Here is a 230,686-nt window from a genome sequence, read left to right as displayed (position 1 = left end):
TCTATTAACTTCATTCCCAAAGAGACGCTTCTCCGGTTTCTTTTTGCAAAAAAAGACCCCTATGTTGATGTTGCATTGCCATTAATTCAGGCCAAAGGTGATAATATTCTGCTGAATGGGACGGCTTTATTTCGGGAGGGTAGCTACTCAGGAGTAGATTTGTCCCCAGCTCTGACAAAAATAGTTTTGCTAATGAAAGGAGTGGCAGGGTCGGGCCTTCATCTCATCGTAGATTTGGACGGAGCCACTTACGATGTATTGGTAAAAAAGGCCCGCAGAAAAATTGTAGTCAACGCTAACGATAATAAGGTAACTGAAATCATGTTACCTTTAAAAATACAAGCACAAATACTGGAGTCACATACAAACAATAATCCACTGACACAAACAAAGCGGAACAACATAGAGAAGATGCTGACATATGAAATAAATGATCAAGCGCTTCAAGCAATCCAGACTTTACAGAAGGCGAGTTGCGACTATCTAGGACTCGCGCGTGAACTTCATGCTTATCATCATGAGGAATGGAGTAAAATGAACTGGCGAAAGGAATATCCAAGATTAACGATACGTCCTGATGTCAAACTTCAGATTTTAAATTCTGGAGTCATGTTCTAAAAGATATTCGGCATGCATGTGATAAAGAAACCTTGTGGAAGTTCCACAAGGTTTTTAGCATTGAAATTCGCCTTCAATCTTTTTCTAAATTTCTTACAGTTAATCGTGACTGTGCGAAACCTGGGTCTTTACAATGTGAATTGTGCAGGTGGCGGCGATCAAGAAGCCATGTTAATAAAAACCCTACTTATCAATTTTACTAATAATATGTTTAGTTTTATTAAATTTTCAATAGATTTAAATTCATATATAATGAATGTTAAATGATAGTATTAGGGATCTACTATGTGAATCACACGTTAATTTAAATTAAAAAATTGAGATCTAATAGAAAAAAAATTTTTAGTGGGCTGTCAAACGGAAAAACTTCAAGAGGGTGAATTCCTTGATATATTAATCACAATACAAAAAAGTTATCTAAATTGCATTTCCCCCCTTGAGATACAATTAACTCCAAATAGTTGAGGACCAACGACAATTTCCTTTATTAATTAATATGGTCTTTTTGATTCGTACTTCGATTATTACTGTACTTACGCCACCCTCTTGTAGAAAAAGCTGCCTTGATAACACCTATATATTGTCGAAAGAGAGAGGCGTCTAGAATGGAAAACACTACTCATGTTTTGATAAATATACTCGCTATATTGTTCAATATCCTACTTTTGCAATACACTTTATATAGAAGGAATCTTGAGGAGCTTCAAATCGAAAGAGCGGTCTTTATGATGATCGGTGTCATGATCGCCGCGAACATCCTATTTCCCATCGAATTGGGAAACGGATTCATCTTTAACCTGAGTCTGATCCCCCTGGCTTTTGGGTGTTTCTATGCCATGAGATTTATCCAAATTTGGTTTTTTTTCCTATTCCTGTTCCTTGTCCTGCGGTTTATTGAGGACAACGATTATTTATGGCTCACCATTTCAACAGTACTTCTATTTTGTCTCCTGTTTATTCTGTTTCGTAATCGCTTTCAATTCTATCCGATGAAAGAGAGACTGCACTTTCTTGCCGTGGTTATGCTGTTTATCAGCATCTGGTGGTTGGGGTGCGTGTATTATTTTTACCATATTTCTTATTCCGCCCTTTTCTGTCTCGCCTATATATTCAGCCAAACCGGCGGAATTTATGTCTTTGGCTATATTCTTGAAACCGTGCGGCAGCAGCAAGCTTTATTGAGCAGGGTTGTGAAAATGGAAAAAATGGAAGTGGTCAGCCACTTGGCAGCCAGCATCTCCCACGAAGTGAGGAATCCCCTTACGACGGCAAAAGGATTCATGCAGCTTCTTGGTGAGATGAAAGGTGCCGATCAACGACAAAAGGAATACATCAGTATCGCTCTGCAAGAGTTGGACAGGGCGGATAGCATCATCCGAGATTATTTGACGTTTGCCAAGCCTGCACCGGAAAATATGGAGGAATTGGAGATAAAAGAAGAAATCGAAAAATCTTTACAACTTATCGAGCCGCTCGCAAGTATGAACGGAGTGCAATTAAAAAAGGAAATCAATTCTTGCAGCATTAAGGGAAATCGAGGACTGTTCCAGCAGGTGTTGATTAACATCCTAAAAAACGGTATTGAAGCAATGTCAAACGGCGGTGAGCTGGTGATTACTTGTTTTCAAAAAGATTCCACAATTAAAATCACCATTAAAGATGAAGGTATCGGTATGACCGAAGAACAGAAAAATCGGCTCGGAGAGCCGTACTTTTCGTTGAAAGATGGTAAAGGGACAGGTCTTGGTATGATGGTTGTTTACCGAATTGTTGAGACGATGAAAGGAAAAGTTAGTGTAACAAGTGAACAGGGAAAGGGGACAGGCATTACGTTACTTTTTCCATCAATTAATGAGAAAGTGATAAACAAATAAAGCTGGAATTTCCAGCTTTATTTTTCTGAATTGGTTTCTTCCGAATTAAGTTTCGTGATTCCCTGGAGGTTGCTTAACCGTTCACTCCTTCTTGATTACTCCTGTTATTTTGGAGAGAATGGTCTGGTTTGTCGCATTGGTGTCCACTAAAGATTATCATCTATCAGGATTTTGAAGTATATTATTCCGCAACAAAAAGTTTTTCGGAGGTTTTCATTCAACTTCAACATACCATTAGTTCTATATGAATGAATAAATGCCCTAGGCTCCGAAAACGATTCGGAGCCTAAATGTTTAGAAATTTATACCGCTTCAACAATGATCGATACCCCTTGCCCGCCCCCAACACATAGGGACGCTAATCCAATTTGTTTCTTTTGCCGTCTTAATTCATGAACTAAGGTAACGACAATCCGGGCACCGGAACATCCGATAGGGTGGCCCAATGCAATCGCCCCTCCATTCACATTTATAATTTCCTCTGGTAAACCTAATTCTTTATTTACCGCCAGCACTTGTGCCGCAAATGCTTCATTTAATTCAGCCAGTTCAATATCCTGTATGGTAAGGTTTGCTCTCTCTAAGGCTTTCTGTGTTGCTGGCACCGGTCCAATCCCCATAATCGAAGGAGGCACCGCAACACTTGCGACGGAACGAATTCTTGCAAGCGGCTTTAAGCCGTATTCTTTTACTGCTTGTTCAGAAGCTACGATCACGGCGGCGGCCCCATCATTTAAACCGGAAGCATTACCAGCTGTCACCGTTCCATTCTTTTTAAAAGCTGGCCTCAGATTTTGTAATTTCTCTAGACCAGTATTTTTGATGTTTTCATCCTCTGTAAAGAAAGTGGTACCTTTCTTGTTTTTAATCGAAATAGGGATGATTTCATTTTGGAATTTACCTTGTTCTTGAGCTTTAAGGGCTTTAATTTGACTCTCCAGAGCAAAAACATCTTGTTCTTCCCGTGAAATTTGATAACGCTCAACCAAGTTCTCAGCAGTAATCCCCATATGATAACCTTCAATTGCACAATGAAGACCATCGTGAAACATGGCATCCACTGTCTTTAAATCTCCCATTTTATTTCCCCATCTGGCATTTAGCAGCAAATGCGGGACATTACTCATGCTTTCTGTTCCCCCCGCCATCACTACATTGGAATCTCCAGCAAGAATCTGATGATAGCCTAATGTAATTGCGCGCAATCCCGATGCACATTGTTTATCGATGGTAATGGCTGGTACTGATACAGGCAGTCCGGAATGAACCGCTGCCTGTCTGGCTGGATTCCCTTTGAGCCCTGCTTTTAATACATTACCAAGTACTACCTCATCAATACATTCCCCTGCAAGACCGGAGCGTTTCCAAACCTCCTCGACGACAGCAGTTGCCAGTTTTACTGCACTAACCTCTTTCAGTGAGCCGCCAAAACTTCCAATCGGTGTTCTAAGAGCCTCTACTAAGTATACATTTTGCATTCAGTATCCCCTCATTTTCTATAAAATTTTAGTTTGCCGATTTCCGTAACCTTTTAAAAAACTCAAACTTTATAACGGAATATTTCCATGCTTTTTCTCGGGTCTTTCCTCTTTTTTGTTTCGAAGCATCTCTAATGACTGTCTCAGCACTTTCCTGGTTTCCCGGGGATCAATTACATCATCAACTATGCCATGTGACGCCGCAACATATGGATTCGCAAATTTTTCGCGGTACTCGGCAATTTTTTCAGCCCGGGTGATGGCAGGATCATTGCTCTCATTAATTTCTTTGGCAAAGATGATATTCGCGGCACCTTCTGGACCCATAACGGCAATTTCTGCATTAGGCCAAGCATATACAATATCCGCACCAATTGCTTTGGAATTCATGGCGACATACGCCCCGCCAAAAGCCTTCCTTAGAATCACTGTAATTTTTGGAACGGTTGCTTCTGAATAGGCATAAAGAATTTTTGCTCCATGACGAATAATGCCGCCGTGCTCCTGATTAACACCAGGGAAAAAGCCTGTCACATCTTCAAACGTAATGATCGGAATATTAAAGGAATCACAAAATCTAATGAATCTTGATAGCTTATCGGAGGAATTGATGTCTAGCCCTCCAGCCATTACCTTAGGCTGATTGGCAACAATCCCGACACTATTCCCGGCAATTCGTCCAAACCCTACCACGATATTCTTCGCAAAGTTAACATGGACTTCCATGAAATCACCGTCATCCAGGACTTGTTCCAGTACCTTGCGAACGTCATACACCTTTGTGCCACTGATTGGCACCAAATCAAGCAATTCTTCTCTCCAATCACTTTCTTCACTGTTTTGTACAACATGTGGAGTTTCGTTATTATTTTGAGGTAAAAAGCAGATCAATTTACGTACCTGTTCCAAGACCTCTTGTTCGGAATCTGCAGTGAAATGTGAGCACCCGCTTATTGAGGAATGAACTTTCGCTCCTCCAAGATTTTCAGCAGAGATTTTTTCTCCGGTTACGGTTTCAATGACCTTTGGACCGGTAATAAACATCTGACTGGTGTTTTCAACCATGAACACAAAATCGGTGATGGCTGGAGAATACACCGCACCGCCTGCACAAGGACCCATAATGACGGATATTTGCGGAACTACCCCTGAATAGATGGCATTTCGGTAAAAAATTTGACCATAGCCGTCTAAAGATACAACCCCCTCTTGAATCCGGGCTCCCCCTGAATCGTTTAACCCAATAATAGGAGCACCATTTTTTGCCGCTAAATCCATGATTTTGCAAATTTTAACAGCATGCATCTCTCCTAACGCTCCGCCAAAAACGGTAAAATCTTGGGCGAATATATATACAAGACGGCCATGAATTTTTCCGTATCCCGTTACAACACCTTCGCCCGGACTTTCCATTTTGTCCATCCCAAAGTTTGTGGCACGGTGCTGAATAAAAGGATTCAATTCCACAAAGGAATTATCATCCAGCAGTAAATCAATCCGTTCCCTGGCAGTAAGTTTCCCTCGATTATGCTGGGTATCAATCCGGTCGTCTCCGCCTCCTAGCTCAATTTTACTCTTTCGGTCCCATAAATCATTGATCTTCTCATAAACTGTGCTCATTGATATTTTCAACTTCCTCTCTGGTTGACTTTGCAGGCGGCTGGCATAACTCCATCAGTACACTATTGGTTGACTTAGGATGCAGAAAGGCAACTAGATTTCCGTGTGCACCTTCTTTAGGAACCTCGTTGATCAGCTTAATACCCTGATTTTTTAGAAAATCCAATTGTTTTTGACAGGTTTCTGTTTGAAAGGCAATATGGTGAATACCTTCTCCTTTTTTCTCAATGAATTTTGCAATCGCACTTTCAGTGCTAATAGCTTCCAAGAGTTCTAGTCTTGTTTCACCGATTTCGATAAACGCTACGCGAACCTGTTCGCTCTCAACGGTTTCGATTCCTAAAAGTTTTAATCCGAGAATATCAGTATAAAAGGGGATAGTTGTCTGTAAGTTTTTGACCGCAATCCCTATATGCTCAATCTGTTTGAGTGCTGTAACCATCAAGTGCCATCCCCTTTGTTCTATTTTCGAAAATATCTAAAAGTTGTTCAGCGGCCATTGTCGCTGTTAATAACCCCTTCGAAATGGATTGTTCTATCTCCGGAATACTGTTTTGTACAGCAGGGTTGTTATAAAAACTGGACTTTAGATGCTCGTGGACCATGCTATACATCCAATCCAACTTTTGCTTTTTTCTACGTTCATGAAAGAAACCGGACGAAATAGTATTTTGTCGAAACTCCTTAATTTCCGACCAAATTTCTTCAATCCCTTCTCCCTCCAATGCAGAACAGGTATATGCCTTACTAATCCAGCCAGGAGTGGATGGCTTTAAAAAGTGCAAAATTCTATTATATTCAGCTTTGGTGGCAGCTGCTTTTATTTTGTTATCACCGTCTGCCTTATTAATGATAATGGCATCCGCTAACTCCATTACGCCCTTTTTCATTCCCTGCAATTCATCGCCGGCTCCTGTCAGTAGAATAAGTAAGAAAAAATCTACCATTGAACGAACCGTTACCTCACTTTGACCCACTCCCACCGTTTCTACCAAAATAACATCGTAACAGGCTGCCTCGCATAAAAGAATGGATTCCCGTGTTTTGCAGGCAATTCCACCAAGAGTTCCTCCCGTAGGAGAAGGCCGTATGAACGCATAGGGATTCCTAGATAAGGAATCCATCCTTGTCTTATCACCCAAAATACTGCCTTTTGTTCTGGTACTGCTAGGATCTACTGCTAATACAGCAACTCGATAACCAAGACTGCATAACATACTTCCTATTGATTCGATAAAAGTACTTTTTCCTGCTCCTGGAACACCTGTAATACCAATCCGGATTGAGCGGCCAGTCTTAGGAAGTAATCGGGTCAAAAGATTCTGAGCAGTTTCTCTGTGAGCTGGTAAATTGCTTTCAATTAAGGTAATTGCCTTGGCAAGAATGGTCCGATTCCCTTGCAGAATCCCTCTTTCATAGTCATCCACTGAAAAGCTTTTTAGCAGCTTAACTTGAGTCTCCATTAGTCCGCACCCTCAAGTTTACGACTAATTTCTTCCAGAACCTTTTGTGCAGCCACAGGTATAACTGTTCCTGGTCCAAATATAGCCGCAGCACCATTTTCGAGTAAGAAATTGTAATCCTGGGCTGGAATTACACCTCCTGCCACAACAACAATGTCTTCTCGATCCAGCTTTTTCAATTCAGACATTAGCTTTGGCAATAATGTTTTATGGCCGCCAGCCAGGGAACTGATCCCGATCACATGAACATCATTTTCAACCGCCTGAAGTGCTGCTTCTTGTGGTGTTTGAAATAGGGGACCGATATCCACATCAAATCCTAAATCGGCAAACGCCGTTGCGATGACCTTGGCCCCACGATCATGACCATCCTGTCCAAGCTTGGCAACCATGATTCTTGGCCTGCGTCCTTCCCTCGCTTCAAAATCATCAGTCTGTTGACGAACGATTTCGACTTCTTGCTCTTCACCATACTCAGCACTATACACACCAGTTATCGAACGAATAGTGGCTTTGTGGCGTCCTACAACCTTTTCATAGGCATCAGAAATCTCACCAAGACTTGCTCTCGCTCTAGCGGCTTCAATTGCAAGCGCTAACAAATTTCCTTCTCCTGTTCGGGCCGCATCAGTAATCGCATTTAGAGCGGCTTGTACCTTTAGCTTATCACGATTTGTGCGGAGATCTTGTAAACGCTTAATTTGAGCTTCTCGTACAGCTGCATTATCCACTTCAAGGACATCAATAGGATCTTCATTTTCTAACCGATATTTATTGACCCCAATAATTGTTTCTTTTCTAGAGTCGATTAAAGCTTGGCGACGTGCAGCTGCCTCTTCAATTCTCATCTTTGGCAAACCGGTTTCAATCGCTTTTTCCATCCCTCCCAGAGACTCCACTTCTTGTATATGCTCCCAGGCTTTGTGTACCAATTCATGCGTTAAGGATTCCACATAATAGGATCCGCCCCAAGGGTCGACAACATTACAAATACCCGTTTCTTCTTGCAAATAAAGCTGTGTATTTCTTGCAATTCGAGCCGAAAAATCTGTTGGCAATGCTATGGCTTCATCCAGGGCGTTCGTATGCATGGACTGAGTATGTCCTAATGTTGCTGCCATTGCTTCGATGCATGTTCGGGTTACATTATTAAAGGGATCCTGTTCTGTTAAACTCCAACCTGATGTTTGGGAGTGAGTACGTAGTGCCATTGATTTTTCATTTTTAGGGTCAAACTGTTTGATAAGTTTTGCCCACAATAAGCGAGCCGCTCTCATCTTAGCTACTTCCATAAAATAATTCATCCCAATTGCCCAAAAGAATGATAACCTCGGGGCAAAAGAATCGATATCAATACCGGCTTTCAGTCCGGTTCGAACATACTCCAATCCATTCGCCAATGTGTAACCAAGCTCAATATCCGCAGTTGCTCCTGCCTCTTGCATATGGTAACCGGATATACTAATACTGTTAAATTTCGGCATATTTTGTGAGGTATAGGAAAAGATATCTGCAATAATTCTCATTGATGCCTCAGGCGGATAAATATAGGTATTACGAACCATATATTCTTTTAAGATATCATTTTGGATGGTACCGGTTAACTGTGACTGGTTCACACCTTGTTCCTCGGCAGCTACAATATAAAAAGCCAAAATTGGAAGTACAGCACCATTCATCGTCATGGATACCGACATTTTATCCAAAGGTATCCCGTCAAATAATATTTTCATATCCAATATGGAATCGACAGCCACACCTGCTTTGCCTACATCACCTTCAACCCGAGGATGATCTGAGTCATAACCGCGGTGGGTCGCCAAATCAAAGGCAATGGACAATCCTTTTTGTCCGGCTGCCAAATTCCGGCGGTAAAAAGCATTACTTTCCTCCGCTGTAGAAAAGCCGGCATATTGTCTTATCGTCCATGGCTGGTTTATATACATTGCAGGATATGGCCCTCTCAAGAACGGCGCCATTCCTGATAGAAATCCCAAATGTTCCATATCAGTTATGTCAGCAGGTGTATAAAGAGGTTTCACTGAAATGTTCTCTAATGTTCTCCAGCTGACAGCCATGTCCTTTGGTAGTTGAGGAATAGGTGAAGCAAAAGTGTCACGAAATGACATTTTTGTATAATCAGCTACTTTGTTCATTCTCTTATTCCTCCTTTCTTTTGAAGATCAACCAACTTTTCATATGCGTTAATATTCGGATGGATGAAGTCATCCACTCCTAACTCCATATACAAGGCTGTATCTTTTTTAGGTGGATTACCAGCCAATAGAACTACTGTTTCTCTTTTATATTCTTTAATGCTTCTTACTAATGAAGGGACCAACTCAAGATAGTCCTCATTCATGCCCACAATGACGACAATGCCGGCATTGGAATTTCTAAATTGGTCCACTACCTCGGGTATCGTGTGATAGCTTTCCTGTTGGATTACATGAAAACCAGCAACCTCAAAAAACTCCGTAACGAAGTCTGCCCTGCTTTTATAGTTAGAAACTGAGCCAATTTTGGCAACAAATACTAACGGGTGATGACCTGTTCTTTTCTTGTACTTTTTTGCATTCTCACGTAAAGACTCAAAAGGTTCTGCCTCTCTGAGAATGCGGAGAGGACAAATAGAAGGACTCTGTTCTCTTGAATTACAAATTACTTGAAAAAGATCATCGATTGATGCACCGGCACTTGCCGCTTTAATAGCGTCCTCCATTGTATGATTAGTGATAAAATCTTTTATTTCATCTTTTATATAAAAATAATCGACGGTAGAATAGTTATAATTAACTTCATCGTTCCTAGTTGAAATGGAATCATGGCTCTCAATTTTCTCGTTCAGATTTGGATAGATGTTTGTACCGATGATTTTGTCTTTCCTGCTTTTGATATTTTCCATTCTTACTTCAGCCGTCTTGGAAACTTTATCTTGTGGAAACCCTTCTAAGAGTGCATTATACATTCCACCTAGTTCTTCTATTTGCTGAAAAAGTTCCCATGATTTTTCAGCTAAAGTATAAGTTAGTGTTTCAATGTACCATGAACCTCCCGAAGGATCAGTCACCTTAGACAGATTTGCTTCTTTATCCAAAATCATATGGGTATTCCTTGCGATTCGACTAGAAAACTCATCTGGCAAACCAAGGGCCTCATCAAAAGTAGAAACATGAAGACTGTTGACCCCGCCAATAATTCCGGCAAAAGCTTCAGCCGTCCCCCGGAGAATGTTAACATAGGGATCATGAAGCGTTTTCGTACGTGCCGAAGTCCTTCCGTGAATGAACATCTTTTGGGAATTTTCATTACCGTCTAATTCCTTCACAATTTTGGCCCACAACATACGAGCTGCTCTGAATTTTGCAATTTCCATAAAAAAATTGGAACCAATCGAAAAGGAAAAAACTATTCGCTGTGCTATATTATCAATCGAAATATCGTGATTCTTCAAATTGCGAAGGTATTGTAAACCTGTAGCAATGGCAAAAGCCAATTCCTGAACAGCATTTCCCCCCGCATCATGGTAAGGATGGGCTTGGACCACAATTGTTTTGAGTTCCGGTGAGTGGTTCAACGACCACCTTGTCATCTCGGACATCATTTCGAATGCTTGATTGATGGAATATGGCAAAACTCCCTTTTGAACTAATTGTCCGATTGGGTCCATCCCGATACAGCCTCTAATTCTATTAAAATCTTGATTTTGCTGCTGAAGATAAGCTATTAAGGAGGCGAAAAAAGGGAATCCGCTTATGCCGGTTTCGATAAAAATCGGGACCTCTTCTAAATTAATCCCCTGGAAAGCCAGTTGAAAATCTTGGAGCGAGGCCATTGAAACACCACTAAGATTTACCTTCTTTTGATCTAGAAATGCTATATCGGGGTCGGACCATCTAGTTTCGTCCAGTACTAAATGAAGCATTGTCAGCCCCTTTTCCAAATCATTTCGTGCTACCAGATTAAACTCTTCCGGATTCGAATAGGCGATTTCCTGACACACTTTCCAAGGCTCTTGCTGAAAACCCGATTTATGTGTGCCGCGTAAATAAGGAAAATCTCCTGGCATTGTGGACAAATAAGGATTATTTTCAATATCTTCTTTACGGTATAATGGCTGTAAAGCAATATCTTCATAAGTGTCCGTACCCAGCTTTTCTTCAATAGTCGCCCCTTTTAGGGTTTTCTCGGTCACTTCTCTCCATTGTTGATATGTCGGTGTGGGAAAATCATCAAACAAATGTTGTTTAGCTTTAGGAATTTCACTTTTCACGGTCATGGCATCAAGCGACTCCCTTCCGATTCTTTGTCTAAAAATCTGTGCAAAAATTCTTATGATTTCGGTTTCACTAAAAAGAGAGGCTGCCCATGTTCCACCAGCTGACCATTTTCTACGAGGACATCAACAATTTCGCCGTTCATTTCAGCTTCAATTTCATTAAAGAGTTTCATTGCCTCGAGTATGCATACAACTGTAGATTTTTCAACTTTCTCACCAATACTAACAAAAGGTGCGGCATCCTCAGCTGGTGCTCGATAGAAAATTCCCACCATAGGGGATACGATTTTAGAAAGATTTTCGTTGGAACTAAATTGAGCTCTTTTATGTACCTTTTCGACCCCTTCCTTGGCAGCAGCTGCTTCAACCTGTGTTTTTGTAAGTTCCTTGATGGCATTAGTTTTGGATTCCATAGCTGGTTGAGTGACAGGCTGATTTGCCAGCACCGTAATATTTTCCCTTTCCTGAACGGTAGAATGGTTTGTTGAAACATTTCTTTGGATCGAAATTTTCGAATCGCCTTCTTCAATTTCTAATTGTTCAATGGAGGAATCATCGATGAGCTTGATCATTTCTCTAATTTCCTGGATTTTAAACATTAGGTGTCTCTCCTTTATAAATGTTAATAAGCCTTATGCCTCTATCTGCAATGGATTCAATTCAAGAAATTTTGTATTAAACTCCCCTTTTACAAAGGATTCATGTTCAAGTAATGTTAAATGAAACGGAATCGTAGTGTGGATGCCACTGATGACAAATTCATCAAGGGCCCTTTTCATACGTTGAATGGCTTCTTCGCGGTCTTTTCCCCAAACAATCAACTTTGCGACCATCGAATCATAGAAAGGCGAGATCACACAACCTGGATAAACAGCACTATCCACTCTTACACCGTAACCACCTGGAGGCAGATAAGTTTCTACTTTCCCTGGTGATGGCATAAAGTTCTTTGCTGGATTCTCGGCATTGATACGGCATTCGATTGCCCAGCCGTTTATTTTAATATCACTTTGGTTAAAGGAAAGCGGATATCCAGCTGCCACTAAAATCTGCTCCTTAATTAAGTCAATACCCGTTATTAATTCCGTAACAGGATGTTCAACTTGAATACGAGTGTTCATTTCCATGAAATAGAAATTACCGTGTTTATCCAACAGAAATTCAACGGTACCGGCTCCATGGTAATCAACAGCTGTTGCAGCACTTACAGCTGCAACGCCCATCTGTTCCCGGAGCCCTTGTTCAATCGCTGGTGATGGTGCTTCTTCAACCAGCTTTTGATGGCGGCGCTGGATAGAACAATCTCTTTCGCCTAAATAAACAACATTTCCGTGCATGTCCCCGATAATTTGTATTTCAACATGACGAGGTTCCTCAACATATTTCTCAAGATATACACCTGGATTTCCAAACGCCGTTTCTGCTTCCTTCTGCGCTTGGCGGATCGCTTTTCGCAGTTCCTCTTCATTCTCTGCTACCCGCATGCCCTTGCCTCCACCGCCAGCTGTTGCCTTTACAATGACTGGAAATCCAATTTCCTTTGCAATCATTACCGCTACTTCCAGGTCTTTGATCAGACCATCCGTACCAGGCACAGTAGGTACCCCAACCTTCTTCATGGTTTCTCTTGCGACAGCCTTATCTCCCATTTTGTTAATGGCTTTAGGATCGGGGCCGATAAACGAAATGTTACAATCAAGGCAAATTTCCGCAAAGGTTGCATTTTCCGCTAAAAATCCATATCCGGGATGAATGGCATCCGCATTGGTTAATAAGGCAATGCTGATGATATTCGTGATATTTAGATAACTTTCCTTAGTGGCGGTTGGTCCAATACAATACGATTCATCTGCCATGCTCACATGCAATGCTTCATGGTCAGCTTCTGAGTAAACGGCAACCGTTTTAATCCCCATTTCTTTACAAGCCCTGATCACACGAACGGCAATCTCGCCACGATTAGCAATAAGTATCTTTTTAAACATGTGCCATTTCCTTTCTGACTGCAACTTTATATAGCGGCTGCCCAAAATCGACGAGCTGTCCCTCTTCAACCAGGATATTCTCAATTACACCATTAATATCTGATTTAATTTCATGGGTTAACTTGAGGGCTTCCACGGTACAATGTCCAATTTGTGATCCGATTTCCACGATATCCCCTTTTTTTAATAAAGGTTGAAACTTTCCTACATAATAGGATTGAAGCACGTGCGGTTGAGGATTTTCATCCACTAAACTTTCCATTGCCTCGGATGTGTCGGAAATTTGCTCCTCAGATATATTAACAAGTTGTTGTACCGTTTCGTTTACTGTAAAAGTTTGTTTTGTAGACCCTTTTTTGATTGAAATTCGGAAACTACTATTTATAACTTCTAATTTTTCGAGAGATGATTGTTCAACTAATCTCAACATTTCTCTGATTTCAAGCATTTTGATCATTGGTTGTACCTCCATATTGATTTCAGCTGATTTGACAAATTATATATTTATATCAAACTTCAAAGTACTAGACCTCCTATTTATATGTAAAGGTATTTACAAAGTTTGATATTCGCTTACAATTTTGGAAATATTAAGTTTTTTCTCGATATAAATTTAACCCGTTTTTTTAGCACAATTTACTGGGGATGAATCCATTGGCTCCTTTTTAGTAAAATGGTAGGTTAAGTAACTATAATGAATTTTTGCACTAGCAAGATTATCACATAGTGAACACTTAATTTGATACGAGGCTTTGGTAACATGAGGAGTTTCTAACAATGGCAAGGTTTCTTTCATATGTTTGATACACACCCACATACTTTCACTCCTTCATTAATTTTTCCATATTTTCAAATTATCTATGTGTCAAATCTAGTATTTTTTATTACCCGAAAGTTACTGATAGCAATTAATAGGATAGAAAGGAATTCTTAAATGGATTTGTCACGAAATTAAAGAATGTTTTCTGACTTGTTTGGATAATCGAAAACATTTGATTTGCATTTTTCACATATAGCTCTCGATTATTTCTTCTGTTTTCAATATATTTTTCCAAAGTGGATTTGATAGTATCTGGATACTCACTTTTTAACAGATTGTTTAAAAGTCCTGTTAGGACCTCAGATGATTGTTTTTTAATCTGATCAACTTGATTATTAATTTCTTCATAGGATTGAAAAAGAAACAGATTGTTTAAAGATGCAGTTGAAGATAATAGTTCTTCCCGGGAGATTTCTTCCCATTCAAAGAGTTCTTTGACAAAACGGATTATAAGTTTATTTAAATTTGTTTGATTTTGTTTTACATTTTCAGCCAATTGCTTTATAAATTGAAGAAGAACATCCTCTCGAGAATTCTCCCTTTTATCCCAATCATCTATAATTTGAATCGAATGATTCAATAATTGGTTTAACCCTGAACCATTTTTTTCGAGCCCTTTTATTTCTGTCAATTCAATTCCTCCTACTTGGATAGATTTAAACCACGCAATTAAAGCTAGCCGACATGGCTGACAATTGAAAGTTCATTTTTTGTCTCTTTTAAATTTGTTTTTATTAATTTAAGTTTTTAAAATTGCTAAAACCTTTGCGAATTCTAAGCCGATCCCTTTAGTAGCACCTGTAATCATAACAGTTTCTGTTGGCATCCCCCGTTAAGTCCTCCGTGTCTTAATAATCTGTTGAAATTCCATTTCCCAGGATTAAGAATATTCAAATATTTTTAAATCTTAATTCGATTATAATCATTAATATTAATTAAATAAAATTAAAAATTTTAAATTGTAATTAAGTATCACTAATATTCGGAATCGCATTATTGGTCCTTGATGAACTCTGTAGGAATAGACATAAAAGATGACTTCTTTAGAAGAAGTCACCTCAAATTTACTTAAACTATCGCATAAACTGTCACATATATTGTCGCATGAGGTATCGGATTCCTCCCGCCCCCAAGCGGGACACAGAGAAACGAAATATTCGCCCTTTCTAGTTCCATTTGTCTTTTCTTAATCATACTTACTTACGTTAAGCTAGCTACTTCTATTGCCTTGCGAGACTCACCTAAGAGCTCAAGCTTCTCGGATTGTTTCCCAATATATTTTGCTTCTGGACGGAAAATGGTATTATCTAGTGACTGTTCAATGACATGGGCTGTCCAGCCAACCATCCGGCTTACAGTAAAAGTTGGTGTAAACAAACTAGGAGACATATCAATTGCCTTCATCACTGCAGCTGCATAAAATTCAACGTTCGTATTGAGCTTTCTTCCCGGTTTATATTCCTCCAGCAACTGAACTGCAAGCTGTTCAACATAAGAGGCGAGTTCCAGAGATGCATCATCCGCTCCAACTTGTTTCACAATTTCACTTAGCGCTTCTGCCCGTGGATCGCGTGTTTTATAAACACGGTGCCCAAAGCCCATTAGATATTCTTTCCTTTCCAGCTTTTGGCGAATCCAAGTTTCCGCAGTTTCCTTATCCTTAATCTCATTTAACATGTCTATTACGCCAGTAGGTGCGCCGCCATGCAATGGACCCTTCATTGCTCCAATCGCTCCTGTTACGGCAGAAACTATATCCGATTCTGTAGAGGACACCACTCTGGATGTAAAGGTTGAGGCGTTCATCCCATGCTCCATCGTTAATATCATATAAGCCTCCAGCGCCTTTGTATAGGCAAAAGAAGGTCGCTCGCCGGTTAACATATAGAGATAGTTTTCAACATGCCCCATTTCCTTACTTGGCTTTACAATCTCTTTACCGTTTACTTTTCGATAAATCATGGCCGTAATGACGGGAATAACTGCAGTTAATCGAATTGCCTGTTCAATAGTAGGCTTCCAGCCAAATTCCTTCGTACCTAAAGCAGATATGGCAGTTCGGACTTGGCTCATGATCTCCATGTCAAGAGGAAGTGTTTGAATTAATGAATAAATATAGGAAGGTAAATAACGATTATTTGCCAACAATTCAGAAACGATTTGTTTTTCTTGATCTCCCGGCAAGTATCCAAACCAGATTAAATAGGCGACTTCTTCAAAAGAATAATGTAAAGCTAATTCTTTCGCATTGTAACCCCTATAAATTAATCTTCCTTGTTCTCCATCAACCAAGCTTATAGCGGTTTCAGCAGCTACTACATTTTTTAAGCCCTTTTGAAACATACTTACTCCCTCATTTCCTATATTAATCCTTGCTTATTTATGGTGTTAGATTGTATTCATTCTTATTATCTTTTCTTATCCTGCTTTAATTTGAAAATGAAGACTATTTCATTTGAAAGGTCTCCTCCTTTAGCTGGACCGTTCTTCCAACCAGTCACCAATCGTTGGATACGTAATTTTTGAAGCTTTACTTCCAAAAGCAATAGAAGTATGTCCAACAGGTAATTTGATATATTGTTTATCTTTGCTGGAGATGTGATTCATCAATGCTTCTACTTGATGCGGCGGAGCAATATTATCCATTTCACCCGATAGGTTCAACACATTGGCGGTGATTTCCTTAAGGCTGACCTGTCGGCCGCGGATCATCAGTTCCCCTTTAATCAATTTGTTTTGTTGATAAAAATCTCTAATCCACTGACGGTAGCTTTCACCTGGAAATGGAATCCCGTCGTTTAACCATTTTTGCAAAAGTTTAAAGCCCCTTACGAAACCTTCATCCTCTGCACGATCGAAAAGACTGACATATGGCCCGTAAAAGTTAGCCATCGGTTTGAGCAATTTGTTTCCCATGTCAATCATTTCAGGTGGAATATTACCGAGTGTTTGGACCACTTTATCAATATCAAAATACTGCTCATCCAGCATAGCACCGTATAGTCCAGTTTCTTCAAAATCAAAAGGGGTTGTCATAAAAACAAGGTTGCGAATTGGCAATTCAGGATGCAGTGCTGAAAATATGGATGTTATCGTACCGCCCATGCAGTAACCAAGGATTGACACTTCTTTCGCGTCGGATTTCCGCATTATCTTACGAACTGCACGCGGAATATAGTCCAAAATATAATCATCCAATTTCATATTTCTATCTTCGGAGCCTGGTGTACCCCAGTCGAGGAGATAGACATCAAACCCCCGATTGACCAGATATTCAACTAGACTGCTCCCCTTGGCTAAATCCATGATATAGGGTTTATTGATCAAAGCATAAATCAATAGAAGCGGAATTCTATGTTTTTTCTGATGTTCAGAAAAATATCGATACAGTTTCGTTTTATTTCTGGACCAGATAACTTCTTTCGGTGTTGGTCCCACTTCAGGCTCAGCTTCCTGCATTAATACTTTGGTCGCTATTTTTGCACGTCTATACATCTGTTGATAATCATTAGGCATGTTTTCAAATAATTTTTCGTATTCTGCTGAAAAAAGAACGCTCATGACTACACCCCTTAAATAGATTAATAATGAATGGTTAATTTTAAAGAAACATTTATGAATTATTTGTTTTGATACTACTTGGGGGATTTAATAGATTAATGATTTGATTTAGCTTATTATCAAGACTCTTCATATCCTTTTTTAAATTTAGGATATCATTTCGCCTTGTCACCAAATCTCCTTGATTATCAATCGATTCTTGGACGAATTCCTCCATATCATCCACCTTGGCATCTAAATTGACAATCTGGGTAGAAATATGGCCAAGATCCTTCTTTGATGGCAGATTTACAGATTCAAAATAACGTTCTGTTGTTTCATTCACCATTTTCTTGAATTGAAGGTTCATTTCCAACAGCTGTCCTATCCATTGAGAAGGAAATTCCTTCGACATTTTCTCATCTAATAAGTTAGTGTATTTGGAATAATACTCTTTCCAGGTTTCATAAAAGTTGAAGATTTCAGTCATCCTTTTCTCCTCCTATTATCCGAATTTTTATTTATGAAAATTTGCTATTCTTATTAAAATGGAATTTTTCAATAATCTCTTATGTGTTAAGAGTTTACCAGCATTCTTTTGAATTCTTCCGTTAGAAGTGGAACCACCTCAAACAAGTCACCCACAATACCATAATCTGCGATTTGGAAGATTGGGGCTTCTGGGTCTTTGTTAATGGCCACGACAATTTTAGAATTGGACATACCAGCTAAATGCTGAATGGCACCGGATATCCCACAGGCAATATACAAATCAGGGGTGACGACTTTTCCCGTCTGTCCGATTTGCATTGAATAATCGCAGTACTCAGCGTCGCATGCACCGCGGGAAGCACCTACCGCTCCACCCAGTACATCTGCCAGTTCCTGAAGCAGCTTAAAACCTTCGGACGATTTAACACCGCGACCACCAGAAATCACTACTTTCGCTTCTGATAGATCGACACCGCCTGTTGCTTTTCGTATTACTTCTTTTACAATCGTCCTTAAGTCTTTTACATCAGCATAAAAACGCACAATCTCAATCGGTCCGCTACTTCCTTCCACTGGGATGTTATTCGGCCGGACAGTTGCGAATGGAATACCAGATATTACTTTCCTTTTCTCAAACGCTCTTCCTGAGTATATTGGACGTGTAAAGATTACGTCATCGTCTTCAACTTGAACATCAACTATGTCGGACACAAGTCCTAGACCGTAACGCCCCGCAATGCGCGGTGCAAGATCTTTCCCGATTGCTGTGTGGGGCATGAGAATCGCTTGTGGATCAACATGATCGATTATCTGGCATAATGCTTGAGAGTAAGCATCGGTCGTATATACATCAAGTTCTTCATTGCCAACGATATAAACTTTATTTGCTCCATGTTTTCCAAAAACATTTGCATAATGTGTGGCAGCACTGCCGTAAGCGACTACAATAATTTCCCCGCCTTCCGCAATGCGTTGCGCTGCAGTCAGCGCCTCAAGTGAAACACCTCTTAATTTTCCAGCTTTAGCTTCCGTCACTACAAGTACTTTTCTCATGTTGGTATGACCTCCTATGTTAAATGACCTTCGATTTACTGCGAAGAAGTACAGCCAGTTCAGAAACTTGAGCCTTAATCTCCCCGTTTAGCATTCGGACTGCACCTTTTTTCGGTGGAAAAAATATCTCTGTAGGAATAGTTTTTACTTCTAGAACTTCATCGAATTCTAAATTACCAATCTCTAAGCGCTCGATTGGTTTTTTCTTCGCTTTCATGATGCCGGGAAGTGAAGGATAACGCGGTTCATTTAATCCCTGTTGCGCTGTGACCAAAACTGGGAGTGAAACGATGATAACCTCTTTATCTCCTTCCACATCACGTTCGACAATCGCCCTGTTTCCATCAATCTCCAGTTTTGTAATCGTGGTCATTTGTGGAATATTGAGTGCCTCTGCAAGCCGCGGCCCTACTTGTCCACTACTATTATCAACCGCCATATTACCTCCGAGTATGATGTCAAAATCCCGATTTTTAATAACTGCCTCCAGGATTTTCGCTGTACTGTATTGATCAAGATTTAGATCTTCGCTATCCACTCTCACCGCTTTATCTACACCCATGGCAAGCGCCGTACGTAATGCATTCTCTGACCGTTCCGGCCCAACAGTGATAACCGTTACTTCTCCACCATGTTCTTCACGCAATTGGATGGCTTCTTCAATCGCATATTCATCGTAAGGATTAATGATGAAATTTACACCTTTTTCACTAATGGTGCCGTTTTGGAGTACAATTTTCTCTTCAGTATCGAATGTTTGTTTCATCAAAACCAGGATGTTCATTTTTTGTCTCCCCTTGAAGTAATTTTTTAATCTATAAATTCCTTGTAGGCAATGCGCCATCAAAAATCCTGGAAACTTTTACTTCACCTACACTGTTTTTCGCCAGTACTTCTCCTCACTACCAGGTTGTCAGGCTTTTTGTCTATCGCTCTTTATTCTTTTATTTTTCCTTTTTCCACTAACATGCTCTACTGCTTTAACACAACCCCATTACCTCTATTAAATTTGTTCTCTTTCAATTGCTCGTTAGTGAATTTGAATTTTCTCTAATCTTTGAGCAAATTTCCAGCAATAACAAGACGCTGAATCTCTTGCGTTCCTTCATAGATTTGAGTGATCTTGGCATCTCTCATATAGCGTTCCACGGGATATTCCCTTGTGTAACCATATCCGCCAAATACTTGCAATGCCTCAACTGACACTTCCATTGCGGTGTCTCCAGCAAAAAGTTTAGACATCGCAGATTGAAGTCCATATGTAATCCCTTTATCCTCACGCCATGCCGCTTGATAGGTCAACAAACGGGAAGCTTCGATTTTAACCGCCATATCCGCTAACTTAAATTGGATAGCTTGAAGCGCGGAGATTGGTTTTCCGAATTGAATCCGTTCCTTCGCATACGTAAGCGCTTTATCAAAGGATCCTTGAGCGATACCCACTGCCTGTGCAGCAATTCCGTTTCTTCCTCCGTCAAGAGTCATCATCGCAATCTTGAAACCTTCACCCACTTGGCCCAGAAGGTTTTCTTTTGGAACACGGCAACCATCAAAAATTACTTCCGTTGTTGCGGAAGAGCGGATTCCCATCTTTTTCTCCTTTTTCCCTACAGAGAACCCAAGGAAATCCTTCTCCACAATAAATGCTGTAATTCCCTTATGCCTTAATTCCGGGTTGGTCTGAGCAAATACGATATAGATGTCCGCATAGCCTCCGTTCGTAATAAAAATCTTTGAACCGTTCAAAACCCACTCATCCCCGTCAGGAACAGCCGTAGTTTTCATCCCGCTGGAGTCTGATCCAGATCCAGGTTCTGTCAAGCAATAAGCCCCCATGCTTCTTCCTTCTGCCATGGCCCGCAAATATTTTTGCTTTTGCTGTTCCGTTCCAAACTTATATACCGGCCATCCGGCTAACGATGTGTGAGCAGATAGCGTTGTCCCTAGGGAAGCATCTACTCGTGACAACTCTTCCACTGCGATCACATAGCTCAAATAATCGGCACCTGCACCTCCATACTCCTCCGGCCAAGGGATCCCGCATAAACCAAGCTCCGCCATTTTGTGCCAAATGTTGATATCAAAGTATTCTTCTTCATCACGCTGCGCTGCAGTCGGCTCACATTCTTTCAGCGCAAACTCACTCACCATTTTTCTCATCATTTCATGCTCTTCTGATAATTGAAAGTTCATTTTTTGGTCTCCTTTAAATATGTTTTTATAAACTCAAGCTTTTAAAATTGCTTCAAAAAACCATAGATTCTTTAAACTTGACAGTTGATTGAGCGCTCGTTCGCTTATTTGTTCCTTACGCGCAAATTTGTACCGGAACGATCCTATGACCATCCGTGTAAATTCGTCGACTGGGAATTCCAGTATATTTACACCTTTTGCTCAATCAGCCTTCGTGTATAGATAGTTACCCATTTCCTAGGCAGCAACCCCACAGATTTAGACATGAGTTTATTTTTAAAGCCTGGGATGATCACCTTTTTATTCTTCATTAACCCCTCAAAGCCAAACCGGGCAACTGCATGCGGATCCATCAAGTCCTTAATGAACAATTTCGTACCTGTTGTGGCTAATTGCTCAGTAAGCGGAGTTTTGGTGGAAGGCGGGCATAACGCACAAACTTGAACTCCCGTTCCTTTCAGCTCTTCCGCAATGGCTTCCGTAAAGGATAAGACATACGATTTGCTTGCTCCATACATCGCCATCCCTGGAGTAGGCTGAAAGGCCGCTGTTGAAGCTATGTTTAAAATTTTACCTTTCTTTCGTTTCACCATTTCATCCGCTATTAATTTAGTTAAATACGTGAGCGAAATCATATTGAGCTGCAAGTAACCTATTTCTTTCTGAATATCCAGTTCCGTCATCAGCCCTAATCCACCGGCACCCGCATTGTTAATCAAAATATCCGTATCGATTCCTTTACTTTTCAAATACATATGCAAGCTGTCTACCGTTGTATGGCTGCTCAAATCACCGGCAAATGTCTCGACTTCCACGCCAAAATCCTTTTTAAAAGTCTCGGCTTGTTGTTCCAACAACGCTGCGTCTCTTGCAACTAATACCAAGTTATAGCGATTACCTGCGAAAACCTTTGCGAATTCCAAACCGATCCCTTTAGTAGCACCTGTAATCAAAACAGTTTCTGTTGGCATCCCCCGTTAAGTCCTCCGTGTTTTAATTATGTTGAAACTCTATTTTTATAGATTGAGAATATTCAAATATTTTCAAATCTTATTTCGATTATAATCATTAATTTTAATTAAATAAAATTAAAAAAATTAATTTGTAATTAAGTTCCACTAATAATATAAGTCGCATTATTTTTCCTTGATGAACTCTATAGGAATAGACATAAAAAAAGATGACTCCTTTAAAAGAAGTCACCCCCAATTTACATACTCTCACATATATTGTCACATATATTATCACATGGGCTAGGTTGCTTTGCTCTCTTTAAAATTTCGTTATGACTCCATTAAAGAAGTCACCCTAATTTACATACTCTCACATATATTGTCACATGGGATAGTTTGCTTTGCTGTCTTTAAAATTTTGTTACGTCAATTGGTTCAATACCTTCAGCGGCACAATGTTCATGATATCTTTTCAGGAATGTTTCCCAATTGTCTCTTGCTAGAATTTCCCCATTCTCTCCGATGTAATCTAGTGTTCCTTCTACTATATTAAAGGTAACAACATCTTCATCCCCTACAGCCTGAGGTGTATGTTTGGACCCTGCAGGCTCATAAACCATATCGCCCGGTTTGGAGACCCAATCATCCTCTAGATATCTCCAAGAGCCTTGAACGGTGTAAACTATTACAGTTCCTGGATGGAAGTGGGCCGGAAGCTGCATACTCGCAGGGACATATAATAATGTAACTGTTTGCCCTGTCACAGGGTTAGCCTTAAGCAGTTTAAATTTTGCATCTCCAAAATAAGGAATCTAAGGTAAATCATCTGGACAAACATTATTGGCATGATATGCTACTACTTCTTTTACTTCTTCCATTTCTATCGCCTCTTTCAAAGTTTTTTGTCATTGTTAGCGCTTCCATTATTCAACTAAATAACAAGAGCAAATTGATTAATTTTAGTTTATTTTAATGATTATTTAAGTAAAATGGCTATTTTTAATATATATATTAGTATTAATAACATACACTATTAAATTGATAGATTAAGCAGCTATGTTTTTGCTGAAATTTACTTTGCACCAAGGCCACCATCGATAACCAATATTTGTCCCGTACAATAATCAGAAGCTGTTGATGCAAAGTAAAGGACTGCTCCTGCTAAATCACTGTCTCTTCCCAATCTTCTCACTGGAACTTGGGCGGCAATGAAATCACCAGCTTTGTTTACTAGAGTTCCCGGGATTTCTGGGTTATTCATTCCAGTAGTGAACACTCCAGGAGCAATTGAATTGACATTCACTCCATGGCGGCCCCACTTAACTGCAAGATCCTTTGTTAAGGTCATTACTGCACCTTTACTTGTTGTATATCCTACAGAATCTACGGCTTCCGGGTCAGTACCTTTAAAGCCGATACTGGAAGAAATATTAATGATTTTACCATATTCGCTATTAATCATATGTTTTCCAACAGCCTGACACATCAAAAATGTTCCTGTTACATTTGTATTGAGCATTGATTGCCATTGTTCTAAAGGCATTTCCGCAGCCGGAGCTTCAAAAACCGTTCCGCAGTTATTCACTAAGATCTCGATTTTTCCGAATTGAGAAACAACTTTCTCCACTCCTTGAACCACAGATTCAGGATCTGTCACATCCAACGCCAGGGCAAGTGCTTGTCCGCCTAACGTTTCAATTTCTTTCACAACTTCTTCGCAAATCTCTTTACGACGTGAGCAAATGACTACGTTTGCACCAGCTTCAGCCAACGCCAGGGCCATTACACGTCCAAGACCGGACCCCCCGCCGGTAACAATTGCGGTTTGTCCCGTTAAGTCAAATAATTGGTTTAACGCCATTCTTGATTTCCTCCTATATTTCAGAATATTCTAAGATTTTTAAATCTTATTGATATTCATTATACTTATAGTTTATAATTAAATAAAATTAAAGATTTTAATTTTAAAATTAGTTTTACTAATATACAAGGGGTACAACCATGAATATTGAACAGTTACAATATATAGTTGAAGTTGCAAAATACAATTCTCTGTCAATAGCAGCACAGAATCTACATGTAACCCAATCCACAATCAGCCAAGCCATTACACACCTGGAAAAAGAGTTAGGTGTTAAAGTTCTCAAGCGGTCACGGGGGCACGGGGCTGTTCCAACTGATGAAGGCAAAAAGATTCTCAAACTTTCCTATGAAGTACTAAAAAAGCTTGAGGAAATAAAAGAGACAGCTAACTTAATCAATTCCACCGATGTGGGAGAACTTAAAATATCTTCTTTACCCGGATTAATGACATTTTTAGTAAAAGCGATTGCCGCTTTTAAAGTTGATTATCCGCATGTAAGTTTGGAGATTGCTGAAAAAAGCGGATCGAATGCCATTGAAGCTGTCCGACAACATAAAACAGACATCGGACTGATTACATATTCGCCTGATTGAAATATAAACATAGAAGGATTAGTTTTTGAAACATTAATAGAAGGGAAACAAAAGGTATATGTTTCCAAGCATTCCCCCCTGGCATTTCTTGGTACCATAACTCCTCAAGAGATACTTGATCAAACACTAGTCACATATAACGGAGAGTTTATGCAGTATTTTGTTCAAGATTTTTTTAACAAAAATAAGCCCATGAAAACTCTATTTACTTCAGATAATATCGATGGAGTTGGCCAAGCCATCATTGAAGGTCTAGCTATTACATTTGCTCCTGATTTCGTCATGAAAAACTATCCACTTGTCATCAATGGGGATATCATACCGGTTGATTTCGTGAATCATGATGCTGTGAATATTTCATTAGGGTTGGTTCGATCAGAGAATAAACATTTATCCACTTTTGCCAATAAATATATTCAATATCTAAAATCTGAGATTATTAAGTAGAATTAAGAAAGAAAAAAGAGAAGCATCTTGTTCCCTTTTGGATCTGAGCTTCTCTTTTTACCCTTTAGTATGAATAAATAAGCATTTTATCTTCTATATTGTTATAGAAGACTTTTGCCTTACCCTACCACCATAAGTTAAATGGGAACTAACCGTAAAAGATGCCTCAGTCTTCCCTATTACTTCATCAAGTGTTACACCCTCTTGAATTTCCATAAGAACCATTCCTTCGGATGTAAAATCAAATACTGCTAAATCTGTAATCAATCGATGGACCACCCCTTGGCCTGTCAGCGGGAGAGTACATTGTTTTTTGATTTTGGATTCATTGTACTTATTGGTGTGTTCCATTATGACCACAATTCTTTTGGCACCATGGACAAGGTCCATCGCTCCCCCCATACCCTTAACCATTTTTCCCGGGATCATCCAATTGGCCAAGTCCCCTTGCTCGGAAACCTCCATACCGCCTAGGATGGCCAAATCAATATGACCTCCCCGGATCATGGCAAAGGACTCAGCACTATCGAAGAACGAACCGCCTACTACCGCAGTAACCGTTTCTTTCCCAGCATTGATAAGATCAGGATCTTCATTACCTTCAACGGGATAGGGACCAATGCCAAGCAATCCATTTTCAGATTGCAATAATACCTGGACTTCATCCGGTATTTCGTTTGCCAGTAAAGTGGGCATGCCGATTCCTAGATTTACATTCATTCCATTTTGAATCTCTTGAACAGCACACTTAATGATTTTTGTTCTGGAATCCATCACTGATTATTCCTCCTAGAAAAACTGCATAGAATTATGTTTACCAGGTATTACTTTTAAGAGTGCGCTAATGGATGTTTGACGGTACGGCGCTCAATTCTTTTTACATACCCGGTTCCTTTCAGTATCCTTTGGACATAGATCCCAGGTGTATGAATCTCATCTGGATCAAGGGCACCTGGTTCAACCAATTCCTCCACTTCGGCAATCGTTACTCTGCCTGCTGTCGCAGCAAGTGGATTAAAGTTTCGTGCCGTCTTCCGGTAAACAAGGTTTCCTAATCGATCTCCTTTCCATGCCTTGACGAGAGCAAAATCTCCAACAATACCTTCTTCAAGAATGTGCATTTTCCCATTAAAAAGCCTATGTTCTTTGCCCTCTGCAATTGGCGTTCCAACACCAGTCGGTGTATAGAAACCAGGGATACCGGCTCCTCCGGCCCGAATTCTTTCAGCCAAAGTTCCTTGAGGAACAAGTTCAACTTCTAATTCTCCACTTAAAAATTGCCTTTCAAAGATCTTGTTCTCCCCTACATAGCTGGCCACCATTTTCTTTATCTGCTTATTGGCAAGAAGTAAACCGAGCCCCCAATCATCCACTCCACAATTGTTGCTGACGATTGTCAGGTCTCTTGTCCCCTTCTTTTGTAACGCTAGAATCAGCCTCTCGGGAATTCCCGAAAGACCAAAACCGCCGACGATAATGGTTGCACCATCCTGAATATCTCGAATTGCTTCTTCAAATGTTGCGATTACCTTTCCGACCCTTGTCAATTATTTACACCCCACATTTTTAAGCTTTATTTTGTACGACTATTTATCATATTTAACTACTATGGTCATCAGAGTAAGTCTCGGATATCTTTTCCCGACAATCCCAGCACTCACTGCGATTTTGCTCCATGATAGCTAATGCTTGATTACAAGAAACACAACGCTCTATTTCGGCTATTTCCTTTACAAATTGACTCATTTCTTCCCCCTCCTCGATTCTTCATGGTCTTTATACACTCACTGCCTCCTTAGATTTTACTGTTTTTTGACTTGTCTTTACGGATCTTACTCCGATCCAAAACAACAAACCGATAACGAACATAATCAATGAAGTTACTTGAAACCCATAATGATAACCAATAGACTGAGTCCGGGCATATTGGACTAGGTACCCGAAAACAAGCGGAGCAATAATACTGGCTGAACTAGAAAGTGCTACGTAGGTACCTTGCGCTTTTCCTATATTTTTGGGAGAGAAAAAATCCATCAACACAGCTGGTGCGAGAGAAAGAATGACAATCGCAAATCCAGGAGCGAGGATGAAGAGTAAAATAGAGATAGCAGTAGAATTTACGACACTTGCGAGATATAGACAAACAGCAGATAGTAGCATCGTAAGTCCTGCAAGATTTATCCGAGCTTTACGAATATCTTGTGTTTTGCGATAAAGCCTGTCTGAAATAAGCGCAAATCCAATTTGGCAAACGGCAGCGAAAAGAAACGGTAATGACACAGCCAGTTTTAATGTTTTACCGTTAAAATGTTCAATATTGGTAAAGTATGCCGGAAACCATACCGATTGAACCGCCAATAACCAATAGGCACAGCCAGCACATAAAACAGTAAAAATAAAATTTCTCGAAAAAAGATGCGGTAGAAACTGGCGCCAAGAAACCTTAGAGAGGGTTGCTGAATGCTGTTCCTCTTGCTCAATATTAGGCAAACCAATTTCTTGCGGACTTTCTTTACCGAAAATCATCCAAAAAATAAGCACAATAAGTCCAGTAATCCCCATTGCAATAAAAGCAGCTCTCCATCCATTACGACTAATCAATGAAATTAGTAATGGCGAAGCAATTGCTGGACCGATTGTTGCTCCAAAAAGGACTGCACCAAAGCCTATCCCATGTCTGTGTTTCGGGAACCATTTTCCGATTAAAGACGTTGATATGGCAACCGCTGGACCTTCTCCAGCTCCCAAGATCATTCTTGTAGCCACCAGTAGAGAAATACTGGATACGAAAGGTGTGGAAAATTGAACCAGCAACCACACAAATGAGATCCAGGTTAACATTTTTTTCGTATTTTTGGAATCGGCCAAGCCACCAAGAATGAAAGAAGAAAAGATAAAGAACCAAAAGAAGGAACTTCCGACAAATCCCCATTGTGAAGGACTTAAATGCAACTCCCTCATTACGGGAACAGAAACCAAACCAATGATAATCTTATCAACTTGGTTGATCATTCCTGTAGCAACAAGAAATATTAAAATAATCCAAGAATATTTTGGTGTTTTCAATATATAAATCTCCCCTTACTATTACTATTTAGGGAAATCCTTTGCCAAAATTCTAAAAGAGACTCCCCATCGCATGAAACAATTGGTGTTCCTATGAAACAATCTATAAGGTAAATTCATGATGGTTAAGCAAACGTTATCTATTAATTTTTATTTGTTCATTTCCATTACCTAATGTTTTCTGCAATACCACCAGCTGTTTTTTCACGGACGGGAATACCGCCGCGGCCCGCTTTACCTGTGTGCTCATCTATAAACATTGCAAAATCAGGCGCAATTTCACGGCCATTGGGTATCGTAAGCCACAATCTTAGTAGATGACGTTTACGTTCGGGTTCTTCATAATCTTCATAAACAGTTCGTGAATGAAGAACGGTATAATTATTGACAAATTGCATATCCCCCGGTTCTAACATCATATTAAAATGCATATTTTCATCATGAAGGAGGGAATCTATCAAGTCATATGCTTCCATTTCAACTTTTGACAAATTGATACCTGTTTTCGCTTGTGCAGATTCGACATATCCACGATTATATCTGCAGCTTAATTTACCTTTGTAAAAGCTAAAGACCGGAGATGAGTAAACTGGTGATTCTCCTGGTGATTCCTCACCACGGCGGTCCAAGTAATAGGGACGATAGAGAATACCAAGATACTCCGGGTATTTCTCAAGAATTTCATTATAAACAGCCATCGAACTTACGATACTGCTAAATCCCCCGGATTTAGCTTTTCGAAGACTTAATAACCCGACTACATCAGATCCATCAGGATGAAAGGGAAGATGAGCTTTCGTTTGGTAACCGCGCACATTCGAATCATTAATGTCAAGTCCTTGGTCAATGACATGCCCCAAGAGGTCCCCTTTTGCATTTTGAGTAACAGGCATGCCCATATGAAGACCGAGTCCCCAGAAAACAATGCTCGCTTCCTCATCGGTATACCTTTCTATTGGTAATCCACGAATTAATAAAAACCCCTTCCCATTCTCCAGTTCTTTGACAAAGTAAGCAATTTCATCGGTGAGTTCAGGAATTGGAAAATCATCCTTGGTAAAATCAGGTGCTTTTAAGCCCTTTTGTTTCACTTGAATTAAAGCGTTTTCAAGAGATGTAATCGCTTTTGCAGACAAATAATAAATCCATGAATCATTTTTAACCAGATCAATACCTTTCCAAACTGATGGTCCTAGAATTTTTTCCCTTAAAATGGACGCCATTGAGACTACTCCCTTCGTTTTTCTAATTCGAATTTTAAATTTACCTTGTTTTCAGATGTCTCCCCTCTTCGCAAAAATGAAAGCGCTTTTAATAATAACTATTACAACAGTGCAAATAGTTATTACATTGATTATATTCATAATTTTCAGTGAAATAAAATTAAATATTCCAATGTGCAAATAAGTATTTCTTATTTGAATGCAAGGACATAGTACTGACATGAGCCAGAACCATAATACAATGTAACAGCACGATTTTTCTTATTCATTCAATAACTTTCTCTTATGACTTATTAACATTATTAATTTACAGATTAATATCTTTAATTTTATTAAATTAAATCCAATATGTAGAATCAATACTAGATATAGATTAATCCATTACAAAATCACTTCGACTTTAGGTTGTTGAAATTGAAACAGGAGGTTGAACTATGGACTTAAAGTTATCCGGAAAAAAAGCACTAATCGTAGGAGGAAGCCGGGGGATTGGAAAAGCAATTGCCCGCCAGTTGGCTCTGGAAGGTGCAGATTGTACAATTTGTTCCAGAAACGAATCCACTCTAAAGGCTACAGCAGAGGAATTAGCGCAGGAGACAAACAGAAATATTTATCCTATTGTGGCAGATATCACAGATCCTGCCTCAATCCAAAATTTAGTTGAACAATCAGTAGCCGCGATGGGTAACATCGATATATTAATCAACAGCGGAGCCCGGGTCGGCGGTGGAGAGTCAGAAGATTTTCACGGCATTAAAGATGAGCTTATTTTAAAAGACTTCGAAGAAAAGTATATGGGCTATTTCCGCTGCATGCGGGCGGTTACTCCTTATATGATTGAAAATAATTGGGGACGCATTATCAACATAAGCGGCCTGGCTGCTAGAATCGGCGGCAATTATTTTAGTTCCGGTCCCCGTAATGCATCTGTTGTCCATTTAACCAAATCTGCATCATTGGAATTAGGCAAGCACGGAATTAATGTCAATGCAATTTACCCAGGTATTGTCGACACTGAAACGAATAGATCACGAATGACTAATGAGGAAGCATTACGCCAGGCGGCCGCATTGAGTCCGCTTAACCGCTTGATTACAGCGGAGGAAATTGCCTACGTAGTGGCCTTTTTGGCTTCACCTTTGTCAGCATCGATAACTGGCGACGTTATTTCGGTAACAGGCGGCATCGGGAATAATGTTTATTACTAAGAGTATTAGATAAATTGAATAGGAAAGTTCAAAAAAAACGGGCCTCTTAAAATCTGAGGCTCGTTTTTTCGAACTTATTATCAACGTTAAGACTAACTCATATATTTGGTGTTACTCAAGAACTTGCTGATCTTATAAACAGTCGATTCAATGTTCTTGGGGAATGCAGCCATGTGCGCAAAAAAACCGTGGACCATACCGGCTTCGCATGCATATTCAACTTGTACTCCAAATCTTTTCAGTCGTTCAGCATAAGCCCACCCCTCATCCCGAAGCACATCGTTTTCCGCAGTAATCACAATTGCTGGCGGGAGACCAGATAGATTTTTAGCAATCAAGGGAGAAGCACACTCATTACACCGGTCCTCTTCATTTCTTAAATAATGATCACGGAACCAAACCAATTGCTCCCGATCCAAACCGAATCCTTTGGCGAATTTTTGATGGGATTCCGTATTGAACTCAAGGTTTGTCGGAGGGTAGATCAGGACCTGTGCAGTAATATCAGGACCTTTTCTGTCTCTCGACACCATCGTTACTACAGTCGCCAGATTTCCGCCAACACTATCCCCGCCTACAGCCAATCTAGTAATATCTCCGTTAAAAATGGATCCATTTTTATAAACCCATTCCAATGCTGCATACGCGTCTTCCAACGGAATCGGGAACTTATACTCAGGAGCAAGGCGATAGTTTACAGATACCACAATACTTTCCGTTCTATTTGCTATCATTCGGCAACTGGAATCTACCGACTCAATATCGCCCAGAACCCATCCACCGCCATGGTAGTACACAAAAAGCGGGAATGGACCTTTCCCTTCAGGTACATATATCCTGCATTTAATTTCATCATCCAGACTCACCGGAATCATTTTATCCTCTACCTTTGAAAGCGGCTCTAAAGTCACTTTAGCACTCGGTGCTTTAGAAAGTATCTCTCTTACTGTCTTTGGATCCATCTTATGAATAGGGGGCATCTGATTGAATGCCTGTAAATATTTCTCTGCTTTCGGATCTAAATTTGCCATTAAACATCATCCTCATCTTTATTTTTTACCAAAACTTAAAATGGTGATTTCTTTCACCATTTTCGGATGAAAAAAATCACCATACTGCTTGTGATAAGAAAAAGGGTGTTCTAACTAATACTTGAGATTATTTAATCGGTACTCCGCCAATATAAAACTCGAAATCCGGAGCAATTTTCCGGCCATTTGGCATCATGAGCCACAATCTTAATAAATGGCGCTTCTTGTCTTCCTCTTCGTAATCTTCAAAATTAGTCCTTGAATGAAAAACGGTGTAATTATTGACGAATTGCATATCACCCGGCTCCATCATCATATCAATATGGAAGTTTTCATCATGAGTAAGTGAATCGATAAAATCAAAAGCTTCAATTTCCTCTTGTGATAAAGGGATACCTGTTTTCGTTTGAGCTGATTCAACATATTGGCGTATATATCTACAGCTCAATTTACCTTCGTAATAGCTAAAGATCGGTGTTTGAACTACTGGAGATTGACCTTTCGTTTCTTCCCCGCGAAGATCATGAGCGAAAGGACGATAGAGTATGTCAAGGTACTCAGGGTGCTTCTCCAAAATTTCATTATAGATCGCCACCGCACTTGCAATACTGCTTAAACCGCCGGATTTGGCTTTGCGAAGACAAAGTAATCCGACGACATCAGCTAGATCTGTGTGATAGTCAAGATGAACATTTGTTTGGTAACCACGTACTTTTGAATTATCATTAAAGTCCTTACCTACGTTTTTGATGTGCCCTAACAGTTCCCCATTTTTGCTTTGAATGATCGGCAGACCCATGTGTAGTCCGAGACCCCAGTAAACGATTGCTGCTTCATCGTCAGTATATCGATCCATAGGTAATCCCCGAATTAATAGAAAGCCTTGCCCGTTCTCCAATTCGTCAATAAAATAATCAACGACTTCGGCAAGGCCAGGAATCAAGAAATCCTCCTTTTTAAAATCAGGTGCCTTTAATCCTTTTTGTTGAACATGTAACACAGCTTTATCAAGAGCTGCAATAGTCTCTTCTGACAGATAATAAATCCATGAATCATCCTTCGCGAGGTCAGTTCCTTTCCAGGATGATCTCCCTTGAATTTTTTCGTTTAAAATAATTGACATAAATAAGCCTCCTTCAAGAATATGTTTTCTGGAAATTCGCGTTAGCGAGGAATAATTGACTAACTATTACGAATTTACAGATTTTAGTATACTTATAATTTTTAATTAAATAAAATTATTATTTTTAACTAATAAATAAGTATTGTTAATATGGATTAATCTCTAAAACTGGTACATTTAAAATGCAAAATGCTTTCAAATGTTTAAATGTTCAATTGTTCCTCAGCTTTTATTGCAGTTTGACTTTGCCTTGCGGGACGTACACCAACCCAGAATAATAGTCCAATCACAGCCATACCTAAAGCAGTCACTTCAAACCCATAGCGATATCCAATTACCTCTGTCTCCGCATATTGGATCAAGTAACCGAATACGAGCGGTGCAATGATACTTGTCGAACTTGCAAGAGCAATGAACGTTCCCTGTGCTTTCCCAATATTTTGAGGAGAATAGAAATCCATCAATATGGCAGGGGCAAGGGAAAGAATGACATAGGCAAAACCTGGAGCCAGTGTAAACAACAGGATGGAAATCGCACTCGAATTCACAGTAATGGCAAAATATACACAAACGGCCGATAACACCATCATGGAGCTGGCGAGATTAATTCGTGCTTTACGAAGATCACCTGTTTTGCGATACAGCCTATCTGATGCAAGCGAAAATCCTATCTGACATAACGCGGCAAAAAGAAAAGGTAAAGACACCACAAGCTTCAATGTTTGACCATTAAAGTGTTGAATTTTAGTAAAATACGCTGGGAACCAAACGGCCTGAAGGGCCAATAACCAATAAGCACATCCCCCGCATAACACGGTAAAAATAAAATTTTTAGAGAAAAGATGCGGTAGAAACTCACGCCAAGATACTTTGGAAAGAGTCGATGATTGCTGATCCTCCTTATGATACGAAGGCAGTCCGATTTCTTCGGGACTTTCTTTCCCGAAAATCATCCATAAAACTAGCACAATAAATCCAACACATCCCATAGCAATAAAAGCAGCTCTCCATCCATGTTGTTGGATTAGGGAGATTAATAGCGGCGAAGCAATCGCTGAACCGCCCGTGGTCCCCAAAAGAACTGCGCCAAAGCCGATCCCATGTCTATGTTTTGGGAACCATTTCCCCATTATCGAAGTGGATAGTGCAGGGGCCGGTCCTTCGCCTGCTCCTAAAAGCATTCTTGTGATGACCAACAGTGAAAGACTGGAAACAAAAGGTGTGGCAAACTGAACGACCAACCAAATCAAAGACATCCAGGCCAGCATTTTTTTCGTATTTTTAGAGTCAGCCATGCCGCCAAGAATGATAGAGGAAAGGACAAAAATCCAAAAGAACGAGCTTCCAACGATTCCCCATTGTGAAGGGGTTAAATGAAATTCATTCATAACAGGAATGGAAACCAAACCAATGATAATTTTATCTATTTGGTTGATCATTCCACTAATAACGAGAAATAGTAGTATAATCCAAGAATATTTTGGAGTTCTCAAGCTGTAATCCCCCTTTTGATTACCATTAAGGGAACACTTTTTCTTATAATTAGAAAAGGTGTTCCCCCTTGTTGTAAGAAATCAGATTATAAAGTTAAGTTTCTAAGGCTTGAGCCATTACTTCAGGTTTTCTACAATCCCGCCGGATGTTTTTTGACGGACGGGAATACCGCCGCGGCCCGGTTTACCAGTTTCCTCATCAATAAACATCGCAAAATCTGGTGAAATTTCACGACCATTTGGCATGGTCAGCCACAATCTTAATAAATGACGTTTGCGTTCCGGTTCCTTATAGTCCTCATATTGTGTACGTGAGTGCAGAACAGTATAATTATTAACGAATTGCATATCACCCTTCTCCAACATCATATTAAAATGCATAGTTTCATCATGAAGGAGAGAATCTAGCAAGTCTAAGGCTTCAATTTCAACTTTTGACAACTTAATCCCTGTTTTCGCTTGTGCTGATTCGATAAATAGACGGACATATCGGCAACTCAATTTTCCATCATAAAAACTAAAGATTGGTGATGGAAAAACTGGAGATTCCCCTGGGGCTTCCTCACCACGGCGGTCAAAGAAGAATGGACGGCAGAGAATTCCAAGATACTCAGGGTGCTTCTCCAATATCTCATTGTAAACAGCCATCGAACTTACAATACTGCTGTAGCCCCCAGATTTTCCTTTTCGAAGGCTTAATAAACCAACTACATCGGATCCGTCAGCGTGAAACGGAAGATGCAGTTTTGTTTGGTAACCGCGAACATTTGAATTTTCCAGGCTCAATCCTTGATCAATGACGTGACCTAAAAGGTCACCATTTGCATTTTGCGAAACTGGAATACCCATATGTAGCCCGAGCCCCCAGTATATAATGCTCGCTTCTTCGTCGGTATACCTTTCCATCGGTAATCCGCGAATTAATAGAAAGCCTCTCCCATTCTCCAATTCTTCCACAAAGTAAGAAATTTCATCATCGAGATCCGGAATCGGGAAATCCCCCTTGGTAAAATCCGGTGCTTTTAACCCCAATTGTTTAACATGATCTAAAGCGTTTTCAAGGGATGCGATTGTTTTTTCGGATAAATAATAAATCCATGATTCATCCTTCGCCAGCTCTACACCTTTCCATGCCACTGATCCTTGAACTTTTTCCTTTAAAATAGATGTCATAAAAAATCCTCCTTAAAATAAAATGATTAGTTTTATTGAACTTCCAATAATTGTCTTAACTCTCTACGTAAAATTTTCCCTGTTGAGTTCTTAGGCAACTCTTCCAAAAATTCTACTTGACTAGGAAGCTTGTACTTTACCAGCTTATCCTCACAGAAATGGATAATATCATTTAATGTAATCTTTTCATCCTTGACAACTACATAGGCTTTTACTATCTCACCGTACTCGCCATCAGGGACACCGATTACTGCCGCTTCCACAACGCTCGGATGCTGGTACAATATCTCCTCCACTTCACGTGGATAGACATTGTATCCACCGACAATGATGATGTCCTTCTTGCGGTCCACAATGTAGAGGTATCCTTCTTCATCCATTGTGGCCAGATCACCAGTGGAAAACCAACCATCCATAATTGCGGCTGAAGTGGCTTCTGGCATGCGCAAGTAACCCTTCATGACATTCGGCCCTTGAACTACTAATTCACCGACTGCTCCTCTCGGCAATTCTATACCCTCTTCGTTGACTACCTTGCTCCTAACACCAGGAATATTCACACCAATAGAGCCAGGTTTCCGGGTTCCCTTTAAAGGGTTAATGGCGACAAGAGGAGCCGTTTCCGAAAGGCCATACCCTTCCAGGATAGAGACATTGAACTTGTTTTGAAATTTTTGCAGCAGTTCAATCGGTATGGAAGCTCCTCCAGAGATACACACGCGAATGGATGAGAATTCTCCCGCAGTCACTTCGGGTAATTGATAAATGAAGCTATACATGGTCGGAACTCCAGCGAACACAGTTGCCTTTCTGTCGCTGATAGTCCTGACCACTTCAGCAGGGCTGAATCTAGGCTGGATCAGAATCGTTGCCCCGCAAGCAATTGGTGCATTCAGGCAAATCGTCATACAGAAAACATGGAACATTGGCAATACAGCAACTACACGATCTATATTTTGAAGCTCCAGTAATTTTGATATCGAGTCAGCATTTGAAGCCAAGTTCCGATGGGATAACATGACACCCTTTGGTTTACCAGTTGTTCCAGAAGTGTAAAGAATCACTGCAAGATCTTCCTGATTGATGGAAGGGCTTTCATAAAAGTGAATGCTTGCTTTCGTTAGATGCTTCCATGTCCAGTCCTGATCCTCTGTCTCGGTATAAATGACCAGCTTTAGATTTTCCAATTGTTTTCTTACTTCTGTTAACTTTGGTTCTACAGATACGTGAGCAATGACTGCCTTTGCTTGACTATTCTCTAATATGTAGCCGATTTCCCCCTGAGTAAACAGAGGATTGATTGGAACGATAAATGCACCCAGCCGTAGGATACCGTAGTACGAAATAATAAATTCTGGGCTATTCCCCAATATAAGTGCCACTCCATCCCCCTTTCCAACTCCATGGGCAGACAATCCAGCAGCGACTCGATCAACCAGCTGACTAAATTCCTGATAAGTAACACTTTTATCTTTATAGATATAAGCAATACTATCTGGGAAATTTTTCACGCTCCTTTTCAGATTTTCATCTAAATTAAAACTCATGAAATTACTCCCTCCTTTTACTCACATTCAAGCGTTCGAACGCTGACTATTGTGAATATTTAAAATTTTGATACCTTAAGTATACTTATAAATAATAATTAAATAAAATTAAAGATTTTAATTTATAAATAAGTATGTCTAATTTGCAACATCAGCTTAGTAGAAACATTGACTTATTAATAAATGAATTAATAAATGGAGTTTATTTCCGAATATTATCAAAACCAGCAAATAGCTAATTGATACACCATCAATTAGCTATTTTACTTATAGCCTGGATTTTAGATCAATTTACGTTTTCTTAAATGAAAGTCTAGAATGGAAAACGGAAGATTTATTAAAAAAGGGATATTTTACCAAGGAGAATAGAATAGCGTGGAATAAATTAGTTAACCTGTGTTATTGGATGCTTATTAAAAAAATGTAGCAATGCTTTATTAAATTCCTTAGCCAATTCAATTTTAGCAATATGCCCCGCCTTCTTTAATATAACCAACTCAGAATTCGGGATTTGTTTATGCATCCAAATTGGGATCATAACTGGGATTATCGTGTCATATTGAGCTCCAATCACAAGTGTTGGTACCTCTATTTCCGCCAATAGTAAGCGATTATCAACTTCTACAATCGCATCAATTGCCTTACACATACCTTCAAAATTAGGTTTAAAACATTTTTCCAAACTTTCAATGTTTTCTTTATCCCAAGAATAAAAACAATTTCTAACTGTGAAGATTTTTCACATATTAGAGGATAATATGCGTGATCTTGTTTTAATGAATTCACCGAAATACATACCTAATGGTTTAAATAAATAAGGAGTTGTACATGCAAAAACTAATGATTTGCATTTTTCCGGAGCCTGACGGTAAATTTCTTGTACTACAATTCCTCCCATGGAATACCCACAAATATGTGCGCTTACAATATTTAGCGATTCAAGTAAGCCAATTACATCTGCCGCCATGTTTTCAATTGTAATACCTTCCAGTGTAGGATTATCCCCGTGCCCCCTTAAATCAGGAATTATCAGATCATAGTGATTAGCCAGTTCAAATTGTTTAAACCACCCTTCTTTGCATGAAGATAACCCGTGTATAAGAACACATGGTTCACCATTCCCTATACGTATAAATGGCATGGTTTTACTACTTAGAATTGCATCATCCATGCTTATTGACTCCTTTTATGGAAATGTTTGTTTTTAATTTGCTCTATAATAGTATTTGAGGAAGTAATAAAACAGAACTTATTTTAAAGGTTGAGAAATTTACTAAAAAAGTTAATGATTGATGAAATCACCAAACTAAAAGCAGACTCTAAAAGTAAAAAACCTAAAAAGTAAACTTTTTGAAGTCCTAACTCCCCCTTAAAAGACCGATTGAATATTTGGTAAAAGGCAGCTTTCAAACTGAAATGCTGCCTTTAATTTATTTGTTAACTGCCTTTGAATTCAATTTAATTTCCTTATTAGATTCAAAGGACCATTTCATCATCGGAGGAGTTACAACTGTTGTTACTATAACAACAACAATAATTGTAGCAAATAAATCCTGGGTAATTAAATTGGATGATAGGCCCATTGATCCAACTATTAATGCAACTTCACCACGTGAAACCATTGCAGAACCAATTCCCATTGAGCTATTCCAACCAAATCCAGAAAGTTTTGCACCTGTACCTGCACCAACAAATTTCGTTAAAATGGCTAAGAAGCTAAGTAAAATAATAAGACCCAAATTATCAAGAATGCCAGTAAATTTAGCAGAAATTCCGATGTAGGCAAAGAATACTGGAACAAAAATCGAATCACTTAGTGTTTCAACTTTTTCAAAAACTTCCTGTTTGAATTTTGTTAAACCGATAGCAATACCAGCGATGTATGCTCCAATAATATTAGCAACACCAGTATATTCAGCCGCAAATGCATATACCAAACAAATAATTAATGCAGATGAAAAAACAGCCTCACTTACAGGTAATTTTGTAGATTTATTCATTGCCCATGGAACAACTTTCCAAGCAATTATGATAGATACCACAAAAAACAATACTTTCTTTATTACTAATATTGTTAAAGATACTTCCCCACCGCCAGCAAAGGACATTAATATTGCCAAAATTAACATTACAACAACGTCATCCAAGACGGCAGCACCCAATATTACACTTCCTTCAGATGTCCTTAATTGATTCATTTCTTTAAGAGTTTGAACTGAGATACTTACACTTGTAGCAGAAAGCATTACGCCTAAAAACCAAGATTGGATGTTAGATAAATCCATCATGATTCCAGCAAAGTATCCTAAAAATAATGGAGCAATGATTCCTCCGAAACCTACAAATGCAGATGATTTTCCATATCGTTTAAATTCATCAAGATCAGTTTCTAGGCCAGCAATGAACATTAGCAAAATAACACCAATCGTACTAAATGTTGATAAAGAATCTGATGCACTGATAAGTCCAAAAACAGACGGTCCTAATAAGACCCCAACAATAATTTCTCCTAACACGGAAGGTTGACCTATTTTCACACTCAAACTTCCTGCAAGTTTAGCTGCAATGATAATAAGTGCTAAGTGAAGAATGAACATATAAATTCCACCTTTCTTTTTTCCAAATAGAAAAAGAGCCCATTTTCAGATAAACAGGCTCTAAAAAACATACAAAAAGCCCGTCAACCAAAGGGCATAATACCCCCTTGGTGACAGGCTCCTCCAAACGTACAATATTAAATTACTAATATATTAACATATTTTATAGTGTATTTCCATACCGTTTTTACTAATCCCATTTCTTTAACTTGTTAATCACTTTTTCTTTCAGAACCATTAAAAAGGTGGTTTCTCCTTTTTGGATCTTTTGCTTGTTCCATTCATTCATACTGGCAACTGTAATGAGGATGAGTCCTGCAACTAAAAGATATCCCCACCAAGGCATATTCCCCCAATAAGGTCTTGTTTGTAAAAATACATTTAAAAGCAACACGCCAGAGCCAATAAAGAAATAGGATTTGATTTGCAGGTACATTCCTGCTAACAGGGAAATCAGGGATAATGAACCTAAAATAATCGCATCGTATATCGTTGAACTCGCAATACCATCTTGGATTAAGAGGATCGCAACAAAACCTAGGACGCCCCATTCAAGCGGTTTCGTAAATTGTACATACATCGCCTTCAATTTAATACGAATCAATATTATCACTGCCACCAGCGGCAGAACCATCGACTCCCGGTCCCATAATGCAGGGATATTCAAATCCCTGATAACCGAATAATAGGGCTGCAATAAGTAAAGGCTTCCTAACATCACGATATAAACTGAATATTTTTCAGGAATCCTATTTCTTTGTATCCAAACAGAAATAGAAATAAGCAGCCCAGGAAGTGGCTCCGTCCAGATAGATTGATCATTAAAATAATACATAAACGCAAAAAATAAAAAGGCAATAACTGTGTATCCATCTACCCTTATTTCATGAGGTTTTTTTCCAACCTCAATGAATTGTTTATACACCAATTGACCAGCCAAAATCAATAAAATGCCTATTCCCCCTGAAAGGAGTATTTTTTCAAGGGCAACCAAATTGTCCAAAAAGGAAAATTCAACAGTTGCAATAAAGAATATAAACAGCGGCAGAATAACCAACTGATCCCATCTTATTTTGTGTAAATAAATCAAAATGGCAAATGTATAGATGCAAGTAATTAAATATGGAACCCATTCAAACGGATATGCATTTAGTGTAATGCAAAGACCTATTAGTGAAAAAGGAACAAGATAATAAACGGTTCGTTTTTTATATTCAGGGTTAGCTGCCATCCAAAATAGTACGAGTACGATACTTGTAATTGGAAACTCGTAGAATCGATTTACCGAAATGAATAGATGCTCCATACCCAGTGAAGTCACACAGAAAACGCTCGTAAAACAGCCATAGAGAAAAAGCTTTATACTCCACTCGGAACCTATCTGTCTTGCGCTTAAAGCATAGACTATAATGGCAATGGCAAAACTTACCCAAGCCGCATCATGAAAAAAGAACCATGTAAACCCGAGTGCAGCAGGATAGATGGTATGACCAATCCATGCAAAGGCAGACGATAGTTTTTGATCTTTATTGCGCATAAGATAGCTAATGACCAGCAGGACAACAGCACTCATTGTCCCAATCAATGAATTCGAAATATGATTAAATTCTATTTTCATAAACAATCCATGAACACAGGAAAAATAGGTCAATAATGTTTCCATGCCAATTAAAAACGGCACCCATTTTGTCCCGATCCTTTTGTACAAATACGAGTACATCCATACCCCAATGAGGAGGACAAGCGGCTGTACCCATAGCTCATTAACTGAACTTAAATAAGATTGAACTATTGCCAGTGTATAAAAAATTTGGGCTAAATATAAGGATGTATGCTCAAGCTCTTTTTCTTTTAACTTTTTCCAGGCGAAGCTTGATAGTAAAACAAGAATTGCCCCCGCTGTAAAATTAACTGTAGTCCCATAATCCTTTTCATATAAAACAGAATGAGCGTTCATTTCCTTTCCAAAGGCTATAATGGAAAGTCCAAAGGAACTCGGTAAAACCCATAAAGCCGCTTTCTTATAAAGAACCCTTTTTTCTGATTTGAGCAGCAAATAAGAACTAAGGACGAGCAACAGGAGCATAACACCTGATTCCCACCATTTTTGGAGAATAAGTGCAGTAAAAACAGCTAACCCCATCACTACAATACTGACATCCCTGGAGCTGATTTTTACAATGTCCATGACTACGCCTAAACGGAATATCCCAAATAGAATAAACAAAATGAAACCTGTAAAAAACAGTGTCAATGAAAAATGGTAGTTAACGAACAAGCTAATGTATAAAAGTGCTTCCATGATTGCCACCGTCAAAAAGATTGAACTTAAATACGGGAATAAGGCTCTAGGAGTGTGATGCGATAAATACATAAAATTAGCTGCAATAATAAGATAAGCAATTAACAGCACAAGCGAAGGCTCTCCAGAATGCAGCAGAATCCCTTCAAGGCTAATATAAATAAAGGCTAAACAGGAAATAACCGCACTAGTGACCTGAAAAACCTTATCCAGTGAAAATTCTTCCTTCAAGGCTTTAGGAATAAACATAAATCCAAAGCCGACAAAAGCATAAACGATTGGTCCGACTGACTCAAGCATGGAATGTTCGATTAACTGATAAATTCCATAAACAATCATAGCACTGAAGATAAAATGATACTCTCTCCTTCCGCTGACATAGATCATTGATAAGTAAATAACCGCTGTCAGCAAGAGATTGACACTATACAGGATTTGATTATTATAAAAAAACAGCATTAAAAGTGTACATACAATCAGATTGGCTTGGATGTAAGGAACAAGCTCGCTAGTGAATAACGTGAGGTCTTTTCTGTTTTTTAAAAAATGATAACCAAAAATCAGAATAGCATTATAACCCATCAAACCTAAATAAAATAAATCGACCTCAAGCTTCATACTGGCTAGTAAAAATGCAAATCCAGTTGTGAGCGAAAGATAGGTAAACCAAACAAACAATCTTGACCCAAGTTTTTTTGCATAATACACATAGACGACGATGGGGATGAAACTTCCCAGCATTCCAAGAATATTTCGTCCTTCACCGGTAATGGATAAATAAGGTCCTAAAAGACCAAACCACCCTAGGGAAAGAATGAAAATGGGCAGAAATAAGCTTCCAAGTATTATAAACGCAAAAGCGGTTTTCTTTATATGCAATACCTTTTCAGATAATAGGGATATCCCGAAAAATAACAATGCCACTATCCCGATTGACCCACTTTTCATCAGGCTGGACATTGATTCCCAATTACTGGTTGCAACAAATAAACCGCCAATTAATAAAAAGATCACGCCAATATTAAGCAGCCATGTTATATTTCTTTCTCTGATTTCTTCTTGTGTTAATGTCTTTTTTATTTTTTGTATTTTTTTAGGAACAGGTTTTGGAACTGTTATTTTCTTTTCAGGCTCTTTTAATTGTTCCTCAGTTTCTTTTTCGATTAAATTAAGGTGAAATGAATGATGAGCTTTCGCAACCGTATCAACAATTGCTTCCGATAAGTAACCCTTTTCTTTTAATGCATATAATTCCTGCCTGAAAATTTTTCTTCTCTCTTCTCTTAAATTTGCCTCCATTCTATCTCCCCTCTAAAAATAATCTTTACATTCCTACCACATTTTCCCTCTATAGTGTAATTTTACACCATCGTTTATTTTTTTCAACAATTTCATAAAAGTTTCCTTTTTTTATTTAATCGGGAGTTCGTCCATACAAATGGACTTGAAAGTACATACATTTAAAGTGGTGAATAAAGGGGGTGTAAATTTATGAGCTACGGCGGAAATAACAGTTTCGCTTTAATTGTTGTGTTGTTCATTCTTTTAATCATTGTAGGTACTGCTTTCATGGGAGGTTTCTACTAAGCCCCAGTATCTGACCTCACTGCAACCCAGAAACAAACTTCAGCTCCGGCGTTTGTTTGGGAACAAAGCACAAAAACAAGCTGTGCAATTTAGCACAGCTTGTTTTTTTTACTTATTTCATTTCTTGATCAATCCACTCATCCAAACGGATGATACTTTGTCTTGCCCGTTCGTAATCAATTTTCCGATAGTGATGCATTCCACCCTTTTCCTCATCTTTTTCGTCGGCCCATTTGACAATTTGTTGTAAAGGGGTTCGAATAATATCGTTCGATGGCAAAAAGGAATCCGTGTGAAAAAGAATCGCCAGAGCAATCGTTTTGGCCTTTATTGGATTCTCTCCCAAGCGAATTAAAAGCTTGTGAGCACGTTCAGCCCCTTTAATAGGATGGATATCATTTTGCTTGTACAATTCATAATCCCACTTCCCGTTTTTATACCATGTGTAATGCCCCATGTCATGAAGAAGACCGGCCTTTGAGGCAATATCCACATCGATTCGATGGTCTTTTGCTAACTTAAACGCATGATAGGCAACGGCAATGGCATGGGCGAGGCCTGAGCGGTTCAAATATTTTTGGGCAATATGATGTTCAAAGATATTTAGTAATGTTACATCTCTCATGTGCATTTCCCCCATCCATTGTAGAATTTTTTTATCATTCATTATATGACAAACTTCTATTTAATGCTATTTTTTTTCACGTTAAAAAGGGAGATTCATTGAATCACCCTTTTTAACGTTTAGATTTTCGATACCCAGCCTGCTCAGCATCCTGTTCCGAACAAAACCAAACAATATTGCCCATCGTAGAGTCATAATAGGCTCCACTAGGAACATGATAAATATGGGAGTTGGCATTTCCTTTTATTTTCCCTTTACAATCAAGGTTTGTTTCCTGGTCATTACTCGGTTTATTTTGATAATTGCTGCCTGTGGAAGGTGAATTCGACTCTTTGGAATTAATGGATGATTGACCTGAAATGCCTTTCACCACTTCCTCATGGTAGCCATCTTCTTCAGCATAATTTTCAATTGACCATATGCCAATCTTCTTTTTCTGTGCCTCTTTTTGAATCGCATAAAATTGGTCCACATATTTGGTATTCGGTGCATAGATATAGGCAACACGTGCTAAGCCTTTTTCTAAAAGCATTTCATTGAACATTTTCCCATCGACATAAATATAGGCAAGCAGACGTCCATATTTATCACGTCCATTCCCTATCCCTGTTTCGATTTGTACCTTCTTCCCAACCGTAAGGATTTTTTGAGTGTAAGCTGATGCCTCCGGTCCGAACGGCTGAACACCCAGACGAGGATGGTGGGTTTCAGGGGTATCCACACAAAGCATCCTAACCTTTTCCTCTCGACTATTTAATTTTATAACAACCGTGTCCCCATCTACATTTTTAATAATCGTCGCTGGAAGTAACTTCTTATCCGTCTGCTGGCTGCTATCTATTGATTGATTTTCAGGTTTAGAATCACTTGTAACAGAAGATTGCTGTTGTGAAGGATTTGTATTCGTACTGTTGATTGTAGAACAGCCTGAAACCATCATTATCAAAAGGAATAAAAGGGATATCACGCCAAATCTTTTTCTCATTTATACTCTCTCCTATTAGCCAAAAAAAAGAGAAGAACCAAATGTTCTTCTCTCTTCACCTTTTTAAGGTGTTTCCGTTCCTTTGACGGTTCCTTTTGGCCCTAAATATTCATAATCATCGGGATTGATTGGTGTATATCCTTCAGGTTTATAGAACCTGAGGAGGTCCTTATAAACCACTTCATCAGACATTTGAAGCTCTGTTTTTACTTTTCCATCAATGTTTTTACAAGAACTGTTATTTGGCAATATTTGCTCTGTTTCTGTTGAATAACACTTATCACTTATTTGTAGCACATTAGGAGATACAAAGTCACCATTTCTGAATAATGCCCAGTTCCGGTGATCCTTTGATAATAAGTCAGAACCAAACTCCATGTAATCCTTCGTATCCACACCTAGTAAATGAAGAAGAGTTGGGCGTACGTCGACTTCACCACCGTATTGATGCTGAACCCCGCCTTTTACACCAGGTACATGGATATATAATGGAACCTCTTGCAGTTTTGCGTTCAATGCAGGTGTAATCTTATCAACACCTAAAACCTTTGCCATTGCCTCATTATGATTTTCAGAAATACCATAGTGATCCCCATAAAGGACAATAACAGTTTTATCGTAAAGCCCATCTTTCTTTAAGTCATTAAAGAACTGTTCCAATGCTTGGTCCATATAATGAGCAGATTGGAAATATTGATTGACCACTGTATCCCCGTAATCCCCGGCAGGGAAATCGGTATCCTGCGGATCCATTTCAAACGGGAAGTGGTTGGACAACGAAATAAACTTTGTATAGAAAGGCTGTTTCATGCTTTCCAGCATTGGCATGGATTCTTTAAAGAATGGTTTATCCTTCATCCCATAGTTTTTGGTGTTTTCATCTGACATGTCATAATATTCGGCATCGAAGAATTGATCATAACCTAATGCTTTATACATAACATTTCGATTCCAAAAAGTCTTGTAGTTCCCATGGAACACTGCTGAATTATAGCCAAGACCCTTTAAAATGGCTGGGCTTGCCTGATAGGTATTTTGTGCTTTATTCACGAAAACCGCACCCTGTGACATTGGGTATAATGAGTTTTCCATTAAGAATTCGGCATCCGATGTTTTACCCTGTCCAGTTTGATGGTAGAAATTATCAAAGTAGAAGGTTTTTCCATCATGTGCTAATGAATTTAAGAATGGTGTAACCTCTTGACCATTCGGCATTTTATAATCAATCATAAAGTTCTGGAATGATTCAAGCGAGACGTAAATCACATTCATCCCTTTTGCCTTACCAAAATACTTTGAATTTGGTTTCGCATAGTTCGCTTTCCGATAGTTTTCTACATCGGTAATATCGCTACTGTCAGCAAGTGCACGTTGACTGGATGATTTGATATTTTGAATCGCGTCATAAATGGTAAAGTTATATGCCCCAAGATATTTAACTAAATAGTTTCGGTCAAAAGAACGCGATAATAATTGCGGGCGGTCCTTTTCCGCTAATCCAAGATTAAACAGAAAAACGGTGATTGAAAATAAAAGAACGATTTTGAATGACTTTCTTGTTTGAACCGTAACTTTTTTAAAGACCGTTAATGCTAAAACAATTAGCACAATAAAATCGGTAAAATAAAAAATATCTAAAGGCGACATTAAAGAGAAAGCACTATCACCAAGCTGCCCCGCATTTGTCTTCGTCTGCATAATAACAGGGATTGTAATGAAATCATTAAAAAATCGGTAATATGCAATATTTGCATAAAGCAGGAACGATAATAAGAAATTTATGATAATCATAACAAGCTTCACATGCTTTTTAAAGAGCAAAGCTATACCAAAAAAGAATAGTGCAGAACTTATTGGATTAATGAATAATAAGAATTTCTGCAGATTATTATCAATTCCTAATTTAAATTCAATTTGGTAGGCTGCATATGTTTTAATCCAAAACAATACAACAGCAATCGCAAAAAAAGTAATATGATTATTATTTTTTAGTGTTTTGGGAAGATTAATCTTTTTCATCTAAATTCTCCTCTCACTTACCAATAAAATACTTCGGTAAACGAACCTCAATTACTATAACACATTTTTTTTAAAAATAAAAACATAAATAATACCATTTTACTCAACCTTTAGGACAAAATTTTTCGTCAATTTTCTCATTTTTCCATAAACTTTTATTACTAATATCAGATTCTTTCCTTTAATCATTCATGAATTTTACTTTTTATTTTTATGCCAATTACTAGTGGGACATGACTAATTTTCCGGCCTCAATTATATAAGACGAACAAAACATTTTTTAGTTTCACGGTTTATTTAATTTTTTACTGATGGGTTTATTTTAAGCTATCTTAATCCTGAGTGTATGTAGTTGCAATAAGTATTTGGTCTTATCTTTAAAATAATGGCCTATGGATTGAATAGTGGAATACGGTTATGAAAAGGATAAAATAAAAGAAAGAAAGAGGAGATAAAAGATATGCCGCGAATTCGACCTGAGTTTACAAAAAGCCCTTATTTTGTAGATGAGCCTGGAAATTGGCACTTAAAACCTGGCGCTCCAGAGGAACTGCAAGAAGAATTTGTACAATATATGGAAACGTTAAGAGACACAGATGAGGATGGCGCATTTAACGGAATTCATATATCCTATCCTTATAATCGAGGAAGAGATCAGTATTAACTTTTCCTCCTTTTTCCATTCCAACACAGTTTCTTCTATATAAGAAAGCGATTTCATTTTTATTTGTATAAAAGAAACCGATAAAACCAAGAATAAAATGACAACTGTTTTAGGAGTGAAGAAAATGGATGTTAATCGAGTTAAACAGATTCTTTCTTCGTCAGCCGATATTGAAGTAAAATACCATGGTGCATCTGTATGGATTGACCAATTAAACGAAGATGGAAGGACAGCAACTGTTCATTCACGAGGTCCTCTTGAGGAGCGTTCCAATGTTGAAATTCATGAGTTAGTCGAGGAATAAATCTTCTTAACCACCTATTTTAAAATAGGTGGTTTTTTTAAAAAAATAAGACAGGAAGTTTTCCTGTCTTATACCATATCTTCGTTTTCTCTTTCAATTTCACTTGGCTGGGGTTGATCATTTTGAACGATGCTTCCAAGTACTTCTCTGTCCATCTTGCCGGCATCCTTTCCGGTCCCCGGTGCAATATGTGACATTGGCAGCTGTTCTAATTCTTTACCTCTTGGCATCTTTCCTCACTCCTTTTACTTAGAGTGCTCATTTTCAACAGGTTTTACTCCTCTGTCTTGTCTATTGCATATTTAGCAAGAAGCTGAATCGTCATATCATCCATTGGCGGATTGTGGAGCCCCGCTCTCACATCCCGATAATAACGCTGTAATGGATTTTTTATGGAAAGACTTTTAGCTCCGACAATTCTCATTGCAAGATCGACAATCTCAATGGCCGAATTGGTAACCGTCATTTTAACAGCACCCAAAACAGGTCCCATGTGGTTCCGCTCTTGAACATTTGAGGAATCCCATTGTTTAGCCACCGAATATAAAAAGTACTCAGTCTGCATGATCCTCCATTCAATCTCTCCAATTTTTTGCAAAACGTTCGGCAATTCTATAATCGCTCCTTTAATACTGCTTGGAGAATATTCTTTTGCAAATTGAATACAATAGTTTTTTGCCGCTTTAGCGATCCCAAGATAGCAGGCAGGGATATGAAGAAGCCAGCCACTTGGTTTTTTCCCTTCTAAACCAAGCTGTTCAACAAAGAAGTCATTATGCACTCTCACATTCTTAAGTATTAAATCATGACTTCCCGTACCTCTTAAAGCAATACTGTCCCATGTTTCTTCAATGGAAACCCCTTCAGTGGGACGTGGAATAAGAAAATTTCCTATTTGGTCTGTTCCTTTTACGGCTGCACTGACAATAAAATAATCAAGGACAGGAGACATGGTAGTAAATGTTTTTCTGCCATTAATCATCCAGCCATCTCCTTGTTTTTCCGCAACGGTTTCCGGCCTGCCCCCACGTGTCGGACTTCCGGTGCTCGGTTCTGTCGCAGCACCATTAATCAATGCCCCTTTTTTAACATCCTCACAAAGCATTTTAAAAACGGACTCTTTCCATTTATTTTTTTCCCCGAGATTCATCATAATCCCCATATGCCAACCAATCGCAAGGGCTGTTGCCCCATCGCCAACTGCAATCTTCTCCTGCAAACGAAGTAATTCATATAAGGAAATTTCTTTACCACCATACTTTTTAGGGACAGTTAGGGCAGTATATCCAGTATTTTTAAGAACATCAATATTTGCAAACGGAAAACTTCCCTCAATGTCTACTTGATGGGCACGCAAAGAAAATTGATTGGCTAAAGGACTCATGATTTCGAGACGTTCTTCAACTGTATTTTTTTCTAAAAAGCTCATTTAATCCTCTCCAATTCATAAAAACCATCCATACGTTAAGGATGGTTTTTCTAACTGACTGTCTATTCTATATTTGAAAATTGCTCCAAATCAGCATTTTCCCCAATTACGACAAGAACATCCCCAAGTTCAATTTTCTTATCAGGTGATGGAGTAATATTAATATCATGTCCATGTTGAATCGCAATCACAGTTAAATTAAATTTTGCCCTGAGGTCCAGCTCTCTTAAGGTTTTTCCTGTCATTTTATCCGGGATTTTCACTTCCTCCACACTATAATCCTTAGAAATTTCAATGAAATTCAAAACATTTGGTGAGAGGAGCTGATGCGCTACCCTTATTCCCATATCTCTTTCAGGATAAACCACCCAATCGGCTCCTACTTTTTTAAGAACCTGCCCATGTAATTTATTAAGTGCTTTAGCAATAACTTTTTTAACGCCAAGTTCCTTCAAAAGTAGGACACTTAAAATGCTTGCTTGAATATCATTTCCAATTGCCACAATAACGGTGTCAAAATTACGGATGCCGATTGATTTTAGCGCCTCTGCATCGGTCGAATCGGCAATTAATGCGTGTGTCGTATATGGATGGGAATCATCTACCCGCTCTTCATTTACGTCCACGCCAAGAACTTCTTTACCCGACTCGAATAATTTCGTTGCAATACTAAGACCAAACCTGCCTAACCCAATCACTGCATATTGTTCTGCCATGAAATCAACCTCCTTGCAAAATGACTAACCAATCATGATTTTCCCTTTAGGATATCTGAACGCATCAGGATTTCTTCTCATAGTCACAGCAAAAGCAATCGTTAACGGTCCAACCCTGCCAGCAAACATGGTAAAAATAATCAATGCCTTACCTACATGTGATAACTCGGGAGTTAATCCCATTGAAAGTCCCACGGTTGCAAATGCGGATGTTGCTTCAAATAAAATCATTAAAAAGTCTTTGCCGCTTTCGGTAATCGTTAAAAGCATCGTAATTACCACAACAAGAAATAACCCGCTAAATGCAACGGTTATCGCTTTATAAATGGTTTCATAAACAATTCGCTGGCGGTAAAAAATAACGTCTTCCTTCCCGCGGATCTGTGACCATACAGCACCAATAAGAGTGGTGAAAGTGGTGGTTTTAATACCACCACCTGTGGAACCCGGTGAAGCACCTATAAACATTAAGATAATGATTAAGAATAAGGATGGCTGAGTTAAATCTCCAATATTCAATGTGTTTGCACCAGCCGTTCTAGGTGTAACGGATTGAAACAGGGCAGCAAGAAATTTTCCTAAAAAGGTTAATGGTTTTAATGTTTTTTCATTTGTATACTCAAATGAAAAAATACCAATTGTTCCAACGGCCAATAAAAATAAACTTGTCATCAGGACCACTTTAGTATGTAACGATAACCGCTTGGAGACGCGAAATTCATAAAGCTCATTCATGACAATAAAGCCAATCCCGCCTAATGTAATTAAAGAGCATATCGTAAGAACCACGGTGGGATCCTCTACATAACTGGTCAAGCTATGAAATTCCCCCATTAAATCAAAGCCGGCATTATTAAAATTGGAAATCGAATGAAAAATGCCATAATAAATGGCTTTTCCAAGCGGCATATCAAAAGAAAAACGCAGTGTAAGTATAATCGCACCAGTTAATTCAATTACAGCCGTAAAAATTAAAATTCGCCTTGCTAACCTGACGATCCCTTCCATTGAAAGGTTATTCAGTGATTCTTGAAGTAAAATTCTTTCCTTTAATGAAATTCTTTTTCCAACCAGAAAGGCAAAGAGTGTAGCAAATGTCATGAATCCTAACCCGCCGATTTGAATCATCGATAGAATAACGAGCTGACCAAAGATGGTAAAAGTAGTACCGGTATCGACAACAACAAGCCCTGTTACACATGTGGCAGAGGTTGCCGTAAATAATGCATTAAGAAAAGATAACCCTTGTCCATTTGTGGTTGAAATTGGCATTGTTAATAGTAAAGCACCAATTAAAATAATCAGAGCAAATCCTAAGACCAGTATTTTCGGTGGATCAAGATAAAATTTTTTTCGCTGCATAGTTTTCTCCTAACCTAATTTGGCATTCTATAATAAATATCTAACATAAATATAGATCATGGAAATAAAAATGGATAATAACATCAGGGGAAAACCAACCTTTAAATATTTCATAAATGTTATGTGATATCCTTCTTTCGATGCAAGTCCGGCTACCACCAAATTAGCACTCGCGCCGATAAGGGTTCCATTTCCGCCAAGACATGCTCCAAGAGAAAGGCTCCACCATAAAGGATCTAAATTGGTTATACCCAATTTCCCCATCTCTTTAATCATCGGAATCATCGTGGCTACAAATGGAATATTATCCACAAATGCCGATATCACTGCACTCATCCAAAGAATTAAAATCGTCGTTGCTTTCAATTCTCCCCCTGTGAGTGCAATTGCTTTTTTTGCGACCGCAGCAACAAGACCCGTTTCAACCAATCCGCCCACAATGACAAATAATCCGATGAAAAAGAAAAGGGTTGTCCATTCTATTTTTTCCAATACCGTAACTAAATATTTGTCCCCAGTTAGTAAAAGCAAGATAAAAGCCCCAATTAATGCAACCGTAGCCGTTTCGATATGTAATATTTGATGGGCAAAAAAACCGCCTAATGTCAGGACAATAACAAATAAACATCTTGCGAGTAAATCATAATCCTTCAATTCTTGTTTCGCATTTTTACTTAATAAATGTTTTTTTAGATCGTCTGTTGATTTTAACTGTTTCTTATATATTAACGTAAAAATAAAAATGGTAACAACTAGGATGATGATATTAATCATTGCTAGATTATTGATAAAGGTCATAAAGTCTAACTCTTTAACGGCACTGCCAATCATCAGGTTTGGCGGGTCCCCAATCATTGTCGCCGTTCCGCCTATATTCGAAGCAAATATTTCTGACATTAAAAATGGAATGGGGTGTACCTTTAATTGATGGGTGATACTTAAGGTAACTGGCACAACGAGGAGAACCGTTGTTACATTATCTAAAAAAGCAGACGCCACAGCTGTAAAAAAACTTAAGGCAATTAAAATCCTGACCGGTTCCCCTTTTACCTTCTGTGCAGACCAAACTGCAATAAATTCAAAAACCCCTGTTTGCGCCGTAATTCCAACGATAATCATCATTCCTACCAAAAGACCAATCGTATTAAAATCGATATGATGGACGGCCGCCTTCTGGTCAAGAACCCCAAAAGCAACCATCAAAAGACCGCCCAGCATAGCAATCGTCGTCCGATGAATTTTTTCCGAAATAATTGTCGCATATGTAAATAAAAAAATAATCAAGGCAATCCACTCTTGTGATCCCATGCTCCCACGCCCTTATATATAATAGATACAGAAAAAAATATACTACTCTCCTATTTATATGTAAATATTTTTTATCTTGCAAATAGTCAGAAAACAGTCATTTCAATAAAATATAATTAAAAACTCCTTTAGTGCTAAAAATAGTAATAACATCAAAAGCTTTGTGTCAAACCTCATTGTTTATTCCCAAAAAATCAACTATAATAACGAAAAGAAAATTTTTCCACAAAAATGAAAAAGTCAATTTCTGTTGAGGGAAACCATTTTTAAGGGGGATTTGAATGATTCAAGGAACAAAACAACTATTTATTCAAACCGGGAGCCTTGTGGCTGGTTTCATGGTTTGGGTACTTATCTCTTCACTAATGCCATTTATTAAAGCAGATATTAATCTCTCATCAACCCAAATTGCATGGGCTACTGCTGTTCCGGTTATTCTTGGATCACTGCTAAGGGTTCCAATTGGTTTTTGGACCAATCGCTTTGGAGCGAGAGTCTTATTTACCATTTGTTTTCTTGTCCTGGTGATACCTATTGCAGTCATTAGCTTCGCCAATTCATTCGCCATGCTCATTATGGGAGGTTTTTTACTAGGTATTGGTGGTGCAGTTTTTTCCATCGGTGTCACTTCATTACCGAAATATTATGAGAAAAAAAAGCATGGATTTATTAACGGGATCTATGGTGCCGGTAATATCGGAACAGCCATCACTTCTTTTTCTGCTCCAGTCCTTGCAACTGCATACGGATGGAGAAGTACGATTAAAATCTTTCTAATTATTGTCTTGGTTTTTGCTGTCATTAATTTCTTATTAGGTGACAGAAAAGAGCGAAAAGTGAACAACTCTTTTTCCGTAGTTATTAAAGAGGTTTATCGAAACCCAAAACTTTGGCTGTTAAGCTTATTTTATTTCATCACATTCGGGTCATTTGTTGCTTTTACGATTTATTTGCCGTCTTTTTTAGTCAATCACTTTGAATTAGAAAAAGTGGATGCTGGTCTCCGGACAGCTGGTTTTATTGCCATTTCTACTCTCTTTAGGCCTGTAGGAGGCTGGCTCGGCGACAAGCTAAATCCTTTATTTATCTTAATGTTTGTGTTCTTTTGGCTTACCTTTGCCGGTTTTCTTTTGTCATTTACCCCATCCTTGCCAATCTATTCTTTTGGATGCTTATTAGTGGCTTTTTGTGCAGGGATCGGTAATGGGGCAATCTTTAAACTTGTCCCGTTGTTTTTTTCAAAACAGGCGGGTGTTGTCAATGGTATTGTATCCGCAATGGGCGGTCTCGGCGGTTTTTTCCCGCCATTAATTCTAACCATTCTGTTTAACTGGACTGGGCATTACGCCATCGGCTTTATGTCCCTATCTGAAATATCATTATCAAGCTTAGTTTTAGTTGTTTGGCTTTACTATCAGGACAAACTTGATATTTCCAATAAAATTGTCAATCATGCTGTCGATGGCATCGTTGTAACAGATCCAAATGGAATTATTCAAAAAATAAATCCGGCATTTACAAAAATCACTGGTTACCGTAAAGAAGAAGTGGTAGGAAAGACACCAAGTGTTCTTCAATCGGGGGAACACAACAATGATTTTTATAAAAGTATGTGGGATCGATTGAAAGAAGAAGGTTTTTGGAAAGGACATATTTGGAATAAACGTAAAAATCAAGAGATTTATCAGGAATGGTTAACTATTACGGCCATCAAGGATGAGTCCGGCGAGACAAAAAATTATGTTGGAATGTTCAATGAAGAACGTGAAGAGGAGAAAAAGAAATAAAGGGGTAACAACAGCTTTCCAATAGGAAGGCTGTTTTTTTGTTCATTTTGAAGAGAAAAAATATCGTTTTATGACAACTTTTTGACTTTGCTTCCATGTTCACAGTTCCTTCACTATTTTTGTGACGTACGTCACAAATTTCATACCACCATCTGTTTTATAGTTTCAATGTAAACAACAAATATAAAAATAAAAATTTAAATAATCAGGAGGAGACAATAATGGCTCGAATAAATTATTGGAATCCAGAAGACGAAAAATTTTGGAAAACAGAAGGAAGGAAACACGCGCAAAGAAATTTATGGATCTCTGTCCCATCATTAATGTTAGCTTTCATCGTATGGCAAATCTGGTCCGTAGTTGCCGTTAGACTAAACGATATTGGCTTCCATTATACTGAAGAACAACTATTTACTCTTGCTGCCATTCCTGGACTTGTCGGTGCAACACTTCGATTTGTGTATACCTTTGCAGTTGGTATATTCGGCGGAAAGAACTGGACAGTCATTTCAACAGCCATTTTAGCAATCCCTGCTATCGGCATTGGTTTTGCAGTACAAAATACCGACACACCGTTTTCAGTCATGTTATTGTTGGCTGCGCTTTGTGGTCTTGGCGGCGGTAACTTTTCATCATCTTCGGCAAATATCAGCTTTTTCTTCCCCAAAAAGGAAAAAGGTACTGCACTTGGTATTAACGGCGGTTTAGGAAATATGGGCGTTTCAGTTGTCCAATTTGTTACACCATTAATCATTACTTCTAGTACTTTTGCATTTGTTGGAGGCAATCAAGTATTGTCTACTGGTCAACATGTTTGGTTACAAAATGCAGCATTTATCTGGGTGATCCCAATTGTCATTGTGACATTACTTGCCTTATTTAAAATGGATAACGTACCAAATGCAAAACAATCCGTTTCCGATCAATTTGTGATTGTAAAACGTAAGCACACTTGGATTATGACCATCCTTTATATTGCAACATTTGGTTCCTTTATTGGATATTCAGCGGCATTTCCGCTTCTATTAAAATCTCAATTTCCTGAGCATCTTTCCCTTGCATTCCTTGGTGCCCTAGTGGCAGCAGCAGCAAGACCTGTTGGCGGCTGGTTAGCTGATAAATTTGGCGGTGCGAAAGTAACAGCGTATGTCTTTGTTATCATGGCAATTGGTGCTATAGGGGTTATTTATTTCTTAAATGGCAAGCAATTTGCTGGTTTCTTGACAGCATTCTTAGTTCTTTTCTTAGCATCTGGAATTGGGTCTGGATCAACATTCCAAATGATTCCAAATATCTTTGTTCCAAAAGAGGCAGCACCAGTTATTGGTTTTTCAGCAGCATTTGCTGCTTATGGTTCATTCTTTATTCCAAAACTTTTCGGCTGGTCTATTAATACTACAGGCTCATATGTAACTGCATTCTACTTCTTTATTGGTTTCTATGTAATCAGTTTTGGTCTTAACTGGTTCTTCTATCAAAGAAAATCTACAGCAGCCAAAACATTGGTTAAACAAGCCGGTTAATTCCGGCTTGTTTTTTTAATCAAAACCTATATTAAAAAATTGTCTATGCTAATTGGCCTGTTGATTTCCGCTTCAATCAACAGGGAGCAAATTAACATAAAGAAATGCCACACACCTTATCCTATCTGGCTAAGTAAACCCACATTTAGGGTCTGTTGTATTAGCCCGAATTTCTTTAGGCTCTATCACTTTCTCCTTTAACCGCTTTTTTCAATATTTCATTCCATCCACTTCAATAGCTTTATTAAATTCCGCGAGTTATAGTTGATGGTAAAAGATGTCCAGAATTTGCTAGATATTTTGGCTAAACTAATATATTTGTTTAAAACATTTATAAGTCTATTATAAAGAAAAACACATTGAATTGGGGAATTCAATGTGTTTTTCAGCAGCTTCTCAAATGAGAAAGGTATTTTTTTATTATTCAGGCTTAACAGCTTTAAATTCGTCAATAGTTTCAGGGGTATTTTTACCTTCTTTTCCTTGGAAAAGGTCGATATTAACGGTCACATCCATACAGCCAAGGTATTTACCATTTTCATCACGTACTGCCATGAATTTTTGGTAAATTTGACCAGATTCACCAGAGCGTTTTGGGAACCAAAATTCCCATTCGTCGCGTGTTCCTGAACGGAAATCATTCAACAATTTTTCAACGTGGTGAGCCACTTTTGGGTGAAGCTCAAGCACAGGGCGACCAATCGCTTCTTTACGGCGACCATGCACGCGGTTTGGATTATTTGAATACCAGCGGAAAATATCGTTGGCATCGCAAAAGCCCATTTCAAATGGCAAAAGTTTGATGATTGAATCCAAAGTGCTTGCTTTAATCGCACCAGTTTCAAAGTTAATCACAGCTTCAGGACTAATTAAATCTGACAATTTTTCTTCAGACATTTATAAATCTCCTTTATGGGAACAAAATAATACAAATATTTATGAGCAAAAAAATTGCCCACTAATATTATAATCTTTTTATTACTATTAGCCAATTCCTAGATTGCTTCTGCATAGATTATTGCAGATTTCAAGAGTGCATCAACTGGTTTAAATTCGTTGGCTTGGTGCATCGTGTCTTGTTCACCTTTAAACATCGCACCGTAAGCAACACCACGTTTCAAGAGACGACCAAATGGAGATTGGCGGAACTGTAAGAATTATCAGTCCACCTTCCATTGTGTTTATATATTTAGGACGGTATCCAACTGGATGGGTAAAACAGGTTGCCTGGATCATCTTCTGGGTGACCCTTTTGTCTGTCGTCGAGTTAGTAAACTACATAATGGGTTTAATGAGTTACCATAATGGTTGGAATTTCGGGTGGTCTGAGAATGATGATCGCTGCGGCGGTCATTTTTTCTTGTTGAACAAACGGGCAGAATAGTTCAAAATCAGGCACGAAGAATCGTTTCACAAGTGATGGTAAAGTAAAGGTTTGAAGAATTGGTCTATATACTTACCCTTTAGTAACGTAAGCAATTCTTGTAAAGGGGCTTCTTTATCATTGGCTAAACGGCAAAAAAAGGGTAGATCGATGAGCTCGGCTCAATATTTTGATCCTCATGGGATTTTGGGATGTGGACATGAAGTCCATTTCATCCAAGCTAGAAAGAAACAGCATCTAACTTTTAGGATCTTTCGCGGAGTCTGCCTCCGTCCGGGATGTCGTTCTCATACCGCTGGATTGGATTAATATCCATCGTTTTCATGCTGATAGAAGTTGTGTTTCTTAAAGTCGGTGTCTACACTCACCATTGGTGGCACACATATATGACTGGTATTGTAACATTTATCTTTATGGCTGCTATGAAAAAGTGGTATTCCATAGTAAATGGAAAAAGCCATAAATCCCCTCGAATCATAACATTCTGGACAATAGCATGGATCATTCTGCAAACTCCAACAAGCGTACTTATGCTTTTTGGAAAACAGTTTTTTCACGTAAATTGGGTTGAAAACATTTTTCGGGACAGCACCTTATTTAGTGGTTTTTTGTATCATGTATGTATAGCTGTAATTGTTATATTATGTATTTACATACCAAAGAAAAGATATTGGATAGTGGTTCCTTTTTTTATCCTGCTAATAGGCGATGTTATCCTCATGAACATGAAAATATTAGTTTTTCATGACAATTGGAAATTAAGTTACTTGATCTGCATCCGCGCAGCAAGTTTACTTTTTATTATTCTGATTGAAAAATTCATGTTGAGACGGGTTAAGGTTGAAATTCTAACTTAATCGGACAAGCCTGCTAGTTGGTGGTATACGCAGTCAAAACGGTTTTCAAACAAAACCACATCTTCATAAGTGCGTTCATTCATCAAACTTCCTTCCATAGTAACTTTGGTTGCCACAAATCTGCTCTGCCAGTCGCCTAACTACATCATATTGAGAAGGCAAAATATACGGCATGCCTATAAATGCAAAGAAACGTCTGCTTTATAGGCAAACGTTCTTTATATCCAGAAGGTAATATATATGTTTGGTTTTGGTGTAATCATAATATATGTACAAGATAATGAAATGGAATGGACAAGGGCTGATTTTTTATCGAATTAATTTTTGGTCTGTTCTAAAAAATTCCTCCAAATAAAACTTAACCGATTGGGTACTCAAGTTAAACTGATGCATAGTCTAGAGTGTAGCCGAAAAGCCATAGTATTGCTTAGCACATAGACTTGTCAAAGACAGTCTCAATCACCCAAAGCCCCTAGTAGGGCTTTTTTTGTATATATTAATACTTTCCACTTAATAAAAGACTACACTTAAGCATGGGACAGTGAGACAACCTAGAAGAGGTTTTAAATGCAGATTTGCCCATCCCCTTTTTAGTATTTTACATATTTTATAGGTATCAGCTGAAAGGAGGTTGTGTATATGGATGGTGTAGGTTTCGCAGGTGGTGGAGGTTTCGCATTAGTAGTTGTATTGTTTATCCTGCTTATTATTATTGGAGCGTCCTTTGTTGGTGGTTTTGTTTAAAAAATAACCTATTCCTTATTGAAAGGAGGATGTATTATGTTTGGTTACGGTGGATTCGGTGGTTGTGGTTGCTCCGGATATGGCTATGGAGGTGGCTACGGAGGTGGATTTTGCGGAGGCAATCCATTCGTTTTAATCGTAGTATTATTTATCCTGTTAATTATCGTTGGAGCAACCTGTTTTTACTAATTTAAATTCTTGAAAAAAGTCTTATAAAAAGGCTTTTTTCTTTTTGCGTAAATTGTTAAATGCGAATATGGAATAAAAGGGAAATTAAGCAAGCCCTGCCCATAAAGTCATATTAGGCATATGTTATATAAACCGAAGCCGCCTGCCGCACCCAGGTGTGTTCTGCCTCCTTTTTGAAGAAGAAAAGTTCGGGATTTTCTTCTTCTTACATAAATTATGTAATTGTGTTAATAATGGGTTGGTCTTTTATTTTGAGTTAGATGCCTTTTGCATTCAAATTTAATTCAAAAATAATTAAATATTGAATGTTTTTATATTGCATTAATTTTGAATACAACTTGTCCGCATCATTCCTGTAATTTGTGAAGATTTGTATTTCAACTATCGGGTGCTTTTGTTCAACATCTTAATTATCAACAAGCAGAAAATATGCAAGTTTTTATTCATTTTTTGTATATTTCTGCTTTTATATTTAAAAAACATACTACCATAAACAGTATTTATTAATTCTCAATTTGCAAAACTATGTATTTTCTGAGCTTATATTAGGGCGGAGCACCATGAAGAAAATCGATTATTAATGTCCAAATCGTGTGGTGGACGCCCCCATTTGGACAACTTAAATATCAACGCTTTTTTTTAAACTAAAAAGTAGAAAAATTGATAAAGAGAGTGAATGAAATAAAAGGCTATCGAAAGTTTTTCGACAGCCTGACTGCCGTTGAGGGCAGTTTTAATTTATGATGGTAACATTTACATGTTTTCTTCCCCAATTGATTGCTTTTGTTTTTGAGGGGATAAACACATCGATATGATGGCCTTTAATTGCTCCGCCTGTATCTCCGGCAACAGCATAACCATACCCTTCCACGTAAACCTTTGAACCTAATGGAATTATATTCGGGTCAACCGAAATAACCTTTGCTTTCGGGTTTGCTTTTAGATTAATTCCAGTCGCTGTAATTCCGGAACAACCCTTACATTTTGCTGTGTAAGCAGTTGCTTTCACGCTAATTACCTTTGTTTTTTTCACTGCCCTTTTTTTCTTAACATACTTCATTTTTGATACATGCTTTTTCTTTTTCACATGTTTAGAAGCTATTTTATTAGAATCAATGGTCAGTTTTTCTCCAGGATGGATTAAACTTGAAGAAAGATGGTTTCTATTTTTTATTTTATGTACATTTGTCTTATGTACTTTTGCTATATCCCAAAGGGTATCTCCTTTTTTCACTGTAATCTCAGCTGCACTGACATTAGCACCTATAGTCCCTGAGAGTGCAGCTACTGCGAATAATGCTATTAATTTTTTAAACATTTTTTACCTCCCATGTTCTTTCGTTCGCTAACTAGTACCATAATAGCATGGAATTTTCTCATACAAAGAACAGGGAGATGTTAATTGTTTTACACAAAAACCAATTATATTACAATAGTATTTCAATGGTCAGAAAAAATATTTTTATTCGTATAATATACTTTTCAAATAAAAAATGGAGGTCAATACCTCCATTTTTACTACCAAATTAGCTTATTTTGGAAACAGAAACGGCGCAGGCCTTATATTCGGCCGTACCGGAAATAGGATCAAATTCATTTAAAGTTAATACATTGGTAGGAGTTTCACTCCAGTGAAAACTCATGAAGACTAGACCAGGTACCACTTGATCAGTTATTTTCGCCTTAACGTTTAATTCCCCCCTGCGGGAACGCACCTGAACCACTTCACCCTCTTCAATTGCTAAAGATTTCGCATCTTCCGGGTGAATATCCACCGTTTCTTCCGTCTGTTTTACCTTTACTCCTGCTGCATAATGACGTGTTTGCGAGTGTGTATTATAGGATTCATAGCGGCGACCAGTTGTGAGCATAAATGGATATTCCTCATCAGGAAGCTCTAATGGCTCTGTATAATCGACAGGGACAAACGGCGCTTTCTTACTTGGCTGCTTTTCTTGATGAAATCTTTCATGCATCACAAAAGTTCCTGGATGATCCTTATCTGGACATGGATAGTGGAGATTGTACTCTTTATCAAGTCGCTCATAAGAGATACCGCCATACATCTCCCAGGCAAGCTTCCTCACTTCATCCCAGATTTCCTCACTGCTGTTATATTTCATCGGGTAACCCATTATGGTAGACAGTTCACAAAGAATTTCCCAGTCTTCTTTCACGTTAGGGTGTGCCTCAACCGCTTTTCGAACTCGCTGAATACGTCTATCTGTATTTGTATAGGTTCCGTCCACTTCACCCCAAGAACGGGCTGGTAATACTACATCCGCAAGTTGTGCAGTTTCCGTTAAAAAGATATCTTGGACAACTAATAGATTAAGCTTTTCTAACAATGTTTTTGTATGATTCATATGCACATCTGCAAGGAGCGGATTTTCACCAATGACATATAGAGCCTTCAATGCACCGGTTTCAATCTTGTCAAATGTCCGTGTCTGGGTATCACCGGCGATTGGGTTCAACTTCACATTCCACTCTTCTTCATATCGAGCTCGATATTCCTCATTTGTAAGACTCATCGCCCCAGCCAATTGGTTTGGCAGGCAGCCCATATCCCCTGCACCTTGAACATTATTTTGCCCCCTAAGCGGCATAATGCCAGTACCTTCCCTGCCAATATTCCCGGTTAATAATGCTAGATTAGCAATATCAAAAACATTATTTACACCGCAATGGTGTTCCGTTATCCCAAGAGTATAGGCAATCATTGAACCACTTGAAGAAGCATATTCTCTTGCTGTTGCAACAATATCCGCCGCATTTACCCCGGTAATTTCGGATGCATATTCAGGTGTATAAGGTTCCACAAGTTTTTCGAGAGCATCAAAATCAAGCGTAAATTGCTGTATAAACTCAGCGTTATATAACCCTTCTTTTAAAATTACCCGAATAAGCGCATTTATAAGAACGATATCCGAACCGACATTGATTTGTAAATGACGATGAGCCACCTTTACCATATCAATTTTTCTTGGATCAATGACAATGATCTTTAAACCTGCCTTAGCTGCTTTTTTAATCCGATTCGCAATAATGGGATGAGCCTCAGTCGTGTTCGAACCCATCAATAGCAATACTTCTGCTTTATCAAAATCTTCAAGGGTATTAGTTGGGAAACCGCTTCCAAAAACTGTTGCCAGACCGGCAACGCTTGGGGCGTGTCACGTTCGGTTACAGCCGTCAATATTATTGCTCCCAATCACAGTCCTCATAAATTTTTGCGTAATAAAATTCGATTCATTCGTAGTCCGTGCACAGGCAAACATAGAAATCGCATTTGGACCCCACTCGGCTTTAATAGCTGCCAATTTCCTTGCGATAAAATGGTTCGCTTCATCCCATGTTGTTTCAACCAGTTTTCCTGCCTTGCGGATGAGCGGAGAGGTTAATCTATTTTTTGCATGAACATACTCATAGGCAAAAGCTCCCTTTACACAGGTTTGTCCTTTGTTTACAGGAGCCTCCTTGTCACCGCGAATTTTCATAATTTTGTTATCCTGGACCTCGAGCACTAAGCCACAGCCGGTTCCACAATAACCACAAATGGTTTTGACGAAAGATGTTTCACCCATTGCCTTCCCTCCTTTGTTTAAACAAAATTCCCTACTATCATCATATTAATCTATTCTTTCCATCATGTAGTTTTCTTTTTTTCAAAAAGTTTGTCTATTTTTCGAAAAATAAAAAAGGGAGAATACGTCTCCCTTTTCCTAGGCTGTTTTAGCCGGTAATAATATATTAAAGGTTGTGCCTTTATTTGGTTCGCTTTCAACAAACACTTTGCCATTATGACTTTCAATGATTTTAAAGCTGACCATTAATCCTAACCCGTTTCCATTTTTCTTTGTAGTGAAAAACGGTTCTCCCAGGTTCTTTAATTTCTCTTTTGGGATTCCAACACCCGTGTCTTGAATCGAAATTTGTACGTTACTCTCATGAATAAGCGTTTTTACATGCAGCTCCCCGCCATTCGGCATCGCTTCTATTCCATTTTTAATAAAGTTCAAAAAGACTTGCTTCAGACGGTTTTCATCGCATTCAATCTGAATAATTTCTTGATTGCATTCAAAATGCAGGTGGACGTTTTTCTTTCTTGCTTCAAATTCAAGCAAGGAGACAACATTTTTTATGACCGGAACCACATTCTTCTCCTCTAATTCAACCGCTTTTGGTTTCGCTAACACCATAAAATCCTCAACAATCGTGTTAACCCGTTCAATTTCATCAAGGATGATATTCAAAAACTCTAATCGTTCAGGGTCTTTTTCATCCAACTGTAGGAATTCCGCATACCCTCTCATAGATGTTAATGGATTTCGTATTTCATGGGCAACACCTGCAGCGAGCTGTCCGATAGCAGCAAGCTTATCCTGACGATGGAGGACCTCTTCCGTTCGTTTACGCTCGGTAATATCATTGCGAATTGCTAAATATTGATAAGGTTTACCCTGGTCATTCAAAAATGGAATGAGGGTTGTATCGACCCAATAATACGTGCCGTCCTTCGCCTTATTTCTTATTTCCCCTTTCCAAACATGTCCCTCGCCAATTGTTTTCCATAAATTTTTGAAAAACTCTTTAGAATGGAAACCAGAATTTAATATATTATGATCTTTTCCAATGATCTCCCCACGGCTATATTTTGAAATCTCACACAACTTATCATTCACACTGGTAATCTTACCTTGTGCATCCGTAAAAGCAACAATGGACGACTGGTCAAGGGCGAATTTAATATCTGTATTTTCCTTAACCGTTTGCTTTAAATGTTCTTCCGCTTTCTTTCTATCTGAAATATCGGTTCGAATCGCAACATATTGATAGGGTTTGCCTTTTTCGTTCAGGAACGGGACAATTGTTGTATCCACCCAGTAATGACTGCCATCCTTTGCCTGGTTACAAATTTCACCCTTCCAAACATTTCCCTGTCCAATTATTTTCCATAACTCTTTAAAAAATTCTTTTGAGTGATATCCAGAATTTAACATATGGTGATCCTGACCCAGTAATTCCTCGCGCTGATACTTAGAAATTTCACAAAATTTATCATTTGCGTACACAATGATTCCATGTTTATCCGTTATTGCGACAATTGTGGATGCATCAAGAGCCGATTTTATATCCTTTAAATTGGTATCAGATGCAGCCAGTTGTTTACTAATTAAGGTACTAGAGGCAATGAGTCCACCAATAATTAAAATGGATACAAATAAGACCAAATAAGTTAAAAATGTGCCTTCACCGCTTGAAGGCTTGATGATTTCAGTTGTAGAAAGAATTGTTGTTGCTCTTTTGATCAAGAAATGACCTTCAGCAATTGCACCTGCCATAATCACTGCACTAACCGGTTTCAGCCATACTTGATTCGCATGTGTATAGTTTTTTGATGAATATAAAATCCATAATGAAAACATAAAGGTACAAAAAATAAGGATCCCAGCAAAAATACATAGCGGAATATTATATTTTAGGGTCACATTCATTGCATAAAGACTAATGATGTGAGTAGCATAAACGGCAACCGTTAACAATAAGCCACCAATCATTATATGGAATAATTGAATTTTTTTACCAAAGAACGGAACAAATGCCATCCCTGTAAAAGCAATTCCAATAAAGATAGACAAAATGGTAAAGGGAATTTGATAACTTGCAAACCCACTGCTATCGGCCGAAATTAACCCCATAAAATTCATCACCCATATTCCAACTCCCAGAGTTACCGATCCCCCTAAAAATAAAAGTCGTTTATTGGGTTCTGATGATTTTATTAAGGTAAACATATCTAATGCTGTATAGGAAGCCATTATCGTTAAGCCAATGGCAATCATAATAAAAAAAGGATGAATCGCTCCAAGTACCATATTCATTAACGTGCATCCCTCCGTTCTCCATCATTACTAATATGATTGTAATGTAAAGCAATTTATTTAGGAAGTACTAAATAGAGAAAGGGAGGTATTTTTCTTATATCATTTCCTAAAAGCAGTGATTCATAAGGTAAAATAATCCATCCTAGAAACGGGACAAAAGAACTATTTTTAAAAAAATTAAAATTTTTCAAAAAAAAGTCTACACATTTTTTATTTTTTTGTTTATACTGTACTACAACAGATGAAATATTAATAAACTGTATTAAACAAAGGAGGAGATTTATAATGTTAATGAGTCCAGTTGAGTTTTTCCGTAATTTACCTAAGAAGGAATGTCCAGAGTGTGGCCAGCATATGGAGGAGCAAGCTGAATCCTACATGATGGAATGTGATCGCTGTCTTTCTAAAAAAGAGGAGTATTAATTTTTTGTCAACTCTGTAATACAACAGGGACTATTTTAATAATCTGTATATAACAAAGGAGGAGATTTAAATGTTAATGAGTCCGGTTGAATATTTCCGTAATTTGCCTAAGAAGGAATGTCCAGAATGTGGTCAGCATATGGAGGAACAAGCTGAATCCTACATGATGGAATGCGATCGCTGTTTATCTAAAAAAGAAGAATAGCCCTGACTCTCCAGGAATCTGGAGAGTTTTTAATTTGCAATTACTTCCTCCGCAGAAAAAGAATAAACCCATCCCCAGTTGCAAAACATGTAACAAAGGAGTTGAATGAAGTGGCAAAGGCAAAAAAAGAAGATTATCTTACAAATGCACCAAAGGAAGAACAAATAACAATTGAGAACGGATCCATTTTTCCAAATTTTAAAAATGTTGCCGGTGATTCCGTTGACCGTCATATGGAACTTATTGAAGCCAACATAGTTATAACCGGGGATGAAATCAAACAGCAGAATGAGAATCTGTAAAATGAAAAAAAGACTGTCATAGTACAGTGACAGTCTTTTCAAAACAGCTTATATTTTTGGTAGCTCTTTAATTTCTGACATCATTTCATTACCACACATAGGGCAAAGCAAATCGTCGGTTACAAAATCCTTTCGCATCCAGCCAATACAGGAGTCATCTATACATGAGTAAATTTCGGTATCCACGAGGATATTTTCAATTTCTTCTTCTTTTGCTCTTTTACCATAGAAAATGGGAACCGCCTCCTTTTTACTACTCCTAGTATGCACAAAAACCAATCTTTTCATTTCTAAAAATGGAATTATCTTTTTTCCATGAAAGGAGAAAACCCAATTGAGCACACATTCAAAAAAAATCACAGTTGTTGGAACCGATATCGAAGAGGTAAAAAGACTTAACAACCAATCCGGTCTTAGTTATAACGAAGTAAAAAGAATACTGGCAGAAAAATATCAAAAAAATAAACGAGGCTAAACAGTAGCCTCGTTTATGGAAAATAGATTTCAATTTTTTTATTTTCACCGTTTAATGAATAATAATTTTTAAAAATCGCTTCTTTTTTTAATATCATTCCTGTTAAAGAATCAATCCTAAATAGTGTCTTCGCATCTTTTATAAATAGGAGCGAATCATTTTCCAGATGAACAGAGTCAAACACAAATCCATCCCGATTAACTAATTCTTCGTCCACATACGTATTCACAACGACCTGCCGATGATGAAAATTCGTAATTTCCTTAGGCATCCAAAAGACTCCCTGCTGTTTATTTATATCATTATTTTCCTCCTTTTTTCGAAGTTTGACAAGAAGAAAAGGAATAGCCTTGAGGCTATTCCTTATTCTTTTTTTGTACGATCCGGCGCCATTGCAAGTGATTTTCTTGCCAAAACAGACCGGTAAACAACAAATTTTCGATTTAAGTATTCCAACGGCAGGCTCCACACATGGACCAGTCTGGTAAACGGCCATATTCCAAAGAGTAAAAATGCCGATACAACGTGAATTTTAAAGCCAAGCGGAATCCCAATCATTAACTCTGGTCTCGGGTTTAGATAAAGCAGTCCTCGAAACCATGGGCTAATCGTTTCCCGATATTCAAAACCAACCCCTCTTCCCGTATACCAAACCGTATTAAAAAATCCTGTAATAATCGTTATCGTTAATAAAATCAAAATTAGGATATCTCGAAAAGTGCTGTGAATATAGATTCGTTTTACCGTGAATCTGCGAACCATTAACAGCAAGATGCCGATAATCGTAAAAATACCGGCAATTCCGCCAATCCAGACAGCACCAAAATGATACATATGATCGGTAATTCCAACCGCCTCATAAAATCCTTTCGGAATCAACAATCCGGCAACATGTCCAAAAAAGACAAAGATAATCCCATAATGAAAGAGAATACTTCCCCATTTCAGCTGCCTCTTTTCAAGAAATTCACTTGATTTTGCCGACCAGCCAAACTGATCGACATTGTACCGGTAAATATGTCCGACCACAAACATGGTTAGCATAACAAAAGGGAATGAAACCCAGAAAAAGTTTTGAGAAAAGATCATTTGCCGCCCCCCTAAGATGCCTTTTGATTTGAAAGCATTTTTTCCATCAATTGCACACTTGCCTGTATTACCATTTGATAGGGACTATTTATCAACGATAATTCTTTTAAAAGCTGATGGATGGTTTTTCGATGAATCATCAGCATTTTTTGTACCGACTTTTCAGGAGCAATTGCACAAAATTCAAAAATTAACGGCAGAAAATCTGGAAGTTCATCACTCTCTAATGGAAATCCTGCCTCAAAATATTCCTGCTTTAATTTTACTAACGCCTTCCCGCGATCGGGGCTTTCCCCGAAGAGCGAATAGGTTAGATACAAGGTTGTCTTATCATTAAAATCAAATGTCTCGGAATACTGTGTACAAAGTTCAAAATAGGAATGGGCATTCAAGTGCCTAAGAAATTGTTTTAAAAGAAGTTTTATAAGCGGATTTTCAATCAAAGCTATTTCTTCTTTTAATCCGTTTTCCTCCATCCATTCTTTTTCCGGATGCTGTAATAATACAGAAGCAAGTCCAAATATTCGTTGTTCATCCCCCATTTATCTCACCCCAGTAATCGTCACCAAATTTATAGTCTTCCGACATGGAAGGATTGACAGAACAACCTGTGCATGCCTCCATAAAGTCAAATCCTGCAGTTCCTTGTGAAAGATACATGTTTGCTGCATCCTCACGATGCGATTTCGGTATCACATAACGGTCATCGTATTTGGCGATTGCCGCCAGCTGGTACATTTCGTGCATCGTCTCCTCCGTCATCCCGACGGCATCCAAAATGCTTTTTTCAGGCTGTTTCCCTAAATTAAGTGATCTCATATAGCTTCGCATTGCAACCATTTTCTTTAACACATTGCGAATCACTTCGGTATCCCCTGCAGTTAACATGTTTGCTAAATACTCAACTGGAATCCGAAGTTGGTCAATTTGCGGGAAAATCACATGCGGATTAACACCGTCAAGTCCGCCATCAAAGGCACTCATTACAGGGCTAAGCGGCGGAATATACCAAACCATTGGAAGCGTGCGATATTCCGGATGAAGCGGAAGGGCAATCCTTTGCTCAACTGCCAGCTTATAAACAGGTGAACGCTGGGCTGCTTCAATCCAATCGTCACGGTAGCCGGCTTTTTTAGCCTCCATTATAACCTCGGGGTCATTTGGATCTAAAAATATGCTTAACTGTGCCTCATATAAATCCTTCTCATTTGTAGCTGATGCCGCTTCCGCTACCTTGTCTAAATCATAAAAGACAATCCCAACATACCGGAGTCTTCCGACACAGGTTTCTGAACATACTGTCGGTAGTCCAGCTTCTATTCGTGGAAAACAAAATGTGCATTTTTCAGCCTTATGTGTTTTCCAATTAAAATATACCTTTTTATACGGACAGCCTGTTGTGCAAAAGCGCCAGCTGCGACAGGCATCTTGGTCAACGAGGACAATTCCATCCTCTTCCCGCTTATAAATCGCTCCGGAAGGGCATGATGAAACACAGGTTGGATTTAAACAATGCTCACAAATCCTTGGCAAATACATCATAAAGGTTTGTTCATATTCAAACTTTACTCTTTCCTCTATCCCTCTTACGTTTGGATCATTTTTACCCGTTTGATATACACCCGCTAAATCATCCTCCCAGTTTGGGCCCCATTTGATATCCATGTAATCCCCTGTTAGTTGGGATTTAGGGCGTGCCACTGGCTGATGATCCTTTTCAGGGCTGTTTATTAAATTTTCATAATCATATGTCCAGGGTTCATAATAGTCATCAATCATTGCTAAGTCAGGATTATGGAAAATATTTAACAGCTTCGTAACCCTTCCACCAGCTTTTAACTCAAGCTTCCCATTATTTAAGACCCAGCCGCCTTTATGCTTGTCTTGGTTTTCCCATTCCTTTGGATAGCCAACTCCCGGCTTTGTTTCAACATTATTCCACCACATATATTCAGCACCGGGACGATTTGTCCAAGTATTATTACAGGTAATACTGCAGGTATGGCAGCCAATGCATTTATCAAGGTTCATTACCATTCCAAATTGGGCCTTAATCCTCAAGCCAATCCACCTCATCTCGATCAAGTCTGCAAATAATCACTCGTTCATCCCGCTGGCTGCCGCATGGTCCATAATAATTAAAACCAAAGCTAAGCTGTGCATATCCGCCAATCACATGTGTAGGCTTCATTTGCAGCCTTGTTGGACTGTTAAATGTACCGCCGCGTTCTTTTGTAATCGGTGAACCGGGTACATTGATATGACGCTCCTGAACATGGTACATGAAAGCAACACCTTTTGGCAGTCTGTGGGTAACGACTGCTCTAGCTACAACCACACCATTGCGGTTATATATTTGCAGCCAGTCATTATCCGCAATCCCTGCCTCTTCTGCATCTGAGCGGTTCAACCAAACATGCGGTCCGCCTCTGAAAAGGGTAAGCATCGGTAATGTATCACCATAGGTGCTATGGAAAGACCACTTGAAATGGGGTGTTAAATAACGTAAATTAATTTCTTTTCCCATTCCCGTAGGTTTTCGGTCTTTCGTCTGAAAAGCTACTTTACGAAGCGGAGCTTTGAAAGCAGGAAATTCTTCACCAAACTCCAACATCATTTCATGGTCAATATAAAAATGCTGCCTGCCTGAAAGGGTGCGCCAAGGAATTAATCGCTCCACATTGGTAGTAAATGGCGAATACCGGCGTCCTCCCGTTTCAGTTCCACTGAAAACAGGTGTTGAAATAACCTGACGGGGCTGAGCAGTAATTTCGTTAAAAGAAAAATGCTCTTCCGCTCTTTCCTCGGCTAGGTCTTTTAATTTTTGCCCGGATTTTTTCTCCAATGCATCCCAAGCCTTCATGGCAAGTGAACCGTTAGTTGAGCTTGATAAAGATAGAATTACCTCAGAAGCATCGCGGGCGGTATAAAGACTTGGACAGTCCTTATAATCCTTTGTTTTATTTGCCTTGCCGAGAATTTCTTTTAATTTTTCATATTCCTCTTTTGCATTCCAGCCGATTCCTTTTGCTCCGATTTGATCTTTTACTATTGGTCCTAAAGAAATAAATTTATCAAAGATCTTTGAATAATCCCGTTCCACAACGTGTAAACGCGGGAAGTTTTGTCCTGGGATCGGCTCCTGTTCACCGTTTAACCAATCAGGGATTTTACCGAATGTACAAGCGTCCGATATTTCATCACGAGAGTCATGCAGCAGCGGAGTCGCCACTACATCCTGTACTGGACCGGTAAAATATTTTTCTGCCATCGATGAAAAGGTTTTAGCCAGCAATCTGAAAGTATCCCAATCTGATTTGGATTCCCATGGCGCAGCAATGGCCGGATTAAACGGATGAATAAACGGATGCATATCTGTGCTGCTGATATCGTATTTTTCATACCATGTGGCTGCTGGCAGGATAATATCAGAATATAGCCCTGTACCTGCCATCCGGAAATCCATATTAATCATTAAATCCAGCTTACCTTCCGCAGAAGGTCCGCTCCATTCGATTTCCTCTGTTTTTAATTCTGTATTTTGTTCGCTCAAGTTCCCATGATGGGTTCCTAGCATATATCTTAAAAAGTATTCATGTCCTTTTGAGGAGCTTCCGATTAAATTCCCCCGCCATACGAACATGACCTTAGGAAATGCTTTAGGATCTTCAGGATTTTGGATGGCAAATTTTGTTTTTCCCTGTTTTACATCATCGACAATGGATTGAACGATTTTGCTTTTGTCTGATGCTTGCGTTTGCTTAACCAAATCAATTGGGTTTTTATCAAACTGCGGGTAGGCAGGTGTCCAGCCCAGTCTTGTCCCAAGAGAATAATAGTCTCCTGAATGCTTATAACGCGGTTCTTTTACAAGCGGAGAGACTTGATCTTCCACGGACTGGTCATCGTATTTCCATTGTTCGGTCACAAAATAAAAGAACGGGGTTGCCGCATGCAGTCTTGGAGGTCCCCCCCAATCCCTTGCCATGGCGATCGTCTGCCAGCCTTCAAGCGGGCGGACCTTTTCCTGCCCGACATAGTGCGCCCAACCGCCGCCGTTAACCCCTTCGCATCCGGTTAATAAAACAAGGTTTAAGACGGTTCGGTATGTGGCATCCGCATGATACCATTGGTTTATTCCTGACCCCATAATGACCATGGAGCGCCCTTTCGACTCAATGGCGTTTTGAGCAAATTCCCTGGCAATTTGAGCGGCAAGCTTCCGGTCAACACCAGTCAAAGCCTCTTGCCATGCAGGAGTATAAGGTTTTGGATCATCGTAATCCTTCGGAAAATCCCCTTCAAGCCCGCGTGAAATACCAAACTTTGAAAGCATTAAATCCAACACAGTTGTTACATAGAAGGTTTCTCCATTTTCAGTGATTTCCTTGACGGGAACCGCGCGGATAAACGTTTCTCTCCTCTCAACTTCAAAGTGAGGAAATTTAACCATCATCACTTTATCTTCATTACCTAACAATGTCAGCAATGGCTTTAGGTTTGTTAGGTCTTGTTCGGTATCATTTAAATGCAAATTCCAGTTTCCATTATCCTCCCAGCGATGGCCGATCGTACCGTTTGGGAAAGCCGGTTTGTTTGTTGTTTGATCCCATACAACCGTTTTCCATTCTCCGTTTGAAATAGAATTGTCTAATTCACTCGCACGTAAAAAGGTACTAGAAACAAAGTGTTCTCCATGTGGTTTTAACTTTACTAGGTAAGGAAGATCCGTGAATTTTTTTGCATAGTCATAGAAATATTCTGTTTGTTGATCAACATAGAATTCCTTTAAAATGACATGAGTCATGGCCATACCTAAGGCCCCGTCCATTCCTGCTTGTACAGGGAGCCAGTTATCAGCAAATTTTACATATTCAGCATAATCCGGGCTGACAGCAACCACCTTTGTTCCCCGATATCTTGCTTCCACCATAAAATGGGCATCAGGTGTCCTAGTCTGAGGAATATTTGAACCCCAAACTAACAGATAGGAAGAATTAAACCAATCAGAGCTTTCCGGGACATCGGTCTGCTCTCCCCAAACTTGCGGTGATGCAGGCGGCAAGTCCGCATACCAATCATAAAAACTTAATAATGAGCCGCCAAGAAGCGATAAAAAGCGACCGCCGCCAGCATAGCTAACCATGGACATCGCCGGAATCGGGGAAAAACCAAAGATACGATCAGGACCAAATTCTTTAATCGAATGGACGAGTGCGGCACAAATCAATTCACTTACCTCATCCCATGTGGAACGGACTAATCCACCCTTTCCTCTTGCCTGCTTATACCTTTTTGTCTTCTCCGGATTTGAAGTAATTTCCCGCCACGCTGCTACAGGATCATTTGTAACAGCCAATTCTTCACGCCACATTTTTAATAAACTGCCGCGTACATAAGGGTAACGAACTCTAAGGGGGCTATATGTATACCACGAAAAACTGGCTCCCCTTGGGCATCCTCTCGGCTCATATTCCGGCATATTTGGACCTGTCGACGGATAATCGGTCTGCTGGGTTTCCCAAGCGATAATTCCATCCTTCACATGGACCTTCCAGCTGCAAGAACCTGTACAATTTACCCCATGTGTGGTTCGAACCGTTTTATCATGCTGCCATCTTCGGCGATAAATCTTTTCCGAATCACGATCCATTGGATTTAATACAGCATGTTCTGCTATATCAGAGGATTTTCCAAAAAATCTCAATTTCTTCATAAACGGAGTACGTTTACGCTCCAAGTGTTTCACCTTCCCAAATTCATTTTAGTAAATATAGTCCCCTATAAATTGACAATCTATGCTATTAAATGTCCTGGGTCGCAATCTTACTAGGTTTAAATTAGGGGGTATTGGATATGACTTGAATAATAGATTTAATGTAAAAGGAGAAAGAAAATGTCCGGTCCATCTTTAAGAAAAAAACACTCCCATCATTCCATCCATGACGGAATTTATACAGAAGCAAGAGATTTAACAGTAGTCCTAAAAGAACTGGTAAAAGAAGGTGAAAATGATAAAATAAAAGAAGTAGCTGAGGCATTGATCGAACATTGGGAAACAAGGACACTTGCCCATGCCCAATCAGAGGAAGAAGGTTTTTTTGTTGAAAAACTAAAAGAACAACCCGAATTAAACGAAACCATTATTAAATTAAAACGCGATCATCAATTATTAGAATTAATTGTGGCAATGATTAAAGAAAAAATGAAACAAAACGGAATGACTGTGGAGATGACTCGTTATTTCGATGCATTACTTGTCCTATTTGAACTTCATAATCTTGAAGAAGAAAAATATCTATTCACTGAAGAATAGTCAAAAAGCTGGAACAGGGTTCCAGCTTTTAATCGTTGTCATTGCGGCCCGTTGAAAATTGAGTCTTCGATATCGCATATTCAATTTGGAATGGATTATCAATAATGGGAGAGAACTCTGGCAGAAATTTTTAAAGAAATATAGGAATAAGATACGGCAGGATACAGGATGTCAGAATCGCAGCGATTCCCATCGCCGCACCTGCTACCGCCCCTTGAATTTCCCCTTCCTTAACTGCCTCAGCGGTTCCAATCCCGTGAGCAATCGTCCCAATCGACAAACCCCTAGCAAAAGGATGATCAATCTTGAACAAGTTTAATAATTTCGGACCAAACATTGCACCAATTATCCCAGTAATAATGACAAATGCAACGATAAGCGGCAGGTTCCCATTTAAAATTTTTCCAATCTCTGTTGCCACCGGTACAGTTACAGATTTAATACTTAACGCAAGCAGAATCGTTTTTGAAAAGTGGAAGGCTTTTGCTAAAATAAGGGCAAATCCGATTGTCAAAACCGTACCGGTGATAAGCCCGATTAATGCAGCACTAAAATATTTGAATAAAAGATGCCCGTTTTTATAAATAGGTACAGCGAGGGCAACTGTAGCCGGGCCAAGCAAAAAAGTCATGATATTTTTCGCGGGAGTATATTCATCATAAGTTATATGTAGTCCAAGTAAAATGGCAATGATCAAAATTGTACTTAAAAATACAGGGCTGGTTAATGGTGTTGGAAACTTTCCTGCTAATAGAAGTGTCATTTTATAGATAAACAGCGTTAAAAGGATACTAACTAGCGTGATCATGATAATCTACTGCCTTTTCTTTTTTCTTAATGACAGCCTGAGTTATTTTCCCGGCGGCTAATAGACCAATGAACGCACTGATTATTAGAATTAGAAGGAAAAATAAACCCTTATGAAGCAAATTAGGACCTAGAGTCATTAAACCAACGGAAATAGGGATGAAAAAGAATCCTAAATGCTTTAAAAGCCAGCTGGCGACCAGTTCAATCTGATCAATTTTTATGATTTTTAGCCAAAGCATAACTAATAGAAACATCAACCCCATTACGTTCCCTGGGATTTTTAAATGAGAAAAATGGACAGTCCAATTTCCGATTTGATAAATCAAAACTAAGATAAACAATTGCCAGGAAATTTTCCAAACCTTTTTCATCCAATGAACCCCCACTTCATTTTTATTTAGTATAAAGGATAATCGTTTGAACTTCATATCCTTTGTTCACAAATTATCCATATCATTTTTAAAAAAACTTCTTTATCTTATTGATAGGAGGGGTTACAAAATGAAAAAAATCTACCTTATTTGCACTCTAGCTGTATTCGTTGGGATCGCTGCTGGAATTGCTTTTTTTCTGATTCGTGATGCAAATGCAACTATACCGTCAAATATTACCTTAATTAATCAAAATGGGGATTCATACAAATTTGGAAAGAACGATTCAAAACTAAAGCTTGTGGAATTTATTTATACTCATTGTCCGGATATATGTCCGACCACTACTCAAAAAATGAAAGTTTTAAAACAAGAATTAGAGAAAAGTGGTGTTTTTGGCAAGGAGATCGAATTCCTTACCATCACCATTGATCCTTACCGCGATACTCCTGAGGTATTAAAAGGTTATATGAAAGGATTCGGAATCAGCAATAATCAAAATTGGATGTTTTTAACAGGGGATAAACAGTACATGAAAAGAGACCAGAAAAATATTAAAGAAATCGCTACCTCTTTGCAATTTCAATATAAGGACCCAGGTAACGGGCAATTCATCCATACGACTTTCACTTATTTAGTGGACAAAAATAATAAATTTATCGCCAAATTCCCAATGGGGAAAAAATTCGACAAAAAAGAAGTGTATGAAAAAATCATGAAAAAAATTAAGTAGAATGGCCTTTTATTTAAAAAAAGCGGTTAGTCCATTGGATTAACCGCTTTTTTCAACCTATTTAATTCACCGATGAAGGATATCTTTTAATTTGCTGCAAGGATAAAAGGTAATTGGACTTTGGTTTTGTAAGACTCACTTTAATACCAGCTTTTTTTAATTTATTCACGAATTCAGTAAGCTGCTTTTTTGCCATACTTCTCACCTTCTTTAAATGCATCATACGTTCATTCTACAACAAAAATATGAATAAAGTGTTAAAACACGAAAAAAATTTTAGAAATTTTTTCATGTTGTTGAGAACCCTTCCTTACACTGGGAATGACTAATAGTTTCGTTCTCTCCGTTATTAGTGATATAATAAATAGATATTTTGTTTTGGAGGATTTTAACTATGATTACTGTTAGTAATGTAAGCTTACGATATGGAGACCGAAAACTTTTTGAAGATGTCAATATCAAATTTACTCCTGGAAACTGCTATGGTTTGATTGGGGCAAATGGGGCCGGAAAATCTACATTTTTAAAAATACTTTCCGGTGAAATCGAATCTCAAACCGGGACCGTTTCACTTGGACCAAATGAGCGGATGGCAGTATTAAAACAGAACCATTTTGAGTATGAAGAATATGAAGTTTTAAAAACTGTTATTATGGGTCATGCGAGACTGTATGAAGTAATGCAGGAAAAGGATGCCATCTACATGAAAGAAAATTTCACCGATGAAGATGGAATGAAGGCTGCTGAACTTGAAGGTGAATTTGCCGAGTTGAACGGTTGGGAGGCTGAACCAGAAGCCGCTATTCTCTTAAAAGGTCTTGGGATTGAAGAAGACCTGCATTATAAAACAATGGCAGAATTGACAGGATCTGAGAAGGTAAAAGTACTTCTTGCACAGGCACTGTTTGGCCGACCTGATGTACTGCTATTGGATGAGCCTACTAACCACTTAGATATTAAAGCGATTGGGTGGCTCGAAGATTTCTTAATTAACTTTGAGAATACCGTTATTGTCGTTTCCCATGACCGTCATTTTCTAAATAAGGTTTGTACCCATATCGCTGACTTAGATTTCAGTAAAATCCAAATCTATGTTGGGAACTATGATTTCTGGTATGAATCGAGCCAATTAGCATCAAGGATGGCTTCTGACGCCAACAAGAAGAAGGAAGAAAAAATTAAGGAGCTGCAAAGCTTCATTGCCCGCTTTAGTGCAAATGCTTCCAAATCCAAGCAGGCTACTTCCCGTAAAAAACTATTAGACAAAATTACGTTAGATGATATTAAGCCATCTTCACGCCGGTATCCATTTGTCGGTTTTACACCGGAACGTGAAATTGGAAATGATCTTTTAAGAGTTGAAGGCATAACTAAAACGATTGATGGTGTAAAGGTTCTTGATAATATCAGCTTCTTTATGAATAAAGGAGACAAAATTGCACTTGTTGGAACAAACGAGATTGCAAAAACCACTTTGTTTAAGATTTTAATGGGTGAAATGGAACCCGATAGCGGTTCCTTTAAATGGGGAATTACAACAAGTCAGGCTTATTTTCCAAAGGATAACTCCGAGTTCTTTGAGAACAGTGAATTAAATCTTGTGGAATGGCTCCGTCAGTTTTCACCTAAAGATGAAAGCGAAAGCTTTTTACGGGGCTTTTTAGGAAGAATGCTATTTTCCGGTGAAGAAGTATTGAAAAAAGCTAGCGTACTTTCAGGTGGTGAAAAGGTTCGCTGTATGCTTTCGAAAATGATGCTAAATGGTGCGAACGTTTTACTGTTGGATGAGCCTACAAACCATCTAGATTTGGAATCCATTACTGCATTAAATGATGGATTAATCAATTTTAAGGGATCACTCCTGTTTTCTTCCCATGACCATCAGTTTATTCAAACCATTGCCAATCGAATCTTTGAATTGACACCAAAAGGATTGGTTGATAAGCAAATGACATATGATGAATATCTTGAAAATGCTGATATTCAAAAGCAAGTTGCTGAAATGTACCAATAAGTAAAAAGCGGGCACGCAAACGTGCCTGCTTTTTTTCTGTCTAGCTCCAGTAGTGCCTAAGGGCTTTTTTTCCTACGACGGGATGATGGCTCAGACCTCGTTCCTGTTTCCGTATTGGTCGTCCCTTGTCCTTCAACCTGAGAAGAATTAAGCCCTATCGTCGAAGCATCTTTTTTACGCTTTCCCATATGAACACCTCCCATTATATTTTTTGGAAAAATATCGGTACTTATGCGGAATAATTCAGGAAAACTTAGGCAAGATAATGTACAGAGGAGGTGTTTTGTATGGCAAAGATTGGTGTAGAACAATCTCTTACAAATATTCAACAGGCACTAAGGGAAAAAGGGTATGATGTTGTTGAATTGAAGCAGGAATCAGATGCGCAGAATTGTGATTGCTGTGTTGTTACTGGTATGGATTCTAACGTTATGGGAATGCAAGATACCTATACAAAAGGATCGGTCATTGATGCCAATGGAATGTCCGCTGACGAAGTATGCCAACAGGTGGAAAGCAGGCTTCAATAGTTATCTTAAAAGACTAAAGGTTGAAAACCTTAGTCTTTTTTCATATCTTCTTCTCTTTTGGGGTTAATATTTACTTTTAGTCCGGAATTATTATTTTGCTTTTTCATTTTCTCCTTTCTGATGGGTTCCTCTTCTTCTCCCTCATTTAAGTTCGGTGTAAATTCACTTCCGTACGTGGCACCAATATTTAATTTACCCTTCAGTTCCTTAATTCCTAACTGGCCAAAATTATTATTCAGCTCATATTTATCTAAAATGATTTTTTCAATATTAATTTTTTCAATGATGATTGGCGGCTCCTTATGATTTACGCTTTTTTCTTGAATGCCCGATTCTTGTTCCTGAATCGCCAATAAAGTTTTTTTTAACTCTTCTATTTCAATTTCTAAGGAAGTCAGTTTCTTTTTCAAGTTTTTTTCATAATCATTATTACTGAAAATAACGAATAAATCTTTTAATGACATGTTTGTGAACGCTCCCTTATTTTATACCTTACTTATATATATGGGTGGTTTAAATTAAACATGTCCAAATAAAGAATAGGAGCCATTTTCTAGTCAATCGGGATCATTTCTCCTTTCTCCATTTTCCGTTGATAGCTGACAAATAAAATGCCGTTCCAAAACTTTGCATTTATTTCACTTGGACTAATTTGATCCGGAAGTTTAATCTGCCGCTTAAACTCACCATAAAACCTTTCCGAATAGGCTATTTTTAAATTGGGATGGATAGGGAGTGCTGTCCCTTTAATGGTAAGAATATCCCCGTTAAGACCTAATTCAATATTTTCTTTCCTGACACCAGGGAGCTCAATCAATACCATTACTTCCTCTTCCCCTTCCAAAATATCAATCGATGGAAAATTACGAGAGTTTTTATCCTCACGTATATTTTTTTCTCCATTTTCGTAACTTGGTGATTTATATGAAGGATCATTCATAAATTGTTTCGCAAAATCCTGTTCAAATATATTTTTCCAGAAATCCCCGCCATGCATATTTTGAGCGACTTCCAGCCATTGTTTTAATTTATCCATATCCATCTATTTACACACCTCCTTCATCTCTTGCCCCGTTCATGCGGGATAAACCTCAAGAACAATGCATATATTTAACCACAAGCATAAGGAGGAGATAACATGCCGGCTCCGGTTCCGTATATTAATATAAATATATTTATGATTAAAATTAATTCCTTTGAAAATGCATCTGCTGTAAATATCGGGCAAAATCTTTTGGCTGAATGGCATAATTCAGACAAAAAAAATCAAGGATATGGGCAGAACTTTGGTGATAAAAGTGACTTTTTTGGGAATAGAAGTTTTGTAGACGACCGGGATCAAATTGACTCCCCAAGTTCATTTGAAACCATTGCCAATCCTTTTCCATGCAGGGAGGAATAATCGCAAAACAAATATGTAGTTTTTCTTTGAGGATTCTCTCTGATTAGATATAATGAATACAGTACAATTACTCTTTCTACTATGAGTATTTAAAAAGTAAGACAACGAGAACTGTATTCGAAAAATTAGGCTTTAATGTATTGGATTGATGAGTTTGTTTCCAAATGATTTTTGGTCCCCCATTTCTTTATCGATAAAAATAGCATCGATTTCCGTCGTTATTGTTTTTATATTCGGGATTATTTTTGCAAGATTATTCTCACTTTGGGCATTTAAAGGGAGAGCATTTCTTGAAACCATACTAATGCTTCCCATTGTCCTACCGCCAACTGTAATTGGCTTTTTACTCATCTTCTTTTTCGGAAGAAATAGCCCTGTTGGTGTTTTAATTGAAGAAATTTTTCATCAATCGATCATGTTTACTACATGGGCAGCTGTGATTGCTTCAACCATTGTTGCATTTCCACTAATGTTCCAAACGGTAAAATTAGGGTTTCAGTCGGTTGATAAAGATATTGAAGAGGCAGCAAGAGTCGACGGTGCAAATGAAATAAAGGTGTTTTTATTTGTCACTCTTCCCTTATCAGGTAAATCCATGGTTACAGGCTTGATTTTAAGCTTTGCCAGAGCCCTAGGAGAATTTGGGGCCACCCTTATGTTCGCCGGTAATATACCCGGTAAGACCCAAACAGCCCCTACCGCAATTTATGTAGCAATGGATTCAGGGAATATGTCACTCGCTTGGATGTTAGTCCTATCCATGATTGTCATTTCTTTTTTAATGCTTTTCGTAACGAATTACTCTGCAAAACAAAAGCCATGAACAGCTGCCGCTGTCCATGGCTTTTTCTTTTAAGTGAAGCTACTGTCTTTTTTTCGAAATTAATAAGGTTATTTGCGCCATTGTAAACGGCAGCGAGGATTTTCTTCGATAGGCAAGGTATTTGGGCTCCCAAATATTTGTATATTTCTCTTTAAATTTTCGCAGTCCCTGGAAGTGATAAATAAAATGCCCATGATAGAAAATTTGTGCCGCAATTTTTTCACTTAAAGAGGCAAATCTGGACATTCCCACATTTGCGAGCGGCGCCATTCCCATGTTAAAACGCTCATATCCCTGTTCTTTCGCCCAATCAATTAAAGAAAGAATAAGAAAATCAATCAACCCGGACTGTGTATTCGGTTTCACCCTCATTAAATCAATGGAAACCGTGTTTTGCTCGTCATATACCTGCATAATCGTGATAAAACCAAGAATTTGATTATTTTCATCCTTAACAAGTGCGATGGGTCCTTTATTTAAATAAGCACGATCAAAAAACCCAACAGAAAACCCTTTTTCGTTTCTGCCTTGAAGCCAGTCGTTTGATATTTCGTTTAATACATTTAATAAATCTTCAGAAAAAGGCGGATGTATGATTTCAAACTGATAGTCCTCGCGCATAAATTTATTTCGTAAGGATCGTAAATCCTTCATATTATTTTCTGAAAGTGAAAAGGTATTAAGGTTAACGTTCGCTTCCTCACCTAATTTAAAAAAGGCATAACCGCTGCCGTATAGTAATGGCAGAATATCATCGCTCACCTGATAGAAAACAGGTGTGAAACCATGCAAATCTGAAATTTCCTGAAATTCCTCAATTGCGCTTGATAACTCTCTTTTTTCTCCGATAGGATCGCCTAGAATGACAAGCTTATCTGCATATTGTTGAAAAGAAATCAGGACATTCCTTTTGCTGTTCCAAAAAATATACTTATCATGGAGAAAAATTAAATGGGACAAAACCTTCGCCTTATATTTTGTTAAATGAGTGATAATATCTCGTTCTTGACTTTTTGATTTCTCAAATTTCCAATTTTTCGGCTTACTGCTTAAATAACCAAAAACAAGGATTAAAAATGCGATGATCAAACCTATGAAAGCACTATTGAATAAGTCATGGTAATCAACGATTACATATGGTAAAAACCTTCTTGGCATTTCTAATTTGGCTGAAGGTAAATTTAAATAACCAATTAAAATATACATCGAGGTAATAATTAAAATCAATGTGACATCAAATAAGGTTTTCCCCCATGTAAGAACATAGCTTTCACGGTAAAATTGCCCCTTTGCCATTCTTAAAAGAAGTGCAACAATAATTAAAAAAATCGCTTCCTCATAATCAATTCCTTTAAAAATAGAGAATAACGCCGCAAGAATTAGCACGAACATGGTTAATTCATATGTTCTCTTGACACTATACTCAATGCCTCTTGATAATCCTAATAAAAGGAAACCTGCGGCAACTGAGAGCTGATGCGAGACATTAATAATCGGAAATGAGAGAATCTCCTGTGCAATCCTAAGCCGCGACATAATACCCGGGACACTTGCGGATAAAAGCAGAATCAATCCTGAGAGAAATACCATCATGGTTAATACCATATGGCTGAATCCCTGAACAATCAATTTTGGCAAATTGCTCCAGGTTTTGTTCCATTTTTCCCAATACATTTTGACAAAGAGAACAATACTGACTAAAAACGGTAAAATATAATACCCAAATCGATAAAATAAAAGGAGTACAATCACTTTTTCCTGCGGAATATGTAAATCCTGCATTCCCCAAATAAATACTAAATCAAATGAGCCCAGCCCCCCAGGAATCATACTAATGATTCCTGCACAAGCAGCAATAATATACACCGGGAAAAGCTGCTCAAAAGAAATCGAAATCCCAAAAAGGTGACTTAAAATCCAGATGGCCAGAAAAACGGCAAACCATTCGACAACGGAAACAATAATTAATTTTACCGAAGAATGAATGGTTATTAGGGATGGACTGTCCTTTTTGTTTTTTATAATATGTATGAAAAGGAATATCGGTAAATATAATCCAACGCCAAGGACTGCAAAAAACAGCCATTTCGCATCCCTAAACAATGGAAAGTGATGATAGAATAGCGTAACAAACCACGATAGAACTGAAATTCCAGTTAAATAAAAAAGGGAAACAGTTGCGATTCCCCCTAACAGCTTTCGCTTATCCTGTTCGAGACTATGAAAAAAATAGGTTCTTAGCATCGCCCCGATAATACCACCAAATCCAATTAAGTTGGAAAATGAATTGGCGATAAAGGATTGTTCTAAAAGCTCCTTTTTAGGTACCTTTAATCGAAGAATTCGAACCAACAGGACATCGTAAAGCATCATTGGAAGCACGGCCGCAAACGTTATGGCCAGGATAAGAAATAGCATGCTGATATGTAATTTATGCAATTCATTCTCAAGTAATTGTCCGTTCACATTTCCTGTAAATTTCTTTATTTCAACAATGGCAAAAATCAATAAAAACAGTGGAAAGATAAATTTTGCTGATTTTAATAATTTTTCTTTTTTAATCCCCAACAAGATGACCACCTATTTTTTCTCTACTAGTTTCAATATAAACTTTTCCAAAGGAAAAAGAAAACAATTTTTTTGATTGACATTGCTTAATCCTATTTTAGACAGTTTATTGAGTCCCCAACCGTTTAGAATGATTTGCTTTAAAAGTTTTTAAAAAAAGACAAGTTTTCTAGCCTTTCCCCATAAACATTTATTAGGACAAATCTGTGGGGGGTTATAGAAATGAGATTTTTAGTATTTAAGAAAGAAACTTTGTTATTCTTCTTAGCAGTTGGCTTTGTTCTCGTAACAATCTCTGCCTGGTTTATATTAAAGGCAGGCGATACAGCTGTATTTAACCAGCAGGCAAATGAAAAAATTCGTGAAATCCATATGGTTACCGTTGAATATAAGTCACAAACAAGGGATGGTAAAGAATTAGAGGCCTACCGCTGGGATCCCGGTCAAATTATCTTAGAAAAAGGAGAAAAAGCGAAGTTATATATAAATGGTATAAATGGTGAAGAACATCCTTTTTATATTGAGGGGACCAGTATCAAAGGCACCGTTAAAAAGGGAGAAGAGACAGTGGTTCCACTTCAATTTGATAACGAAGGAACTTACCACTTAATTTGTGAAGTCCATTCAGACAAGGCACATCATGGACCAATGATCGCTGATATTGTCGTTGATTAAAGAGCAGGAGATTATTCCTGCTTTTTCTCTTTAATATTGCCTCCTTTAGCAATCGCCCTATTATATAACAGATATATGGTTTACTTAATTTTATTCTAGTACAGCAACTACTTCCTTGCTAAACAAAGACAGACAAATTCCCCATTCAAACCCTTTATTCACAATATCTTAACAATTGATCCTATTGCTTGTGATGAATTTCACAAATTAGCTGTTATACTGTATGTAAGATATAAATATCAAATCTGTTATATGTTTTATTAAAAATAAGAGGTGAAAAATCATGGAACAATGGCAAGGGTTTAACAAAGGTGTTTGGACAAAAGAAGTAAACGTCAGAGATTTTATTTTAAAAAATCTCACTCCATATGAGGGAGATGACTCATTTTTAACCGATGCTACAGAAGCAACCAATAAGCTTTGGGAACAAGTTATGGGTCTAACCAAACAGGAACGTGAAAACGGTGGTGTCCTGGAAATGGATACTGAAACAGTTTCAACCATTACCTCTCATGGACCTGGCTATCTTGATGAAGAACTTGAAAAAGTAGTTGGGGTTCAAACCGATAAACCATTCAATCGTTCCTTACAGCCATTTGGCGGGATTCGGATGGCAAAACAGGCCTGCGAAGCATATGGCTATCAATTAAATCCCGAAATTGAAAGAATTTTTACTGATTATCGTAAAACGCATAATCAAGGTGTTTTTGATGCCTACACCCCTGAAATACTGCGTGCTCGAAAAGCAGGAATTATTACCGGACTGCCAGATGCATACGGACGCGGGCGCATTATTGGGGATTATCGCCGTGTCGCTTTATATGGCGTCGATTTCTTGATCAAAGAAAAACAAAAAGATTATCACCACACTAGCAGCGTGATGACTGAAGACAATATTCGTTTACGAGAAGAATTATCAGAGCAATATCGTGCCTTAAAGGAATTAAAAGAATTGGCAGCTAGTTACGGATTTGACCTAAGCCAACCGGCAAAAAATGCGGCAGAAGCCCTTCAATGGCTGTATTTCGGTTATTTAGCAGCGATTAAAGAGCAAAACGGTGCTGCAATGAGTCTTGGCCGTGTCTCAACCTTCCTCGATATTTACATTGAAAGAGATTTAGAGAATGGAATTTTAACAGAAACAGACGCCCAGGAATTAGTAGATCATTTTGTTATGAAGCTTCGCCTTGTAAAATTTGCCCGCACACCGGATTATAATGAATTATTCAGTGGCGACCCAACATGGGTAACAGAATCAATCGGCGGAATGGCACTCGATGGACGTCCGTTGGTTACAAAGAACTCCTTCCGCTTCCTGCATACCCTGGATAATTTAGGTCCTGCACCGGAGCCAAATTTAACCGTTTTATGGTCGACACAGCTTCCGGAAAACTTTAAAAATTTTTGTGCGAAAATGTCAATTAAAACGAGCTCCATTCAATATGAAAACGACGACATTATGCGCTCGGAATATGGCGATGACTATGGTATTGCCTGCTGTGTATCAGCAATGGAAATTGGCAAGCAAATGCAGTTCTTCGGGGCACGCGCGAACCTAGCCAAAGCCCTTCTCTATGCCATTAATGGCGGTGTTGATGAAAAATTAAAAATTCAGGTTGGGCCCCAATATCAGCCAATTAAAGCGAATGTATTGAATTATGAAGAAGTCATGCAAAAATTTGATCAAATGATGGAATGGCTGGCAGGTCTATACATTAATACCTTAAATATCATCCATTATATGCATGATAAATACAGCTATGAAAGAATTGAAATGGCCTTACATGATACGAATATTCTTCGAACAATGGCCACTGGAATTGCTGGTTTAAGTGTTGTAGCAGACTCTCTTAGTGCGATTAAATATGGCGAAGTAAAAGTCATCCGCGATGAAAACGGGATTGCCATTGATTTTGAAACAAATGGTGACTTCCCAAAATACGGAAACAATGATGATCGGGTTGACAGCATTGCGGTTGATATTGTAAAAAGCTTTATGCAAAAGCTCCGCAAGCACTACACTTACCGTGATTCTGTTCATACTTTGTCGATTTTAACGATTACTTCAAACGTTGTTTACGGTAAGAAAACAGGGAATACACCGGATGGACGCCGAACAGGAGAACCATTCGCACCAGGTGCAAATCCAATGCATGGCCGCGATACAAAAGGAACCTTAGCTTCTCTTTCTTCTGTCGCAAAACTGCCATACAGCTATGCTATGGATGGAATTTCAAACACCTTCTCCATCGTTCCGAAGGCATTAGGAAAAGAGGAAGAAGTAAGGATTCGCAACCTTGTATCGATCTTAGATGGATATGCCATTAAATCAGGACATCATTTAAATGTTAACGTCTTTAATCGAGAAACACTTGTAGATGCAATGGAACATCCGGAACAATATCCGCAGTTAACCATCCGTGTTTCCGGATATGCGGTGAACTTTATAAAATTAACAAAAGAGCAGCAGCTCGATGTTATTAACCGGACCTTCCATGAATCTTTATAGTGTATAGAAGGGGCTTCCCTCCTAGGAGGGGCTCCTGCCTAAAATGAAAGGGGATTAACAATCATGAACGGAAATATCCATTCCATTGAAACTTTAGGGACTGTCGACGGGCCGGGAATACGCTATGTCATTTTTACGCAAGGGTGCCAGTTGCGCTGCCAGTTTTGTCATAATGCCGATACATGGGAAATTGGCACAGGTAAACAAATAACGGTTTCTGAGGTGATGGACGATCTCATGAGTTACCTCCCTTTTATTCAGGCTTCAGGCGGTGGAATCACTGTAAGCGGCGGGGAACCATTGTTACAAATTCCTTTTCTTACTGAATTATTTAAGGAATGTAAACGGAAGGGAATCCATACGACAATTGACTCGTCCGGGGGCTGTTTCTCCCATTCTACTCTTTTTATAGAACAGCTCGAGGAATTATTACAATATACAGACTTAATTTTGCTTGATTTAAAACATATTAATCGAAAGAAACATATTCAATTGACCGGGATGGCGAATGACCATATTCTTGAATTTGCAAGGTTTTTATCGGACCGTAAGATACCAATTTGGGTGCGGCATGTCCTTGTTCCCACGGTTTCAGATGACCCTTTAGACCTGCAAAAGCTGGGAGAATTCATAGGCACCCTTGAAAATGTAAAAAAAATCGAAATCCTCCCCTATCATAAGCTTGGGGTGTATAAATGGGAGGCATTGGGACATGAATACCCTTTAAAAGGGGTGGAGCCTCCTAGCGAAGAAAAAGTAGCATTCTCATACAAATTGCTTTCAGCCCATTGGAAAGCCTAAACACCAATCCAGGATGGATTCGGTGTTTTTTCTTACTATATTGTGAACTTCCTTCTATCTGCATTTATTTTTGATAAATTAATAGTATAAAACTCAAAAAATAAAGCATTAAAGGGTGAAGCGGAATGTATGAGGTTTTTAATTCCATCAGTAGGGTTTTAAGCAGTCCCTTTCAAGTATTATTTTATGAAACAAAACAATTCCCGCTGATTGCTGCCTTTTTGCTGGGGTTAATTGGTGCCCTTGCCCCCTGTCAGCTTACAAGCAATATTAGCGCGATTACCTACTACGGAAATAAAAGCCTGCAGACTAAGAAAACGTGGATGGAGGCACTCTTCTTTATTCTTGGAAAAATTGTGGTATTTTCTGGTTTAGGCATGGCCGTCTGGTTGATTGGCCAAGAATTTCAAACAGCGATGACGAGTTTCTTTGTGGTTTTCCGCAAATTGATCGGACCATTTATCATCTTATTAGGTTTATTTTTAATAGGAGTGATTCAATTAAACTGGATGAACCAGCTCTTTTCATTTATACCTAATCAAAAGAACGGAGGGATTTTCGGATCATTCTTAATGGGAGTTTCGTTTTCGATTGCTTTTTGCCCAACCATGTTCGTTCTGTTTTTCCTGACCCTTATGCCTATCGTAGTAAGTTCTAATTACGGGGCTGTTCTCCCAAGTATTTTTGCCATCGGTACATCCCTTCCACTCCTTATCTTTATGTTTATGGTTTGGTTTCTCGGAATGGATGGGACAATTATGAAAAAAAGTCGACAATTTGGATTGCGCGTACAAAAAACTGCCGGCGCCTTCCTCCTACTTCTTGGTATATTCGATACAATGACCTATTGGCTTTAAAAAAAGGGCGGAGTCTGTCCGCTCTTTTTATTGATTTTCTTCTGTTTTTTGTACTTGTAATAACTTTATCAACGGTTTTACGGTCAACCCTTGAACTACTAAGGAAAATAATACGACGAAAAACGTTAACACCAATAATTCATCTCTTTCTTTAAAACTGTATGGAAGATTTAAAACAAGTGCTATGGAGAGTGAGCCCTTTAGCCCTCCCCAATTTATAATATGTTTCCAAGACCATGGAAAATCTTTTTCAAAAATAAGACTTAAATAGACCGCAACGCTTCGGGCGATTAAAACAATCAGAATACCCACAAAAATCATCCCCCATTTATTGCTTAAACCGATTCGTGTAATTTCGAGACCCACCATTAAAAACACAACTGAATTTGCTAACAACGCAGCAACATCCCAAAAGATTCCAATGTTTAATCTCGTGGTTGGAGACATGCCAATCCTAGCTCCATAATTACCTAAAATAATGGCTGCTACAACGACAGCAATCACACCTGATCCATGCACACTTTCAGCTAATAAATAGGAGCCGTAAAACAAAATGATACTAAAGATAATTTCAAGCGGATAATCGTCATAAAACGTTGTTAAAATGGAAAAACCGTATCCCAGGCCTCCGCCAACAATAAGCCCAAGAAAAATGACCTTTACAAACATCCAGATTCCCATACCCAAACCTTCCCAGCCCAAATCCAAATAAGTTAATAAATAAAACGCAGAAATCTGATAGAGGACAACCGCCATGCCATCATTAAATAAGCTTTCTCCTTCCACAATGATGGCTAATTTTTTATTGACCCCAACACTTTTAAAGATCGATAAAACACTTACCGGGTCCGTGGCACTCATTAATGCGGCATATACAAATGCCGCTTGAATCGACAATTTCAGTGTAAAATGTGAAGAAAGCCCAACAGCCAAATAGGAAATTAACGTTGCGCCAAAGGCAAGAGCCAGAATCGGAAGCTTATTATGTTTCAACTGGGGAAAAGGGAGTTTTAGCGATGCTTCCCCTAAAAGAGCAGGCAAAAATAGGGTCACGATGACAAAATGAAATACTTCCCCCTGCGTAATAAAGCTTTTTAATGATGATAAAGCGGAAAAATCAGTAAGACCGATCAATGCACCAACTAAAACTAATGCAATTGGATAAGGCTGTTTTAATTTTTTTGCGATGGCTGTAACGAAGGCAGCAAGCATGATGAGTGCGAACCCTATAACAAAAATGGAATGCACATCTAAATCTTTCAAAAATAAAACTCCTTTTGTGCAAATATATACCCACATCTTTACTTTTCTCATTTTTTATAAAAATAAACCGCCAACGGTCGATGGGAAGTGATTCTTGTAATCTATTATTCCTTCCACAATTCAGTATTTGATTATTTGCTAAAACTCCTTTATACTCTTATCATTGGCTTAAAAGTGAGGTGAAAATTTTTGTTCCAGATTCTGATTGATCATTCCGATATTAATACACTTACCGCCCTCTATGTCAGCTTATATTTAGGTATTTCTTTGAAATTTCTGCTGTCTTGGAGTGTGAAATATTCTTTTATGGACTCCTTGTCCAATCCTGCGGACACAAAAATTATTCACCCCATTTATTTTTATAAAGAAAAAAGCCGTTTAAATGGGAACTTTATTCTAAAAAGAATTGTCAAATATATTCGTAGAAAAAAATGTTCACAGGATGATCCGGAAGATCCTGTTTCCTCTCATTACATTTATACAATTTAACCACATTTTAGGAGGAAATATGAAAACAAAACGATCTTCACTATTATTAATTGCACTTTTATCCTTAACAACAATATTACTTTCAGCTTGTTCAAGTCAGGCTCAAAGTGGAAAAAGTACAGGATTCTTCCACACCTACTTTGTACATCCATTTTCAGTTGTGATCCAATCCGTTGCTGATTTCTTCAATGGAAATTACGGGTTAGCCATCATCCTTGTTACTCTTGTCATCAGGCTTATTTTAATGCCATTAATGTTGAGACAATATAAAAACCAAATGGCGATGAAGGAAAAAATGGACGTTCTCAAGCCTGAAATGGATGTGATCCAGAAGAAAATGAAGGCTGAAAAGGACCCGAAAAAGAAACAGGAACTGCAGGCAGAAATGATGGGCCTTTACCAAAAACATGGGGTAAATCCGCTGAATATGGGTTGCTTACCAATCGTTATTCAAATGCCGATATTGACAGGATTTTATTATGCGATACGTAGTTCACAAGAAATTGCTCATCATAAGTTTTTATGGTTTAGCCTTGGCCACCCTGATATTGCAATTACAATCATTGCCGGATTAATTTACTATTTCCAGTTTAAAGTTTCCCAATCCAATATGCCTACCCAACAGCAGCAGCAAATGAAGTATATGGGATTACTTTCTCCATTAATGATTGTGATGTTTTCATTTCAAGCACCGGCTGCACTTCCGCTTTACTGGGTTGTCGGGGGAACATTCTTAATCATTCAAACCATGATCAGTCGTAAATTGTATCAAAGTCATAAAAAAGAAGAAGTAGCAGCAGTTAAGCAAAAATAATATTGAAAAAGGAAGCATCACAGGCGATGCTTCCTTTTTATAATTCCTTCCCGACTAAAATCCCCAAAAAGGCCAGGATGATTCCGGCAAGATAACTAATAACTAAATAGCGAAAAAAATGTTTATTTTTTTTGCTTTTTTTTAAACCGGCTAGTTCCAGCTTAAATGTTGAAAAGGTAGTAAAAGCTCCCATAAAACCAATGCCAAGTAAACTATACAAATGCCCTTTAATTGGAATTCCAACAATAAATCCTAACAGGAAGGCACCGATTAAATTCACTGTTAAGGTTCCAATTGGAAACCCGGATTGGCTCCGCTTTTGGAGGGATTTGCTAATAACAAAACGGCCAATGGCCCCGAAAAATCCGCCAATTGAGACAAAAAGTACTTCAGTCATTTTGCTTTCCCCGTTTCATCCCCAAAATTCTGCCCCATTTTTACAAATAAAAGGCCGCCAAATAAACTAAGCAATACATAGATCATTCCTTTAAAATAATCGTCAGCTTCGAATAAGCGAACCGTTTCTAAACAAAAAGTTGAAAAGGTAGTATACGAACCAACCACCCCTGTTGAAAAAGCGGTAATAAAATAAGGATGAAGCTTTTTTGAATGGGCAAACCTGCTGGAAAACCACCCCAGCAGAAAAGCTCCTGTCAAATTAATCAGAAGAGTGCCAATTGGAAAATGTTCCCCCCAAATATTAACTGCTAATAGGGATAATACATAGCGCAATAAACTTCCAATAATGCCGCCCATTCCGACAAACCAATAAACCAAATTTAAACACCTCGATAACCAAATAAAAATTCATTTCATTTTAACATATCCATGTTTTTCTTGCGTCATAACCGGTTGAATATTTTTATTTATAAATGGAATGCTATCCTTGTACAACTAAGAAAAAGGAGTGCTGAACAGCATGAAAAAAAGTGTTTTTTTAATTGGCTCCCTTGTTTTTAGCCTTTATTTAACAGGGTGCGCCCGAAATAATGTGAACGATGATGTTGCAACACGAAATAGAAATGTTAATGAACCCACAAGAGTAAATTATAATCCAAATGGTGGGCCTGCTATTACTGGTGTGGACAATAATGATACAAGACTGAATCGAAACAACGTTAGAGATGTCGATTTTGACAATGACAATGACATTGTTAATGACAATGACAATCGCAATCGTATGAGGGTAGCTGATAAAGCAGCTGACCGTATTGCTGACCTTAAAGAAGTCGATACAGCAAATGTTATTGCTTCAGACGATAATGCATATGTAGCTGTTAAATTGTCTGGCAATGATAAATTAACAAATGGTCTTGAAGATAAAATTTCTGACAAAGTGAAGTCCGTGGACCGTGATATCGACAATGTTTATATATCCGCCAATCCAGATTTTTTTGGCCAAATGAATCAATGGGCTGGTGATATTCGTAACGGCAGACCGGTAACCGGATTCTTTAAAGAATTTTCCGATGCAGTCCGCCGCGTTTTCCCTGACCTAAAAGACTAAAAAAAGGTTAGCTTAAAATGCCTGGCGGTTGCCAGGCATTTTATAATTTTTCAATGAGATCATTTTTAACATGGGTCCATTCCTCATTTAAAATACTAAAAAAGACTGTATCCCTAACATAACCATCGGATATGACTCTATCTTTTCTAAGAGTTCCTTCCCTCACGGCTCCCAACCTGGCGATTGCTTGCTGTGAGCGGTGATTACGTGAGTCTGTTTTCAACTGTACTCTTCTTAAATTCCATTTCTCAAAGGCATGTTTCAGCATTAAAAATTTACATTCTGTATTTACCCTTGTTCTCCATACATCTGGGTGATACCATGTCGAGCCAATCTCTGCGCTATTATGAGCAGGCAAAATATCTAAAAATCTTGTGCTGCCAATAATTTGATTGTTTCGTTGATCCATGACCGTAAAGGTGTATTGCGTGCCTCTCTCTCTTTCTTTAATGGCAGCGTGAATCATTTCTTCCATTTCTTTTTTATTACGAACTTTAGTTGCCATATAAGTCCAGATTTCATCAGGTCTTGCCGCCTCCCAAAGTTCCTCTAAATGATCCATACTGATTGGTTCTAAACGAACAGTTTCTCCTTGAAGTGTAAAAAGATCTCCCCATAATTTCATCCTTCATGCTTCCCTTCAAAAAAAGACCGCAGGCTGCGCCTGTCAGTCTTAATTTCTTTATGCTTCTTGGAAATATTCTTTGTAAAATCCGCCAACTTTACCGGTATTATCAACAATGTAATAAAATTCCTCTGTTTCATTTTTCACATCATATATTTTGCCGGCAGTTAAAGCACGATTAACAATATATTTTTTGGCATCCGTATGTACACATTTTACTTTTTTTAATGTTTCACGGTCACGCCATGTTAAATGAATCATTGCGGCCACCCTTTCCGTCTTTATCCATCTATTAGTATAATCAATCACAGCAGTCATGTGCAACTCTTCTATATGGTACACCTGAATTTTTTACATATAATGATCACCAAAAACAGTAATGGATCTGCTTTTAATTGGTGGATTGATTTCAATCTGAAAGGGTCTGTCTCCTTTTAATTTATGGATGTCCATCAAAATTTCACTATCATCTTTATTATGGAAAATTAGTTCTGTTCTTCCAACTTTAATTTTATTATTAAATACTGTTGGTACACCAAACAATCGAGCCCAGTCAGCGACAACTTGTTCTACATTTGAAACGACAAAGGAAATGGATTTAACTGATTGGCTTTCCTGACTTGGAGGCAGTATCCCGGATCGTTTTAGATCTTCCAATCTCACTTGGTCACTCTGGTTCCATTGGATGAAAAATGGATAGGGAAGCACTCCGTCTTCTTGGATAAACAACATCTTCCATGAAATCTCTACTCCATCATCCCGCAATCTTTTTCCTTCATAAATTTCCGTTGGATGATATCCTTTTGTTTTTAAATCTTTTTTTAACCTCACAATATCACTCGTTCGGAAACAAATCTGGCCAAAACCTTCAAATCGTTTGCTGTCATTTAAGAGTTGCGATATTAACGGATTCTGCGACCTGTTTGCCACCTCTGAATTTTCAACTGCTAAATACTCAATATACGATAATCCAAAATACATTAAGCTATTATAGGTACCCCATTTTGTATGGCTGCCCCCGCGAATAGCTTTTAGCTGATATTTTTTCCATTCATGGACAGCCTCAATGGGACTGCGGTTTAAAAAAACGACAATATGATCCAATTCCAACAAGTCTATTTCCTCCTTCTTTTCACTGTCTCTATTCTACAGTGAATCAAATCGGAGTCCTATTGAAATGCTTTTCATTTTTTTGTTAGAAATTTTTATGAATAAGGGGTTTTCATTTTACGTGAAAACCATTACAATAATAAAAACTGAATATTCAATCCATTTTCCGAGGAGGCGTTTAAGGTGAAAATTATGAGTAACGAGCAGTTAGTTGTGTCATATCGGGATGCATTAAAGTCTGGTAAGGAAAAGGAATGGATCAAAATTTTAAAAGATGAAATTCACCGTCGTGGATTGAGACCGTTTAAGAAAAGCTGATTTACCTTCTATTAAAAAGTAATAAACCGCCGAAAAAGCAACTCGGCGGTTTTATAATTTTTAAGTTATCCTTCCAGAAGAAGTGACTCTGGATCTTCAATCATTTCCTTCACTTTAGCAAGGAAGCTTACTGCCTCTTTTCCATCGACAATCCGATGATCATAGGATAGCGCAATATACATCATCGGGCGGTTCTCCATTTTATCTTTATCAATGGCAACCGGACGAAGCTTGATACTATGCATTCCCAAAATCCCTACTTGCGGGCCGTTTAAAATCGGAGTGGACATTAAAGAACCAAATACCCCGCCGTTTGTAATCGTGAAGGTACCGCCCTGTAGGTCACTCAATGCTAATTTATTGTCTCTTGCTTTTTTCGCTAAATCAGAAATGTTGCCTTCAATTTCAGCAAAGGATTTACGATCAGCATCACGAATAACAGGAACAATAAGTCCATCTTCAGTGGAAACAGCCACACCAATATCATAAAACTGTTTAACTAACAGTTCATCCCCTTGAATTTCCGCATTTAGAAGCGGGAATTGCTTCAAAGCGCCTACTACAGCTTTTGTAAAGAAAGACATGAATCCAAGACGAACATCGTGCTCTTCAAAGAACCTGTCTTTTCTTCGCTTTCTCAAGTCCATAACAGCAGTCATATCAACTTCATTAAAGGTTGTCAGCATTGCAGTTGTTTGACTAACTTCCAACAAGCGCTTAGCGATTGTCTGTCTGCGTCTTGACATTTTTTCACGTAAAACTGGTTTTGCTGGATCTTGTGCAACTGCCATTGGAGCAGGAGCTGCTTTAGCAGCTGGTTTTGCTGCATTTGGCTGATAGGATGATACATCCTGCTTGCGAACCCTACCAAGAGGATCAGCAGTTGGTACATTTTGCAAATCAATGCCTTTTTCCCTTGCAAGCTTTCTAGCTGCAGGAGAAGCAATCGGACGATTCTGATTTCCGTCAGTTGCTTCAACAGCAGGTGTAGGGTTCGCATTTGGTGATTGTGAAGATTCCATAACCGGTTGTTCAGCCTTTTGTTGAGTTGCTGCTTCTTGTTTCGGTTCTGAAGGTACAGACGGTGCAGCTGCTTCGGCGCCTGAAGCGTTTTCATTTACGGTTGCAATGACTTCCCCAACGTTAACCGTATCTCCCTCTTCATATTTTTGCTCCGTTAAAACTCCTGCATAGTCTGAGATAATTTCCACATTTACCTTATCTGTTTCCAGTTCTACCAGGTATTCGCCCTTATCTACAAATTCACCCACATTTTTAAGCCATTTGGCAATTGTACCCTCGCTAATGGATTCCGCTAATTCGGGAACTTTTATTTCAGCCATTGTTTAACCCTCCATCTTCTGCCCTCGTTAATGCTGCATGTATAATTTTTGATTGATAAAGCTTATGAACATTTGGATCTCCCTCTGCAGGACTTGATCTCCTTCTGCGACCAATATATTGAACACGAATCCTATTCGTGGCAATTTCATTCAATCGCGGTTCTACAAAATACCAGGCACCCATATTTTTCGGTTCCTCTTGTATCCAGAAAATCTCTTTTATATTTTTATATTTGCTAAAAATATTTTCTAAAATTGCTGTTGGGAACGGGTAAATTTCCTCTAAACGTAAAATTTGAAGCCATTCATTTTCTTGATTATTTTTTAATTGCTCAGCTAAATCAATTGCAATTTTACCTGTACAAAGGACAATTCGCTCTACTTTATCTTCCTTGCCTGTATGGGTAAATTGTTCTATTACCGGTCTGAATTCCTCTGAACTTAATTCGCTTGCAGGTGAGGAAACAAGCGGATTCCTCAATAGACTTTTTGGTGACATTAAAACAAGAGGACGAATCTCTTCTTTTAAAAGCAGTGCTGCCTGTCTGCGCAATAAATGAAAATATTGGGCTGCACTTGTAAGATTGGCAACTGACCAGTTTTTTTCAGCAGCTAATTGCAAAAATCTTTCTACTCTGCCGCTTGAATGCTCTGGTCCTTGGCCTTCATATCCATGAGGCAATAATAAGACTAGTCCTGACTTCTGTCCCCATTTTGCCCTTCCTGCAGCGATAAATTGGTCAAACATTACTTGTGCTGCATTTGCAAAATCACCATATTGTGCTTCCCAAATCACAAGTGTTTCCGGTGCGAAAATATTATAGCCATATTCGAAGCCAACTACTGCCGCTTCTGTTAGTGGACTGTTATGAATAGCAAATGATGCTTTGGCATCAGAAACTTGGTGAAGTGGTGAAAATGTCTTTCCTGTAACAGAATCATGCAGTACTAAATTCCGGTGCGCAAATGTTCCGCGCTCGGTATCTTGCCCCGTCATTCGGATAGGAGTACCATCTTTTAAAATGGTTGCAAATGCTAATGTTTCAGCCAATGCCCAATCAACCTTGCCGTTCTCCTCAAATGCATCCACGCGGCGGTTAAGGATTTTTTCCAGTTTATTAAATATCTTGAAATCCTGTGGCCATTGGAGAAGTTCCTGATTAATTTGTTTTAGCTGATCCTGTGGAACACCTGTTGCGATTGTTGGCTCCTCTTCAAGGAAAACCGGAATCTCAGGTTCCTCTGTCTCATGATGATCTTTAAATTTTGAAACTTTTTCATAGGCAGCTTGAAGTTTTTCTTGGATTTCTGACTCCATCTGTTTAAACTCTTCATCTTTAAGAATTCCTGCAGCTTTGAGTTTATCTGCGTATAGGTCCTTAATAACCGGATGTTTATGAATTAATGTATACATTTGCGGACTTGTTGTCATCGGCTCATCCATTTCGTTATGTCCAAATCTTCTATATCCAACTAAGTCGATTAAGAAGTCTTTTTGAAATACCGAACGATATTCAGCCGCTAAAGCTGCAGCTTCAAGAACTGCTTCCGGATCATCACCATTTACATGTAAAATTGGAATTTCAAATCCTTTTGCCAAATCACTTGCATAACGGGTAGACCTGGAATCACGGGATTCGGTTGTAAATCCTATTGTGTTGTTGGAAATAATGTGAATGGTTCCACCGGTACGATACCCATTTAGGCCACTAAGATTTAATGTTTCCGCTACAATTCCCTCTCCAGGGAACGCCGCATCACCGTGAATTATAATCGCAAGTGCATTCTTCATGTTTTCATCCGGATAACCCGGTGCTTTACGATTATCCTGTGCTGCCCGGGTATATCCTTCGACAACAGCCCCAACATATTCCAAGTGACTTGGGTTATTGGCAAGTGATACCTTTGCTTTTTTGGAATTTTCACCGGTAATCTGGCGGTTTAATCCAAGATGGTATTTCACATCACCTGTCCAGCCAAAGTTGATGCCAATCGAACCTTCTGAAGGAACAAGCTCCTTATTCGGTGAATGTTGAAACTCAGCAAAAATCATCTCATACGGTTTTCCTAGGACATGTGCCAGAACATTCAGCCTGCCTCGATGGGCCATTCCGATATTAATATTTTCCGCACCGTCTACCACTGCTTCTGAAATAATTTCATCAATCAATGGAACCATAGTATCCAAGCCTTCAATTGAAAATCTTTTTTGACCCACGAAGGTTTTATGAAGGAATTTTTCAAAAGCATCCACTTCAATTAACCGTTTAGTGATTTTTAACTTCTTCTCATTTGTTAAATTGCTATGAAGATTTCCTTTTTCGATTTTATCCCGCAGCCAATTTTTTTCCTCAACATTATGTACATGATCATATTCATATGCGATGGACTTTGTATAAATTCCCTTAAGCCAAAGGTATCCATCATATGCCGTTTTAATGGCAGCAGGAGGATTTTTCAACATGATATCAGCTGACATCGATTTTAAATCTTCTACACTTAGCCCGTAATTTGCAGGGTTAATTAAATCTACTTCCTCCCGCTTATTTCCTAAAGGATAGATAGTAGCAGCAAGATGACCATATGCACGGACATTTTCCGCAAGCTTAACTGCTGCCAATATTTTTTCTGTTTGAACCGACCTTGTTTCAGGAACAACCTGCACATTATTCTGCAAAAGTGAAAAATCCACTTCACTCATTTGCTCAAATAGCAATCTCATTTCCGGATCAATGGTTTCCGGATGTTGTTGATATTTTTCAAATTGTTCAATGACATATCCAAGATTGGGGCCAAAAAAACTCTCCAAATAAGCTTTTTTGTCTACATTTGGTCTGTTCATCCTTAAATCCCCTCCAATCAAAACCTTAAATTCATAGTCTTTATTACTATTACCCATTCAGACAAAAAAACCAACGCTAAATCAAAAATTCATTTTATTTTATTCACCATGGAAATAGTAATAACTTTGACTACTATAGCATTATAAACCTCTCTTGACACCGATTCAAAAGAAAAGAACCGAAGAATCGGTCCTTTAAAAAATAATTTTAAACAACAGCAGGGAGAAGGATGTTTACTTTGGTCCCGATTCCTTCTTCACTCTCAATTGAAATGGCTCCATTATTTTTTTCAATCAACTGTTTTGCAATCGATAACCCCAGTCCAGTTCCCCCGTTTTCTCGGCTGCGGGCCTTATCAATTCGATAAAAACGATTAAACACCTCTGACACATGCTCAGACGGTATTCCGATTCCATGGTCAATAACGGATAATAAAACTTTTTTATCGATATGATGACAGGAAACCTGAATCGTTCGATTATCCATTGAATACTTTATGGAATTATCTAACAAAATGATTAACACCTGCTGCAAATGTTGTTCTGACAATAGTACATGAGGCAGTCCGGGTTCTAGTTCCATCATAAATTGGAAATCCGGATGTACAACCTCAAGATTTTTTACTACTCTTTGTAAAACAGTAGGGATATTAGCTTTTTCACCGCTTAAACTTCGCTGGTTTCCCGCCCTGGTTAATTCAAGTAAATCAACAACAAGTTTTTTTAAACGAGTCAGCTCCTGCAGTGATGCCTGTAATGACTCATCAAGAATGGCCGGATCTTTTTTTCCCCAGCGATTTAATAGGGATAAATGCCCCTCTAAAATAGAAACAGGAGTCCTTAATTCATGTGATGCGTCCTCAACAAATTGTTTTTGCTGTAAAAACGATGTTTTAATTTCATCCATCATTTCATTAAAAACATTTGTCAGCTCTGTTAGTTCATCCTTTTGTTTATATACTTCCATTCTCCCCTGAAAGCCGTTTTCTTTAATTCTTTTCATTGCATCTGTTAAATCCCTGACAGGGGTCAACAGTTGTCTTGCAAGGAAAAATCCACTGATGGCACTAAATAGGATCGCCGCCATACCAAAAACGCTCATTACCCAGAAAAAATGATCCATCATTTTTTGATAGTTGTTTAACTGCCGGACGATTTCAATAGTTCCTTCAAAATCGGCACCTTTAATCGGTGACCTGGCAACAATGGCTTCTTTTCCCTCAGCTGAAATTTTTTCGATTAATTGTGATTTTATCGGAGTTGGCTCTAGTACGGTAAAATCACCATTTTTATCAGAAACGACCACTTCTCCTTTTTGGTCATAAACCCGGATTAATTGGTCTTTATCATTCATTTTCCGTAAAAATTCTTTACTGTTTTTTATTTCCTTGCGTGTTAACGAGTCTGCTTTATCTTTGTAATAGGTTTTCAAGTCTGTGATTGTCCGATTTACGGCAATTTCTTCCCGATTCATCATCCATTTTGAAACGGTATGATATTCCAAAAAACTAAATAAAAAGAAGGTAAAAAAGATTGCAGTCGATCCGCTCAGCACCAGTTTGCTTTGCCATGGAAGCCTGTTCAAATGAAATTTAAGTTTTTTAATCATCTCATAACATATCCCGTACCTCGAACTGTTTGGATATAGCTTCCCTCATGATCATCATCAATTTTGGTTCGTAAATACCGCACATAAACATCTACAACATTGGTTTCCACACCCGTATTATAACCCCAGACTTTATTTAATAAAACTTCTCTAGTCAACACAATATTGATATTACTCATAAATATCACCAACAGGTCATATTCACGTTTCGTCAAATTAAGAACCTTTTCCCCTTTTCTAACAACGCAGGATTCAATTTCAACTGTAAGATCTTTGAAAGTTAAGGTGGTTAAACCGCCCGAAGTCAAGGCTTCCGTTCTTCTGAGTAATGACCTTAGTCTGGCTAGTAGTTCTTCAATCGCAAACGGTTTGATTAAATAATCATCTGCACCGCTGTCAAGCCCCGAAACACGATCAAGTACACTGTCCCTGGCAGTAATCATAATGATTGGAAGAGTTTTGTTTGTTTGCCTGATTCTGCGGCATACTTCCATTCCATTTAATTCTGGCAGCATTAAATCCAGCAGGATGGCATCCCAATTTTCAGACAAAGCGGCTTGCAAACCGCTCCGCCCATCAGAACAAACCATTGTTTCATAACCCTCATACTTTAATTCAAGCTCGATAAACCTTGATAAATTTTTTTCATCTTCAATGATTAAAATTCTTGGCATCTATTCCACGCTCGCATCTAAATTTGACATAGTACTATTATTTTAACTGATGTTTATCTTGAAGAAAATTAATGACTGCATGCACAATCTCAATCGATTGAAAAGACATGAGGGAAAGTGCACTTAAAGAAAAAAAGCCTACAATTAAAAGTCGTACCCACATGTTACACTCCTCCTTTTATACATCAAATTTACGATATTGATCACTAGCAGGAATGGCATTAGTCAATACACTAATTTATCGAATTACTATTATTTATATGGTACCTTTAAAAATTTAAACCTTTATGAAAAGTAAATGAGAATTTGCTAATAAATCATTATATAAAGAAAAACACATGCCTTTATAGCATGTGCATTAGTAGGAACTCTCATTTTGGTTAAACGGCTACTTAGCAGCATAACTAACCGCCTAAGCAAGAATGATATAGAATGTACCGATCATTATTGTTAAGTCCCCAATTCTTATCCATACAAGCTCATCATAAAGCAGCAAATAGAAGGTTTGATGAAAAAAACATTAAATTCAGATTAGAAAAGAGGCTCCATTTCTTTCTTCCCCTTCAAGGAAAGACGCTCTAAGTGATAGATAATCTTTTCAGCCGCTTCATCTGGATTATCAGCTGGTATATCTATAAAATCGCCTTCATATTCATAACGCTTATAGTCATACCTTGGATCGTAATAGTGTTCCAATAAAAGTTCAATTAATTCTGGATAACTCCGGTTCTGTAAAGCTTCTGTAAGTCCATTTTTAATTTCTGCATTTGTAACACGTCTTAGGACTTTTTCAAGACCATCACGAATCTTTTCCTCATACCATGGTTCGGTTTCATATGGTGTTACATATTCATCAATAAGAAGATTTACCCTTTGTCCAATTGGGGAATGAACATAGAAGTTAATTCCTCGAAGTTTTTTCTCCATTAATTCTTCCGGTTGAACCGCTTTACCAATTCGTTTGCTTTCCGCTTCTATCAAGAAATAGGATGAGCCTTGTATCTCCTTTAATCCTTTGAAAAGCAGCGAGTCAAAAGTTTTTTGATTATGACCGTCACCAAGGCCGATTGTTCCAAAAATAGATCCGCGATGTCCCGCCATTTCTTCAAGGTCTAAGACAGGGTAGCCTTTACTCCTTAATTTTTTTAAAATGACTGTTTTACCAACACCGGTTAACCCATGTAAAACAACTGCTTTTTCAGGAAACATGGTAGGAATTTGACTAAGAATATACTGGCGATATGCTTTATAACCGCCAACCAACCGCCAGGAATAGATTCCTGCAAACTCTAAAAAGGTAACAACTGCATTACTGCGCATTCCGCCGCGCCAGCAGTTAATAATTAATTCATCGCCTTTAGAAGCAATTACTTTGATAGTTTGGAGCATATCAGGAATTTTGGGAGACACTAATTCCATTGCTCTCCATTTCGCTGCTGCCTGTCCTTCATGTTTATAGATCGTACCTATAATAGCCCGCTCTTCATCTGAAAATAAAGGAACATTGATAGCTCCGGGAATCGCACCATCCTTAAATTCAATTGGTGAACGGACATCAATGATGACAGGATTATTTAATTTATATAGATCCTCAGCATTAATTTCCTTCATTATATTTACCCTCCTTCATTCTCCTTTTCCTATTTACAGAAAAATAGTGGGGAAATAAAAACAAACTTCCAGTTCTGGAAGTTCTCGACACAAGTCTTTAACTAAAAAATCTAATTGTAAAAAAACATTGAATACGTACCTATTATATAGAATTTAAACAACACAATCAAGGCAGCAGGATTTCCAGTTATTTTTTCACAAAAAGTCTACTTGGGGATTTTATTAAAAGTCAAGAGAATGTATACGTCGAACAGTTGGCCGAATTCCTCTGTTTAAAATTGAATAAATAAAGCATTTAACACAAACTAAAAGACCAACCCATTATTAACACAATTACACAATTTATGTAAGAAGAAGAAAATCACGAACTTTTCTTCTTCAAAAAGGAGGCAGAACACACCTGTGGTGCGACAGGCGGCTTCGGTTTATACAACATATGCCTAATATGACTTTATGGCAGGGCTTGCTTAATTTCCCTTTTATTCCATATTCGCATTTAACAATTTACACAAAAAGAAAAAAGCCTTTTTATAAGACTTTTTTCGAAAATTTAAATTAGTAAAAACAGGTTGCTCCAACGATAATTAACAGGATGAATAATACTACGATTAAAACGAATGGATTGCCTCCGCAAAAGCCACCTCCGTAGCCATATCCGGGGCAACCACAACCACCGTAGCCGGCGTAACCAAACATAATAAATCCTCCCTTCAATAAGGAATAGGTTATTTTTTAAACAAAACCGCAGCCACCAACAAAGGCAGCTCCTACAATAATAAGAAGGATAAACAAAACAACGAGTAAGGCAAAGCCACCACCTGCGAAACCTACACCATCAGACATATACACAACCTCCTTTCAGCTGTTACCTATAAAATATGTAAAATACCAAAAAGGGTATGGGCACTGTCTGCAATTAAAACCTCTCCTAGGTTGTCTCCCTGTGCCATGCTTAAGTGTAGTCTTTTATTAAAGTCGAAAGTATTAATAAATACAAAAAAGCCCTCCTAGGGGCTTTTTGTGATTGAGACTATCTTTGACAAGTCTATGTGCTAAGCAAGACTATGGCTTTTCGGCTACATTCTAGACTATGTATCAGTTTAACCTGAGTTAAGCCTTATTGGGGGAAATTTTTAAGAACAGACCAAGAATTAATTCGATATAAATCAGCCCTTGTCCATTCAATTTCATTATCTTGTACATATATTATTATTACCTCCACCGTAACACCAACATATTATACATTACCTTCTTTTATTTAAAGAGCGTTTGCCTAAAAAGCAGACGTTTCTTTGCATTTATAGACAAATCGTATATTTTGCCTTATCAATATGATGTTTGTCCAAGCGATTCTTGTTTTATGAAATATTATATAAGTGAAAGTTTTATTTCGGACATTCTAACAGGTGGTGATAAATATGTTTGGATACGGCTTCGGATGCGGCGGTTATGGCTACGGAGGTGGCTTTTATGGAGGTAGCACTTTCGTTTTAATCGTAGTATTGTTCATCCTTTTAATTATTGTTGGTACTACTGTTGTTTTTTAATAAACCAATACACGTTCTAGCGGAAAAAATCAATTATACATGAGTGGACATACATCTTCTTTTGCGTCTATAATCCACTAAAACACTGATATATCAATAAAAAGCAACAGACCAATTCATTTGTGAATTGGTCTGTTAATTGATATGTTAATTTGATGTTTCTCTACAAAAACGGAACTACTTACTTATATAAGTGATGTACTTAATAAATTTATAATGTATGGGATTTAAGACAGCCCTATACATTTGCAATAAAAATATACAATCACTTGTCTTTAATATTACAGAGTAAGTAGACTTTTTTTACTAGATAACTTTAGATTGAGGTTTTAGGGCTGCCATAAGTCTTTCTAATTCGTCTAAATTATTTTGATTTAACAAATCAACGATTTTACTGCCGACAATTACCCCATCACAGTAGGATGTGATTTCTTGGATTTGTGTTTCATTTGAAATTCCAAATCCAGCTAGAACAGGGATTGGGCTATTTTCTTTTATCGTGTGTAAGAACTGATTCAAATCATGATTGTACTCGTTTCTTGTTCCGGTAATCCCTTTTACCGTTACGGCATATAAGAAGCCGTTCCCTTTTGATGATATGTCCTTGATACGCTCAATTGGAGTAGTCAACGTAACAAGCCGAATTAACTCAATTTGAGCTTCCTCCAAATAGGGGGCAATGATTTCTTCTTCCTCTACAGGTAAATCAGGAATAATACACCCGTCCACCCCTGCCCCTTTGATATCTTCTACAAACCTAGCAATTCCATAGGCGTAAATTGGATTTAAGTAGGTCATCATGACAATTGGGACTGAAATCTGTGCTCTTGCTTTTGCAATCTCTGAAATGATCCCCTTTAATGTCGTACCATTTGCTAGCGCTCTAATCCCGGCCTGCTGAATCGTCGGACCATCTGCAACAGGATCGGAAAAAGGAACCCCCACTTCAATTGCCGTAGCACCCAATTTTTCGAGGGAAATAAGGCGGTCACAAAGGACGTCTAAGCCGCCGTCCCCTGCCATAATATAAGGAACAAATGCTTTTCTATTCTGTTTCTTTAATTCATTAAATGTTTTTGTAATCCGATTCATTTTTACCTTCCCCCTTCTAACCTTGCTTTTACGGCATCAACATCTTTATCCCCACGCCCTGACAAGCAGATGACAAGCTGTTCTGATTCCTTCATTTCAGCAGCGAGTTTAACAGCAAATGCAACGGCATGAGCACTTTCTAGCGCAGGAATAATTCCTTCTTGTTTTGATAAAAGCTGGAACGCATCAAGGGCCTCTTGGTCGGTAATCGAATTATAAATCGCACGCCCGCTTTCGTGTAAGTAGCTATGCTCAGGTCCAATACCAGGATAGTCAAGACCCGCTGAAATGGAGTGAGCCTCAATAATTTGCCCGTCATCATCCTGTAAAAGGTACATTAGAGCACCATGTAATACTCCAGGGCTCCCGCTTGTTAGTGATGCAGCATGAAAACCTGTTTCAATCCCCCGTCCGGCAGCTTCCACACCATACAGTTTCACTCCTTCATCTTCAATGAATGGATAAAACATTCCCATGGCATTACTTCCGCCGCCAATACAGGCAACTACTGCGTCAGGAAGTTTGCCTTCTTTTTCAAAAAACTGCTGTTTCGTTTCCTCCCCAATCACGCTTTGAAAATCACGAACAATCATCGGGAATGGGTGTGGACCCGATACAGAGCCCAACAGGTAATGCGTGTCATCCACATTTGCGACCCAGTAGCGAAGCGCCTCATTTACCGCATCTTTTAAGGTTGAACTTCCGGTTGTAACGCTAACCACCTTTGCTCCCAATAATTCCATTCGATAAACATTCAATGCCTGGCGTTTGATATCCTCCGCTCCCATAAAAATAATACAATGAAGATTTAGCAGAGCACATACCGTTGCTGTTGCTACCCCATGCTGACCAGCACCTGTTTCTGCTACAATTTTTCTTTTCCCCATTCGTACTGCTAAAAGGGCCTGACCAATAGCGTTGTTGATCTTATGTGCTCCGGTATGGTTCAAATCTTCTCTCTTTAGGTAAATTTTTGCACCGCCGGCATATTTAGTTAAATTTTCAGCAAAATAGAGGGGTGTCTCCCTGCCGACATATTCTTTTAGGAGCCGTTCAATCTCGGCATGAAAAGATGGATCCTCCTTGGCTATTTTATAAGCCTCTTCCAGTTCCGTAACTGCCTTCATCAGTGTTTCTGGCACAAATCTGCCGCCAAAAATGCCGAAATGCCCTCTTTCATTAGGTAATGTATAGCTTTTCATATTGATATCCTCCTGGTTAGGCTTCCCTTAGCCTTTTCAATAAATTTTTTTATTTTTTGTAGGTCTTTTTTTCCGTCTGTTTCGACACCGCTTGAAACATCCACCATTTCAGGCTGGATGGTCTGAATTGCTTCCTCCACATTGTCTGGATTTAGACCACCGGCTAAAATAATTTTCTTTTCCTTCAGTCGATCAAGGTTAATGTTTTTCCAATTAAATGCAGTCCCATTTCCGCCCCGGTATTTTCCTTTTGGACCATCAAGCAGGAGGTATTCACACGGATAATTTTTAATTTCCTCGAGGGTATCGTTCGATTCAATACTTGCTGCCTTTATTACTGGCAATGTCAGCTTTTCACTTATCGATGCTGCTTCATCTCCATGTAACTGAATATGGGTTAATCCGGTGTAGTTGGCAATCTTCTCTATTTCCTCCACGGTTTCATTGACAAACACTCCAACCTTCAAAACCTCAGAAGGGAGCTTTGCAATGATTTCCTTTGCCTTCTCCAGTTCTACTTTTCTTTTACTCTCTGCAAAAACGAAGCCAATTGCGTCTGCGCCATAGTTCACAGCAGCAAGAGCAGTGTCAGCATCTGTAATTCCGCAAATTTTCACCTTCAACTCTGAACACCCCCAGCAAGTGGAAGACGAAAATTAACCAATGATTGGTTAACATCTGAACTAATCATCAATGCTTCCCCAACTAAAATTCCGTTAGCACCGGCTTTACTAACTCTTTCGACATCTTCGGCTGAATGAATGCCGCTTTCACTGATCAGAAACGCGCCGCTTTCTTTAACAAGTGCTGCCAAATTTTCCGTTACTTCAAGTGACACGTTAAAGGTCTTTAAATCGCGGTTATTGACTCCAATTAGTTTTGCACCCAATTTTAAGGCTGACTGTAATTCTTCCGAGTTATGGACTTCTACTAAGACTTCTAAGCCAAGTTCTGTTGCATATTGATGGAGATGGAAGAGTTTATTTTCATCAAGTGCAGCAACAATTAATAAAATAATGTCAGCCCCGTTTGCGGTGGCATGGTCGATTTGGACAGGGTCAATCATGAAATCTTTACAAAGGATCGGGAGGTCAACTGCTTCCCTTACTGTTTTTAGGTCCGAAAAGGATCCTTTAAAAAAAGTTTGGTCGGTTAGAACTGAGATAGCAGACGCTCCAGCACGTTCGTATTGCTTTGCCTGTTCTGCCGGATTCAGTGATTGGTTAATAACTCCTTTTGATGGTGAAGCACGTTTATATTCTGCTATAACTGAAATTTCCTCTGCTTTTTCCAGTTTCCTTATGAAAGACTTTCTATCCTCTAAAAAAGGAGGAAGGTTTGGTCTCGTTTTTTGAAGAAACGGCAGCTCCTGTTTTTTTTGTTCAATAATGCGATCTAATATCGTTCCCATTCAGATTGCCTCCCTTTGTCCTGCTGCCGTTTTCTCGATTAATTGATGTAGTTTCTCGTACGCGGCACCGGAGTCAATTACCTCTCTTGCTAGATTGATGCCGTCCTGAATGGAAACCGCCTTTCCTGTTGTATAGATTCCAAGTCCGGCGTTCAATAATACGGTATCCCGATAAGCTCCTTTTTCCCCTTTAAGAACTCGAACTAAGATTTCGGCATTTTCCCTCGAGTCTCCGCCTTTTATCTCGCTGTTATCATAGTTTGGCAGCCCAACTTCTTCAGGTGAAAAAGTATATTTTTTAATCACACCATTTTCTAAAATACTTAGATGATTTTCGCCCTGCAATGATGCTTCGTCCATATACCCTGCACCATTTAAGACAATTGCCCGCTTCCGGCCCAGTTTTTGCAGCACTTCCGCAAACACCGGCAGTAAGTCGCGGCGATAAACTCCTAATAATTGAAAATCTAAATCAATCGGATTGGTTAATGGCCCAATAAAGTTGAACACCGTCGGAATTCTTAACTGCTTACGAACCAGCCCGATTTTTTTTAGCTTTGGATGAACATTTGGCGCGAACAAAAAGGCAATACCCACCTCGTCAATAACTTCTTCGATTCGTTCTGGTGTTAAATCTAAATTGATTCCGAGCTGCTCGAGAACATCCGCACTACCCGTTTTGCTCGAAATGCTTCTATTTCCATGTTTGGCAACCGGTATCCCCGCTCCGGCGATTACAAAGGCGGAAGTGGTGCTAACATTAAAACTTGATGATCCGTCTCCTCCAGTACCACAATTATCCAGAACATTCGGAAATTTCTTTTTAAAGCTCAGTGTATTTTCCTTCAACGCCCTTACGATTCCAGTAATTTCTTCAACTGATTCCCCTTTCGACTTTAACCCCATTAAAAAAGCGGCAATTTCACTTTCGGAAACTTCTTCACAGAGGATATTGTCAATTGCATCTTTCATTTCATTTTCAGTAAACGATTTCTTTTCAGCTAATTGGAGTAAATAATTTTTCATCATGATTCATCCTTTCTATACGATATAAAAAGTTTTTAAGAATTCCTTTTCCTGTTGGTGTTCCAATCGATTCAGGATGGAACTGAAGTCCATAGACCGGATAATCTCTGTGCTTAATTGCCATTACCTCTTGGTCATCCATCGAGATTGCGACATTTTCAAATTCCTCAGGGAGGCTGTTTTTTTCAATCACTAACGAGTGATAGCGCATCACCTCTAAAGGGGATGAAAGGTACTCAAATAGACCGTCGCTGTTATGGGTAATATAAGATGTTTTTCCATGTTTTATTGAATCAGCCCGCGTAATGTTTGCCCCAAAAGCATAACCAATCGCCTGGTGTCCGAGGCAAATTCCTAAAATTGGAGTCTTTTGATAAAACGCTTGAATAACTTCGACACAAATCCCTGCATCCTCCGGTCTGCCAGGTCCTGGTGAAAGTATGATGGCTCTTGGATTCAACTCCTCCAGTTGCTTTATTGTAAGCTGATTATTTCGAATGACAGTTGCTTTTTCCCCCAATTCACCAAGATATTGGTAAAGGTTAAATGTAAAAGAATCAAAATTATCAATAAGTACAATCATTTTTCACCCTCCAAAAATGATTTTAATTTATTTACGGTTTCCTCATACTCGGACTCCGGATTGGAGTCATGAACAATCCCGGCACCGGCTTGGATATAGGCATTGCCCTCTTTCAGAATCATCGTTCTAATTGCTAAGGCAAAATCCATATTACCGTTTGCCGAGAGGTAGCCAATCGCTCCGGAATAAAGACCGCGCTTCGACTTTTCTAACGCATTTATAATCTCCATTGCTCTAATTTTCGGTGCCCCTGAAACAGTTCCTGCCGGCAGGCATGCTGCCAATGCATCTAGAGCTGTGTTTTGAGAAGTTAATTGCCCGCTAATTTCTGAAACTAAATGGATGACATGGCGGAATTTTTCAACAGTCATATATTTATCAACCGTGACGGTTCCAAATTCGCAAACCCTACCAAGATCATTTCTGCCTAAATCAACAAGCATTTTATGTTCAGCTAATTCTTTTTCATCTGACAGCAGTTCTTTTTCAATTAATTGGTCATCTTCAGGACTTGTTCCCCTTCTTTTTGTCCCGGCAATCGGATTTGCGATAACCTGTTTTTCTCTGACTTTAATCAAACTTTCCGGTGAAGAACCAATGACCGTGTATGGTTCAAAATCAATATAAAACATATAAGGGGTCGGATTATTCGCACGATGTTTGCGGTATACGGATAATGGTGTTCCCTTAAAGGCTGACTTCATCCGCCTTGAAAGGACAACCTGAAAGATATCCCCGGCAAGAATATGTTCTTTTGCCTTCTTTACATTGTTGATAAAAGTCTCCTTCGTTGTTTCCGATTCATATCCGCTAAACTCACAGGGATCCTCTTCAAGGAAATAATCAGGCTGTTTTAACTCTTCGACTCTTTGCCTAACTCTTTTTTCAATTTGAACCGGATCAGATTCCTCTAAAATCGGCAAGCCGCAAACTGTTACCTTTTCCTGTAGATGATCAAAAACAATCAATTCTTCGTAAAACATCAAATGAACATCAGGCATATTTAAGCTATTTTCTAAGCTGGGACCAATATCTTCATACTGCCGGACGATATCATAGCCTACATATCCGACAGCCCCACCGATAAAGGGAAAAGGAATTTCTTCAATCTCCTGTTTCGGGAGCAGGTTATTTAAAATTTCTAACGGATTCCCTTGCAATACGGCTTCTTCGCCATTACGTTTTATTAATTGGGCACTATTTCCTGTTGCGATTAATTCTAAAGCCGGGTCCGCTCCAATAAAGGAATAACGCCCGGAATCATTATATTTATGGGAACTTTCTAATAAAAATTTCTTTTTGCCGCTTATTTTTTTTAATATAGATATCGGGGTTAGGGTGTCGCCTTTTAACTCTTGGACAAAAAAGGTACTTTTTGTTTTCATTGATTCTCGCTCCTTTGCTATAAAAAAAATCGCCCTCTATGGCTGCATGTTCAAAATTCATGCTGCCATAGAGGGCGATTCTTAAACCGCGGTGCCACCTCCGTTTGAAACAGGTTGTTAAACCCGTTTCCTCTTTCAGATACAGGACTCATTCGCCCGATATCCTATCCTTTTAACGGTGGAACTCCGTGCAACCCTACTGACCTTACCAAGCGGTTTCGCTTTCCGCGTTCAAGTTGCATCTCGCAAGTCCATTCCACAAATCTCCTCTTACCGGGCTCTCACCTTCCCCGGCTCTCTGGAAAGAATCAAATATGTGTACTCCTCTTGCTTAACGATTTTTTCGATTTTAAATTTTAAAAAAACAAAAAGGGCCCCCCGTCCAAAAAAGGACGGGAGACCCGTGGTGCCACCTTCATTAGCTAAAAATTAGCTCACTTTACTAATATCGAAGCAGATTTACTGCTTGAATATTTGTCTCATGTAACGATGAGATTTTCGCCAAAGCCTACTACTCCATTTCGGGGTTCAGTTTGGGGCTCAGAAGTCCATTCACGATTACGTCTACACTGATTCGCACCATCCATCAGCTCTCTTAAGAATCCGTAAAAGCTACTCCTCTTCATCAATGCCGTATCAATCTTTATTAATTATTTTTTATGATAATCGCTTTCCAACTGTTTGTCAACAATCAATTTTAGAATTTTTCGAAATTGAATTTTAGGTCTAATTCCATTTAAAGGATTTTAGGTTCCTAATTATTTTGACTCAAATAAGCCAATATTAACAGTAGCACATTATGAAGGCGGGATTGAAGGGTAATGGAACATATCGAGCAAATTTGCCCAAGTCCACGGGCAGCGAAAAAAAAATCACAATCTGCCGGGAAAAAAAAGTCCGGTGAAATATCGAAGCAAAAGTGGGCGATTGTTTCTCTTTCCTCCATTCCACTGGTGATGACATTGGGGAATTCCATGTTAATACCTGTTTTGCCTGCAATGGAAAAAAAGTTAGATATTTCTTCTTTTCAAACAAGCATGGTCATAACGGTTTATTCCATCGTTGCCATTTTTTTAATACCTGTTGCAGGTTACTTATCTGATCATATCGGCAGAAAAAAAGTTATCATTCCCAGCCTCATCATCGCTGGAATAGGCGGACTCATCTCAGGATGGGCTGCTTGGAAATTTGACAATGCGTATTGGTTAATCTTACTGGGGCGTTCCCTGCAAGGAGTTGGCGCTGCGGGGGCAGCACCGATTGTCATGCCTTTAGTTGGAGACATGTTTAAAAATGACGATGACGTTAGCAGCTGCCTGGGACTCATCGAAACATCGAATACTTTTGGGAAGGTGTTAAGCCCAATATTGGGAGCTTTTTTAGCCGGTTTCATCTGGTTTTTACCATTTTTCTCGTTTCCGGTATTTTGCGGAATTTCCGTGCTCTTAATGTTATTTTTAGTCAAGTGCCCTAAATCGACTCAAAAACCAATTCCGTTTAAGCAATTTTTCCAAAATGTAAAAAAAACCTTTACACAGGAAGGAAAATGGTTATATGCCATATTCTTTATTGGCGGAATCTTAATGCTTGTTCTCTTTGGAATTTTGTTTTACCTTTCGGAGATTTTTGAAAAGGAATACGGGATTCACAATCTGAAAAAAGGTTTTTTTTTAGCATTACCACTTGGGGCTCTTTGTTTATCATCTTTTATTGCCGGGAAGATCATTAAAGAAAACAAAGTTTTAATGAAATGGTTGACGTTTGGCGGCATTGTTGCTGCAGCTTTGTCCATTGCTGCCCTTTGGTTCTCGATAAAATTATGGTTCATGATCAGCATGTTTTTAATTAGTGGAGTAGGAATTGGGGCAGGGCTTCCTTGTTTGGATGCCCTTATCACCGAAGGGATTGAGAAAAAAGAACGAGGAACGATTACTTCGGTTTATAGTTCGATGAGATTTATTGGGGTGGCTGCCGGTCCTCCGCTTATTGCCTTGCTCATGAAACAGTCCAATCATTGGATTTTTATTTTGCTGAGCGGATTGAGCATCATTGCTGCGGTTGTCGCTTTGATGGCAATAAAGCCGGAGACGGAGGGGTAAGAAAAACGCTGGAAAATTTACTAACGGGTTCCGTTGACGGGGAGAAACAGTATAATCAGTATATGAATTAGATGACCAATTAGCATAGCGATTTGGTCTCTTTTTTTGCATATAAATGTTGATTTAATAAGATTTAGCTTTCAAATTAGCGTTAGGTTTGGCATACCTATTTTTTGGTTCATAATAATTATTAGTCAATGTCCAATTTGTATGCTAAAAAACCTTCTGAAATTTATGCTAATTTATAAACCAAATTGAGGAATCTGTTATTCAAGATGAGGAAATGGAGCTATATAAAGCCGAAAAATCGAAACCTAGATAATGTGGATTGGGTAATTTCCGAACATACACGAAACGTTGTATCTGCCTTTGCGGAATATAGCGAGTATACGGAAAGCGAAGTCGTTGATAAGTTCCTAAAGAACCCTTTAACGGATGAGGATTTTTTGAATGGATAAAGAACAAGCGGAAGAATAAGCGATTGCTAAAGCAGCTCGAATTAGAAGAACTGGAGGCTAGCGTTTAGCTAAATTAAAAAGATTGTCTACGAAAGATGAATATACCGTTGTTATTCAAATGCCATAACAGCGTCTGAAATTGCAGACCGGTAAACCACTACAATATTTTAACTCCGAGTAAGTTTTCCAAACGGTATAACGATAAAATACGAATGGTTGTCACAATTCATTAGAGAAACCAAGTTTAAGCCTGGTTTCTCCTAATGAATTTTAATTGCCAGGGTAAGTAAAAAGCATACGTAATAAAGTGAACGGGGGTTGACCACCAATTATTGTAACGTTTCATTAATCCCACTTTAGTTGTAAACCATTCAAGTATAAGTGACAAGATTACAAAAAAGATAACCCAGAACCATTTTTTATCTTCTTTATATAAGTTTAAATAAATAACTGATAAACATGAGGGTATGATACCGAATAGGGTAAGCTCAGGTAACCCCTCTTTTTGTGGGTCACCTATGTCGAATATGTCAAATGGAACTGCAATTGTCATATCAACCATCCATACAATATAACCAACTATCCCAAAAGTTATATAAATTTCTTTCCAGCTTATTCTTTTCTTAGGCATGAAAAAAACAATTAAAAGTAGAATTATACTAAGAATTGCAGGGTACCACCATCCCTGAGCTAAAGCAAAATCTGGTTGTTTCACAAAACCCCTCCTTTTTTATTATTTTTACTCACTAATGACTAATTATCCAGTTATTATGAAGTGTATTGAAAAAATTGTTGAAATATACGGGGACTATAATTTTAAAAAAGAATTAAATAGTAAAGCTTTAAAGTAATCTAGATATAGTAGGCTAGACTAGAGCAACAACCAAAAAAGGGTTAATCTCCCATACGTGCTACCCTTATAGGGCATTAATCTGTGTTGGGAATAACGGAACAGAATGGTTCCGCAGCATTTTTTCTTCTTACATAAGGAGCATTGGTATCTATAACAATGACTAACACAAATCCACCTATTTAATATAAATTTGTTTACAACTTGATAATATTACGAAAAGTAAAGGTATAAATAAAATTAGAAAGGGAGCTTTTCATGGGAAATGTCGTAAAAAACTTGGATTTATCAGCGAAAGGTCTATGGTTTCCTATTATATGGGGTATAATCGTTTTAATTTTTATGCTATTTATGCCAAAACGTTTAACGTGGAGAGAGATTTACCTTACGTTTGGAGTGGGAGCTTTTATTTCGGTAATAATGGATATTGCTATAGTAGGGTATATTCTGGATTTATTTGATTTAGGCAATCCTATAAAGGAAGGGCTTGGCGATTTAATGAGTTATGCCGTTATTGCTCCTTGTTACGCTGTGATATTTCTTAATTATTATAAACCTGATAAGAAATGGCTTTATGTACTCCTTTTTACGTTAATCTCAGTGGCATCTGAATGGATACTTGTTCAAGTAGGATATATGAAATTAAAAGGTTGGCATACTTGGTGGTCTATCCCAGTTTATCTAGTTGTGTTTGGGTTCTGGTTACCTTGGCATTTACGGTTAATTCGAATGAAGACTATTATAACCTAAATTTTCTAAGCAGTTTTTACAAAAATAAGATGAAAGTAAATAACGAAATAAAAGTAATATTAATAAGCTAATATTATACAGGACTTTATGCATAATTTGTATATATCGGCTTATTTTCTATGCGAAAAATATACTACCATAAACAACATTTTTTAATTACCAAAAATACTCAAACAAAACTAGTGGTCAAATTACTAAAATTATTGAAGCAGAAGTAATCCGTTTGGTCGATTTAGCTGTTAGATTTAACCAACCAATTGCATCACGGAGTTATTAAACAAAAACAATCCCATTTCATCAAAGAAATGGGATTGTACATTTTGGTCATACTGATTTAGTTGTTTATTAAGGTAAAAATTATTGTGTTAATTATATAATTTTTTACCCTGTTAAATGAAATTTTCTCCCTCACAACGGAACCCGTTAAAAATTTACCAGCGTTTTTTTATTCTTTTAAACGAGGCTTAGTTGGATCACAATCTGGGTTATCAACCTTCGTCGACTCGGCTAGCTTCATGAGGTAATAGCATTCTTCTCGAGACATATGGTCTGCCATTAATGGGGAAAACGTCCCTAATGCTTGAGCACTTAATTCAAGTTCTTCAATTTCATGGAGAAAATTTTGAAATAACTTAATTTCTAGAGTAACGTCTGAATTCAGTTTTTCTAATGCTGGAAAATTTGTAAGTTGTGTTCTCAAAAATCCGGCCATTTCTACTGCCTTTAGGTAAAAATCTTCAAAATGCTTTGTATAAGAATCACTTTTTTCTTTTAATCTTTTTTCAACACTATCAAGATTTGCGGAAATCGCGCTTGAATGGCCTGCCGCATCCATAATCCATACTAGATGATGGTGGAGTTCATGATACACTGGCGGAATTTCTTGTGATTTAAGGTGCTTTAATATTCGCTGGTATTCCTCTAACTCATTTACCATGTGATTGAGAAAGGTCGGTGATAAATGAATTTTTATTTTACCAACTAAATGTCTCCTAATTAAGTTTAATTTATATTCCCGCAATTTACTGGTTTCAGTTTCCGCTTTTTCAGTTAATTGGTTGATATCCGCAGATTTAGCCTGCTCAAGGAGGGTGTCAAAAGAATTAATAAATCCAGAAGCCATTTGAATCTCGTTTTTTTCCACAGGACCTAAGGCTTCATGGATAAAACGGGAATGATCCCCTAATATTTGCAGCCAAAATCGATGCTCAAATCTGGCAGTTTTCTCAAAAACATCGTTCATTCCATCTCCCCCTCATCAAAAATCCCAAACCAATAAAATGTTTATTCCGTTATCTCGAAAAAATGTTAACAAAGGATTCATATTTCTTCCTGTTGAACGAAAGATTTTTATATAAAATTTACTTGGAGCTTTAAAAGAAAGGTAGTGGAGGATGTATTTTAGCTAAATTTAGGTTTTTGGACAAACAGAAAGGAGCGAAGTATGCCTTTTAAAGCACGGATTGAGTCAGATGATTTGAAGAGATTTAAAATTTTGAAAGAACGGACGGAACTCACTTCTTATGAAAAAAGATATCTTCAGAGCCTTATAAAAGGCTTTGAAGGTGAAGTTCAGTTCGATTTGTTGGTTGATCAACTTCAAAGTAAACCGCTTATTTTAAATGATTTGTTCCTGGAAGTAGGGAACACAAAGTTTCAGATTGATTCCTCTCTTATTTTCCAAGAAACTTTACATTTTTTTGAGGTAAAGAATTTTGAAGGCGATTATATTTACGACCATGAAAATTTCCATAGTGTTTCAGGAAACCCTATTCAAAATCCTTTAGACCAACTAAAACGAAGTAAGGTCCTTCTCCGACAACTTTTGAAGAAACTTGGATATAATCTCCCGATTGAAGGACATGTTATTTTTATTAACCCCGAGTTTTTGTTATATAAGGCCCCTTCAGAACTGCCGTTCATTTTTTCATCTCAGATTAATCGTTTTATGAAAAAACTAGATACGAAATCATCCAAGATAAATCAGTGGCACATGACGATTGCAAGCCAATTAGCAGCACTGCATCTCGATAAGTTATCCTTGATTAAATTACCTTCATATCAACATGCTCCGTTAAAAGTGGGTCCAATATGTAAAGTATGTAACTCTTTTTCTGTGTCTCCGCAAGGCCACAGTTTATTTTGTCATGATTGCGGATGTAGTGAGACGGCTGAATCTGCAGTATTACGCTATGTTGAGGAACTCAAGCTTTTATTTCCACTTCGAAAGATTACCACGAACGAGGTATTTTATTGGTGCGGAGGCGTGATTTCGAAGAAGAGAATTTGCAAGATTTTGGGGAAATATCTACAGATTCAAGGGGTTCATCAATGGACATTTTTTGAGTAAGAGGTTATCAATCGCTATTCATATTTTTCGAAATACATTTTCATGGTTTTTCCTCAGCTTTTGATATGGATCAGCTTGAAGAAGATGCTTTTAGATGTTTTCTTTAGTTTTTCGTCCTTCATCCCCTCGATGAAGGGCGTTTTCACAGGGCATCCTCCGTTTTCGGCCTTCATCCCCTCGATGAAGGATGTTTTCAAAGGGGATCCTCCGTTCTCGGCCTTCATCCCCTCGATGAAGGACGTTTTCACAGGGTATTCTCCGATTTTCGTCCTTCATCTCCTCGATGAAGGACGTTTTCAAAAGGGAGCCTCCTTTTTTCGGTCTTCATCCCCTCGATGAAGGATGTTTTCACAGGGAGCCTCCGTTTTCGGCCTTCACCCCCTCGATGAAGGATGTTTTCACGGGGATCCTCCGTTTTCGGCCTTCATCCCCTCGATGAAGGCCGTTTTCACAGGGCATCCTCCGTTTTCGGCCTTCATCCCCTCGATGAAGGATGTTTTCAAAGGGGAGCCTCCGTTTTCGGCCTTCATCCCCTCGATAAAGGACGTTTTCAAAAGGGAACCTCCGTTTTTCGGTCTTCATCCCCTCGATGAAGGATGTTTTCACAGGGTACCCTCCTTTTTTCGGCCTTCATCCCCTCGATGAAGGATGTTTTCAAAGGGGAGCCTCCTTTTTTCGGCCTTCATCCCCTCGATGAAGGCCGTTTTCACAGGGCATCCTCCTTTTTTCGGCCTTCATCCCCTCGATGAAGGCCGTTTTCACAGGGCATCCTCCTTTTTCGGCCTTCATCCCCTCGATAAAGGACGTTTTCAAAAGGGAGCCTCCTTTTTTCGGTCTTCATCCCCTCGATGAAGGATGTTTTCACAGGTCATCCCGAGAAAACGTCCTTCATTCCATCGATTACCCTATATAGCAACCAGAAAAATCCGGCAGCCCCCGGCTGCCGGTCCAAAATCACCACTATTCACTTTTCACAGGCTTCTTCAGAATACCAAGCAATACAGCGGTCACAACCGCACCAGCTAAAATCGCAAATGCATACTGAAATGCACCGCCTTCAACTAACGGAACAACGAAAATTCCGCCATGTGGAGCACGAAGACCGATTCCAAATGCCATAGATAACGCCCCGGCAACCGCAGAACCAATCATCACAGATGGGATCACGCGAAGCGGGTCTGCTGCGGCAAACGGGATGGCCCCTTCTGTAATAAAGGATAGACCCATTACATAACAAGCCTTACCGGCATCACGGTCTTGCTTATTGAACTTCTTCTTGAATAATGTAGTAGCAATCGCGATACCAAGCGGCGGCACCATACCTGCAGCCATAATCGCTGCCATTGGCTCATAGACACCATTAGCAAGCAAGCCAGTACCAAATACATATGCTGCTTTATTGATGGGACCACCCATATCAAAAGCCATCATTAAACCTAATACAATACCTAGTAAAATAGCATTTCCTGTTCCTAAACCTGTTAACCAATGAGTAATTTCCTTGTTTAACCATGTAACCGGATGATTGACTGCAAATAGCATGATAAATCCGGTAATCCCAATTCCAAATAAAGGATAAAGGAGAATACTTTTAATTCCTTCCAATGACTGAGGAAGACCAGCAAATACCTTTTTCAATAGAACGACAACATAACCGGCAAGGAAACCGGCAATCATCCCGCCAAGGAAACCAGCACCGCTTGATGCTGCCATCATACCGCCAACCATACCTGGTGCAAACCCTGGACGGTCAGCAATGCTGAGTGCAATAAAACCAGCTAACACAGGAACAATCAAACCAAATGCATTTCCGCCACCAATGGTCATTAATGCTTCAGCAATTTTGTTATAGGATGGATCGTCTGGTTTAAAAGAATTATAGCCAAACATAAAACAGATTGCGATGAGAATACCGCCCCCAACAACAAATGGAAGCATGTTAGAAACACCATTCATTAAATGCTTATAGAAACCTTTTCTTCCGCTTGAATCGGCACCGCTATTCTCACTTTTGCCGCCATTCCCCGCATAAACCGGTGCATCCTGCTTAAGGGCACGCTCAATCAAATTTTGCGGCTTGCGAATACCGTCAGCAACAGCCGCTTGAATCACATGCTTCCCTTTAAATCTTTCCATTTCCACATTGATGTCAGCAGCAATAATGACCGCTACCGCATTTTCAATTTCCTCTTTTGTTAAAACATTTTTCGCTCCGCCGGAACCGTTCGTTTCAACTTTAATATCAACACCCATTTCAGCCGCTTTTGCTTTTAAAGAATCAGCCGCCATATATGTGTGGGCAATCCCTGTTGGACATCCGGTAACTGCTACAATGGCATTCTTTTTGTTCGACACATCTTGTTCTACTTCATCTTCTTGGTCATAAAAATTAATAACCTCAAGGACATCGTCTGCAGAAACTGCTTGTAGTAATTTTTCCCGTACTTCCTGTTTCATTAATAATCCTGAAAGGCGTGCAAGTGCCTCAAGGTGAGTATTATTAGCGCCCTCCGGTGCAGCAATCATAAAAAACAAATGGGCAGGCTGACCATCTAGTGATTGATAATCTACACCTGAAGTGGATTTACCGAATACGATGGCAGCTTCTCTTACCGCTTTTACTTTAGCGTGAGGTATCGCAATTCCGTCACCAATGCCTGTTGTACTTTGTTCTTCCCGTTTTAAAATAGCCGCTTTAAATTCATTTCGATCCGTTATTTTATTGGCCTTTAAAAGCACATCAACAAGCTGGTCGATGGCTTCTTCTTTCCCCTTGCCTTCTATATTTAAAAGGATGGTATTCTTTGTGAGCAATTCTGTAATTTTCATAGTTTCTCCTCCTAAACTACCTCTATAATTTTCACTTGCACAAGGAGTTCTTCGATTAAATCTTTTGTACACAAGCCTAGTGAAAAGGCGGTTGCGCTGCCTGCCGCTACACTATATTGAAACGCCTTTTTCACATTTGAAGTTTTTTGATATTCAGCCAAAAAGCCTGCTACCATTGAATCACCGGCACCCACTGAATTTTTTACCTTTCCTTTTGGAACCTCCGCAATAACGGCCATTTCTTTATTAATAAATACAGCCCCTTCACCCGCAAGTGAAACAATCACGTTTTTTGCACCCATTTCAATTAATTTTCTTCCATATGGAATGACTTCCTCACAGCTTGAAATGGTGGTTTGAAATAAATCGCCAAGCTCGTGATGATTTGGTTTAATTAGAAATGGGTGGTAGGGAAGTACTTTTTTTAATAATTCTCCCTCTGCATCAACAACGAATTCTGCCTTACTTTCTTTACAAATTTTAACCAATTCTTCATATGTGGTTACAGGCATTGACGAAGGAATACTTCCCGCCAGAACTAACAAATCAGTTTCAGTTAATTGGCCAATTTTTTTCTGTAACTGGTTGAAATTTTCTTCGGAAATCATCGGACCATTCGCATTGATTTCGGTCTCTTCGCCTGTTTTCAGCTTAATATTGATTCGAGTATCTTCTTTTACTTTGATAAAATCCGTTTCTATCTTTTCATTTTGCAGATAATCTTCAATGTATTTCCCCGTAAAGCCACCATTGAAGCCTAATGCCCTGCTCGTTATAGCTAACTGGCTTAACACTCTTGAAACATTGATTCCCTTGCCTCCAGGAAACTTAGTTTCTCTCGTTGATCGATTCAACTCTCCTAATTGGAAACTTTCGAGTTGAACAATATAATCAACAGAAGGGTTTAAAGTTAATGTATAAATCATGCTGTCACGACCTTTAATGTAGTTCTATTTTTGTATTGTGTTTGTGTTTCATCGTCAAGTTCATTGGTTATTACCGCAGCCTCCGAAATATCGGCTATTTTTGCAAAGGCAATTTCCGAAAACTTTGAGTCATCGGCTAACACATACGCTTCTCTCGAAAGAGAAATCGCTTTATGTTTTACCATCGCCTCTTCTTGATCTGGTGTTGTAAAACCAAACTGCGGATGGATTCCGTTCACCCCCATAAAGCATTTATCAAACCGGTATAAATCAAGACTTGCCAATGCTCCCCTACCAATAATTGCATTCGTTTTCGGCTTAGCAAATCCACCAACTAAATAGGTGGGTATCCCTTTATTTAATAGTGGTGTTAAATGAGTTAAACCATTTGTTACGACAACAATGTCAGTTAGATTTAAAAACTCAACCATTTCAAGCACCGTTGATCCAGCATCAAGATAAATGCAGTCGCCTATTTCCACCAGACTTGCGGCATATTGGGCGATACGCCGTTTTTCTTGAAGGTTTTTGGCTGATTTTTCAATCATGCTTGGTTCTTGCAGCTTCCCTTGAAGCCGTGATGCGCCGCCATGTATTCTTTTTAAATGTTTATCCGTCTCTAATTGTGATAAATCACGGCGTATTGTTGACTCAGATGTATTGGTAAGGTCTACTATTTCCTGGATTTTAACGATATTCTTTTCCTTTAAAAGCTGTAAAATAAGTCTATGACGTTCTGGTGTTAACAAGTCATCACCACCTAGAATTATTGTTCTTGATTCTATATTACTGAAACCGATTGCAAAAATCAATCATTTTCTTTCAAAAACAATCATATTTTGAATGACTTTGGTTGTTTTTGAATACAATAATAAAAAACTAGTTGAATTTAATATATTGTGGTATAATTTTTGATGTTAAAAGGAATAGTGCGGGTGTAGTTCAATGGTAGAACTCCAGCTTCCCAAGCTGGTGGTGCGGGTTCGATTCCCGTCACCCGCTCCAATGGAGAAGTACCCAAGTGGTTATAAGGGGGCGCACTCGAAATGCGCTAGGACGGGCAACCGTTGCGTGAGTTCGAATCTCATCTTCTCCTCCATACATATTGTTTCTTAAACACTTTAAAATAAAGTGTTTTTTTAATACATTCACGAAAATCTTAGCTAAGAAAAAAATTTGTGTATAATAAGAAAGACTTCATACATAAGCAAAGGATGATAAATTTGAACATTACTGGTCATACAGTTGAAAAACTTGAAGATCCATTTGGCCTGCTTTCAGGCGATCGTTATGAATTTTTCCTTCAACTTGAAGTAGATGAAGAGGATGAACTTTATTCAGATAAAGGGATTGGCTTGAAGGTGATCTTTGTGATGGATGAAAATGGGGAGAAAATCACGAATTATCATTTTTACGAAAGTGCAACAGAGAAAGTATTAGATTTTGCCTTAGAAGAAGACGAAGAAGAATTAGTTATCGCCTATTGTAAAGAAAATATTGGAGAATAATAAAAAGCAGGGGCAAAACCCCTGCTTTTTATACTTACATAAAGTTTTTACTATGGTTATGAATAACCTGTAATTCTCTAGTAGCCTGTTTCATTTCACTTTTACAAATTGGGCAGAGTGGTACTTCACTGCTTTTAAAATTGTCGCGTATCCAGCATTTACAATTTTCTGAAGTACATTCCCAAACCTTTGTTTCTTCTAATTTTACTTCCACATCATTTCTTCTGCCGAAAGCCAAAATTCTTCACTCCTTGCGCTTATTATCGTCCAAAAAGTTCCCAAATAAAAAAGCCATAGAGCAAATCAAAAACATGCATCCTTTAATTCTATTCCTAATCAAAAGGATTTAGTATCAAGTTATAGATAAAAAGGTGATGCATTTCACGAGCATCACCTTTTATTTAAAAGATTAAACTGTTTTTACGTTAGCTGCTTGTGGTCCACGAGCACCTTCAACGATTTCAAAAGAAACGGACTGACCTTCTTCTAATGTTTTGAAACCTTCAGTTTGAATTGCAGAAAAGTGAACGAATACGTCTTGACCGCCTTCAGCTTCAATAAATCCAAAACCTTTTTCTGCATTAAACCATTTAACTTTACCGTTTTTCATGGATCTTACCCCCAACATATTGTTCACTTTAAAGTTTATTTTACATTTAAAAATAGAAAAGCCATAACCCGCACAAATTGGGCAATAGACATTACCCACATGTTTGTGCAGTTACGGCTACTTAATCCAATAAATATTAACGAACTTAAAGCGTAATCTCATAGTATACTATATTCATTTAAAAGTCAAATTCCACGACGAATTTTGTTATTTACTTTACTAAAGAAAAATTTCCATGAACCGAACAACAAACTTTTGATAATCTGCTTCTAAGCCGATTTGTTCAAGAGATTCTGCTAGTTCTTGATCCGGTTTTGGGCGAAAATCAGCAATACTTTTCCAGGGAATTTCATATCCACTGACAATCTCGACAAGATTCATCTTGGGATTTAACAACGCATACATAATTGCAAACGAGTCATCGATTCAGGGATCAGTAATCATCAGGACATTAACCATTATCTCACCCCTTTTTAATCTATTGTATTCCCCTCTACATGTCTTACATGAAAAAAACCGATTTGACCTGAATTCAAATCGGCAGTAACTTGGAACTATGCTTCTTTTTTCACTCTTGAAACGGTCTTTTTCTTTGATGCGGCAGCTTTTTTCTTCGGTGTAGCGGCATTTTCCGGTCTGGTGCGATCAATCGAGGCCTGCAAGGCTGCCATTAAATCGGTAACGTTAGTTGGAGCCTCCTTCGCAGCAGGCGTCACCGTTTCTTTTTCCATCCGTTTGGACTCAATTAATTCTAATAAGGACGTCCGGTATTCATCCGTATATTTTTCCGGTGTAAAATCGGTTGTTAATTGGTCAATCAGCATGATGGCTGTATCCAATTCTTTTTTCGTAACTTTATCATCTGAAGGAACACTAGGGACATCACTTGCATTTCGCACTTCATCAGGATAATGAATGGTTTCCATCACCAATGTATTCTCATATACCCGAATCACAGCCATTTGTTCCTTGGAACGAATTACAATTTTCGCAAGTCCAACCTTCCCAGTTTCTTGCAAAGCTTTACGTAATAAGGAATAGGCTTTTCCGCCCCCCTCGTTAGGAGACATATAATAGCTGCGGTCAAAATAAATCGGATCAATTTGTTCGATTTTAACAAAATCAATAATTTCAACGGCTTTATCTTCATTTTCTTTCCTTAACTTTTCAAGATCGTCATGATCAAGCACGACAAATTTTCCCTTTGTGTATTCATAAGCCTTAACGATATCCTCAGGTTTTACTTCTTCTTCACAAACGGAACAGATTTTTTCATATTTGATTGGAGCATGACATTTATTATGAAGGGTCCGAAGTTTAATATCCTTATCTTCCGTCGCCGTATGGAGCTTAATGGGAATATTCACGAGTCCAAAACTGATACTTCCCTTCCACATCGTATGCATAGCTGATTCTCCATTCTTTTTATTATTATTTTGCTAATCGGACAAACCTGTCATTCCTATAAACAACTGGAAAAGGATGAAGAGTGCCAATTTGAAACAAAATAAAGGAAAAAAGAAGGGACCAATCTAGATGAAACCGATGCTTCCAAGTCTGACGTTTGAACGTCCTGTTCATTCCGATTGGCTGTACGAGGTGAAATATGATGGATTCCGGGCACTATTGGAATGGAATTCAGCGGGGATTACGTTAACAAGCAGGAATGGAAAGCCCCTCATCCCCCAATTCCCAGAGATAGAAGAATTTTTATTGAAATATCAAAGGGAATTCGAAGCCTTTTTACCACTGAAGCTGGATGGGGAGCTTGTATTTTTGGATAATCCGTGCAAAGCCAATTTTTCTGCCATTCAAGTACGGGGACGATTAAAGTCAGAGATGAAAATTAACGAACAGGCACAAAACGCCCCATGTCAGCTGATGATTTTTGATGCTCTTAAAATTTCAGGGAACCCCCTTCATGCTAAGCCTTTTATTGCACGAAAAAATGAACTGATAAAACTGTTTGAAATACTCCACTTCCATCTCGAAGCAGACCCTTTTTCAAATCAGTTAGTACAGCATGTGAAAGCATACGAAAATTTTGATGAGCTTTGGGAAAAGGTTGTTCTCTTTGATGGCGAAGGGATTGTCGCCAAGCAGCAAAACAGTCTATGGGAGGAAGGGAAGCGTTCAACCCAGTGGCTGAAGTATAAAAATTGGAAATATGTAAGCTGTTTTATAACCTCCTTCGAAAAAGCGAATGGTTATTTTTATGTGGGGGTGTATCAAGATAAAAAGATTCACCCGATTGGCCAGGTCCTTTTTGGATTTAAACCGGATGAAAAAAATGCGCTTCAACAAACCATTAAACAAAATAAGATAAAGGAAGATGAACAGTTTATTTATGTGGAGCCGGCCATTTGCCTGGAAATAAAATATTTAGAGTTATATGAAGGACAGTTGCGCGAGCCGCATTTCGACCGGTTCCGCTTTGATTTAGAGCCAGCGGATTGCACGTATGACCACTTCCTATTCCAACAAAAAAATCTTCCGGAGGACTTAGACATCACACACCCGGATAAACCGCTCTGGGATAACCTAAATATTCAAAAGGCAGATTTCATTCTTTACTTAAGGGAAATTTCCCCGTATATGCTGCCCTTTCTGGAAAACCGTCTCTTAACGGTCATTCGCTTCCCGCACGGAATGTTTGGGGAACCTTTTTATCAAAAAAACTGTCCTGATTATGCTCCGGAATTCGTAGAAACCTTTAAACATGAAAATATCGATTATATCCTTTGTAACCATCTTAAAACACTAATCTGGCTCGGAAATCAATTGGCCATTGAATTTCATGTTCCGTTTCAAACCATTTATAGCAAAGGTCCAAGTGAAATCGTCTTTGATCTAGATCCACCGTCAAAGGATGCTTTTCATTTAGCGGTAAAAGCCGCTTTGCTAATAAAAGAAGTCCTTGATCAATTGAACCTGATTGGCTTTATCAAAACATCAGGAAATAAAGGATTACAAATTTACCTTCCTTTACCTGAAAATACGTTTACCTATGATGATACAAGGCTGTTCACAAGCTTTATTGCCGACTACTTAATATCACGTGACCCTGATTCGTTTACAATCGAGCGAATGAAAAAAAACCGAGGGAATCGCTTGTATGTGGACTATATCCAGCATGGTGAAGGAAAAACGATTGTTGCTCCTTATTCGATGAGGGGGAATGAACATGCCGGGGTAGCGACACCTCTTTATTGGGAAGAGGTAAACGAGAAAATTGAATCAGTACATTTTAATATGCAAAATGCCCTGAATCGCGTCCGTAAACAGGGGGATCCATTTCGTCATTATTTTTCAACCAAGCAGATACAGCCATTTGCCCCTGTTTTGGAGGTTTTGAAATCGAATAAAAAAGGATAAGGGGAGTCCTTATCCTTTCATTGCGTCATCCAAAAACGCCTGCGCCTCTGATTGAAGTTTTTCGTATGCTGCCTGTTCCGATAAATCCTCTTTTGCTGTTATGGTATAAATGCCTGTTTCTAATTGAACATCTATGGAAGCCGTATACAAATAGGTAGCATTTCCGATCAAATCAATATGGTAGGTTTCATTGTTTTGATGAACCACACATTGAACCTTGCCGCCATTATTATAAACATTTACAACCTTTTCAAAATCATTTAACCCATTCAAGCAGGTAACAAGAGTAGAGGCAGACATTGCCGTACCACAGGCATTTGTAAAACCCACACCTCGTTCAAATGTTCTCACATAAATATTTCCCTTGTCTAAGGCTTTTACAAAGCTTACATTGACACCATCAGGAAACAATTGATTCGGCCGATTAACCTTTTCACTTAATTCTTTTTGAAGATTTGATTGAATTTGCCCGGTTTCAACGATGGCAATCAAATGCGGATTCGGTACCGCTAATGCGGTAAAGTTTAGTTCTTCAGATAGCTCGGAAATTTTTTCATTTTTTAAAACCGGCTGATTTAATTGTAATGGCAAATCCTCCAATAAAAACGATACAGGAGAGATTTCTACTTGATAAGTTGTCACAGCAGGATATATATCAGCTTGTCTGCTCACCTTTAAGTCTTTCTTCATTGTTTCAATAACCGCTGCATCCTGTTGTAGCATTTCGCAAATATATCGTGAAACAAGGCGAAGTCCATTTCCGCACATTGAGGCTTCCGAACCATCGGCATTAAATACCCTCATTCTTCCATCTGCATGATCGCTTTTCATCATGAACAGAATTCCATCTGCACCGAGTTCAGAATTTCGGTTACATAAAATCTTTGCCAGCTCAGCCCTTTCTTTTTCAGAAAATGTATAGGAATTCGAAATTTCATCAATCAAAAGAAAATCATTTCCAGAACCATGCCCTTTAATTAAGTTGATTTGCACTATAAAACCCTCCAGCTTCACGTGATAGCATTTATTCATTATAGTATCAAATTCTGGCTGGGAAAGGAACGAAAACCTCCTACTTATCTTTCAATGAAATATTCGTTAACGAGAAAGGACATTTGTAAAAGCTTGTCCTGTTCGGACAAACGATCCGGAAATGAAAGAACCGGGGTATTGGGCTCCGGAAAAAAATTACTCCATTCGAGCGGCATCCAGCCTCTGCGTAACCTTCCTAATTGGCGATTGGCGGAATTCATAATCTTCTCATCCATAAAATGGGAAGCTCCTTCCACCGCCCCAATAAACCTTCCATTTGCATTAAAAAGCTCTTTTTTATATTTTCGAAAGTTTAATTTCTGTATTTGATAATATCCTCGATAAACCTGGTTCCGGTCATATACCTCAATTTTGTGATACTTCCCTTTATTAACCTTGAAAATTCCAATTACTTGATTATTCAAATCATAAAGCGCATATATTTTGGAAAATACCGGAAAACCAACCTTTTTCCCACGGTATTTTTTTATCTCTCCTGCTAGGTGTCCATCTGGAAAAAAGAGCTGTAAGCGCTTTGGTAAATAAACCACTAATAAATGACTTGTCTCAAAAATGGAATGGTAGAAATTACGAGATCTCAATAAATTTCTTTTTATCCGGATTGCTTGTCTAACTTTGAATAAGTAGATTTGAAAGCTAATAAAGCTGTAAATTATAAAAGGGATGGTTAACAGGATCAAATCCTTATTTTTGAAAAAAGAAAGGTCTGCTAAAGTAATAAAAACTGTAGGAATTAGTGCAGCGATGCTGCCATTTAGGCTAAGACATGCGGATTCGCGGTAATATTGATCTATTTTCATTATGAAAACTCCTTATCAATTCCTCTTATATCAGTCTATTAAATGAATGAAAAAAAATGATAGAGAATTTTCGTAAAACAAAAAAGAGACCTTCGAAAAAGTCTCTTAATCATTTGAATTCACATATTTTGCTATTTTCTCACTCAAACTGAAATGCCTTTTAGGTTTGACCTAGACAAACGTTCAAAACCCGGCAATTATTTTTGCCGGGCTGTTATAAATTTTTCTATTGAATTAAACGGAAAATCCATGGAAACCGGTATTCTTGGCCTTCGTACGCTTTTATAGCAGCTATGATGGTAAAAACCACCGCTGCAATCCCTAAAACCCACAAGGCAACAATACCGATAATTATTATCGTTAAAATCCCGCCTATAATACAATAAATGGTATAGGAAATAAAAAAGTTAAAATACTCTTTTCCGTGATAATCAATGAATGATGATTCGTCCTTTTTAATTAGCCAAATGACTAATGGACCAATAATCGGAAAAATAAAACTCACTATATAAAGACATGCTGCCAACAGCCTTTCTTCACTTTTAACCAACAAAACTCCCTCCTTTTACATCTGAAAATATTCCATTCTTTTATATGTACGCTCCATACCGGAAAAGATTTCATTCTTTCTGGTAAAATCCGCTTATTTATTTCAGGCTTAAAACAGGGAACACGGGCAAAATAACTTAAAAATATAAATAAGTGAAACAGTTTCAAAATTGGGCTTTTTTGCATATATAAGAGTAAAAGTTATCCGCTCGGAACATTTTTAACTTTTTTCGGAAAATATACTGCTTGGTAAAACAGTTAAATACATGAAAAATAGGAAGAAAGGTTTAAATATGACAAAAATACTTTTGAAGAATGCAACGGTGTACCCTATTACCACCGATCCTATTCATTCAGGGGATGTTTTAATTGAAAAGGGAAAAATCGCTAAAGTTGGACAGCATATCATCACCGACTTTAATGTAAAAATAATTGATTGTCAGAATGCCTATCTTTTACCAGGTTTTATTGATGTCCATACCCACCTTGGACTTTATGATGAAGGCACGGGTTGGGCAGGAAACGATGCGAATGAAACAGCCGAGGCGCTAACCCCGCATATACGGGCCTTCGATGGTGCCTACCCGTTAGATGCCGCTTTTTCAGATGCTGTTCGGAGCGGGATTACTACCGTTCATATTATGCCGGGAAGTGCAAATATAATCGGAGGGACAACATCGGTGATTAAAACTACCGGTAAAAATATAAAAAAAATGCTGGTACAAGAAATTGCGGGATTAAAAATTGCGTTAGGTGAAAACCCAAAAAGAATCCACAGTCATGGAAATAGCGACTCTATTACAAGAATGGGCATAATGGGTAAGCTACGCGAGGCATTTTATCAAGCCATTTACGCTGATAATCCAGAGGATTTTAGGATTGCTCCGATAGTTATGGCCTTAAAAAGGGAAATCCCCGTTCGGATCCATGCCCACCGAGCGGATGATATCATTACAGCCATCCGTTTTGCGGAAGAATTTAATCTTGACCTGAGAATTGAACATTGTACTGAGGCACATTTAATTGCCGATGAATTAGCTGGGTTGAACCTAAAGGTTTCAGTCGGACCTACCTTAACAAGAAGGTCTAAAGTCGAATTAAAAAATAAAACTTGGAAAACTTATCAGGAACTTACCAATCATGGGGTAGAAGTTTCAATTACCACCGACCACCCTTATACGCCGATTCAATATTTGAATATTTGTGCAGGAATCGCTGTTAGAGAAGGTTTACCGGAACAAAAAGCTTTAGAAGGAATAACAATTTTTCCGGCAAAAAATTTAAAAATTGACCACCGTCTTGGAAGCATTGAAGAAGGAAAAGATGCTGACCTTGTATTATGGAGCCACCATCCCCTCCATTATCTAGCAAAACCAAAATGGACGATGATTGGTGGAGAAATGGTTTTTGAAGAGGCAAAAACCTTGTAGAAAATTGCCAAAAAATTTTAGTAGAAAAACAAACAAAAACCTATTTATTTTTTTTCTTTTTTTATGGTATCATACTTTTGATGAGACTAATGGTAACTTGAATTTGGGGGATTATTTTAATTTTTGTTTTTCAAAAAAATGATATAGGGAAGGCAAATGGTGCGCCACCAGTTTACTGGTTCTAGTGGGTTCGATTCCCACCCCGAAATTTTTTAGCAATTTTATAAAAAATTTCGAGGGTGGGCCGTTTTCTTTTGACATGGGATCGGATTGCCCTAAATGGAGGGGTATACATGCTCAAGAAAAGAGATCTACACGACAGCCATACACTTTACGAACTAATGACGCATCCAGATGTCTTCCCTTTTGTTCGCCAAAAAGCATCATCGTATGACGAATTTTTATTCGTTACAAAGAAAACCATTGAAGCTGAAGAACGCGGTGAATTAATTTCCCGCACCATTCTGGATGAATGGGGCTCCCCAATTGGTACGATTAATTTGTTTGACATTGAAGACAGTGCAGGATTTTTGGGAACATGGCTAGGAAAACCATATCATGGAAAAGGGTATAATAATGCAGCCAAAGAGGCATTTTTTAGCGAACTTTTCTATGAGACCGGAATTGAAACGATATATATGAGAATCCGTAAGGTAAATATACGCTCCATTAAAGCTGCGGAGAAACTTCCTTATGTCATCAAAGCAAATGAGACACGAAAATCATTGTATGAGCAATTAAATGCCAATGGTGAGGTTTACGATTTATATGAAATTCCAAAAGATCAATATACCTTCTATTTAATGAGGAACGACTCTCTTCAAACAGATTCTACTCATTTATTAGAAGCTTAAAAGCAATCGGCCGCTGCCGATTGCTTTTCTTTTTAAAGAAAAAAGACTAAGCGCCCTTGGGTGCATAGTCATCATTTTACTACTGTTAATCCGTGACGCTTTGTTCGATTGTTTCATTCATTTCACTTATACCCATCTGGAGCAAAAATTCTTCTAATTCCTCATTGGTTAACGTTTCAAATCGACCATCATGAAAAAATATCTGGGTTTGATTAGGATTAATTCGATTAATATTAAAGCTCATTTTCCTTTGCTCCTTTCCATTGATGATTCACTTCTATTATCCACCAAAAAAACCTGTTTCATTCCATGTATGCGCCTTTGCAGTAGGAATGGTTTCAAAAAGCAAGCATACAAAAGGAGTCCTAATGTTCCATTAGGACTCCTTTATATTATGTTCGTCTTTCAATCCTTTACCCAATACATCTATTCCCCCGGTCACGGGGATAATACTTCCGGTAATAAAACCTGATTTTTCATCAACAAGGAAGGAAATCACTCTTGCAATATCTTCACCTGTCCCCGGTCTGCCAACAGTGGTAAGCTCATCTTCTGAAGAAAATGATTGTTCAATTAACTTTTCTTTCCAAGCAGCGGTAATATCACCTGGACTTACCATATTGGCTGTAATTCCATGCATCGATTCTTCAATGGCAATCGTTCTTGTCAGAGAAGCAAGTCCTGTTTTAGCTGCAGCAAAAGCAGAACGGTAAATCCACCCCGGTGTTGTTTCAACTCGATCAAACCCCATGGTAATGATTCTTCCCCATTTATTTTTTCTCATAATTGGAATCGTCAGCTTTGATAAATAAAAAACAGCTGACAAATTTCCATTTAATAAATAACTCCATTCTTCAAAAGAATAGTCCGTTAGTTTTTTTCTTTCATGTATGTATGGTCCTGCATTATGGATTAAGACATCAATCGAAGGAAATTTTACTAAGGCTTGATTAACCATTCGTAGACAATCTTCTTGTTTGGCTACATCCCCTTGAACTAAAAGACATTCAGTCCCAAAATTCTCCTCAAGTTGCTTTACAAGTCTTTTTGCTTCTATTTCACTGTTTCGATAATTAATAATCAGCTGATATCCTTTTTCTGCAAGTTGTAGAGCGGTGATTTTTCCAATGCCGGTTGCCCCTCCGGTAATCAATGCGGTTTTTTTCTTCACAAACCATTACCTCTCTATTTTTTAATTTATCTTTTTACTATATGTTAAAAAGATTTGATTATATATGCAAATTTTAAACATTATCCCTTCTAATTCAACTGAGAAAAGTAGGTTTTAATAACGGATAGGCGACTACCAGCATAGTATGATGTAGGACGAATAAGAACCTTTTTTAGGCAGTTGAAAGGATGAAAAAAATGTTCCCTTTTAATATGTTCCCTTTTAATAAGGATATGAAGAATAACCTGCAAAGCATGAAACCTGAAGAAATCAATAATTATGTCCAGGACCTAATAGGAAAGATAATTCCCGGAAGCATGCGCGGGATGATGAATCCAAACGAAATGTTTAATGGATTCACTTCAGGAACCTCTACCCAGCAGCCTGCCAATGGTGTATTAAATTCATCAGCATTTGAAACACATGACTTTGTTTATGTAAGGATTCCGATTAAAAGTGAGGAATGGCTCAAGCAGCTGCGTATTTACCACACTTCTAACCAGCTTATTGTCGAACATATCCCCCAATATGAAGATAAACATACAATTACACTACCAGCAATTGTTAAAAAGAAAGGCGCTTCAGCAAATTATAAAGATGGAACACTCGAAGTAAAAATCCCAAAAAATATCGATATGCAGTTTTCCCAAATTGACGTTACTGAAATTATGTAAATATTTCATGGTATGTTTTTGGTTATGTAAAATATGATGAATTAAGGTGGTGGTTGAATGGAAATGGATAAACTTAAAAAATGGCTGGAATTGACCCAAAGATTTCAAGCAGATTCTTTTTGGGAGCAAATCTTCGATGAAAAAAGTGTTGAGAAGATTAAAAATAGCCCCTCCATTAGCCCCTTTACAAAAATACAAAGTTCTTTTCCAAAATGCGATTTATATGAAACCGATGATATTCTTGTAATTGAAGCCGAAATACCGGGTATGCGTAAGGAAGATCTTCATATTACCGTCAATCAACAGCTTTTGACCATGACAGGAGAATTTAATACCTTACAGAAAGGCAGAAAATATTTTATTAAGGAAAGAGCAAATCAGACTTTTAATAAGGAACTAGTCCTCCCCTTTCCCATTAAAATCAGTCAAATTCGAACGGAAATACGAACTGGCATATTGTTCATTTTCATGCCGATTAATAAAGAGGAAATCGAGACGATTCCCATTACCTTTGATCAGCTTACTCCTGAATAAAGGATTTCGAAGACGCAGACAGCCTTGTTTGGCTGTCTTTCTAATTTAAGCATTTAATTCGTCCATTATTTGATTATGAACCTCGATTAAATGCACTTTTGTTTCAAGCGAAATATTTGAATCCATCAGTCTTTTGATTGCGGAATAATATTTTTCATATTTGTTTTTCCGAACCCGAGGGTGCGAGTTTTCATCTAATAATTCTCTTTTTATCGCTTCCTTTAGTATTTCCTCACTGTTCCGATTTTCAACACTTAATAATCGATTATTCCAGACACTTCTGTATTGATCCAATAACCAATCAAAAAACTCCAACCCAGTTGGCATTTAAATCACCTCAAGTTATTGTTACATATTTCCTTGTATTTTGTAAAAAATAAAAAAGACAAACTTTTTGGAAAGGAGAAATTTATGTCTACCCCATATAGATGTCCAAATTGTAAAACCAACCGCAGTCGATTTAATATTATTGATCAAGTTGCACACTCGGTCAAGCTAGACCCACAATCCGGTGTGGTCGTAAGAGAGTATAGTGCAACGGAATTAGAACCCTTTCATATCCCGTATAAAGGACCTGAATTCCGCATACAATGCGGAGCTTGCGGACTTATCGAAGATGAGCGGACCTTTGTTAAATTTGGAGAACAGCCATAAAATAGAACACCTTTATAAATGTCCTCTTCATTTATAAAGGTGTTCTATTTTATTGTAAATAATTCTCTTTTAAAAATTGCTTTGAATCAATTTTCCATCCCTCGTTGGGTGAAAATCGCACCATATGAATTTGACCGTTAAATGTTTGTCTTCCTCTATTTTTTATGTACCAATCAATTTCAATGGGAACATCCAAACTAATTTGTTCTGTTAAGTCTTCTGGTGGAAGCATAGGTAACCTTGAGATTCTCACCGTTTCAATTTTTGCAAGGACCGGTTTCCACTTAATTTTTTGCAAGGAAGGCGTCGAAATAATTTTTGCATCCTGCTGTTTAAATCCCGTAATATACGCATTCACGACCTCATATGGGTTTGCCTTTCCCAAATACTCATCCAGTTTTCCTGAAGCTTTTAAAACCATTAACATATGGGATAAGTCCATGGAGTTTGTCCGATGTGTCGTACTCCCATAAAAATGGATACAGAAATGACCTGGAAAATTATTTTTCAAGGCCCCTGCACCATGCGGCATTCCATGCATCGAAGCGCCTATCCATTGATCTTTATGAATAACGATAATCGCCCGGCGGTTCCAGCTCCATTTTCCCCCATAGATTTTTTTCATGATCTTTGTGTCCTTAGCGGTCAATGGCTGTACATCCGCGTGATGGCTGCCTGCACGTCTTTGTACCTTAAATTGTTTCCCGGTCTCCACATCCAAAACAATAAACTTTGTGTACTTTGGTAAAATATCATTGACATCTTGCCAAGGGAGCATTTCAATCTTATAACTGATATCTGTTGCACTTACAGCTTGGCCATTAAGGAGGATAAGAATAAATAATAAGAATACAGCTGCCTTCTTCATCTAACCCCCCATTTCCATGAAATATAACTACATTTTAAGAGTTACCTGAAGACCAAAATATCATTCATCCACATGCTAATTTTCAAAATCATTTTCAAGCCGCTCAAGCGCCGTTTTAATTTGGTCCCAATCAATGTTTTCCCCAATAAAAACAAGGTTTAACGGTAAATTCATTTGTTCCCTCATATATAATGGCATACCGTAGGAGAATTGAAATAAAAAAGGATTACTATTGGGATCAAATTTTAGATACCCTTTCATTCGGTATATTGTATCAGGTAAAGCTTTTAAAAACTCTTCAAACCTTGTATGGCTGACCGGTCCGCGAAATTGGTAAACAAAAGTAGATAAATTTAGATCTTTCTGGCTTATGCGAGCATTTGTTTTATCCGGATAAGAAACGGATAATTCTTTTAGCTGATTAAGCGAAACCTGTGAATAGTTCGTTAACAAACATCTTGCTTTTGAATTCAATGATTGAATCTCAAAATTAATTCTCGCTTGTTCCGAGTCCGATAACTCACTCATTTTATTCACGATAATAAAATCAGCATGTCTAATTTGCTCTAAAATTAATTGCTGAAGCTGAGGGCTCATGGACTTCCGATTCACCCATCTCAAGCCATCTACGGTAGTGACAATACCCTTAATATGTAAGACATTTGCAAAAAGCGGCGAGAGAATCGCATCTAACACTTCAACAGGATGCGCTGCCCCCGTTGTTTCGATGTAAATCACATCTGGTTTATCATTGATTAGTAATCCTTGAAGCTGCGCCTCTAGCTTATCCTGAATCGAACAACAAATGCATCCGCCAAGTAATTCTTTTAAAGCAACGTCCTCATCGACAGCATCTGAATCAATGGACACTTCCCCCAGCTCATTCATCATGACGGCTACTTTTCTTCCCTTCTTATGTTCCTCTTCTAGTATCCGTTTTAAAAGAGTAGTTTTCCCGCTTCCTAAAAATCCGGATAAAATATAAACTTCAGATTTTTTCATCCTATATCCTGCCTTTTTTCATTTTTACATCCCTTCATTATAGCGAAAATATTAAAATGTAAAAAGAAAAAAGCAGATGAGCTTCCATCCGCTTTTTAATTAAGGCTATTTTCGCATAGATTGTTGTTTTTCGTATAAGTTCATCAACCCGTATAACTATATGCTTCGTGGCATCTTTTCGTAAGAATATTTGCGAAAATTGCCTACAAACTTAGTAAATGAACCTTATTAAGCTCCAAAAGCAACAAAGTTTACGAAAAGAGCCTTAATTAATGATCGCTTTCGATTGCTCTTCCTCTTCCAGAATTGAATTCACAGTTGCTGAATCTTCCTTTTCATTTCCCTTGGCAAATTGCAATGGTTCAATTTTGGTGATTGGATTCATGATTGCTGATAAACCCAAACCTACTAATTGTCCCTTGCCTAAATCAGTGTTCATGCTATTAACAGCTTCATTGATAATGGACGGTGCTATCGACAATAATTTATCAGAGGATTGATTTTTAATTGCTTTTTTCAGCGAGGATAGAATCGTTTTTAATTCCTCAGTATTTTCAGGGTTCACTGCTTCCTGCTGAATGAAAGCAAGTACGTCTTTTCCATGTAATGGATTGTTCACTCCCTTGATTTTCACACCCTCCGGCGCAAGCTGATCAATGATTTTACTTATCGATGAGGGGTTTAGCATAAAAATATGATCAATGGAAACTCCATAATTGTTTTGCACCGTTTGCTTTAATTCATTGAAATTAGGTGTACTGTTGGCCGTTTTTATTACCGGTAATAAAACGGAACCCGCCTTTATTTTATGGTTTTCTTGATCATATTGAACAATAACTCCGGCACCTGTTTTTGATGCATGGGAGTTTGAGTTATTTTCAGTAATTAAAAAATTAGCAGACTCCTTTTGCTCAGAAAGTTGTAACTCATTAGCTGATTCTTTAGCAAAATGAAACAGCGATTTTAACGGACCATACCCCAAAAAAGAAAGTGCAATCACTACGATTACTAGTTTCCTCATAACAAACACCAACTTTATCCTGATTGTTACTGTCCATTTTCGGAAAACAGCTGAAGAAATATACATGGGTAAATAAAAAAACCGGATCCCTCATTTTTAAGAGAATCCGGATTTTCACATTTATTTCATTCTTGTTTTTAAGACTTCGACCGCTTTTTTCAATTGGGTATCATTCTTTTGGATTTTGTCCCGTAAAAGTTCCATTAACTTCATAGTAGAATCACCTTTTAGGTACCCGTTTACTTTTAATTTATTTGCCTTTTGGAACTTTTCAACTGCTTCTTTCGTCTTCTGGTCGAAGAATCCATCTGTCCGGCCTGGATTAAAGCCGATTGCTTTTAACATCTTTTGTGCCGTTTTCACATCTTCTGAGGAGCTGGAAAGAACCAGCTTCTTATCCGGATTAATGATTGGCAATGAAGCATAATCAGGAAGTTTTACCGGATAATCAGGCATAATCCCTTTCTTATGAATCCAATTCCCATTTGGAGTTAACCATTTGGCAATTGTGTATTTCAGGTCAGAACCATCAGGGAAATCCTGTGCAGTCTGGACGGTTCCTTTACCAAATGACTTTTCACCCACTAATGGAACCCCGGCAGATTCTTTCACCGCCGCTGATAGAATTTCTGAAGCACTTGCACTGCCTTTATCAATTAAAACAACTAAAGGGAGAGTTGGATTTCCTTCATTTTGTGAAGGAAACTCTTTAATCTTACCGTTTCTGTCTTGTTCTTTCACAACCACTTTCCCTTTAGGAACAAACATGCTGGAAATACTGATGGCTTGGTCTAATAATCCGCCCGGATTTTGACGTAAATCCAAAACAAGACCTTTCATGCCTTTCTTTTGTAAATCGTTTAATGTCGTAACCAATTCCTTTGCGGTATTACTTGAAAAACTTGTAATCTGAACTTTGGCAATTCCATTTCCAACCATTTCTCCATATACGGTTTCAATTGGAATCTCATCACGAACGATTGGGACTTTCACAGGGGCATCCGAGCCTGGACGCTGAACGGTTAATTCAACCTTCGTCCCTTTTTTCCCGCGAATTAAAGTGACAGCCTGAGTAGAAGTCATCCCTTGCACGCTTTTTCCATTTACTGCTGAAATCATATCATTCGGTTTTAAACCGGCTTTTTCGGCAGGAGATCCTTTAATAGGCGACACAATTAAAATATGCCCATCCTTCTCCTGAATTTCTGCTCCAATCCCTTCGAACGAAGAAGAAATCGTACTGTGAAAGTTTTTAGCTTCTTCATCACTCATATAATCAGAATAAGGATCATCCAAGGATTCAACCATCCCGCTAATAGCACCATTGATCATCTTTTGACGATCCACATTCTTGAAATAACCATTATTCAAAGTATCATAGGCAGTATAGAATTTTTTAAATTCTGCCCTTTCTCCAACCGTAACAACTTTTTCTTTACCAAATGCCAGCGCAAAAGCTGTTATCCCCGCAGACAGAAAAATTACGAAAAACAAAAGCATAATAAAATGGAATTTCTTGAAGCGAATATAGCCTGATTTGTTTTCTGCTGCTGCTTGCTCTTGTCCAACTTTCTCTTCATCCAAAGCCTTCACCACTTTCATTCACCATATAAATAAATTTCGAGAACAATCATCTTCCTTTTTTCTCTATGTACAAAGCTCCATTTTTTAAGTCTTCTATAGAAAAATGGACCCTTAGTGATTAGAATAACATCTTTTTATTAAAATTAACAAAGAAAAGTGATAGGTTGTCTTAAAATTAAATAGCCCCCCTTTAGGCAGTGCCAAAAACGAATTTAAATTTTAACTCGTTTTAAACGAAGTGAATTTGTCACAACTGATACCGAACTGAACGCCATTGCTGCACCTGCTACCCATGGAGCGAGGAATCCTAAAGCAGCAACCGGTATTCCGGCCGAGTTGTAAATGAGAGCCCAGAAAAGGTTTTGACGAATATTTAACATGGTTTTTTTACTTAAAGCGATTGCCTTTGGAATTAATGTCAATTCTCCACCCAATATGGTAATATCAGCGACTTCAATGGCTACATCCGTACCCGTTCCAATGGCTATTCCGATATCGGCAAGAGCAAGTGCTGGGGCATCATTGATTCCATCGCCCACCATCGCCACCATTTTCCCTTGCATTTGAAGTTTCTTAATATGATTTGCTTTTTCATCCGGCAGAACTTCGGCAATTACTTTCTTAATTCCTACTTGACTTGCAATCGCTTTAGCTGTACCCTCATTATCTCCTGTTAACATATATACTTCAATTCCGAGCTGTTTTAATTGATCAACTGCCAGCTTAGCATTTTCCTTCACGGTATCGGCCACCGCGATAATCCCCATGATCGTTCCTTGAATCGCAATGAACATCGCCGTTTTCCCTTGGCTTTCAAATTGGAGAAGGTCATTTTGAACCGTTTGGTAAGAAATCCCCTTCGTTTCCATTAGCTTGCGTGTTCCAATGACGACCTCTTCGTCACCAATTTTCGCCTCAATTCCGTGACCGGGAACGGCCGCAAATCGTTTTACCGGCAGTGTACTTGTTCTTTTCGCCATCCCATATTGCACTATAGCATCCGCAAGAGGGTGTTCCGACGATTTCTCTGCAGAGACAAGATATTGCAATACCTTTTTTTCTTCCTGATAGGCAATAAAATCTGTAACCGTTGGCTGCCCCTTTGTAATCGTCCCCGTCTTATCAAGGACAATTGCATTAATTTTATGTGCCGTTTCTAAATGTTCTCCGCCTTTAAATAATATTCCCATTTCCGCCCCTTTACCGGTTCCAACCATTATCGATGTCGGAGTCGCAAGTCCAAGCGAGCATGGACAGGCAATGACAAGGACGGCAATGGCCGTTTTAAATGCAGACGGAAAATGACCAGGTTCCACGATAATGTACCAAATTAAGAAGGTCAAAATCGATAACGCTACAACTACCGGAACAAAATAGCCGGAAATGGTGTCGGCAACCCTTTGAATCGGAGCTTTATTTCCCTGTGCCTCTTCTACAATTTTGATAATGCCGGCCAGTGCCGTATTTTCCCCAACCTTTGTTGCCTTTATCGTTAAGGTACCATTTTTATTGAGTGTTGATCCAATAACGGGATCCCCCGTATTTTTTTCAACCGGAATCGATTCACCTGTAATCATTGATTCATCTACGGAAGATTGTCCGAAAACGACCTCCCCGTCTACCGGAATTTTCTCGCCTGGTTTTACGATCATGGTGTCGGCAACCTTTACCTCTTCTGCCGGAATCCTGATTTCATTTCCGTTTTTTAAAATGGTTGCTTCTTTTGCTTGCAATCCTAACAGCTTAGAAATAGCCTCTGTCGTCCGACCTTTTGCCAGGGCTTCAAACAATTTTCCTAACAGAATTAAGGTGATCAGCACAGCGCTCGTTTCAAAATAAAGGTGGGGAGCATAAAAAGGATTTCCAATTGTTTTAATCCCTTCAGAAAGACTGTAAAAATAGGCGGCAGAAGTGCCAAGCGCAACAAGAACATCCATGTTCGCACTCTTATTTTTCAATGCTTTAAGTGCACTTGTATAGAACGGTCCCCCAATATAAAACTGAATCGGTGTAGCAAGCAGTAATTGAAACCATGGATTCATTAAAATTGAAGGCATAGGTAATCCAAAATCCCAAGGCATGTGGGCAAGCATCGTGTATAGTAAGGGAATCGATAAAATAACAGAAAACAATAGTTTATTTTTTCGTTGTTTTAACTCTTCTTTCTTGTGTTGTGCTTTTACATTCCTATCCTCCTTTTCAGTCGCCCCGTAGCCTAGTTTTTCTATTCTCTTAATGATATCGTCACTCGAAACTTTTTCATTTTCAAAGGAAACAGCAGCCGATTCCAATGCTAAATTTACATTGGCCTCGACACCATCCAGCTTATTTAGAACTTTTTCAATTCTTGCTGAACAGGCGGCACAAGTCATTCCCGATATATCTAACTTGAGCTCTTCTTTCATATAGAAGATTCACCACACAATCTTTTATAAAACATAACTATTAAATTCATTCTACACCTAATTGGACAGTTTTCGATAATCATTCTCACACTTATTCACTATTAAATTCTCCATGGGAGGATACAGTTCCTTTTTTAAAAACTAAAAACCCCTCTTTCAAATGTGAAGAGGAGTTGTTTAACGTTTTATTCTTTAATTGCTGCCTCTAATGCTACCTCAATCATATCATTAAAAGTTAGTTGTCTTTCTTCGGCTGTTGTTTCTTCACCTGTTAAGAGGTGATCACTTACAGTTAGAACGGAAAGTGCTCTGCGACCAAATTTAGCTGCAAGTGTATAGAGGGCCGTTGTTTCCATTTCAAGAGCTAGAATTTGATATTGGGCCCATTTTTCGTGGTTTGCATTATCATTGTAGAACATATCGGCAGTAAAAACGCTGCCAACCTTCAAATTTAGGCCTTTTTCGATGCCAGCATCATAAGCTTTTTTCAATAAATCAAAATTGGCTGTTGGGGCATAATCGATTCCGTCAAATGTAAGGCGATTCATATTGGAATCAGTGGAACTCGACATTGCCAAAATAACGTCGCGGACCTTCACATCCTTTTGGATGGCGCCGCAGGTCCCTACACGGATTAAATTTTGGACATTATAGCTTTGAATTAATTCATTCACATAAATCGAAATGGACGGAATCCCCATTCCTGTTCCTTGGACAGACACTCTTTTTCCCTTATAGGTTCCGGTGAAACCAAACATATTACGAACTTCGTTATAACATACAGCACCCTCTAAAAAGGTTTCTGCAATATATTTTGCCCGAAGCGGATCTCCCGGAAGCAGGACTGTTTCAGCAATATCATTTTCTTTTGCAGCAATATGTACGCTCATATATGATCCTCCAATCATGTCTTGGGAAAAATCAACTCCATTTTTCCTTGGGGTGGATATTCTGCCCACCAAGGACAATATATCACAATCAATTTGTAATGAAAAACCTTTCTGAGAATGTGACATGAATTTTTAAATTTTTGGGAAACTAGTTGTTAATGAAGTAAAGGAGGGAGAATAAACGAATGGGAAAAAAACATCGAAACCGTACTGCTTCACCTAAGAAAAATAATCATATCCCGCCGGAAGCAATTGTGGCTGAACACGAGGCACATGCAAAAGAACATCAAGCAACAGGCGGCCGAAAAAGAACCTAAGGATTTTCCTTAGGTTTTGAACGTTCTTAGCGGATAAAAAAACGATGAAACCATTGGTTTCATCGTAAAAAGCTTAAGAATATCTATGAATCACACTTTCGATTTTTTGCTGTAAAGACGGAATATCTGCATTTGAAACGGTTAATCTGACATTGGTTTCGTCCATTTCCAGTGCTTCTGAAAATATCCCTGATAATCCTCTGGTGCGGCGGTCAACCTGCAGCATGATGTCCATGGATCCATTTCCTGAAGGAAAGAAAACTACTTCTAATTCATCTAATTTTCCACGGAACGGTCCGGAAGCTGGCACAAATTCAAACTCTTGAACAAACGGCAATCTCCTGCGTAATCGATGGGGTGCCTCTTCACAATCAGCTTCGCGAATGCGGAACCCTAAATGATCAATCGCATTAAAGACCGCTGTCATTAATGGATTGGGGACAACCTTTAAATAATCCTTATCGCTTGGATCTACACCGTTTTTAATATCCACCCCTGTAGAAACCCAGACTTTCGATCTTCCAATCGAAACAGGTGTATCATCAGGAAGCTGAAAAGAAAAAGGAATTTGCTTTTTTTCATTTACCTGAATGGTGAAAGGGGTTGTCAAGCGAAAGCGATCGATACAAGCGGTAACCGAATATTTGCGGTCGTCCGCTTCCCTTAAGTAAGTGGTATTTAATGATAAGTATATATCGTCAACCTGCTGTTCAACCTTTCCGCCTAATACTTCAACGATTCCCTTTACCGCCTCACCGGGCATATACGTATCTTTTTCAAGTTTTGTATCGACTGTTGCTGCTCCTATTCCAACACTAGCAAAAACCTTATTAAAAAATGACATTGAAAGTTATCCCCCTAAATAATCTCTAAAATATCCGTTTCAATTTGTTTGCAATTTTCATATGCCGGTTCAATTTGTAAAAGTCGTCTAATAATATGCTTTGCCCCGCTTGAAATCGACAGTTCTTCTTCCCAGCTTTTCTCTTTTTTATCTTTTGGTACCGGAAAATCAGAATATAGTAAAAATAGAAGAAAATGGCCGAGACCGTAAAAATCCGCTTGCGGGTTTATTTCTTTTCGAAGGTCTCTTTTCCATTTACGCTCCGTAGCATTCAGTGGACGCAGTTTACGGGCCAGCCCAAAATCAATAAGCCTGATTGTAGAATCAGCAACAATGACATTTGGTATACGAATGTCCCGATGAATGATTTGTTGGTCATGTAAAAGCCCAATAAGATGAAGTAATTGACCGGCAATTAAAAATGCCTCTTTTTCCGGAAAAATTTTGCCTTCGATAAAGATCAACTGCTCAAAATTTTTCCCGTCCATGTATTCCATCGTATAGAATGGAATTTCTTTATATATTCCATCCTCAAAATAACGGGGAAATCCTTGATGTTTAAGAGAAGCCAATAGTTTTTTTTCGAACTCGAAGCTGTGTTTTCCCGCCTCAGTCATTCTTTTGTGCAGCCTTAATGTTTTTAACACCTTTATTTGATGATTCTCTTGATCAAGCACAAGATAACAAAAACCATAGCTGCCCGCACCAATTTGCTCGATTACTTTATAACGGTTCGCAATCAGCTCATTTTTTGGAAACGGCTTTTCGATAATTCCAGATACAGTATGAATCATTCTTTTCCACATATAATAATTCCTTCAATAAATGGCTTAACTGCTAAAAAAACTCGACATAAAACTTCCGCTTTTATGTTTCTTCTTATAATGATGAGACCCGAGTTGATTGTGTTTATAATGCTTCATTTTCTTCCATGCATCACTGGATGATGAGTATTTATGAGACTTCAGTTTGCTATTTAAAATCGATTTTAGAATTTTTTTAAACATTCGCTTCCCTCCCTCATCTCCGACTACACATGTATACGAAGGATGTATCAAAAGGTTTCGTAAATTTTTCTTCAATCAAACAAAAAGCGAGCATCCTATGCTCGGCAATTTTTTTCTTTACTAAATCTAAATACCAATTTTTATTGATTGTCTCTGCAAAAGGGCCAGTTGATTTCCGCTCCGGTCACTCGCTTTCCGCGGGGAGGTCCTGGAGCCTCCTCGGCGCTTGCGCCTGTGGGGTCTCCAGTGACCTCTCTATCCCGCAGGAGTCGAGTGCCCTCCGCTCCAATCAACAGGGGGGCAAATCAATTATTAATTCCTCAAAATATTCGCCAGTCTCTACCTTTACTTCTTTGTATATTTATGTTTATTTGTGCTTGCTTTTAAATGGGTTGAATCCGTAAATAAAACACGTCCCCCAACCATATTGTCTATCAGAACGTATCCCAAAAAGATACCCAATAAACATATCTTAAAAAGAATAAGCGGATCAGTTAAGCTGCCATTATCCTCATTATAATAAGTATGAACATTTTCAAGAAGAAACGAAAAATCAATATTATTTCCAATCAAGCCTAGAAGAGGGTCATCTGGAACTAATTCATACTCACTTTGAGTAACCTCTATTGGCTTAAACATTAAATTCACCACTTATTTTAAATAGTTAAGGAGTTGAAATTTTTATTGAATGCACCTGTTGATTGGAGAGGAAGGCACGAAGACTCCTGCGGGAGTACGGGGCTGGGGAGACCCCGCAGGAGCGAAGCGACGAGGAGGCTCCCCGGCATGCCCGCGGAAAGCGAAGTGCCTGGAGCGGAAATCAACAGACTTGTTGCACAGACCAAACTCTAATAATATTACAATAAATTAATGCGGTGAATTATTAAAGAGAGCAAACAAAATAAAAGCTATCGAAAGATTTTCGACAGCCTTAGCGAGCATCCTATGCTCGGCCCTTGTTCGCTTTATTCAAAAAGATTATTCATCTTGGATTTCTTCATCGATAATACTTTTTTCAATTAAATATTCGAAGGTGATATCTGCGAGTTCTTCTAATTCCTCATCGCTAGGAACGTATCCCCTTTTTACAAGCTCATGAAAGAAAAATTCGGCAATTTCTTCTGTATCAATAAATACTTCAATTTCTCTCATTAGCATCGCCCCCTTTTTAGAGAATGTATGATGAAACAGGCTGTTTCATGCTAGTTAGTTCACAAAAATGCAAAGTCTGCTTTCAATTGTAATAGCTTTCATTATTCACCGGATTTCTTCTTAAAAAACATGTCTTTTTTGATTTGGACAAGCATAGGATGGTGAAAAGAACATTTCTGAGGTGAGAAGATGTCAAATTTACAAATGAAATTAGAGGCATTTATTGAAGACGTGAATCGGGAGGATGGTTACACCCTCCTTTTATTTGAAAAGATTACAAATTTATTATTCTTTTTTATTAAATGGGGCGGGATTCCTTTGGTTCTTTATTTATTATTCGAAATTACGAGGTGGTAGCAAAGCTATACATGGCTTTTGCCATCGTTATTTACGAGGCTTTCCAATTTTCTAAGGATTACTCTCATCACATGGTGGTATTCTTGATCGTGGAATAGTTCATATAAAATCCGATAATCATTAAATATATCCAGTAAATTGTCAATTAGCTCTTTCTTCTCTTTTTTCCGTTCAATTTCTTCGTATTCTGCTTTTCTGATGGTGCTTGGTAATTTTGGAGTTTTGTCTGGTTTTTGTTGTTTGTTAATTAAGTATAAGAGACCTAGTTTTTGGATAAACGTATCGGCACTCTCGGCATCTGCGACAAGGGTTAGCTCTTCTTCTCCAGCTTCGAGCCATTCCCCGTCACTTACTCTGGAAAGTTCGTATATTACATCTTCCCATGCATCTTCTTTATAACGCCAGATTTCCGTTCGGAAACCTACAATTTTAAATAAATCAGCGCCATATCCACTTACCTGTACCAAATCTCCGAAGAAAAACTTATACTCAATATCGATTTGCTCCTGCTCCATCACGGTTCCTTCATATTCTGAAAGGAGCTGAAGGCCCGATTCAACAAAAAGACCATCGCTCTTATTTACTTCATAGACATACCGATCATCAAGCCATTTGATATCTGTAACCTTACCAACTGTGCCATACATCGTAATCACGACCGTATCACCGATCTTATACTTCGGTTTTTTTCGTTTCTCCATATCCTCCATCCTCTCAGGTGTTGAGCCGTGAACTTTGATTACAATAGTATATGCACCAATTTTATTGCCGGCACATCCAAGTGAAAAATAAGTAAAGTGTAAGGAAAAGAAAAAAATCGCCCCCCTTTTATGAGACGATTCGAATATTTATTTTTCCGATAATACATATTCCTGCCAAGCTTCATCAAAAACCGCCATGGACTCTAAATAATGTCCATTCAATTCAAGGTAAGAGGATAAATCATTGTAATCCTCTAAAGTTTTAGGGAAGCTGTGATCGTCAAAGGCATCATTGGCAAATCGGCTGATTGCATCCTTTGGCTCAGGATGCCTATATTTCATTAAAAAATGATAAAAGGATTTCCTCATAAAAAACGCCTTTCTTTCCGTGTTTTTTAATGAAACTATAACGGAAAGTCTTCCTGCCGTCCAGAGAAAAAGAAAAAACAGCCCGCTAAAATGCAGGCTGCACAGTATTTAAGAAGAAAAATCAAAGTAATTTCGCTTTAATAATCTCGGAATATTCATTAATTCCTCATAAGAAATACTTTTTCCGATTTTTTTGCAATCAATTAGATATAATTGATTTTCAATCCCTTTAATGGTCGTTTCTTTTTGATAGGTCATTGCACATTCACTGCAGGTAAGTGCAGGGGTTTCCGTAATTTCAATGGCCCTTGTTCCATCCGGCAATTCCCAAAAAACTGAATCGGAAATTTCTTTAATATTCGTGCTGTCGCACCACTCACAACTATGGCTCATGACGGTCCCCCTATTCTTTTGCTTGCTCATCTGTTGTACCGGTTTTTTTCAATTCTTCCTTCTTTGTAAGGGCTTGGAATTTCTTCTCCTTCATCTCATCCCGCTTGCCACGGTTATCCTTTAATGAATGATGCTCAGGGTTTTGATTGTATTCACTACGGCGGTCTAATCGTGTAAGACCTTCTGGAATAAGGTTAAAATGCTGGTCATTCATGATGCCGGCAATTCCCGACAAGGAGCGTTTTTCTTGATATTCAGGATAGATTCCTTCGAAATAAGCTTCTGCTTTGCCCGGTACATAGTTTTCTGGTTCTGGATAAGAGGTGATAACACCTTCAAAGTTACGAAGTACAACCTTATCCGGACTTTGAGAAATAAGATAATTTGGCTGCAAGGAAATTTTCCCGCCGCCTCCAGGAGCATCCACCACAAATGTAGGTACGGCATAGCCGCTTGTATGTCCGCGTAAGCCTTCAATGATTTCAAGCCCTTTTGATACTGGTGCACGGAAATGTCCGATTCCTTCTGATAGGTCACATTGATAAATATAGTAAGGACGAACACGAATTTTAACAAGATCATGCATTAGTTTTTTCATGATAGCGACACTGTCATTAATTCCGGCAAGGATAACGGATTGGTTCCCAATTGGTACGCCCGCATTTGCCAACATTTCACACGCTTTCTTTGATTCCTCAGTGATTTCAATCGATGTATTAAAGTGAGTATTCAGCCAGATTGGATGATACTTTTTCAAAATATTGCAAAGGTTTTCAGTAATCCTTTGCGGGAATACAACCGGTGCTCTTGTTCCAATACGGATAATTTCCACATGGTCAATTTCCCTTAAGTTTTTCAAAATGTATTCTAAAATATTGTCGTTAATTAACAATCCATCTCCGCCCGAAATTAATACATCTCGAACCTGTGGAGTTTCACGAATATAATTAATCGCTGCATCCAATTGTTTCTTTGGTACGCCCATACCAATTTGACCGGAAAAACGTCTTCTTGTACAGTAACGACAATACATGGAGCACTGATTGGTTACTAGGAAAAGAACACGATCCGGGTACCGGTGAGTTAAGCCTGGAACCGGTGAATCTTCATCTTCATGTAATGGATCTTCTAAATCATATTTGGTTTTATGGATTTCCGCTGAAATCGGTACAGATTGCATCCGAATCGGACAACGCGGATCATCTGGATTCATAAGTGAAGCATAATAAGGTGTGATATTTAAAGGAATGGTCTTAGTTGAAATTCTGACGCCTTCTTCTTCTTCTGGAGTTAAATTGATAACCTTTTTTAAATCATCCACAGTACGGATGGTATTTGTTAATTGCCATAGCCAATCGTTCCACTGCTCTTCGGTTACATCCTTCCAAAGCTCGATATCTTTCCAGTGACGCTCTGGCTTGTATAATGTTTGTTTCATAACTACATTCCTCCAATCAATGTTTACACTTTATTAATATGCAAGAAGTGTGCCAAAGCGATAAAACCTTGATATTATCAGCTTCTTTTTCAAATAGTGTAATTTTTAATCGAAAATTCACAATTTTAATAAAAAAAGATGCCGAAAATTCGGCATCTATCAATTCGTTTTCTTCAGTTTATATTGAAGGGTCTGTCTTGGAATTTCTAATAGTTTAGCAGCTTGATTGATATTCCCGCCTGATTGGCTTAGCGCAGTGTCAATCAGTTTCTTCTCGAGCTCCTCCATATTCTTTCTTAACGAAAGGGTCTCGCTTTCCACTTCTATTCGTTTTGGCCTATGAGTTACCGCCTGCTGCCTGAGCATGATAGGCAGATCCTCATTTGTTAGACAAGTTCCTTCACAGACGTTCATCATGTATTCAATGGTATGCTTTAACTCCCTGACATTGCCTGGCCAAGCATAATCCTTGAAGAAAGCTTTGAGGCGATCATCTAATCCTTTTACGTTTTTTTGCAATTTTTGATTAAAAGCCTTTATAAAATGGTCCGTCAGAAAGAAAATATCTTCAGTCCTTTCCCGGAGCGGGAGAAGTGAGAAAGTAAAGACATTTAAGCGGTAATACACGTCGTAGCGAATCTTTTGCTCCTCAAGGGCCACACTCGGATGAACATTCATGGCGGCAATCACCCGAACATCAACGGAAATATTTTGCGCGCTCCCAACTCTACGAACGATTCCATCCTCTAGCACTCTTAAAAGCTTTGCCTGCAATTCCACTGGCATCGCATGTAACTCGTCCAGGAAAAGTGTTCCTCCATCTGCAAGTTCAAATAAACCTTTGCGCTCGACGGCACCAGTGTAGCTGCCTTTCGCAGTACCAAAAAGGATACTCTCCAGCAGTGATTCCGGGATGGCGGCACAGTTTTGTGCGATAAACGGTCCATCGCTTCTACGTGATTCATAGTGAATCCCTTGAACAATCAATTCTTTCCCCGTTCCGGACTCACCATATACAAGAATCGGAGCATCTGATTTAGCCAGCTTTTTTGCTTCGTTTTTCATATTTTTAAAGATAGGATTCTCTGTTTTTAAATCATCAAGGGTGTATTTTACTTGATTGACTGTTTTTTTCTTGCTGCCTTTATTTAAACCCTTTTGCAGATCTAAAAGCCTCTCTGCAAGCAGCTTCATCCTTGAATAGTCCTTTGCAATTTCAACAGCACCAATGATTTCCTCACCGAGAAAAATCGGCAAGGTCGTATTGATGGTATCAATCCTTGTCCCATGTAAATTTACATAGACCTGTGTTTGATTATAGATCGGCTTCTTGGTCTTGATTACTTTTAGAAGGGTGCTTGATTCCTCTGTTAAGGAAGGAAAGGCATCAAATAAATGCTTACCCAGCACCTCTTTTCCATCCATACCATCATGTTTTGCTGCTACTTCATTGTAAAGAATAGTTTCCCCATTTGTATTCACGACGTGTATTCCTTCGTCAATACTTTTTAAAATGGCTGTAAGAACTTCTGATGTTAATGCCGTTAATTGAATCAACTATTTTTCACCTGCCAAAAATCATTAAAAAACAAGGTGCCGAAAATTCGTCACTAGAGCCGAAAATTTAGCAGTTTGCCAGATTCTTCACCCACATATTCATATCTTCAAGCTTATCGTAAATATAACAATTATTCATAAACCTTCCCCGGTAGGTGTATCCTAGTTGAAACAAAGCAGCATTCATGCCAAAGGAAAGCGATCTTGCGATAGAATAGGCACAAAAAACCCCCTGTCTCTTTAATTCCCCTTCAAGCTCCTTAAGAAGGATTTTCATCAAACCATATTTTCCACGGTACTCTGGAAGTGTCGCACAATCAGTTAACTCCGCATTTTTGTAGAATTCATTAATCTCAGCTGATGCGGAGCTGACAATTTTTCCTTCATGAAAGAAGACATAATAGACAGTCCCTTCCTTCATCGTCTTTTTCACATATTCCGGGTCATTCATTGGAGTTGGATAAATTTCAAAAACCTGACGATAAAGGGCAGCAAGTCCATCAGCAAAGCTTTCATCAGCTTTTTTTAACTCGTACTCCTTTGGCGGATAAGGCTTTTCAACCGAAGGATCCAATTGATAGATGCTTTGGAGGAGTTCATCCTCTTTTAACCAATATTCATTTTTCTTCCGCTCAGCGGTATAAAATTTTGAAAAGAAATAGGCATCCGAGCCAAGGAAATAACCATCAAGAATGGCCTCAGGCTGCAGACCCTTTTCATAAAATAAACGAAGATCCTCCGCACGGCCTTTAACGATTAATTTTTCCGCCTGGTGTTGATGAACAAGTTCTTCTGCCTGCTTTACTACTAAACTAGTATTACCACGATAATCATCAACCCGAATTCGTTTGTTAAATGGGTCTACATATGCATTTAAATAAAAATTATTTTCCTCAATGATGATAGTTGTAGCTGTTTCTTTCATTTGTATCACTCCTATTTACAATATTAACAGACATTTACCACAAAAAAATGCCTGACTGGAAAAAGTCAGGCCTTTCCGTAATCTAATGATTTGGGTCTCTATTCCCATTTATTCACTGACGCTGCACCATTTTATTAATGTTAGAGCTATAATTTCACTAGCTTTATAAAGTTCCTCCAGTTCAATATGTTCGTCGGCATCATGGGCAGTTTCAGTAATGCCAGGGCCAAAAACAACAACCGGCGTGTCCCCTACAGATGAAAGAATTCCTCCGTCTGTTCCCCATGGACTTGCTTCAATCACAGGTGATTTTCCGGTAATTTCTTGGAAACTTTCCGATAAATCCTTCATTAATGGATGATCACTTTCGAGTGATCCGGGGATCCAACGCCCACCAAACCATTCAATTTGCAGCGGATTTTCACAGAACCAATCATCCTGTTGGTTCAACTCCTGGAGACAATTTTCCATTTCCAGCTTAGCTGAAGGAATGGTTTCATCAGGAGCTACTCCCATTCTGCCTTCGATGAAAGCTAAATCCGGAACAGAAGATGGCCATTCTCCGCTATTGATTTTTCCAATATTAATTGGAATTGGGATAGGAATTGAATCAAAAAGGGGATCGGATATTCTCGAGTTTCGGTCTTTTTCTAATTGTTGCAATCTTTGAATCACACGAACAGACTTCTCAATCGCACTTATTCCCTCGTACCTTGTTCCGCCATGGGCCGCTCTTCCTTTTACTTTAATACGAAACCACATGGATCCTTGCTGCTTTGGAAAAATTTTCATGTTGGTCGGTTCAGGAATAATTGCTCCGTCAGCACGATACCCTCGTAAAACAGCTGCTAGTGTTCCGGCACCGCCGCTCTCTTCTTCAATCACACTTTGAAAAATAACATCGCCCTTGAGCTTGATACCGGTTTCGATTAATGACTCAATTGCGAGGAGGAGAGCAACAGAACCACCTTTCATATCTGTAGCCCCGCGGCCATATAACTTTCCATTTTCAATTTGCCCGCTAAATGGATCGTGCTTCCAGTTTTTCTCATCCCCAACAGGAACGACATCGATGTGGCCATTAAGAATGATCGATTTTCCACCACCGGTACCTTTTAATACGGCGACTACATTCGGATTTCCTTCAAAGTTTTGCCGGTCACAGCAAAAGGCTGGATGATTTTTTAATTCTTCATCGCCAATCTCCCATATATCCAAATCCAGTCCAAGCTGCCGGCACTTTTCGATAACGATAGCTTGTGCACCACTTTCATTTCCCCGGGTACTGTTTTCCTGGACCATTAATTGTAAAAGCTTCGCTCCACGGTTTCGGTTTTCATTCAGCCATTTTTTTACTCGATTTTCTTTCGTTTTCAATCAATTCACTCCTTTAGGGCCAGTTGAAAGAATTAATAGGGGATTTTCCGAATCTGCTCACTGATGGTAATTTCACAGCCTGTTTTTCCGTTAACATTTTCTAAATCAAATGGGGCAAATAATTCCGTTAATATTAACCCATCCTCTGTCACCTGAAAAACAGCCATCTCCGTGATAATCAAATCTACACAAGCAGCGGAAGTTAATGAAAAAGTGCATTCTTTTACTATCTTGGGATTGCCAAACTTATCACAATGATTCATTAAGACAATGACCTTTTTCGCCTTTTGAGCCAGTTCCATTGCTCCGCCCATCCCCGGAACCTTTTTCCCTGGAACAATCCAGTTTGCAAGATCACCCTTTTGGCTGACCTGGAGGGAACCCAGTACAGTAATATCGACTCTGCCCCTGCGAATCATGCCAAAGGCGATGGAGCTGTCACAATAGGAGCCGCCGCTGACCAAGGTAACCGGAAATCCGCCCGCATTGCATAAATTTTCATCTTCCGATCCCTTTTGTGGGCTTGGTCCCATTCCAGTAATTCCGTTTTCAGCATGGAACATCACTTTCATATCTCTTGGAAGGTGATTCGGAACGAGCGAAGGAATCCCAATCCCAAGGTTGACGACCATCCCATTCTTAATTTCTTCGGCAGCACGTCTTGCCATTTGGTTGCGGTTATCTACTCCCATGCCCATTTCCAATTCACCCCCTTCGAAGGAATAATATAATCTACGAACACACCAGGAGTCACAATTTCCTCAGGATTCAGGCTGCCCATTGGGACGATTTCTTCTACTTCTACAATCGTCAAATCTCCAGCCATTGCCACAAGCGGATTATTATTCCTGGAACTCTTGTCAAAAATTAAATTTCCATATTCATCTGCCTTCTTAGCATAAATGATGGCAATTTCAGCTGTCAGCGGGGTTTCAACAAGATAGTCTTTTCCATTTAAGCTCATAACCGGTTTGTTTTTCGCGACCATTTCATTATCCATGCCAATGTCTGATAGAATACCGGGAAGGCCAACCCCTCCTGCGCGAATTCGTTCCGATAAAATTCCCTGGGGTGAAAATTCCACTTCAAGTTTCCCTTCATGCATTAACTTGCCGGCAATGGGATTTGAACCGATATGGGAGGCAATTACTTTAACTGCTCGTTCTTGACTCACGATTTTACCGATACCGATGTGCGGAAACCCTGTATCGTTCCCAATTAGTGTCAGATTGCGAATTCCTTTTTCTAAAATTCCATCAATAAGAGTCGGAGGGGAACCAACCCCGCCAAAACCTCCGAACAACAATGACATTCCGTCATGGAAAAATTCCATCACTTTTTCCAGCGTTGTAATTTTTCCAAATGGATTTTCCATTTCTGAACCACCATCCTAAACGAGATCAGCTAATTGATTTGAAAACGTTTCAAATGTAGCTTTTAATAAGCTACAGATTTCTTCCATCTCCCTTTTGGTGATGGTCAACGGAGGGGAAATAATGATGGAATCTCCATTCACACCATCCATTCCTGCTCCTGCAGGGTAAACAAGAAGCCCTTTTTCCTTAGCCATTGTAACAATCGTTTGAGTTACGGCTGCTTTTCTTTCGAAAGGCCGTTTGGTTGTTTTGTCTTCGACAAACTCAATCCCAAATAGCAGTCCTTTACCTCGTACATCCCCGATAAATGAATATTGTTTTTTTAATTTTTCAAGCAGATTTCTTAGGTACACACTCTTGTTTTCTACTTCTTTCACAATCTCATTTTTTTCAAGGTATTCAAGAACAGCCAAGGACACGGCACAGGATTGCGGGTTTGCGCTTAACGTGTGGCCGCTCATGACGGATTTCGTACCAGCCAAAATGGGTTCCATGACTTTTTCACTTGCAACCGCTGCCGCAATAGGAGCATACCCGGCACCCATGCCCTTTCCAAAGGTGACAATATCCGGAACTACCCCATATTGTTCTAATGCAAGTATCGTGCCAGTACGACCAAAGCCAGTCATCACTTCATCTGCGATAAACAGGATATCATACTGGTCCAAGATTTTTTTTATAACCTTAAAATAATCCTTGGGCGGTGTAATCGCGGCTCCTGATGCGCCAATGACAGGCTCTGCAATGAAAGCAGCTATCTTGTCTGCACCAATCCGATTGATCGCTGTTTCTAATTCATGCGCACACCGATAGGCGCAGGACGTTGGTTCAAGGTTATAGGGACAACGGTAACAATAGGGTGGGTTGATTACAGGAAAGTCTTCTAGTAATGGTACAAACCTCGCCCTTCTGGCGGCATGACCTGACATGGAAAGGGCCCCCATTGTGATGCCGTGATAGCTCACCCATCTTGATAAGATCTTTGTTTTTGTTTGGATTCCTTTTTCCTGCCAATATTGAATGGCCATTTTCATAGCGGTTTCTGTTGCTTCTGACCCACTGTTGACAAAAAAGCTCCAATTTAGATCTCCCGGTAACAGTTCTGCCATTTTTTTTGCCAGCTCTTCTGCGGGATTACTGGTAAACTGTGAACGATAAACAAATGAAACTTTTTCCGCCTGTTTATTCATCGCTTCAATTATTTCTGGAACCCCGTGCCCAATATTTGCTGTGACGGCACCTGAAGCGGCATCAAGATACTTTTTCCCTTCTAAATCATATAAATAGACCCCTTTGCCATAATCAATGACCGGGTAATTTTCATCCATCATTGGTTTTATTAAATAAGAACGTTCCACCATGGACACCACTTCCCTTTTTACCTAAGTCTGCTTAATAAATTGTATGACTTGTTGTTTGTTCATATGTGGGGGCCAGATTTTTCTTGGTACTTATAAGTATGAGGATAGGGTCTCTTAAATAATGTTCGCTGTAAATTTTTCAAACCCTTCGAGAAAATTGAAATTTTTTAAAGCGCTTACACGAAAGGTGATGGTTTTTGGCGAAAAAAGGTGCGATTATTGGTTTCGCTGATTGAACAGGTTTTTTCGCTGATTGGGCACAATTTTTCGCCAATAGAATGTGTTTTTTCGCTGATTAGCGGCTGAAATCGGGACTTCCTCGTATGTTTTGCGGAGCGCTCAGATCGGAGAATAGCCAATTCGATGATTGGGATGCGGTTTTCGCTGATTGAACAGGTTTTTTCGCTGAATGGGCACAATTTTTCGCCAATAGAATGTGTTTTTTCGCTGATTGGCGGCTGAAATCGGGACTTGCTCGTATGTTTTGCGGAGCGCTCAGATCGGAGAATAGCCAATTCGATGATTGGGATGCGGTTTTCGCTGATTGAACGGGTTTTTTCGCTGATTGGGCACACTTTTTCGCCAATAGAATGTGTTTTTTCGCTAATTGGCAGCTGAAATCGGGACTTCCTCGTATGTTTTGCGGAGCGCTCAGATCGGCGAATAGACGATTCGCTGATTGGGATGCGGTTTTCGCTGATTGAACAGGTTTTTTCGCTGATTGGGCACACTTTTTCGCCAATAGAATGTGTTTTTTCGTTAATTGGCAGCTGAAATCGGGACTTCCTCGTATGTTTTGCGGAGCGCTCAGACCCGCAATAGCCAATTCGATGATTGGGATGCGGTTTTCGCTGATTGAACAGGTTTTTTCGCTGATTGGGCACAATTTTTCGCCAATAGAATGTGTTTTTTCGCTGATTGGCGGCTGAAATCGGGACTTGCTCGTATGTTTTGCGGAGCGCTCAGATCGGAGAATAGCCGATTCGCTGATTGGGATGCAGTCTTCGCTGATTGAACAGGTTTTTTCGCTGATTGGACTCAATTTTTCGCCAATAGAATGTGTTTTTTCGCTGATTGGCGGCTGAAATCGGGACTTGCTCGTATGTTTTGCGGAGCGCTCAGACCCGCAATAGCCGATTCGCTGATTGGGATGCAGTCTTCGCTGATTGAACAGGTTTTTTCGCTGGTTGGACTCAATTTTTCGCCAATAGAATACGAGTTTTCACGAAATATTCACGATTTAAAATTAAAGTATGCAGGATTTCCAATTAAAATTTAGAAATTATAACCGACTAAGAAAGGAGTGACTATTTTGATTCAAAAGAAAAGGACTATTCCATTAAAAATTCTCATTTTAGAGGTTCTACTTCGACGATTACCTCTATCCGACCCAAGACGACCTCAAATTACTGAAGAACTAAGTAAAAGAAAAGCTGGTTTTAAAGGTGAACAATCCCTAGATTTTTATTTTAGCAAGCTCGATGAAAAGAAAATAATGATATTCCATGACCTCAATCTCCCGGATGGAGACTATAATAGTCAAATTGATACACTGATCCTTTCGCTCGAATTTGCCTTGATAATTGAAATCAAGAATATGACAGGAAAATTAGTATTTGATTCAGAAAATGATCAATTCTTTCAAATTATTGATGGCAAAGAAAAAGGATACACCGATCCGATTGCCCAGTCAGAAAGGCACAGAGATTACATTAAAAACCTTTTAACTATTCACAATTTCCCGCCAGTACCCGTTGACTATTTAGTCGTTGTTAGTAATCCATACTCGATTCTTGAATTTAGAAAGAGCAGTATTGAATTAAAACAGCGCGTATGTAAAGCAGATAGTTTCCTTAAAAGATTTAAGTTCTTCGAAAATAGTTATTCAACCAATATCCTCGATACAAAAGATCTCCGGAAACTAAGTAGACTTCTTCTAAAAATGAACACTCCGCCCACTAATTTCATTCTCAAAAAATATGGGATTCAAAAACATGAACTTTTAATTGGAGTACATTGCCCGTATTGTTTTTACCTCCCGCTTAAACGTGAAAAGAGAAAGTGGTTCTGCCCTTCCTGCAATACAATCTCAATTGATGCCCATATACACACATTACAGGATTATTTTTTAGTGATGGACTCGAAAATCACAAACAAGCAGTTTAGGGATTTTATCCATATTCCATCCATTGATACCTCTAAAAGACTACTGCAATCCGCACCGCTGTCCCATTTTGGAAAAAACAGACACGTAATGTACTACCCGACCAACCTTCCTTGGATTAATAAATAAAAAACTGACCCTATCAAATCTAGAGTCAGCCATTCGTTTTTATATTTTAGTAGGCCCAGCTTGCTCCGATGATGATGAGCAAAATAAAGAGAACGACGATTAGCGCAAAACCGCCAAATCCACATCCAGCGCCGCCTACCGGAAAACCATATCCACCGTAAGGGTACCCGCAGCAGCCATCATAGCCATAGCCATAACCATAACCGTACATAATAATGTTCACTCCTTGAAAATTTGTTTCTTACCTCTTTTACATTATGAAGTAGGCAGTTGTCCCGTATGTGCATCTGCCCATATTTTTCAAAAAACCATCCGCTAATACCCATATATAAATGAAAAAAAGCCGCTCAATGGCGGCTTTTTTCATTTATTAAATAGACTTGTAAATTCTCCGTACCCTTCCTCTTCAAGCTTTTCTTTTGGAATAAACCGCAACGCCGCAGAGTTTATACAGTAGCGTAAGCCATTTGGTCCGGGACCATCATTAAAAACGTGGCCAAGATGGGAATCGGCTGCTTTACTTCGTACCTCCGTTCGAATCATAAAATGGCTGAAATCTTCTTTTTCAACAACCTCTTCCTCTTCAATCGGTCTCGTAAAGCTTGGCCAGCCGCAGCCGGCATCAAATTTATCCAACGAACTGAACAACGGCTTCCCTGAAACAATATCTACAAATAGCCCTTCCCGATTCTCATTCCAATAATCATTTCGAAACGGCGGCTCTGTTGCATTATTTTGGGTAACTTCATACTGAATGGATGTTAATTTTTTTTTCAATTGTTCTTTATTTTTCATACTGTTTCCCCCAATGTCTTTCAATAAAGCCTGAGCGGCCTGATCCTTCATGATAGGACTCATAATGAGCACGGTTTTTCTTATAATAATGCTGGTGATAGTCCTCGGCCGGATAAAATGGCTTCGCTGGTAATATCGGCGTGACAATCGGTTTCGAAAAACGACCGCTATTCTGCAATCTCAGTTTTGAGGCTTCAGCAAGTGTTTTTTGTGTTTCATTATGATAAAAAATTGCGGTTTGATAGGATTGACCACGGTCGTAAAATTGACCTCCCGGATCAGTCGGATCAATCTGCTGCCAAAAAAGTTCAAGTAATTTTTCATATGGAAAAACATTTGGGTCATAGGTAATTTGGACGGCTTCATAATGTCCCGTTGTATCCGAACAAACTTGCTGATACGTTGGGTTCTCTAATGTACCGCCTGTGTATCCGGAAATCACGCTTATAATCCCCGGCTGCTCATCAAACGGTTTCACCATGCACCAAAAACAGCCGCCTGCAAAAGTTGCCACTTCCTCAGTACTTTCCAATCTGCTCACCCCACAATTTTTCAACTTGAACCCAAGTATACCGAATGTTTTTCGAAAAATAAAATAACACGATTACAGGTGCAACTAAATAGACACCTACCTATCCCCAACTGAATATTGTACTAGTAAATAAGAGAATAGGAGCGAGCAGTATGTCCGAAAATAGAACCCATTCTGATTATCTTCAACGGGCGGCGATCTATGATACACTTTCCCAATTTTATAAATACTCGAACCCGGACCTTCATATGCAGTTCTACTTAAAACACATGAAGTATATCAATAAAGCATTCAATACGATGCGGATCCAGGCACAGCAAATGCAGACAGAGGCAAACATCCGTATTCTTAACACCTCTCCTGATGCCCCTAATTTAGACATTTATGTCAACGGGAAGCGGGTGGTAAGAGATCTGCCCTTTAAAGAAGTGAGTCAGGCGCTAACCTTAAAACCTGGTAAATATCATGTTGATATTTATCCGGCAGGTAATATGGTGGATAGCGTCTTGAATAAAAAAATGACGATTGAACCTGGTAAATCGTACACATGGGCAATCATTGATTCTGTAAAAAAAATGCGTCTCCTCATTTACCTGAACCAACCGGAGGTACCAACAAATGAAGCAAAGGTACGTTTTATTCACCTTTCACCTGATACCCATGCTTTAGATGTAGCCGTTAAGGACCGAGATGTTATTTTCCCCAAGGTAGCCTATAAGGAAGCCACGGAATATTTAGCATTATCACCCATGACAGTAAACCTCGAAGCAAGGGAAGCTGGTACAAAAAATGTTACCCTTTCAATGCCAAATTCACAATTTAAGGCAAATGAAGTCTACACGATATTCTTCCTTGGTTTATCTAAAGGAAATCCAGAGCTGCAATCCATCGTCATCAAAGAATAAACGAAGACTGAGTTCCAATCTCAGTCTTTTTTGCAGCTTGACTTCTAGCATACAAAACCCAATAATCTGGTAGGATTTGAAAGAAGAGAGGAGCTTTACCATGCAACTTCCCCCCGAATTTATTCGGAAGTTTACAGATATACTTAAAGAGGAATCCAATAATTTTTTCCATACATATGAAGAAAGCAGGATGAGCGGACTACTTTCTGACATAAAAACAGGGCGCCTTATCAAGAATGAGGCACCTTGTTTTTATTTGACTGGAACTAAGATAATAAAGGAAATATCATCCTTTTCTAAGTCAAACTTCTCTGCTTTTATTTTTAGGTCACTTTTGAGTTTTAATTGCTGCATATGAACGTAGACAAGTTTGTTATCCGGCTGAATGTCTACCCCTCTTGGCAGCTTATAGTTTTCTTCAATGAATTTTAGTACATAGGAAACAGGCAGATTCAGGTTTCCAATTTTAATCGATTTTTGCTTTAGAACCAAGTCACCATTTGGCAGTGCTTTCGGCTTAAAAGTCATTTTTAGATTTAGCTGTTCACTAAAAAACGGGATGGTTCCGTACAGCTCGACTTCATCCCCTAAAAGAACACGATAAGCAATTGGAGAATCGGCCGCTTCAGTTTGTAAATAATGGTTGATGAGCTGATTCAAATCCTGCTTGTTCGACCTAATTCGAAACGAAACATAATCCCCGTTTTGCCCTTTAACAAGGCTTTCCTGCTTCTCCGATGACGGTGACAACAGTAAGCCGAAAATAATCATGACAACTAAAAGGTCAATTCCTAATAAAAGTAAGAATCCCCTTTTCCATTTATTTTTCATACAAAACTAATTCTCCTCTTTACTGACCATATACGAATTCTTTTCCAAATCAGGTAATGTGCGTTCTCCCAATGTCTGGTTAAGCCTTTGTGCAATTAAATTATATCCTTTATCATTTGGATGAAAATTATCCTTATACAAAAGATTTTCTGAATTCTTGTTAAACAAATCTTCAATAGAAACAAAATAGGCGTTGGGATAATTAGCCATTACAGACTGACCAGCATGGTTCCACTCCTTAACAATTTGGTCGAGCTCTTCCATATTGGCAAACCATTTTGAAAACGGATTATACAAACCGATTAGAACGATTGCGGCATTAGGATTTTCTTCAGAAATGGTCTCCATGATTTGAGTCAAATGGACAATATATTCCTCTTTACCTCTTGTAAAATCGGAGAATTGCAGGTCGGTAATATTGTCCCTAAGGACTTTTACAATATCGTTGCCGCCAATGGTTAAGATCACTAAATCAGCCTTGGAAATAGCGGCTTTCATTTCCGGCGATTGCAACCGCTTCAACAATTGTGTTGTCCGATTTCCCTTTACGCCAAAATTATAAAATTCCGCTTCTTTGATACCCTTTTCTTTTTCAAGCATTTTTTTAAGAAAGGGCAAATAGCCGCCTTTATTGCTACTATCCCCCACACCTTGTGTTAAGGAATCACCAGCAGAAACAACAGTTAAGTTTCGTGGAATAAAGTCAGCCGGAACCTGCTTATAAACTATCTTTGCAGTTTTTTTATAGGAGTGCGGCTTCCATTGGGTGGACCCGCCACAAGAACAAAGGAAAAATAAGGAGAGAATTAGAAGAGTGAAAAACTTTTTCATAATACTTCACCTTCTTCTCAAACTATAAATATTATAACATGTGAAAAAACATTCAAACCTTATTGACAAAATCTAACAACTTCGCGATTGAAACCGTTTACAAAAAAGATTGAAGGTAAAAAAATAGACCTAATTTAGGTCTATTGTAGTGCTTTTATATCATTGATAATTTCATCATATGGCACTTCTTTAAAACCGTTATAAGATTTTTTAATATTTCCGTTTTGGTCCACTAAATAAATGGAGGTACCGTGAATCACCTGGTTCCCCTTTTCAGGCTTTTTGACAAGTGCCTTGTAATTTTTCAAAGCAAAATTTTCGATAAAGGACTGTGAATAACCAGTTAGGAATGTCCAGTTTTTAAAATCAATTTGATATTGGTCGGCAAACTCTGTTAACTTTTGAGGGGTATCTACTTTTGGATCCACACTATAGGAAACAAACTCGACATTTTTCAAGCCTTCATCCTTCACCTTTTTTTGAAGTTTTTGCATATTGGCTGTCATTGGCGGGCAAATATCCACACAGCTGGTAAAAATAAAATCGGAAATCCAAACCTTCCCTTTTAAATCTTTCAACCCAAAAGGTTTACCGGCTTGAGTTGTAGCTGAAAAATCTTTAATCGGCCAGTTCACAGCATTTTTAATTTCTTTTTTTCCGCATGCTGACAGTATCAGTGTACATAACAACAATAAAGTCAGCCAAATCCGAACTTTCATGATATCACCCATTATGTTTTTCATTTTCATTCCGTGAATAGTGTAACAAAGTTTTGAAAAAGAAGAAAGCAAATGGTATTTAATCAACTTACGGTTTTTCTTTATAGGTTGCCAGCCGCCAAATCCATTCAAGTGGCCCGTATCGAAAGAAACGCAGCCAAACTATACTAAATAACAGCTGTATGGAACAGATAACTAGGCATATGTATAGGGAATGCAAATAGGTTATTTGACCAAATAGGTTGAAGGCATTTCCAGCAATGAAAATGAAGGCGGTTTGCAAGACATAATTGGTCAGTGACATCCGGCCATAACTTTTTAAGGGTGACAAGATTTTCTGGAAAAGACGAAATTGTAAAAGTAAAATCAGCATGCCAACGTAGAAGGCCGAAACAATCGGGCCAATCATGATTCCAATGGTTAAAAACCGATTCGAATGAAACAGATTAAATGGAGCGAAAGGCACATGTTGGAATTGAAGAAATAGACCAATAATACTTAAAAGAAATGCTAGTCCTGTAAAAATAGTTATTTGTTTTCGCTTTTGGGTAATCTCTTCAAACACGCGATATTGCCCTGCAGCAAGACCTAATAGGATTAGAGGCACGCTCAAAAAAATTTTCATAGCCATGATCGCAAACAGGATAAGCATCATAATCCCTAATGCCAGATTTATCTCTTTTTTCACTTTGTAAAAAGGCAAGAGAATCAGTCCGCAGCTTGCATAGACGGTAAGAGCTTCCCCAGGCTGAAAAATAAAGTGAATAAATCCAAAGATAAAAAGCGCAATGATTCTCCTTAAATATAAAACCATTGCATTTATCCCTTTCATCTCCACTCTTGTCAGAAAAATATACATCCCAACACCAAACAAAAAGGAAAAAATCGGATAAAAACGCCCTTCGACAAACAGAAATATAAATCTTTGATAGGAAGCATCGAGGGTGTTTGGAATCGGTCTTCGGGCTGAAAGCATGTCAAGGATGTTTACGAGGATAATTCCTAAAAGGGAAAAACCTCTTAAATAATCAAGTGTATCTATACGTTTGTTTAGGTCAAATTTGTTCATGATTAACTTCCTCTAAAAAAATCGGATGGCGTTTGGGCACCATCCAGATTTTACATCATTATTCAAAATAGTACATTAACGCAAGGGCACCACGCCCTGTGTGTGTACTTACGGTAGGGCTAGTATAATCAATTTCTACCTCTTGAAAGCCTGTCATTTCTGCAATGCTTTCTTTAATTTTTAGGGCTAGTTCATGGGCCTCAGCATGAGCAATCCCTACCCGTCTAACTGTTTTCCCCTTCACATCTTCAGCAAATTGTTTGGCAAAAAACTTTACCACCTGTGAGTAACTGCGCACTTTTGTCACTGGTGTGTACTCTGCCCCTTCTAAGGAAGCAATCGGTTTAATATTTAACAAGGAACCGATAAAGGCTTTGCCTTTACCAATCCGGCCGCCTTTTACAAGATTCTCTAAAGTATCTACCATAATATATAATTTGGTATGGTTTCGGACGGTTTCAAGACGTTCAAGGATTTCTTCCATACTTTTTCCCTGTTTGGCCATTTCTGCCGCTTCCCTTACTTGGAAGGAAAGAGCCTTTGAAATAAATTTGGAATCCACAACGGTCACTTTTGTCTTCGTCATTTGGGCAGCACTTTCTGCCGAGCGAACAGTCCCGCTCATTTTCCCTGTCATGTGGATGGAGAGAACCTCGTAGCCTTCCGCACCTAACTGGTCATATACCTCAAGAAAAGCACCTGTTGATGGCTGTGAGCTTTTCGGCAACTCATCTGTTTGACTCATATTTTTTATAAAATCAACCGGATCCAATTCCACCCGGTCTAAGTAGGTTTCTCCATTTATAGTAATCGCCAAAGGCACAACCTCAACATCAAGTTGATCAATCACTTTTTGAGGCATGTCCATGGTTGAATCGGTTACAATTTTAATTTTACTCATTCAGTCACTTCCCCACTCTTACTGCTTTGTATTATACAGGTTAGGACTTTTGAAGGAAACACAATCTCTCATTTTCTTTTCAAAAATAAAGAGCATCGGTAACCCGATACTCGAATCCATTAAGCATTGTTTTTTAATTCATCCACTTTAAATAGTTTTTCATAATCCGGCCACTTCATGACCTTTTTCAAATATTCTTTAAAGGAATAACATTTTTTGGAGCTTGGCTCCTTGTTGATAGACGTGATAAACGTCTGTAAACGGACTTGGATCATAAATTTAAAAGGGCTATCTTCCTCCAATACAGGAATCTCCATGACTTTAACCTTCTGTCCAACAATTGTTTTGAACTCTAGGCTTTTTAGTAACAAAAATATCAATCCTCTTTTTCACCCGTTTGATCCTATTATACACCTTCCCAAACACGAAATGTGTCTATTTATGCCTGCAAACGAAAAAATATTTGTGAAGATTTTACTGAAATTATAAGTTTTTCTTTTATTTACTGGTAGGAACATATTACAAACAATATGTTCTTGTAAAACCAAAATTTATTTCCTTTACTTTTCCAATTAATAATCCAAAAGTAGGGAAATTCTCTTGAAAAATAACTTAATAAAAATTAATATTATTATAATAGTAGATAAATCGAAAGGAACTGGGTAGATAGAAATGGACAGTTCTGCAATTTTAATTGAGAAAAGAAATATATTAGAAAAACATTTAAAAGATGGATTATATAGTTATCAATCTTTATTTGCCTGCAACTCAGATGCCATTTTTGCCATTGATTTATCTGGTTATTATGTATTTCTTAATCCGGCCTGCGAGCAAATAACGGGCTATAGCCAAGAAGAAATTGCGAAAAAGAAATTTATCGAAGTCATAGCCCTAGAGGATGTGGCAAGGGTTTCGGCTTACTTTTACCAAGCCTTAGAAGGCAGCTTGCAAAATTATGATTGCAAAATCATTCAAAAAAATGGTCAAAGTGTGGATTTAAATGTGACCAATTTGCCGATTACGGTCAATGGTGAAATTATTGGTGTCTATGGCGTGGCTAAGGATATTACCGAAATTAAAAGAAAAAGACACCGATTAAAGGACAGTGAGGAACTTTATCGAATTTTAACGGAAAACTCAATGGACATGATTGTAAAAACGGATGCTGAAGGAAATTTCATTTATGTCTCGCGTGTTAGCGAACAAATTCTTGGATACACACCTACAGAATTAGTCGGTCAATCCAGCATAGAATATATCCACAAAGATGATATTGATCGATATCTCCTCAATTATCATAAAGCCATTCACATTCAGCCTAAATCACTGGATACATACCGAATGAGGAAAAAAGACGGAAGTTATATTTATATGGAAATTCTCAGTAACTCCTATCGTAATAGTAATAAAGAAGTCAGAGTGATTTCCGTATTACGTGATATTTCCGAACGAATTAATGCGGATTTGGACCGGAAACGGACCGAGCAGCTCTTATTAAATTCGGAAAGACTCTCCGTCGCCGGACAGCTTGCAGCAGGAATCGCCCATGAGGTTCGAAACCCGTTAACCGCCATTAAAGGATTCCTGCAGTTATTGAATGTGAGCCAAGAGCAGAAGGATTATATTGATATTATTCATTCTGAAATAATTCGAATTGAAATGATTTTAACCGAGTTATTGGTGATTGCGAAACCACAGGCAATGAAAACAGCTAAAACGAATCTTAGGGAGTTAATCGAAGGGGTGAAAACCCTTATTGACACACAGGCGATTATGACGAATGTGCAAATTGAAACGATCTATTCCTCTCCCTTTCAGGAAATCATTTGTGATGAAAATCAATTGAAACAGGTTTTTATTAATTTCCTTAAAAATTCGATTGAAGCAATGCCTGCTGGGGGAAAAATTACGATTCAAACAGAATGCATGGATGAAAAGGAGATTGTCATCCGCTGTATTGACACGGGAAGCGGAATTCCTCCCGAACATTTAAAAAGAATTGGTGAGCCGTTTTTTACCACAAAAGAAAAAGGAACTGGGCTCGGATTATTAGTTAGTAAGAAAATTATAGAAAATCACCATGGTAGAATTCAAATTGATAGTGACGAAAATGGTACCTCTATCGCAGTAATCCTACCCATAATGTAAAAAACGACCTTAAGAGCGCTCTTAAGGTCGTTTTATTATGCTTCCACTAATTCTTCATCCTGCTGTTTCTTCAATTTTTTCCGATAAACAAACTTCGATAGGTTAATACTGATTTCATATAGAAGCAAGAGCGGCAGTGTCACAACAAAGTCAGACATGAAGTCGGGCGGTGTAATCACCACCGCAATGATAATCAAAACAAAGTAGGCATATTTGCGAATTTTTGATAGAACAAAAGGATTGATAATCCCGAGAGATGTCAGGAACATAACGACAACGGGTAATTCAAACAACACTCCAAACGGTAGTGTCATGTTCATGATAAAGCTAAAATAGCGGTCGGCAGTGAAATTCGTAACAAACATATCCCCGCCAATGCCCATCAAGAACTTAAAGACCATCGGAAAAATAACAAAATAACCGAATGAAAGTCCAGCAATAAACAAGAAAAATAATGCCGGCACATAGGAAAGAGTGACCCTTCTTTCCACTGGTTTTAAAGCGGGTTTCACAAACAGCCAAATTTGCAGGGCCAATACTGGAATGGTTCCTGCAACGGCTAAAACGGTTGCCAGCATAAAATAAATCCAAATAATATCGCTTGGACCGAGAACCATCAATTTCATATGAAGGTCCCGGACAAACCATTTATAAATATCATCAACATATATAAATGCAGCGATAAAAAAAACTAAAAACGCAACGACGGTTATGATAATCCGTTTGCGTAATTCTTCCAAATGATCAACTAACTGTAATTCTTTTTCGTCCATTTACTTCCCCTGCCAATTTCAAAGGTTGAATAATAAATATTTTTGCCATTAACTTTTTTAGGCATTTTAATGAGTGTTACGTAGAAAAAGGTGCAAGACACGGTATCTTACACCTTATTTAGTCAATTTTTTCTTATCTTCATCGATATCCGGCATGACATCATCGGCAAGTTCACGCGTTGATTTCTTAAATTCCTTTAATGTTTGACCGAAGGCACGACCGATTTCGGGTAATTTTTTAGGACCGAAAATGATCAATGCAAGTACTAAAATCAAAATTAATCCAGGTACTCCAATATTTGATAACATGGAATAACCTCCTCTTTTCCAGTTGTTCAATACTACTACAATTATAGTGTTAAAAAGCTGATTTGAATTCATTAATGGTAATAATTCATAATAAATTCACATTTGCACTCAAACACAATTCGATTCTCCAACAGATATACTATATAAAGCTAATAAATCACTATAGTCAATTTAACAATAACTATTCTTTAAGTCAATGTACAATGCAACATATTTAATTATTGAAATATTTTGACAGTATTTTTGTTCCTCGATTATAATTTGTGTCAAAGCCACATATAGTTTGGAATATTTAAATGAAGAATATTTAAAGCACCAGCAATTTTTCAGCTGGTGCTTTTTTAGCAATTATTTTCTGCCATAGACCTTAAATTCATAATCGTATGGGTTTTTAGCATCTTTTATTCCTTTTTCAGAGGAAATTAGTATCCATTCTGAAGGATTGAATTCTGGAAAGTAGGTATCTCCCTCAAATTCAGAATGTATTTCGGTGATGTACAAACGGTCCGCAAACTGGAAGGTTTCTTTAAAAATTTCAGCCCCGCCGATGACAAAGATTTCCTCCTCTTGTCTGCGGCAGTAGTTCACGAAATCCTCTACTGAGTAAAACATTGTGCAGCCCTCTGCCTTATAATTCTGCTGTCGGGTAATAACGATATTTTCTCTTCCCGGAAGGACTCGTCCGATAGATTCATGTGTTTTTCGCCCCATTGCAATGGGGTGTCCCATCGTGACCCTTTTAAAGTATTTTAAATCCTCGGGTAAATGCCAAGGTAATTGATTGTCCTTGCCGATCACTCTTTGATCATCCATCGCTACAAGAAAGGAGATCATACGCTCACCACTCCTTTAATATGTGGGTGTGGATCATAGCCTTCTAATGTAAAATCCTCAAATTCAAACCCAAAGATATCTTTTACATCCGGATTGATTTTTAATTGCGGTAATGGACGAGGTTCTCTTCCAAGTTGCAGCTTCACTTGCTCTAAATGGTTTTGGTAAATATGGACATCGCCAAATGTATGGACAAATTCACCCGGTTTTAGATCGCAGACCTGGGCAATCATGTGAGTTAATAAAGCATAGGATGAAATATTAAACGGCACCCCAAGGAAGACGTCTGCCGAACGCTGATAGAGCTGGCATGAGAGCTTTCCATCAGCTACATAAAACTGAAACATGCAGTGGCAGGGCGGCAGCGCCATATTATCAATTTCGGCAACATTCCATGAATTGACGAGTAATCTTCTTGAGTTTGGACTGGTCTTGATTTGCTGGATTAATTCGCTGATTTGATCGACCGTTTTCCCGTCTGCTCCTGTCCAGGACCGCCACTGGTGTCCGTAAACCGGACCCAATTCCCCGTTTTCATCGGCCCACTCGTTCCAGATACGTACACCGTGGTCCTGAAGATATTTTACGTTTGTATCCCCTTTTAAAAACCAAAGCAATTCATAGATGATCGATTTAATATGTAGTTTTTTCGTTGTTAACAGCGGAAAACCGTCCGCTAAATTAAATCTCATTTGATATCCAAAAGTACTAATGGTGCCTGTACCGGTACGGTCTCCTTTGACAGTACCATTTTTTAGAACATGCTCACATAGCTGTAAATATTGCTTCAATTTGTACACTCCCCGTTCATTATATTTTTTTATTTTAGCATAAATTTAAGGTGCAGTGTCAGCGGAAAAGTTGTTTCACTGATTGGAGTTCAGTTTTCGCCAATTGAAACGGCCTTTTCGCTGATTGAACTCTTATTTTCGCCAATTGAGCGACTATTCCTGGTGAGTGAGATTGCAATTTTCATTTGCATTTTCAATATAAAAGACGATTTCGCTGATTGGACTGTAGTTTTCGCCAATTGAAACGGTCTTTTCGCTGATTGAAACCTAAGTTTCGCTGATAAACCTCTTATTTTCGCCAATTGAGCGACTATTCTGGTGAGTGAGATTGCAATTTTCATTTGCATTTTCAATATAAAAGACGATTTCGCTGATTGGAGTGTATTTTTCGCCAATTGAAGCGGCCTTTTCGCTGATTGAAACCTAAGTTTCGCTGATAGACCTCTTTTTTCCGCTGATAATACCAATTTCATAACTATACTATTTAAAAAACAAAAAAAGAAGCCGTCCAAAAGACGACTTCTATACTTCCAACCCAAAGTTCCGGCAAAGTGCAGCCAGACCGCCGGCGAAACCTGACCCTACAGCGTTAAATTTCCAGTCGCCGTTATGACGATACAATTCACAGACGACGATGGCGGTTTCAACAGAAAAATCCTCACCCAAGTCAAAACGTAAAATTTCTCGGCCGCTATCTTCATCAACCACCCGTACAAAAGCGTTCGAAACTTGACCGAAGTTTTGGTTTCTTGCCTCGGCATCATGAATCGTAACAGTAATCGCAACCCGATGGATGCTCGGTGGAACCTTGCTAAAATCAATTTTAATTTGTTCATCATCTCCGTCACCTTCACCGGTGCGGTTATCCCCTGTATGTTCGACCCCGCCTGAGGAATGGACTAAGTTATTGTAAAAAATAAAATCGGTATCATTGACCACTCTGCTGTTCGCATCCGTTAAAAATGCCGATGCATCCAGGTCAAAATCATGTCCGCCTTGATAGCGGTTTGTATCCCAGCCAAGGCCGATAATCGCCTTTGTTAAGCCGGGATTGGTTTTCGTTAGATCAATTCTTTGTCCTTTTGATAAATTAATACCCAAACTGATCACCTCATCACTAACATTTTGATACTATTAACTAAAAGAACGAACAACCTCGCCAAGGCTGCCGGCATTTGTACCGTTACCAACGGCAGCGAACTTCCATTCTGCTCCGTGACGGTAAATTTCTCCTGCAACAAGGCATGTTTTACCACTGTAGTTGTCTGTTAAACTATAATGCAGTAATTCTGTATGGTTGCTGGAGTTGACAATCCGAATAAAAGCATTTTGAATCATACCGAAATGCTGCTTTCTTTTTACCGCATCATAAATATTAACAACAAAAACAAGCTTATGGATATTCGACGGTACCTTACTTAAATCAATCATAATCTGCTCATCGTCACCATCTCCTGCCCCTGTTAGATTATCACCGGAGTGCTGAACACTGCCGTCTCTACTTTTTAAATTACCGAAATAAATGACATCATTATTGTTTTGCAGTTTATCATTTTCACCGAGCATGATAACCGATGCATCGCAGTCAACATTCGCTGAACTGCCTCCACCGCCGAACAAGGAGCCAAGTAAACCTCCACCGCCTGTTTTAACAGGATCCCAGCCCAATCCTACCATGATTTTCGTTAATCCAGGATTTGATTTTGTTAAATCCACTCTTTGACCTTTTTGCAAATTAATCGCCATTTCCATCACCTCATAATAATGTTAGCTTTGTATTTTTATCTTTCTAAAATTATCCTGCAGTTGTTCTAATTTTCTTGTTCCCTCTTCACGCAGGCGTTTGTTTTCTTCTTCGATTGCTTTCGTTTCTTGCATACCTTTGATGATAATATTCCAGGACTCTTCGACGGTTTCGATTTTAATGCTCGGTCCGCCGGCAAGTCTCGCAATATCAACACTTTGCTGGGAAATGTTCTGTGCATTTTTCAAGAGCATTTCATTTGTACGGCGGTCTAGCTCACTCATTGAGTCTGCTACCAGCTTCTGCCTTTTAGCAGCAACTGCTTGAATTAAGCCATTTTTAAAAATCGGAATCGTTGTCACAAAAGCAGAATTGATTTTTCCAATTAGTTTTGTGTTTCCTCGCTGCAGCAAGCGGATTTGCGGCGCTGTCTGTAACGATACCATTTTCGCCATTTCTAAATCATAAACTCGCTGGTCTAATAACTCGATTGCATTTCGTAGTGAGTCCAGCTGCATCGATGCAAGCTGGTCGCCAGATGCTGCACGCGATTCAAGCTGAGGAAGCTGATTGTTTTTCAGTTCCTCCGACTTTAGTTCACCAGCGACAATATATTTTTCCAGTGTTAAATAATATTGATAGTTTTGCTCATACATTTGTTCGAGCATGGTCGTGGAGTCAACCATCTCTTTTTGATATTTAGAAATTTCCACATAGACCTTATCAATTTCTTGCCCCATCGTTTGGTATTTTCCAAATAGCTTTTCTACCATTTTTTCGCCTTTTTTAAAAAGCTTACCGAAAAAGCTGTTCGATGTTTTTTGAAAATCCTTGGCATCAAATTTATCCATAATTCGTCCAAGCTGTTTTAATAGCTCGCCGGAGTCCTCGACTTTTGTTGTCCGCATATTACCTAATATTTGATCGGAAAAACGGGAAATTTGCACTGCTGGCTCTTTTCCGAACTCTAAAATTTGAATCTGATCGCGTTCATCAATCGTTCGGGCCAGATTTTGAATTTCCGGTTCCTTGCGGAGTGCAAGCTTTATATCGGACACCTTTGGTTCTAATAGTTGATCATCCTTGGCAGTGGTTATTAAGCTTCCAGAAGGATTTAGTGATTGGTCCACTCTTTAATCTCCCCTTAAATTTTTTAAAATCCCTTGAAAAAGTACTCTTTTAAAAATCGACGGTTCTTTATATTCTAGTTCAAAAACAACTTCGTCAAGCCAGTGGGTATCATAAAGACTCTCATCGAGATAATTCTCGATTTCATTATGGCCCGGTGGATTGTAAATCATGATATCAATCCCGAAATGGTTAAGCAGCAGTAAAAGGGCCGCATCTGACCTCGAAAGCATCCCCGTTAATTCATTATTATAAAGAATGATTTTCGGCACATGCTGGGAGTAGTCAAATCTCTCCAGCAGTTGAATCATGCTTTTCGGCATATGCATCGCCTGGCTGAACAAATAGATTTTTACTTCTTCCACACTTTCAGAATGCAGCGGCTTTAAATCCGGCTTTTCACAAATTCTTCTTACGGCATGGGCAATTCCTTTTTGTAAGCCGGATGCCAGAAATGAATAGGGCCAGTAGTGGGCTTCCATCATTTTTTCGATACTCAATAATCCATCCTTATCGAGCGCATTTCGATAATGAAAACGAAAATCGCTCGTACCCGGCATAGTAAATGGAAACTGGCGGATGAGCAGGCTGTGCTCCGATTCTGAGAGCGCATGCAATCGTTCCCAGAACTCTTTTTTGTTTTTACTAACACCCTTTATCTTGGCAAAAATCGTTGGAATTTTAACTTGTCCGTTTGCCACTTCAAAATCCGGCCGAATCATCGCGATTTCCTTCCCGATGAGATAAAGTTCATCATAGGTGGTTCGTAGTGTCAGCGATGACGGTGTGTAATCCCTTAACTGCCAAGGTTTATAAAGACCGGACCCTTCTTGATTTAGAATCGATTCAATTTCCCGTGAAGCCCGGTAGGCAACCGTCGTTTTCCTGCTTCTTTTTTCGGTTGGAAATGGTTCAGCAGGCTGGTTATTTTGAAAGTGGTGAGAAAATACCTCTTCTTCCATAACGCCTGTTAAAACGTCCTTTCCCTCAGGATGAAAAATGACCAAATCACAGCCAAGCTTTATTAAATAATATAAGAAATATTGATGACTTTTTTTGAAATCGCCATACCATAAAAATTTTGGCATTTCCCTCTCTGGGTCAGCCTTTTCTAATGACGGCTGTAGATGATTGATAGACCATTTCACCACATCGACAAGGACACGCCTTAGTTCATGATTTCGTAATCCCCCCTGTTCAAGCTGGGAAAAGCGCTCAAGTGTTGCAATCATCGCTTCTCTAATTTTTCGATGGATTGCCGGAATGGCTGATTTTAATAACAGCTGCTCCCCATCAAGAAAAGCTGTAAAACGATTGATGGACAGCTTTTGTTCCTGGTAGATATTTAATACTTTTTGAATCGATTGAAAATGTGTATTATCGATTGCTTTGTTCAGAGTGTCTTCACTCAATAAATGCAAATGCAATTCTTCGGTATTCACATAGTCAAGAAGCTGATTATAGTATTCATCTGCGTCTAAAGGTATTCCAAGGAATTTTCCAAGGACCTGCCCGATGTTAATAGCTCCATTTTCTAATGAAAATTCCGGGCGTTCGTTCAAAGGCTTTCTTAACAGATCCAGCCAATTTTCATATGAAAGGGATACCTGTTTGACGTTTAGTTGGTTATATGATGGGTTCATTCATAATCCCTTCCCTCTAAAAGCAACAAGCTTAAAATAAGATAGAAAATTATGTAAGGTTTCTCTTCCATCATAACATAGTTGGCGGGTCCGTTCATTTCTTAATACGAAAGCAGCGAAAAAATATTTCATATATCATTTTTATTCCTGATTTTTCACCTTTTACCTTGTCCTTACATATCATTGAGTACTGATATATGAAGAAGGTGACTCTAATGAGATTTCTCTATAAGCGACCGAGGATGGAGCAAGTAAACGAGGAACTGGATACCCTTATGGACGTCATGAGTTCTGACCTTTTTATTCTCTTAGATTTATTTTGGCTTAGCCTAATTTTTTCCCTGTTGCTAACCCCGGCTCTGCAAACGGTTACCCATTTTATTCTTTTTTTCACCGGCAGCTATGTATTATTTACTAGCGTTTACTTCTTTGTTTTTAAACGAATGTTCAAGAATTGTTAGAAAATGCTGCACTATTTCTTCCCCGGCAAGGACACCCGCCCTTGTAGTATACGTAACATCTATATTTGGGCCGACCAGCGCAAGCTCTCCATGGGTAGGAACAAACCTGTTTTGACAGGACTGAAGAAAATCCCAATCTAGCACCGAATCTCCTGCACCTGCTAGGGCTTGTAACCCTTCACGATTGCAAATAAATTGAAGGGCTGCCCCTTTGTTAATAGCATTGGGAATCAAGTACAGCTTCCTGCCCTGTAAGGAAACCCTCCAGCCATAGCTGGAAACCGTCTCACTCAAACTTTGCTGCTCTGAAAGTGTAGGGGAACTTTCTAAAAGGTAATAGTAAAATAGATTCTCGGCCGTTTTAAGACGTCCGTTAAAATGAAAGCCTCCCCTTTTTAATCCAGCCTGTAATTCAGCATGCGATGCGGATTCACTCTGGATTTGGGACAAAATATGTTTAGACCAATCCGGTAGCGCTTCCCCTTTATATAAAATAACGGCTCCATTAAACGTAACCGCATAGGGCAGGGAAATTTCCTTTTCAAAAATGGTAAACCGGTTATATTGAGCAGTTGTCCTCGTCGTAACTGGGATAAATAAACAATTTCGGCAAAGCTCAATAAGGGCATGATAAGCTGTCACTGTCATATATGCTAACGGGTTTCCATCCTTCTCTTCCACGGGTCTTAACAAGGTTCCTTGTGGTGCACCAAGTTGTTCGATCGCTCTTTTTGAGTAAACCAATGTGCGGTCAAGATCGGAAGCAATAATCATTTCTTCTCCACCTTTACCGATTTAATTAATCCGCAGCAGGAGTAGTTTAAGTCAGGATAAGTAATCACTTCAACGCCCTTTTCTTTAGCGAGCATAAGGATATGCCTGACATATGGGCTGGACGGATCACGCATTAAGATTTTCCAAGGGACCCTTCTTAACAGCACCCGGGTTGTTTCACCAACCCCCGGCTTAATATAGTGCGTGCTTTCAATGGAAAATTCCGCTTGAATCCTCTTTACATCCTTCATCCCTAAAAATTCAGCCTCAATGGTTTCGAGGTTTCTTTCTGCCGCAGCTTTTGCTGCATCTGTTGTGATGGATGAAAATTCTGCGGTAATCAAATCAATATATTCATTTGAAACATCGGAAGGGATTAGTTCACGGTAAAACTTAGCTCCGTGAAAATCTTCCTTCCCGATGTATTGTCCATTCAAAACTGTCCGGCTTACCAATCCGGAAACAGTTGAATTCAAGCAAGCGCTGGGAATTAAAAAATCCTCTCTAGTCCCAAATAGCGGCGTGCAGTAACCAGGGTCGGCAAGGACAGCAAGCAGGTCATCCAGTTTCACACCATATTTTTTTTCGTACTGCTGACAGGCCTTAGCGAGCTCAATAGAAATGGCCCCTTTCCCTGTCCAACCGTCCACAAATTGAATTATTCCCTGAGGATGTTCGTCCAGTATATAGTGAAGGGCGTTTTCGTCAATCCCCCGGTCACGAATAATCGAAATACTGTAATGTGGTAAAGAGAGATTATAATGCTGCTGAAGATATCGTTTAATTAAAATCCCCACTGGAGTCCCAGCACGGGCAAGCGAACAGAGAACGGTATTTTCCCCTTTTAACTGATAAATTTGTTCCGCTACAATCCCAATACATAATGCCACCTTTTGTTTATAGTCATGTAATGTCTGCCAGAACAAATCGACATAGGCTTTTGGCGGCTGGTATTCGATTGGGAGCGACTCACTATAGTGCTGGCCTGACTGTACCCTGAATTCACGATTGGCAGTTGAATCCTCAAGTTGATATTCACTTAAATCCTTGAGAAGAAAAACAACATCGTCCTCTCGATAAGATCCTATTTTTGCAGGATGCTGAATGATATTGATCATTTTATTCACCTCTTTTTGCTGCAAAAAATATGACTTTAATCGATTTAATCTGTAATTTTTCAAGTTCTGTTAAGATTGGCTGAAGATCATATGACTCTACTTCTCTTTCAAAAAAGACAAAAACCTCATCATATTCAAATGGGGGAATATTATAAACAAAATGAGTGATTCCCGCATCCTCAGGTGATGGGAAGGTCACACCGTATCTTGCCCCATAGCCCTCTTGGTTTTCTATATGTATCGGGCTTCTCGTCGTAGATTGATAGTAAACCTCTGGACCCATTTCCGCTGCAAGTCTCATCGGGATATACATAAATTCTCCAGTACCAAGGCATAGTGTCTTCCCCCCTATCCTTTGCTTTCGGAGAAATGCTGCTGCTTCCGCTATTTTCAGGTGATTGGCCTGATCAGCTTTGCTTGTGATTCCGAAGCGTCCTGTTTCCTGGATAAAAGATGCCATATTTCTTGCCGTCTGATAGTTGGAATTTGAAAAAAACGACCCTAATTGAATGAATTCTTTTGAAGAAGGGAATGGGTTCTCCCGATTATTTTCCTTATTTTTTTCGTGAATCTCTTGCACCTGCTTCACTTGCACCTTTCCAGATAGCAAGGATACCGTTTGTATTGAAATTCCCAGTTCTTTTTCCATTTGCGAAAATTTCATTATGTGCTCATCCGATCGCCAATCCAATATCGAAACAACGGTGTAATTCTTCCTCGGAAACTGAGAATGAATCGATTGAATGATATTAAGAGCGGTTTTTCCGGTCGTCATTTCGTCATCTACCAGGATAATCTCCCGCTCATTTTGAATCATTTCTTTAGGGATATAACAGCGATGGGAGGTAGCATGTGAATGCTCTTCTTCAAACGTGATTTCAGGCTCACGACCGATAAGTATTTCTCTTGTCGTATGAAAAAAATCCGCCGATTGGAAACGGTCAAAAAAAGCATGCCCCAGTGCTGTCGCGGTTTCTGCAAATCCTATGACGACCGGATTGATTGTTGTTGGAATAAAAGCGCTACCGGACAATGGCTCATTGCGAATAAACGCGGCTAATAGATGTGGAGTCTCCGGACATTGCACCCCTTTTACTGATTCCAAATAGCGAGCAGCAAGTAGTGCAGCTGTTACCAGGCCTTTATTCGCCTCAATCGGCAAATGCTTCCCAAGAACCTTACTGACGAATAAAAAGGATCGTTTTTTATTGATCCTTGCCGCCATTGTAAAAAGGTTCTCAACCGGGAGCTCATATGGATTCTCGGTCAGTTCCACTTGAACCTCAATGGAGTCCAAAATATTAAACGAAAACTTCTTTTTTAATAAGGTCGATGTTTGTAACTTCTGCATGTAACACCCCATAAAGCTTTGATTTTAATAGAATCTTATTGGCCCAAACATAATGCGGCTTTATTTCATTCATTTTGTTCGCAAAGCCGCTTCTGATCACTCCTGCATGACCTCCCACCGCTTCCATAATCGAACAGGCATCCATATATTCCTCAAACGAAACGACATTCAGCGCTTGAACGGTTTTGATATGCGAGGGATGGATCACTGTTTTTCCTGTCAGTCCGTTCGCAATATCCATAAGAACCTCGCGAATTAAACCATCCATATTTTGGTCAATTAATTCAGCACGTAATTTCAACCCTTCGTCCCCAAACCTCTCACGGAATGGAGTCTGCCGAAGCTGAGGCTTTAGCATTCTTTTTTGTGAGGAAAAATACTCCCAGACAGGCCCGGAAACGATATAAGGGTCGTCCCCTCGTTGAAAAATATTAATGATATCGGCAATACAATCTCGTAAGATAGCAATATCATAAACCATCGTATCCGCACTTCTTCTTATGCCATACAGACCGCTAAAATCGGTGGCCCCAATCCTTACGTTCAAAATCAATTCACGATTTTGATCAAGCAGTTTTTTTATTTTTAGCAATTCATCTAATCTCGTCTCTTTTTGGATGACTTTTGCTGTCTCAAGGATTGGCATCGCATAAAAGGGATGCTGTTCACTATGTATTTCCCGGACTTCCTTTAAAAGCGCTTCACCATCTTCAGATGAAAACTTTGGCAGCACCACACCCGTTAACAGCTTTACCGCTTCTCCTAATTGCCCTTTCAGCCGTTGAAACTGCTTGCGGCCACGAATCCGGATAAACATTAATGGCAAATCTTCAAAACTTAAAAACTGCTTTTTAAGTTCTCCAAATAATTTTGACAGTTCCTCAACCAGCTTCTCTTCCGCTCTCACCACTTCAAAATCCCCGACTGCATCCTCCAAATCCATTACAAGGGATGTTAATCCTTCATGTTTTTTTGATAGGATTTCCTGATGAATATTCGGACGGGTTGCCGGCATATAAAGGGTTGCCCCAAGACCATACGATAAAAGCTCACGGTTCACAAATTTAGTAAAGTCTTGTGGCTTTTGATAGAATAGATGCTCCATCTCATCATAAAAATAGGAGAAAAATTTCATTTTTTACTTACTCCTCATGATAAAAATAAGGGACCGGACTTTCGCCAGCTCCCCCATGTAATATAAGTATGCTAATTAACCGTTCTCTTTGCTAACTTCTTTTTTCTTGTTGATGAAATGGACAATAAATGTTGCACCGAAGGTAAAGAGTAAAATGATAAAGAAATAAAGTGGTTCTAATTCATAATGGAAGAGAACACCGGCAAACATCTTAATCGAAATAATTAATATCAAGATATAGGCAGTCGTTTCAAGCTCAGGTATTTTATCAATAAGAGCAAGAAAGACACCGGCAACTCCACGCATCATTAATACACCGAGCATTCCGCCAATTAATAAGACCCAAACTTCATTACTTACCCCAAATGCAGCAAGTACGCTGTCAACTGAGAACGCAATGTCCATTAATTCTACAGAAGCGACAGTTCCCCAAAAGGTTCCAAACATCCGGATCAATAAACCTTTTTGATTGATGCCCTCTGCTTCATCTTCCCCTTCACCGCCGCCTTTATGTTTGTCAATAAAGTACTTAATGGCAAGCCATGCAAGATAGGCAGCACCTAGCGCTTTTACCCACCAAAGCTCGATTAGATAAACCCCTAAGCCAATGGCAACGAAACGAAATGCGTAGGCACCTAATAAGCCATAGAAAAGTGCTTTTTTACGTTTTTCCGGAGGCAGATGTTTTACCATAACCGCTAAAACCAGGGCATTGTCTGCAGACAGCAATCCCTCAAGAATGACCAGAGTACCAATTAATCCCCAGCTTACCGGATCCGATAAGACCTTCACCCACATATCCCATTCAAAGAACTGAGAATAGGTGTGTAATATTCCTTGTAAAACCGACATTAAAAAAATTCCTCCCAGATGTTCTATATATTTTCCCAGAAAAGACCCAACCTAAAAGGTGGGTCTCCCTATTTTAATTATCAGCCAACCTGTAACCCAAAATCAGTAGCTAACGCCGCTAGACCACCTTGGTAGCCGCTTCCGATTGCACTAAATTTCCATTCGCCATTATGTCGGTATAGTTCACCAACAACCAATGCAGTCTCAATTGAGAAATCCTCTCCAAGGTCATAGCGGATTAGTTCTTCTCCTGTTTCATCACTAAAAATTCTTGCATAAGCATTTGAAACCTGTCCGAAGTTTTGATTTCTGTGGTCTGCTTCATGAATTGTAATCGTGAAAGCAATCCGTTGAATAGAGGCAGGAATGGCCGTAAGGTTAATTTTTACTTGTTCGTCATCCCCGTCACCTGCACCTGTCCGGTTATCTCCAGTATGTACAACAGCACCATTAGCGCCTTGTGGGTTGTTATAGAAGATAAAATCAGATTCAGTTGGAACCTTCCCGTTTTCTCCAAGAAGGAATACGGATGAGTCTAAATCAAAATCATTCCCGCCATCATATTTATTCGTATCCCAGCCTAAACCAACAACAACATTTGTTAATCCTGGATTGGTTTTTGTTAAGTCCACTTTTTGACCTTTTGATAAACTAATTGCCATTTTCCATTCCTCCATTTTAGGTAATAGTCTATTTACGAGTTTTTCTTAAAAAGGTTTCATTTATTATAATAAAATTTTTTACCTTTGCTTCGCAAATTTTTCCATCAACTCATCCATTTGGGCGGCGTGTTTTTCGCCCAATAAATCGAACCGAGATTATAATGGCTTTGATAGTCATCATGATAAGTATGGTAATGGAAGTTAAACCAGTGGCCTTCTTGCGGCGGCTGGTCTCTTCTTACATGAAATCTGAGGATATCCTTGTTCGTTACACTGTTTTTTATGTGAAATATTTTTTCTGAATGCCCCCCGCTTGGCTGTTCCGTGATGGCAAGATTTCTTAAATCCTCCTCCGGAAATTGGGCGGCAGTTTCTTTAATGGCTTGTTCAATATTTGGTAAAATAATCGAGCGAAACTCTGTCTCAATAACGGGCTTAATTTTGCTTCCAAATTTTTGATAGGATTGTTCTTCCGCTTGTTTCAGTAGACCCTCCATAAATTGGTCCTGATCAAACTCTTCTTCTTCTGCAAGATTAGGAGCTTGAACAAAACTGCCAGAAGGTGCTGCGGCCTGGCCTGAAGGTTTCTGCGCGTTGATATTATTCATTAATTGTGATGGCGAAACGAGACCAAATGTCAAAATCGACACCATCACCACAAATGATTTACGAATCCATTTTTTCAAGATAAACACCCCTTTTTGAAATGGAAGGGTAAAGAAATCCATTTTTATTCTTACAAAATATTATACTTCTTTATTATGGAAATTGGAAAAAATAGAGTAGGATATTTTTTGAATTTTGCTGATTGTCGGTAGCTTAGGTCAATTGTCGGATAGAGGGGTCCAATTGTTGCAAAACTACTTCCAATTGTCGCTTACAGCAAAATCCATCCCTTGAAAAGAAACTTTTTCTATCAGCTGTTCATTCGTACATCCTGCTGTTGTAACAAACATGTTATCCCTCTTTTATATAAATAAGCTGTATAAAGGAGAAAAAGGACGTCGGTTGACATCCTTATTCGCAATGGGCTTCAAACGCCTTTATTAAGTTTTTCATGACTTCTTCCATTGCGTGACCTTCAATATCGTGGCGATGAATGAAATGGACCACATCTTTACCCTTTAATAAAGCAAAAGATGGGGAAGAAGGTTCATAGCCTGCAAAATATTCGCGCATTTTAGCGGTCGCTTCCTTGTCCTGTCCGGCAAAAACCGTTACAAGGTGGTCGGGTTTTTTCTCACTATTTAGCACCGCCTGGGTAACAGCAGGGCGTGCTAATCCGCCTGCACAGCCGCATACTGAATTCACTGCTACAAGGGTAGTTCCCTTCACATTTTCAATAAATCCCTCTACATCTTCAGCCGAAGTAAATTCCTCAAAACCTGTTCTTGTTAACTCTTGTCGCATGGGTACAACCATTTGTCTCATAAATTCTTCATAGGCGTTTGACATAAATAATCCCTCCTGTTTTACAGTGTAAGCATACTATAAGAAATCGACGGATTGCAATCAGGGATTACTCCGCTGATTTCCTTGCTTCGGTCATTTGTTTCCAAACGGATCCTTTTGCTTCCTCTCCGCCCTCAATTCGCTCAATTGCCATTTTTATTTGCATGCTGACTTCAAACTCAGAATCTTCCTCAGCAGCCTTTAAGGCAGGCAGTGCCTTTTCGTCGCCTACTTCATATAAAAACATCGCAGCCCGCCAGCGCACTAATTTGCTCGGATCCTTTAGAGCCTTCATTATTTCGTCTTGTGCCTCCCGGAACCCTAAGTCTGACAAACAATCTCCCGCTGTACGGCGGACCGTGACCGTTTTATCATTTAGGGCTTTATATAAATATGGCAGAACCTTTGTGTCCTTAATCATTCCAAGATACACTGTTGCCAATCTTCTAATCGAAGGTTTTTCATCTGATAAGGCCTGTTCCAATAAAGGCAAATCCGTAAGTTCAGGATCGTCCATTTGTTCAAGCAGCTGGTAGCGTACCTGCCAATCTGGGTTATTTAAATCGTCTTTGGTAATTTTTTTTCGTGAAAGTGTAGTTTTTTTATCAGATAGATCACCTGATTGTGCTTTTTCAACTAAGGCTTCTAGCCGGTCCTGAGGATAGGCGGCAATCAGTTCTTCGACCACTTCCTGACCGATTTGATCAAAATCACCGTACCGTACCCCTTGATTTTGCCATTTCCGCAATAAAATATAATTATCTTCCGGAAGTTGTGCTCGCTCCCTTTCCTTTAAAAAATATTCCGGCATCCCAAACCGTTTTTCGGTTGTCCCATCTGTCAGCTTAACCTGCAAAGGAATTCCTTTAAACATCTGGATTTCAACTTTGATTTCACCAAAATGTTCATCGATAACCGCTTCATTTTTGGCAGCATCTGTCACATTTTCACCAAATGCTTGACGGACTTTTGGCAATAATTCCTTCCAATCGAATTTTGCATTTCGCTCCACTGCCAGGAAGTCAGCTACATGGTACACCCCTTTGATTCCTTCTATTTGTAAAATCTTTTGAATCACCTTTGGTGCATCGTCGCTGGTTTCTTTTTTATAATTATGACTTTTTCCCATTGGGAGTTCTTCATCTAAAAGGATTTTCATTGTATTCGGACTTGGAGTTGGTTCAATTGCTTTAATTTTCAACAGAATCACCTACTTTGTATTCTCTAAATAGTTTAACATAATAAATAGGTTAAATTCACTATCGATGCATTTACATAAGCTCTATTCGTATACTTGTGCAATTTTCGATGTAAAATTACACTCAAACTCTCGTTATCAGCGATTTTTCTTGTTTTATCAGCGAATCTAACCATTTTATCAGCCAATCAAGTACTTTTATCAGCGAATCAAAAAAGTTGACTTAGATACTAAATCTGAGTCAACTTTTTTCACATTCGAGATCTTTTATTAGCCTTCCGCCAGCTCCGCTAGATAGGACCATCGTTCGATTAACTGTTCAAGCTTCTCATTTAAATCTGCTTCTTGTTTCATCAGTTCCTGAGCTTTGGTAAAATCACTGCCGACCTTGGCAAGTTCCGCTGAGGTTTCTTCCAGTTTCTCTTCTGTTTTGGCAATCACGTCATCAATCTCTTCCCACTCTTTTTTCTCCATATAGGTCATTTTTTTCTTTTTTTCCTTATCCGGAGATTTTGCTGATTGGGCGGAAATGCTGACCGCTTTTTGCACCTCATTTATCGATTCTTTTTCAAGATACTCCGTGTAATTGCCAAAGAACGAATCAATTGCACCTTCCCCTTGTAGAACTAGCAGCTGGTCGACGACCTTATCTAAGAAGTAACGGTCATGCGATACAGTGATGACAACTCCAGGAAATTCCTCTAAATAATCTTCAAGTACAGTCAGCGTTTGTGTATCAAGATCATTAGTCGGCTCATCCAAAAGTAGGACATTTGGTGCCGTCATTAAAATTTTTAACAAATATAACCGGCGCTTTTCTCCACCGGAAAGTTTTCGAATTGGTGTCCCGTGGGTAAACGGCGGGAACAAGAAACGCTCAAGCATTTGCGCCGCTGAAATCGTTTTTCCATCAGATGTTTCAACAATTTGCGCTGTTTCCTTAATGTATTCAATCATCCGCAGGTTTTCATCCATGTCTTCGCTTTCCTGGGTATAGTAAGCGATTTTTACGGTTTGCCCCATCAAGAATTCCCCTTCGTCAAGCAGAATTCGTTTTGCGAGAATATTGAGCAGGGTTGATTTTCCTGTTCCATTTCGTCCAATAATCCCGAATCGATCACCAGGCTTCACTAACAAGTTGAAATGGTTGAGGATTGTTTTGGCCCCATACCATTTGGAAGCATCCTTTAATTCAAAAACCTGCTTGCCAAGCCGGCTCCCATTTAATGAAATATCAAGCTTCTCACCAGTTGGTTTCCCCGCTGAAACCTTCTCATCCAGTTCCTCAAAGCGCTGAATCCGTGCCTTTTGCTTTGTTGTCCTTGCTTTTGCTCCTCTTCTGATCCATTCAAGCTCTCGGCGGAAAAGGTTTTTTCTTTTTTCAAACGTGGCTGCATCATTTTCCTCACGGATTGCTTTCGCTTCTAAAAAGGCCGCATAATTTCCTTTATAGCTATAAAGATTTCCCCCGTCCAATTCAAACATTCGGTTTGCAACACGGTCTAAAAAGTAGCGGTCATGAGTGACAAGTAAAATCGAGCCGCTATACCTGCTTAAGTAATCCTCTAACCATTTGACGGTATCAAAATCAAGATGGTTGGTCGGTTCGTCTAAAATAAGTAAATCAGGCTCCGCTATCAATACCTGTGCCATCGCCACGCGTTTTTTCTGTCCGCCGGAAAGCTCGCTAATTTTCTTTCCGAAATCCTCAATCCCTAATTTTGTCAAAATCGATTTGGCATTTGTGCTCGCATCCCAAGCATTGAGAGCATCCATTTGTTTTTGAAATTGAAAAAGCTCGTCCTGAAATTTGGAATCATTAGGAGATAGATTTAGCTGCTGAAGCGTTTTTTCATAATTCCGCATCATTTTTAAAATCGGGGCTTCGCCGTGGTAGACCTGCTCAAGAACTGTTCGATCCGCGTCAAATTCAGGTTGCTGTGGCAAAAAGGCAATGGAATAATCCTTCCCGGCAATGATTTTCCCCTCATCAGGCTGGTCCAAGCCGGCAACGATTTTTAATAGGGATGATTTTCCCGTTCCGTTTACCCCTATCAAGCCGACACGCTCTTTTTCTCCGATTGTAAAGGAAATATCGTTAAAAAGCTGTTTTTCTCCATAGGTCTTCGTGACGGTTTCCACTGTGAGCATTTTCATGATTGACCATTCCATTCTTGATAAAATTGTTCCAAAAATCTCTCCATCATTTGATGGCGGCTTTCAGCCATTTTTTTTGCACTTTCTGTATTTAATAAGTCTTTTAATTTTAAAAGTTTTTCATAGAAATGATGGATGCTGGTTGATTTCCCTTTACGGTATTCTTCTATAGTCATTTCTTCTCTTATTTGATAGGAAGGGTCGTAAATCGGCTGCCCCTTTTTCCCCCCATAAGCAAAGGCACGGGCAATCCCGATGGCCCCAATTGCATCCAGCCGATCTGCATCCTGGACGATTTTTGCCTCTATTGATTCTAGATCTACTTTTCTTCCACCCTTGAAAGAAATCGAGGCGATTATCTTTTTAATTTGATTTATTTCTTCTTCAGATAATTCGATAGTTTTTAAAAATGTATCCAGCTTCGCTTCGCCTATTTCTGCTGTTTCGTTTAGTTTTTCATCCGGTATATCGTGAAGGAGTGCCGCCATCTCAATGATGAACGGGTCTCCTGATTGTTCTTGTTTGTTTATATATAAGGCATTACGACGGACGCGGTCCACATGGAACCAATCATGTCCCGTTGCATCTTCACCTAATTCAGTTTGGACAAACTTTTCCGTTTGTTCAATGATTTGTTTTTTCACATATAACACCTACCCTCATCCTTGCTATTCTATCATGAAAAAGAGGGATAGATGAATCCTTACTCTAAAAAAGAGAAAAATCCGCAGGAAACCCACGGACTTTAAACTCTATTCCATCCCATTAAACCAGCTGATTCCCAAGGTATTTTCTCCAGCATGAACACCGATTACCGCTCCAAGCGGGCAGCAGAGAATCGTGAGATCCGGGAACTGTGTGCTCAACTCGTTTTTCCAATTCTCTGCCTGTTCTCCATGCAAACCGTACAAAATATATACTTCCTTCATACGGTACTTTTCATAGGAAAGCCGCAAATATTCGACAATCTTCTCTTTTGCTTTCTTTTCACTTCGGACCTTTTCTTTTACAGATAAAGCCCCTTCCTCAATTGAAATAATCGGTTTTACATTCAACATACTGCCAAGGAAAAATTGCAGCTCCGACATCCTTCCGCCGCGGTGGAGCTGTTCCAGGCTGCCGACCAATACATAGGTTTCATTCGTATCTCTAATCGTTTCCAGCCCGTCCACGACATCCTCCAAGCTTTTTCCTTCCGAAAGCATCTTCATTCCCTTTTTAATCAAAGCGGTTAAAGGATAAGTCAGGATTTTTGAATCAATTGTCGTAACCGGAATCGACACAAGCTTAGCCGCCTGACCGCTGGAAGAAACCGTGCCGCTTAATTTCTCCGAGATGAGCACTGATATCACCTGATCATACTCCTTCTCCAAGCGTTCATACATCGCTTGAAAGGAACCTACCGAGGGCTGTGAGGTTTTGGGGGGATTCTTTGACGTTTTTAATTTTTCAAAAAGTTGCCCCGCCGTTAAATCAATCCCGTCTAAAAATTCCTCGCCATCGAGAACAATCGAAAGCGGAACCGTATATAAATCCGGATGGTTTTTTAATTCATCATCTAAAAATGCCGTGCTGTCGGTTACCCAAGCCGTTTTAACCAAAAATGATCACTCCTTATCCCATAATATACAACCTTAGGAATATCATAGCTTTAATGGTAACCCCCAAGTATAATATTGTAAATATTTAAAATTTCCAAAAACCTACCATAACAGTTCCTTAATATCTTTAACAATCTCACTCGGTTTCGTACTAGGAGCATAGCGTTTCCGAACAATCCCGGTTTGGTCCACTAAAAATTTCGTAAAATTCCATTTTATTGCTTTTGACCCCATAACCCCGGGAGCTTGTAAAGCTAAATAATTGAATAACGGATGTGCTTGACTGCCATTTACCTCCACCTTTGCAAACATCGGAAAATAAACGCCATAATTTAATTCACAAAATGATTTAATGTCCTCTTCGCTTCCAGGTTCTTGATTCATAAATTGATTACAAGGAAAACCAAGAACGGCAAAGCCTTTGTCCTTATACGTATCATAGATTTGCTGAAGCTCACTATATTGCGGTGTAAAGCCGCATTTACTAGCCGTGTTAACGATCAACAAGACTGTCCCTTTAAATTGCTCAAGTGAAATCTCATCACCATCAATTGTTTTTGCCTTAAATTCGTAAATCGCCAACTCTTATCTCCCCTTTAAATCATCATTTCAAGCCGCTTTAATGATGCAATAATATATTCAATCATATCAACCAAATCATCCAATTGTTCTTCCCGGACCATCCGATCGAATTCAACCGTAACTGTATGTAGCGCTCCTAATTCCTTATAAAGTGGGTTCATTCGTACCATTTGGATAATTTTTCTCGATGGTCCCCATATATCCGAAAATAGTTTCTCAATGACATGATAATCTACTTTATTCTTGGAACTCTCGTAAAAGAATTCCAATTTCAAGGAACTGCCGGCCATTTTTTCTGACCCCACTGCAGGAATTAGTTCTGCCGCTAAGTTTGCCAGATTTGATTCTAGTTCAATTTTTACCGAAGCACTCTTCCTAAGGGGGTTAGCCATTTTAAAAGACACATCAAATTTCCGCGACATTTTTGCCATATTTATGATATCGTTTCGATCGGTAATCACGATTTCGCCGCCCAAGTCTAAGTCATAAACAGCGCCTTCGATGACGACCTTCATGTTATCGAAAGCAGTTGGATCAAACATTGAATTCACCCGCTTCTTAAAATTACTTTTATTTTATCAAAAATTATTATCTTTCCTGTAGGAAAGATAATGTTTATAATGTTATTGACCAAATATTAAAAATTTATATTTAATTAAGTCATGATTTGTTTAACTGAAAGAAGGAGATGGTCACTTGCCTATTAATATTCCAAGGCTTTTACCCGCACGGGAAATTCTTGAACAAGAAAATATTTTTATCATGGATGATGAACGTGCGATATGCCAAGACATTCGTCCGTTAAATATTTTGATTTTAAATTTAATGCCCATAAAGGAAAAAGCAGAAACACAGCTATTAAGATTATTAGGAAATTCACCGTTGCAGGTAAATGTGAAATTTTTAAAAACACGTTCCTATGAATCTACCCATACAAGCAGGCAGCATCTTGAACAATTTTATACTACCTTTCCCGAAGTAAAGTCCCAAAAGTTTGATGGGATGATCATTACAGGTGCCCCGGTTGAACTTTTAGAGTTCGAGCAGGTAAAGTATTGGCAGGAGTTAACAGAGATTATGGAATGGTCAAAAAATAATGTGACTTCGACCCTGCATATTTGCTGGGGTGCGCAAGCAGCACTTTTCTACCATTATGATATTGGCAAGTTTGAGCTGCCGCGCAAATGTTCAGGCATTTATTCACACCAGGTATTTGATACAAATGATATCTTGCTTCGCGGGTTCGATGATCTTTTCTATGCACCGCATTCCAGGTATACAGATGTATCGCTTGAAGAAATTAAGGATCATCCTGAATTAAAACTGTTAGCCGCATCAGAGGAAGCGGGGCCATTATTAATTTCCTCTCGTGACAGAAAACACGTGATGATAACCGGTCACTTAGAATATGAATCTGAGTCATTAGCAGAGGAATATACAAGAGATGTAAATACTGGACTCAAGATTCATATTCCAGAGAATTATTTTCCAAACAATGACCCAAGCAAACCACCGATAAACCGCTGGCGCTCACACGGACATTTATTCTTTTCAAACTGGCTTAATTATTACGTCTATCAAGAAACACCTTACCTTTGGGATTAATAAAAGCATCGGTTCACGCGGGCCGATGCTTTTGTTTTATTTTAAGATATTTTGAACATAAATACCCACATAAAGGAAAGGGACTGCCGTAATTCAAGCGGGAGATTTTCAACAGGGAGTTTTTCCGCCTCCCGCTTGTACACACCCATTTCGGCTATTTTTACAAAGCTATTTTCCACTGCAAGCTTTTCGAATTCCCATGGCATCATTGTATTACAAATGACCTTTTCCCCATAAAGTCTCCGAAAACTATTGATTCGCGGCATTGCGGTCGGTCCTAAGATAGCAATACAAGCAAAGCCATCTTTTTTTACAATCCGTTTAATTTCTAAGAGAACATTGAACGGACTTTCCGTCCATTCTAAAGAATTAATGGCTAGAACGGCATCGAAGGAATTTGGCGCAAGTGGGAGCTGCGAAATATCAGCCTTGATAAATTGAGCAGATGTGCCAACCGCCTGTGTCGAAGCCTTTTCAAGCATTTGCTCGGATAAATCTACTCCTGTTACGTGGTGACCCATTTTGGCAAGCTTAATGGAAGCATAGCCATCCCCGCAGCCTAAATCACAAAGAGCAGCCCCTTCCGGCAGATATTTTTTCAAAAACGGGATAATTTCCTTCCTGCTCCCTGTTTCCCACATTGCCCTGCTGCTGGAATGCCAGCTGTCTGCCCGATTATCCCATTGCTTTTCCGCTTCATCAACCCATTTAATTTCCACAGTAAACCTCCAAAAAAGAATTTTATATCTATAATTCGATTCAAATTAAAAATTTCCTTTTAGTTTATTATCCACTCAATTTAGAAAGAATAATGATAGACTCTCGGAATAAATAAGCAGTTCATCGAGAGGCTTGTAAAAATTTTACTGGGAATTCCGTCCGAAATATCTGACGTAATTATCGGTTTCATTGTATTTTTAAAAATGTGTATGCCAAATAAACCTACATCTATCATTTTAAAAAAAAATCGACTAGGTGAAGGCTGTTTTCGTAAACTTTGTTGCTTTTAGAGAAGTGGTTGATTTCCGCTCCAGGATGCTCTCTTTCCGCGGGGTGGGCGGTGAGCCTCCTCGGCGCTTAAGCGCCTGTGGGGTCTCACCTGTCCCACTGCTCCCGCAGGAGTCTCGCACCTTACACTCCAATCAACGTTCTTATCAATGGTTTACTTTCACAAAATCCTTTGATAAAAACAACAATCTTTAGAAAAGAGCCCTATGAAAAGATGATATCTTGAACGTTTAGTGTCTCATTCTGACTACTGTACCAAGCATAGATGTGTTGGCACATCATAAATTGCGAAAAGTCGAAGGTACCACATCTTTGTGGAGCGATGTCTCCCAGCTTCTAAATGGTAATCGATCTTTTCTCTTTTATTTGAACGTTCAACAGAGGTTCTTCGTTTATAAACAAGTTTCCACTTTTCTGAGGATCTAGGTATCTTGGTAAATAGGCGAAGATTATCTTTCTTAAACGTATGGAATGTGCGGCATCTAGAAGAATCTTATCAATCGTGCCCAAGGTGTACCGTTGCGAAAATTCAATTGAACTAGCCACTAGGCTGACTGAATAATGCCGGGAAGCAGGATGCAGCCGTGGATATAGCGGTAAGTCGTTATGGCTATCGCAAGCGGATAACATGTAGAGATGATATCCATTGAAGTAATTTTCCCTAGAGCTATCCCAGCCTGAGTCAATGTCAGGTTGAGAATACTGACGAGGGTGAGTACATTTCGTTAGTCCTTGGACACTACAATTACAAGTGGGTTTACTTCTTGGATATCTAGCTGTCTCCACTGGTGTCCCATCCCCAACGACACCAAGGGCTTTTGGGTCCCCAAGAAGGCCTAATCTCGCTGAAACTTCAAGAAATTGAGATTGAAAAAATGCAAATAATCGATCTCCTGGTAAGTGCTTTTGTTTTGAGCCATAGCGAAGTGCTCGATCGACTAATTTTCTAACAATCCCTAGATTTTTAAGTGTTTCTTTTTCACCCTTTTTCGGCTTTTTCTTTTTCTTCTTTTGTCGTTTTGGTTTGATGCATGGTTTCACATTACATTCTTCCCTTTTCCACAAACGCTGAAAAAAGTCGTAAAAGGTGCCAATACCAGGAACATCTCAATCACAGTAAGTAAGGAAATGAATCCCTCCACCGGAGATTATTGGGGTGTTTTTAAAAAGTCAGTATTTTCGGCCAGGTTAGCCAAAAAAATTTAATGTAGAATTTCCAATTCTGTTTTTATAGGCTCTGTTAAAGGATAATGCTAAATTTTGAACGATGTTGATTGGAGCGGAAGGCACGAAGACTCCTGCGGGAAAAGCGTGTCAGGGGAGACCCCGCAGGAGCAAAGCGACGAGGAGGCTCCCCGACCGCCCGCGGAAAGCGAAGTGCCTGGAGCGGAAATCAACAGGCAAATTTAACAGAGCCTTTTTGTAAAAAGAAAAATCCCCCCTATACAAAGTAGGAGGAATTAAATATAAGTGGTTTAAGAAAACCCTTGAACCATCTGAATCGGCGAATGCCGAGAGTCTACTAATGGAAAAAGGAGGAATTAACATGGAGACGATTGTCGGGCTTCACCGAAATCATTTTGGAGAAATTATTAGTTTTGTTACTTCCGGAGGACGAGTAATCTCTTACCGCAAAGCATTAATGGAGGCTGAAAATGGCTTAATAGATGGTATAGAAATAGAAGAGGATTCTGAAGGCAATTTGACATTAAGCTCTGGACTACAACAATCCTTTGACAACTATCCAAATTTATTTTAAAAAGCACCTAGAGTTCGAACCCAGGTGCTTCTCTTTTTGCAATAACCGCTATTCTAATTCATTTTCATTCTGCTTTTGAATTTCTCTTAATGCATCGATTCTAGACATGTCTTCCTCAAAAAACTGAATAAGGTCACCAATCCGGTCAATCGAATCCCAACTTAAATGATGTTCAATTCCTTCGACATCATTATAAATATTTTCATCCTTAACTCCGATAATTTTTAACATTTGCTCAAGTAGGGTATGGCGATAGACCAACCTTTTTCCTATTTTCCGACCCTTTGATGTTAACGTTAGTCCTCTATATTTTTCATAAACCAGATATTCATCTTTATCCAGCTTTTGAACCATTTTTGTTACTGAGGAGGGATGTACAGACAACGCTTCCGCAATATCCGAGACTCGAGCGTATGTTTTTTCTTCAATTAGTTTATAAATTTGTTCAATATAATCTTCCATACTAGGTGTTGGCATCCCGTTCCCTCCAAAAAAATCATCATTAAAAGTGTACTATAGTTAAATTTGAGTGGCAAGATGCTTTGTCACAGATATAAACATAACGAAAATTATCCTTGAGGCACCTTTTCAAATAAAAATTTCACCTTTTTATCCTGTTCATCTAAATACAGCCGGGCGTTAAAGGTTTTTTCATTTTTTGTAAACCCTTCAATCGGTTCCGTTTTACCCTCAGAAAGCAGTAATTTAATATTTTTTTGTGTGATATTTTTTCCAAGAATTTTTTTTGAAATCGTAAAATCACACTGATTTTTCCGATAATTACTGCAGCCATAAAAGCTTACCTTATCGACAACTGCACCATCACATTTTTTACACGGTCCTAATTTAGTTACCGTTTTTGTTTTTTTCTTCCCCGGAGAAAAATTATCTCTCATCTCATCCGAAAAACTCCAATTTGTTGATTGGTCAACACTTGTGTTGATGAGATGGACAACCATTTTATTGGTCTGCTCCATAAAATGTTTAGGTGATGCGGAACCCTCAGAGATTTCTTTTAATTTCTGCTCCCATTTTGCCGTCATTTCCGGCGAGGCCAGGATTTGCTGTCCAATCGCTTCAATTAATATTTTTGCTTTCGCCGTTGCGTAAACCAAGTTTTTGGTAACTTGAATATAAAGACGGTCCTTTAACATGGTGATGATTCCGGCTCTTGTCGCCTCAGTTCCAAGTCCCTCCGTCCTTGTCAAAACTTTTTCGAGCTCTTTATCCTCAATATGCTTACCGGCCGTCTTCATTAAGGTAATTAATTGTCCTTCGGTATAGCGCTTCGGAGGCTGGGTTTGACTTTCTTTTACATTAATTTTTTCCGTTATACCCTGCTCTCCTTTTTCTAAAAATGGCAGTGACGGTTCATCCTCTTGCTCCTTTGGCGGCTGTAATACCTTTTTCCAGCCGTCTTCAATTTGCACCTTCCCTTTTGATTGAAAAGAAGCACGCCCGTCCACCATCGTTGTTACCGTGGTATATTCAGCAATTGCCTTGTTATAATGAGCTGCAATCAAACTTGTTACCACTAAATCATAAATTTTTCGTTCATCCGTATCCAGTCTCTCGACATTTGGAATTTGTTCAGTCGGTATTATGGCATAGTGATCGGTTACCTTCTTTTCATTCACATACCGTTTGTTATCGATTAGAGAAGGATTGGGCAGAGGGAAGAATGATTCATATATTTTTATATGGCTTAATTTTCCCAATATTTCTGGGAAAGTACCTGCCTCTTCTTTTGTAACATAGCGCGAATCGGAACGTGGATAGGAAACATTCCCCTTTTGATAAAGCTTTTGAAGGACATCCAGTGTTTTTTTCGGTGAGAATTTAAAACGTTTATTTGCTTCTGCTTGAAGGGCTGATAAATTATAGAGCAGCGGCGGATAAAATTCTTTTCTTTCCGAAACCACCTCTGCAACCTCAGCGGGTTTCCCCTTACAAAATACGGCAACTTTTTCGGCTAAATCCTTTGTTTTTACTCGTGTTTCACCATCATTCTGCCACTTGCCGCTATAACGTTTGCCGTTAATTAAAAAATGAGCGATTACTTCCCAGAACGGTTCAGGTTTAAAATTCTCAATCTCCAGTTCTCTTTTCACAATAAGGGCTAAGGTTGGGGTCTGGACTCTTCCAACCGAAAATACATCTGAAAAGCCTTGTTTTTGCAGGAGAAGACTATAAAGCCGGGATGCATTCATCCCTACCACCCAATCGGAGCAGGCCCTTGTATAGGCCTCAAAATACAGGCTTCTGGTCTCATTTTCATCTAAAAGCTTGCTAAATCCCTCTTTTATTGCGTTTGCAGTCAAGGATGATATCCACAGTCTTTTCATCGGTTTTTTACACTTCGTTAAACGGAGGATATTTCGGATGATTAGTTCGCCTTCCCTTCCGGCATCCCCTGCATGGATGATTTCAGTAACTGCAGGATTCGTGATTAACTTTTTAATGACTGCAAATTGCTTTGCTTTATCTCTTGTTACTTCATAATCAAATTGTTCTGGAATCATCGGCAGTGAATCCAAAGACCATTTTTTCCAACCCGGTTGATACTTTTCAGGTGAAACTAATTGGCATATATGACCGATTGCCCAAGTCACGTAGGCACCATCTTTAAAAATTTCATTTGGGAAAATTTCAATAAAGCCATTTTGTTTTTTATGTTTAAAAATTGAAGCAAGCGTTGAGCCCTGGTCCGGTTTTTCGGCAATAATTAATTTCATGCACATTGCTCCCTTTTTACAAACTATCCGACATCCATTTTCCCACTTTGCCTCCGCAACGTAAAGTGTAAAAAATCACTCAAAAATAAAATCCCTTCCAGTTATCGTGGTTTCTGAAAGGGATTTGCTAAAGTTACAATTTTCTCTTTAGTTTAATGGTGGTATCCTGAGTATACCAATGGTCTTCTTCGATAATATTGGAGACTGTCAGAATGAACGACGGAATTCTCTCAACTTCAAAAACAATCGCTCCAACTTTTTTTGAAAACATAATAAATGCTTCACCATGTGAAAAATTGGATAATTGATTGCCAATATAGAGCAAAGACATCATAATTTCTTGTTTTTCATCTGTTTCGATTTGTAAATTCGGCGAGAATCTTAATATCCAATCCTCTCCGTCAACGGAAAATCGGAACATGCCCTCACCCTTTTTCATCAACTTTTTTATAATTATAAATATGTTGGACCTTGGATTTTATGTTTACTCAGGCTGATATTTGTCCTTGTATATTGGTTAAATAACCGCTTTCATTTCTTGACTGTCCAATACCATTATTGTATATTTAAAGCATCATGTTACATATTTGTTTGGCAAGATTTTTGCCTTATTTGCTGCATGATAATTATTTAACTTTGGCACTTAAGAAAAGTGTCTTGAAAGGCTTAGGAGGAAGAAGTACATGCAAAACGGTAAAGTAAAATGGTTCAACAATGAAAAAGGTTTCGGTTTTATCGAAGTTGAGGGTGGAGACGATGTATTCGTACACTTCAGCACTATCCAAGGCGAAGGCTTCAAATCTTTAGAAGAAGGTCAAGAAGTTTCTTTTGAAATCGTTGAAGGAAACCGTGGACCACAAGCTGCTAACGTGGTAAAACTTTAATCTCAAATAATCTAAGGCTGGTCATTCGCCAGCCTTTTTATTTTGCCGTTTTAGGATAGCTTTTTCCCAACCTCCTTGATCTGTTCCCCGATCGTGCATTGTGAAATACAAAATTGATGGGCTTTCCTGCGACCGCCGTCTTTAATTAATTGGCGGTGTAAAAAACACCCTTCACAGTATTGAGCCATTAATGATTCTACATGTGTTAAGACTTCTTTTCTTGCTGAACCCTTCACTTGACTCCAACCCCCCCATCTTAAAGAATTTGTGTTTTAGCGAAAATTTCTTTTCCTTCCAACGCCTGTGTGGCTAATTTATCTGCTTCCTTATTTTCATTTCGGGAAATAGCTGTATATCTCAGCTGGAGCCCCAACGTTTTAATTTTTTCCTCGATTCGATCAAGCCAGCGATTTAAGTTTTCTTCATAGCATGGCCATTCTCCTTCTAGCTGCTTCAAAACAACTTGCGAGTCCCCTTTAAATTCACATGGCAGGTGATGAACGCCTAGGTCCTCTAAAATGTTCAATGCAAAATAGAATGCAGCATACTCAGCTTCATTATTTGTATCCATTTGATCAATATGTTCATTAGCCCGTATCCGATATTTCTTTTTTCCCTGCCGAAAGAAAATAACGGCTCCAAGACCGGCGCGATTTGTTTCTTTGTGAAATCCCCCATCAAAATAAACGATCACTTCATGTGGATCTTCCTCAATTTCAACGGTCAGTTTTTTCATTTCCTTTAAAGTCCATGATGTTCCCATTTCATCATAATAATAAATTTCCGACACTTTTCCGGACTTTTCAAGTTCTTCCCCTGTTTGAAGAGCCAAATCTCCTGAAATCCAATCAGAGGTAAATTGCACTTTTTCATTTCCCTTTGGTTGATATTTCCACTCAATTCGATATTTCATTTTTTCCAGCCTTTCTATACTATTTCGGTTTTTAAGCAAAAATTTATACGCACATAAAAATAAATCCTTTATTTTACCTTATGTTGATATGTTCTTATCATACCCAGTTATTAATAGTTGTGATAGGAAAAACTTTTTTCTCCTATATGGTCATGAATTATGATAAACTTTCATTAACTTACAAATGGAGGAAATTGTCTTGATTGAAGTTTATATTGATGGGGCGAGTGCCGGTAATCCCGGACCAAGCGGAGCCGGCATTTTTATAAAAGGGCAGGGAACAGCTGATAAATATTCGATTCCGCTTGGAGTCATGTCTAACCATGAAGCAGAATATCATGCATTTATAAAAGCATTAGAAATTTGTTTAGAAAAAGGCTATACAAATACAGTCGTATCGTTTCGGACCGATTCGGAATTAGTCAATAAAGCTGTTGAAAAAGAGTTTGCAAAAAACAAACTTTATGCTCCATTGTTAGAAAAGGCACTGCAGCTATCAAAGAGATTTGATTTATTTTTTATGAAATGGATTCCTAGCATTGAAAATAAAGTGGCTGATGAACTTGCAAGGCTTGCAATCCGCCAAAATAACATGGAGGAACAATAATCATAATGAAAAAACCGATTATGGCTGATATTAGTTTGCTGCTAGTAACATTAGTATGGGGAACTACTTTTGTTTTAGTCCAAAATGCAATTGATTTGCTAGAGCCATTTTCCTTTAATGGCGTTCGTTTTTTAATGGCAGCCTTATTACTTTTTATCTGCCTTATTATTTTTGACAAAAAACAACTCAAACTGCTTAGTGGTAAAATGTTATTATCGGGAGTTTTTATCGGGTTTTGGTTGTTTCTCGGTTATGCAACACAAACCATCGGGCTTTTATATACGACCTCTTCAAAAGCAGGATTTATTACAGGCTTGAGTATTGTGTTGGTGCCGTTATTGTCGATTTTTTTAGCGAAACATTACCCTAGCCGTAATGCCATTTTTGGTGTGTCTACTGCAACCATCGGATTATTTCTCCTGACGATGACAGATGTAACAGGTCTCAATATTGGGGATGGTTTTGTTTTAGTTTGTGCAATAAGTTTTGCAATGCATATCATTATGACCGGCAAATTTAGCAATAAGTATCCAAGCCTTTTATTGACGGTCATTCAAATTACAACGGTTGCCGTCCTTTCCATCCTTTCTTCGTTCATTTTTGAAGATTGGAAGAGATCTTTAGAACCAAACATTTTATTATCCAATGATGTGTTAATTGCCATCGTTATTACCAGTGTTTTTGCAACAGCTGCAGCCTTTTTCATTCAAACGAATTTCCAAAAATATACGACGGCAACAAGAGTGGCTCTAATTTTTGCCATGGAGCCTGTCTTTGCTGCAATTGCCGGTTATTTTTGGGCACATGATCGTTTATCCATCAGCGCGCTATTCGGCTGCATCCTTATTTTTGCGGGAATGATTATTGCTGAATTTCCAACGGATAAACTTTCCTTTCTAAGAAAAAGTAAAACCATAGAAGGTTAAAAACAAAAAACTCCCTAAGGGAGTTTTTTGTTTTTAATTAGCAAGAAGTTCTTTTTCCTTTACAAACTGAATAGCATCTTTTCTGGTTTTTACTTTGTTCACCGTAAGTGTCTCAAGCAAGGAAATATAAAAACTTCCATCAAAACTCTTTTGCGCTTTTAACGTTATTTCTACAGCCGTATTGATTATTTCATCGGAAGCATTTGTATAGTGTTTTCCGAAATAAATAAATCCAATCGCATCTTCGTGTAATTGGAAGCCCTTTCCTTGCAAATAGCGCAAATATTCCTCCAACGTCTGCACTGACTTTCCCCTCTCAATTCTAAAAAATACCCTCTAAAATCTTAACGTAAATTTCCGCGATTTTCTATGATTTTTTGTACATAAATGACCCGCAATGCCTATAAGTACACCTAGCAGCGCCCCTCCCACTACTTCTTCGGGTTGATGTCCTAACACTTCTTTTAGCCTTTTTGGTGCATTTTGTTTAAATTCCAGGCTTTCTTCTTTATGAATTTTTTCTATTAAATCATTCATTGAATTTACCTTCAAGGTGAGCTCGCCCGTTTGGCGGCGGATCCCTTGGGCGTCATACATGACGATCAGTCCATAAACAAGTGAAAGTGCAAAATCAAAGGTTGGCAGCCCCCTTTTTAACGCAATGAACGTAGTTAAAGTGGAAACCCCTGCTGAATGGGAGCTCGGCATACCACCTGTTTCAATGAATAGTTCAGGTCGCCATTCTTTCTTTTTTACATAATGGATTGGAATTTTTAGTCCTTGGGCTAACCCAATGCTAAACAGGGCTAAATAAACACCTTTATTCATTTCATCACCTCTTCCATTATTGTTAAGAAAGACGTGTTTTATTATTCTTGCTGGAAATACTATCAAAACAGGAGGTGATCGTTGATGAGTAAAAATAAAAGTGTCGACCGTGGGAAAAAGGCTCCAGGGGTAACACCACAAGGCAATGGACAGGATGCTGAATTTGCTGCGGAACCAAAAAGCAAATTAGAAAATGCAGCTAAAAAAGCAAATACAAAATAAGACAAAATGAGGCTGATTTACTCAGCCTCATACTTTTAAGAAACAATCGCCTCATCAATCGGCAGCAAGCGCTGTACGCCGCGAAGCTCAAGTTCTGTTAATTTATTTAATGCTTTTTCCTTAACAATCTTTAAACCGGCTTCATCGAGTGCGATGCTTACCGGAACATCACATTTAATTTCCGCTAGAACTCTGGATAAATGAAGCATCTCTAAATCCTGTTCAATTTTTGTCTTAATTGATTTCGAAAGACCATCCAGATTGGAAATAATCCCTTCAACATGATTGTATTCTTTTAAAAGCTTAAGGGCTGTTTTTTCGCCAATTCCTTTTACACCTGGGTAATTATCACTAGGATCTCCCATCAACGCTTTTAAATCAATCATTTGCCGCGGGGTAATTCCTTTTTCTTCAAAGAAAGTTTCAGGTGTATGAACAAGATAGTTGCCGTAACCCTTTTTCAGCAATATGACCGAAATATTATCATCTAATAACTGAAGGATATCTTGATCTCCAGTTAAAATGGAAACATTCGCGTGTAGGCTTGATTGTCTAGCAATCGTACCAATACAATCATCCGCCTCAAAACCTTCCATTCCAATATTGGGGATATCAAAAGAGGCAACTACTTCCTTCACCAAATCAAACTGAGGAATTAATTCCACCGGTGCTTCCCCACGGTTCCCCTTATATGCATCGAATAGTTCTGAGCGGAATGTTTTGCTTCCCATATCCCAACAAACTACTACATGGCTAGGCTTAAAGGAAGAAACGGCTGTGAATAAATGCTTAATGAAACCATGAATTCCGTTTGTCGGAATTCCTTTTGAATTTATCATAAACTGCCCGGTTACTGCTGTGGCATAAAAAGCACGAAATAACAGGGCCATACCATCAACGAGCATAAGTGAAGGCTTTTGATTTTCCAAACTAGGACCTCCTTAAAATTTAGGGTCATCAAAACAACACGTTTTCCATTATAACATAGTTCGGCCCTAAATTTTACTCAATTTCATTCTCTTCATAGGAGATCCAATCACTAAAACTTCCTAAGTACAGCTTAACACGTGGAAAACCGGCTTGCTTTAAAGTGATAAAATTCGGGACTGCAGTTACACCTGAACCACAGTAAACGATTACCTCATTGTTAGGATCAATATCGAAAAAACGCTGTTTTTGTTCAACCGCTGACTTATAAAAGCCACTTTTTAGCCCCTCAAACCAGGGTTTGTTAATGGCCCCCGGAATATGTCCAGCTTTTTTGTCAATTGGTTCTTCAATTCCTAAATATCTTTTCTCTTCTCGCGAATCAATTAAAATGATATTGTCTGGCCGATTTTGGACTACTGCTTTTACCTCTTCCACTGAAGCTAGCCATTCAGACTTAATGGATGGGATGAAGCTTCCTTTGGCAAATGAAGGGACTTCGGCTGTGAGAGGGTAATTGGCCTCCAGCCATCCTTTAAACCCGCCTTCAAGAACATATACATTTTCATGCCCAAGGTATTGCAGCATCCACCAAAAGCGTGCAGCATATGCACCTTCTCCTTGATCGTATGCAACAACAATCGTATCTTGATTGATTCCCGCTTTTTCCAGTTTACCGACGAATCCGGAAATTTTCGGCATCGGATGCCGTCCGCCATGATGGGAAACAGGGCTTGATAAGTCTTTTTCAAGATGAAAATAAACAGCCCCGGGGAGATGATTCTTCTGATATTCCTGACTGCCTTTTTCAGGTTCCGCTAAAGAAAACCGGCAATCAATGATTCGAACATCTGAATTGTTTATATTCTTTAACATCCATTCCTTGTCCTTGATAAAGTTCAAAATAATCTCTCCCCTTAAATTCATTATTATTCTTCGAGCTTTTGCTGAACATCCCTTAACGCTTCAAGCGACACTCCGCCCTCTAATGCGGAAAGAAGGCTCAAATAAAATTCGTTTGATTGCTCTTGAATATGGCTTAATAGCTTGTTAAATTCGACCATTAAGACATTTGTATAATGATGATTAATACTGGATAATTCGTCCTTTAAATATTCTTCTGCAGGTGTATTTAGGACATTATTTAACTCATCCATCATCAATTTTTTTTCATTTTTTTCAAAGAAGGATTTTGGATTTTTAAAATAAGACATTGTCTTACTAAAGCTTTGCTTGTTCATGTTTTTAAATGCATTGTCAAATTTAAGTTCATCTATAAACTCTACTTCAAACCTTGAGAAGGAAAGGTCCTCATTAATATCCATCAAACTTCGGACAAAACTGGCTTCAAAATCCGCAATAATTTTTTCAGTAAATCGATCCAAGCGAACCGATGTTGCTCTCATTTCCTGGGCAAAATCAAACCCTAAACTTTCAAGAAATTCATCGAGGGCTGCTTGCAATGCTTTTTTCAAATTCCTGCCATCGTCACGTAATGTTGATGGATTAAAGGCTTCTTTAAAGAAATCACTAAAGCGAAGAAATACCCGCTTTTTAATATAAAAGATGAGCTCTTCCGCTTCTTGGCGCATACGATTTTGCAAGCCATCAACTGATTGCCGGTCAAGTAATTCTTTAATTCTTGTCTTTTGATTTTCAATTGCAGAACGCTTCTGTTCTTTAATGGATTGATCCTCTGTTGCGCTTTGAATCAGCTTGTTTACCAATTCATGGACACGGCTAAGCTCATTTTCAGCTGAAGCGATTGCCATTTGTGTAAGGTCATTGGAGATAAATTGGTAGAATGACCTTTCAAAATCAACCATATTGGATGAAATATTAGCAGAAGGATCTTGTTTTTCCTTAATAGCTAATAGACTAGATAACGGATGAAGATGCGGATTTCTAATCCCATATTTCCCAAGTTGATCTTTTACATATTCTAGTACTGTATTTTTCTCTTCCTCATTTTCTGCCAAGTCAATTGCATTAATGATAAAGAACATTTTATCAAGCTGGAACGAATCCTTTACACGCCCCAATTGGATTAAAAATTCACGGTCTGCCTTTGAAAAAGCATGATTATAATAGGTTACAAAAAGAATCGCATCTGAATTTTTTATATAATCAAAAGCTACCCCGGTATGCCGTGCATTGATGGAATCTGCTCCAGGTGTATCGACAAGGGTAATTCCCTTTCTGGTCAACTCACAATCATAAAACAGTTCAATCCATTCAACGTAACAGGATTTTTCCTCTTTTGCAACAAAGTCGGTGAATTCGCTTAAATCCGTTTCTAGTACCGTTCCTAGCAGACTATGGAATGAATGATACCCTTTCTTAAAGGCTTGTAAAAATGCAAAATGGGTTTTCTCAGCTATACCATCTTGGTCCTTTTGCAAAAGAACTTTGTCAATTTCCCCGGAGGCTTCTGCCAAGTTTTCTACTTGTAAATCAAACACTTTTAACGATCGATTTACATCCTCAAGCATTGCCCCAGTTTCTTTAAATTTCACAAGAACCATTCCATGCGGGGTTGTTTCAGACACAGGTTTTATTTTATTAATGGCCGCAGTGGTTGGATTCGGTGAAACGGGCAAAATCTTTTCGCCCATTAATGCATTGGCAAAAGATGATTTCCCCGCACTGAATGCACCAAACAAAGCAACTGTGAATCCCTTGTTCTCTAAACGCGCCGCTTTTTCTTCCAATTCCATTGCAAGCTTTTTAAAACCCGGAAGATTATGAATATGGCTGGAATTTTTCCGAAGTCTCTCGACCATTTTCTTTAGCTGGTTTTTTTCTTGTGGAGATTCTTTTAGGGCAACAGGAGCAGTATCTAATTGCTTGTTTTCTATGTTTTTGCTTTCACTTACTGCCTGTTTAATTTTCGTCACTCCACTTTGAACGACTTCATACTCCTTCTCATCATGATCAAATAATTGGAATGTGTCCTCTCTCACTTGCTCTGTAAGGTTGGTAATCGCATCGACTTCATCAGTTTTTGATTTCATTTCCTGTTGATATTTCTCAGCTTCTTCCATTGCCTGAATATATGGCTCAATCTTGTTATATTCCTGTTGATACTGATTTTTTACTTTGTCGTTTCTTTCCATTAAAGCATCCAAAAATTCAGCTTTTAATTCCTCTACACGTTCTCTTGCTAATTTTTTAATTTTAGAGGCTACCTCTTCTGTGTAATTTAAGACATATTCACCTGATAAACGAGCACCAGGCTTAACTGAAGCTACTAACAAATTGACCGGAAAATCGATTTTTAGAGCCTGAGCAGAAGCGATTAAATCAGATTGATCAATTTCGTGTTCTTTTAGAAATTCCAATAAAAATTCACGGAGATGCCACTCAAGCTGTTCTTTCGTTTTTTCCAGCATGTCCTGGTAAAAACGCTCAAGCCTTGACCCTCGTTCCTCCTGTGTTTTTTGTTTTGAAAACAGGAATCCAACTTTAAATTCAGGCTGGCTTGATTCCAGATAGGTCTCAGCCAAAGATCTTGTTTGAAATGGCATTAGATAAGCATTCTTAATAATTTCCGTTAAATCTTCATCAAATTTCTTTTCCGATTGTTCTAAACTGCCTGCCGCACTACCCATTTTCGTTTGTAACAGCTGATGAAGCTCCACAAGTTCATTTCTCTCATCTTCCGATAACTCATTGAATTTTTCTAAAATCGGTGAAAGTTTTTCTTTTTCCCCTTTTTTGGCTTGGTTGATATGGTCTTGGGCAATTTTTTTAAATGATTGATAAATAGCTGGAAGCAATGCTTCATCTTTTGATGCTAATTTTTCCGCAATAAATTGTTTTAGTCCAGCAAATTCATTGAAGCGGTGGCCTTGTTTTTTTAACGATGTATAAAAAATCCGCTTTGGGCGAACTCCCCAGGTTGCAAAAGAATCGATAACACTTTTCTGGAAGTCAGTAAAGCTAAGTTCATCGTCATTATGTTTATCAATTTGATTGATGACTAGGTAAACTTCTTTCCCCGCCTCTGCCAGTTCTTTTGTGAATAGAAAATTCAGTTCGGCCTGAACATGATTGTAGTCCATTACATAAAAAATCAAATCAGCTAAATGCAGTGCGGATTCCGTTGCGATTCGATGGGCATCATCAGCAGAGTCGATTCCCGGTGTATCCATAATCACCGTATTTGCCGGCAAATTCGATTCGCTATGGCTGATTTCAATTCCCTCGATTTGATCCCCGTCTTTACAATAATTTTTCACCAATTCATAATCATATGGTGCCAAGTAAATCCGTGGTTTTTCATTTTTGAAAAAAACCTTTGCATAGTCTTCACCAGTTTTCACTTTAACAAGATTGGCGCTGGTTGGAATCGGGCTGGATGGCAGCAAATTCTCCCCGATTACCTTATTAATCATTGTCGACTTACCGGCTGAAAAATGGCCGCAAAATGCGACAACAAATTCCTTATACTCCATCTTCTTAGCTAATTGCTTTAGCTTTCCGGCATTCTCGACGTCTTTTTCGTTTAGCAAAAATTCATAAAGTGCCATTAATTTATTTTTTAATGATTGAGCAGTTTCTTGTTGGTTGGTTGTTTGAACCATGAATCCTAATCCCCTTAATACATAGTAATAGTATTATTTTATACGATTATTCAATCATTTCCTATCTTGACAATCAATTATCTAGGAAAAAAGTAAAAATCCAAGGAGATCTCATTGGCTTTAGGCTGTCGAAAAACTTTCGATAGCCTTTTATTTCATTCATTTTCTATTACCAATTCACCGCATTAATTTATTATAAAAAAGTTAATATATAGGCTGTTCAACTGGTCTGTTGATTTAAAAATTCTACAACTCTGAATCAATTTCATAATTCCTTTTTTAAAGAAGCACAGACCTTCAGAATTTGGTTGCTTTTTTAATTTTTATTTCGGCTGTTTTCGTAAACTTTGTTGCTATTAAACAAAAAGAGAGAAGAGGTTGATTTCCCCTCCAGGATGCTCGCTTTCCGCGGGGCGGGCGGTGAGCCTCCTCGGCGCTCGGCGCTCTGCGCCTGTGGGGTCTCACCTGTCCCGCTGCTCCCGCAGGACATTGAATAGCTTCCTCGAATTCACCCACGCACGAAGAAAATGCGATAGCATTTTCGAGGAGTCTCGCACCTTCCGCTCCAATCAACTTTTTTATCAATAGTTATCCGTCACAAAACCTATTTATAAAAATAACAATCTTTTAGAAAAGAGCCTTTATTTCTAAGCAGCCTGATGTTGATTTAACATAGCATTAATACGATCCGTAGCTAATTTTGAGGCATTATAAACTAAGGTCACTAGGTCAAAATGAACTTTTGCACGTTTTCCAGTCCGATAACGAACATTGTTAAGTTGAAAGAATTGTTTGAGATAAGCATTTACACGCTCCACGGCGGTACGGCGCTTAAATATGGTTTTCCAAGCTTATGATCCTCGAGCGGGTGCTGTATATTTTCTAAGATCCGTGGTGTTTTTCACTTTATACACCTTTTGACAGAGACCATCATTTGCCAAAGGACAATCTTTACATTCCTTTGGTCGTGTGTATTTTAATGTTTCATATTGCGTGTCATAACTATCATAGCGATATGAATGTTCACGGACACATGTAGGTGCGAAATGTTTATCAAAACCAATCGGTTCAGGCTCATTGCGTTTATTATAAGCGGTGACAGCTTGATGCCCCATTTGGTGAATCTGGTTATAAATAGGTTCGTAATCATACCCCGCATCCATTGTTTCATAGCGGAGAGAAGGTAGTGATAGACGTTCATGAATGCCTTTTAAAAAAGGGATAGCTGCCTTACCGTCATTTAAGTTACCGGAAGAAAAAAGAGATTGCAAAATGTATTGGCTACTCGTTCCTACGGCTAGATGTGCCTTATAGCCATACCAAAAAACGTTTTTTCCTTCGCTGTTCTTCTTTACTCCCCATTGGGGATCTTGGGGAATCTGAGCGCGAAGTTCGTCTAAAGGAACCTCTAACTGATCTTCTATTTTCTTTTCAAATAGTGGCAGACTCGCGAATATTTTGAGGAATCAAATAAAGCTATTGAAAAGGATAGAATGAAATCTGGAAAAAATCCGTTAAGGGAAAGGGAGAAAGTGAAAGAGACTAAAGAAATTTGGGTTTGTACAACAGACCCTGAATGTGGGTTTATGTCCCGTGAAAATAAGCAGGAAATGTTCTGTTATCTTGACCACCGGACTATAGACATGAAGGTTAATATTATTACAGATGTCTTTGTTACTCCTAGCAATGTTTATGATACTGTTCCTTATCTGTAAAATAAAGTAAAATCCGTAACACGACATATATGGGAGGAGTACTAGGAAAAAGCCCCTGTTGATTGGAGCGGAAGGTGCGAAGACTCCTGCGGGAGTACGGGGCAGGGGAGACCCCACAGGCGCCAAAGCGCCGAGGAGGCTCCCCGGCACGCCCGCGGAAAGCGAAGCACCTGGAGCGGAATTCAACAGGCCCATTAGCATGGACAATCTTTTAATAAAGATCGGTATTTTAGATTTTGACAAAATGAAAAATTGCCGAGAAAAATAACTTTTCTCGACAATCTGAGCTAAGGAGATTTCCTTGGCTTTTTAAGGTGTTAATTAATGTGTAACATTCTTTAAAACGTGCTTCATGACAAATGCATATATAACAATTGTACCGCCCACAAAAGCAAAAGTCATCATAACACCTTCCTTCTCCGTTCTCGTTGAGAATGATTTTCATCGTTAGTTTAGATTTTAGCACAGGTGATAATGATTTTCAATAGCCCATTTTTATTTGTCACATTTATTTAACAATTTCGGAAGAAAACGATTACAACTTTGGAATACTCCTTCATACCGAGTATGATTTTTTAGCGCATGTTCCTCCATCGGAATTCGAATCGAAAGCATAATGATATTTAAAATGGTAAATGCAACCGCTGTAATATAAGCATTAAATAACAAAGGAATAACAAGCAGTTCTAAAGATACAACCAAATAATTTGGGTGCTTAATCCATCTGTAAGGACCTTTTTTGATTACATTCGTGTTCGGCAGGACAATAATTTTTGTGTTCCAATACCTCCCCAATGAAAACAATGCCCATATTCTTACTAACTGGGCAAGAATGAAAACAAAAAGTAACCAACGCCAGGCATTAGACATTTCGCGATTAAGGAGGATTTTTTCGCTGAAAAATACCAGAAAAAATAATAGGTGCATCCAAACCATATAGCGGTAATGCTCATGACCATACTCTATTGCTCCCTGCCCAAGCATCCATTTCTCATTTTTTCTGGCTATCCATAATTCAACAAGACGCTGAAGAATCAGAAGACACCAAAAGATAAGGAACGGGTAGAAATCCGCCACTTATTTCCACCTCAATAATAATAACTCTGAACTAAAACCTGGACCAAGTGCAGTACACAGACCATTCTCCCCTATTTTCGTATCCTGCTCCATAAACCTTTTTAGGACGTACAAAATAGTTGCGGATGACATATTTCCATAATTCTTCAAAATATCGAAGGAAATATGGGTCATGGACGGTAAAAGGTCCAAAGCAGAAACGTACGCATCTAATACTTTTTTTCCGCCGGGATGGGCAATAAAATAACCAAATTGACTTAGATTCATTCCGTATTGTTCAAGAAAGTCATTCACATTCGGCTTGAGCCAGCTTTCAATGATTTTTGGGATGTCACGAGAAAAAATAACAAATAATCCTCGGTTTTTTATATCCCAGCCCATTACATCCAATGAATCCGGCATCAAGGTTGATTGCGTTGCAATAATAGCAGGCGATGCCCTACGAGAACGAAACTCGTCAATTTTCACGTTATCTCCACAAATAAGGGCACAGGCTATCCCATCAGCAAAAAGAGTTGTTCCAATAAGATTGCTTTTTGAGAGATCGTTTTTCTGAAAGGTTAAACTGCAAAGTTCAACAGACAGGACAAGGACCTTTGCTTTTGGAAATGCCAAACAGTACTCAAATGCCCTGGAGATTCCAGCAGCCCCCCCGGCACAGCCAAGCCCCCAAATCGGGATTCTTTTTGTATGCTGTGAAAATGGCAGTTGATTCATAATTCTTGCTTCAATACTGGGAGTTGCAAGACCAGTGGTGGAAATAAAAAAAATGGCATCAATTTCTTGATAGGGAATAGGTTTTGTCAAAAACAATTGGCTAGATAAACATTCCTTGATGGCTTCCGCACCAAAATCCACTGCGTTTTCAATATAAGCATGATTCTTTTCTTCAAATGTATGTTCCTCATTAAACCAATTAAGGTCTTTAACAAAATTCCGTTTTTCAATTTGTCCGTTGGAAAAAGCCTTTAATAAGCGTTCAATATCTTTAAAAGAGTCGGAAAAAAGCTTCCGGGCAAATTCTTCTGCTTGATCCTGTTTTATCTCATATGGCGGGAGTGCTTCCGCAACTGAAATAATCGTCGGCATCTTCATTCTCCTCCAATTCAATGAGGTTATTTTTTCCAAATACCGATAGATTATTCTTTTATGTACATACTGAATTTTTTACAAAAAAAAAGCTCCCCTTATGCTAGGAAGCCAATCGTTTTGAAGGTTGTTGTTGTGCACTTAAATTATACCGCGAAAAGAGGATTCTGTTCATTATATAATCTTTTCCAATTGGGTAAGGTTCATGGTTTTTCAGGCTGTTTTTGTACATCAATTGTTATCTTATTATTTGCCAAAGATCCGCAAATTTTACAGTATTCCTGTTTGTTATACAAAAGACGGCATTGTTCACAATAATATTTTTCCACTAAGGAACACACTCACTTTTTGAGAATATAAGCACTATATTTCCATGTTATTTTCAAAATCTTATAGTGTGACAATGTTTTGATTCAGCACTTCATACATCTATCAGCTTCATTATTCAGTTAGCTGTATCACAGGGTACATGTGAGAATTCACAGTTTATTCACATTTACTCCCTCTTCGTTGTGACTTTCATCACTGTTGCATCAACTTTATAACCTTAACATGTTACTTAACTAAGGAATGAACAATTTGTGAATTGACAAATTTTATCTTTTTCTTTCTCAATTGTTTTGTATTATGAAAGTGAACTTATTAATTTCCAATTATCTGAAGGGAGTGTAAGGGATGGCAAAGGCGGAAGTGAAAACAAATCAAAAAACAGAAGTAGAGGACAGCTCTTCACTAAAAGGGACATTAGCATCCGTTTTCTTTTTAGGACTCTTCATCGTTGTCACATGGTTAATTGTCTATTATTTATTCGTAGAGAGATTTTAAGAAAGTTTTAAAGAAAGAGGGGGGAAAATCCTATGCATATGCATAAATTTGAAAAAATTTGGCTTATCTTCGGAGTGGCAACACTGATTGTCTTCTTGTCCACGATCGGTGTTAGTGCATTCTATCTCGGAAACAAGCCGCCTAGCTGCTTAACCACTATTAATCCAGAAAAGGTAGATCAAACAAAACCATTTAACAAGCCGGGACTTCATAAGGTTGAAGGAAAAGAATGGGACTATGAACTTGTTTATGTTGCATCCACTTTCTCTTACAACCCAACAGAAGTAAAAGTACCGCTTGGTGCAAAAGTAAGAGTGATCGCTACTACAAAAGATGTTGTCCATGGTTTTGAAGTTGCCGGAACGAATATTAATATGATGCTTGAGCCCGGATATGTCAGCGAATACACAACAACCTTTGACAAAGAAGGCGAATATTTAATTGTTTGTAATGAGTATTGCGGTGCCGGGCACCATTTAATGAGTTCGAAGATTGAGGTGGTAAAATAATGGCTAGCGTAACAGCAAAAATCAAAGTAGACCCTAGAGATGCAAAGCTTTCAATGGCTCATTTTTACGTGGCCTTTACAGCACTGGCACTGGGCGGACTTATGGGACTTCTGCAAACCCTTGTCCGTTCCGGAAAATTTGAATTGCCGGGTGGTATTGGATACTATCAACTTTTAACCGTTCACGGTATCATGATGGGACTTATATTAACAACCTTCTTTATCATGGGCTTTCAATATGCAGCAGTCAGCCGGACAGCTGGTACACACTCACCTGCAGCAAGACGCGCAGGGTGGATTGGTTTTTGGGTAATGACCATCGGTACCGCGATGGCTGCAACAATGGTTTTATTAAATAAAGCCTCTGTACTTTATACATTTTATGCACCACTGCAAGCACATTGGATCTTTTATCTTGGTATGACCTTTGTTGTGATCGGAAGCTGGATTGATGGTGCGGCGCAAATTATGACCTATGCAAAATGGCGGAAAAACAATCCTGGTAAACCAAGCCCGCTGTTGAGCTTTATGGCAGTCATTAATACAGTTATGTGGATTGTCGCTACACTGGGTGTTGCCGCTACTGTATTATTCCAATTATTACCTTGGTCTCTAGGATTAGTTGATACTGTAGATGTTCTCGTGAGCCGTACATTATTTTGGTATTTTGGCCACCCGCTTGTCTATTTCTGGCTGCTTCCTGCTTATATGTGCTGGTATGCAATTATTCCAAAAATTATTGGCGGAAAAATTTTTTCAGATTCTTTAGCGCGATTATCCTTTATTTTATTCCTGCTCTTCTCGATTCCTGTTGGTTTTCACCACCAGTTAACAGAGCCGGGCATTGATCCAGCATGGAAATTCATTCAAGTTATTTTAACGTTTATGGTTGTTATTCCTTCCTTAATGACTGCCTTTTCGTTATTTGCGACTTTTGAAAGGTATGGACGTTCGAAAGGCGCAACTGGCCTTTTCGGCTGGTTCAGGGTTCTTCCTTGGAATGATGCACGCTTTACCGTACCGTTTATTGGAATGGCTTCGTTTATCCCTGCCGGTGCAGGTGGTATTATTAACGCATCAAACCAAATGGACCAAGTTGTTCATAATACCATTTGGATAACAGGGCACTTCCATTTAACAGCGGCAACATCTGTAGTGTTAACTTTCTTTGGAATTTCTTATTGGCTAGTTCCGCACTTAACTGGCCGTAAATTAACAAAAGCGATGAACAAATTAGCGATTATTCAAGGATGGGTTTGGTTCATTGGAATGGTGTTCATGTCAGGTGCCATGCATATTGAAGGACTTCTTGGCGCTCCAAGACGTTCAGCGTTTTCAACTTATAATGGTGCCAAGCAGGCAGCAGAATGGATTCCATATCAAATCGCCCAAGCTGTTGGCGGTACCATTCTATTCCTTGGAATCATCCTAGTACTCATCATTTTTATTAATCTTGCGTTCTTTGCTCCTAAAGGAGAAGAAGAATTCCCTGTAGGTATAGCTGAAAATCTTGATGAAAAAGCTCCTATGGTATTTGAAAACTGGAAACTATGGCTTGGAATGCTTGCAGTTCTTATTCTATTTGCCTACACGATTCCATTTATCGATATCATTCAAAATGCACCACCGGGATCAAAAGGATATAAAACCTGGTAATTAGAAAAGCGTAAGCGCCTTATCAACCTCGACAGCTGCTTGCGCTAGACAATAACTTAAGGCTTCAATCTACATGATTGAAGCCTCTTCATTTTCTTTATAAAGAAAAACACCTAATAAGGTTGCTACAACTGGTTCTACCGTGGCAATAATGGATGCTTTGCTGCAATCGATTTTTCCCCGTCCTTTTGTATACAATAAATACGCTACCACAGTAGGAAATAATCCTAATCCCAAACCGTAAAAAATAACGTCTCTACTGAAAAGGAGGTTTCCTTTATTCCAAAGGCCCGTAAGCGGATAAAATAGGAAGGATTTTTTTCATATTAATTGATATGCCCCTCTGTATTTTCTATAGTTATAAATTGTTTTTCAAATTTTGCAGTCAGCATTTCCATTATGTGCCCCCTCTTTACAATGCTAAAATTTTATCATATTTTTCTGAAAAAAAGTTACCTTTGTGCTAGATTAACTGGCAAAAAAAAACAACAGAAATGAAATTCTGTTGTAAAATATATTTATAGGGAAAATAAGGATGTTTCATGGAAAATAAATATAACTCAAGTAAAATGCGTAAAGAGGGTGTGCTTAATGAGGGCGGAACCCCTGGGCACTATAAACTACTTTTTACCGATTGCAACTCTCCAAGTATCCGGACCTTCTTCAAGGTATTCCCAAGTAAATTGGTCCGTTCTCTCCATCATAAATTGATATTGAAGCGGTCTTGGATCATGATCATTGACAATTTGCATAAATTCTCCTGATTTTAACTCATCAAATCCGTTCAAAATCGTTGGATGCTTTTCACGTGGCGGGTAATCAGGAACATGGATAACTTTAGCAAAAGTTTGCATCATTTTCACTCCTATTAATTTGTTAACTTCTCTTTTATTATAAAAAAAGTTTCTATTGCACTTAGTGAGTGGTATCACACTTGTAACATGATTTTGTTAATACAGAATAAATTTTATATAGGGGGAAAACGAAATGAGAGAATTAGTTGGAGCCTGCAAGTGCTGTAATAAGGAAATCTACTGCTTAGATGGTTTTTTTAATGGAATGCATACGGACGATAAAGAGATTTTTTGTTTTGACTGCTATGAAACGGAAGTAAAAAAAGAAGAAGATCCGCAAGCCTAAGCTTTGCGGATCTTTTTCTTTTTTATTACTCTTCATCAAGTGATAAATCCTTAACTGGAAGGCTTTCTCCCTCTTTGTGTGTAGGTTTACGTAAATTGAATAGACACTTCACACAGAATACCATTAGAATGATACAACCAATCAAGAAGATAGTATCTGGCACTGCACGCCAAGTTAAGAGCGTTTTAACTAAATCATTTTGTAAGAAAGTTGCTGAACGACTAGCTGCATAACCATGATAGAATGCTTCTTTAATTTGCATGAAACCTACTGGAAGTAAGGAGAAGAAGACCATACCAGCTAAACCAACGTTTAACATTATACAACTAATTTTTAGCCACTTATCATTCCATACTTCAGGTTTTACAATGTTTCTTAATGAATAAAGAAGTAGTGCAATCGCAAACATTCCGTATACACCCATCATCGAAGCATGACCGTGTGTTGGTGTTAAGAACTGTCCGTGTTCGAAATAGCTGACAGCTGGAAGGTTGATTAAGAATCCAAGCACTCCTGCACCGATCAAGTTCCAAATGGCAACTGAGATTAAGAACCAGAAAGTACCTTTATAAGGGAAGTTCACTCCGCCATCACGCATCATTTTATACTGTTCGTATGCTTCAAGAATTAACAAGGTTAATGGAATAACTTCCAATGCTGAGAAAACAGCTCCAAGTCCAAGCCATACTTCTGCTGAACCATTGTAATAATAGTGGTGTCCGATTCCGATAACACCGCTGCCTAATAGCAAGATTAATTGGAAGTACAATTGTCTGACCGTTGATTTTTTCGTTACTAAGCCAACTTGAACTAATAAGAATCCAATAACAACTACTGCAAATACTTCAAAAATTGCCTCTACCCATAGATGGATAATCCACCAGCGCCAGTAATCAGCAAAGGTAAAGCTTGTATCAGGGTTGATAAATAATGCAAAGATATAGAATGCTGGTACCGCGATTGCTGAGTAGAACAGTAAGTGGATTAGACCGCCCTTGTCTGATTCTTTTTTAAGACCAGCTTTAATTCCTCGATAAACGATGAATAGCCAGATTAACATACCGACAATGAGAATAATCTGCCAAACACGGCCTAACTCAATATATTCCCAACCAGCATGACCTAATAAGAACCATTCGTTACCTAAGTAGCCATTTGCTCCAAGCCACTCTCCAACCATACTTCCGCCAACAAGAACAACCAATGCCCAAAATAGAATATCAACTAATAGTCCTTGTTTCTTAGGTTCAAAACCGCCAACAAGCGGTGCTACATAAATACCCATTCCTAACCAAGCCGTTGCGATCCAGAAAATCGCTAGCTGTAAGTGATAGCCTTTTGAAATATTGAATGGAAGAATGTCGTGAATCCATTTTATTCCGAAGAAGCTGTCAGGTTCAATATAATAGTGGGCAAGTAATGCACCAAACATACATTGGACAAAGAAAAGAATAGAAACAACAACGAAATACTTTCCGGTTTTAACCTGTGAACTCGTCACTGGTATTTTGCGTAAATCAATCTGTGGGAAATTACCTTCTTTATAAGCCTCTTTCATACTAAATTGATAACGGTAGAAAACGTAAAGGATAATACCAACCATTAAGACAAAAAGCGTAACACTTGCACCGCTCCACCAAACAGCCGAGAAGGATAAATGGTTGCCGGCATCTTCATAATATGGCCAGTTATTTGTATAAGTAATTTTATCTCCAGGACGAACTGTACTTGAAAGCCATGCAGTCCAGAAGAAGAAATCAGAAATCTGTGTAATTTGATCTCCTTTTGCAACATATGCACGGTCATTCTTCGGCATATCACTATCTTTAATCAGATGTGCTTTTAATCCCCAGCCATCACCGTTCGTGAAAATGTTTTTATAGTAAGCTCTAACCTTTTCAAGTCCATAAGCTTGTGCATCCGTTAATTTTAATGATTCTTTGCTGCTATCATAACGATTTTTACGCATTTCTTTGATAACGGCATTTTTAATTGCCGATTTTTCGTCGGTGCTTAAGTCAGCAAATTTTTTACCATATTGTTCATTTGCTTTAAAATCCTGCATTCCTTCTGTATAAATCTTTAAAGATTCAGCCGTATAGTCCGGGCCCATATAAGATCCGTGTCCTAATACTGTTCCGTAATCCATTAAACCATATTTTTGCCAAACTGCTTGACCACCCATGATCGTAGCCTTAGTAAAGAGAACATCACCTTTTTGATTGGTAACCTCTAATGGTCTTGGTGCCTGTTCCTTAAAAATCCAATAACCACCGCAAAGTAAAACGGTAAAACTTACTAAAATAACCGTAATTAAAACGGATTTCAGAAGCCCGTTTTTGTTTTTATTTACTTTTGTAGGTGTTCCCCTCTGTATTTCCACTCTCTTTCATCCTCTCTTGTTTCAATTACATATCGAATTGTAACGGTAAAGAAAAAATCAAAGTGTGAAGGAAATCACACACCTGGTGTTATTTCTCACATTTCCATGTTGTTTTCACAAAGTTGTCACATTGAGAATTATTTTCATTAAAATCTGCTAACCTATGACGGAGGTCACATAATTGTTCCGTGAGCATTGTTAAAATAGGGCTATAACGAATTACTAATATGAAGGTGATGTTAATGAAGCAAGAGGACATTATAAAAAGGCTTTCAGCTGTTCCTATCTTTAAAGAGTTAACAGCCGAGGAACTGGCGCCTTTTGTCGAGATTGCCCAAACACGTTTTTATAAGCATAAAATGTATGTTTTTATGCAGGATGATCCGATGGACCGGGTTTTCTTTATCCATAGCGGCAAAGTAAAAATTTATAAAACAGATTTTTCTGGCAAGGAACAAATCGTCTCCGTCCTGGAACCAGGAGAAATGTTTCCACATGCAGGCTTTTTCCGAAAGGGAAGTTTTCCTGCACATGCAGAGGTCATGGAGGATGCAAATCTGATTGTCATTCCAATTGATAGATTCGAGGAAATTTTAATATCTTATCCTGAACTTTGTATTAAATTGTTTAAAGTTCTCGGCGAGAAAATAGTAGACCTGCAAAATCGATTGGAGGAGCAAATTCTTCATAATACGTATGAACAAATCGTTTTACTTCTTATAAGATTATGTAAATCGAATGGAGAAAAAATTGACAACCAATTTAGATTAACAACACAATTTACCAACCGTGAGCTTGCCAATATGATTGGAACCTCTAGAGAAACTGTTAGCAGAACCATCAATCAATTAAAAAAGAAAGAATTCATGTTTCTAGATGATGATGGCTACTATTTCATTGACCGTGAATCACTTAAGCAAGAATTATTTTATTAATAGAAGATTTTAGGCAAGTTTCTACCTAATATTGAAAAAAATAAAAAGGAGTTGTTTTATATGGAACAGAGAATCGTTGAACTAGATGTACGTGAGGATTTAAAAAACAAGCTGGAGCCATTTCAAAAAATCATGGGGGCGATTAAAGATTTACAAGAAAATGATATTTTCATTCTTCATGCGACATTTAAACCAGTCCCACTTTTTGCGGTATTAAAAACAAAAGGCTTTAGCCATGAGGCAGAAGAAATTGCCGATGATCACTGGAAGGTTACCTTTACAAAGAATTCAAAGTAATGCAAATAAAGGGTGATACAAAATGATTTTAGATAACCGCGGTCTAGAACCGCCACAACCAATGATGAGAACACTTGCAGCTTTAGAAACTCTTGGGGAAAATGAGGTCTTAACCATCATCAATGATAGACGGCCGATGTTCCTTTATGAGCAGTTGCAAGAATTAGGATATCAACAGCGAACAGAACAACAAGACGACGGAAGTTTTAAAATTGAAATCTTCCGATAAGAAGGTGTAAATCATGCTTCCTCAAAATATGGGGAGTGAGACCAATGTTAAGCTCCCCTTTTCGTTTATTTTCTTTAGTTTAATTGCCTTAGTATTATCACAAATCGTCCTTTTATTTAATGGAGATCTATTGACAGGCGGCAGTTTTCGAATCCCTGCCATTTGGTCGGCAGCACATATGTTAGTTTTAGGCTGGGCGTTAATGGTAGCGATGGGTGCAATGTATCAGCTTGTACCGGTTGCTTTTTTAACAAAAATCTGGAATGAGAAATTTGGATTTCTTCAATTTTTTATTACAGCAATGGGAATTATTGGTTTTGTAGGTTTGCTCTATTCATCACCCCAAAATGCAATCATTCCCGGTGTGCTAACCTTGATTGGGATTTTAATGTTTTTATTCCAAATGGTGATGACATTAAAAAAACAAACAAAGCCAAACATCTTGACTGCTTTTGTTGGTACAGCATTACTTTGTTTATTTATTACTATTGCCATGGGCATTACACTAATTTATTGCCTTAAAACCGGCAGCGGGGCAGGAAACTACCAAGCTATTTTTAAAAGCCATTTGTTAATGGGGGTCACTGGCTGGTTTACCTTGTTGATTTTTGGTTTTTCTTATAAAATGGTGCCAATGTTTTCTTTATCACATGGCTTTCCAATGGTTCAGGCTAGATATGTATATGGATTTTATGCAGCTGGACTCCTTGTTACATTAATAGCCTTTTTAACCGGTACCAGCCTTCTTGTAAAGCTTGGTTTCTTCCTGTTGCTCGTAGGCTTTTCCATCTTTAGCTGGCATATACGAATCATTGTCAAAAAAAGATTAAAGAAAAAATTAGATAAACCATTTTCATTTGCATTAGCTGCAATTGGTTTCGGCAATATCATTCATTTGGCGGCTTTCATTCTTGTGTGGAGCCAGTCATTCAACTCAAGTATTGGTCCGTTAATCTATGCCTATATTATGCTCTGGATTGTATTAAGCATTGTCGGTTATTTATTTAAGATTGTTCCATTCCTTTGGTGGACTTTTAAATATAGTAAAGAAATGGGCAAGCAATCGGTTCCAACTTTAAAAGAGATGATGAATGAAAAACTTGTTCCGCCGCTATTTTCATTATTTATCCTTAGTGTTTTGATTGTTTTTTCCGCATTAACCTTTAAAATTGCGCTTCTCTTTACAATTGGACAATTGATTTTATCCATTGTTTTGATCATCATTGCGATTAATATCATTAGTGTTCTAAAAAAATAGTGAGGTGTTTATCATGAATTTAAAAGAAAAAATCCTTAACGAGCTAAAAAGTGTTTACGATCCAGAGCTTAATATAAATGTTGTCGATCTTGGTTTAATCTATGATTTAGATGTTTCGGACGAAGGAGATGTTAAAATTACCATGACCTTAACAACCCCGGGATGTCCGCTGCATGACAGCATTACAAGCGGTGTTCGATATTGTGTGGAAGGAATCGAAGAAACAAGAAATGTTGACGTAGACCTTGTTTGGACACCAGCCTGGAGCCCAGAAAAAATGACACCGGAAGGTTTAAGATTATTAGGTAGATAGAAGAAAAAGGGTCACGATTGTGACCCTTTTTCTTTACTCTTCTTTAGCTTCAACAGGCAATATCTCTTTTACTTTTTCTAAAATATTTGAGCCCATATCATTCTCAAGCAGAATATGAACGGATCCCCGGTCATTTTCACTTCGGATTAATCTGCCAATTCCTTGACGGAGCCTGAGAAGCATATAAGGAAAATCGATTTCTTCAAAAGCATTTTGCACGCCATCCCGCTTCGCAATAAACACGGGGTCATTCGGCGGAAACGGTAGAGAAAAAATCATGACATTTTCTAAGGAACGTCCAGGAATATCAAGACCTTCCCATAGATGGATAGTGCATAGAATCGAATTTTCCTCATTTTGAAATTTCGATACAAGTGTGCTGATTTCTTCATCGCCTTCAAAATAAATTGGATAGGGAAGCGTATTTGACAATTTCTTCTTAAGTAAAGCCAGTTCATTTTTATTATTCAAGAGAATAAGAGTGCGGCCCTCTGATTCAATAATTTTCTTCTTCAAGTACTCCACTTTATTTTCCATTCTATCTTTTTCAAACCTAGGAAGATAAATCTTCATCAATTCCTTATAGTCGAAAGGAGAAGAAACCGAAAAGGATAAAAATTCATGAATCCCAAGACTTTTTGCCATAAAGTCAAATGATTTTTGATTAGATAAGGTTGCAGATGAAAAAACAAATGGAAGTTGTTGCGAGAATACTTCGTCTCGTAATACCTCTTCCACCATTTTCGGCATAATCACTAGAGTCCGCTCACCCATATTTTCTTCAAACCATGTAATCCCGTTCATTTCCTTGAGAAAAAGTGAAAGTGAATAAGTAATTTGTTCAAGATATTCCTCAACAATTTTTAAATCGTATTCATTTATTACAAATAATTCGCTTTCAAACACGAGTTCTTCTTCAAGCTTTTGCAAAATATCGAGCAGCTTTCTTCCCTGTTTGATTAAGGATGGATGCTTGGAAATGATTTGTTTCTCAGATCCAAGTGAGATTTGGGAAAACTGGGAAATTGCATTGAAAAATAGATCATTTTCGAATAACACCTCTTCAATTGTATAAAGTGTATTTTCGCGAACTTCATTTTCCATCAATCTTGTCAAAAGCGACTCAAGCATAGTGTCTGTGAAGCGATAGCTAAGGGCCTTCTGTGCTGCATATTCCAGTAGGTGACCTTCATCAAATACAACGGAAGAATACTCCGGTAAGAGCGGCAGCTGGCCTTCACGTTTCCTTGATTCTTTTGTCCACACATGTTCCATATAAAAATCATGAGAACAAATGATGAGATCCTTCGCGTGACGGTAGTAATCTCTGTGCAATGTAAGACCGCAGCGATGGCGTTTCTCACAGGAAAAACAATCCTGAACAGGGTCCCAGCTAATTTTTTCCCAGATATCATCGGAAATGACCGGATATTCCTTGCGATCACCATACCTTTCAAAAGCAAGCATCGAGCCATCCGTATGAAGAAATTCAGGTAATTGTTCATAAATATCGCCAAGCTCGTCGGAAAGGTCCAAATCTTTTACTTGATCTAACTTTTTTATACATAAATATTGGTCCCTTGATTTTGCCAGCCGGACATCCATATTTAACCCTAAAACGGATTCAAGTTTGGAAATATCTCCTTCTTTTTTTACTAACTGTTCAATTAAAGTTTCATCCGCACAGGCGATAATAGCCGGGCGGTTTGTGTAACGTGCATACATAATCGCATATAGCAAATAAACAATCGTCTTACCTGTTCCTACTCCCGCTTCAGCAAACATAATTTTTCTATCTTTAAAAGCCTTTTCAAGCTGAAAGGCCATATAAATTTGCTCATCCCTTAATTCGAAACCGGCATCAGGAAGAGTCTCATAAAATAAATCACCAATCCACTCACTTAGTTTGTCATAAAAGGATTCGGTCTTGGAAATGGTAAATGGAAATCGGCTTTGCATATAATCCCCCCATATTTAATGCAGCGTCAAGTGACGCTGCATTTTTCATTTTGACTGTTTTAGTCTTGCCTTTTGATTTGCGCTTCAGACGCTTCGCTTACCTGCTGCCTTGGCGGCCTCTTTCCCCAATATTGATAAAGATCTGTTCGAATAAATCCATTAAAAAGCTTTCTTTTTTTCGTTGCAGGCTTTCCATATAATAGTTCAAAGTTTTCATTTGAAGTCATCATATAAATGGACCAAGTATCAAGCTTGCTAAAAGCCTGACCCATTTCTTTGTACATTTGTTCTACCGCACTTTTATCACCAAGTCGTTCACCGTAGGGTGGGTTCCCAACAATAACACCATATTCCTTTTTAGTCGAAATATCTTTTACCTGCATTTGTTTGAAATGAATTATATCACCAAACCCTGCTTCGAATGCATTTTCCTGAGCAATTTTCACCATACGGTGGTCAATGTCTGAACCTGTAATATCTAGGGGCTGGTCGTAATTTGCCAAGTCCTCCGCCTCAGTTCGAACATCATCCCAAACCTTGGAAGGAATCCAATTCCAACTCTCTGACACAAACTCTCGATTAAATCCTGGAGCAATATTTTGACCAATTAATGCAGCTTCGATCGGAATCGTTCCAGAACCGCAAAAGGGATCTATAAACGGACGGTCAGGCTTCCAATTTGTCAGCATGATAAGAGCAGCTGCAGTGGTTTCCTTTAACGGAGCCAAGCCTTGATCAACACGATAGCCGCGTTTATGAAGCCCTTCACCGCTGGTATCAATTGTAATCGTAGCAATATCCTTTAACATAGCCACTTCAATTCGGTATAATCCACCTGTCTCCTCGAACCAGGAATTCCTTTTATAATGAGTTTTCATTCTTTCAACAACGGCCTTTTTTACAATCGATTGGCAATCTGAAATACTAAATAGCTTGGATTTCACTGATTTTCCGATTACTGGAAACTCTGCATCTTCCGGGAGATATTTTTCCCATGGCAAAGCCTTTGTTTTTTCAAATAATTCATCGAAGGTATATGCTTTAAATTCTCCAATCTTTATCTTGACTCTTGCAGCCGTCCGCAGCCATAAATTAGTACGTGCGATTGCATATTCGTCTCCAGTAAAAGTTATTTTCCCATTATCCACTTCGCATTCATAGCCAAGCGAACGGACTTCTTTCGCAACAAGGGCTTCTAGACCCATCGCTGCAGTTGCGATTAATTGATATTTTCCCATTATTTCACCCTTAATTAATTATGTATGTTCTCATTATAGACCAAATGGAAAGCTAGAATGCACTCGACAAATGAAAATAAAAAAGCCCTCCGCATTAGGAGAGCCGGTCAATTCTTCATACTTTCCCATTAAAAACGTTCTGTAAGCCATGTTCTGTACCATTGTACTACAATCGACTTTTAAGTCTCGTACTTAGGTGGTAATCATCTATCTACAGAATCTTAATGAATCTGTCCTTCTCCTTGTTCAATTCCTCAGAGAAAGTGCCCCTACCATAATTTGGGTTTCTCGCTCGTGGGGTTTACCGCGTTCCACCCTTTCCATTTCTAGAAAGGCTCCGTCACTGTGGCACTTTTATAGGTATTCATACCATATCCCAAAGGACTTAGGTATTTTCCCGGCCGTCAGCTGGATAACCCAGCTGCCCTAGCTTATGAATTCGCTAGGCACGAACACTACGAGCATCGCAGCTCGTGCGAGCATGGACTTTCCTCTACAATTCGCAAATAGCTCCTTGCAGCGATTACCCGAACGTAATTAATGAAGACATTTTTTATTATATGTATTTCATGATGGTAATTCAATGGTTTTTATTAGGAAATTCCGGTACTTTCTGTTAATCGTATAATTTGCTGCCGAAAACATGCTTTTCAAGATTGGATAATCTTTTCAAAATATCGAAATTCGTTGTACCGGCTGGCTGGGAAATCGGCTGCCTTCTTGAAGTCTCTTCAAGCTGCTTGCGTAAGCGGAGATTTTCCTGCTGCATATCTTCTATTTCTTGATAGAAGATTTCATAATCCTTAATAACTAAATCCAAAAATTTATCCACGTCTTCTTGTTTATAACCCCTAACGGCGGTTTTAAACTCTTTTTCTAATATATCCTTTGCTGTTAATTTAACTTTATCAGACAGCATTCAAATCACCTCAAAATTCGCCAATCATTACCTATTATTTTTTCAAAAATATGCTCTTTTGTCAATTTTTCTTTCCTAAATGATTAAAAATCAGATTTCTTGTATTGTTCTTCTTCAACAATCATCTGTAAATCATAAAAGGTAATCAATTGGATAGGATAAGTTTTGCGGCTTTGATATTGAAGAGCTAGTTCATATAGGTATTTGGGACTTCCCTCTTTTTCCTGATCATAAAGGAGGAGGAGAGCATCACTTTTCTCAAGAAAAAATTGGTTTTTGAGCCGAAACTGCCAGGGCTTTTCATATCCTTTTTTTGTAACGGAGTCAACAAAATCGGCCTGCATCAGAACGGTTTCGTACCATTCCCTATTTTTTTCACTCCAGTTAGCCTCTTGCTCCAGAAATGGTGTGATAACGGCAAGCTTTAATTCTGGAAAGTCATTCTGCAGTTCAAAAACAGCCTCCCCGGCCCAAAGCTCAACTCCTAGTTGGCCGCTGATTAAAACCCATTCCAGACCTTCGTCGAGCATTGGAAGTAATTCTTTTTTGATGGCAGCCTTTATAAAAAAAACTGACGGATGATCATTTTGAAAAATCCCTAATTCAAATGGCTTATAACCGGAGATTGTGAGTACCTTTACCAAGTGGCTTCCTCCAAAAAAAATTTTTTAAATAGGACAAACACATTTTAAAAGACAACATATTATATAGTAAACAAAAAAGAAAACAAGGGCTAAAAAGCCCTTGCAAACTTGAATCATTTTAAGGTCTTGGACCCATGAACGGTCCTGGTGCTCCAAACCCTGGTCCTGGTGCTCCAAACCCTGGTCCTGGTGCTCCAAATCCTAGTCCTGGTGCTCCAAATCCTGGTCCTGGTGCTCCAAATCCTGGTCCTCCGAAGCCCGGACCAACCGGTCCAAACCCTGGTCCCATTGGGGCAGCGCAAGGTGAACAACAGTTAATATGTTGGTTACAAACCTCTTCACAACAGGAAGCAGATTCCGGACAGTAGTGTTTGTGTTGATACATATGATGGTTCACTGTTGTAGCGTGAACAGGATGAATGTGTGGCACCACCGTTGATGAGAACGTATGGTTCACAATGTTTGTTGTCGGATGAATGACTGGCGGCGTAATATTAGTACCTAAATACATATTAAGCTCTCCTTTCAAATTGTAATCTATTTACACTAATAGGCTATGATGAAAGGAGGATTCTTGTACTAAGGAAAATACCTAATTTTAAGCTGGACAGAATTTATTTTTGAAAAACCTAAAAGAGCGAATAAAAGCTATCTTTTAAGCTTGTAAAAAGGACAGCAGTCAAACAAACGACAGCGAAAAATAAAAATAAAATTGCCTTATACATATTACCAGCTCCATAATTATTTTTGAGTCGTTTTTACTCATACAGTTTTACATTTTACCTTGTTTGGCAATGATAAACAATATGGAATTGCTGGTTTTTGCGCGAAAAAATTATGAAATTTTTGTTACAAAAAAACGAAATTTGGCGAAGTGACGCTATGGAAGAAGATTTATAGCGATTTTTGCGCTTACCCAGGAAATTTACCGAGTTTTTTCTCCAAACGTTTTAATCTTAACTCGAGTTGTCGATGAGAAAGCGGATGGGTATTCTTTTTTTGTTTATGCAATTGACTGACTGTGTCAATCGCTTTTACACAGTAGTTTCTAGCAATCTCCATATCTTTTATTCTATGTTCATATATTTTTGTCAGTTCAAGGCAGGACTCCAGAACAATTCCCACGTCTTTTGATTCAACTGTTTCACTTAAAAGCTGCACAACCCTTTCCCATTCCCGTTCCTTCTTCAATTGAAAGGCAAGAGCCAGTTTCGCCTGTTCAGAAGGAAGATCACTCCCGCCTACAAGCTTCGTTAACACCTTTTTTGCTTCACTTTCTTCACCTAATGCGGCGAACCATCTTCCAACCTCAAAAGTTTCCATTCTTGTCTGATTCGGGTCAAAGCCGCAAATTTGAAAGGTTAAATGAGTATACAATGTGACAAGGGAAAGGATATCCACTTCATTGTGTTTTAAGATGCCAATCATTCCGTCAGGCTGTTTACTCTCAATAAAATCAAAATAAATCATCGGCGCCAAATAACCCGGAATATCATCAATCCTTTCAACACCTAATACCTCTTTTTCGACAACCGCTAATTTTAAACGGTCCAGTTTATGTTTCCAAAGTCTTCTTGCAGAATGAAACAAATCAAAATGCCCAAACGGCGGTAGTTTTGGAACATGCTCCCTGACAAGAGTATGCCTTGTTTTTACCTGGGGCCAGTCAAACGATTTTCCATTATAGGTTACAAGCGTTTTATAATTTATTTTTTCCAAAAAACTATGATATAAAGGAACCTCTGCACCAGGATTGGGCAAAATATGCTGACGTAATATCAAATCGTTTCCAGAAACACTTGCATAACCAAGTAAAAAAATCGTATTGCCGACACCTCCTCCAAGACCTGTTGTTTCGGTGTCAAAAAAGAATAATTCATCGGCACGATGGTCTTCTGCGGATAATGGATGATTTATAGACAGTTTGTTCCATAATTCAACAGCTGTTAGAAAATCATAAAAACAATAATGTCCATGCTTTTGCGATAATGGATATTTTACCTCTCGGATCAGACAGTAGTTTTGATCCAACACATAGGGGTAAACATTTTCACTTTCCCATTGCTCTCGAAACGGAATCTCCAACATGGAAGGCTCAGGAACACATAAGTCCTTTTCTCCCTGTACTCCCGTTGAAATATGTGGTTTTAAGCGATTTAATTTATTTTTTAAAGACATTATTCACCCTTCCTTTTTCGCCCCGGAAGACTGTCCAAATGCATGAATAATTTTAATTGCATCCTTTTTGGCCTGCACATTTATAGTATCGGCGCCAATACAGGATGGACAACCGGATTCACATTTGCAATGCTCAATCATTTTTCTTGTTTCTTCAAAGACCACTGGCATCCCCTGATAGATTTTTTCACTTAAGCCAATTCCACCAGGATAGCGGTCATAGAAGAAAATCGTTGGTTTTTCGTTATGATCCGCTTTAACCTGCGGGATGACATGAATATCTTGCGGATCTGCCATCACAAACAATGGAGCTATATGGTTTAATGCATGGGCGGCTCCAATTAATCCTTGTTCTAACCTTTCCTGACCCATTTCAGTAAATGACTGTTCCAATGAAATCCATGCCGCATTGGTATGAAGTTCTTCCTCAGGCAGATGGATTGGACCAGAACCGATATTTTCATGAGTTTCAAATTTGATTTTCTTAAAAATTGTTGCCATGGCGCGGACACTTACATCTCCATAACCAATTTCGGCTTGTGTTTGCGAAGCAAGCTTATCGACTTCAAGGACCTTTAATTGGACAGCTAAATTTGCATCAGTAAAATAGTCCACGTCCACTTCTCTTACAAATGCCTTTTTTTCATCCCAATCTAGCTTTTCAACCTGGAATTGCCGGCCTTGATGCAAATAAATGGCTTCTTCATGAAGCAAGGTCATAGCGGAAAAACGGTCCATTTCACCAATTACCCGTACATTCGCCACGTCTGATTGATCAACAATTACAATATTCTCCTGAGACGCAGATCGAAGGCTGATATTATGAGCTGGAAAGGAATCATTCATCCAATACCATTTATCTCCATTTCTATAAAGAATACGCTCCTCAGTTAAATATTCTAACAGCTCCTCTGTATCCAGAGACCCAAATTTCTCTCCGTTTTTAAAAGGAAGTTCATATGCCGCGCATTTCATGTGGTCAATTAAAATGATTAGATTATCGGGATTAATTCTTGCTGTTTCCGGGCTTTTATTAAAAAAGTATTCCGGGTTCTGGATAATATATTGGTCTAGCGGACTTGAACTAGCCACCATGATCACAAGGGCTTCTCCATGCCGTCGTCCGGCCCTGCCCGCCTGCTGCCATGCACTAGATATAGTTCCGGGATAGCCGGTCATTATACAAACCTGCAGCTGTCCAATGTCCACTCCAAGCTCAAGAGCATTTGTGCTGACGACCCCATAAATATCTCCTGAACGCAGACCCTTTTCAATTTTCCTTCTCTCCGTCGGAAGATAGCCACCTCTATATCCCATGATTGATTTTGGACCTAATTGATTTTTCACCAGTTCCTGCAGGTACGTTAAAATAATTTCGACTCTTACCCTGCTTCTCGCAAATACAATCGTTTGAATTTTATTTTTCAGTAATTCGCCGGCAATTTTCCTTACCTCAAGGGTCGCACTTCGCCGAATATTTAGCGGCTTGTTTACAATCGGCGGATTATAAAAAAGAAAGTTTTTCCTCCCACTTGGTGCACCATTTTTATCGATTAAGCACATCTTTTCTTCCGTTAACGCTTCTGCTAGTTCAAGTGGATTTGCAATCGTTGCTGATGTACATATAAAAACGGGGTTGCTTCCATAATACTGGCAAATCCGTTTTAATCTTCGAATCACATTGGCAACATGACTGCCAAAAACCCCCCGGTACGTATGAAGCTCATCAATCACAACAAATTTAAGATTCTCAAAGAGGGACACCCATTTCGTATGATGCGGGAGAATGGCAGAATGGAGCATATCCGGATTGGTAATGACGACATGTCCCGCTTTCCTTACTCTTTGCCGAATGGTAGCAGGCGTATCTCCGTCATAGGTATAACTATTTATATCCACACCCGCAGCTTGAATGATTTCGTTAATTTCACTTTTTTGATCTTGTGCAAGGGCTTTTGTCGGGAACATATACAATGCCCGTGCATTTGGGTTTTGAAGAATCGTTTGCAGAACAGGCAAATTATAACAAAGGGTTTTTCCCGAAGCGGTTGGTGTTACTGCAACAACGCTCCTGCCAGCCATAATGCTCTTATAAGCCGCATACTGATGCGTATAAAGTTCTTGGATTCCCTTACTATTCAAGGCCTGTCCTAAGACAGGATGTAATGTTTCAGGCAATGAAACCGTTTGTGCCGGTTTTTCCTCAATTGTTCGCCATATCACGATATTTTCTTTAAATTGTTCATTTGTCTTTAACTCAGATATAATTTCCTGCAGGCTTTTTTTCAACTTCATAAACCTCACCTCAATACTATTATTTTATCGAATGAACGTTCGTGGTAAAAGATTTTTCTTTATTTATCGGCTGGATGATTATTCCATCTCCTTTTTAGCCATAATTTCGTAACATTTTAAACAGCTTTTAAAAAATCATTTGAACAATGATTAAATTATTGCTTGTTTTTTTGATACAATAGATTAAAACTAATTTAATGTGGTGAAAGCATGAAAATTGAAGAAATTAAAAAAGTACTTTCAGAATTCACTCTTTTCCGGGACTTAAATGACTATGAATTAACAAAAATAACGGATATTGCGATTGTCAGAGAATGGAAAAAGCATAGCCATGTTTTTTTACAAGGAGACCCGCTAGAAAATGTCTACTTTATTAAAAATGGTAAAGTAAAAATCTATAAAAGTGATATTAGCGGGAAGGAACAACTTGTCAACGTAATGAAAAAGGGTGAAATGTTCCCGCATGTTGGCTTTTTTAGAAAAGGAGACTATCCTGCTTATGCTGAAATCCTCGAGCCTTCAACCTTGATTGCAATCCCCATTCTAAAGTTTGAAACTGTCCTAATTGAAAACCCTGAGTTATGTATAAAGGTATTTCGTGTCCTAGGGGAAAAAATTGTTGATTTGCAAAATCGGTTGGAGGAACAAATTCTTAATAATACGTATGAACAAATTGTAAAATTACTCATACGCCTAGCCCAAAAGTATGGCAAGAAGCTTGAAGATGGCACCATCCTCTTAAAAGCGGAATTTACCAATAAGGATCTTGCCAATATGATTGGAACAACTCGTGAAACGATTAGCCGAACACTGACAAAGATGAAAAAAGAGGAATTAATTGAAGTTGACGATGAAGGTAATATGATGCTTGATATTGAAATTCTTATGGAAGAAATTCATTTAATCTAATGAAAGTTCAACCGCTGCCTCAATTGGCAGCGGTTATCATTTATCAGATTCAATCCAAGCCCTAGTCTTCCTATTATTCAGGCACATACCTAATTCTGTCAGCATATGATGTTGTGTGAAATTCTTGAAAGTGAGGGAATTACAATGTCATCCATGCTTCCGAGCGATCCAAATAATAAAAAAAAATCAAAGACTGAGCCGTTCAGCGACTTATTCAAATCCGTGAATGACTTGTTTCATGAGCAGCCTATTCGAGGTTTTTTACAATCGATTGATGAATTTTTTAAAACACCTTTTCCACTTGGTACGGCCTTTCCCGTTGAAACGGTTGAAACAAAGGAAGAATATATTATTACGGCAGAGCTTCCGGGCGTCAAAAGAGAGCAAATTCATTTAAATATTTCCGGGCATTACCTAACAATTTCCATTGAAAATAATGAAATGATAACCGAGGAAGATGAAAAAAATCAACTTTACCAAAAAAGGCAGTTGCGCCAGCACTCCTCCAGAACGATTTCACTTCCCTACCAAATCAATGAGAAAAAAGTGAGAGCTTCCTATCGTGACGGCTTATTACAAATACGAATTCCTCAGGAAAAAGGAAAAGTTATTAGAATTGAAGAATAATATAAAAAAGGCGGCTTGCATTAAGCCGTCTTTCTTTTAAGTCTTAAACATTCCGCCAAGCCCCTTTACCAGCGTAGAAACTTGATTAACTGCATTCATCATTGTACCAGCCGTATTCATCATTTTATTAAGATCTACTGTCCCATCCTGGGACTTAAACGAATTCATAATCGACTTCATTCCACCAGGCTGTTTAGGGATCATATTTTGTTTTGGATAAGGATTCATCATGGGATACCCATTCATTGGCATATATTGATTAGGAATCTTTTTCTCCTGCGGCTGAAGAGGGTTTTGGAAAAGAAACTGCGAATCCTTTTGTAAATACGGCTGATTCGATAGGGGCATTTGCTGTTGAAACATTCCTTGCTGATAACTTGGACCAACCATTTTCGGTAAGTATGGGTTTTGCTGTTGGTACTGGTTCCAATCATAATTTTGAGTTGGGGGCGGATACGGAAATGGCTGATTTAAGACAATCCCTTGATGAGTTCTTTCATAATCAACTGGCCACCCATGCTTCCTTTGCCCCGGTAATCCATTATTGAAGTAGGGATTTGGCCTATAGTTACCATACATGGGCAAACATCTCCTCCGCACTTTCATTACTTCACTTTATGATAAAAACCCAAGAAAGGTGATTAATTTTCGAAGCACAGCAGCTTGTCAAAACGAAGCGAATTTTGTCTAAAGTTTAAATATTTCAAAAATAAAAATTCACTTTTTTTCGTGATACGATAGAAACAAGGTGAAGGAGGAGAAATCTATGGATATTCATGAATTAAAAAGCAAATTTATTCAAAGTCGAGATTACAGCACTGATGATGTAAATGCACTAATGGATTTTGCCAAGAAAGCCTATATTCACAATGAAATTAACATTAAAGAATATCGCCTTCTTGTCCGTGAACTTGAATCTCAAGGCGCGGTTATTCCTGAAAATTTAAAGGAAAACTCCCTCATCCAAAATTCTAACTAAATCACTTTAAAGAGATGCTCTTAATTGGCATCTCTTTCTATTTTCCTAATTCCTTTAATATCCCTGTTAAAAAATATTCAACTGTTCGATTTGTATTTGTAAACCTTGTTCGACTTGTTTCAGGGAAAAAGGCTTGAATGGATAAATCGGAAATATGTTCTGCAGTTAAATCAACTTGTTTTTCATGAATATGTTTATAGGAGTTTCCACTTAGCCATTTTTTCATTAACTCCCTCCATTCATCCGTTATCACCTTCATCTCATCCGCAAAAGGTTTAATCACTTGATGGAAATCCTGTTTTATCCCTGTTTCACGAACTTCTAGATAATTTTTCAAAAATAATTGATTGTTCCGAAGTAATTTTTCTGTTAATTCCGCAAGTCGTTCCTCCATATACTTCCTTCTTTCTTCGGCAAAAATAAAAAGTAGCCATGAATGACAAAGCTACTTAAATGATATTCTCTATTTTACTGTTTATTAAAAGCCAAGTTCAAGCTTTAGCCTTCCTGAAACATGATTTTGCTTTAATTCTGTATTATTGGGAGTATTTAGGTTAAGATGCCCTATTTCCTCTTCTATTGCTGATAATTTTTGTTTAGGCACTGTCAATTTATTAAGTTCTTCTTCCTCTAAACCGATTCGAAGGTCTGAGAAAGATGCCTCAAGAACCGACTCTAATTCTTCCAATTGATCATATATATCTGTCAGCATCGTAAGCAGCATTTCTTTTTCAGACATTGGCTTATCCATTATTAACAGCCTCCTCACGTTTATCTATATGGTATTATTCTCCCTCTTTCTCCTGCTTCCTTCTACCCTGACAAAACTAGAAGTTATTCGTCAAACAAAGTGTAAATTTGGCATTTTCAGCTTTAGTTTTCGACAAATCGTAATTCGAATGAAATACGCAAAAACGTACAAGCTAGAAATGGAGGTGTTTATCAATGACAAATAAAAAACAGCAAAATAAGAATCCGAGACCATCGGAGACTGAAAAAAGAGATGGCTATGGTGATAAAAAACTAGAGGGTCCAAATCGGCCGGCAGAATAACGAAAAAAGTAAAGAATTCCTTGCTCAGGCTGTCGAAAACCTTTCGATAGCCTTTATTCATTTCTTTAACAAATCTTTATTGTAATTAGGTTAATATAGGCTCTTCAACAGGTGTATAAATAAAAACCTACAACATTATTGTGAGGCTTATAGAGAATACAGGTCTAATTTAAAGAAGTGTGGGACTGCCCATACTATCCAAATGTAACGCTCAAAAAATAAAGTAAAAGTCGTAACACGGCAAACCACTTTTCTTTTCCCTTTTAACAGTAATACCAGCTCGATTGGACAATGAAACCACTTTTCTTTTCCCTTTTAACGAGAAAACCAGCTTGTTCGGGCAATGAAACCACTTTTCTTTTCCCTTTTAACCGTAATACCAGCTTAATTGGGCAATGAAACCACTTTTCTTTTCCCTTTTAACAGTAATACCAGCTCGATTGGACAATGAAACCACTTTTCTTTTCCCTTTTAACCGTAATACCAGCTTAATTGGGCAATGAAACCACTTTTCTTTTCCCTTTTAACCGTAATACCAGCTTAATTGGGCAATGAAACCACTTTTCTTTTCCCTTTTAACGAGAAAACCAGCTCGTTCGGGCAATGAAACCACTTTTCTTTTCCCTTTTAACCGTAATACCAGCTTAATTGGGCAATGAAACCACTTTTCTTTTCCCTTTTAACGAGAAAACC

General features: G+C 38.5%; 242 protein-coding genes, 2 tRNA genes, 1 other RNA gene, 5 pseudogenes and 2 other annotated features (1 of these 252 cut by a window edge). Of the genes and pseudogenes, 69 read left to right on the top strand and 181 right to left on the bottom strand.

Annotation, left to right across the window (positions count from 1 at the left end; all coding sequences use genetic code 11):
• Positions 1-618, top strand: partial view of a Ger(x)C family spore germination protein gene (locus J2Y67_RS03860; protein WP_310170796.1) — the 3' portion only. The gene continues 480 nt to the left of window position 1, outside the view; the window shows 618 of its 1,098 coding nt (coding positions 481-1,098); the start codon falls outside the window, past its left edge; the stop codon is at positions 616-618.
• A 989-nt stretch (positions 619-1,607) separates the two neighbouring features.
• The gene (locus J2Y67_RS03855; RefSeq protein WP_310170792.1) at positions 1,608-2,492 is read left to right on the top strand and encodes a HAMP domain-containing sensor histidine kinase; all 885 of its coding nucleotides are present in this window, start codon (positions 1,608-1,610) and stop codon (positions 2,490-2,492) included.
• Positions 2,493-2,794: 302 nt separating this feature from the next.
• Here J2Y67_RS03855 and J2Y67_RS03850 read toward each other — a convergent pair whose 3' ends face one another.
• The 19 genes from J2Y67_RS03850 to J2Y67_RS03760 form a co-directional block, all read right to left on the bottom strand.
• Positions 2,795-3,970: a thiolase family protein gene (locus tag J2Y67_RS03850; protein ID WP_310170789.1), complete on the bottom strand. Its 1,176-nt coding sequence runs from the start codon at positions 3,968-3,970 to the stop codon at positions 2,795-2,797.
• 69 nt (positions 3,971-4,039) lie between these two features.
• Positions 4,040-5,590 carry an acyl-CoA carboxylase subunit beta gene (locus tag J2Y67_RS03845; protein ID WP_310170786.1) on the bottom strand — a complete coding sequence of 517 codons (1,551 nt, stop codon included), beginning with the start codon at positions 5,588-5,590 and terminating at the stop codon, positions 4,040-4,042.
• Positions 5,574-6,032 carry a methylmalonyl-CoA epimerase gene (mce, locus tag J2Y67_RS03840; RefSeq protein WP_310170783.1) on the bottom strand — a complete coding sequence of 153 codons (459 nt, stop codon included), beginning with the start codon at positions 6,030-6,032 and terminating at the stop codon, positions 5,574-5,576. The genes J2Y67_RS03845 and mce overlap by 17 nt, the downstream gene beginning before the upstream one ends.
• Positions 6,007-7,053, bottom strand: a complete 1,047-nt coding sequence (meaB, locus tag J2Y67_RS03835; RefSeq protein ID WP_310170780.1) for a methylmalonyl Co-A mutase-associated GTPase MeaB — start codon at positions 7,051-7,053, stop codon at positions 6,007-6,009. Before meaB ends, mce begins: the two co-directional genes overlap by 26 nt.
• Positions 7,053-9,209, bottom strand: coding sequence for a methylmalonyl-CoA mutase (gene scpA, locus J2Y67_RS03830; protein ID WP_310170777.1), 2,157 nt, complete (start codon positions 9,207-9,209; stop codon positions 7,053-7,055). The genes meaB and scpA overlap by 1 nt, the downstream gene beginning before the upstream one ends.
• Positions 9,206-11,332 carry a methylmalonyl-CoA mutase family protein gene (locus J2Y67_RS03825; protein WP_310170774.1) on the bottom strand — a complete coding sequence of 709 codons (2,127 nt, stop codon included), beginning with the start codon at positions 11,330-11,332 and terminating at the stop codon, positions 9,206-9,208. The genes scpA and J2Y67_RS03825 overlap by 4 nt, the downstream gene beginning before the upstream one ends.
• 53 nt (positions 11,333-11,385) lie before the next feature.
• On the bottom strand, positions 11,386-11,931 hold the full coding sequence (gene accB / locus J2Y67_RS03820; RefSeq protein ID WP_310170770.1) for an acetyl-CoA carboxylase biotin carboxyl carrier protein: 546 nt from the start codon (positions 11,929-11,931) through the stop codon (positions 11,386-11,388).
• Between the two features lie 33 nt (positions 11,932-11,964).
• Positions 11,965-13,317 (bottom strand): acetyl-CoA carboxylase biotin carboxylase subunit, encoded by a 1,353-nt coding sequence (gene accC, locus J2Y67_RS03815; RefSeq protein ID WP_310170768.1) that lies wholly within the window; start codon positions 13,315-13,317, stop codon positions 11,965-11,967.
• Positions 13,310-13,774, bottom strand: coding sequence for an acetyl-CoA carboxylase biotin carboxyl carrier protein (locus J2Y67_RS03810; protein ID WP_310170766.1), 465 nt, complete (start codon positions 13,772-13,774; stop codon positions 13,310-13,312). The genes accC and J2Y67_RS03810 overlap by 8 nt, the downstream gene beginning before the upstream one ends.
• 451 nt (positions 13,775-14,225) lie before the next feature.
• A complete protein-coding gene (locus tag J2Y67_RS03805; RefSeq protein ID WP_310170764.1) occupies positions 14,226-14,768 on the bottom strand; it encodes a hypothetical protein in 543 nt (180 codons plus the stop codon).
• Positions 14,769-15,337: 569 nt separating this feature from the next.
• Positions 15,338-16,480, bottom strand: a complete 1,143-nt coding sequence (locus tag J2Y67_RS03800; protein WP_310170761.1) for a citrate synthase/methylcitrate synthase — start codon at positions 16,478-16,480, stop codon at positions 15,338-15,340.
• Between the two features lie 129 nt (positions 16,481-16,609).
• Positions 16,610-17,698: a class III poly(R)-hydroxyalkanoic acid synthase subunit PhaC gene (gene phaC, locus J2Y67_RS03795; protein ID WP_310170757.1), complete on the bottom strand. Its 1,089-nt coding sequence runs from the start codon at positions 17,696-17,698 to the stop codon at positions 16,610-16,612.
• Between the two features lie 52 nt (positions 17,699-17,750).
• A complete protein-coding gene (locus J2Y67_RS03790; protein WP_310170754.1) occupies positions 17,751-18,167 on the bottom strand; it encodes a polyhydroxyalkanoic acid synthase subunit PhaR in 417 nt (138 codons plus the stop codon).
• Positions 18,168-18,253: 86 nt separating this feature from the next.
• Positions 18,254-19,222: an electron transfer flavoprotein subunit alpha/FixB family protein gene (locus tag J2Y67_RS03785; protein WP_310170751.1), complete on the bottom strand. Its 969-nt coding sequence runs from the start codon at positions 19,220-19,222 to the stop codon at positions 18,254-18,256.
• Between the two features lie 19 nt (positions 19,223-19,241).
• Complete coding sequence (locus J2Y67_RS03780; protein WP_310170748.1) at positions 19,242-20,006, bottom strand: electron transfer flavoprotein subunit beta/FixA family protein; 765 nt, start codon at positions 20,004-20,006, stop codon at positions 19,242-19,244.
• A gap of 266 nt (positions 20,007-20,272) precedes the next feature.
• Positions 20,273-21,415: an acyl-CoA dehydrogenase gene (locus J2Y67_RS03775; RefSeq protein WP_310170745.1), complete on the bottom strand. Its 1,143-nt coding sequence runs from the start codon at positions 21,413-21,415 to the stop codon at positions 20,273-20,275.
• Positions 21,416-21,603: 188 nt separating this feature from the next.
• Complete coding sequence (locus J2Y67_RS03770) at positions 21,604-22,386, bottom strand: SDR family NAD(P)-dependent oxidoreductase (RefSeq protein ID WP_310170743.1); 783 nt, start codon at positions 22,384-22,386, stop codon at positions 21,604-21,606.
• Positions 22,387-22,778: 392 nt separating this feature from the next.
• Positions 22,779-23,150 carry a 2,4'-dihydroxyacetophenone dioxygenase family protein gene (locus J2Y67_RS03765; protein ID WP_310171173.1) on the bottom strand — a complete coding sequence of 124 codons (372 nt, stop codon included), beginning with the start codon at positions 23,148-23,150 and terminating at the stop codon, positions 22,779-22,781.
• Positions 23,151-23,440: 290 nt separating this feature from the next.
• A complete protein-coding gene (locus J2Y67_RS03760; protein ID WP_310170740.1) occupies positions 23,441-24,229 on the bottom strand; it encodes a glucose 1-dehydrogenase in 789 nt (262 codons plus the stop codon).
• 140 nt (positions 24,230-24,369) lie between these two features.
• On the opposite strand from J2Y67_RS03760, the pseudogene J2Y67_RS03755 reads away from it, so the two are divergent.
• A pseudogene (locus J2Y67_RS03755) lies at positions 24,370-25,272 on the top strand (LysR family transcriptional regulator).
• 93 nt (positions 25,273-25,365) lie between these two features.
• Here the strand turns inward: J2Y67_RS03755 and J2Y67_RS03750 are convergent.
• From J2Y67_RS03750 to J2Y67_RS03730, 5 genes are all read right to left on the bottom strand, one after another.
• A complete protein-coding gene (locus tag J2Y67_RS03750) occupies positions 25,366-26,046 on the bottom strand; it encodes a 3-oxoacid CoA-transferase subunit B (RefSeq protein ID WP_396954040.1) in 681 nt (226 codons plus the stop codon).
• A gap of 56 nt (positions 26,047-26,102) precedes the next feature.
• Entirely contained in the window at positions 26,103-26,819 is a 717-nt protein-coding gene (locus tag J2Y67_RS03745; protein ID WP_310170734.1) for a CoA transferase subunit A, read from the bottom strand.
• A gap of 52 nt (positions 26,820-26,871) precedes the next feature.
• On the bottom strand, positions 26,872-27,018 hold the full coding sequence (locus tag J2Y67_RS03740) for a hypothetical protein (protein WP_310170732.1): 147 nt from the start codon (positions 27,016-27,018) through the stop codon (positions 26,872-26,874).
• 30 nt (positions 27,019-27,048) lie between these two features.
• Positions 27,049-28,338 (bottom strand): MFS transporter, encoded by a 1,290-nt coding sequence (locus J2Y67_RS03735; protein ID WP_310170730.1) that lies wholly within the window; start codon positions 28,336-28,338, stop codon positions 27,049-27,051.
• Between the two features lie 167 nt (positions 28,339-28,505).
• A complete protein-coding gene (locus J2Y67_RS03730; protein WP_310170727.1) occupies positions 28,506-29,561 on the bottom strand; it encodes a TauD/TfdA family dioxygenase in 1,056 nt (351 codons plus the stop codon).
• 434 nt (positions 29,562-29,995) lie between these two features.
• Between J2Y67_RS03730 and J2Y67_RS03725 the strand changes: the two genes are divergently transcribed.
• On the top strand, positions 29,996-30,769 hold the full coding sequence (locus J2Y67_RS03725; RefSeq protein WP_310170724.1) for an SDR family NAD(P)-dependent oxidoreductase: 774 nt from the start codon (positions 29,996-29,998) through the stop codon (positions 30,767-30,769).
• Between the two features lie 92 nt (positions 30,770-30,861).
• Here J2Y67_RS03725 and J2Y67_RS03720 read toward each other — a convergent pair whose 3' ends face one another.
• From J2Y67_RS03720 to J2Y67_RS03680, 9 genes are all read right to left on the bottom strand, one after another.
• The gene (locus J2Y67_RS03720; protein ID WP_310170721.1) at positions 30,862-31,800 is read right to left on the bottom strand and encodes an alpha/beta hydrolase; all 939 of its coding nucleotides are present in this window, start codon (positions 31,798-31,800) and stop codon (positions 30,862-30,864) included.
• 127 nt (positions 31,801-31,927) lie between these two features.
• The gene (locus J2Y67_RS03715) at positions 31,928-32,923 is read right to left on the bottom strand and encodes a TauD/TfdA family dioxygenase (RefSeq protein ID WP_310170718.1); all 996 of its coding nucleotides are present in this window, start codon (positions 32,921-32,923) and stop codon (positions 31,928-31,930) included.
• Positions 32,924-33,126: 203 nt separating this feature from the next.
• Positions 33,127-34,416: an MFS transporter gene (locus tag J2Y67_RS03710; RefSeq protein WP_310170715.1), complete on the bottom strand. Its 1,290-nt coding sequence runs from the start codon at positions 34,414-34,416 to the stop codon at positions 33,127-33,129.
• A gap of 117 nt (positions 34,417-34,533) precedes the next feature.
• Positions 34,534-35,589: a TauD/TfdA family dioxygenase gene (locus J2Y67_RS03705; protein ID WP_310170712.1), complete on the bottom strand. Its 1,056-nt coding sequence runs from the start codon at positions 35,587-35,589 to the stop codon at positions 34,534-34,536.
• A gap of 32 nt (positions 35,590-35,621) precedes the next feature.
• The gene (locus J2Y67_RS03700; protein ID WP_310170709.1) at positions 35,622-37,136 is read right to left on the bottom strand and encodes a long-chain-fatty-acid--CoA ligase; all 1,515 of its coding nucleotides are present in this window, start codon (positions 37,134-37,136) and stop codon (positions 35,622-35,624) included.
• Positions 37,137-37,521: 385 nt separating this feature from the next.
• Positions 37,522-37,785: an alpha/beta fold hydrolase gene (locus J2Y67_RS03695; protein WP_310170706.1), complete on the bottom strand. Its 264-nt coding sequence runs from the start codon at positions 37,783-37,785 to the stop codon at positions 37,522-37,524.
• Positions 37,786-37,875: 90 nt separating this feature from the next.
• A complete protein-coding gene (locus J2Y67_RS03690) occupies positions 37,876-38,307 on the bottom strand; it encodes an alpha/beta fold hydrolase (RefSeq protein ID WP_310170703.1) in 432 nt (143 codons plus the stop codon).
• Between the two features lie 259 nt (positions 38,308-38,566).
• The gene (locus J2Y67_RS03685; protein ID WP_310170700.1) at positions 38,567-39,733 is read right to left on the bottom strand and encodes a cation:proton antiporter; all 1,167 of its coding nucleotides are present in this window, start codon (positions 39,731-39,733) and stop codon (positions 38,567-38,569) included.
• Between the two features lie 190 nt (positions 39,734-39,923).
• Positions 39,924-43,334 carry a hypothetical protein gene (locus J2Y67_RS03680; RefSeq protein ID WP_310170698.1) on the bottom strand — a complete coding sequence of 1,137 codons (3,411 nt, stop codon included), beginning with the start codon at positions 43,332-43,334 and terminating at the stop codon, positions 39,924-39,926.
• Between the two features lie 192 nt (positions 43,335-43,526).
• Here J2Y67_RS03680 and J2Y67_RS03675 point away from each other — a divergent pair, with 192 nt between their 5' ends.
• Positions 43,527-43,622, top strand: a complete 96-nt coding sequence (locus J2Y67_RS03675) for a YjcZ family sporulation protein (protein WP_310170696.1) — start codon at positions 43,527-43,529, stop codon at positions 43,620-43,622.
• A gap of 112 nt (positions 43,623-43,734) precedes the next feature.
• Here J2Y67_RS03675 and J2Y67_RS03670 read toward each other — a convergent pair whose 3' ends face one another.
• The 3 genes from J2Y67_RS03670 to ltaS all read right to left on the bottom strand — a co-directional run bounded on the left by J2Y67_RS03670 (position 43,735) and on the right by ltaS (position 47,251).
• A complete protein-coding gene (locus J2Y67_RS03670; RefSeq protein WP_310170695.1) occupies positions 43,735-44,247 on the bottom strand; it encodes an HD domain-containing protein in 513 nt (170 codons plus the stop codon).
• Positions 44,248-44,359: 112 nt separating this feature from the next.
• A complete protein-coding gene (locus J2Y67_RS03665) occupies positions 44,360-45,232 on the bottom strand; it encodes a thermonuclease family protein (RefSeq protein ID WP_310170692.1) in 873 nt (290 codons plus the stop codon).
• Between the two features lie 63 nt (positions 45,233-45,295).
• Positions 45,296-47,251 (bottom strand): lipoteichoic acid synthase, encoded by a 1,956-nt coding sequence (gene ltaS / locus J2Y67_RS03660; RefSeq protein WP_310170690.1) that lies wholly within the window; start codon positions 47,249-47,251, stop codon positions 45,296-45,298.
• Between the two features lie 460 nt (positions 47,252-47,711).
• On the opposite strand from ltaS, the gene J2Y67_RS03655 reads away from it, so the two are divergent.
• Positions 47,712-47,915 (top strand): hypothetical protein, encoded by a 204-nt coding sequence (locus J2Y67_RS03655; protein WP_310170688.1) that lies wholly within the window; start codon positions 47,712-47,714, stop codon positions 47,913-47,915.
• A gap of 124 nt (positions 47,916-48,039) precedes the next feature.
• Entirely contained in the window at positions 48,040-48,219 is a 180-nt protein-coding gene (locus J2Y67_RS03650; RefSeq protein ID WP_310170686.1) for an H-type small acid-soluble spore protein, read from the top strand.
• A gap of 68 nt (positions 48,220-48,287) precedes the next feature.
• On the opposite strand, the gene J2Y67_RS03645 is transcribed toward J2Y67_RS03650, so the two are convergent.
• The 5 genes from J2Y67_RS03645 to J2Y67_RS03625 all read right to left on the bottom strand — a co-directional run bounded on the left by J2Y67_RS03645 (position 48,288) and on the right by J2Y67_RS03625 (position 53,034).
• Positions 48,288-48,449 (bottom strand): hypothetical protein, encoded by a 162-nt coding sequence (locus J2Y67_RS03645; protein ID WP_310170682.1) that lies wholly within the window; start codon positions 48,447-48,449, stop codon positions 48,288-48,290.
• A 44-nt stretch (positions 48,450-48,493) separates the two neighbouring features.
• Complete coding sequence (locus J2Y67_RS03640) at positions 48,494-49,648, bottom strand: acyl-CoA dehydrogenase family protein (RefSeq protein ID WP_310170680.1); 1,155 nt, start codon at positions 49,646-49,648, stop codon at positions 48,494-48,496.
• Positions 49,649-49,710: 62 nt separating this feature from the next.
• Positions 49,711-50,364: a potassium channel family protein gene (locus J2Y67_RS03635; protein ID WP_310170677.1), complete on the bottom strand. Its 654-nt coding sequence runs from the start codon at positions 50,362-50,364 to the stop codon at positions 49,711-49,713.
• Between the two features lie 24 nt (positions 50,365-50,388).
• Complete coding sequence (locus J2Y67_RS03630; RefSeq protein ID WP_310170675.1) at positions 50,389-51,726, bottom strand: TrkH family potassium uptake protein; 1,338 nt, start codon at positions 51,724-51,726, stop codon at positions 50,389-50,391.
• A gap of 27 nt (positions 51,727-51,753) precedes the next feature.
• On the bottom strand, positions 51,754-53,034 hold the full coding sequence (locus J2Y67_RS03625; protein ID WP_310170672.1) for an ArsB/NhaD family transporter: 1,281 nt from the start codon (positions 53,032-53,034) through the stop codon (positions 51,754-51,756).
• 281 nt (positions 53,035-53,315) lie between these two features.
• On the opposite strand from J2Y67_RS03625, the gene J2Y67_RS03620 reads away from it, so the two are divergent.
• Positions 53,316-54,821: a nitrate/nitrite transporter gene (locus J2Y67_RS03620; RefSeq protein WP_310170670.1), complete on the top strand. Its 1,506-nt coding sequence runs from the start codon at positions 53,316-53,318 to the stop codon at positions 54,819-54,821.
• A 221-nt stretch (positions 54,822-55,042) separates the two neighbouring features.
• Positions 55,043-56,344: a NarK family nitrate/nitrite MFS transporter gene (locus tag J2Y67_RS03615; RefSeq protein WP_310170668.1), complete on the top strand. Its 1,302-nt coding sequence runs from the start codon at positions 55,043-55,045 to the stop codon at positions 56,342-56,344.
• A gap of 420 nt (positions 56,345-56,764) precedes the next feature.
• Here the strand turns inward: J2Y67_RS03615 and J2Y67_RS03610 are convergent, their stop codons facing one another.
• Positions 56,765-57,241: a PAS domain-containing protein gene (locus J2Y67_RS03610; protein ID WP_310170666.1), complete on the bottom strand. Its 477-nt coding sequence runs from the start codon at positions 57,239-57,241 to the stop codon at positions 56,765-56,767.
• 98 nt (positions 57,242-57,339) lie between these two features.
• Positions 57,340-57,465: a hypothetical protein gene (locus tag J2Y67_RS03605; protein WP_310170664.1), complete on the bottom strand. Its 126-nt coding sequence runs from the start codon at positions 57,463-57,465 to the stop codon at positions 57,340-57,342.
• A gap of 11 nt (positions 57,466-57,476) precedes the next feature.
• Between J2Y67_RS03605 and J2Y67_RS03600 the strand changes: the two genes are divergently transcribed.
• The 4 genes from J2Y67_RS03600 (at position 57,477) to J2Y67_RS03585 (ending at position 59,518) form a co-directional block, all read left to right on the top strand.
• Positions 57,477-57,728, top strand: coding sequence for a hypothetical protein (locus J2Y67_RS03600; RefSeq protein ID WP_310170662.1), 252 nt, complete (start codon positions 57,477-57,479; stop codon positions 57,726-57,728).
• A gap of 386 nt (positions 57,729-58,114) precedes the next feature.
• Positions 58,115-58,585: a hypothetical protein gene (locus J2Y67_RS03595; RefSeq protein ID WP_310170660.1), complete on the top strand. Its 471-nt coding sequence runs from the start codon at positions 58,115-58,117 to the stop codon at positions 58,583-58,585.
• Positions 58,586-59,224: 639 nt separating this feature from the next.
• On the top strand, positions 59,225-59,329 hold the full coding sequence (locus tag J2Y67_RS03590) for a YjcZ family sporulation protein (RefSeq protein ID WP_310170658.1): 105 nt from the start codon (positions 59,225-59,227) through the stop codon (positions 59,327-59,329).
• A 36-nt stretch (positions 59,330-59,365) separates the two neighbouring features.
• Positions 59,366-59,518, top strand: a complete 153-nt coding sequence (locus tag J2Y67_RS03585; RefSeq protein ID WP_310170655.1) for a YjcZ family sporulation protein — start codon at positions 59,366-59,368, stop codon at positions 59,516-59,518.
• A gap of 733 nt (positions 59,519-60,251) precedes the next feature.
• Here the strand turns inward: J2Y67_RS03585 and J2Y67_RS03580 are convergent.
• The 3 genes from J2Y67_RS03580 to J2Y67_RS03565 form a co-directional block, all read right to left on the bottom strand.
• Positions 60,252-60,836, bottom strand: coding sequence for a 3D domain-containing protein (locus tag J2Y67_RS03580; RefSeq protein WP_310170653.1), 585 nt, complete (start codon positions 60,834-60,836; stop codon positions 60,252-60,254).
• Between the two features lie 208 nt (positions 60,837-61,044).
• Positions 61,045-63,105 (bottom strand): formate dehydrogenase subunit alpha, encoded by a 2,061-nt coding sequence (fdhF, locus tag J2Y67_RS03570; protein WP_396954034.1) that lies wholly within the window; start codon positions 63,103-63,105, stop codon positions 61,045-61,047.
• Between the two features lie 138 nt (positions 63,106-63,243).
• Complete coding sequence (locus tag J2Y67_RS03565) at positions 63,244-65,403, bottom strand: PAS domain-containing protein (protein ID WP_310170650.1); 2,160 nt, start codon at positions 65,401-65,403, stop codon at positions 63,244-63,246.
• Between the two features lie 288 nt (positions 65,404-65,691).
• Between J2Y67_RS03565 and yhfH (J2Y67_RS03560) the strand changes: the two genes are divergently transcribed.
• The 3 genes from yhfH (J2Y67_RS03560) to J2Y67_RS03550 all read left to right on the top strand — a co-directional run bounded on the left by yhfH (J2Y67_RS03560) (position 65,692) and on the right by J2Y67_RS03550 (position 66,336).
• A complete protein-coding gene (gene yhfH / locus J2Y67_RS03560) occupies positions 65,692-65,829 on the top strand; it encodes a protein YhfH (RefSeq protein ID WP_310170649.1) in 138 nt (45 codons plus the stop codon).
• 70 nt (positions 65,830-65,899) lie between these two features.
• Positions 65,900-66,034: a protein YhfH gene (yhfH, locus tag J2Y67_RS03555; RefSeq protein WP_310170647.1), complete on the top strand. Its 135-nt coding sequence runs from the start codon at positions 65,900-65,902 to the stop codon at positions 66,032-66,034.
• 110 nt (positions 66,035-66,144) lie between these two features.
• Positions 66,145-66,336: a hypothetical protein gene (locus J2Y67_RS03550; RefSeq protein ID WP_310170645.1), complete on the top strand. Its 192-nt coding sequence runs from the start codon at positions 66,145-66,147 to the stop codon at positions 66,334-66,336.
• Between the two features lie 48 nt (positions 66,337-66,384).
• On the opposite strand, the gene J2Y67_RS03545 is transcribed toward J2Y67_RS03550, so the two are convergent.
• Entirely contained in the window at positions 66,385-66,624 is a 240-nt protein-coding gene (locus J2Y67_RS03545; protein WP_310170643.1) for a cold-inducible protein YdjO-related protein, read from the bottom strand.
• 46 nt (positions 66,625-66,670) lie between these two features.
• Between J2Y67_RS03545 and J2Y67_RS03540 the strand changes: the two genes are divergently transcribed.
• Positions 66,671-66,811, top strand: a complete 141-nt coding sequence (locus tag J2Y67_RS03540; protein ID WP_310170641.1) for a hypothetical protein — start codon at positions 66,671-66,673, stop codon at positions 66,809-66,811.
• Between the two features lie 13 nt (positions 66,812-66,824).
• On the opposite strand, the gene J2Y67_RS03535 is transcribed toward J2Y67_RS03540, so the two are convergent.
• The 5 genes from J2Y67_RS03535 to J2Y67_RS03515 form a co-directional block, all read right to left on the bottom strand.
• Complete coding sequence (locus tag J2Y67_RS03535; RefSeq protein WP_310170638.1) at positions 66,825-67,082, bottom strand: hypothetical protein; 258 nt, start codon at positions 67,080-67,082, stop codon at positions 66,825-66,827.
• A gap of 92 nt (positions 67,083-67,174) precedes the next feature.
• The gene (gene narI / locus J2Y67_RS03530) at positions 67,175-67,900 is read right to left on the bottom strand and encodes a respiratory nitrate reductase subunit gamma (RefSeq protein WP_310170637.1); all 726 of its coding nucleotides are present in this window, start codon (positions 67,898-67,900) and stop codon (positions 67,175-67,177) included.
• 11 nt (positions 67,901-67,911) lie between these two features.
• Positions 67,912-68,442, bottom strand: coding sequence for a nitrate reductase molybdenum cofactor assembly chaperone (gene narJ, locus J2Y67_RS03525; protein WP_310170636.1), 531 nt, complete (start codon positions 68,440-68,442; stop codon positions 67,912-67,914).
• Positions 68,432-69,961 carry a nitrate reductase subunit beta gene (gene narH, locus J2Y67_RS03520; protein WP_310170635.1) on the bottom strand — a complete coding sequence of 510 codons (1,530 nt, stop codon included), beginning with the start codon at positions 69,959-69,961 and terminating at the stop codon, positions 68,432-68,434. Before narH ends, narJ begins: the two co-directional genes overlap by 11 nt.
• Positions 69,951-73,640: a nitrate reductase subunit alpha gene (locus J2Y67_RS03515; RefSeq protein WP_310170633.1), complete on the bottom strand. Its 3,690-nt coding sequence runs from the start codon at positions 73,638-73,640 to the stop codon at positions 69,951-69,953. Before J2Y67_RS03515 ends, narH begins: the two co-directional genes overlap by 11 nt.
• Before the next feature lie 156 nt (positions 73,641-73,796).
• On the opposite strand from J2Y67_RS03515, the gene J2Y67_RS03510 reads away from it, so the two are divergent.
• Complete coding sequence (locus J2Y67_RS03510; RefSeq protein ID WP_310170631.1) at positions 73,797-74,216, top strand: hemerythrin domain-containing protein; 420 nt, start codon at positions 73,797-73,799, stop codon at positions 74,214-74,216.
• Between the two features lie 130 nt (positions 74,217-74,346).
• Here J2Y67_RS03510 and J2Y67_RS03505 read toward each other — a convergent pair whose 3' ends face one another.
• Positions 74,347-75,024, bottom strand: a complete 678-nt coding sequence (locus J2Y67_RS03505) for an LrgB family protein (protein WP_310170629.1) — start codon at positions 75,022-75,024, stop codon at positions 74,347-74,349.
• A complete protein-coding gene (locus J2Y67_RS03500) occupies positions 75,008-75,397 on the bottom strand; it encodes a CidA/LrgA family protein (RefSeq protein WP_310170628.1) in 390 nt (129 codons plus the stop codon). The genes J2Y67_RS03505 and J2Y67_RS03500 overlap by 17 nt, the downstream gene beginning before the upstream one ends.
• Positions 75,398-75,527: 130 nt before the next feature.
• On the opposite strand from J2Y67_RS03500, the gene J2Y67_RS03495 reads away from it, so the two are divergent.
• On the top strand, positions 75,528-76,130 hold the full coding sequence (locus J2Y67_RS03495; RefSeq protein WP_310170626.1) for an SCO family protein: 603 nt from the start codon (positions 75,528-75,530) through the stop codon (positions 76,128-76,130).
• Positions 76,131-76,191: 61 nt separating this feature from the next.
• Here the strand turns inward: J2Y67_RS03495 and J2Y67_RS03490 are convergent, their stop codons facing one another.
• A complete protein-coding gene (locus J2Y67_RS03490; protein WP_256218458.1) occupies positions 76,192-76,326 on the bottom strand; it encodes a hypothetical protein in 135 nt (44 codons plus the stop codon).
• A 198-nt stretch (positions 76,327-76,524) separates the two neighbouring features.
• Here J2Y67_RS03490 and J2Y67_RS03485 point away from each other — a divergent pair, with 198 nt between their 5' ends.
• Positions 76,525-78,144 (top strand): ABC-F family ATP-binding cassette domain-containing protein, encoded by a 1,620-nt coding sequence (locus J2Y67_RS03485; protein WP_310170623.1) that lies wholly within the window; start codon positions 76,525-76,527, stop codon positions 78,142-78,144.
• Between the two features lie 56 nt (positions 78,145-78,200).
• Here the strand turns inward: J2Y67_RS03485 and J2Y67_RS03480 are convergent, their stop codons facing one another.
• The gene (locus J2Y67_RS03480; protein ID WP_133337996.1) at positions 78,201-78,332 is read right to left on the bottom strand and encodes a YuzL family protein; all 132 of its coding nucleotides are present in this window, start codon (positions 78,330-78,332) and stop codon (positions 78,201-78,203) included.
• A 99-nt stretch (positions 78,333-78,431) separates the two neighbouring features.
• On the opposite strand from J2Y67_RS03480, the gene J2Y67_RS03475 reads away from it, so the two are divergent.
• The gene (locus J2Y67_RS03475) at positions 78,432-78,674 is read left to right on the top strand and encodes a YkuS family protein (protein WP_133337998.1); all 243 of its coding nucleotides are present in this window, start codon (positions 78,432-78,434) and stop codon (positions 78,672-78,674) included.
• 29 nt (positions 78,675-78,703) lie between these two features.
• On the opposite strand, the gene J2Y67_RS03470 is transcribed toward J2Y67_RS03475, so the two are convergent.
• Positions 78,704-79,138 carry a hypothetical protein gene (locus J2Y67_RS03470; RefSeq protein ID WP_310170616.1) on the bottom strand — a complete coding sequence of 145 codons (435 nt, stop codon included), beginning with the start codon at positions 79,136-79,138 and terminating at the stop codon, positions 78,704-78,706.
• An 89-nt stretch (positions 79,139-79,227) separates the two neighbouring features.
• The gene (locus J2Y67_RS03465) at positions 79,228-79,716 is read right to left on the bottom strand and encodes an Hsp20/alpha crystallin family protein (protein ID WP_310170613.1); all 489 of its coding nucleotides are present in this window, start codon (positions 79,714-79,716) and stop codon (positions 79,228-79,230) included.
• A 96-nt stretch (positions 79,717-79,812) separates the two neighbouring features.
• Between J2Y67_RS03465 and J2Y67_RS03460 the strand changes: the two genes are divergently transcribed.
• Positions 79,813-80,076 carry a hypothetical protein gene (locus J2Y67_RS03460; protein WP_310170610.1) on the top strand — a complete coding sequence of 88 codons (264 nt, stop codon included), beginning with the start codon at positions 79,813-79,815 and terminating at the stop codon, positions 80,074-80,076.
• 132 nt (positions 80,077-80,208) lie between these two features.
• Here the strand turns inward: J2Y67_RS03460 and J2Y67_RS03455 are convergent, their stop codons facing one another.
• Positions 80,209-80,376: a hypothetical protein gene (locus tag J2Y67_RS03455; protein ID WP_310171195.1), complete on the bottom strand. Its 168-nt coding sequence runs from the start codon at positions 80,374-80,376 to the stop codon at positions 80,209-80,211.
• Here J2Y67_RS03455 and modB point away from each other — a divergent pair.
• Positions 80,297-80,899 (top strand): molybdate ABC transporter permease subunit, encoded by a 603-nt coding sequence (gene modB, locus J2Y67_RS03450; RefSeq protein WP_310171167.1) that lies wholly within the window; start codon positions 80,297-80,299, stop codon positions 80,897-80,899. The genes J2Y67_RS03455 and modB overlap by 80 nt on opposite strands.
• 39 nt (positions 80,900-80,938) lie before the next feature.
• On the opposite strand, the gene mprF is transcribed toward modB, so the two are convergent.
• Positions 80,939-83,467 (bottom strand): bifunctional lysylphosphatidylglycerol flippase/synthetase MprF, encoded by a 2,529-nt coding sequence (gene mprF / locus J2Y67_RS03445; protein ID WP_310170607.1) that lies wholly within the window; start codon positions 83,465-83,467, stop codon positions 80,939-80,941.
• Between the two features lie 222 nt (positions 83,468-83,689).
• Between mprF and J2Y67_RS03440 the strand changes: the two genes are divergently transcribed.
• The 4 genes from J2Y67_RS03440 to J2Y67_RS03425 all read left to right on the top strand — a co-directional run bounded on the left by J2Y67_RS03440 (position 83,690) and on the right by J2Y67_RS03425 (position 88,309).
• Entirely contained in the window at positions 83,690-84,142 is a 453-nt protein-coding gene (locus tag J2Y67_RS03440; RefSeq protein ID WP_310170605.1) for a cupredoxin domain-containing protein, read from the top strand.
• Between the two features lie 283 nt (positions 84,143-84,425).
• Positions 84,426-86,651, top strand: a complete 2,226-nt coding sequence (gene pflB / locus J2Y67_RS03435; RefSeq protein WP_310170603.1) for a formate C-acetyltransferase — start codon at positions 84,426-84,428, stop codon at positions 86,649-86,651.
• Positions 86,652-86,714: 63 nt separating this feature from the next.
• Positions 86,715-87,452 carry a pyruvate formate-lyase-activating protein gene (gene pflA / locus J2Y67_RS03430; RefSeq protein ID WP_310170600.1) on the top strand — a complete coding sequence of 246 codons (738 nt, stop codon included), beginning with the start codon at positions 86,715-86,717 and terminating at the stop codon, positions 87,450-87,452.
• A gap of 125 nt (positions 87,453-87,577) precedes the next feature.
• Positions 87,578-88,309 carry an urease accessory protein UreH domain-containing protein gene (locus J2Y67_RS03425; protein ID WP_310170599.1) on the top strand — a complete coding sequence of 244 codons (732 nt, stop codon included), beginning with the start codon at positions 87,578-87,580 and terminating at the stop codon, positions 88,307-88,309.
• A 27-nt stretch (positions 88,310-88,336) separates the two neighbouring features.
• Here J2Y67_RS03425 and J2Y67_RS03420 read toward each other — a convergent pair whose 3' ends face one another.
• A complete protein-coding gene (locus tag J2Y67_RS03420) occupies positions 88,337-89,572 on the bottom strand; it encodes a cation:proton antiporter (RefSeq protein WP_310170597.1) in 1,236 nt (411 codons plus the stop codon).
• A gap of 508 nt (positions 89,573-90,080) precedes the next feature.
• Here J2Y67_RS03420 and yidC point away from each other — a divergent pair.
• Entirely contained in the window at positions 90,081-90,875 is a 795-nt protein-coding gene (gene yidC, locus J2Y67_RS03415; protein ID WP_310170595.1) for a membrane protein insertase YidC, read from the top strand.
• A 37-nt stretch (positions 90,876-90,912) separates the two neighbouring features.
• Here yidC and crcB (J2Y67_RS03410) read toward each other — a convergent pair whose 3' ends face one another.
• Both crcB (J2Y67_RS03410) and crcB (J2Y67_RS03405) read right to left on the bottom strand, forming a co-directional pair.
• The gene (crcB, locus tag J2Y67_RS03410; RefSeq protein WP_310170592.1) at positions 90,913-91,272 is read right to left on the bottom strand and encodes a fluoride efflux transporter CrcB; all 360 of its coding nucleotides are present in this window, start codon (positions 91,270-91,272) and stop codon (positions 90,913-90,915) included.
• On the bottom strand, positions 91,269-91,652 hold the full coding sequence (gene crcB, locus J2Y67_RS03405) for a fluoride efflux transporter CrcB (RefSeq protein ID WP_310170588.1): 384 nt from the start codon (positions 91,650-91,652) through the stop codon (positions 91,269-91,271). Before crcB (J2Y67_RS03405) ends, crcB (J2Y67_RS03410) begins: the two co-directional genes overlap by 4 nt.
• Positions 91,653-91,794: 142 nt before the next feature.
• On the opposite strand from crcB (J2Y67_RS03405), the gene J2Y67_RS03400 reads away from it, so the two are divergent.
• Entirely contained in the window at positions 91,795-92,382 is a 588-nt protein-coding gene (locus J2Y67_RS03400; protein ID WP_310170587.1) for a YhcN/YlaJ family sporulation lipoprotein, read from the top strand.
• 40 nt (positions 92,383-92,422) lie between these two features.
• On the opposite strand, the gene J2Y67_RS03395 is transcribed toward J2Y67_RS03400, so the two are convergent.
• From J2Y67_RS03395 to J2Y67_RS03385, 3 genes are all read right to left on the bottom strand, one after another.
• Entirely contained in the window at positions 92,423-93,007 is a 585-nt protein-coding gene (locus J2Y67_RS03395; protein ID WP_310170585.1) for a GNAT family N-acetyltransferase, read from the bottom strand.
• A gap of 57 nt (positions 93,008-93,064) precedes the next feature.
• On the bottom strand, positions 93,065-93,268 hold the full coding sequence (locus J2Y67_RS03390) for a DUF6501 family protein (protein ID WP_310170583.1): 204 nt from the start codon (positions 93,266-93,268) through the stop codon (positions 93,065-93,067).
• A 90-nt stretch (positions 93,269-93,358) separates the two neighbouring features.
• Positions 93,359-94,120: a VOC family protein gene (locus J2Y67_RS03385; protein ID WP_310170580.1), complete on the bottom strand. Its 762-nt coding sequence runs from the start codon at positions 94,118-94,120 to the stop codon at positions 93,359-93,361.
• Positions 94,121-94,309: 189 nt separating this feature from the next.
• Here J2Y67_RS03385 and sda point away from each other — a divergent pair, with 189 nt between their 5' ends.
• Positions 94,310-94,435 (top strand): sporulation histidine kinase inhibitor Sda, encoded by a 126-nt coding sequence (gene sda, locus J2Y67_RS03380; RefSeq protein ID WP_396954039.1) that lies wholly within the window; start codon positions 94,310-94,312, stop codon positions 94,433-94,435.
• Between the two features lie 65 nt (positions 94,436-94,500).
• Here the strand turns inward: sda and odhB are convergent, their stop codons facing one another.
• From odhB to J2Y67_RS03340, 8 genes are all read right to left on the bottom strand, one after another.
• Positions 94,501-95,778 carry a 2-oxoglutarate dehydrogenase complex dihydrolipoyllysine-residue succinyltransferase gene (gene odhB / locus J2Y67_RS03375; protein ID WP_310170576.1) on the bottom strand — a complete coding sequence of 426 codons (1,278 nt, stop codon included), beginning with the start codon at positions 95,776-95,778 and terminating at the stop codon, positions 94,501-94,503.
• The gene (locus J2Y67_RS03370; protein WP_310170574.1) at positions 95,771-98,620 is read right to left on the bottom strand and encodes a 2-oxoglutarate dehydrogenase E1 component; all 2,850 of its coding nucleotides are present in this window, start codon (positions 98,618-98,620) and stop codon (positions 95,771-95,773) included. The genes odhB and J2Y67_RS03370 overlap by 8 nt, the downstream gene beginning before the upstream one ends.
• Before the next feature lie 208 nt (positions 98,621-98,828).
• Positions 98,829-100,229 carry a HAMP domain-containing sensor histidine kinase gene (locus J2Y67_RS03365; RefSeq protein WP_310170572.1) on the bottom strand — a complete coding sequence of 467 codons (1,401 nt, stop codon included), beginning with the start codon at positions 100,227-100,229 and terminating at the stop codon, positions 98,829-98,831.
• The gene (locus J2Y67_RS03360; RefSeq protein WP_310170569.1) at positions 100,226-100,903 is read right to left on the bottom strand and encodes a response regulator transcription factor; all 678 of its coding nucleotides are present in this window, start codon (positions 100,901-100,903) and stop codon (positions 100,226-100,228) included. Before J2Y67_RS03360 ends, J2Y67_RS03365 begins: the two co-directional genes overlap by 4 nt.
• Before the next feature lie 37 nt (positions 100,904-100,940).
• Complete coding sequence (locus J2Y67_RS03355) at positions 100,941-101,066, bottom strand: hypothetical protein (protein ID WP_310170566.1); 126 nt, start codon at positions 101,064-101,066, stop codon at positions 100,941-100,943.
• Between the two features lie 368 nt (positions 101,067-101,434).
• Positions 101,435-102,514 carry a tRNA 2-selenouridine(34) synthase MnmH gene (gene mnmH, locus J2Y67_RS03350; RefSeq protein ID WP_310170564.1) on the bottom strand — a complete coding sequence of 360 codons (1,080 nt, stop codon included), beginning with the start codon at positions 102,512-102,514 and terminating at the stop codon, positions 101,435-101,437.
• Between the two features lie 555 nt (positions 102,515-103,069).
• The gene (locus tag J2Y67_RS03345; protein ID WP_310170562.1) at positions 103,070-103,210 is read right to left on the bottom strand and encodes a YjcZ family sporulation protein; all 141 of its coding nucleotides are present in this window, start codon (positions 103,208-103,210) and stop codon (positions 103,070-103,072) included.
• A 36-nt stretch (positions 103,211-103,246) separates the two neighbouring features.
• Positions 103,247-103,357: a YjcZ family sporulation protein gene (locus J2Y67_RS03340; RefSeq protein WP_310170560.1), complete on the bottom strand. Its 111-nt coding sequence runs from the start codon at positions 103,355-103,357 to the stop codon at positions 103,247-103,249.
• Between the two features lie 575 nt (positions 103,358-103,932).
• On the opposite strand from J2Y67_RS03340, the gene J2Y67_RS03335 reads away from it, so the two are divergent.
• A complete protein-coding gene (locus tag J2Y67_RS03335; RefSeq protein ID WP_310170557.1) occupies positions 103,933-104,061 on the top strand; it encodes a YjcZ family sporulation protein in 129 nt (42 codons plus the stop codon).
• Positions 104,062-104,367: 306 nt separating this feature from the next.
• Here J2Y67_RS03335 and trpA read toward each other — a convergent pair whose 3' ends face one another.
• Genes trpA through trpE form a run of 7 tightly spaced genes read right to left on the bottom strand, consistent with a single transcriptional unit; the run spans position 104,368 to position 110,760 of the window.
• Entirely contained in the window at positions 104,368-105,153 is a 786-nt protein-coding gene (trpA, locus tag J2Y67_RS03330; RefSeq protein ID WP_310170554.1) for a tryptophan synthase subunit alpha, read from the bottom strand.
• Positions 105,154-105,155: 2 nt separating this feature from the next.
• The gene (gene trpB / locus J2Y67_RS03325) at positions 105,156-106,355 is read right to left on the bottom strand and encodes a tryptophan synthase subunit beta (protein ID WP_310170552.1); all 1,200 of its coding nucleotides are present in this window, start codon (positions 106,353-106,355) and stop codon (positions 105,156-105,158) included.
• Positions 106,352-106,978 (bottom strand): phosphoribosylanthranilate isomerase, encoded by a 627-nt coding sequence (locus J2Y67_RS03320; RefSeq protein ID WP_310170550.1) that lies wholly within the window; start codon positions 106,976-106,978, stop codon positions 106,352-106,354. Before J2Y67_RS03320 ends, trpB begins: the two co-directional genes overlap by 4 nt.
• Complete coding sequence (gene trpC, locus J2Y67_RS03315; protein ID WP_310170548.1) at positions 106,975-107,766, bottom strand: indole-3-glycerol phosphate synthase TrpC; 792 nt, start codon at positions 107,764-107,766, stop codon at positions 106,975-106,977. The genes J2Y67_RS03320 and trpC overlap by 4 nt, the downstream gene beginning before the upstream one ends.
• A complete protein-coding gene (gene trpD / locus J2Y67_RS03310; protein WP_310170546.1) occupies positions 107,767-108,792 on the bottom strand; it encodes an anthranilate phosphoribosyltransferase in 1,026 nt (341 codons plus the stop codon).
• Positions 108,764-109,375 carry an anthranilate synthase component II gene (locus tag J2Y67_RS03305; RefSeq protein ID WP_310170544.1) on the bottom strand — a complete coding sequence of 204 codons (612 nt, stop codon included), beginning with the start codon at positions 109,373-109,375 and terminating at the stop codon, positions 108,764-108,766. The genes trpD and J2Y67_RS03305 overlap by 29 nt, the downstream gene beginning before the upstream one ends.
• Positions 109,372-110,760, bottom strand: coding sequence for an anthranilate synthase component I (gene trpE, locus J2Y67_RS03300; RefSeq protein ID WP_310170541.1), 1,389 nt, complete (start codon positions 110,758-110,760; stop codon positions 109,372-109,374). Before trpE ends, J2Y67_RS03305 begins: the two co-directional genes overlap by 4 nt.
• 67 nt (positions 110,761-110,827) lie before the next feature.
• Positions 110,828-111,104 (bottom strand) — a binding site (T-box leader).
• Positions 111,105-111,145: 41 nt separating this feature from the next.
• Positions 111,146-111,398: a binding site (T-box leader), on the bottom strand.
• Positions 111,399-111,581: 183 nt separating this feature from the next.
• On the opposite strand from trpE, the gene J2Y67_RS03295 reads away from it, so the two are divergent.
• A complete protein-coding gene (locus J2Y67_RS03295) occupies positions 111,582-112,859 on the top strand; it encodes an MFS transporter (protein WP_310170539.1) in 1,278 nt (425 codons plus the stop codon).
• A 275-nt stretch (positions 112,860-113,134) separates the two neighbouring features.
• On the top strand, positions 113,135-113,317 hold the full coding sequence (locus J2Y67_RS03290; protein WP_310170536.1) for a hypothetical protein: 183 nt from the start codon (positions 113,135-113,137) through the stop codon (positions 113,315-113,317).
• A 244-nt stretch (positions 113,318-113,561) separates the two neighbouring features.
• On the opposite strand, the gene J2Y67_RS03285 is transcribed toward J2Y67_RS03290, so the two are convergent.
• Entirely contained in the window at positions 113,562-114,032 is a 471-nt protein-coding gene (locus J2Y67_RS03285; RefSeq protein WP_310170534.1) for a hypothetical protein, read from the bottom strand.
• Positions 114,033-114,425: 393 nt separating this feature from the next.
• On the opposite strand from J2Y67_RS03285, the gene J2Y67_RS03280 reads away from it, so the two are divergent.
• Positions 114,426-114,917 (top strand): hypothetical protein, encoded by a 492-nt coding sequence (locus J2Y67_RS03280; protein ID WP_310170532.1) that lies wholly within the window; start codon positions 114,426-114,428, stop codon positions 114,915-114,917.
• 445 nt (positions 114,918-115,362) lie between these two features.
• Here J2Y67_RS03280 and J2Y67_RS03275 read toward each other — a convergent pair whose 3' ends face one another.
• Positions 115,363-116,160 (bottom strand): DUF2935 domain-containing protein, encoded by a 798-nt coding sequence (locus J2Y67_RS03275; protein WP_310170531.1) that lies wholly within the window; start codon positions 116,158-116,160, stop codon positions 115,363-115,365.
• 201 nt (positions 116,161-116,361) lie between these two features.
• Here J2Y67_RS03275 and J2Y67_RS03270 point away from each other — a divergent pair, with 201 nt between their 5' ends.
• Positions 116,362-117,267: a nuclease-related domain-containing protein gene (locus tag J2Y67_RS03270; RefSeq protein ID WP_310170529.1), complete on the top strand. Its 906-nt coding sequence runs from the start codon at positions 116,362-116,364 to the stop codon at positions 117,265-117,267.
• 53 nt (positions 117,268-117,320) lie between these two features.
• Here the strand turns inward: J2Y67_RS03270 and J2Y67_RS03265 are convergent, their stop codons facing one another.
• The 6 genes from J2Y67_RS03265 to J2Y67_RS03240 all read right to left on the bottom strand — a co-directional run bounded on the left by J2Y67_RS03265 (position 117,321) and on the right by J2Y67_RS03240 (position 121,771).
• Complete coding sequence (locus J2Y67_RS03265; RefSeq protein WP_310170527.1) at positions 117,321-117,515, bottom strand: hypothetical protein; 195 nt, start codon at positions 117,513-117,515, stop codon at positions 117,321-117,323.
• A gap of 150 nt (positions 117,516-117,665) precedes the next feature.
• Positions 117,666-117,821: a hypothetical protein gene (locus J2Y67_RS03260; protein WP_310170525.1), complete on the bottom strand. Its 156-nt coding sequence runs from the start codon at positions 117,819-117,821 to the stop codon at positions 117,666-117,668.
• A 100-nt stretch (positions 117,822-117,921) separates the two neighbouring features.
• Positions 117,922-118,080 carry a hypothetical protein gene (locus tag J2Y67_RS03255; RefSeq protein WP_310170523.1) on the bottom strand — a complete coding sequence of 53 codons (159 nt, stop codon included), beginning with the start codon at positions 118,078-118,080 and terminating at the stop codon, positions 117,922-117,924.
• A gap of 147 nt (positions 118,081-118,227) precedes the next feature.
• Positions 118,228-120,096, bottom strand: a complete 1,869-nt coding sequence (locus J2Y67_RS03250) for a PTS fructose transporter subunit IIABC (protein ID WP_310170522.1) — start codon at positions 120,094-120,096, stop codon at positions 118,228-118,230.
• Between the two features lie 11 nt (positions 120,097-120,107).
• Positions 120,108-121,022 (bottom strand): 1-phosphofructokinase, encoded by a 915-nt coding sequence (pfkB, locus tag J2Y67_RS03245; protein ID WP_310170520.1) that lies wholly within the window; start codon positions 121,020-121,022, stop codon positions 120,108-120,110.
• Complete coding sequence (locus J2Y67_RS03240) at positions 121,019-121,771, bottom strand: DeoR/GlpR family DNA-binding transcription regulator (RefSeq protein ID WP_310170517.1); 753 nt, start codon at positions 121,769-121,771, stop codon at positions 121,019-121,021. Before J2Y67_RS03240 ends, pfkB begins: the two co-directional genes overlap by 4 nt.
• Positions 121,772-121,953: 182 nt before the next feature.
• On the opposite strand from J2Y67_RS03240, the gene J2Y67_RS03235 reads away from it, so the two are divergent.
• The 3 genes from J2Y67_RS03235 (at position 121,954) to J2Y67_RS03225 (ending at position 122,530) form a co-directional block, all read left to right on the top strand.
• A tRNA-Gly gene (locus tag J2Y67_RS03235) sits at positions 121,954-122,027 on the top strand.
• Positions 122,028-122,029: 2 nt separating this feature from the next.
• A tRNA-Ser gene (locus J2Y67_RS03230) sits at positions 122,030-122,121 on the top strand.
• Positions 122,122-122,236: 115 nt separating this feature from the next.
• Positions 122,237-122,530, top strand: a complete 294-nt coding sequence (locus J2Y67_RS03225; protein ID WP_310170515.1) for a DUF6509 family protein — start codon at positions 122,237-122,239, stop codon at positions 122,528-122,530.
• A gap of 34 nt (positions 122,531-122,564) precedes the next feature.
• On the opposite strand, the gene J2Y67_RS03220 is transcribed toward J2Y67_RS03225, so the two are convergent.
• From J2Y67_RS03220 to ku, 4 genes are all read right to left on the bottom strand, one after another.
• Complete coding sequence (locus J2Y67_RS03220; RefSeq protein WP_026576573.1) at positions 122,565-122,768, bottom strand: cold-shock protein; 204 nt, start codon at positions 122,766-122,768, stop codon at positions 122,565-122,567.
• A 171-nt stretch (positions 122,769-122,939) separates the two neighbouring features.
• Positions 122,940-123,140 carry a cold-shock protein gene (locus J2Y67_RS03215; protein ID WP_310170511.1) on the bottom strand — a complete coding sequence of 67 codons (201 nt, stop codon included), beginning with the start codon at positions 123,138-123,140 and terminating at the stop codon, positions 122,940-122,942.
• Between the two features lie 219 nt (positions 123,141-123,359).
• A complete protein-coding gene (locus tag J2Y67_RS03210) occupies positions 123,360-123,521 on the bottom strand; it encodes a hypothetical protein (protein WP_310170509.1) in 162 nt (53 codons plus the stop codon).
• Between the two features lie 173 nt (positions 123,522-123,694).
• Positions 123,695-124,546, bottom strand: coding sequence for a non-homologous end joining protein Ku (ku, locus tag J2Y67_RS03205; protein ID WP_310170507.1), 852 nt, complete (start codon positions 124,544-124,546; stop codon positions 123,695-123,697).
• A 130-nt stretch (positions 124,547-124,676) separates the two neighbouring features.
• Here ku and J2Y67_RS03200 point away from each other — a divergent pair, with 130 nt between their 5' ends.
• Positions 124,677-126,515: a DNA ligase D gene (locus tag J2Y67_RS03200; protein ID WP_310170505.1), complete on the top strand. Its 1,839-nt coding sequence runs from the start codon at positions 124,677-124,679 to the stop codon at positions 126,513-126,515.
• 9 nt (positions 126,516-126,524) lie between these two features.
• Here the strand turns inward: J2Y67_RS03200 and dapF are convergent, their stop codons facing one another.
• From dapF to J2Y67_RS03185, 3 genes are all read right to left on the bottom strand, one after another.
• Entirely contained in the window at positions 126,525-127,508 is a 984-nt protein-coding gene (gene dapF, locus J2Y67_RS03195) for a diaminopimelate epimerase (RefSeq protein WP_310170503.1), read from the bottom strand.
• An 83-nt stretch (positions 127,509-127,591) separates the two neighbouring features.
• Positions 127,592-128,368, bottom strand: coding sequence for a hypothetical protein (locus tag J2Y67_RS03190; RefSeq protein WP_310170501.1), 777 nt, complete (start codon positions 128,366-128,368; stop codon positions 127,592-127,594).
• 226 nt (positions 128,369-128,594) lie between these two features.
• Positions 128,595-128,918, bottom strand: a complete 324-nt coding sequence (locus J2Y67_RS03185) for a DUF4870 domain-containing protein (RefSeq protein WP_310170499.1) — start codon at positions 128,916-128,918, stop codon at positions 128,595-128,597.
• A 292-nt stretch (positions 128,919-129,210) separates the two neighbouring features.
• On the opposite strand from J2Y67_RS03185, the gene J2Y67_RS03180 reads away from it, so the two are divergent.
• Positions 129,211-130,347 carry an amidohydrolase gene (locus J2Y67_RS03180; RefSeq protein ID WP_310170498.1) on the top strand — a complete coding sequence of 379 codons (1,137 nt, stop codon included), beginning with the start codon at positions 129,211-129,213 and terminating at the stop codon, positions 130,345-130,347.
• A gap of 293 nt (positions 130,348-130,640) precedes the next feature.
• Positions 130,641-131,201 carry a GNAT family N-acetyltransferase gene (locus J2Y67_RS03175; protein ID WP_310170496.1) on the top strand — a complete coding sequence of 187 codons (561 nt, stop codon included), beginning with the start codon at positions 130,641-130,643 and terminating at the stop codon, positions 131,199-131,201.
• A gap of 85 nt (positions 131,202-131,286) precedes the next feature.
• Here J2Y67_RS03175 and J2Y67_RS03170 read toward each other — a convergent pair whose 3' ends face one another.
• Both J2Y67_RS03170 and J2Y67_RS03165 read right to left on the bottom strand, forming a co-directional pair.
• Positions 131,287-131,445 carry a hypothetical protein gene (locus J2Y67_RS03170; RefSeq protein WP_310170494.1) on the bottom strand — a complete coding sequence of 53 codons (159 nt, stop codon included), beginning with the start codon at positions 131,443-131,445 and terminating at the stop codon, positions 131,287-131,289.
• Positions 131,446-131,577: 132 nt separating this feature from the next.
• A complete protein-coding gene (locus J2Y67_RS03165) occupies positions 131,578-132,372 on the bottom strand; it encodes an SDR family oxidoreductase (protein WP_310170492.1) in 795 nt (264 codons plus the stop codon).
• Positions 132,373-132,569: 197 nt separating this feature from the next.
• On the opposite strand from J2Y67_RS03165, the gene J2Y67_RS03160 reads away from it, so the two are divergent.
• The gene (locus J2Y67_RS03160; RefSeq protein ID WP_396954038.1) at positions 132,570-133,046 is read left to right on the top strand and encodes an Hsp20/alpha crystallin family protein; all 477 of its coding nucleotides are present in this window, start codon (positions 132,570-132,572) and stop codon (positions 133,044-133,046) included.
• A gap of 57 nt (positions 133,047-133,103) precedes the next feature.
• Positions 133,104-133,580, top strand: coding sequence for an Hsp20/alpha crystallin family protein (locus J2Y67_RS03155; RefSeq protein WP_310170488.1), 477 nt, complete (start codon positions 133,104-133,106; stop codon positions 133,578-133,580).
• Between the two features lie 45 nt (positions 133,581-133,625).
• Here J2Y67_RS03155 and J2Y67_RS03150 read toward each other — a convergent pair whose 3' ends face one another.
• Positions 133,626-133,907, bottom strand: a complete 282-nt coding sequence (locus tag J2Y67_RS03150; RefSeq protein ID WP_310170486.1) for a hypothetical protein — start codon at positions 133,905-133,907, stop codon at positions 133,626-133,628.
• 84 nt (positions 133,908-133,991) lie between these two features.
• Here J2Y67_RS03150 and J2Y67_RS03145 point away from each other — a divergent pair, with 84 nt between their 5' ends.
• On the top strand, positions 133,992-134,234 hold the full coding sequence (locus J2Y67_RS03145; RefSeq protein ID WP_310170484.1) for a DNA alkylation repair protein: 243 nt from the start codon (positions 133,992-133,994) through the stop codon (positions 134,232-134,234).
• Between the two features lie 49 nt (positions 134,235-134,283).
• Here the strand turns inward: J2Y67_RS03145 and J2Y67_RS03140 are convergent, their stop codons facing one another.
• From J2Y67_RS03140 to deoD, 6 genes are all read right to left on the bottom strand, one after another.
• A complete protein-coding gene (locus tag J2Y67_RS03140; RefSeq protein WP_310170482.1) occupies positions 134,284-135,102 on the bottom strand; it encodes a hypothetical protein in 819 nt (272 codons plus the stop codon).
• A 75-nt stretch (positions 135,103-135,177) separates the two neighbouring features.
• Complete coding sequence (locus J2Y67_RS03135) at positions 135,178-136,104, bottom strand: CobW family GTP-binding protein (RefSeq protein WP_310170480.1); 927 nt, start codon at positions 136,102-136,104, stop codon at positions 135,178-135,180.
• Positions 136,105-136,369: 265 nt separating this feature from the next.
• Complete coding sequence (locus J2Y67_RS03130) at positions 136,370-137,125, bottom strand: LCP family protein (RefSeq protein WP_310170478.1); 756 nt, start codon at positions 137,123-137,125, stop codon at positions 136,370-136,372.
• Positions 137,126-137,245: 120 nt separating this feature from the next.
• Entirely contained in the window at positions 137,246-138,727 is a 1,482-nt protein-coding gene (locus J2Y67_RS03125; protein WP_310170474.1) for a lmo1851 family serine protease, read from the bottom strand.
• A gap of 194 nt (positions 138,728-138,921) precedes the next feature.
• Complete coding sequence (locus J2Y67_RS03120; protein WP_310170472.1) at positions 138,922-141,114, bottom strand: heavy metal translocating P-type ATPase; 2,193 nt, start codon at positions 141,112-141,114, stop codon at positions 138,922-138,924.
• A gap of 185 nt (positions 141,115-141,299) precedes the next feature.
• Entirely contained in the window at positions 141,300-142,004 is a 705-nt protein-coding gene (gene deoD, locus J2Y67_RS03115) for a purine-nucleoside phosphorylase (RefSeq protein WP_310170468.1), read from the bottom strand.
• A gap of 185 nt (positions 142,005-142,189) precedes the next feature.
• On the opposite strand from deoD, the gene J2Y67_RS03110 reads away from it, so the two are divergent.
• On the top strand, positions 142,190-142,321 hold the full coding sequence (locus J2Y67_RS03110) for a hypothetical protein (RefSeq protein ID WP_268884107.1): 132 nt from the start codon (positions 142,190-142,192) through the stop codon (positions 142,319-142,321).
• Between the two features lie 73 nt (positions 142,322-142,394).
• Here the strand turns inward: J2Y67_RS03110 and J2Y67_RS03105 are convergent, their stop codons facing one another.
• The 4 genes and pseudogenes from J2Y67_RS03105 to J2Y67_RS03090 all read right to left on the bottom strand — a co-directional run bounded on the left by J2Y67_RS03105 (position 142,395) and on the right by J2Y67_RS03090 (position 145,324).
• Entirely contained in the window at positions 142,395-143,165 is a 771-nt protein-coding gene (locus tag J2Y67_RS03105) for a sporulation protein (RefSeq protein WP_310170462.1), read from the bottom strand.
• A gap of 14 nt (positions 143,166-143,179) precedes the next feature.
• The gene (locus J2Y67_RS03100) at positions 143,180-143,971 is read right to left on the bottom strand and encodes a serine/threonine protein kinase (RefSeq protein ID WP_310170459.1); all 792 of its coding nucleotides are present in this window, start codon (positions 143,969-143,971) and stop codon (positions 143,180-143,182) included.
• Positions 143,972-144,485: 514 nt separating this feature from the next.
• A pseudogene (locus J2Y67_RS03095) lies at positions 144,486-144,811 on the bottom strand (IS5/IS1182 family transposase); the annotation flags it as partial.
• Between the two features lie 339 nt (positions 144,812-145,150).
• Positions 145,151-145,324 (bottom strand): YozD family protein, encoded by a 174-nt coding sequence (locus tag J2Y67_RS03090; protein WP_071355860.1) that lies wholly within the window; start codon positions 145,322-145,324, stop codon positions 145,151-145,153.
• Between the two features lie 189 nt (positions 145,325-145,513).
• Here J2Y67_RS03090 and J2Y67_RS03085 point away from each other — a divergent pair, with 189 nt between their 5' ends.
• On the top strand, positions 145,514-145,681 hold the full coding sequence (locus J2Y67_RS03085; protein WP_310170451.1) for a hypothetical protein: 168 nt from the start codon (positions 145,514-145,516) through the stop codon (positions 145,679-145,681).
• Positions 145,682-145,686: 5 nt separating this feature from the next.
• Here J2Y67_RS03085 and J2Y67_RS03080 read toward each other — a convergent pair whose 3' ends face one another.
• The 11 genes from J2Y67_RS03080 to J2Y67_RS03030 all read right to left on the bottom strand — a co-directional run bounded on the left by J2Y67_RS03080 (position 145,687) and on the right by J2Y67_RS03030 (position 156,220).
• Complete coding sequence (locus J2Y67_RS03080; protein ID WP_310170449.1) at positions 145,687-146,382, bottom strand: hypothetical protein; 696 nt, start codon at positions 146,380-146,382, stop codon at positions 145,687-145,689.
• Positions 146,383-146,529: 147 nt separating this feature from the next.
• On the bottom strand, positions 146,530-146,751 hold the full coding sequence (locus J2Y67_RS03075; protein ID WP_310170447.1) for a YozE family protein: 222 nt from the start codon (positions 146,749-146,751) through the stop codon (positions 146,530-146,532).
• A 108-nt stretch (positions 146,752-146,859) separates the two neighbouring features.
• Complete coding sequence (locus tag J2Y67_RS03070) at positions 146,860-147,144, bottom strand: YokU family protein (RefSeq protein ID WP_310170444.1); 285 nt, start codon at positions 147,142-147,144, stop codon at positions 146,860-146,862.
• A 10-nt stretch (positions 147,145-147,154) separates the two neighbouring features.
• Positions 147,155-148,582: a lysine 2,3-aminomutase gene (kamA, locus tag J2Y67_RS03065; protein ID WP_310170442.1), complete on the bottom strand. Its 1,428-nt coding sequence runs from the start codon at positions 148,580-148,582 to the stop codon at positions 147,155-147,157.
• 159 nt (positions 148,583-148,741) lie between these two features.
• On the bottom strand, positions 148,742-150,139 hold the full coding sequence (locus tag J2Y67_RS03060; protein WP_310170439.1) for a sigma-54 interaction domain-containing protein: 1,398 nt from the start codon (positions 150,137-150,139) through the stop codon (positions 148,742-148,744).
• Positions 150,140-150,206: 67 nt separating this feature from the next.
• Complete coding sequence (ablB, locus tag J2Y67_RS03055) at positions 150,207-151,064, bottom strand: putative beta-lysine N-acetyltransferase (protein WP_310170436.1); 858 nt, start codon at positions 151,062-151,064, stop codon at positions 150,207-150,209.
• 108 nt (positions 151,065-151,172) lie between these two features.
• A complete protein-coding gene (locus J2Y67_RS03050; protein ID WP_310170434.1) occupies positions 151,173-152,441 on the bottom strand; it encodes a peptidase in 1,269 nt (422 codons plus the stop codon).
• A 32-nt stretch (positions 152,442-152,473) separates the two neighbouring features.
• Entirely contained in the window at positions 152,474-153,139 is a 666-nt protein-coding gene (locus J2Y67_RS03045) for a 3-oxoacid CoA-transferase subunit B (RefSeq protein ID WP_310170431.1), read from the bottom strand.
• The gene (locus tag J2Y67_RS03040; protein WP_310170429.1) at positions 153,124-153,816 is read right to left on the bottom strand and encodes a CoA transferase subunit A; all 693 of its coding nucleotides are present in this window, start codon (positions 153,814-153,816) and stop codon (positions 153,124-153,126) included. Before J2Y67_RS03040 ends, J2Y67_RS03045 begins: the two co-directional genes overlap by 16 nt.
• Before the next feature lie 15 nt (positions 153,817-153,831).
• Positions 153,832-155,175, bottom strand: a complete 1,344-nt coding sequence (locus J2Y67_RS03035; RefSeq protein ID WP_310171164.1) for an aspartate aminotransferase family protein — start codon at positions 155,173-155,175, stop codon at positions 153,832-153,834.
• A 298-nt stretch (positions 155,176-155,473) separates the two neighbouring features.
• Positions 155,474-156,220, bottom strand: coding sequence for a hypothetical protein (locus J2Y67_RS03030; RefSeq protein ID WP_310170426.1), 747 nt, complete (start codon positions 156,218-156,220; stop codon positions 155,474-155,476).
• A 15-nt stretch (positions 156,221-156,235) separates the two neighbouring features.
• Between J2Y67_RS03030 and J2Y67_RS03025 the strand changes: the two genes are divergently transcribed.
• Positions 156,236-156,457 carry a hypothetical protein gene (locus J2Y67_RS03025; protein ID WP_310170424.1) on the top strand — a complete coding sequence of 74 codons (222 nt, stop codon included), beginning with the start codon at positions 156,236-156,238 and terminating at the stop codon, positions 156,455-156,457.
• Positions 156,458-156,490: 33 nt separating this feature from the next.
• Positions 156,491-157,471: a nuclease-related domain-containing protein gene (locus J2Y67_RS03020; protein WP_310170422.1), complete on the top strand. Its 981-nt coding sequence runs from the start codon at positions 156,491-156,493 to the stop codon at positions 157,469-157,471.
• Between the two features lie 46 nt (positions 157,472-157,517).
• Here J2Y67_RS03020 and J2Y67_RS27885 read toward each other — a convergent pair whose 3' ends face one another.
• From J2Y67_RS27885 to msrA, 3 genes are all read right to left on the bottom strand, one after another.
• Positions 157,518-157,682 (bottom strand): YjcZ family sporulation protein, encoded by a 165-nt coding sequence (locus J2Y67_RS27885; RefSeq protein ID WP_396954033.1) that lies wholly within the window; start codon positions 157,680-157,682, stop codon positions 157,518-157,520.
• Between the two features lie 152 nt (positions 157,683-157,834).
• Positions 157,835-158,266: a peptide-methionine (R)-S-oxide reductase MsrB gene (gene msrB, locus J2Y67_RS03010; protein ID WP_310170420.1), complete on the bottom strand. Its 432-nt coding sequence runs from the start codon at positions 158,264-158,266 to the stop codon at positions 157,835-157,837.
• Positions 158,256-158,747 (bottom strand): peptide-methionine (S)-S-oxide reductase MsrA, encoded by a 492-nt coding sequence (gene msrA / locus J2Y67_RS03005; protein WP_396954037.1) that lies wholly within the window; start codon positions 158,745-158,747, stop codon positions 158,256-158,258. Before msrA ends, msrB begins: the two co-directional genes overlap by 11 nt.
• Positions 158,748-158,950: 203 nt before the next feature.
• On the opposite strand from msrA, the gene J2Y67_RS03000 reads away from it, so the two are divergent.
• On the top strand, positions 158,951-159,703 hold the full coding sequence (locus J2Y67_RS03000; RefSeq protein ID WP_310170417.1) for a DUF4397 domain-containing protein: 753 nt from the start codon (positions 158,951-158,953) through the stop codon (positions 159,701-159,703).
• Between the two features lie 252 nt (positions 159,704-159,955).
• On the opposite strand, the gene J2Y67_RS02995 is transcribed toward J2Y67_RS03000, so the two are convergent.
• From J2Y67_RS02995 to J2Y67_RS02970, 6 genes are all read right to left on the bottom strand, one after another.
• Entirely contained in the window at positions 159,956-160,534 is a 579-nt protein-coding gene (locus tag J2Y67_RS02995) for a YpmS family protein (protein WP_310170414.1), read from the bottom strand.
• A 6-nt stretch (positions 160,535-160,540) separates the two neighbouring features.
• On the bottom strand, positions 160,541-161,365 hold the full coding sequence (locus J2Y67_RS02990; protein WP_310170412.1) for an SGNH/GDSL hydrolase family protein: 825 nt from the start codon (positions 161,363-161,365) through the stop codon (positions 160,541-160,543).
• 140 nt (positions 161,366-161,505) lie between these two features.
• Positions 161,506-162,114, bottom strand: coding sequence for an SCO family protein (locus tag J2Y67_RS02985; protein ID WP_310170410.1), 609 nt, complete (start codon positions 162,112-162,114; stop codon positions 161,506-161,508).
• A gap of 58 nt (positions 162,115-162,172) precedes the next feature.
• Complete coding sequence (locus tag J2Y67_RS02980) at positions 162,173-163,153, bottom strand: DUF418 domain-containing protein (RefSeq protein WP_310170408.1); 981 nt, start codon at positions 163,151-163,153, stop codon at positions 162,173-162,175.
• A 58-nt stretch (positions 163,154-163,211) separates the two neighbouring features.
• Positions 163,212-164,054, bottom strand: a complete 843-nt coding sequence (locus J2Y67_RS02975) for a DegV family protein (RefSeq protein WP_310170405.1) — start codon at positions 164,052-164,054, stop codon at positions 163,212-163,214.
• A 119-nt stretch (positions 164,055-164,173) separates the two neighbouring features.
• A complete protein-coding gene (locus J2Y67_RS02970; protein WP_310170403.1) occupies positions 164,174-164,425 on the bottom strand; it encodes a DUF2535 family protein in 252 nt (83 codons plus the stop codon).
• 301 nt (positions 164,426-164,726) lie between these two features.
• Between J2Y67_RS02970 and J2Y67_RS02965 the strand changes: the two genes are divergently transcribed.
• Entirely contained in the window at positions 164,727-166,202 is a 1,476-nt protein-coding gene (locus J2Y67_RS02965) for a PAS domain-containing sensor histidine kinase (RefSeq protein WP_310170401.1), read from the top strand.
• Between the two features lie 35 nt (positions 166,203-166,237).
• Here the strand turns inward: J2Y67_RS02965 and tatC are convergent, their stop codons facing one another.
• The 23 genes from tatC to J2Y67_RS02850 form a co-directional block, all read right to left on the bottom strand.
• Positions 166,238-166,975, bottom strand: a complete 738-nt coding sequence (gene tatC, locus J2Y67_RS02960) for a twin-arginine translocase subunit TatC (protein WP_310170399.1) — start codon at positions 166,973-166,975, stop codon at positions 166,238-166,240.
• Positions 166,976-167,089: 114 nt separating this feature from the next.
• Complete coding sequence (locus tag J2Y67_RS02955) at positions 167,090-167,284, bottom strand: twin-arginine translocase TatA/TatE family subunit (RefSeq protein WP_133336081.1); 195 nt, start codon at positions 167,282-167,284, stop codon at positions 167,090-167,092.
• A gap of 348 nt (positions 167,285-167,632) precedes the next feature.
• Entirely contained in the window at positions 167,633-168,118 is a 486-nt protein-coding gene (locus tag J2Y67_RS02950; protein ID WP_310170395.1) for a dihydrofolate reductase, read from the bottom strand.
• The gene (locus J2Y67_RS02945; protein ID WP_310170393.1) at positions 168,115-168,909 is read right to left on the bottom strand and encodes a thymidylate synthase; all 795 of its coding nucleotides are present in this window, start codon (positions 168,907-168,909) and stop codon (positions 168,115-168,117) included. The genes J2Y67_RS02950 and J2Y67_RS02945 overlap by 4 nt, the downstream gene beginning before the upstream one ends.
• An 89-nt stretch (positions 168,910-168,998) precedes the next feature.
• A complete protein-coding gene (locus J2Y67_RS02940) occupies positions 168,999-169,382 on the bottom strand; it encodes a hypothetical protein (protein ID WP_310170391.1) in 384 nt (127 codons plus the stop codon).
• Positions 169,383-169,431: 49 nt separating this feature from the next.
• Positions 169,432-170,010 carry a TerD family protein gene (locus J2Y67_RS02935; RefSeq protein WP_310170389.1) on the bottom strand — a complete coding sequence of 193 codons (579 nt, stop codon included), beginning with the start codon at positions 170,008-170,010 and terminating at the stop codon, positions 169,432-169,434.
• Between the two features lie 33 nt (positions 170,011-170,043).
• A complete protein-coding gene (locus J2Y67_RS02930) occupies positions 170,044-170,655 on the bottom strand; it encodes a TerD family protein (RefSeq protein ID WP_310170387.1) in 612 nt (203 codons plus the stop codon).
• A gap of 21 nt (positions 170,656-170,676) precedes the next feature.
• Complete coding sequence (locus J2Y67_RS02925; RefSeq protein WP_396954032.1) at positions 170,677-171,783, bottom strand: toxic anion resistance protein; 1,107 nt, start codon at positions 171,781-171,783, stop codon at positions 170,677-170,679.
• A gap of 3 nt (positions 171,784-171,786) precedes the next feature.
• Entirely contained in the window at positions 171,787-173,424 is a 1,638-nt protein-coding gene (locus J2Y67_RS02920) for a YceG family protein (protein WP_310170385.1), read from the bottom strand.
• A 407-nt stretch (positions 173,425-173,831) separates the two neighbouring features.
• On the bottom strand, positions 173,832-174,659 hold the full coding sequence (locus J2Y67_RS02915) for a hypothetical protein (RefSeq protein WP_310170382.1): 828 nt from the start codon (positions 174,657-174,659) through the stop codon (positions 173,832-173,834).
• Positions 174,656-175,777 (bottom strand): cysteine protease StiP family protein, encoded by a 1,122-nt coding sequence (locus J2Y67_RS02910; RefSeq protein WP_310170380.1) that lies wholly within the window; start codon positions 175,775-175,777, stop codon positions 174,656-174,658. The genes J2Y67_RS02915 and J2Y67_RS02910 overlap by 4 nt, the downstream gene beginning before the upstream one ends.
• A 1-nt stretch (position 175,778) precedes the next feature.
• Complete coding sequence (locus J2Y67_RS02905; protein WP_310170377.1) at positions 175,779-177,128, bottom strand: phosphoribosyltransferase family protein; 1,350 nt, start codon at positions 177,126-177,128, stop codon at positions 175,779-175,781.
• Positions 177,079-178,263, bottom strand: a complete 1,185-nt coding sequence (locus J2Y67_RS02900; protein ID WP_310170375.1) for an HpcH/HpaI aldolase/citrate lyase family protein — start codon at positions 178,261-178,263, stop codon at positions 177,079-177,081. Before J2Y67_RS02900 ends, J2Y67_RS02905 begins: the two co-directional genes overlap by 50 nt.
• A gap of 75 nt (positions 178,264-178,338) precedes the next feature.
• Entirely contained in the window at positions 178,339-179,115 is a 777-nt protein-coding gene (locus tag J2Y67_RS02895; protein ID WP_310170373.1) for a TerC family protein, read from the bottom strand.
• Positions 179,116-179,195: 80 nt separating this feature from the next.
• Positions 179,196-179,777: a TerD family protein gene (locus J2Y67_RS02890; RefSeq protein ID WP_310170371.1), complete on the bottom strand. Its 582-nt coding sequence runs from the start codon at positions 179,775-179,777 to the stop codon at positions 179,196-179,198.
• Positions 179,778-179,881: 104 nt separating this feature from the next.
• Complete coding sequence (locus J2Y67_RS02885; protein WP_310170369.1) at positions 179,882-180,463, bottom strand: YpjP family protein; 582 nt, start codon at positions 180,461-180,463, stop codon at positions 179,882-179,884.
• 331 nt (positions 180,464-180,794) lie between these two features.
• Complete coding sequence (locus tag J2Y67_RS02880) at positions 180,795-181,232, bottom strand: BrxA/BrxB family bacilliredoxin (protein WP_310170367.1); 438 nt, start codon at positions 181,230-181,232, stop codon at positions 180,795-180,797.
• A gap of 64 nt (positions 181,233-181,296) precedes the next feature.
• Complete coding sequence (locus tag J2Y67_RS02875) at positions 181,297-182,430, bottom strand: conserved virulence factor C family protein (RefSeq protein ID WP_310170366.1); 1,134 nt, start codon at positions 182,428-182,430, stop codon at positions 181,297-181,299.
• A gap of 267 nt (positions 182,431-182,697) precedes the next feature.
• Positions 182,698-184,584, bottom strand: coding sequence for an ABC-F family ATP-binding cassette domain-containing protein (locus J2Y67_RS02870; RefSeq protein ID WP_310171158.1), 1,887 nt, complete (start codon positions 184,582-184,584; stop codon positions 182,698-182,700).
• Positions 184,581-185,228 carry an HD domain-containing protein gene (locus J2Y67_RS02865; RefSeq protein WP_310171155.1) on the bottom strand — a complete coding sequence of 216 codons (648 nt, stop codon included), beginning with the start codon at positions 185,226-185,228 and terminating at the stop codon, positions 184,581-184,583. Before J2Y67_RS02865 ends, J2Y67_RS02870 begins: the two co-directional genes overlap by 4 nt.
• A 108-nt stretch (positions 185,229-185,336) precedes the next feature.
• Entirely contained in the window at positions 185,337-186,185 is an 849-nt protein-coding gene (locus J2Y67_RS02860) for a DegV family protein (protein WP_310170364.1), read from the bottom strand.
• Positions 186,186-186,287: 102 nt separating this feature from the next.
• Positions 186,288-186,767: a glutathione peroxidase gene (locus J2Y67_RS02855; protein WP_310170362.1), complete on the bottom strand. Its 480-nt coding sequence runs from the start codon at positions 186,765-186,767 to the stop codon at positions 186,288-186,290.
• Between the two features lie 14 nt (positions 186,768-186,781).
• Positions 186,782-187,309: a hypothetical protein gene (locus tag J2Y67_RS02850; RefSeq protein WP_310170360.1), complete on the bottom strand. Its 528-nt coding sequence runs from the start codon at positions 187,307-187,309 to the stop codon at positions 186,782-186,784.
• Positions 187,310-187,463: 154 nt separating this feature from the next.
• On the opposite strand from J2Y67_RS02850, the gene metA reads away from it, so the two are divergent.
• Complete coding sequence (metA, locus tag J2Y67_RS02845; RefSeq protein WP_310170358.1) at positions 187,464-188,372, top strand: homoserine O-acetyltransferase MetA; 909 nt, start codon at positions 187,464-187,466, stop codon at positions 188,370-188,372.
• A 41-nt stretch (positions 188,373-188,413) separates the two neighbouring features.
• On the opposite strand, the gene J2Y67_RS02840 is transcribed toward metA, so the two are convergent.
• Positions 188,414-189,091 (bottom strand): class I SAM-dependent methyltransferase, encoded by a 678-nt coding sequence (locus J2Y67_RS02840; protein WP_310170356.1) that lies wholly within the window; start codon positions 189,089-189,091, stop codon positions 188,414-188,416.
• Between the two features lie 625 nt (positions 189,092-189,716).
• Positions 189,717-190,421 carry a hypothetical protein gene (locus tag J2Y67_RS02835; protein ID WP_310170353.1) on the bottom strand — a complete coding sequence of 235 codons (705 nt, stop codon included), beginning with the start codon at positions 190,419-190,421 and terminating at the stop codon, positions 189,717-189,719.
• A 505-nt stretch (positions 190,422-190,926) separates the two neighbouring features.
• Here J2Y67_RS02835 and J2Y67_RS02830 point away from each other — a divergent pair.
• A complete protein-coding gene (locus J2Y67_RS02830) occupies positions 190,927-191,139 on the top strand; it encodes a DUF3892 domain-containing protein (protein ID WP_310170351.1) in 213 nt (70 codons plus the stop codon).
• A gap of 48 nt (positions 191,140-191,187) precedes the next feature.
• Here J2Y67_RS02830 and mntR read toward each other — a convergent pair whose 3' ends face one another.
• The 3 genes from mntR to J2Y67_RS02815 all read right to left on the bottom strand — a co-directional run bounded on the left by mntR (position 191,188) and on the right by J2Y67_RS02815 (position 194,313).
• Positions 191,188-191,616 (bottom strand): transcriptional regulator MntR, encoded by a 429-nt coding sequence (mntR, locus tag J2Y67_RS02825; protein ID WP_310170349.1) that lies wholly within the window; start codon positions 191,614-191,616, stop codon positions 191,188-191,190.
• A 92-nt stretch (positions 191,617-191,708) separates the two neighbouring features.
• Entirely contained in the window at positions 191,709-193,874 is a 2,166-nt protein-coding gene (locus tag J2Y67_RS02820; protein WP_310170348.1) for a DNA topoisomerase III, read from the bottom strand.
• A 133-nt stretch (positions 193,875-194,007) separates the two neighbouring features.
• The gene (locus tag J2Y67_RS02815) at positions 194,008-194,313 is read right to left on the bottom strand and encodes a hypothetical protein (RefSeq protein WP_310170346.1); all 306 of its coding nucleotides are present in this window, start codon (positions 194,311-194,313) and stop codon (positions 194,008-194,010) included.
• A 244-nt stretch (positions 194,314-194,557) separates the two neighbouring features.
• Here J2Y67_RS02815 and cspD point away from each other — a divergent pair, with 244 nt between their 5' ends.
• The gene (gene cspD, locus J2Y67_RS02810) at positions 194,558-194,758 is read left to right on the top strand and encodes a cold-shock protein CspD (protein WP_310170343.1); all 201 of its coding nucleotides are present in this window, start codon (positions 194,558-194,560) and stop codon (positions 194,756-194,758) included.
• Between the two features lie 50 nt (positions 194,759-194,808).
• On the opposite strand, the gene J2Y67_RS02805 is transcribed toward cspD, so the two are convergent.
• Both J2Y67_RS02805 and J2Y67_RS02800 read right to left on the bottom strand, forming a co-directional pair.
• Positions 194,809-194,994, bottom strand: a complete 186-nt coding sequence (locus tag J2Y67_RS02805; RefSeq protein ID WP_310170340.1) for a zinc-finger domain-containing protein — start codon at positions 194,992-194,994, stop codon at positions 194,809-194,811.
• Between the two features lie 20 nt (positions 194,995-195,014).
• Entirely contained in the window at positions 195,015-195,671 is a 657-nt protein-coding gene (locus tag J2Y67_RS02800) for a ribonuclease H family protein (RefSeq protein ID WP_310170338.1), read from the bottom strand.
• Between the two features lie 199 nt (positions 195,672-195,870).
• Here J2Y67_RS02800 and J2Y67_RS02795 point away from each other — a divergent pair, with 199 nt between their 5' ends.
• Together J2Y67_RS02795 and J2Y67_RS02790 are read left to right on the top strand one after the other, a co-directional pair.
• Positions 195,871-196,278, top strand: coding sequence for a reverse transcriptase-like protein (locus J2Y67_RS02795; RefSeq protein WP_310170335.1), 408 nt, complete (start codon positions 195,871-195,873; stop codon positions 196,276-196,278).
• A gap of 5 nt (positions 196,279-196,283) precedes the next feature.
• Positions 196,284-197,204 carry a DMT family transporter gene (locus J2Y67_RS02790; RefSeq protein ID WP_310170333.1) on the top strand — a complete coding sequence of 307 codons (921 nt, stop codon included), beginning with the start codon at positions 196,284-196,286 and terminating at the stop codon, positions 197,202-197,204.
• A 33-nt stretch (positions 197,205-197,237) separates the two neighbouring features.
• On the opposite strand, the gene J2Y67_RS02785 is transcribed toward J2Y67_RS02790, so the two are convergent.
• Together J2Y67_RS02785 and J2Y67_RS02780 are read right to left on the bottom strand one after the other, a co-directional pair.
• Positions 197,238-197,507 carry a DUF6123 family protein gene (locus tag J2Y67_RS02785; protein WP_310170331.1) on the bottom strand — a complete coding sequence of 90 codons (270 nt, stop codon included), beginning with the start codon at positions 197,505-197,507 and terminating at the stop codon, positions 197,238-197,240.
• 33 nt (positions 197,508-197,540) lie between these two features.
• Positions 197,541-198,032 (bottom strand): divergent PAP2 family protein, encoded by a 492-nt coding sequence (locus J2Y67_RS02780; protein WP_310170329.1) that lies wholly within the window; start codon positions 198,030-198,032, stop codon positions 197,541-197,543.
• Between the two features lie 84 nt (positions 198,033-198,116).
• Here J2Y67_RS02780 and sspL point away from each other — a divergent pair, with 84 nt between their 5' ends.
• Positions 198,117-198,254: a small, acid-soluble spore protein L gene (gene sspL, locus J2Y67_RS02775; RefSeq protein WP_310170327.1), complete on the top strand. Its 138-nt coding sequence runs from the start codon at positions 198,117-198,119 to the stop codon at positions 198,252-198,254.
• A 35-nt stretch (positions 198,255-198,289) separates the two neighbouring features.
• Here sspL and J2Y67_RS02770 read toward each other — a convergent pair whose 3' ends face one another.
• The 4 genes and pseudogenes from J2Y67_RS02770 to J2Y67_RS02755 all read right to left on the bottom strand — a co-directional run.
• Entirely contained in the window at positions 198,290-199,183 is an 894-nt protein-coding gene (locus J2Y67_RS02770; RefSeq protein ID WP_310170325.1) for a 5'-3' exonuclease, read from the bottom strand.
• A 73-nt stretch (positions 199,184-199,256) separates the two neighbouring features.
• Entirely contained in the window at positions 199,257-200,084 is an 828-nt protein-coding gene (locus tag J2Y67_RS02765; protein ID WP_310170322.1) for a sulfurtransferase, read from the bottom strand.
• A gap of 26 nt (positions 200,085-200,110) precedes the next feature.
• Positions 200,111-203,767 (bottom strand): dynamin family protein, encoded by a 3,657-nt coding sequence (locus J2Y67_RS02760; protein WP_310170320.1) that lies wholly within the window; start codon positions 203,765-203,767, stop codon positions 200,111-200,113.
• Between the two features lie 647 nt (positions 203,768-204,414).
• A pseudogene (locus tag J2Y67_RS02755) lies at positions 204,415-205,218 on the bottom strand (transposase); the annotation flags it as partial.
• Here J2Y67_RS02755 and J2Y67_RS02750 point away from each other — a divergent pair.
• Positions 205,210-205,479 (top strand): annotated as a pseudogene (locus tag J2Y67_RS02750) (IS5/IS1182 family transposase); the annotation flags it as partial. The pseudogenes J2Y67_RS02755 and J2Y67_RS02750 sit on opposite strands and share 9 nt — an antisense overlap.
• 498 nt (positions 205,480-205,977) lie before the next feature.
• On the opposite strand, the gene J2Y67_RS02745 reads toward J2Y67_RS02750, so the two are convergent.
• Together J2Y67_RS02745 and J2Y67_RS02740 are read right to left on the bottom strand one after the other, a co-directional pair.
• Positions 205,978-206,559 carry an isoprenylcysteine carboxyl methyltransferase family protein gene (locus J2Y67_RS02745; protein WP_310170317.1) on the bottom strand — a complete coding sequence of 194 codons (582 nt, stop codon included), beginning with the start codon at positions 206,557-206,559 and terminating at the stop codon, positions 205,978-205,980.
• A complete protein-coding gene (locus J2Y67_RS02740) occupies positions 206,560-207,648 on the bottom strand; it encodes a type III polyketide synthase (protein WP_310170315.1) in 1,089 nt (362 codons plus the stop codon). It lies immediately after the preceding gene.
• Between the two features lie 675 nt (positions 207,649-208,323).
• On the opposite strand from J2Y67_RS02740, the gene J2Y67_RS02735 reads away from it, so the two are divergent.
• Genes J2Y67_RS02735 through J2Y67_RS02725 form a run of 3 tightly spaced genes read left to right on the top strand, consistent with a single transcriptional unit; the run spans position 208,324 to position 210,637 of the window.
• Entirely contained in the window at positions 208,324-208,473 is a 150-nt protein-coding gene (locus J2Y67_RS02735; RefSeq protein WP_310170313.1) for a cytochrome c oxidase subunit 2A, read from the top strand.
• 32 nt (positions 208,474-208,505) lie between these two features.
• Positions 208,506-208,982, top strand: a complete 477-nt coding sequence (locus tag J2Y67_RS02730; RefSeq protein ID WP_310170311.1) for a cytochrome c oxidase subunit II — start codon at positions 208,506-208,508, stop codon at positions 208,980-208,982.
• Positions 208,982-210,637, top strand: coding sequence for a b(o/a)3-type cytochrome-c oxidase subunit 1 (locus tag J2Y67_RS02725; RefSeq protein ID WP_310170309.1), 1,656 nt, complete (start codon positions 208,982-208,984; stop codon positions 210,635-210,637). Before J2Y67_RS02730 ends, J2Y67_RS02725 begins: the two co-directional genes overlap by 1 nt.
• Positions 210,638-210,706: 69 nt before the next feature.
• Here the strand turns inward: J2Y67_RS02725 and J2Y67_RS02720 are convergent.
• Both J2Y67_RS02720 and J2Y67_RS02715 read right to left on the bottom strand, forming a co-directional pair.
• Positions 210,707-210,925 (bottom strand): annotated as a pseudogene (locus tag J2Y67_RS02720) (EamA family transporter); the annotation flags it as partial.
• Positions 210,926-211,257: 332 nt separating this feature from the next.
• On the bottom strand, positions 211,258-211,491 hold the full coding sequence (locus tag J2Y67_RS02715; RefSeq protein WP_026573222.1) for a DUF2249 domain-containing protein: 234 nt from the start codon (positions 211,489-211,491) through the stop codon (positions 211,258-211,260).
• A 133-nt stretch (positions 211,492-211,624) separates the two neighbouring features.
• On the opposite strand from J2Y67_RS02715, the gene J2Y67_RS02710 reads away from it, so the two are divergent.
• On the top strand, positions 211,625-211,777 hold the full coding sequence (locus tag J2Y67_RS02710; protein WP_310170305.1) for a hypothetical protein: 153 nt from the start codon (positions 211,625-211,627) through the stop codon (positions 211,775-211,777).
• A gap of 25 nt (positions 211,778-211,802) precedes the next feature.
• On the opposite strand, the gene J2Y67_RS02705 is transcribed toward J2Y67_RS02710, so the two are convergent.
• On the bottom strand, positions 211,803-214,160 hold the full coding sequence (locus J2Y67_RS02705; protein WP_310170302.1) for a nitric-oxide reductase large subunit: 2,358 nt from the start codon (positions 214,158-214,160) through the stop codon (positions 211,803-211,805).
• Between the two features lie 242 nt (positions 214,161-214,402).
• Between J2Y67_RS02705 and J2Y67_RS02700 the strand changes: the two genes are divergently transcribed.
• Genes J2Y67_RS02700 through J2Y67_RS02680 form a run of 5 tightly spaced genes read left to right on the top strand, consistent with a single transcriptional unit; the run spans position 214,403 to position 217,192 of the window.
• Entirely contained in the window at positions 214,403-215,095 is a 693-nt protein-coding gene (locus J2Y67_RS02700; RefSeq protein ID WP_310170301.1) for a Crp/Fnr family transcriptional regulator, read from the top strand.
• A gap of 60 nt (positions 215,096-215,155) precedes the next feature.
• Complete coding sequence (locus tag J2Y67_RS02695; RefSeq protein WP_310170298.1) at positions 215,156-215,392, top strand: DUF2249 domain-containing protein; 237 nt, start codon at positions 215,156-215,158, stop codon at positions 215,390-215,392.
• Positions 215,393-215,414: 22 nt separating this feature from the next.
• Positions 215,415-215,621, top strand: coding sequence for a DUF2249 domain-containing protein (locus J2Y67_RS02690; protein WP_310170296.1), 207 nt, complete (start codon positions 215,415-215,417; stop codon positions 215,619-215,621).
• A gap of 13 nt (positions 215,622-215,634) precedes the next feature.
• On the top strand, positions 215,635-216,879 hold the full coding sequence (locus J2Y67_RS02685; RefSeq protein WP_310170294.1) for a hypothetical protein: 1,245 nt from the start codon (positions 215,635-215,637) through the stop codon (positions 216,877-216,879).
• Positions 216,880-216,892: 13 nt separating this feature from the next.
• Positions 216,893-217,192 carry a metal-sulfur cluster assembly factor gene (locus J2Y67_RS02680; RefSeq protein WP_310170292.1) on the top strand — a complete coding sequence of 100 codons (300 nt, stop codon included), beginning with the start codon at positions 216,893-216,895 and terminating at the stop codon, positions 217,190-217,192.
• Between the two features lie 33 nt (positions 217,193-217,225).
• Here J2Y67_RS02680 and J2Y67_RS02675 read toward each other — a convergent pair whose 3' ends face one another.
• The 8 genes from J2Y67_RS02675 to J2Y67_RS02640 form a co-directional block, all read right to left on the bottom strand.
• On the bottom strand, positions 217,226-219,151 hold the full coding sequence (locus J2Y67_RS02675; protein WP_310170290.1) for an ATP-dependent DNA helicase: 1,926 nt from the start codon (positions 219,149-219,151) through the stop codon (positions 217,226-217,228).
• Between the two features lie 59 nt (positions 219,152-219,210).
• Positions 219,211-220,389, bottom strand: coding sequence for a THUMP domain-containing class I SAM-dependent RNA methyltransferase (locus J2Y67_RS02670; protein ID WP_310170289.1), 1,179 nt, complete (start codon positions 220,387-220,389; stop codon positions 219,211-219,213).
• Positions 220,390-220,526: 137 nt separating this feature from the next.
• An RNA gene (gene rnpB / locus J2Y67_RS02665) (RNase P RNA component class B) lies at positions 220,527-220,924 on the bottom strand.
• An 81-nt stretch (positions 220,925-221,005) separates the two neighbouring features.
• Entirely contained in the window at positions 221,006-221,308 is a 303-nt protein-coding gene (gene gpsB / locus J2Y67_RS02660; RefSeq protein ID WP_310170287.1) for a cell division regulator GpsB, read from the bottom strand.
• Between the two features lie 83 nt (positions 221,309-221,391).
• Positions 221,392-221,952 (bottom strand): SLOG family protein, encoded by a 561-nt coding sequence (locus J2Y67_RS02655; protein WP_310170285.1) that lies wholly within the window; start codon positions 221,950-221,952, stop codon positions 221,392-221,394.
• A gap of 118 nt (positions 221,953-222,070) precedes the next feature.
• Complete coding sequence (locus J2Y67_RS02650) at positions 222,071-222,463, bottom strand: CotD family spore coat protein (RefSeq protein WP_310170282.1); 393 nt, start codon at positions 222,461-222,463, stop codon at positions 222,071-222,073.
• Positions 222,464-222,864: 401 nt separating this feature from the next.
• Entirely contained in the window at positions 222,865-224,130 is a 1,266-nt protein-coding gene (locus J2Y67_RS02645; protein WP_310170279.1) for a ribonuclease H-like domain-containing protein, read from the bottom strand.
• 3 nt (positions 224,131-224,133) lie between these two features.
• Positions 224,134-226,425 carry a DEAD/DEAH box helicase gene (locus tag J2Y67_RS02640; protein ID WP_310170277.1) on the bottom strand — a complete coding sequence of 764 codons (2,292 nt, stop codon included), beginning with the start codon at positions 226,423-226,425 and terminating at the stop codon, positions 224,134-224,136.
• 210 nt (positions 226,426-226,635) lie between these two features.
• Between J2Y67_RS02640 and J2Y67_RS02635 the strand changes: the two genes are divergently transcribed.
• Both J2Y67_RS02635 and J2Y67_RS02630 read left to right on the top strand, forming a co-directional pair.
• Positions 226,636-227,334 carry a Crp/Fnr family transcriptional regulator gene (locus J2Y67_RS02635; protein ID WP_310170275.1) on the top strand — a complete coding sequence of 233 codons (699 nt, stop codon included), beginning with the start codon at positions 226,636-226,638 and terminating at the stop codon, positions 227,332-227,334.
• Between the two features lie 144 nt (positions 227,335-227,478).
• Positions 227,479-227,961: an Hsp20/alpha crystallin family protein gene (locus tag J2Y67_RS02630; protein ID WP_310170273.1), complete on the top strand. Its 483-nt coding sequence runs from the start codon at positions 227,479-227,481 to the stop codon at positions 227,959-227,961.
• A gap of 36 nt (positions 227,962-227,997) precedes the next feature.
• Here J2Y67_RS02630 and J2Y67_RS02625 read toward each other — a convergent pair whose 3' ends face one another.
• The gene (locus tag J2Y67_RS02625) at positions 227,998-228,540 is read right to left on the bottom strand and encodes a YppG family protein (protein WP_310170271.1); all 543 of its coding nucleotides are present in this window, start codon (positions 228,538-228,540) and stop codon (positions 227,998-228,000) included.
• A gap of 187 nt (positions 228,541-228,727) precedes the next feature.
• On the opposite strand from J2Y67_RS02625, the gene J2Y67_RS02620 reads away from it, so the two are divergent.
• Complete coding sequence (locus J2Y67_RS02620; RefSeq protein WP_310170268.1) at positions 228,728-228,940, top strand: YppF family protein; 213 nt, start codon at positions 228,728-228,730, stop codon at positions 228,938-228,940.
• Between the two features lie 37 nt (positions 228,941-228,977).
• On the opposite strand, the gene J2Y67_RS02615 is transcribed toward J2Y67_RS02620, so the two are convergent.
• A complete protein-coding gene (locus J2Y67_RS02615; protein WP_310170266.1) occupies positions 228,978-229,334 on the bottom strand; it encodes a YppE family protein in 357 nt (118 codons plus the stop codon).
• 84 nt (positions 229,335-229,418) lie between these two features.
• Positions 229,419-229,691 carry a hypothetical protein gene (locus J2Y67_RS02610; RefSeq protein ID WP_310170263.1) on the bottom strand — a complete coding sequence of 91 codons (273 nt, stop codon included), beginning with the start codon at positions 229,689-229,691 and terminating at the stop codon, positions 229,419-229,421.
• Between the last annotated feature and the right edge of the window lie 995 nt (positions 229,692-230,686).

The organism is Neobacillus niacini, from assembly GCF_031456445.1.
Lineage (GTDB): Bacteria > Bacillota > Bacilli > Bacillales > Cytobacillaceae > Neobacillus > Neobacillus niacini_I.
Note: the sequence above shows the minus strand (reverse complement) of the source record. Positions and strands in the feature narration are given on the sequence as shown.

Bases quoted from the DNA above. Each gene is read 5' to 3' on its own strand.
- J2Y67_RS03545 (WP_310170643.1), bottom strand. From the start codon at position 66,624: ATGAAAAGATTGGTTTTTGTGCATACTAGGAGTAGTAAAAAGGAGGCG.
- J2Y67_RS03715 (WP_310170718.1), bottom strand. From the start codon at position 32,923: ATGTCAATTATTTTAAACGAAAAAATTCAAGGGAGATCATCCTGGAAA.
- J2Y67_RS03215 (WP_310170511.1), bottom strand. From the start codon at position 123,140: ATGAAAAACGGTAAAGTTAAATGGTTTAATGCAGAAAAAGGTTTTGGA.
- J2Y67_RS03785 (WP_310170751.1), bottom strand. From the start codon at position 19,222: ATGAGAAAAGTACTTGTAGTGACGGAAGCTAAAGCTGGAAAATTAAGA.
- J2Y67_RS03340 (WP_310170560.1), bottom strand. From the start codon at position 103,357: ATGTCTGATGGTGTAGGTTTCGCAGGTGGTGGCTTTGCCTTACTCGTT.
- J2Y67_RS03855 (WP_310170792.1), top strand. From the start codon at position 1,608: ATGAAAGAGAGACTGCACTTTCTTGCCGTGGTTATGCTGTTTATCAGC.
- J2Y67_RS03510 (WP_310170631.1), top strand. From the start codon at position 73,797: ATGTCCGGTCCATCTTTAAGAAAAAAACACTCCCATCATTCCATCCAT.
- J2Y67_RS03250 (WP_310170522.1), bottom strand. From the start codon at position 120,096: ATGAAAATTACAGAATTGCTCACAAAGAATACCATCCTTTTAAATATA.
- J2Y67_RS02920 (WP_310170385.1), bottom strand. From the start codon at position 173,424: ATGAACCCATCATATAACCAACTAAACGTCAAACAGGTATCCCTTTCA.
- J2Y67_RS03775 (WP_310170745.1), bottom strand. From the start codon at position 21,415: ATGAACTTTCAATTATCAGAAGAGCATGAAATGATGAGAAAAATGGTG.
- J2Y67_RS03600 (WP_310170662.1), top strand. From the start codon at position 57,477: ATGGAGATTGGCGGAACTGTAAGAATTATCAGTCCACCTTCCATTGTG.
- J2Y67_RS03100 (WP_310170459.1), bottom strand. From the start codon at position 143,971: ATGTGGAAAAGAATGATTCATACTGTATCTGGAATTATCGAAAAGCCG.
- J2Y67_RS03455 (WP_310171195.1), bottom strand. From the start codon at position 80,376: ATGGTTTCAAGAAATGCTCTCCCTTTAAATGCCCAAAGTGAGAATAAT.
- trpD (WP_310170546.1), bottom strand. From the start codon at position 108,792: ATGAAAAATTATTTACTCCAATTAGCTGAAAAGAAATCGTTTACTGAA.
- J2Y67_RS03280 (WP_310170532.1), top strand. From the start codon at position 114,426: ATGGGAAATGTCGTAAAAAACTTGGATTTATCAGCGAAAGGTCTATGG.
- J2Y67_RS03460 (WP_310170610.1), top strand. From the start codon at position 79,813: ATGCCGGCTCCGGTTCCGTATATTAATATAAATATATTTATGATTAAA.
- J2Y67_RS03475 (WP_133337998.1), top strand. From the start codon at position 78,432: ATGGCAAAGATTGGTGTAGAACAATCTCTTACAAATATTCAACAGGCA.
- J2Y67_RS02965 (WP_310170401.1), top strand. From the start codon at position 164,727: ATGGACAGTTCTGCAATTTTAATTGAGAAAAGAAATATATTAGAAAAA.
- J2Y67_RS02650 (WP_310170282.1), bottom strand. From the start codon at position 222,463: ATGTATTTAGGTACTAATATTACGCCGCCAGTCATTCATCCGACAACA.
- J2Y67_RS02740 (WP_310170315.1), bottom strand. From the start codon at position 207,648: ATGCCGACGATTATTTCAGTTGCGGAAGCACTCCCGCCATATGAGATA.
- mce (WP_310170783.1), bottom strand. From the start codon at position 6,032: ATGGTTACAGCACTCAAACAGATTGAGCATATAGGGATTGCGGTCAAA.
- J2Y67_RS03705 (WP_310170712.1), bottom strand. From the start codon at position 35,589: ATGACATCTATTTTAAAGGAAAAAGTTCAAGGATCAGTGGCATGGAAA.
- J2Y67_RS02900 (WP_310170375.1), bottom strand. From the start codon at position 178,263: ATGAAATTTTTCTCCTATTTTTATGATGAGATGGAGCATCTATTCTAT.
- J2Y67_RS03390 (WP_310170583.1), bottom strand. From the start codon at position 93,268: ATGATTCATTTAACATGGCGTGACCGTGAAACATTAAAAAAAGTAAAA.
- J2Y67_RS03200 (WP_310170505.1), top strand. From the start codon at position 124,677: ATGAAACCGATGCTTCCAAGTCTGACGTTTGAACGTCCTGTTCATTCC.
- J2Y67_RS03040 (WP_310170429.1), bottom strand. From the start codon at position 153,816: ATGGAAAATCCATTTGGAAAAATTACAACGCTGGAAAAAGTGATGGAA.
- J2Y67_RS03150 (WP_310170486.1), bottom strand. From the start codon at position 133,907: ATGCCAACTGGGTTGGAGTTTTTTGATTGGTTATTGGATCAATACAGA.
- accB (WP_310170770.1), bottom strand. From the start codon at position 11,931: ATGTTTAAAATCCAGGAAATTAGAGAAATGATCAAGCTCATCGATGAT.
- J2Y67_RS03675 (WP_310170696.1), top strand. From the start codon at position 43,527: ATGAGCTACGGCGGAAATAACAGTTTCGCTTTAATTGTTGTGTTGTTC.
- J2Y67_RS02790 (WP_310170333.1), top strand. From the start codon at position 196,284: ATGAAAAAACCGATTATGGCTGATATTAGTTTGCTGCTAGTAACATTA.
- J2Y67_RS03500 (WP_310170628.1), bottom strand. From the start codon at position 75,397: ATGAAAAAGGTTTGGAAAATTTCCTGGCAATTGTTTATCTTAGTTTTG.
- J2Y67_RS02625 (WP_310170271.1), bottom strand. From the start codon at position 228,540: ATGTATGGTAACTATAGGCCAAATCCCTACTTCAATAATGGATTACCG.
- J2Y67_RS02730 (WP_310170311.1), top strand. From the start codon at position 208,506: ATGCATATGCATAAATTTGAAAAAATTTGGCTTATCTTCGGAGTGGCA.
- narI (WP_310170637.1), bottom strand. From the start codon at position 67,900: ATGATCTTTTCTCAAAACTTTTTCTGGGTTTCATTCCCTTTTGTTATG.
- pflA (WP_310170600.1), top strand. From the start codon at position 86,715: ATGAACGGAAATATCCATTCCATTGAAACTTTAGGGACTGTCGACGGG.
- J2Y67_RS02780 (WP_310170329.1), bottom strand. From the start codon at position 198,032: ATGAATAAAGGTGTTTATTTAGCCCTGTTTAGCATTGGGTTAGCCCAA.
- phaC (WP_310170757.1), bottom strand. From the start codon at position 17,698: ATGAGCGTTCTTTTTTCAGCAGAATACGAAAAATTATTTGAAAACATG.
- J2Y67_RS03615 (WP_310170668.1), top strand. From the start codon at position 55,043: ATGGCTCGAATAAATTATTGGAATCCAGAAGACGAAAAATTTTGGAAA.
- J2Y67_RS03580 (WP_310170653.1), bottom strand. From the start codon at position 60,836: ATGTTTAAAAAATTAATAGCATTATTCGCAGTAGCTGCACTCTCAGGG.
- J2Y67_RS03680 (WP_310170698.1), bottom strand. From the start codon at position 43,334: ATGGAGGCAAATTTAAGAGAAGAGAGAAGAAAAATTTTCAGGCAGGAA.
- J2Y67_RS03155 (WP_310170488.1), top strand. From the start codon at position 133,104: ATGGAAATGGATAAACTTAAAAAATGGCTGGAATTGACCCAAAGATTT.
- msrA (WP_396954037.1), bottom strand. From the start codon at position 158,747: ATGGTGAAACCGTTTGATGAGCAGCCGGGGATTATAAGCGTGATTTCC.
- J2Y67_RS03440 (WP_310170605.1), top strand. From the start codon at position 83,690: ATGAGATTTTTAGTATTTAAGAAAGAAACTTTGTTATTCTTCTTAGCA.
- J2Y67_RS03780 (WP_310170748.1), bottom strand. From the start codon at position 20,006: ATGAACATCCTGGTTTTGATGAAACAAACATTCGATACTGAAGAGAAA.
- meaB (WP_310170780.1), bottom strand. From the start codon at position 7,053: ATGGAGACTCAAGTTAAGCTGCTAAAAAGCTTTTCAGTGGATGACTAT.
- J2Y67_RS03690 (WP_310170703.1), bottom strand. From the start codon at position 38,307: ATGGATGATGCAATTCTAAGTAGTAAAACCATGCCATTTATACGTATA.
- J2Y67_RS03770 (WP_310170743.1), bottom strand. From the start codon at position 22,386: ATGCCAACAGAAACTGTTTTGATTACAGGTGCTACTAAAGGGATCGGT.
- J2Y67_RS02990 (WP_310170412.1), bottom strand. From the start codon at position 161,365: ATGAAAAAGTTTTTCACTCTTCTAATTCTCTCCTTATTTTTCCTTTGT.
- msrB (WP_310170420.1), bottom strand. From the start codon at position 158,266: ATGAAAAATAAAGAACAATTGAAAAAAAAATTAACATCCATTCAGTAT.
- J2Y67_RS02995 (WP_310170414.1), bottom strand. From the start codon at position 160,534: ATGAAAAATAAATGGAAAAGGGGATTCTTACTTTTATTAGGAATTGAC.
- J2Y67_RS03345 (WP_310170562.1), bottom strand. From the start codon at position 103,210: ATGTTTGGTTACGCCGGCTACGGTGGTTGTGGTTGCCCCGGATATGGC.
- J2Y67_RS02955 (WP_133336081.1), bottom strand. From the start codon at position 167,284: ATGTTATCAAATATTGGAGTACCTGGATTAATTTTGATTTTAGTACTT.
- J2Y67_RS03695 (WP_310170706.1), bottom strand. From the start codon at position 37,785: ATGTGTAAGGCAATTGATGCGATTGTAGAAGTTGATAATCGCTTACTA.
- kamA (WP_310170442.1), bottom strand. From the start codon at position 148,582: ATGAAACAAACATTATACAAGCCAGAGCGTCACTGGAAAGATATCGAG.
- narJ (WP_310170636.1), bottom strand. From the start codon at position 68,442: ATGGGGGATGAACAACGAATATTTGGACTTGCTTCTGTATTATTACAG.
- J2Y67_RS02675 (WP_310170290.1), bottom strand. From the start codon at position 219,151: ATGCAAAGCCGATTTCCATTTACCATTTCCAAGACCGAATCCTTTTAT.
- J2Y67_RS03730 (WP_310170727.1), bottom strand. From the start codon at position 29,561: ATGGCGTCCATTTTAAGGGAAAAAATTCTAGGACCATCAGTTTGGAAA.
- gpsB (WP_310170287.1), bottom strand. From the start codon at position 221,308: ATGCTGTCTGATAAAGTTAAATTAACAGCAAAGGATATATTAGAAAAA.
- J2Y67_RS02880 (WP_310170367.1), bottom strand. From the start codon at position 181,232: ATGTCAAACGCCTATGAAGAATTTATGAGACAAATGGTTGTACCCATG.
- J2Y67_RS03175 (WP_310170496.1), top strand. From the start codon at position 130,641: ATGCTCAAGAAAAGAGATCTACACGACAGCCATACACTTTACGAACTA.
- J2Y67_RS02815 (WP_310170346.1), bottom strand. From the start codon at position 194,313: ATGAAAAAGGGTGAGGGCATGTTCCGATTTTCCGTTGACGGAGAGGAT.
- J2Y67_RS02985 (WP_310170410.1), bottom strand. From the start codon at position 162,114: ATGAAAATGAAAAACATAATGGGTGATATCATGAAAGTTCGGATTTGG.
- J2Y67_RS03645 (WP_310170682.1), bottom strand. From the start codon at position 48,449: ATGCCAAGAGGTAAAGAATTAGAACAGCTGCCAATGTCACATATTGCA.
- J2Y67_RS03225 (WP_310170515.1), top strand. From the start codon at position 122,237: ATGATAAATTTGAACATTACTGGTCATACAGTTGAAAAACTTGAAGAT.
- J2Y67_RS03180 (WP_310170498.1), top strand. From the start codon at position 129,211: ATGACAAAAATACTTTTGAAGAATGCAACGGTGTACCCTATTACCACC.
- J2Y67_RS03000 (WP_310170417.1), top strand. From the start codon at position 158,951: ATGTCCGAAAATAGAACCCATTCTGATTATCTTCAACGGGCGGCGATC.
- J2Y67_RS03105 (WP_310170462.1), bottom strand. From the start codon at position 143,165: ATGTCATTTTTTAATAAGGTTTTTGCTAGTGTTGGAATAGGAGCAGCA.
- J2Y67_RS03505 (WP_310170629.1), bottom strand. From the start codon at position 75,024: ATGATCACGCTAGTTAGTATCCTTTTAACGCTGTTTATCTATAAAATG.
- J2Y67_RS02760 (WP_310170320.1), bottom strand. From the start codon at position 203,767: ATGGTTCAAACAACCAACCAACAAGAAACTGCTCAATCATTAAAAAAT.
- J2Y67_RS03740 (WP_310170732.1), bottom strand. From the start codon at position 27,018: ATGAGTCAATTTGTAAAGGAAATAGCCGAAATAGAGCGTTGTGTTTCT.
- crcB (WP_310170592.1), bottom strand. From the start codon at position 91,272: ATGACTGAAGTACTTTTTGTCTCAATTGGCGGATTTTTCGGGGCCATT.
- trpE (WP_310170541.1), bottom strand. From the start codon at position 110,760: ATGAAAACAAAAAGTACCTTTTTTGTCCAAGAGTTAAAAGGCGACACC.
- J2Y67_RS03800 (WP_310170761.1), bottom strand. From the start codon at position 16,480: ATGTTTCAAAAGGGCTTAAAAAATGTAGTAGCTGCTGAAACCGCTATA.
- J2Y67_RS03090 (WP_071355860.1), bottom strand. From the start codon at position 145,324: ATGAGAGAAATTGAAGTATTTATTGATACAGAAGAAATTGCCGAATTT.
- J2Y67_RS02645 (WP_310170279.1), bottom strand. From the start codon at position 224,130: ATGTCTTTAAAAAATAAATTAAATCGCTTAAAACCACATATTTCAACG.
- J2Y67_RS03720 (WP_310170721.1), bottom strand. From the start codon at position 31,800: ATGGCAAATTTAGATCCGAAAGCAGAGAAATATTTACAGGCATTCAAT.
- yhfH (WP_310170649.1), top strand. From the start codon at position 65,692: ATGTTAATGAGTCCAGTTGAGTTTTTCCGTAATTTACCTAAGAAGGAA.
- J2Y67_RS03190 (WP_310170501.1), bottom strand. From the start codon at position 128,368: ATGAAAATAGATCAATATTACCGCGAATCCGCATGTCTTAGCCTAAAT.
- yhfH (WP_310170647.1), top strand. From the start codon at position 65,900: ATGTTAATGAGTCCGGTTGAATATTTCCGTAATTTGCCTAAGAAGGAA.
- J2Y67_RS02690 (WP_310170296.1), top strand. From the start codon at position 215,415: ATGATTTTAGATAACCGCGGTCTAGAACCGCCACAACCAATGATGAGA.
- J2Y67_RS03850 (WP_310170789.1), bottom strand. From the start codon at position 3,970: ATGCAAAATGTATACTTAGTAGAGGCTCTTAGAACACCGATTGGAAGT.
- J2Y67_RS03655 (WP_310170688.1), top strand. From the start codon at position 47,712: ATGCCGCGAATTCGACCTGAGTTTACAAAAAGCCCTTATTTTGTAGAT.
- accC (WP_310170768.1), bottom strand. From the start codon at position 13,317: ATGTTTAAAAAGATACTTATTGCTAATCGTGGCGAGATTGCCGTTCGT.
- J2Y67_RS03825 (WP_310170774.1), bottom strand. From the start codon at position 11,332: ATGACCGTGAAAAGTGAAATTCCTAAAGCTAAACAACATTTGTTTGAT.
- J2Y67_RS03810 (WP_310170766.1), bottom strand. From the start codon at position 13,774: ATGATCAAAATGCTTGAAATCAGAGAAATGTTGAGATTAGTTGAACAA.
- J2Y67_RS03565 (WP_310170650.1), bottom strand. From the start codon at position 65,403: ATGAATATGGTACTTGGAGCGATTCATCCTTTTTTTATTATGATTGCC.
- J2Y67_RS03665 (WP_310170692.1), bottom strand. From the start codon at position 45,232: ATGAGAAAAAGATTTGGCGTGATATCCCTTTTATTCCTTTTGATAATG.
- J2Y67_RS02895 (WP_310170373.1), bottom strand. From the start codon at position 179,115: ATGTCGGTTTTACAAGGAATATTACACACCTATTCTCAGTTCTTTGAA.
- J2Y67_RS02615 (WP_310170266.1), bottom strand. From the start codon at position 229,334: ATGGAGGAACGACTTGCGGAATTAACAGAAAAATTACTTCGGAACAAT.
- trpC (WP_310170548.1), bottom strand. From the start codon at position 107,766: ATGGGAACGATATTAGATCGCATTATTGAACAAAAAAAACAGGAGCTG.
- tatC (WP_310170399.1), bottom strand. From the start codon at position 166,975: ATGGACGAAAAAGAATTACAGTTAGTTGATCATTTGGAAGAATTACGC.
- J2Y67_RS02715 (WP_026573222.1), bottom strand. From the start codon at position 211,491: ATGCAAACTTTTGCTAAAGTTATCCATGTTCCTGATTACCCGCCACGT.
- J2Y67_RS03480 (WP_133337996.1), bottom strand. From the start codon at position 78,332: ATGGGAAAGCGTAAAAAAGATGCTTCGACGATAGGGCTTAATTCTTCT.
- J2Y67_RS02680 (WP_310170292.1), top strand. From the start codon at position 216,893: ATGAATTTAAAAGAAAAAATCCTTAACGAGCTAAAAAGTGTTTACGAT.
- J2Y67_RS03465 (WP_310170613.1), bottom strand. From the start codon at position 79,716: ATGGATATGGATAAATTAAAACAATGGCTGGAAGTCGCTCAAAATATG.
- J2Y67_RS03270 (WP_310170529.1), top strand. From the start codon at position 116,362: ATGCCTTTTAAAGCACGGATTGAGTCAGATGATTTGAAGAGATTTAAA.
- J2Y67_RS02820 (WP_310170348.1), bottom strand. From the start codon at position 193,874: ATGAAATTAATTATTGCCGAAAAACCGGACCAGGGCTCAACGCTTGCT.
- J2Y67_RS03760 (WP_310170740.1), bottom strand. From the start codon at position 24,229: ATGGCGTTAAACCAATTATTTGACTTAACGGGACAAACCGCAATTGTT.
- ltaS (WP_310170690.1), bottom strand. From the start codon at position 47,251: ATGAAAAAGATTAATCTTCCCAAAACACTAAAAAATAATAATCATATT.
- J2Y67_RS03045 (WP_310170431.1), bottom strand. From the start codon at position 153,139: ATGGGCATGGGAGTAGATAACCGCAACCAAATGGCAAGACGTGCTGCC.
- J2Y67_RS02635 (WP_310170275.1), top strand. From the start codon at position 226,636: ATGAAAATTGAAGAAATTAAAAAAGTACTTTCAGAATTCACTCTTTTC.
- J2Y67_RS02670 (WP_310170289.1), bottom strand. From the start codon at position 220,389: ATGGGAAAATATCAATTAATCGCAACTGCAGCGATGGGTCTAGAAGCC.
- J2Y67_RS03495 (WP_310170626.1), top strand. From the start codon at position 75,528: ATGAAAAAAATCTACCTTATTTGCACTCTAGCTGTATTCGTTGGGATC.
- odhB (WP_310170576.1), bottom strand. From the start codon at position 95,778: ATGGCTGAAATAAAAGTTCCCGAATTAGCGGAATCCATTAGCGAGGGT.
- J2Y67_RS03085 (WP_310170451.1), top strand. From the start codon at position 145,514: ATGTCAAATTTACAAATGAAATTAGAGGCATTTATTGAAGACGTGAAT.
- J2Y67_RS03140 (WP_310170482.1), bottom strand. From the start codon at position 135,102: ATGAAGAAGGCAGCTGTATTCTTATTATTTATTCTTATCCTCCTTAAT.
- J2Y67_RS03490 (WP_256218458.1), bottom strand. From the start codon at position 76,326: ATGGCAAAAAAGCAGCTTACTGAATTCGTGAATAAATTAAAAAAAGCT.
- J2Y67_RS03370 (WP_310170574.1), bottom strand. From the start codon at position 98,620: ATGAACAGACCAAATGTAGACAAAAAAGCTTATTTGGAGAGTTTTTTT.
- J2Y67_RS03335 (WP_310170557.1), top strand. From the start codon at position 103,933: ATGTTTGGATACGGCTTCGGATGCGGCGGTTATGGCTACGGAGGTGGC.
- J2Y67_RS03120 (WP_310170472.1), bottom strand. From the start codon at position 141,114: ATGAAAGAAGAGCTCAAGTTAGATATATCGGGAATGACTTGTGCCGCC.
- J2Y67_RS03290 (WP_310170536.1), top strand. From the start codon at position 113,135: ATGAGGAAATGGAGCTATATAAAGCCGAAAAATCGAAACCTAGATAAT.
- J2Y67_RS03400 (WP_310170587.1), top strand. From the start codon at position 91,795: ATGAAAAAAAGTGTTTTTTTAATTGGCTCCCTTGTTTTTAGCCTTTAT.
- J2Y67_RS02700 (WP_310170301.1), top strand. From the start codon at position 214,403: ATGAAGCAAGAGGACATTATAAAAAGGCTTTCAGCTGTTCCTATCTTT.
- J2Y67_RS03845 (WP_310170786.1), bottom strand. From the start codon at position 5,590: ATGAGCACAGTTTATGAGAAGATCAATGATTTATGGGACCGAAAGAGT.
- J2Y67_RS02950 (WP_310170395.1), bottom strand. From the start codon at position 168,118: ATGATCTCCTTTCTTGTAGCGATGGATGATCAAAGAGTGATCGGCAAG.
- J2Y67_RS03145 (WP_310170484.1), top strand. From the start codon at position 133,992: ATGTCTACCCCATATAGATGTCCAAATTGTAAAACCAACCGCAGTCGA.
- J2Y67_RS03365 (WP_310170572.1), bottom strand. From the start codon at position 100,229: ATGATTAAAAAACTTAAATTTCATTTGAACAGGCTTCCATGGCAAAGC.
- J2Y67_RS02630 (WP_310170273.1), top strand. From the start codon at position 227,479: ATGTCATCCATGCTTCCGAGCGATCCAAATAATAAAAAAAAATCAAAG.
- J2Y67_RS02725 (WP_310170309.1), top strand. From the start codon at position 208,982: ATGGCTAGCGTAACAGCAAAAATCAAAGTAGACCCTAGAGATGCAAAG.
- J2Y67_RS03075 (WP_310170447.1), bottom strand. From the start codon at position 146,751: ATGAGGAAATCCTTTTATCATTTTTTAATGAAATATAGGCATCCTGAG.
- J2Y67_RS02610 (WP_310170263.1), bottom strand. From the start codon at position 229,691: ATGGATAAGCCAATGTCTGAAAAAGAAATGCTGCTTACGATGCTGACA.
- J2Y67_RS03630 (WP_310170675.1), bottom strand. From the start codon at position 51,726: ATGCAGCGAAAAAAATTTTATCTTGATCCACCGAAAATACTGGTCTTA.
- mntR (WP_310170349.1), bottom strand. From the start codon at position 191,616: ATGCCAACACCTAGTATGGAAGATTATATTGAACAAATTTATAAACTA.
- J2Y67_RS02710 (WP_310170305.1), top strand. From the start codon at position 211,625: ATGAGAGAATTAGTTGGAGCCTGCAAGTGCTGTAATAAGGAAATCTAC.
- J2Y67_RS03295 (WP_310170539.1), top strand. From the start codon at position 111,582: ATGGAACATATCGAGCAAATTTGCCCAAGTCCACGGGCAGCGAAAAAA.
- J2Y67_RS03685 (WP_310170700.1), bottom strand. From the start codon at position 39,733: ATGTTCATTCTTCACTTAGCACTTATTATCATTGCAGCTAAACTTGCA.
- J2Y67_RS03170 (WP_310170494.1), bottom strand. From the start codon at position 131,445: ATGAGCTTTAATATTAATCGAATTAATCCTAATCAAACCCAGATATTT.
- pflB (WP_310170603.1), top strand. From the start codon at position 84,426: ATGGAACAATGGCAAGGGTTTAACAAAGGTGTTTGGACAAAAGAAGTA.
- J2Y67_RS03110 (WP_268884107.1), top strand. From the start codon at position 142,190: ATGGGAAAAAAACATCGAAACCGTACTGCTTCACCTAAGAAAAATAAT.
- J2Y67_RS03425 (WP_310170599.1), top strand. From the start codon at position 87,578: ATGTATGAGGTTTTTAATTCCATCAGTAGGGTTTTAAGCAGTCCCTTT.
- J2Y67_RS03485 (WP_310170623.1), top strand. From the start codon at position 76,525: ATGATTACTGTTAGTAATGTAAGCTTACGATATGGAGACCGAAAACTT.
- sda (WP_396954039.1), top strand. From the start codon at position 94,310: ATGAGTAACGAGCAGTTAGTTGTGTCATATCGGGATGCATTAAAGTCT.
- J2Y67_RS03610 (WP_310170666.1), bottom strand. From the start codon at position 57,241: ATGTCTGAAGAAAAATTGTCAGATTTAATTAGTCCTGAAGCTGTGATT.
- J2Y67_RS03590 (WP_310170658.1), top strand. From the start codon at position 59,225: ATGGATGGTGTAGGTTTCGCAGGTGGTGGAGGTTTCGCATTAGTAGTT.
- J2Y67_RS03025 (WP_310170424.1), top strand. From the start codon at position 156,236: ATGTGTTTTTTCGCTGATTGGCGGCTGAAATCGGGACTTGCTCGTATG.
- J2Y67_RS03585 (WP_310170655.1), top strand. From the start codon at position 59,366: ATGTTTGGTTACGGTGGATTCGGTGGTTGTGGTTGCTCCGGATATGGC.
- J2Y67_RS03790 (WP_310170754.1), bottom strand. From the start codon at position 18,167: ATGACTGAAATCTTCAACTTTTATGAAACCTGGAAAGAGTATTATTCC.
- J2Y67_RS03670 (WP_310170695.1), bottom strand. From the start codon at position 44,247: ATGAGAGATGTAACATTACTAAATATCTTTGAACATCATATTGCCCAA.
- J2Y67_RS02910 (WP_310170380.1), bottom strand. From the start codon at position 175,777: ATGATCAATATCATTCAGCATCCTGCAAAAATAGGATCTTATCGAGAG.
- J2Y67_RS03125 (WP_310170474.1), bottom strand. From the start codon at position 138,727: ATGAAAGTGGTGAAGGCTTTGGATGAAGAGAAAGTTGGACAAGAGCAA.
- J2Y67_RS03355 (WP_310170566.1), bottom strand. From the start codon at position 101,066: ATGTGGGTACGACTTTTAATTGTAGGCTTTTTTTCTTTAAGTGCACTT.
- J2Y67_RS03135 (WP_310170480.1), bottom strand. From the start codon at position 136,104: ATGAAAAAATCTGAAGTTTATATTTTATCCGGATTTTTAGGAAGCGGG.
- sspL (WP_310170327.1), top strand. From the start codon at position 198,117: ATGAGTAAAAATAAAAGTGTCGACCGTGGGAAAAAGGCTCCAGGGGTA.
- J2Y67_RS03275 (WP_310170531.1), bottom strand. From the start codon at position 116,160: ATGAACGATGTTTTTGAGAAAACTGCCAGATTTGAGCATCGATTTTGG.
- J2Y67_RS02685 (WP_310170294.1), top strand. From the start codon at position 215,635: ATGCTTCCTCAAAATATGGGGAGTGAGACCAATGTTAAGCTCCCCTTT.
- J2Y67_RS03595 (WP_310170660.1), top strand. From the start codon at position 58,115: ATGACTGGTATTGTAACATTTATCTTTATGGCTGCTATGAAAAAGTGG.
- J2Y67_RS03130 (WP_310170478.1), bottom strand. From the start codon at position 137,125: ATGAGGAAACTAGTAATCGTAGTGATTGCACTTTCTTTTTTGGGGTAT.
- yidC (WP_310170595.1), top strand. From the start codon at position 90,081: ATGAAAACAAAACGATCTTCACTATTATTAATTGCACTTTTATCCTTA.
- J2Y67_RS02695 (WP_310170298.1), top strand. From the start codon at position 215,156: ATGGAACAGAGAATCGTTGAACTAGATGTACGTGAGGATTTAAAAAAC.
- J2Y67_RS03620 (WP_310170670.1), top strand. From the start codon at position 53,316: ATGATTCAAGGAACAAAACAACTATTTATTCAAACCGGGAGCCTTGTG.
- J2Y67_RS02640 (WP_310170277.1), bottom strand. From the start codon at position 226,425: ATGAAGTTGAAAAAAAGCCTGCAGGAAATTATATCTGAGTTAAAGACA.
- J2Y67_RS02905 (WP_310170377.1), bottom strand. From the start codon at position 177,128: ATGCAGAAGTTACAAACATCGACCTTATTAAAAAAGAAGTTTTCGTTT.
- J2Y67_RS03635 (WP_310170677.1), bottom strand. From the start codon at position 50,364: ATGGCAGAACAATATGCAGTGATTGGGTTAGGCAGGTTTGGTCTTAGT.
- J2Y67_RS03625 (WP_310170672.1), bottom strand. From the start codon at position 53,034: ATGGGATCACAAGAGTGGATTGCCTTGATTATTTTTTTATTTACATAT.
- J2Y67_RS03080 (WP_310170449.1), bottom strand. From the start codon at position 146,382: ATGGAGAAACGAAAAAAACCGAAGTATAAGATCGGTGATACGGTCGTG.
- J2Y67_RS03750 (WP_396954040.1), bottom strand. From the start codon at position 26,046: ATGGATTCCAGAACAAAAATCATTAAGTGTGCTGTTCAAGAGATTCAA.
- J2Y67_RS02930 (WP_310170387.1), bottom strand. From the start codon at position 170,655: ATGGCGATTAATTTGCAAAAAGGTCAAAGAGTGGATTTAACAAAATCA.
- cspD (WP_310170343.1), top strand. From the start codon at position 194,558: ATGCAAAACGGTAAAGTAAAATGGTTCAACAATGAAAAAGGTTTCGGT.
- J2Y67_RS27885 (WP_396954033.1), bottom strand. From the start codon at position 157,682: ATGTACGGTTATGGTTATGGCTATGGCTATGATGGCTGCTGCGGGTAC.
- J2Y67_RS03640 (WP_310170680.1), bottom strand. From the start codon at position 49,648: ATGAGCTTTTTAGAAAAAAATACAGTTGAAGAACGTCTCGAAATCATG.
- J2Y67_RS03650 (WP_310170686.1), top strand. From the start codon at position 48,040: ATGGATGTTAATCGAGTTAAACAGATTCTTTCTTCGTCAGCCGATATT.
- J2Y67_RS02735 (WP_310170313.1), top strand. From the start codon at position 208,324: ATGGCAAAGGCGGAAGTGAAAACAAATCAAAAAACAGAAGTAGAGGAC.
- J2Y67_RS02915 (WP_310170382.1), bottom strand. From the start codon at position 174,659: ATGATTATTGCTTCCGATCTTGACCGCACATTGGTTTACTCAAAAAGA.
- J2Y67_RS03210 (WP_310170509.1), bottom strand. From the start codon at position 123,521: ATGAATCTTGTCGAGATTGTCAGTGGATATGAAATTCCCTGGAAAAGT.
- J2Y67_RS02940 (WP_310170391.1), bottom strand. From the start codon at position 169,382: ATGAAATTGGTATTATCAGCGGAAAAAAGAGGTCTATCAGCGAAACTT.
- J2Y67_RS03070 (WP_310170444.1), bottom strand. From the start codon at position 147,144: ATGAGCCATAGTTGTGAGTGGTGCGACAGCACGAATATTAAAGAAATT.
- trpB (WP_310170552.1), bottom strand. From the start codon at position 106,355: ATGAAAAGCTATACATTACCTAATGAAAGAGGGCATTTCGGCATTTTT.
- J2Y67_RS02975 (WP_310170405.1), bottom strand. From the start codon at position 164,054: ATGAGTAAAATTAAAATTGTAACCGATTCAACCATGGACATGCCTCAA.
- J2Y67_RS03305 (WP_310170544.1), bottom strand. From the start codon at position 109,375: ATGATTGTACTTATTGATAATTTTGATTCTTTTACATTTAACCTTTAC.
- deoD (WP_310170468.1), bottom strand. From the start codon at position 142,004: ATGAGCGTACATATTGCTGCAAAAGAAAATGATATTGCTGAAACAGTC.
- J2Y67_RS02890 (WP_310170371.1), bottom strand. From the start codon at position 179,777: ATGGCAATTAGTTTATCAAAAGGTCAAAAAGTGGACTTAACAAAAACC.
- trpA (WP_310170554.1), bottom strand. From the start codon at position 105,153: ATGAATCGGATTACAAAAACATTTAATGAATTAAAGAAACAGAATAGA.
- J2Y67_RS03535 (WP_310170638.1), bottom strand. From the start codon at position 67,082: ATGCCTAAGGAAATTACGAATTTTCATCATCGGCAGGTCGTTGTGAAT.
- J2Y67_RS03725 (WP_310170724.1), top strand. From the start codon at position 29,996: ATGGACTTAAAGTTATCCGGAAAAAAAGCACTAATCGTAGGAGGAAGC.
- J2Y67_RS02800 (WP_310170338.1), bottom strand. From the start codon at position 195,671: ATGAAATATCGAATTGAGTGGAAATATCAACCAAAGGGAAATGAAAAA.
- ku (WP_310170507.1), bottom strand. From the start codon at position 124,546: ATGCATACGATGTGGAAGGGAAGTATCAGTTTTGGACTCGTGAATATT.
- J2Y67_RS02870 (WP_310171158.1), bottom strand. From the start codon at position 184,584: ATGAAAATGCTCACAGTGGAAACCGTCACGAAGACCTATGGAGAAAAA.
- mnmH (WP_310170564.1), bottom strand. From the start codon at position 102,514: ATGAAGGAAATTAATGCTGAGGATCTATATAAATTAAATAATCCTGTC.
- J2Y67_RS02830 (WP_310170351.1), top strand. From the start codon at position 190,927: ATGGAGACGATTGTCGGGCTTCACCGAAATCATTTTGGAGAAATTATT.
- pfkB (WP_310170520.1), bottom strand. From the start codon at position 121,022: ATGATTTATACATTAACTTTAAACCCTTCTGTTGATTATATTGTTCAA.
- J2Y67_RS03160 (WP_396954038.1), top strand. From the start codon at position 132,570: ATGTTCCCTTTTAATATGTTCCCTTTTAATAAGGATATGAAGAATAAC.
- J2Y67_RS03395 (WP_310170585.1), bottom strand. From the start codon at position 93,007: ATGAAATTATGGGGAGATCTTTTTACACTTCAAGGAGAAACTGTTCGT.
- J2Y67_RS03360 (WP_310170569.1), bottom strand. From the start codon at position 100,903: ATGCCAAGAATTTTAATCATTGAAGATGAAAAAAATTTATCAAGGTTT.
- J2Y67_RS03470 (WP_310170616.1), bottom strand. From the start codon at position 79,138: ATGTCATTAAAAGATTTATTCGTTATTTTCAGTAATAATGATTATGAA.
- J2Y67_RS02980 (WP_310170408.1), bottom strand. From the start codon at position 163,153: ATGAACAAATTTGACCTAAACAAACGTATAGATACACTTGATTATTTA.
- scpA (WP_310170777.1), bottom strand. From the start codon at position 9,209: ATGAACAAAGTAGCTGATTATACAAAAATGTCATTTCGTGACACTTTT.
- J2Y67_RS02620 (WP_310170268.1), top strand. From the start codon at position 228,728: ATGGATATTCATGAATTAAAAAGCAAATTTATTCAAAGTCGAGATTAC.
- ablB (WP_310170436.1), bottom strand. From the start codon at position 151,064: ATGAAAGAAACAGCTACAACTATCATCATTGAGGAAAATAATTTTTAT.
- J2Y67_RS03700 (WP_310170709.1), bottom strand. From the start codon at position 37,136: ATGAGTTTTAATTTAGATGAAAATCTGAAAAGGAGCGTGAAAAATTTC.
- J2Y67_RS02850 (WP_310170360.1), bottom strand. From the start codon at position 187,309: ATGTTTGATCCAACTGCTTTCGATAACATGAAGGTCGTCATCGAAGGC.